At 68.1% G+C, this 162,170-nt stretch carries 145 protein-coding genes, 2 tRNA genes, 1 pseudogene and 1 riboswitch; of the genes and pseudogenes, 98 read left to right on the top strand and 50 right to left on the bottom strand.

The window, feature by feature from the left end; translation table 11 throughout:
- The coding region (gene ccsA, locus DIE17_RS24500; RefSeq protein WP_185500368.1) for a cytochrome c biogenesis protein CcsA at nt 1–180 on the top strand (180 nt) is incomplete at its 5' end.
- A gap of 135 nt (nt 181–315) precedes the next feature.
- Nucleotides 316–825 carry a DUF1269 domain-containing protein gene (locus DIE17_RS24495; protein ID WP_124487624.1) on the top strand — a complete coding sequence of 170 codons (510 nt, stop codon included), beginning with the start codon at nt 316–318 and terminating at the stop codon, nt 823–825.
- Nucleotides 826–982: 157 nt separating this feature from the next.
- On the opposite strand, the gene DIE17_RS24490 is transcribed toward DIE17_RS24495, so the two are convergent.
- The gene (locus DIE17_RS24490) at nt 983–1,621 is read right to left on the bottom strand and encodes a lytic transglycosylase domain-containing protein (RefSeq protein WP_124487504.1); all 639 of its coding nucleotides are present in this window, start codon (nt 1,619–1,621) and stop codon (nt 983–985) included.
- 533 nt (nt 1,622–2,154) lie between these two features.
- On the opposite strand from DIE17_RS24490, the gene DIE17_RS24485 reads away from it, so the two are divergent.
- Nucleotides 2,155–2,934 carry a response regulator transcription factor gene (locus tag DIE17_RS24485; protein ID WP_044849151.1) on the top strand — a complete coding sequence of 260 codons (780 nt, stop codon included), beginning with the start codon at nt 2,155–2,157 and terminating at the stop codon, nt 2,932–2,934.
- 13 nt (nt 2,935–2,947) lie between these two features.
- Here DIE17_RS24485 and DIE17_RS24480 read toward each other — a convergent pair whose 3' ends face one another.
- Nucleotides 2,948–4,066 (bottom strand): ATP-binding protein, encoded by a 1,119-nt coding sequence (locus tag DIE17_RS24480; protein WP_124487505.1) that lies wholly within the window; start codon nt 4,064–4,066, stop codon nt 2,948–2,950.
- A gap of 649 nt (nt 4,067–4,715) precedes the next feature.
- Between DIE17_RS24480 and DIE17_RS24475 the strand changes: the two genes are divergently transcribed.
- From DIE17_RS24475 to DIE17_RS24415, 13 genes are all read left to right on the top strand, one after another.
- On the top strand, nt 4,716–5,372 hold the full coding sequence (locus DIE17_RS24475) for an SCO family protein (protein ID WP_409333455.1): 657 nt from the start codon (nt 4,716–4,718) through the stop codon (nt 5,370–5,372).
- 14 nt (nt 5,373–5,386) lie between these two features.
- A complete protein-coding gene (locus tag DIE17_RS24470) occupies nt 5,387–6,061 on the top strand; it encodes a response regulator transcription factor (protein WP_124487506.1) in 675 nt (224 codons plus the stop codon).
- 216 nt (nt 6,062–6,277) lie between these two features.
- Nucleotides 6,278–6,694 carry a type II secretion system major pseudopilin GspG gene (gspG, locus tag DIE17_RS24465; RefSeq protein WP_257776050.1) on the top strand — a complete coding sequence of 139 codons (417 nt, stop codon included), beginning with the start codon at nt 6,278–6,280 and terminating at the stop codon, nt 6,692–6,694.
- Between the two features lie 56 nt (nt 6,695–6,750).
- On the top strand, nt 6,751–7,953 hold the full coding sequence (locus DIE17_RS24460; RefSeq protein ID WP_124487507.1) for a type II secretion system F family protein: 1,203 nt from the start codon (nt 6,751–6,753) through the stop codon (nt 7,951–7,953).
- 17 nt (nt 7,954–7,970) lie between these two features.
- On the top strand, nt 7,971–9,689 hold the full coding sequence (locus tag DIE17_RS24455) for a GspE/PulE family protein (RefSeq protein ID WP_124487508.1): 1,719 nt from the start codon (nt 7,971–7,973) through the stop codon (nt 9,687–9,689).
- Entirely contained in the window at nt 9,670–10,545 is an 876-nt protein-coding gene (locus tag DIE17_RS24450; RefSeq protein WP_124921382.1) for a hypothetical protein, read from the top strand. The genes DIE17_RS24455 and DIE17_RS24450 overlap by 20 nt, the downstream gene beginning before the upstream one ends.
- A complete protein-coding gene (locus DIE17_RS24445) occupies nt 10,542–11,072 on the top strand; it encodes a hypothetical protein (protein WP_124487510.1) in 531 nt (176 codons plus the stop codon). Before DIE17_RS24450 ends, DIE17_RS24445 begins: the two co-directional genes overlap by 4 nt.
- A complete protein-coding gene (locus tag DIE17_RS24440; protein WP_124487511.1) occupies nt 11,069–11,635 on the top strand; it encodes a hypothetical protein in 567 nt (188 codons plus the stop codon). Before DIE17_RS24445 ends, DIE17_RS24440 begins: the two co-directional genes overlap by 4 nt.
- Nucleotides 11,632–12,267, top strand: a complete 636-nt coding sequence (locus DIE17_RS24435) for a hypothetical protein (protein WP_124487512.1) — start codon at nt 11,632–11,634, stop codon at nt 12,265–12,267. Before DIE17_RS24440 ends, DIE17_RS24435 begins: the two co-directional genes overlap by 4 nt.
- Complete coding sequence (locus DIE17_RS24430; RefSeq protein WP_124487513.1) at nt 12,268–14,610, top strand: type IV pilus secretin PilQ; 2,343 nt, start codon at nt 12,268–12,270, stop codon at nt 14,608–14,610.
- A 3-nt stretch (nt 14,611–14,613) separates the two neighbouring features.
- Nucleotides 14,614–15,147 (top strand): type II secretion system protein, encoded by a 534-nt coding sequence (locus tag DIE17_RS24425; protein WP_124487514.1) that lies wholly within the window; start codon nt 14,614–14,616, stop codon nt 15,145–15,147.
- Between the two features lie 9 nt (nt 15,148–15,156).
- Nucleotides 15,157–15,573: a type IV pilin protein gene (locus DIE17_RS24420; protein ID WP_124487515.1), complete on the top strand. Its 417-nt coding sequence runs from the start codon at nt 15,157–15,159 to the stop codon at nt 15,571–15,573.
- A gap of 32 nt (nt 15,574–15,605) precedes the next feature.
- Nucleotides 15,606–16,184, top strand: coding sequence for a type II secretion system protein (locus tag DIE17_RS24415; protein ID WP_044848034.1), 579 nt, complete (start codon nt 15,606–15,608; stop codon nt 16,182–16,184).
- A gap of 160 nt (nt 16,185–16,344) precedes the next feature.
- Here the strand turns inward: DIE17_RS24415 and DIE17_RS24410 are convergent, their stop codons facing one another.
- From DIE17_RS24410 to DIE17_RS24400, 3 genes are all read right to left on the bottom strand, one after another.
- Entirely contained in the window at nt 16,345–18,303 is a 1,959-nt protein-coding gene (locus tag DIE17_RS24410) for a PhoX family phosphatase (RefSeq protein ID WP_124487516.1), read from the bottom strand.
- A gap of 191 nt (nt 18,304–18,494) precedes the next feature.
- On the bottom strand, nt 18,495–19,688 hold the full coding sequence (locus tag DIE17_RS24405) for an ammonium transporter (RefSeq protein WP_124487517.1): 1,194 nt from the start codon (nt 19,686–19,688) through the stop codon (nt 18,495–18,497).
- A 253-nt stretch (nt 19,689–19,941) separates the two neighbouring features.
- Nucleotides 19,942–20,277, bottom strand: a complete 336-nt coding sequence (locus DIE17_RS24400; protein ID WP_124487518.1) for a hypothetical protein — start codon at nt 20,275–20,277, stop codon at nt 19,942–19,944.
- A 194-nt stretch (nt 20,278–20,471) separates the two neighbouring features.
- On the opposite strand from DIE17_RS24400, the gene DIE17_RS24395 reads away from it, so the two are divergent.
- The 4 genes from DIE17_RS24395 (at nt 20,472) to DIE17_RS24380 (ending at nt 22,987) form a co-directional block, all read left to right on the top strand.
- Nucleotides 20,472–20,900, top strand: a complete 429-nt coding sequence (locus tag DIE17_RS24395; protein ID WP_124487519.1) for a hypothetical protein — start codon at nt 20,472–20,474, stop codon at nt 20,898–20,900.
- Nucleotides 20,901–20,990: 90 nt separating this feature from the next.
- Nucleotides 20,991–21,446: an Rrf2 family transcriptional regulator gene (locus DIE17_RS24390; RefSeq protein ID WP_124487520.1), complete on the top strand. Its 456-nt coding sequence runs from the start codon at nt 20,991–20,993 to the stop codon at nt 21,444–21,446.
- Between the two features lie 139 nt (nt 21,447–21,585).
- Nucleotides 21,586–22,227 (top strand): NAD(P)-dependent oxidoreductase, encoded by a 642-nt coding sequence (locus tag DIE17_RS24385; RefSeq protein ID WP_124921381.1) that lies wholly within the window; start codon nt 21,586–21,588, stop codon nt 22,225–22,227.
- A gap of 289 nt (nt 22,228–22,516) precedes the next feature.
- On the top strand, nt 22,517–22,987 hold the full coding sequence (locus DIE17_RS24380; protein ID WP_044848024.1) for an Lrp/AsnC family transcriptional regulator: 471 nt from the start codon (nt 22,517–22,519) through the stop codon (nt 22,985–22,987).
- A gap of 94 nt (nt 22,988–23,081) precedes the next feature.
- Here DIE17_RS24380 and DIE17_RS24375 read toward each other — a convergent pair whose 3' ends face one another.
- The 3 genes from DIE17_RS24375 to DIE17_RS24365 are packed head-to-tail and all read right to left on the bottom strand — an operon-like array spanning nt 23,082 to nt 26,569.
- The gene (locus DIE17_RS24375) at nt 23,082–23,855 is read right to left on the bottom strand and encodes an ABC transporter ATP-binding protein (RefSeq protein ID WP_124487522.1); all 774 of its coding nucleotides are present in this window, start codon (nt 23,853–23,855) and stop codon (nt 23,082–23,084) included.
- A gap of 4 nt (nt 23,856–23,859) precedes the next feature.
- Nucleotides 23,860–25,536 (bottom strand): iron ABC transporter permease, encoded by a 1,677-nt coding sequence (locus tag DIE17_RS24370; RefSeq protein ID WP_124487523.1) that lies wholly within the window; start codon nt 25,534–25,536, stop codon nt 23,860–23,862.
- Nucleotides 25,526–26,569, bottom strand: a complete 1,044-nt coding sequence (locus tag DIE17_RS24365) for a Fe(3+) ABC transporter substrate-binding protein (protein WP_124487524.1) — start codon at nt 26,567–26,569, stop codon at nt 25,526–25,528. The genes DIE17_RS24370 and DIE17_RS24365 overlap by 11 nt, the downstream gene beginning before the upstream one ends.
- A 243-nt stretch (nt 26,570–26,812) precedes the next feature.
- On the opposite strand from DIE17_RS24365, the gene DIE17_RS24360 reads away from it, so the two are divergent.
- Nucleotides 26,813–26,974: a hypothetical protein gene (locus tag DIE17_RS24360; protein WP_124487525.1), complete on the top strand. Its 162-nt coding sequence runs from the start codon at nt 26,813–26,815 to the stop codon at nt 26,972–26,974.
- 164 nt (nt 26,975–27,138) lie between these two features.
- On the opposite strand, the gene DIE17_RS24355 is transcribed toward DIE17_RS24360, so the two are convergent.
- On the bottom strand, nt 27,139–28,506 hold the full coding sequence (locus DIE17_RS24355; protein WP_124487526.1) for an amino acid permease: 1,368 nt from the start codon (nt 28,504–28,506) through the stop codon (nt 27,139–27,141).
- 304 nt (nt 28,507–28,810) lie between these two features.
- The gene (locus DIE17_RS24350; protein ID WP_124487527.1) at nt 28,811–31,102 is read right to left on the bottom strand and encodes an FUSC family membrane protein; all 2,292 of its coding nucleotides are present in this window, start codon (nt 31,100–31,102) and stop codon (nt 28,811–28,813) included.
- 181 nt (nt 31,103–31,283) lie between these two features.
- On the opposite strand from DIE17_RS24350, the gene recC reads away from it, so the two are divergent.
- The 4 genes from recC to arfB are packed head-to-tail and all read left to right on the top strand — an operon-like array spanning nt 31,284 to nt 41,027.
- A complete protein-coding gene (gene recC, locus DIE17_RS24345) occupies nt 31,284–34,622 on the top strand; it encodes an exodeoxyribonuclease V subunit gamma (protein ID WP_124921380.1) in 3,339 nt (1,112 codons plus the stop codon).
- Complete coding sequence (gene recB, locus DIE17_RS24340; protein WP_124487529.1) at nt 34,619–38,323, top strand: exodeoxyribonuclease V subunit beta; 3,705 nt, start codon at nt 34,619–34,621, stop codon at nt 38,321–38,323. Before recC ends, recB begins: the two co-directional genes overlap by 4 nt.
- Nucleotides 38,320–40,626, top strand: coding sequence for an AAA family ATPase (locus DIE17_RS24335; protein ID WP_124487530.1), 2,307 nt, complete (start codon nt 38,320–38,322; stop codon nt 40,624–40,626). Before recB ends, DIE17_RS24335 begins: the two co-directional genes overlap by 4 nt.
- On the top strand, nt 40,623–41,027 hold the full coding sequence (gene arfB / locus DIE17_RS24330) for an alternative ribosome rescue aminoacyl-tRNA hydrolase ArfB (protein WP_124487531.1): 405 nt from the start codon (nt 40,623–40,625) through the stop codon (nt 41,025–41,027). The genes DIE17_RS24335 and arfB overlap by 4 nt, the downstream gene beginning before the upstream one ends.
- A 43-nt stretch (nt 41,028–41,070) precedes the next feature.
- Here arfB and DIE17_RS24325 read toward each other — a convergent pair whose 3' ends face one another.
- The 5 genes from DIE17_RS24325 to thiC all read right to left on the bottom strand — a co-directional run bounded on the left by DIE17_RS24325 (nt 41,071) and on the right by thiC (nt 46,776).
- A complete protein-coding gene (locus DIE17_RS24325) occupies nt 41,071–42,351 on the bottom strand; it encodes an EAL domain-containing protein (RefSeq protein WP_124487532.1) in 1,281 nt (426 codons plus the stop codon).
- Between the two features lie 458 nt (nt 42,352–42,809).
- Nucleotides 42,810–43,736 (bottom strand): DMT family transporter, encoded by a 927-nt coding sequence (locus DIE17_RS24315; protein ID WP_124487533.1) that lies wholly within the window; start codon nt 43,734–43,736, stop codon nt 42,810–42,812.
- 169 nt (nt 43,737–43,905) lie between these two features.
- Complete coding sequence (locus DIE17_RS24310; RefSeq protein ID WP_044848012.1) at nt 43,906–44,166, bottom strand: hypothetical protein; 261 nt, start codon at nt 44,164–44,166, stop codon at nt 43,906–43,908.
- Between the two features lie 209 nt (nt 44,167–44,375).
- Nucleotides 44,376–44,591 (bottom strand): glycine zipper 2TM domain-containing protein, encoded by a 216-nt coding sequence (locus DIE17_RS24305; protein ID WP_044848011.1) that lies wholly within the window; start codon nt 44,589–44,591, stop codon nt 44,376–44,378.
- Nucleotides 44,592–44,844: 253 nt separating this feature from the next.
- Complete coding sequence (gene thiC, locus DIE17_RS24300; RefSeq protein WP_044848010.1) at nt 44,845–46,776, bottom strand: phosphomethylpyrimidine synthase ThiC; 1,932 nt, start codon at nt 46,774–46,776, stop codon at nt 44,845–44,847.
- Between the two features lie 124 nt (nt 46,777–46,900).
- A riboswitch (TPP riboswitch) is annotated at nt 46,901–47,017 on the bottom strand.
- Between the two features lie 270 nt (nt 47,018–47,287).
- Between thiC and DIE17_RS24295 the strand changes: the two genes are divergently transcribed.
- The 3 genes from DIE17_RS24295 to DIE17_RS24285 all read left to right on the top strand — a co-directional run bounded on the left by DIE17_RS24295 (nt 47,288) and on the right by DIE17_RS24285 (nt 49,114).
- On the top strand, nt 47,288–47,554 hold the full coding sequence (locus DIE17_RS24295) for a pentapeptide MXKDX repeat protein (RefSeq protein ID WP_124921379.1): 267 nt from the start codon (nt 47,288–47,290) through the stop codon (nt 47,552–47,554).
- 109 nt (nt 47,555–47,663) lie between these two features.
- A complete protein-coding gene (locus tag DIE17_RS24290) occupies nt 47,664–48,296 on the top strand; it encodes a cytochrome b/b6 domain-containing protein (protein WP_124487534.1) in 633 nt (210 codons plus the stop codon).
- Nucleotides 48,297–48,325: 29 nt separating this feature from the next.
- Complete coding sequence (locus tag DIE17_RS24285) at nt 48,326–49,114, top strand: molybdopterin-dependent oxidoreductase (protein ID WP_124921378.1); 789 nt, start codon at nt 48,326–48,328, stop codon at nt 49,112–49,114.
- 41 nt (nt 49,115–49,155) lie between these two features.
- On the opposite strand, the gene DIE17_RS24280 is transcribed toward DIE17_RS24285, so the two are convergent.
- Nucleotides 49,156–49,437, bottom strand: a complete 282-nt coding sequence (locus tag DIE17_RS24280; protein WP_124487536.1) for a helix-turn-helix domain-containing protein — start codon at nt 49,435–49,437, stop codon at nt 49,156–49,158.
- The gene (locus DIE17_RS24275) at nt 49,434–49,787 is read right to left on the bottom strand and encodes a type II toxin-antitoxin system RelE/ParE family toxin (RefSeq protein WP_124487537.1); all 354 of its coding nucleotides are present in this window, start codon (nt 49,785–49,787) and stop codon (nt 49,434–49,436) included. Before DIE17_RS24275 ends, DIE17_RS24280 begins: the two co-directional genes overlap by 4 nt.
- 502 nt (nt 49,788–50,289) lie before the next feature.
- Between DIE17_RS24275 and DIE17_RS24265 the strand changes: the two genes are divergently transcribed.
- Entirely contained in the window at nt 50,290–51,489 is a 1,200-nt protein-coding gene (locus DIE17_RS24265) for an EamA family transporter (RefSeq protein ID WP_124487538.1), read from the top strand.
- 21 nt (nt 51,490–51,510) lie between these two features.
- Here the strand turns inward: DIE17_RS24265 and DIE17_RS24260 are convergent, their stop codons facing one another.
- The 7 genes from DIE17_RS24260 to DIE17_RS24225 all read right to left on the bottom strand — a co-directional run bounded on the left by DIE17_RS24260 (nt 51,511) and on the right by DIE17_RS24225 (nt 58,969).
- Nucleotides 51,511–52,710, bottom strand: coding sequence for an MFS transporter (locus tag DIE17_RS24260; protein WP_044848004.1), 1,200 nt, complete (start codon nt 52,708–52,710; stop codon nt 51,511–51,513).
- 472 nt (nt 52,711–53,182) lie between these two features.
- On the bottom strand, nt 53,183–54,007 hold the full coding sequence (locus DIE17_RS24250) for a phosphodiesterase (RefSeq protein ID WP_124487539.1): 825 nt from the start codon (nt 54,005–54,007) through the stop codon (nt 53,183–53,185).
- 38 nt (nt 54,008–54,045) lie between these two features.
- Nucleotides 54,046–55,077, bottom strand: coding sequence for an ABC transporter ATP-binding protein (locus DIE17_RS24245; protein WP_124487540.1), 1,032 nt, complete (start codon nt 55,075–55,077; stop codon nt 54,046–54,048).
- Nucleotides 55,078–55,101: 24 nt separating this feature from the next.
- Nucleotides 55,102–55,998 carry an ABC transporter permease gene (locus DIE17_RS24240; RefSeq protein WP_124487541.1) on the bottom strand — a complete coding sequence of 299 codons (897 nt, stop codon included), beginning with the start codon at nt 55,996–55,998 and terminating at the stop codon, nt 55,102–55,104.
- A 10-nt stretch (nt 55,999–56,008) separates the two neighbouring features.
- Complete coding sequence (locus tag DIE17_RS24235) at nt 56,009–56,833, bottom strand: ABC transporter permease (protein WP_124487542.1); 825 nt, start codon at nt 56,831–56,833, stop codon at nt 56,009–56,011.
- Nucleotides 56,834–56,849: 16 nt separating this feature from the next.
- Nucleotides 56,850–57,878 (bottom strand): ABC transporter substrate-binding protein, encoded by a 1,029-nt coding sequence (locus tag DIE17_RS24230; RefSeq protein WP_124487543.1) that lies wholly within the window; start codon nt 57,876–57,878, stop codon nt 56,850–56,852.
- 65 nt (nt 57,879–57,943) lie between these two features.
- The gene (locus DIE17_RS24225; protein WP_044844945.1) at nt 57,944–58,969 is read right to left on the bottom strand and encodes a substrate-binding domain-containing protein; all 1,026 of its coding nucleotides are present in this window, start codon (nt 58,967–58,969) and stop codon (nt 57,944–57,946) included.
- A 1,076-nt stretch (nt 58,970–60,045) separates the two neighbouring features.
- Here DIE17_RS24225 and DIE17_RS24220 point away from each other — a divergent pair.
- From DIE17_RS24220 to DIE17_RS24175, 9 genes are all read left to right on the top strand, one after another.
- On the top strand, nt 60,046–61,194 hold the full coding sequence (locus DIE17_RS24220) for a porin (RefSeq protein WP_124487544.1): 1,149 nt from the start codon (nt 60,046–60,048) through the stop codon (nt 61,192–61,194).
- Between the two features lie 227 nt (nt 61,195–61,421).
- Complete coding sequence (locus tag DIE17_RS24215) at nt 61,422–62,048, top strand: flavin reductase family protein (RefSeq protein WP_124487545.1); 627 nt, start codon at nt 61,422–61,424, stop codon at nt 62,046–62,048.
- Nucleotides 62,049–62,508: 460 nt separating this feature from the next.
- Complete coding sequence (locus DIE17_RS24210; protein ID WP_044844942.1) at nt 62,509–63,741, top strand: 3-methyl-2-oxobutanoate dehydrogenase (2-methylpropanoyl-transferring) subunit alpha; 1,233 nt, start codon at nt 62,509–62,511, stop codon at nt 63,739–63,741.
- A 2-nt stretch (nt 63,742–63,743) separates the two neighbouring features.
- Nucleotides 63,744–64,787, top strand: a complete 1,044-nt coding sequence (locus DIE17_RS24205) for an alpha-ketoacid dehydrogenase subunit beta (protein WP_124487546.1) — start codon at nt 63,744–63,746, stop codon at nt 64,785–64,787.
- Between the two features lies 1 nt (nt 64,788).
- Nucleotides 64,789–66,126: a dihydrolipoamide acetyltransferase family protein gene (locus tag DIE17_RS24200; protein ID WP_124487547.1), complete on the top strand. Its 1,338-nt coding sequence runs from the start codon at nt 64,789–64,791 to the stop codon at nt 66,124–66,126.
- A gap of 5 nt (nt 66,127–66,131) precedes the next feature.
- Nucleotides 66,132–67,523, top strand: coding sequence for a dihydrolipoyl dehydrogenase (gene lpdA, locus DIE17_RS24195; RefSeq protein ID WP_124487548.1), 1,392 nt, complete (start codon nt 66,132–66,134; stop codon nt 67,521–67,523).
- Nucleotides 67,524–67,927: 404 nt separating this feature from the next.
- Complete coding sequence (locus DIE17_RS24190; protein WP_124487627.1) at nt 67,928–68,605, top strand: SOS response-associated peptidase family protein; 678 nt, start codon at nt 67,928–67,930, stop codon at nt 68,603–68,605.
- Between the two features lie 314 nt (nt 68,606–68,919).
- Complete coding sequence (locus DIE17_RS24180) at nt 68,920–70,350, top strand: purine-cytosine permease family protein (protein WP_124487549.1); 1,431 nt, start codon at nt 68,920–68,922, stop codon at nt 70,348–70,350.
- A 165-nt stretch (nt 70,351–70,515) separates the two neighbouring features.
- Nucleotides 70,516–71,586, top strand: coding sequence for a porin (locus DIE17_RS24175; protein WP_124487550.1), 1,071 nt, complete (start codon nt 70,516–70,518; stop codon nt 71,584–71,586).
- Between the two features lie 109 nt (nt 71,587–71,695).
- Here DIE17_RS24175 and DIE17_RS24170 read toward each other — a convergent pair whose 3' ends face one another.
- The gene (locus tag DIE17_RS24170) at nt 71,696–72,652 is read right to left on the bottom strand and encodes a LysR family transcriptional regulator (protein ID WP_124487628.1); all 957 of its coding nucleotides are present in this window, start codon (nt 72,650–72,652) and stop codon (nt 71,696–71,698) included.
- Between the two features lie 166 nt (nt 72,653–72,818).
- On the opposite strand from DIE17_RS24170, the gene DIE17_RS24165 reads away from it, so the two are divergent.
- The 3 genes from DIE17_RS24165 to DIE17_RS24155 are packed head-to-tail and all read left to right on the top strand — an operon-like array spanning nt 72,819 to nt 76,473.
- Nucleotides 72,819–74,129 (top strand): MFS transporter, encoded by a 1,311-nt coding sequence (locus DIE17_RS24165; RefSeq protein WP_044844932.1) that lies wholly within the window; start codon nt 72,819–72,821, stop codon nt 74,127–74,129.
- A gap of 30 nt (nt 74,130–74,159) precedes the next feature.
- A complete protein-coding gene (locus DIE17_RS24160; RefSeq protein WP_124487551.1) occupies nt 74,160–75,425 on the top strand; it encodes a Zn-dependent hydrolase in 1,266 nt (421 codons plus the stop codon).
- A gap of 25 nt (nt 75,426–75,450) precedes the next feature.
- Nucleotides 75,451–76,473, top strand: coding sequence for a histone deacetylase family protein (locus DIE17_RS24155; RefSeq protein WP_124487552.1), 1,023 nt, complete (start codon nt 75,451–75,453; stop codon nt 76,471–76,473).
- Between the two features lie 183 nt (nt 76,474–76,656).
- On the opposite strand, the gene DIE17_RS24150 is transcribed toward DIE17_RS24155, so the two are convergent.
- Both DIE17_RS24150 and DIE17_RS24145 read right to left on the bottom strand, forming a co-directional pair.
- Nucleotides 76,657–77,862: an MFS transporter gene (locus DIE17_RS24150; protein WP_124487553.1), complete on the bottom strand. Its 1,206-nt coding sequence runs from the start codon at nt 77,860–77,862 to the stop codon at nt 76,657–76,659.
- An 802-nt stretch (nt 77,863–78,664) separates the two neighbouring features.
- The gene (locus tag DIE17_RS24145) at nt 78,665–79,576 is read right to left on the bottom strand and encodes a LysR family transcriptional regulator (RefSeq protein ID WP_124487554.1); all 912 of its coding nucleotides are present in this window, start codon (nt 79,574–79,576) and stop codon (nt 78,665–78,667) included.
- A gap of 177 nt (nt 79,577–79,753) precedes the next feature.
- Here DIE17_RS24145 and DIE17_RS24140 point away from each other — a divergent pair, with 177 nt between their 5' ends.
- Complete coding sequence (locus tag DIE17_RS24140) at nt 79,754–80,674, top strand: pyridoxal-phosphate dependent enzyme (protein ID WP_124487629.1); 921 nt, start codon at nt 79,754–79,756, stop codon at nt 80,672–80,674.
- A gap of 281 nt (nt 80,675–80,955) precedes the next feature.
- Here DIE17_RS24140 and DIE17_RS24135 read toward each other — a convergent pair whose 3' ends face one another.
- Nucleotides 80,956–82,164: a DUF2242 domain-containing protein gene (locus DIE17_RS24135; RefSeq protein WP_124921377.1), complete on the bottom strand. Its 1,209-nt coding sequence runs from the start codon at nt 82,162–82,164 to the stop codon at nt 80,956–80,958.
- 138 nt (nt 82,165–82,302) lie between these two features.
- Nucleotides 82,303–83,196, bottom strand: a complete 894-nt coding sequence (locus tag DIE17_RS24130) for a LysR family transcriptional regulator (RefSeq protein WP_124487556.1) — start codon at nt 83,194–83,196, stop codon at nt 82,303–82,305.
- 108 nt (nt 83,197–83,304) lie between these two features.
- Between DIE17_RS24130 and DIE17_RS24125 the strand changes: the two genes are divergently transcribed.
- Nucleotides 83,305–84,060: a TerC family protein gene (locus tag DIE17_RS24125; RefSeq protein ID WP_124487557.1), complete on the top strand. Its 756-nt coding sequence runs from the start codon at nt 83,305–83,307 to the stop codon at nt 84,058–84,060.
- Nucleotides 84,061–84,121: 61 nt separating this feature from the next.
- Nucleotides 84,122–84,424, top strand: a complete 303-nt coding sequence (locus DIE17_RS24120) for a zf-TFIIB domain-containing protein (protein ID WP_124487558.1) — start codon at nt 84,122–84,124, stop codon at nt 84,422–84,424.
- A gap of 121 nt (nt 84,425–84,545) precedes the next feature.
- Here DIE17_RS24120 and DIE17_RS24115 read toward each other — a convergent pair whose 3' ends face one another.
- Together DIE17_RS24115 and DIE17_RS24110 are read right to left on the bottom strand one after the other, a co-directional pair.
- Nucleotides 84,546–84,962, bottom strand: coding sequence for an Hsp20/alpha crystallin family protein (locus DIE17_RS24115; protein ID WP_124487559.1), 417 nt, complete (start codon nt 84,960–84,962; stop codon nt 84,546–84,548).
- 16 nt (nt 84,963–84,978) lie between these two features.
- Entirely contained in the window at nt 84,979–85,419 is a 441-nt protein-coding gene (locus DIE17_RS24110) for an Hsp20/alpha crystallin family protein (protein ID WP_044844922.1), read from the bottom strand.
- A 245-nt stretch (nt 85,420–85,664) separates the two neighbouring features.
- On the opposite strand from DIE17_RS24110, the gene DIE17_RS24105 reads away from it, so the two are divergent.
- Nucleotides 85,665–86,582: a 3-hydroxyacyl-CoA dehydrogenase NAD-binding domain-containing protein gene (locus DIE17_RS24105; RefSeq protein ID WP_124487560.1), complete on the top strand. Its 918-nt coding sequence runs from the start codon at nt 85,665–85,667 to the stop codon at nt 86,580–86,582.
- 38 nt (nt 86,583–86,620) lie between these two features.
- On the opposite strand, the gene DIE17_RS24100 is transcribed toward DIE17_RS24105, so the two are convergent.
- Nucleotides 86,621–86,902 (bottom strand): DUF4148 domain-containing protein, encoded by a 282-nt coding sequence (locus DIE17_RS24100; RefSeq protein WP_124487561.1) that lies wholly within the window; start codon nt 86,900–86,902, stop codon nt 86,621–86,623.
- A 171-nt stretch (nt 86,903–87,073) separates the two neighbouring features.
- Complete coding sequence (locus DIE17_RS24095) at nt 87,074–87,922, bottom strand: LysR substrate-binding domain-containing protein (RefSeq protein ID WP_039322076.1); 849 nt, start codon at nt 87,920–87,922, stop codon at nt 87,074–87,076.
- A 333-nt stretch (nt 87,923–88,255) separates the two neighbouring features.
- Here DIE17_RS24095 and madL point away from each other — a divergent pair, with 333 nt between their 5' ends.
- From madL to DIE17_RS24040, 11 genes are all read left to right on the top strand, one after another.
- The gene (madL, locus tag DIE17_RS24090; protein WP_124487562.1) at nt 88,256–88,651 is read left to right on the top strand and encodes a malonate transporter subunit MadL; all 396 of its coding nucleotides are present in this window, start codon (nt 88,256–88,258) and stop codon (nt 88,649–88,651) included.
- 11 nt (nt 88,652–88,662) lie between these two features.
- Nucleotides 88,663–89,430 (top strand): malonate transporter subunit MadM, encoded by a 768-nt coding sequence (gene madM, locus DIE17_RS24085; protein WP_124487563.1) that lies wholly within the window; start codon nt 88,663–88,665, stop codon nt 89,428–89,430.
- A 169-nt stretch (nt 89,431–89,599) separates the two neighbouring features.
- Nucleotides 89,600–91,273, top strand: coding sequence for a malonate decarboxylase subunit alpha (mdcA, locus tag DIE17_RS24080; RefSeq protein ID WP_124487564.1), 1,674 nt, complete (start codon nt 89,600–89,602; stop codon nt 91,271–91,273).
- 10 nt (nt 91,274–91,283) lie between these two features.
- On the top strand, nt 91,284–91,598 hold the full coding sequence (gene mdcC / locus DIE17_RS24075; RefSeq protein ID WP_044844916.1) for a malonate decarboxylase acyl carrier protein: 315 nt from the start codon (nt 91,284–91,286) through the stop codon (nt 91,596–91,598).
- Nucleotides 91,595–92,530, top strand: a complete 936-nt coding sequence (locus DIE17_RS24070; RefSeq protein ID WP_124487565.1) for a biotin-independent malonate decarboxylase subunit beta — start codon at nt 91,595–91,597, stop codon at nt 92,528–92,530. Before mdcC ends, DIE17_RS24070 begins: the two co-directional genes overlap by 4 nt.
- A complete protein-coding gene (gene mdcE, locus DIE17_RS24065; protein ID WP_124573129.1) occupies nt 92,517–93,224 on the top strand; it encodes a biotin-independent malonate decarboxylase subunit gamma in 708 nt (235 codons plus the stop codon). The genes DIE17_RS24070 and mdcE overlap by 14 nt, the downstream gene beginning before the upstream one ends.
- A complete protein-coding gene (mdcG, locus tag DIE17_RS24060; RefSeq protein ID WP_124487567.1) occupies nt 93,211–93,879 on the top strand; it encodes a malonate decarboxylase holo-[acyl-carrier-protein] synthase in 669 nt (222 codons plus the stop codon). Before mdcE ends, mdcG begins: the two co-directional genes overlap by 14 nt.
- Entirely contained in the window at nt 93,876–94,742 is an 867-nt protein-coding gene (gene mdcB, locus DIE17_RS24055) for a triphosphoribosyl-dephospho-CoA synthase MdcB (protein ID WP_124487568.1), read from the top strand. Before mdcG ends, mdcB begins: the two co-directional genes overlap by 4 nt.
- Nucleotides 94,739–95,671 carry a malonate decarboxylase subunit epsilon gene (gene mdcH / locus DIE17_RS24050; protein ID WP_124487569.1) on the top strand — a complete coding sequence of 311 codons (933 nt, stop codon included), beginning with the start codon at nt 94,739–94,741 and terminating at the stop codon, nt 95,669–95,671. The genes mdcB and mdcH overlap by 4 nt, the downstream gene beginning before the upstream one ends.
- Nucleotides 95,672–95,831: 160 nt before the next feature.
- On the top strand, nt 95,832–96,353 hold the full coding sequence (locus DIE17_RS24045) for a phospholipase D-like domain-containing protein (RefSeq protein WP_124487570.1): 522 nt from the start codon (nt 95,832–95,834) through the stop codon (nt 96,351–96,353).
- 175 nt (nt 96,354–96,528) lie between these two features.
- Nucleotides 96,529–97,197, top strand: coding sequence for a phosphoribosyltransferase (locus DIE17_RS24040; protein WP_124487571.1), 669 nt, complete (start codon nt 96,529–96,531; stop codon nt 97,195–97,197).
- On the opposite strand, the gene phaZ is transcribed toward DIE17_RS24040, so the two are convergent.
- A complete protein-coding gene (gene phaZ / locus DIE17_RS24035; RefSeq protein WP_124487572.1) occupies nt 97,184–98,407 on the bottom strand; it encodes a polyhydroxyalkanoate depolymerase in 1,224 nt (407 codons plus the stop codon). The two genes, DIE17_RS24040 and phaZ, sit on opposite strands and share 14 nt — an antisense overlap.
- Nucleotides 98,408–98,589: 182 nt before the next feature.
- Here phaZ and DIE17_RS24030 point away from each other — a divergent pair, with 182 nt between their 5' ends.
- The gene (locus DIE17_RS24030) at nt 98,590–99,219 is read left to right on the top strand and encodes a glutathione S-transferase family protein (protein ID WP_124487573.1); all 630 of its coding nucleotides are present in this window, start codon (nt 98,590–98,592) and stop codon (nt 99,217–99,219) included.
- Between the two features lie 343 nt (nt 99,220–99,562).
- Complete coding sequence (locus DIE17_RS24025; protein ID WP_044844954.1) at nt 99,563–99,760, top strand: hypothetical protein; 198 nt, start codon at nt 99,563–99,565, stop codon at nt 99,758–99,760.
- Nucleotides 99,761–99,877: 117 nt separating this feature from the next.
- Here the strand turns inward: DIE17_RS24025 and proP are convergent, their stop codons facing one another.
- The gene (proP, locus tag DIE17_RS24020; RefSeq protein ID WP_124487574.1) at nt 99,878–101,362 is read right to left on the bottom strand and encodes a glycine betaine/L-proline transporter ProP; all 1,485 of its coding nucleotides are present in this window, start codon (nt 101,360–101,362) and stop codon (nt 99,878–99,880) included.
- A gap of 540 nt (nt 101,363–101,902) precedes the next feature.
- Here proP and DIE17_RS24010 point away from each other — a divergent pair.
- On the top strand, nt 101,903–102,235 hold the full coding sequence (locus tag DIE17_RS24010; RefSeq protein ID WP_044844907.1) for a YnfA family protein: 333 nt from the start codon (nt 101,903–101,905) through the stop codon (nt 102,233–102,235).
- A gap of 40 nt (nt 102,236–102,275) precedes the next feature.
- Here the strand turns inward: DIE17_RS24010 and dnaQ are convergent, their stop codons facing one another.
- The 3 genes from dnaQ to DIE17_RS23995 are packed head-to-tail and all read right to left on the bottom strand — an operon-like array spanning nt 102,276 to nt 104,313.
- Complete coding sequence (dnaQ, locus tag DIE17_RS24005) at nt 102,276–103,010, bottom strand: DNA polymerase III subunit epsilon (RefSeq protein ID WP_124487575.1); 735 nt, start codon at nt 103,008–103,010, stop codon at nt 102,276–102,278.
- 50 nt (nt 103,011–103,060) lie between these two features.
- On the bottom strand, nt 103,061–103,504 hold the full coding sequence (rnhA, locus tag DIE17_RS24000) for a ribonuclease HI (RefSeq protein ID WP_124487576.1): 444 nt from the start codon (nt 103,502–103,504) through the stop codon (nt 103,061–103,063).
- Nucleotides 103,501–104,313 (bottom strand): class I SAM-dependent methyltransferase, encoded by an 813-nt coding sequence (locus DIE17_RS23995; RefSeq protein WP_124487577.1) that lies wholly within the window; start codon nt 104,311–104,313, stop codon nt 103,501–103,503. Before DIE17_RS23995 ends, rnhA begins: the two co-directional genes overlap by 4 nt.
- An 18-nt stretch (nt 104,314–104,331) precedes the next feature.
- Between DIE17_RS23995 and gloB the strand changes: the two genes are divergently transcribed.
- From gloB to DIE17_RS23950, 8 genes are all read left to right on the top strand, one after another.
- Nucleotides 104,332–105,138: a hydroxyacylglutathione hydrolase gene (gene gloB / locus DIE17_RS23990; protein WP_124521313.1), complete on the top strand. Its 807-nt coding sequence runs from the start codon at nt 104,332–104,334 to the stop codon at nt 105,136–105,138.
- A 151-nt stretch (nt 105,139–105,289) separates the two neighbouring features.
- The gene (locus tag DIE17_RS23985) at nt 105,290–106,858 is read left to right on the top strand and encodes a transglycosylase SLT domain-containing protein (protein ID WP_124487579.1); all 1,569 of its coding nucleotides are present in this window, start codon (nt 105,290–105,292) and stop codon (nt 106,856–106,858) included.
- 152 nt (nt 106,859–107,010) lie between these two features.
- Nucleotides 107,011–108,243, top strand: coding sequence for a nitrate/nitrite transporter (locus DIE17_RS23980; RefSeq protein ID WP_124487580.1), 1,233 nt, complete (start codon nt 107,011–107,013; stop codon nt 108,241–108,243).
- Nucleotides 108,244–108,604: 361 nt separating this feature from the next.
- On the top strand, nt 108,605–109,750 hold the full coding sequence (gene carA, locus DIE17_RS23970; protein WP_044844900.1) for a glutamine-hydrolyzing carbamoyl-phosphate synthase small subunit: 1,146 nt from the start codon (nt 108,605–108,607) through the stop codon (nt 109,748–109,750).
- Between the two features lie 37 nt (nt 109,751–109,787).
- Nucleotides 109,788–110,447, top strand: coding sequence for a leucine efflux protein LeuE (gene leuE, locus DIE17_RS23965; RefSeq protein WP_124487581.1), 660 nt, complete (start codon nt 109,788–109,790; stop codon nt 110,445–110,447).
- Nucleotides 110,448–110,507: 60 nt separating this feature from the next.
- Nucleotides 110,508–113,762: a carbamoyl-phosphate synthase large subunit gene (gene carB / locus DIE17_RS23960; RefSeq protein ID WP_124492230.1), complete on the top strand. Its 3,255-nt coding sequence runs from the start codon at nt 110,508–110,510 to the stop codon at nt 113,760–113,762.
- Nucleotides 113,763–113,880: 118 nt separating this feature from the next.
- Nucleotides 113,881–114,357, top strand: coding sequence for a transcription elongation factor GreA (gene greA / locus DIE17_RS23955; RefSeq protein ID WP_021163362.1), 477 nt, complete (start codon nt 113,881–113,883; stop codon nt 114,355–114,357).
- A 14-nt stretch (nt 114,358–114,371) separates the two neighbouring features.
- Nucleotides 114,372–114,830 carry a DUF4149 domain-containing protein gene (locus DIE17_RS23950; protein ID WP_044844897.1) on the top strand — a complete coding sequence of 153 codons (459 nt, stop codon included), beginning with the start codon at nt 114,372–114,374 and terminating at the stop codon, nt 114,828–114,830.
- Nucleotides 114,831–114,888: 58 nt separating this feature from the next.
- Here the strand turns inward: DIE17_RS23950 and DIE17_RS23945 are convergent, their stop codons facing one another.
- Nucleotides 114,889–115,416, bottom strand: coding sequence for a YhbY family RNA-binding protein (locus DIE17_RS23945; protein WP_124487583.1), 528 nt, complete (start codon nt 115,414–115,416; stop codon nt 114,889–114,891).
- 193 nt (nt 115,417–115,609) lie between these two features.
- On the opposite strand from DIE17_RS23945, the gene DIE17_RS23940 reads away from it, so the two are divergent.
- From DIE17_RS23940 to phoR, 11 genes are all read left to right on the top strand, one after another.
- On the top strand, nt 115,610–116,272 hold the full coding sequence (locus DIE17_RS23940) for an RlmE family RNA methyltransferase (RefSeq protein WP_124487584.1): 663 nt from the start codon (nt 115,610–115,612) through the stop codon (nt 116,270–116,272).
- Nucleotides 116,273–116,438: 166 nt separating this feature from the next.
- Entirely contained in the window at nt 116,439–118,334 is a 1,896-nt protein-coding gene (gene ftsH, locus DIE17_RS23935; RefSeq protein ID WP_044844894.1) for an ATP-dependent zinc metalloprotease FtsH, read from the top strand.
- Between the two features lie 28 nt (nt 118,335–118,362).
- Entirely contained in the window at nt 118,363–119,304 is a 942-nt protein-coding gene (gene folP / locus DIE17_RS23930; RefSeq protein WP_124487585.1) for a dihydropteroate synthase, read from the top strand.
- A gap of 36 nt (nt 119,305–119,340) precedes the next feature.
- Nucleotides 119,341–120,696 (top strand): phosphoglucosamine mutase, encoded by a 1,356-nt coding sequence (gene glmM, locus DIE17_RS23925; RefSeq protein ID WP_044844892.1) that lies wholly within the window; start codon nt 119,341–119,343, stop codon nt 120,694–120,696.
- Between the two features lie 454 nt (nt 120,697–121,150).
- A complete protein-coding gene (pstS, locus tag DIE17_RS23915) occupies nt 121,151–122,185 on the top strand; it encodes a phosphate ABC transporter substrate-binding protein PstS (RefSeq protein ID WP_124487586.1) in 1,035 nt (344 codons plus the stop codon).
- A gap of 94 nt (nt 122,186–122,279) precedes the next feature.
- Nucleotides 122,280–123,263 carry a phosphate ABC transporter permease PstC gene (pstC, locus tag DIE17_RS23910; RefSeq protein ID WP_044844890.1) on the top strand — a complete coding sequence of 328 codons (984 nt, stop codon included), beginning with the start codon at nt 122,280–122,282 and terminating at the stop codon, nt 123,261–123,263.
- On the top strand, nt 123,260–124,153 hold the full coding sequence (gene pstA / locus DIE17_RS23905; RefSeq protein WP_124487587.1) for a phosphate ABC transporter permease PstA: 894 nt from the start codon (nt 123,260–123,262) through the stop codon (nt 124,151–124,153). Before pstC ends, pstA begins: the two co-directional genes overlap by 4 nt.
- Nucleotides 124,154–124,168: 15 nt before the next feature.
- Nucleotides 124,169–125,017 carry a phosphate ABC transporter ATP-binding protein PstB gene (pstB, locus tag DIE17_RS23900; protein ID WP_124487588.1) on the top strand — a complete coding sequence of 283 codons (849 nt, stop codon included), beginning with the start codon at nt 124,169–124,171 and terminating at the stop codon, nt 125,015–125,017.
- Nucleotides 125,018–125,035: 18 nt separating this feature from the next.
- Nucleotides 125,036–125,740: a phosphate signaling complex protein PhoU gene (phoU, locus tag DIE17_RS23895; RefSeq protein ID WP_044844888.1), complete on the top strand. Its 705-nt coding sequence runs from the start codon at nt 125,036–125,038 to the stop codon at nt 125,738–125,740.
- A 31-nt stretch (nt 125,741–125,771) separates the two neighbouring features.
- Nucleotides 125,772–126,473, top strand: coding sequence for a phosphate regulon transcriptional regulator PhoB (gene phoB, locus DIE17_RS23890; protein WP_006750313.1), 702 nt, complete (start codon nt 125,772–125,774; stop codon nt 126,471–126,473).
- Nucleotides 126,474–126,530: 57 nt separating this feature from the next.
- The gene (gene phoR, locus DIE17_RS23885) at nt 126,531–127,850 is read left to right on the top strand and encodes a phosphate regulon sensor histidine kinase PhoR (RefSeq protein WP_124487589.1); all 1,320 of its coding nucleotides are present in this window, start codon (nt 126,531–126,533) and stop codon (nt 127,848–127,850) included.
- Nucleotides 127,851–127,963: 113 nt separating this feature from the next.
- On the opposite strand, the gene ppk1 is transcribed toward phoR, so the two are convergent.
- Nucleotides 127,964–130,027, bottom strand: coding sequence for a polyphosphate kinase 1 (gene ppk1 / locus DIE17_RS23880; RefSeq protein WP_044844886.1), 2,064 nt, complete (start codon nt 130,025–130,027; stop codon nt 127,964–127,966).
- 279 nt (nt 130,028–130,306) lie between these two features.
- Here ppk1 and ppx point away from each other — a divergent pair, with 279 nt between their 5' ends.
- Entirely contained in the window at nt 130,307–131,824 is a 1,518-nt protein-coding gene (gene ppx, locus DIE17_RS23875) for an exopolyphosphatase (protein ID WP_124487590.1), read from the top strand.
- Between the two features lie 52 nt (nt 131,825–131,876).
- Here the strand turns inward: ppx and DIE17_RS23870 are convergent, their stop codons facing one another.
- Both DIE17_RS23870 and DIE17_RS23865 read right to left on the bottom strand, forming a co-directional pair.
- On the bottom strand, nt 131,877–132,326 hold the full coding sequence (locus DIE17_RS23870; protein ID WP_124487591.1) for a hypothetical protein: 450 nt from the start codon (nt 132,324–132,326) through the stop codon (nt 131,877–131,879).
- A 154-nt stretch (nt 132,327–132,480) separates the two neighbouring features.
- Nucleotides 132,481–132,557: transfer RNA gene (locus tag DIE17_RS23865), tRNA-Pro, on the bottom strand.
- 163 nt (nt 132,558–132,720) lie between these two features.
- Here DIE17_RS23865 and sixA point away from each other — a divergent pair.
- The gene (gene sixA, locus DIE17_RS23860) at nt 132,721–133,182 is read left to right on the top strand and encodes a phosphohistidine phosphatase SixA (RefSeq protein WP_044844883.1); all 462 of its coding nucleotides are present in this window, start codon (nt 132,721–132,723) and stop codon (nt 133,180–133,182) included.
- 159 nt (nt 133,183–133,341) lie between these two features.
- A complete protein-coding gene (locus DIE17_RS23855; RefSeq protein ID WP_044844882.1) occupies nt 133,342–134,148 on the top strand; it encodes a GNAT family N-acetyltransferase in 807 nt (268 codons plus the stop codon).
- Between the two features lie 208 nt (nt 134,149–134,356).
- Here the strand turns inward: DIE17_RS23855 and DIE17_RS37535 are convergent, their stop codons facing one another.
- Nucleotides 134,357–134,527, bottom strand: a complete 171-nt coding sequence (locus DIE17_RS37535) for a hypothetical protein (RefSeq protein WP_014897413.1) — start codon at nt 134,525–134,527, stop codon at nt 134,357–134,359.
- Nucleotides 134,528–134,662: 135 nt separating this feature from the next.
- Here DIE17_RS37535 and DIE17_RS23850 point away from each other — a divergent pair, with 135 nt between their 5' ends.
- A complete protein-coding gene (locus DIE17_RS23850) occupies nt 134,663–134,848 on the top strand; it encodes a hypothetical protein (RefSeq protein ID WP_124487592.1) in 186 nt (61 codons plus the stop codon).
- A gap of 25 nt (nt 134,849–134,873) precedes the next feature.
- On the opposite strand, the gene DIE17_RS23845 is transcribed toward DIE17_RS23850, so the two are convergent.
- The 5 genes from DIE17_RS23845 to DIE17_RS23825 form a co-directional block, all read right to left on the bottom strand.
- On the bottom strand, nt 134,874–136,244 hold the full coding sequence (locus tag DIE17_RS23845) for an MATE family efflux transporter (RefSeq protein ID WP_124487593.1): 1,371 nt from the start codon (nt 136,242–136,244) through the stop codon (nt 134,874–134,876).
- A gap of 10 nt (nt 136,245–136,254) precedes the next feature.
- Nucleotides 136,255–136,581, bottom strand: a complete 327-nt coding sequence (locus DIE17_RS23840; protein ID WP_012363583.1) for a DUF2288 domain-containing protein — start codon at nt 136,579–136,581, stop codon at nt 136,255–136,257.
- Between the two features lie 83 nt (nt 136,582–136,664).
- A complete protein-coding gene (locus DIE17_RS23835) occupies nt 136,665–138,284 on the bottom strand; it encodes an acyl-CoA synthetase (protein WP_124487594.1) in 1,620 nt (539 codons plus the stop codon).
- Nucleotides 138,285–138,668: 384 nt separating this feature from the next.
- A complete protein-coding gene (locus DIE17_RS23830; protein ID WP_124487595.1) occupies nt 138,669–139,361 on the bottom strand; it encodes a peptidoglycan DD-metalloendopeptidase family protein in 693 nt (230 codons plus the stop codon).
- Nucleotides 139,362–139,494: 133 nt separating this feature from the next.
- Nucleotides 139,495–140,406, bottom strand: coding sequence for an aldose epimerase (locus DIE17_RS23825; protein WP_124521309.1), 912 nt, complete (start codon nt 140,404–140,406; stop codon nt 139,495–139,497).
- A 486-nt stretch (nt 140,407–140,892) separates the two neighbouring features.
- Here DIE17_RS23825 and DIE17_RS23820 point away from each other — a divergent pair, with 486 nt between their 5' ends.
- The 9 genes and pseudogenes from DIE17_RS23820 to DIE17_RS37530 all read left to right on the top strand — a co-directional run bounded on the left by DIE17_RS23820 (nt 140,893) and on the right by DIE17_RS37530 (nt 146,830).
- Entirely contained in the window at nt 140,893–141,723 is an 831-nt protein-coding gene (locus tag DIE17_RS23820) for an undecaprenyl-diphosphate phosphatase (RefSeq protein ID WP_124487597.1), read from the top strand.
- 186 nt (nt 141,724–141,909) lie between these two features.
- Nucleotides 141,910–141,986 (top strand) — tRNA-Arg (locus DIE17_RS23815).
- An 865-nt stretch (nt 141,987–142,851) separates the two neighbouring features.
- Nucleotides 142,852–143,376, top strand: a complete 525-nt coding sequence (locus DIE17_RS23810) for a hypothetical protein (protein WP_235879376.1) — start codon at nt 142,852–142,854, stop codon at nt 143,374–143,376.
- A gap of 524 nt (nt 143,377–143,900) precedes the next feature.
- A complete protein-coding gene (locus DIE17_RS23800; RefSeq protein WP_124487598.1) occupies nt 143,901–144,095 on the top strand; it encodes a hypothetical protein in 195 nt (64 codons plus the stop codon).
- Nucleotides 144,096–144,152: 57 nt separating this feature from the next.
- Entirely contained in the window at nt 144,153–144,365 is a 213-nt protein-coding gene (locus DIE17_RS23795) for an MbtH family NRPS accessory protein (RefSeq protein ID WP_124487599.1), read from the top strand.
- Between the two features lie 68 nt (nt 144,366–144,433).
- Nucleotides 144,434–145,591 carry a hypothetical protein gene (locus DIE17_RS23790; RefSeq protein ID WP_124487600.1) on the top strand — a complete coding sequence of 386 codons (1,158 nt, stop codon included), beginning with the start codon at nt 144,434–144,436 and terminating at the stop codon, nt 145,589–145,591.
- Nucleotides 145,592–146,266, top strand: coding sequence for an ABC transporter ATP-binding protein (locus DIE17_RS23785; RefSeq protein ID WP_124487601.1), 675 nt, complete (start codon nt 145,592–145,594; stop codon nt 146,264–146,266).
- Between the two features lie 18 nt (nt 146,267–146,284).
- Nucleotides 146,285–146,470: pseudogene (locus DIE17_RS23780) on the top strand (hypothetical protein); the annotation flags it as partial.
- Between the two features lie 195 nt (nt 146,471–146,665).
- The gene (locus DIE17_RS37530) at nt 146,666–146,830 is read left to right on the top strand and encodes a hypothetical protein (RefSeq protein WP_185500370.1); all 165 of its coding nucleotides are present in this window, start codon (nt 146,666–146,668) and stop codon (nt 146,828–146,830) included.
- A 125-nt stretch (nt 146,831–146,955) separates the two neighbouring features.
- Here the strand turns inward: DIE17_RS37530 and DIE17_RS23775 are convergent, their stop codons facing one another.
- Nucleotides 146,956–147,150 (bottom strand): hypothetical protein, encoded by a 195-nt coding sequence (locus DIE17_RS23775; RefSeq protein ID WP_124487602.1) that lies wholly within the window; start codon nt 147,148–147,150, stop codon nt 146,956–146,958.
- Nucleotides 147,128–147,526, bottom strand: coding sequence for a hypothetical protein (locus DIE17_RS23770; protein WP_124487603.1), 399 nt, complete (start codon nt 147,524–147,526; stop codon nt 147,128–147,130). Before DIE17_RS23770 ends, DIE17_RS23775 begins: the two co-directional genes overlap by 23 nt.
- A 101-nt stretch (nt 147,527–147,627) precedes the next feature.
- Here DIE17_RS23770 and DIE17_RS23765 point away from each other — a divergent pair, with 101 nt between their 5' ends.
- The 7 genes from DIE17_RS23765 to DIE17_RS23735 all read left to right on the top strand — a co-directional run.
- Nucleotides 147,628–147,822 (top strand): hypothetical protein, encoded by a 195-nt coding sequence (locus DIE17_RS23765; protein ID WP_044844870.1) that lies wholly within the window; start codon nt 147,628–147,630, stop codon nt 147,820–147,822.
- A 152-nt stretch (nt 147,823–147,974) separates the two neighbouring features.
- Nucleotides 147,975–149,252: an HlyD family secretion protein gene (locus DIE17_RS23760; protein WP_124487604.1), complete on the top strand. Its 1,278-nt coding sequence runs from the start codon at nt 147,975–147,977 to the stop codon at nt 149,250–149,252.
- An 11-nt stretch (nt 149,253–149,263) separates the two neighbouring features.
- Nucleotides 149,264–151,486, top strand: a complete 2,223-nt coding sequence (locus DIE17_RS23755; RefSeq protein WP_124487605.1) for a peptidase domain-containing ABC transporter — start codon at nt 149,264–149,266, stop codon at nt 151,484–151,486.
- A gap of 3 nt (nt 151,487–151,489) precedes the next feature.
- Nucleotides 151,490–152,917: a TolC family protein gene (locus DIE17_RS23750; RefSeq protein WP_124487606.1), complete on the top strand. Its 1,428-nt coding sequence runs from the start codon at nt 151,490–151,492 to the stop codon at nt 152,915–152,917.
- The gene (locus DIE17_RS23745; protein ID WP_124487607.1) at nt 152,899–154,503 is read left to right on the top strand and encodes an acyltransferase domain-containing protein; all 1,605 of its coding nucleotides are present in this window, start codon (nt 152,899–152,901) and stop codon (nt 154,501–154,503) included. The genes DIE17_RS23750 and DIE17_RS23745 overlap by 19 nt, the downstream gene beginning before the upstream one ends.
- A 75-nt stretch (nt 154,504–154,578) precedes the next feature.
- Entirely contained in the window at nt 154,579–160,623 is a 6,045-nt protein-coding gene (locus tag DIE17_RS23740) for an SDR family oxidoreductase (protein WP_124573147.1), read from the top strand.
- On the top strand, nt 160,620–162,170 hold a 1,551-nt coding region (locus tag DIE17_RS23735; protein ID WP_260439263.1), incomplete at its 3' end, for a cytochrome P450. The genes DIE17_RS23740 and DIE17_RS23735, both read left to right, overlap by 4 nt.

Raw genomic sequence — 162,170 nt, 5'->3', positions numbered from 1 at the left:
GAAACCTGGGCGCTGATCGTGTGGCTCAACTACGCGGCCTGGCTGCACATGCGCCTGATGAAGGGCCTGCGCGGCGCGGTTGCCGCTTGGTGGGCGCTCACCGGCCTGAGCGTGACGACATTCGCATTCCTCGGCGTCAACATGTTCCTGTCGGGGCTGCACAGCTACGGGCAACTCTGAAGCATGCTGGGCGTTTCCTACCGTGTTCTACCCATGCACTTCGGCGAGCATTACCCCTACCCGCCGCGGGCGTGCCGGACCAGAATGTCCGAACGAGCATCGCCGCATTCCGGATGCGACGCAGGAGGAGCTGCCATGAGACGCGTCTATTTTCTGTTGCCGACGGCGCAATGCGCGCGGTCGATCGTCGGCGAGCTGCTGTCGCTGCGAATCGAGTGGCGACATATCCATTGCCTCGCGAATCACGATGTCTGGCGCGACGACTTGCCGGAAGCCACGCTGGTGCAACGCAGCGACCTGCTGCCGTCGCTCGCGCGCGGCACCGCGGTCGGCTCCGCGACCGGCATGCTGATGGGGCTGATCCTGATGCTGGTCCAGCCCGCGGGTTTGCCGATCGGCGGCGGCATCGTCGTGGCGATCACGCTGTTCGGCGCGGCCTTCGGCGCATGGGTGGCGACGATGATCGGCATCGACATGCCGAGCACGCGCCTGAAGCGTTTCGAGGAGGGCATCGAGCATGGCGAGCTGCTGATGATGATCGACGTGCCGACCGACCGCGTTCGCGAGATCGAAGACGCGATCAGGCTTCACCATAGGGATGCGCATCTGCAGGGAGAGGATCCGACTGTCCCGGCATTTCCATGAGTGGCGGGGCGGGCCGAATGCCGGCCGCTACGGCGCTACCCGTTGCCGGACGCCATCGCTTCATGGCGCCCGGCAACGCGCCGTGCGCGCGATGCCGGCAGCATTGCCGCGCGCAGGCTGCCGCGGGTCGCGCGTGTTTCGCGTTTTTCCGCGTTTTTCAATTCGCGGCGAGCAGCCGCTTGTAGCGCGCGAGCACGCGCGGCACGTACTCGCGCGTCTGCGGCATCGCCGGGATGCGATACCCGGCCCGAATCACCGCATTCTCTCCGGCGTTGTACGCAGCGAGCGTGAGCTCGACGTTTTCCTTGAACAGGTTGAGCAGGAAGCGCAGATACCGTGCGCCGGTCAGCACGTTGGCGCGCGGATCGAACATGTCGCCGCCCGAGAAGCGCCGGGCCGTTTCCGGCATCAGTTGCATGAGCCCGAGCGCGCCCTTGTCCGATACCGCCTTCGGGTTGTATCCCGATTCGACGTCGATCACGGCGCGAAGGAGTTCGGGCGGAACGTTGAACGACCGGCTCGCTTCGGCGATCACGTCCTCGAACGACGACGCGACGACGTGTTTCGGCGCGACACGCTTCGTCGTGGAAGCGGCCGGCCTGGCGGCTGGCCTCGCGGCCGCGACGATCACTTTCAGATTGACCGTGGTGGGCACGTTGGTCAGGACGATGACCCCGTTCTTCGCCACCATGCCGAATATCTGCGCGTGAGCGGCGCACGACCATGCCGAGCCGATTCCCGCGCATGCGGCGACGACGATGGTCTTTCGTAATCCGGACGAAGGTTGGCAGTGCATCTTTCAGGTCTCCTGCATCTGCATTTTCGCGGTCGGTTGATCGCATCGACAATGGGGCATCCTCCTACAATTCGATGCCGGCGGAGACGCTGCCGCGGTGGCGGTGCAAAACTGTTACACAAGGAATCACCGGTAGGATCCGGTAATCCGGCGAAGTTGACGATCCTTACGCGGAACAGTTGTTTTCTGCTCGATGCAACCGTGGTTGCAGAAGAAATCATTTCTCGCGCGGCGAAAGCGATCGGATAGTCCCGCCATCCGTAGTCTTACTGATGCGACGCACCACCCCGAAACGATTCACGCCTGAAACATTCCCGTCGTCGCACGACGTTTCCGCAGATGCATGCCCGGCGCGGGCGCTCGCGCGCGGCGCGGTGGCGCGATCCTTGCTCGGACGAGGAGCGTGGCCAATCGCTCGCGAGGCGGGCCACCAGACCGGACCGAGGAAATCATCAGAAAGGGCGTCCGGCACCGTGCAACCGAGGCATCGATGTCCAACGGGGGTGCAAGCGCGGGAACACTTGGGGGAAGTCGTGAATACTAAATATCGCGTGATAATTGCAGAAGATCACGATCTGCTGAGAAACGGGCTCCGGTCGATGCTTTGCGCACAAGGCGATTACGAAGTCGTCGGCGAAGCGCGGGACGGCAAGGAGGCATGCCATCAGGCAATGACGCTCGCGCCGGACCTGATCCTGATGGATCTGTCGATGCGCGGGATGAACGGCATCGATGCGAGCGCGACGATCAAGCGTCGAACGCCGTCCGTCCGGATCGTCGCGCTCACGGTGCACCAGAGCGAAGAGTATGTGCGCGAGGCGCTGCGCGCGGGTGTCGACGGCTACGTGCTCAAGGACGTTTCGTTCGACGAATTGCTGCTCGCGATGCGCATGGTCATGCAGGGGAAGAAGCACCTGAGTGCCGACGTGTACGGCTACATGGTCGACTCGTTCGTCAGCGGTCGCGAAATGCCCGCGCCGAAAAAGGCGTGGGACATCCTGACCGCACGCGAACGCAGCGTGCTGAAACTGATCGCGGAAGGACGCACCAACCGGCAGGTCGGTCAGTACCTGAACCTGAGCCCGAAGACGATCGAGAAGTACCGGGCGAGCATGATGCACAAGCTCCATCTCGCGAATCTGACGGAGCTGGTGCTCGTCGCGATGAACATGGGTCTGTTGACGACACTCGCGGCGAAATGCGCGGAGCCGAACGTGGACGAGGTGTCGACGCACGCAGTCGCCGACGGCGTGCAGGCGGCAGGCGCCGTCGCGCGGCTGGACGACTATCCGGCGGGCGGCGTGAAGGGCTGAGCGCGGCTGCGCGTCAGAGCGGCCAGGTTGCCGAGACGCGCGTGCCCGTCGCGGCGGACGACTGGATCGCAAACGTGCCGCCGTGCGCCTCGATGCGGTGCTGCATGCCGATCAGGCCGAGCCCGGCCGTGCGCGCGTCGTCCGTCGAAAGCGGGCGACGTTCGTAGCCGACGCCGTCGTCGTCGATCGTCAGCATCAGGCGGCCGGCATCGTGTTGCAGGCTGAGCACGATCTCGGTGGCCTGTGCATGCTTGACGATGTTGTGGAGTGCCTCCTGCGCGACTCTGAACGCGTCGGCCTTCAGATGATCCGGTATGTCGTCGTCGTCGACGTCGCAATTGAACTCCACCGACAGCGGGTCCGCGTCGCGCTCGATGCGCCGGCACAGCGAAGCGAGCGCGGCCGGCAGTCCGAGCTTGTCGAGTATCGGCGGCCTCAGTTCGCCGCAGATCTGGCGGACTTCGCCGATCGTCTCGCGAATGCGCAGCACGGCGTCGTCGAGCAGCGTCGTCGCGTCGGCGATCTCGCCGCGGCGAATGCGCATGAGCGCGTCCTCGTTCATCAGCTTGATGAGCGTCAGCGCCTGGCCGAGCCCGTCGTGCAATTCCGCGGCAAGCCGATGCCGTTCCTTCTGCTGGCCCATCAGGAGATAGGTGTTGCAGGCATGCACGCCCGCATCGTTCGCCGCGGCGCCGCGCCGTTCGGGCTCGGGCGTCGACGGTTCCTCGAACAGCGTCAGCGACAGGTGCGTGTCGGGAAGTGACTGCTGATGTACGACGAATCGCGCGGGATGGCCGCTTCGCCCGCTGAGCATTGCAGTGAACGAATGCTGCTGAAGGGCGGCGCTCGTGGACAGCTCGCCCGCCAGCTCGGCGTGGGCGTCGTCGGGCGCCAGGTCGGACAGATGCCGGCCGACGAGTTCGGCGGCCGTGTAGCCGAACACCGCCGCGGCACTGCGATTGACCGATACGAAGGTGCCGTCGTCGGCGAGAATGGCGAGCGCCGCTCCACGCGCATCGGTGACGACAGCACTGCGGCGATCATCGGGACGCACCGCGCTGCGCAGCTTGCGCATCGCATCGATCAGATCGAGCAGCCTGATCCGTGGTCCTTCCGGCTGGCGTTCAGTCATGGTATCTCCCGAAGCGCAGTTTTCAGGAAACCGTAAGGTTTCGATCATTCTAGGACGTGACCGACTCGGCCCGCAACATGGGGATTTCGCGCGTAAGTCTTGGGGAAATACCTTCCGTATGCAACGGGAAATCCCGCCAAGCGGGCATGTCCTACCGGCCTTTGGGGGGCGTCATCCCATGACGCTCGCGACCGGATTCATGACACTTCAGTGGCGGGGCACGGAATTGTCCGCTGCCTGGGCGCGTCTCAGGGAGGCTGGTATGAACAGGATCGGAAGATCGACGATGGGCGCACTCGTGGTCGCGGGCGTTGCGCTTGCCGCGACGCCCGCGTGGTGTGCGCCCGATGGCAGCGCGATCGAGAACGCCGGCGGTGCGGCCGCGGAAAACGCTGCCGCGAGCACGAGCGTCACGGAGAATGGTGCGCCGGATGCCGTCGAGAGCATGACGGGAATGACCATGCAGAACGGTGGCGAAGATCCAGCCGGAAACACCGCCGACAGCGCGGCGACGCACGCCGCGGAGCACGCGATGGAGCCCGCCACCGAACCCGCGATGCAGCCCGCCGCAGGGCATGCGATGGAGCCGGCCAACGAGCCCGCGATGCAGCCCGCCGCGGAGCAGGCGACGGAGCCCGCTACCGAGCCCATGACGCAGCCCGCCGCGGCGCCCGCCAACGATAGCCCCGCCGCGCCCGCACCCGCCGCAAAACCGGCGGACAAGGCCGCCTCGCAGATGACCGACGGCGCGACCGGAGCCGCCGGCATGCACATGCATCATCACGCCGTGATGCCCGGCACCGTGCACACGATGGTCCAGTATGCCGAGCCGTCGGTCCAGCTCGTGCGCGACGACGGCCGGACCGTCTCGCTGGCCAAGGAACTGGACGACGGCCGGCCGGTGATCCTGACATTCATCTACACCAGTTGCACGACCATCTGCCCGATGATCAGCCAGACGCTCGAGCAGCTGCAGGGCGAACTCGGCGCCGACCGCGACAAGGTGCACATCATGTCGATCTCGATCGATCCGGAGGCGGACACGCCCGAGCGGCTCAGGACCTACGCGGCACGCTTCGAAGCCGGCCCCGAATGGCAGCACTACACCGGTACCGTCGATGCGAGCGTCGCCGCGCAACGCGCGTTCAACGTGTATCGCGGCGACAAGATGAACCACACGCCGGTGACGTTCGTGCGGGCCGCGCCGGGCCAGCCGTGGCTGCGTATCGACGGCTTCGCGACGCCGACCGAGCTGCTCGCGGCCTATCGCGACGTCGTCGCGTCCAACCAGGTATCGCGTCTCTGAAAGGAGCGTCGAAATTGGACAACAAGCACCGTGTGCTGATCGTCGAGGATCAGCATCTGTTGCGGGTCGGCCTGAGTCACCTGGTATCCGAGCTGGCCGACTACTGCATCGTCGGCGCGGCGAGCGGCGGGGTCGAGGCCTGCCGTCTCGCCGAGAAGACGCGGCCCGACCTGATCCTGATGGATCTGTCCATGCCGGGCGGCAGCGGCTTCGAAGCGATCGCGACGATCAAGCGCGACGTGCCGCATGCGCGGATCATCGTCCTCACGGTTCATCGCAGCGAAGACAACGTCAGGGAAGCGTTTGCCGCCGGCGCGGACGGCTACGTGGTCAAGGATTCGCCGTTCGCCGACCTGGTGCGCGAGATGCGCTTCGTGATGCAGGGCAAGTGCGTCGTCAGCCTCGACGCCTATCGCGCCCGCGCCGGCCTGCGCGGGCTGCACGACGCGAACGCGCACCGGGCGCGATTGTGGAATGCGCTGACGAATCGCGAGCGCACGGTGTTGCGCCTCGTCGTCGAGGGGCACACGAGCCGGCAGGTCGGCGAGTGCCTGAAGGTCAGTCCGAAAACGGTGGACAAGCACCGCGCCAATCTCATGCGCAAGCTCGGCGTCGTGAACCTGACCGGCCTCGTTCACTTCGCGATCGACGTCGGCGTGCTCGCGCTGAACGACGACGACCGTGTGTAAATCCCCTCCATTCGGGCAGGGCCCAACAGGGGGGGATTTACCCATGGGGATGGACGGCACTCCCTACTTCTGACCCGTACCGGCGTGAACAAGAATGCAATCAACGGCATCGGCGGCGCCGGTGCCGCGGGTCGATACAGGGAGGCAGCCGTGAGCCACGAATCGTTCTCGATCCCGGCCGACGGGCCGGGCCGGCGGCAGCGTGACGAGCGACGCGTGTGCCGCGCGTGTGCGAGTCGCGGCTTCACGCTGCTCGAGCTGCTCGTCGTGATGGTCATCATCGGATTGCTGGCAGGGCTCGTGGCGCCACGGTATTTCGAACAGGTCGGCAAGTCCAACGTCAAGATCGCGCGTGCGCAGATCGTGTCGCTCGGCCAGGCGCTGGATCAATACCGGCTCGACGTCGGTACCTATCCGACGACCGAGGAGGGGCTCGATGCGCTCGTGAACAAGCCGCAAAGCGCATCGCGGTGGAGCGGTCCCTATCTGCAGAAGGCCGTCCCGGTGGATCCGTGGGACCGGCCCTATCAGTATCGTTCACCGGGCGAACACGGCGACTACGACCTGTTCTCGCTCGGCAAGGACGGGCGCGGCGGCGGTACCGGCGAGAACGTGACGATCTCGTCGTGGTAGGGGCGCATGGCCGCGGTCGCGGCGCGCGTCGTGAGCAGCTCGCAAGGAGGCTCGACGTGAAATTCGTGCTGCATGTATTCGATACGAGCGGCTCGGTGCAGACGCTTCGCATCGACAGCGATTCGCCGGCGAACGCGGCCTCGCTCGCGCGTGCGCGCGGCCTTCGCGTCGTATCGGTCAGCACGGACGCCGGGCGGCAGCGGCGCGGCGCGAACCGGCTCGGCATGCCGCGTGCGCGGTTCGACGTCGACATGTTCGCGCGCGAGCTGGCGGCGCTGCTCGATGCGGGTGTCGGTCTCGTCGACGCGTTGCGCACGCTCGGTGGCAACGCGCGGCGCGAGGCGTCCGCGCAGGTGTGCCGCGACCTGCTGCGGCAGCTCGAGGAAGGGCAGTCGCTGTCGGCCGCGCTCGAGCATGCGAGCCCGATCTTTCCGCCGGTGCTGGTGGCCTGCGTGAAGGCGAGCGAGCAGACCGGCGGCCTGGCCGACAGCCTGACGCGCTATTCGCACAACAGCGCGACGCTGCGCGAGTTGCGCGCGCGGGTCGTGTCGGCGGCGATCTACCCGACGGTGCTGCTGTTCGTCGGTGCGGCCGTCGTGCTGTTCCTGCTCGGCTTCGTGGTGCCGCGCTTCGCGACGCTGCTCGAACACAGCGGACGCGAGCTGCCGCTGATGTCGCGGCTGCTGATGGCGTGGGGCGGCATGGTGCACGCGCACGGCACCGAGCTGGCCGGCGGCCTCGCGGTGCTGGCGGTGGCCGCCGGTGTCGCGCTGCGGCGGCCGGCGCTGCGCATCTGGCTCGCGGATCGGCTGCTGGCGCTGCCCGGCATCGGGCAACACTTCCGCGTGTTTCGCCAGTCGCAGTTCTATCGCACGACGGCGATGCTGGTCGACGGCGGCATTCCCGCCATTCGCGCGTTCGATCTCGCACGCGGCCTCGTCGGCCGCGCGGACCAGGCCGCGCTGGCGCGCGCGCTGCAGCAGGTCCGCAACGGCGCGAAGATGTCCGACGCGTTCCAGCAGGCCGGTCTCGCGAATGCGATCGGCTACCGGCTGCTGACGGTGGCCGAGAAGACCGGCGGGCTCGGGCCCGTCCTCGACCGGATCGCCGCGTTTCAGGAAGCGCAGGTGTCGCGCACGATCGACCTGATTTCGCGGCTGATCGAACCCATGATGATGATCGTGATCGGCGTGGTGATCGGCGGCATCGTCGTGTTGATGTACATGCCGATCTTCGAGATCGCGTCGAGCATTCAGTAGCCGCCCCGGAGACGCGCGTGGACACCCTCACATCCTCCCCCGACAACCCGCCCGACGCGGACGCCGAACTGCGCGACCTGCTGCGCACGCTCGGCGAGCGGCACGGTTCGGGCCTGCGCGCGCTCGAGGCCTTGACGGCGCAGACGGCGCTGGGCGCGGACGAGATGCGCGAGCGGCTCGCGTCGCAATTCCGGATGAAGCCGATCGGCATGCGCGAACTGAACCGCCTGGAGCCGGATTTCGAGCTGGTGCCGTTCGTCGAGGCAACCGCGCGGCTTTGCGTGTGCCTGCGCGATCCCGACTGCGGCGCGCTGCTGTTCGCGATCGCCGATCCGCTCGATGCCCGCACGCGCGGCTGGATCGAGCACCGGATGCGTGCGCACCCGGCGCTGCCGTACGGATGGGCGCTCGCGAGCGCGGGCGACCTGGGCGCCTATCTCGCCGTGCGGGAGAAGGACATCCGCGCGATGGATTCGCTCGCGTTCGACGATCCGATCCAGAGTGCGCCCGATCCGGCGTCGCTCGCGTTGACGCTGCAGGGCATCAGCAGCGACGACAGCCCGGTGGTGCGTCTGCTCAATTCGACGATCTACGACGCGCTCAAGATGCTGGCGAGCGACATCCACCTCGAATGCCGGGCGAACGGCTTGATGATCAAGTGCCGGGTCGATGGCGTGCTGACGGTGGTGGGGCGCGTCGAGGGCCGCGACGTCGCGGACCAGGTGCTGTCGCGCGTGAAGGTGATCTCCGAGCTCGATATCGCGGAGCGCCGCATTCCGCAGGACGGGCGCTTCAAGGCGATGTACGCTGGACGCGAGATCGATTTTCGCGTATCGATCATGCCGAACCAGTTCGGCGAGGACGCGGTGTTGCGGATTCTCGACCGCTACCAGCTGTCCCAGGCGTCGGGCGGCCTGACGCTCGAGGCGCTGGGGTTCCAGCCCGCCGACACGCGCTTCATGCGGTCGGTCGCGTCGATGCCGTACGGGATGCTGCTCGTCACGGGCCCGACCGGCAGCGGCAAGACCACGACGCTTTATGCAATCCTCACCGAAATCAACAACGGGCTCGAGAAGATCGTGACGATCGAGGATCCGGTCGAATACCAGCTCGGCGAGATCCTGCAGATACCGGTCAACGAGGCGAAGGGCCTGACGTTCGCGCGCGGCTTGCGGTCGATCCTGCGGCACGATCCGGACAAGATCATGGTCGGCGAAATCCGCGATCCCGAAACCGCGCAGATCGCCGTGCAGGCCGCGCTGACCGGTCACCAGGTGTTCACCACCGTGCATGCGAACAACGTGTTCGACGTGATCGGCCGTTTCACGAACATGGAGGTCGATCCGTACAGCTTCGTATCGGCGCTGAACGGCGTGATCGCGCAGCGGCTGCTGCGCCAGTGCTGTCCGGACTGCCTGGACGAGGACACGGTCGACGCGGACGTGCTCGCCCGCTCGGGCATCGACCCGGACACGGCCGGCAGCTACCTGTTTCGCCGCGGCACCGGGTGCGCGATGTGCCGCGGCAGCGGCTATCGCGGCCGGCGAGCGATCGCGGAAGCGCTGCGCATGAACGACGAATTGCGGCAACTGCTGTCGGAGCGCGCGCCGCTCGGGCACATCAAGGCGGCGGCGCTGCGCTACGGCATGACGACGTTGCGCGCATCGGCGATCGACCTGGTGAGGCGCGGCGAAACGACGCTCGAGGAGATCAATCGTGTCACCATGGTCGAATGATCGGCTCGCGATCGGCGTCGGCACGCGCGAGATCGTCGTCGGCGTCCGCCCGCGCGCACTGTGGCGGCCGGGCCGGCGCGGGTTCGCCGCCGATCCGCTCAGCGTCGTCATCCCCGACGAACGGTTCGGAAGCGAGACGGGGGTGCTCGACGCGCTGGCTGCCGCGCTGGCCGCGACGGCCACGACAGCCGGCAGCGACGGCAACGCGAAGCGGTCGCCCGCGCGCGGCGCGCACATCGTGCTCGACGATTTCTGGTGTTGCCATGCGATCCTGCGCGGCGACTTCCGCGCGCTGCACGCGCGCGAGCTCGAGGACGTCGCGCTCGCGCATTTCTCCGACACCTACGGGGTCGCCGCCGAGTCGCTGGTCACGCGCTTCGACGTGCGGCGCGGTGGCCGTGTGCTCTTTGCCAGCGCGCTGCCGCGCACGCTGTACGACGGCATTCTCGGGACGGGCGCAGCCGGCGACGTCCGCATCCGCTGCCTGCGCGCGGGGCTTCCGGAGACGCTCGATCGGGTCGCGGTGAAGCCGGACGGCGACGCGATGCTGCTCGTCGTCGGCGAGGCGTTGCTGCAGGCGGTCATGATCGAGCGCGGCGAGTGGACCGCGTACGACGCGCAGCGCCTCTTTCCGGGCGAGTCCGGCGATGCGTCGAGGCTCGCCGAACTCGCCGAGCAGCTGTTCGAACGCTCGGCGACGCGCACGGGCCTGACGCGCGACGACTGCAAGGTCTATCTGTGCGGCGTCGACACGGATGCCGCGCCGTTCGAGGCGCGTTTTGCCGCGGCCGTGCTGCCGGGCCGCGCGGCGCTCGACGGTTCACCTGCGCGCCGGTTGCTGGAGTACGCATCATGAGCCGCACGCTCGACATCGATTTTTGCCGGCGCCGCGCCCGTATCGGCGTAAGCGGCGCGATCCTGCTCGGCGTCGCCGCGCTGCTGTGGGGCGCGTGCGCCGTCCGGCTCTGGCACGCGTATGCGGAGAACGATCGCATCCGGGATGCGCTGGCGGTCGTCCAGCATCGCACGTTCGCGCAGCAACACGTCGTGAAGCCGCCGCCGAGCGCGGCCGCGCGGCTCGCGGAAAAGCAGAGCCAGGCCGTGCTGCGCGAACTGACCGTGCCGTGGCAGACGCTCTTCTCGATCGTCGAAGACTATCCGGGCCATGACGTCGCACTGATCGGCATCGACCAGAACCCGGCACAGGGCCAGATTCGCATCACGGCCGAAGCGAAGGACCCGGACGCGATGATCGCGTACCTGAAGTACTTGCAGACGAGCGACGTGCTGCGCGAGGCGACGCTCAACGGCCACCTCGTCGAGGAGAACGTGGCGGGAAAGCCGGTGCGTTTCCAGATCACGGCCGTCTGGAGGAAATCATGAAAGCCGATCGTTTCGCGGACCGCCTGCTCACGCTTCGGTTCGCGTGGCGCCGTGCATTCGGCCTGCCGGGGCTCGCCGGGATCCTGATGCTCGGTGCCGCGGGCATCACGTATGCGGCGCTCGCCGGCGTGGAGGCCGACACGCGCGCGATGCAGGCGCCGGCGGGCGTCGTGCGCGCCGCACGCGGCCATCGTCCGGCCGACGTGCGCGGCACGGCGGCGGACGCGACGACGCTCGACACGTTGCCGGCGCTCTTTCCGCGCTTTTCGCAAAGCGCGGACGACATCGCGTCGATCTTCGAGCAGGCGCGCGACAGCCATCTGGCGCTCGGCTCCGCCGAGTACCAGATGACGACCGAGTCGGGGGCGCGCTTCACGCGCTACCAGGTGCTGCTGCCCGTGAAGGATCAGTACGGCGCGATCCGGCATTTTCTCGCGTCGGTGCTGAACCACGTGCCGAACGCGGCGCTGCAGGAAATCCACGTCGAGCGTCCGGCGGTGGGCAGCAGCATTCTCGACGCGCGGGTTCGTTTCGAACTCGTCTATCGGAGCGCCCAGCCATGATCTCTGCCGTCATGAAACCCGCGTCGCGCAATCGACTCGTGCTCGTGCTGGGCTGCCTCGTCGTCGCCGGTACCGGATATCGCGTGCTGGTGGCGGCGATGCAGCAGCCGGCTCCGGCCGCTGCAAGCGGCATCGTCCATCGCGACGGTGCGCGCGTGGCGCCGGCGCCGGCACGCGCACGCGCAGGCCTTGCGGCGGCTTCGCATGCCGCGGCGCCTGCGCCCGCGTCGTTGCCCGCGGCGCATGACGTACCCGCGCCGCATGACGCGGCGGCGGCCGCGCGGGAACAGCTCGCCGCATTGCGTGCGCCCGTGTCCGTCGAAGCTGCGCATGATCCCTTCACGGCGTCGTCATGGCTGCCGCCGCCGCCCGTCGAGCCGCCGCCGCCCGAAACGCGTCCGGCGCCGCCGACCGCGCCGCCGGTGCCGTTCATCTATCTCGGCCAGCAGGATGCCAAGTCGGCGAAGCCGCAAGTGTTTCTCGGCAACGGAGACCAGTTGCTGATCGTTTCGCCGGGCGATGTGATCGACAGCCAGTATCGCGTCGAGTCGGTGTCCGAGTCGAACGTGGTGCTCACCTATCTGCCGCTGAACCAGATCCAGATGGTGCCCATTTCAGTGGAAGGAAAGTAAATGGAAACCGTACTGACACGGGATGTGCGCCGCAACGGGGACGGCGGCCCGTCGACACGCCTTTGCGCCGTCACCCCGGCCGGTGCGCGACCCGCACCGGCGCCCCGCTGCGCGACGCAACGCGCGCTGGCGATCGCCGTGGCGCTGCTCGCATGCGGTGGTTGCGCGCATGTGCCGAACCTTCAGGACGATCCGACCAACGCGCAGGTGAAGATCGACGCCTTGCACGAGCGCAACGACGCGGTCGGCCAGCTGCTCGACAACGCGGACGCGTTTCGTCAGCAGAACGAATTCGACGACGCGGCGCGCTCCGTCTACATGGCGAAGCAGCTCGATCCGACCAGCGAGCGCGCGCGCCGGATCGGCGCGATGATCGACCAGGACCGCAAGCATCTCGCGATCCTGCAGGAAGCGGACCGCATGATGAAGCGCGGTTCGTACGCGCAGGCCGCCGAACGCGTGCATCGCGTGCTGGTCGAGGATCCGGCCAATGCGATGGCGATGCGGATGCAGGCGGAACTCGACGAAAAGCGCCGCCAGCAACACGCGGACCGCGACGACAAGCTCGCGGCGTCGTCGATCATGCGCACGCCGGTATCGCTGCAGTTCCGCGACGCGAACGTGCGGATGGTGTTCGAGGCCTTGTCGCGCACGTCCGGGCTGAACGTCATTTTCGATCGCGACGTGCGCGCCGACCTGAAGACGACGATCTTCGTGCAGAACGCGTCGCTGCAGGACACGGTCGACATGATCCTGTTGCAGAACCAGCTCGACAAGAAGCAGATGAATGCGAACACGCTGTTCATCTACCCGGCGACGCCGGCCAAGGAGCTCGAATACCAGGAGCTCAAGGTGCGCACGTTCCAGCTGTCGAACGTCGATGCGAAGCAGATCCAGTCGCTGCTGAAGAGCCTGCTGAAGGTGAAGGAGGCCGTGATCGACGAGCGCGCGAACTCGGTGACGATCCGCGGCACGCCGGACACGATCAAGGTCGCCGAGGAAATGATCACCGCCCAGGACTTGCCGGAGCCGGAGGTGATGCTCGAGGTCGAGGTGCTGGAGGTATCGCACGACCGGATATCGCAACTCGGCATCAACTGGCCCAACTCGTTTACGGTGTCGACGCCGAGCTCGGCCGATACCTGGGGCGTGCTGCATCATCTGCCGATCAATGCGCTGAACGTGAGCGGCCTGTCGGCCACCGCGGACTTCAAGCTGACCGATACCGACGCGAACCTGCTCGCGAGCCCGCGCATCCGTGCGCGCAACAAGGAGAAGGCGCGCATCATGATCGGCGACAAGGTGCCGGTGATTTCGAGCTCGAGCACGCCGAGCACCAGCGGCCCGTCATTTACGCAGATGATCCAGTACCTCGACGTGGGCATCAAGCTCGAGGTCGAGCCGCAGGTTTATCGCGACGGCGACGTCGGCATCAAGCTGAATCTCGAAGTCAGCAACATCACCAACACGATCTCGAGCGGCAACTCGCAGGGGCTGAGCTCGCTCGCGTATCAGATCGGCACGCGCAGCGCGTCGACCAGCCTGCGGCTTCGGGACGGCGAAACGCAGATCATGGGCGGCCTGATTTCGGACGAGGACCGCCGCAACGCGAACAAGGTGCCGGGTCTCGGCCAGTTGCCGGTGCTCGGTCGCCTGTTCTCGGATCACGGCGGCGATCACAAGAAGACCGAGATCGTGCTGCAGATCACGCCGCATATCGTCCGGCCGCAGGTTGCGGCGGATGCGGACACGCAGGAAGTGTGGTCGGGCACCGACGTCAACGTGCATGCCGACCAGCTGCGACTCGACCCGGTGGCGCTGAATGCGGAGGCGCCCGCGGCGACGGACGCGAAGGCGCCGGCGGCGCCAGAGGCGAAGGCACCCGCGGCGCCGGAGGCGAAGGTCGTTCCGGGCAGCGTGGGCGGCGGGACGTCGGGCGGCGCGGCGCCGTCGCCGCTGGAGGCCGCGGCGAACCGTGCGCAGCCATCGCCGCAGAGCGGCGCGTTCGGGCAGCTGCCGGCCGCACCGCGCACGACGCCGCCGCCCGACCCGTACGGCGGGCGGTTCGCGCGGCCACAGCCGGCGTTGCCCGCGCCGGCCGCCGGGACCGCCGCGGCGGAGCAGCCGGCTGGCGGCGCGGCGCAGGCGGCCGCGCCGGCGGGCAATGAAGTGGCGCCCGCGCCGGGCACCACCGTGACGCCGGTTGCGTCGCCGGCACCGGCCGAGCAGGCGGCCGCGGCGGCCAATGCGCCGGCCGCCGCGCCGGCGTCGCCCGCTCCGACGCTGCAGATGCCGGCGGGCGATATCCCGAACGAAAACCCGCTTCGCCCGATCGGGAAGTGAGCCGTGAACGCCCGCCGCGCAGCGCCTCGCATTGGCCGAGTCGGCCGGCGCGGCTTCACGTTGATCGAGATGGTCATCACCCTCGCGCTCGTGTCGATCCTCGCGCTCGCGATCATGCCGTTCTCCGAACTGATCGTGCAGCGTCAGAAGGAGCAGGAACTGAGTGCCGCGTTGCGCGAGATTCGCACGGCGCTCGATGCGTACAAGGATGCGAGCGATGCGGGGCAGATCGAAAAGGAGGCGGAAGCGTCCGGCTATCCGCCGTCGCTGGCCGTGCTCGTGACGGGCGTGAAGAACGTCCGCGACCCGAAGGGCGGCATGATGACGTTCCTGCGCCGCGTGCCGCGCGATCCGTTCTTCGCCGGCGATCCCGATACGCCGGCCGAGGACACCTGGGATGTGCGCGCGTACGGCACGCCGCCGGACCCGTCGGCCGACGCGGCTCCTGCCGCCATGGAGCCCGGCAAGGACGTGTTCGACGTGACCTCGAAATCCGCTCGTGTCGGCATCAACGGCATTCCGTACAAACAATGGTGACGGTTCATCATGAAACCCGCTCGCATGCGCAGGATCCGCGGCTTTACGCTGATCGAAATCGTGGTCGTGATGGCCATCATCGGGCTGCTTCTGACCTTGGCCGTGCCGCGCTACATGCACAGCATCGAGCGCGGGAAGGAACAGGTGCGGCGGCAGAACCTCGCGGTGATGCGCAATGCGATCGACCAGTATTACGGTGACAACGGGCAATACCCCGACACGCTCGACGAGCTGGTCGCGAAGCACTACTTGCGGGCGGTTCCGGTCGATCCGGTGAACGGCGACGACAAATGGGCGACGATCGCATCGCCGGACGAGACCAAGCCGGGCGTCTACGACGTGGGGCCCGCGAGCGGTGTGCAAGGCGCGCCGCCGGGCGTGGCGGCAACGGCGGCAACGGCGGGCGTGGCCGGGGCGGTGAAATGAGCCGGTCCGGCCGGGCCGCGCGCGCGCGTGCGATGCATGCCCGCCTGCGCGGCGGGCGGCAGCGCGGGCTCGTGCTGCTCGCGCTGCTGATCGCGCTGATGCTGATGTCGATCGCGCTGGCCGGCGCGCTGGACGTCTGGTCGCTGCAGCGGCGCCGCGAACAGGAGCGGCAACTGCTGTTCGTCGGCGACCAGTACCGCAGGGCCATCGTCGCGTACTACCGTGTCGGGCGCGTATATCCGCAAACGGTCGACGACCTGCTGGACGATACGCGCTTTGCCACGCCCATGCATCATCTGCGCCGCGCATATCCGGATCCGGTCAGCGGCAAGAACGACTGGTCGTTCCTGTGGCGGGCCGACCGGTTCTACGGCGTATCCAGCAGCTCGGATGGCGCGCCGATCAAGCGTGCCGGATTTCCGGATCGATACAGGGACTTCGAGGGCCTCGAAACCTATCGGCAATGGAAGTTTCTTTACCTCGCACCGGGTATGGCCGCATCGGCTGACGAAGCGTCGCCGGCGGCGCCGGCGCGGCCGGCCAGTGCGCCGAGCCTGTCCGGTTTTCCGGGCGGCTCGCTGCCCGGACAGGTGCCGACGGGCCTGCGTTGACGCGGATTCGGCACCACGCGATACAGGCCGCACGCAAAAAAGCGCGACGCCCGCAACGGGCATCGCGCGTAAAACGGCGTGGAGCGCCGACGAATGAAACGTGATGAAGAAAGAGGCGCCCGGCCAGGGGCGCCCGGCCAGGGACGCCCGGTTAGGTGGCTCAGGCCTTCGCGAGCTTGATGCTGGTCGGCTCGGCGGTCAGGTAGCCGACGCTGGCACCGAAGCGGTCCTTGTAGTTCGCGCGCACGAGCGGGTCGAGCGTCGCCTTGACCTTGTCGTGCAGCGGCGTCTCCCAGTCGCCCACGTGCTGGAAGTTGCTCATCACGTAGGTCCAGCCGTTGATCTCGTCGACCGCGTGCAGGCCCGTCGATTCGGCGCCGGCCGGGCACGACAGCACGCGCGCGAGCGATTTCGTGTCGACGTTGTACGCCCACAGGAAGTTGTTCACGTGCATGCCCGAGTCTTCGCCGATGAACAGCGTGCGCAGCTTTTCGGAGAACTTCAGGTTGTCGGGGTTCGCGATCTTGTCCGGGTTCGCGAGGTTGCCGAGCGCATCGGCCGCGGCGAGGTCCTCGCCGACGAGCGCGGCCGGCGCGCTCATGTCGACCGGCACCCACTCGCTGTCGATCGCGTTGCCCGACTTGTCGCGCTGGCCGGCCTTCAGGTTCAGCGCATAGACGGCGCCCGCGGCGATCTTCTTGTCCACCGCGACGTCGCGCGACACCGCATTGCCGCTGACCATCGACGTCTCGATCCGCGACATCGCCGTGTAGACGATCTTGTCCTTCGCGTTGACCGTCGTGCCTTCGAGCTTCGTGAACGCCATGCTGCCGCCGATCAGCGCCGCGTAGCGGTGCGTCTCGAGGAACGCGGCCGCCTTTTCCATCCCGGGCTTCACGCGCATCCAGTTGAACTTGCCGCCGAAGTGGATCTTCGTGTAGCTCGCGTCGTTCGGGTCGGTCGTCGTCAGGTCCATGATGTCCGACGCCTTCAGCGTGTTCGCGAGCGTCTCGATCTCGCTGCTCGTCGCGTGTCCGATTTTGATCCACGTGAGCGTCGCGCTGCCCGCGCCGGCGGACGACGTCTGCGTCCACTTCGCGACGTACAGCGTGCCGGCCGACAGGTCGGCCGCCTTGTCGGCGACGAACATGAACAGGCCGCCGTTGGTGGCGTCGTCACCCATCATCACGGTGCGCTGGTCCGGCATCACCTGGATCAGCTCGTGCGAGATGCGGCCGAGGCAGTAGTGCTTCTTCACGGTGCCGGTGCCGTCCGGATTCACCGTGATCTCGGGCAGGTGGCCGTAGTGGTAGGGGTTCGCCTTCGTCTCGTCGCCGAACGTGTTCCGGCTGAATGCCTTGAACTGCGCGTCGGTCGCGGCCTTCGTCGCGTCCGGCTCGTATTCCTCGCTCGACAGGTGCGTGCCCCACGGCGACAGGCTCGCGCCGCACGTGATCCACAGGCCGTGCGCCTTCGACGTGTCGACGTTGTGATACTTGACGACCTTCAGCGCGCCGTTGGACGGATCCTGGTCGAGCGTGATCACCGCGATCGGCGACGGCAGCTGGCCGTACTGTGACGCGCTTGCCTGGTCGCGCGTCGTGTATTCGAACTGCACGACCGCGAAGACCGTGTTGCCCTTCACGCCGGCGACGCTGGCGTTCTTCAGCGTCAGCAGCGAGCTGCCGTCCGGGCAGTCCGAGTAGAACTGGCGCTCCTTGCCCGCCACCGAGCGGTCGATGATCGGCTGGTTGTTGATGTCGTAATAGCCGCCTGCGAGCGTCGTGCCGCCCTTGCCGTCCGGCACCATGTCGCCCGTCACGAAGAACGGCCGGTACGCGAGCTTGAAGTTGCGCGACGAGCCGTCCGAGAACGACACCGACAGCGTCGAGCCGACCGTCGTCGTGGCCATCGCGGCCGCGTTGTCGAGCGTGGGCGCGGCCATCGCCGAGAACGCCGCTGACGTGTACGCGGCGGCCGGCGTCGCCGCCACCGGGTTGTCGTCGCCGCCGCAGCCGGTCAGCAGGGCCGGCAGCGCGAGGCCGGAGAGGGGCAGCATGGGCGCGCCGGCGAGGATCTTCAGGGCCTGACGACGGGAAGCATTGGGCAACGCGGGCATGTGGAGTCCAGTTTCAGATATTGGAAGAATGGCCTTCCGCGAAGCAGGCGATCAGCAAGCAAGGCGAAGGCAAGTTGAAAACTGGACAGAAGTGTAGGGACGCTAGATGAAAGTTTTTTGAATAGAAAACGTAATGATGTGTCGGGCATCCGTCAGGCGGGCTGCCGGACGCCGGTCGCAAGCCTTTGCGCTCAGTCGCGCTCGGGCGTCGCCGAGATGCGGTGGATCGACAGGTCGGCACCGTCGAATTCGGCTTCGCGATCGAGGCGCAGCCCGACGGTCGCCTTCAGCGCGCCGTACACGAGCGTGCCGCCCGCGGTGGCGATCGCAATGCCGCCGAGCGTGCCGATCAGCTGCGACACGAACGACACGCCGCCGAGGCCGCCGAGCGCGGGTTGCCCGAACACGCCGGCCGCAATGCCGCCGAGCGCGCCGCACATGCCGTGCAGCGGCCACACGCCGAGCACGTCGTCGATGCGCCACTTGTTCTGCACGCAGGTGAACATCGCGACGAACAGTGCGCCGGCCGCGGCACCCGTGACGAGCGCACCGATCGGGTGCATCACGTCGGAGCCCGCGCAGACGGCGACGAGGCCCGCAAGCGGGCCGTTGTACGTGAAGCCCGGATCGTTGCGGCCGGCCATCCACGCGGCGAGCGTGCCGCCGATCATCGCCATCAGCGAGTTCACGGCGACGAGGCCGCTGATCTTGTCGAGCGTCTGCGCGCTCATCACGTTGAAGCCGAACCAGCCGACCGCGAGCACCCACGCGCCGAGCGCGAGGAACGGGATGTTCGACGGCGGATGCGCGGCGATCCGGCCGTCCTTCGCATAGCGGCCGTGGCGGGCGCCGAGCAGCAGCACGGCCGGCAGCGCGACCCAGCCGCCGAATGCGTGCACGACGACCGAGCCCGCGAAATCGTGGAACGGCGCGCCGAATGCATGCGTGAGCGAGGCTTGCACGCCGAAGCGCTCGTTCCATGCAATCCCTTCGAAGAACGGATAGATGAAGCCGACGATGATCAGCGTCGCGACGAGCTGCGGATTGAATTTCGCGCGCTCCGCGATGCCGCCGGACACGATCGCGGGGATCGCCGCCGCGAACGTGAGCAGGAAGAAGAAGCGCACGAGCGCGTAGCCGTTGTGCTGCGACAGCGTGCCGATGTCGTCGAAGAACTCGACGCCGTACGCGATCGTATAGCCGATGAAGAAGTACGCGAGCGTCGACACCGAGAAGTCGACCAGGATCTTCACGAGCGCGTTGACCTGGTTCTTCTTGCGGACCGTGCCGAGCTCGAGAAATGCGAAGCCCGCGTGCATCGCGAGCACCATGACGGCGCCGATCAACAGGAACAGTGTATCGACGCCGGATTTCAGACCATCCATGCCGTGGCTTCCTTGCGCAAAAAACGGGCGAGGAATGCAAGTATCGAGCCAACTTGGTGAACGGTTGCGTGCAATTGGTGCGAAGCGCCGTTTGGTGCGGCATTCCGGTGATGCCTGCACGATGACGGGGCAGGCCGCGTGCGGCGCGAATGCCGTGACGGATGCACGTGTGTGGTGCGGTACGTGCGCAACTGGTGCGTGTGATGCGCGCCGCGGTGCGGCGTGGTGCGCCGCGATGCACCGGTCTGGCGCGTCAGCGGCGCGCGAACAGCGCGCGCGGGCGTCGCAGCCGCCACGCGCTCGCGGACCAGTAGGCGGCGACTGCCGAGAGCCCGAGCGCCGCGAACGAAAGCGCGGCGAGGCCCGCGTACGACTGGTCGTCGCCGGCGGGGCCGAGGATGCCTTGCAGCACGATCAGCGCCGCCGTCCAGAAGCCGATCACCGCCTGCACGAGCAGCCGGGCGCAGGCGACGCGGCGCGGGCGCCCGGCGTCACGCAGGCGTGCCGCGGAGGGTGAGCGAAGGCACAGGAACAGGGTGGCGGCGAGCACGGCGGCCAGCGTGATGAACCAGTCGATGAGGAAAGCCATGAAGAAAGCGGAAAGCGGGTGGAGCGGATGGAAGCGTGCTCACTTTAGTGCTGGCGCGCGTGCGATTGAATCAGACAAGTCCGAAATTGAAAGGCATTTTTAATCGGGAGTCGGCATTGGCCCTGTTCCACAGGCGGTATCATCGACACCGGTCCAACCCTGCAGGCCGTGCGGCGCACGGCCGGAGATTGCTGATGAAGATGAAGACTTCGCGGGCGCGTCGCATGCCCGGGTCCGTGCTGGCGGCCGCGGCCGTCGGCGCGGTATTGTTGCTCGCAGGCTGCGAGAAGTCCGGCACGCCGGCCACGCAACCCGATACGGCCGCGAGCGCGGCCGCCGATGCCGCAAACAACGCGGCCAAGGCGCTCGACCAGGTGGCGAGCACCGTCAACCAGCAGATCAACGCCGCGAAGGCCGGCATCGCGAGCGCGGCATCGGCCGTGCCGCCGCTGTCCGCGAGCGGCCTCGCGTCCGCTGCGCAGGCGCAGATCGATGCGGCCGCTTCCGCGGTCGTCGCGCACGCGGCATCGGAAGCCGGCGCGAAGATCGCGGAGGCCGGCAAGAAGCTTCAGCAGTGGAGTCAGCAGAACGCGTCGGGTGCGAAGCCGGCCAGCGGCGAGTAGCGGGCCTTGCGCAATTCGCGAAATGTAATTATAGTGGTTACACATTGTCGCCGGCTGCCGTTCGGGCCGGCGTCGCCGAGTGAGTGAGGAATGAATACCAGCAGCCGGTTCGCGTTTGCCGTTCACGTGCTCGCCTTGCTGTCGATGCAGGAAGGCGCGCCGCTGTCGTCCGACATCATCGCGGGCAGCGTGAACACGAATCCGGCGCTGATTCGCCGTCTGTTGTCGATGCTGGCGGCCGCGGGGCTGACCACGTCGCAGCTCGGCGCGGGCGGCGGGGCGCTGCTGGCGCGCGAGCCGGGCGAGATCACGCTGCTCGACGTGTATCGCGCGGTCGACGACGCGCAGCTGTTCGCGCTGCACCGCGAGGCGCCGAATCCCGCGTGTCTCGTCGGGCGGCACATCCAGGGCGTGCTGATCGACTATATCGGCGACGCGCAGCGCGCGATGGAAGCATCGCTTGCCACGCGCACGCTCGCGGACGTCACGGCCGACGTGCTCGCATCGGAGCAGCGCGGCCGGCCGGCGGGGAACGCGAGCGGCTGAGCGCAGGCAGCGGATGAGGCAGGGCAGGAGGCCGGATGGCGCGCATTGCGTGGCGCCCGGCACGACGGAGTGCGGCTCCGTTTTTTTTCGGTCTTATATGTAATTGCTGTAGTTACTTATTTATTTCTGGAGAATCGACATGACGCAACGTTCCTTGAACATCGCACTGTTTGGCGCCACCGGGATGATCGGCTCGCGCATTGCCGCCGAAGCCGCGCGCCGCGGCCATCGCGTGACCGCGCTGTCGCGCCATCCGGCGGCGGCGGCCGACGGCATCACCGCGAAGGCGGCCGACCTGTTCGATGCGGCCAGCATCGCGGCCGCGCTGCCGGGCCACGACGTCGTCGCCAGCGCGTACAGCCCGAAACAGGACGATCCCGCCAAGGTCGTCGCCGCGGCGAAGGCGCTGGTGGAAAGCACACTCCAGGCGGGCCTGAAGCGGCTCGTGGTGGTGGGTGGCGCCGGGTCGCTCGAGGTCGCGCCGGGTAAGCAGCTGGTCGACACCGATGGTTTCCCGGACGCGTACAAGGCGGTCGCGCTCGCGCACCGCGATGCGCTCGACTATCTGAAGACGGTCGGCGACCTCGACTGGACGTTCTTCGCGCCGGCCGCGCTGATCGCACCGGGCGAGCGCACGGGCACGTTCCGCACGGGCGTCGGCAAGCTGATCGTGGACGCGCAGGGCAACAGCAAGATCTCGGCGGAAGACTACGCGGTCGCGTTCGTCGATGCGCTCGAGCAAGACAGCTTCGTGCGCGAGATCGCGACCGTCGCGTATTGAGCGGCATCGTGGCGAGGCGGCACGCAAGTGCCGCATTCGCCGTGAGCGGCGCGCGGCGGGCAGCGCAGCCGCAGTGACCACGGGCGATTCCATCTCGACGGGTGGAATCGCCCGTTTTCGTATGGGCGCCGATGATTCATGGACCGACGTGCACGCGATCCGTGCGCGACGCGGATCCTTCCCCGCCTGATTGGTATTTATCCCGGTCGACGCCGCGCAGCGGTTTCCATATTGTTCCCCGTCATGCAGGATGCATAGAAAAAATTTCTATCTACGAGGGACTGGGTAAATGGATGCCATCGATCGCAAGCTGCTGGAGCTGTTGCAGGCAGATGCCACATTGCCGATCGCGGAACTCGCGCAGCGCGTGAACCTGTCGCAGACACCCTGCTGGAAGCGCGTGCAGCGGCTCAAGGAAACCGGCGCGATCCGCGCGCAGGTCGCGCTGTGCGATCCGCGCAAGCTCGGGGTCGGCACGACCGTGTTCGTCGCGATCCGCACGAACCAGCACACCGAGGAGTGGGCGCAGCGTTTCACGCAGGTCGTGTGCGACATGCCGGAAGTCGTCGAGGTCTACCGGATGAGCGGCGAGACCGACTATCTGCTGCGGGTGGTGGTGGCCGGCATCGACGATTTCGATCGCGTGTACAAGCAACTGATCCGCGCGGTGCCGCTGTTCGACGTGAGCTCGTCGTTCGCGATGGAGCAGATCAAGTATTCGACCGCGCTGCCGGTGCGCGATCTGGCCGAGCCGGCGTAGCGCGCGGGACGGCAATGCGTCGTGGCGCATCGCGTCGGTGCGGGTGGGTTGTGGGTTCCCGCCGCCGTGGCCCGACGTCGTCGTAATGGCCCGCTCAGCGGCCGCGCGACATGGCGCGTGCGCGTTCGTCCGCCAGCGCGTCGCGGCGCACGAACTCCGCGACGAACGGGCTGGCCGGATGGTGATGCAGCGCGTACGGCGTGTCCCATTGCGCGAGCCTGCCGTCCTTCATCACGCCGATCCGGTCGGCGATCGCGAACGCTTCAGCCTGGTTGTGCGTGACGAGGATCGCGGTGTGACCCGTGCGCTTGAGGATGTCGCGCAGCTCGAATGCGAGCCGCTCGCGCGTATCGACGTCGAGATTCGAGAACGGCTCGTCGAGCAGCAGCAGCTCCGGCGACGGCGCGAGCGCGCGGGCGAGGGCGACGCGCTGCTGCTGGCCGCCCGACAGTTCGTGCGGATACGCGCTGCCTGACGCGGCGAGGCCGACGAGTTCGAGCAGGTCCGCGACGCGGGCGCGCCGCTCGGCCTTCGGCATGCGCCGCAGGCCGAACGCGACGTTGTTGGCCGCGCTCAGGTGCGGGAACAGCGCATAGTCCTGGAACATCATGCCGATGCGCCGCCGCTCGGGCGGCACGTCGAGCGACGGCGCCGAGACGGTCGTGCCGTCCAGCACGATGCGTCCCATGCGCACGGGCTCGAAGCCCGCGATCGCGCGCAGCACGGTGGTCTTGCCGCAGCCCGATGCGCCGAGCAGGCAGCCGATGTCGCCGCGCGGCAGCGCGAGGCTGAGCCCGTCGACCACCGTGCGGCGGCCGTGCGGCGTATCGTAGGCGACGCAGAGGTCGTCGAGTTCGAGCAGGTTCACGGTGTCAGGCTCCGATCTTGTGACGGGTGCGCGCGAGCAGGATCACGGGCACGAGCCCGGCCAGCACGATCGCGAGCGCGGCGACCGCGCCTTCCTCGTAGGTGCCGCGCGCGGCTTCCGCATACAGCCAGGTCGCGAGCGTGTCGAAATTCAGCGGACGCAGCAGCAGCGTCGCCGGCAGCTCCTTCATCGCGTCGACGAACACGAGCAGCGCGCTCGTCGTGAGCGCGGGCCGCAGCAGCGGCAGGTGCACGCGGCGCAGCGTGCCGCCGGCCGTCTCGCCGAGCGAGCGCGCGGCCTGTTCGAGCGATGGCGGAATGCGCGCGAGGCCGGCTTCGATGCTGCCGGCCGAGATCGCGAGAAAGCGCACGGTGTACGCGATCACGAGCGCGGCCGCGGACCCCATCAGCAGCAGCCCGTCGCGGCCGAGCGCGGCACCCAGCAGCCGGTCGGCGGCCGCGAACGGGATCAGCAGGCCGATCGCGAGCACGGTGCCCGGCACCGCGTAGCCGAGGCTCGCGATTCGCGCGCACACGCGGGCCGGGCCCGCGCGCGCGCTGTCGCGCTGCGCGCGCGCCGCCCACGCGACGACCAGCCCGCATGCGAGCGTCGCGATCGTTGCGGCGGCGGCGATCGTCAGCGTATTCGCAAGCCCGGTCAGCAACTGCGCGGATACGCCGCCGACGAGATGCAGCCGCTTGCCGGTCTCGACCGCGAGGTACGCGGCCGGCGCGCCGAAGCCGAGCAGCACCGGCAGCCAGCCGAGCGCGGCGGTGCTCCACGCGGCCGCGCCCGTCAGCTTGCGTGGCGCGAGCGGGCGCATGCGGCGGCCGTGCGCGTAGCGCTGGCGGCGGCGCCCGTGGCGTTCGAGCACGATCATGCCGACCACGATCGCGAGCATCGCGAGCGCGATCTGCGCGGCGCCCGCGAGATCGGAGCGCGTGATCCACGTGGTGTAGACCGATACGGTCAGCGTCTGCACGCCGAGGAATTCCGATGCGCCGATGTCGTTCAGCGTTTCGAGCAGCGCGAGGCTCACGCCGACCGCGATCGCGGGCCGCGCGAGCGGGACGACGACGCGCCAGAACGTCGCGATGCGTCCGGCGCCGAGTGTGCGCGCGGCTTCGAGCAGGCTCGCGGACTGCGTGACGAACATCGCGCGCGTGCTCAGGTACACATACGGATACAGCACGAAGCCGAGCACGAAGATCGCGCCGGGCAGCGAACGCAGGTCGGGCAGGCGGAACTGGCGCGGGCTGTCGAAGCCGAGCAGCCAGCGGATCGCGCCCTGCACGGGGCCGATCGGGTGGAGCAGGTCGAGATACGCGAACGCGACGATGTAGGTGGGCACCGCGAGCGGCAGCAGCAGCGCCCAGGTCAGCATCCGGCGGCCCGGAAAATCGTACGCGGTGACGAGCCACGCGCAGCCGGTGCCGACGACCGTGACAATCGCGCCGACGCCCGCGAGCAGCAGCAGCGTATTGACGAGCGCCTGCGGCAGCACGAATTCGGCGAGGTGCTGCCAGTGCGCGAGATCGGCGCCGAGCGCGGCGGCGACCAGCACCGCGAGCGGCGCGGCGACCACCGCGGCGATCGCGACGGCCGCGCCCAGCCAGAGGCTGCCCGCGCGCGAACCGAGCGGCCGGCGGCGCGCGCGGACGAACGCTGCATCAGTTGTCAAAGCCGACCTTGTCGACGAGCTGGCTGGCCGCCTTGCGGTGCTTCGCGATGTCGGCCAGCGGCAGCGGGTCGACCTTCAGCGTGCCGAAGCTCGCGATCACCGGATCGAGCTTCACGTTCGCGCGCACCGGGTATTCGTAGTTCGCCTGCGCATACAGCGCCTGCGCTTCCGGCGACACGAGGTACTCGAGCAGCTTCACCGCGTTGGCCTTGTGCGGCGCGTGCTTCGCGACCGTCGCGCCGCTGATGTTGACGTGCGTGCCGCCGCTCTTCGCGTTCGCGAACGTCGGCCGCACGACCTTGATCGCGTCGCCCCACTTGCGCGCGTCGCTGCCGGCTTCCGCGTTCTTCATGTGACCGACGTAGTACGCGTTCGCGAGGCCGACGTCGCAGATGCCGCCGAGAATGTCGCGCGCGACGTCGCGGTCGCCGCCCGTCGCCTTGCGCGCGAGGTTCGCCTTCACGCCGCGCAGCCACTTTTCGGTCGCGGCTTCGCCGTCGTGCGCGATCATCGCCGCGACGAGTGCCGTGTTGTACGGATGCTGCCCGGAGCGGATGCAGACCTTGCCCTTCCATTTCGGATCGGCGAGATCCTCGTAGCGGAACGCGTCGACCTTCAGGTCCTTCTCCACGTACAGCACGCGATCGCGCAGCGACAGCGCGTACCAGTCGCCCTGCGCGCCGCGCAGGTTCGCGGGGATCGCGTCGTCGAGCACCTTCGAGCGTACCGGCTGCGCGAGCCCGCCGTCGACGAGATCGAGCAGGTTGCCGATGTCGACCGTCATCAGCACGTCCGCCGGCGACTGCGCGCCTTCCGCCTTCACGCGCTCGAGCAGGCCGTCCTTCACGAACACCGTATTGACCTTGACGCCGCTCTGTTTCGTGAACGCGTCGATCAGCGGCTGGATCAGCTTCGGTTCGCGGGTGGTGTACAGGCTCACTTCCTCGGCCGCGTGGGCCAGCGGCGCGAATGTGGCGGCGGCAAGGGCGAGGGCGCCGGCGAGCGGCAGCAGGCATGTGCGCGGATTCGACATGGAGACTCCGATGAGGCAGGCGGACGAGGAAGCGTTCCGGGGCGAGCCTGCCGCCCGAGCGACCCGAAACATTACAAAGCGAAAGATTTAGGATTCTAGATCGAAATGGGAATGATTATCAAATGAAAGGTGATGGAAAGTGCTGCGGAAGGAACGGGGAGGGGCACGGCGACGGGGCGTCGCGGCACGGGCGCAAGCGCGTAGAATGCCCGCTTCAACGAATTCGACGGAGCCGCACCGACCATGAACGATCAGCGCAAGAAGAACCCTGTCCGCAACGTGAGCATCCTGATCGTCGTGGTCGTGCTGTTCGTGATCGGGACGATCTTGTACAACGCGATCTCGCAGAAGCGTGCGTACGACGAGGCCCATCCGGCCGAGGCCGCGAGCGCCGCGTCGCACTGACGCTGCGACGGATGTGCATGATCGCTGCGCGGCCCGGACGGGCGGCCAGCGATGTGTGGGTGGGAAGAGGGAAGCGGCGGCGGGCGACGCGCGAAGCGCCGCGTTACGCCGGGAGAGACGCGGGCGCCGAAGCCGGCGCGCCGCATGCAAGGATCAGGCGTGCGTCATCGTGACGCAGGCGCAAACTTCGGGCGGATCCGAGCGTAGAACACGGCCGCGAGCAGCGCGAGCCATGCCGCGCCGACGTAGAGCGCGACACGCGTATCCTCGAACCAGCCGAGCATCACGATCACGAAGCCCATGAACGCGATCGTCAGCGCGGGCGCGACGGGCCACAGCGGCACCTTGAACTTCAGCGCCGCGACTTCCGCGCTCGACAGGCGACGGCGCATCGCGACCTGCGACAGCAGGATCATCAGCCACACCCACACGGTCGCGAACGTCGCGATCGCCGCGACCACCAGGAACACGTCCTTCGGCATCAGGTAGTTGAGCAGCACGCCGACCAGCAGCGCGCCGGCCATCACGAGCACCGTGACCCACGGCACGCCGTGCCGCGACGTCGTCATCAGCACGCGCGGCGCCTGGCCCTGCCGCGCCATCCCGAACATCATCCGGCCCGCGCCGAAGATGTCGCTGTTGATCGCCGAGATCGCCGCGCTGATCACCACGAGGTTGAGGATCGTCGCGGCCGACTTCACGCCGAGCGCCGAGAAGATCTGCACGAACGGGCTGCCGTCGCTGCCGACGCCGGTCCACGGGCTGATCGACATCAGCACGACCATCGTCAGCACGTAGAACAGCAGGATGCGCGCGGGCACCGCGTTGATCGCGCGCGGAATCACGCGCTCCGGGTCCTTCGCCTCGCCGGCGCTCATCCCGATCACCTCGATGCCGCCGTACGCGAAGATCACGACCGACAGCGACGCGATCAACCCGCCGATCCCGTTCGGGAAGAAGCCGCCGTGGTTCCACAGGTTCGCGAACGTCGGCGCGTCGGCCGAATGGCCGAAATGCATGCCGCTCAGCAGGATCGCGACGCCGCCGCCGATCATCGCGACGATTGCGCCGACCTTGATGATCGACAGCCAGAATTCGAGCTCGCCGAACACCTTCACGTGGCACAGGTTCAGCCCGCAGATGACCGCGACGACGCCGAGCACCCAGATCCATTGCGGGACGTCCGGAAACCAGAAGCCCATGTAGATGCCGAACGCGGTGATGTCGGCGATCGCGACGATCACCATTTCGAGCGTGTAGGTCCAGCCGGTGACGAAGCCCGCGAACGGCCCGAGGTTTTCCGTCGCGTAGTGGCCGAACGAGCCCGCGACGGGCTCGCGCACGGCCATCTCGCCGAGCGCGCGCATCACCATGTAGACGGCCGCGCCGCCCAGGATATAGGCCAGGATCACCGCCGGGCCCGCGAGCTGGATCGCGGACGCCGAGCCGTAGAACAGGCCGGTGCCGATCGCCGAGCCCAGCGCGAGAAAGCGGATGTGCCGCGCGCTCAGGTGGCGCTGCAAGTTTTTCATCGAGTCTCCGATATCGTTTTATGCGACGGACCGGGCGAGCGGGGCCGGTCCCGATTGCTCAAGTTGTATATACAACTTAAATGTGAACGAATGATAACAAGCCGGGCCATGTGACCGGAATCGGGTATTCCCTGACTGGCGCAACCGGCGGAATCGGGCGTGGGGCCATCGCGCGGCGGGCGCGCGGGCCGTCTGGGGCGGGCAGGGCGGGCGGAGCATGCGTCGGAAGGGGATTGCGGGAGCGGGGCGCGCCGCCGGCCGGCCTGCATGCGCGGGCGGCCGGCGGCGGGACAACTTCATGCCGTCATGCGGGCAGGCGGATGACGCTTGCGTCCTTGCGGATCAGCAGCGACGACGCGAGCATCTGCTTGCACTGGTGCGCGAGCACCTTCAGGTCGTGCGTGAGCTCGGCGCCCACCGCGTCGGATTTTTCCGCGGACACGACCATCGCGTCGAGGTCACGCGTGATCTGCTTCGTCGCGTCGAGCTGGTCGGCCGGCGGCGGCTCGCCGGCTTCCGCCTTCTCGAGATTCTCGAGCACGGCGGACAGGCCGCGGCGCAGCGCATCGTCGTGGACGAGGTGCGCGTCGGCCGCGCATGCGCTCCGGATCAGCGGTGCGGCGGCGGTGATCTGCGCGCCGAGCACGTGCGTCTGCACGAGCAGGTCGTTCAGTTCGGGCACGAAGCGCTGGTGCGCCTTCGGCTCGATCATCATCCGCTGGAACGCCTGGCCGAGGTTCGCGAACGCGATGTGCACGTCCTTGCGCGCAAGGCGGTAGCGGTAGTCGTCGTCGAGGGTGGCGGCCGGTGTCTCGATCGCCGCGGCGACGACCGGCACGACCGCCGCGCCGTCGGCGGCCGGCACCGGCGGCGGCGATGCACCGCGCCCGGCGCGCCAGACGGCCTCGAAATACTTGCGGGTCGACGTCAGCATGTCGGTGACGAGCTTGCCCATCAGCCGGTATTCCCAGTACGGGAACAGGCGGCTCGCGGCGATCGCGATCATGCAGCCGACCACCGTGTCGATCGCGCGCTCGCCGATGATCCGCATGCTGCCCGGCGCGAGCAGGTGGAACATCAGCAGTACATAAGACGACGTGAATACGACGCTCGCCGCGTAGTTGAACAGCAGCAGGCTGTAGCTCATCACCATCGACCCGAACATGATCGCGATCAGCAGGTGCGGCTCCTTGACCGTGTAGATCAGCGCGATGCTCGCCGCGCAGCCGATCAGCGTGCCGACGATACGCTGGGCGTTGCGCTGCTTGGTGAGCGAGTAGCCGGGCTTCAGGATGATGATGGTCGTCATCACGATCCAGTACGCGTTCGTGAGCGGCAGCAGCCGGCCGAGCCAGAAGCCGACCGCGACCGCGATCGTCACGCGCAGCGCGTGGCGGAAGCTCGGCGAGCGCATGTTCAGGTTCGAGAAGATCAGCAGCGGCGACATCCGGCGCCGCTGCAGGAAGCGCGTGAGCGCCTTGTCGATCTTCAGTTCGGTCTGCTGCGGGTCGGCATGGCCCGACAGGTTGCGGCGCATCCGGTCGATCAGGCGCGTCGCGCTCCAGATGCGCCGGAACGTCGCGAGCACGGCCGCGTAAGCTTCCGCGTTGGTGGCCGGAAAGCTCTTCTTGCGCATCAGCTCGATCTCGTACTCGATCGCGCGCAGTTCGGCCTTCACGCTGATGCGCGAATGCGGCGCGCGGTTCTCGAGCACCGCGAGACCGATCTCCTCGAGATCGGCGGCCGCCTTGCAGATCAGGTCGCGATAGAAAATGATCAGGTCGGAGCCGCCGAACGTGTTGCGTATGAGCGGATAGTCGGTGTGTGCGCCAACGAACAGTTCGTGCAGGTCGACGCTGTTGATGAACAGGTTGTACATCGTCGCGCGGCCGGGATCGAGCTTGCCGCGGCGCAGCTTCGGCAGGTTGCGCAACACGATGTCGCGCGCGGTTTCCTGCGTTTCGACCGCGGTGATCTGCTTCGCGACGAGATTGCGGTAGCACTCGTCGAGATCGGCGTCGAGATCGTAGAACCGCGCGCGCGCGAGCAGGTAGTCGGCGCACGCGAACAGGCTTTCGGCGAGCGCCTGCTGCTCGATCCGGCGCGCCTGCCATTGCGACACGAGCGTCGCCCAGTACGTGTACCAGAGGCCGCCCGCGAGAATCCAGCCGGCATTGATGAACGCCTGCAGCGGCGTGAACTTCTCCTCGAGCGTCATCACCATCATGAACAGCGTCGCGAAGCTGATCTGCGGCCAGCGGTTGCCGTAGACGACGATCAGCGACAGCACGAACGTGAGCGGCACGATCGTCAGCCACAGCGCAAAGATGTTCGGCGTGGCGAGGCCGGTCGCGAGCGCGGCCAGGAAGCCGATCACGCTGCACGCGAGCATTTCGTTGTGCTTGTACTTCAGCGGGCCCGGCATGTCGACGACGCACGCGCCGAGCGCGCCGGTCGAGATCGTGAAGCCGAGCTCCCGGTTGTGAAACACGATCAGGCACAGCACGGCCGGCAGCGATACGCCGACCGCGATCCGCAGGCCGCCGAAAAAGTACTGGCTGTAGAAAAACTTTCTGATTTCGACCGAATAGCGCATCGATGGGCTGAATGACAGACGAAGACGCCCGGGGCGGCGTATTGACTGGCGACGAGTCTATCGTATTTCGCGGTCCGCAAAACCTGGCCGTTCGGACGAGGTTCATCGCGACGGCCCTTTTGCTATCCTTGGTGCTCCTGTGCGCCCGGCCCGTCCGGTGCGAGGCTCCGACACCCGCTTCATGCTCCATCTCTTCTATTCGAACCGTCACGAGACGCTGGCCGACGCGCTGCTCGACGACCTGGCCGCGTTCCCGGCCCGCAACGGCCCGTGGGCGCCGCAGCAGGTCATCGTGCCGAGCGCGGCGCTGCGCCGCCGTCTGGAACTCGACATCGCCGCGCGCCACGGCGTGTGCGCGAACGTCGAGTTCACGTATCTCGCGCAATGGCTGTGGGCACAGATCGGCCGCGTGCTGACGGTGCCGGCACGCTCGCCGTTCGCACCCGATCGCCTCGTGTGGCGCTGCTACCGGCTGTTCGCGCAGGGCGCGGGCGGCGCGCCGTGGCTCGCGTCGCCGCGGCTGGCCGCGTATCTGTCCGCGTCCGACGATGCAATGCGCTACGAGCTCGCGCAGCGCGTCGCGGCCGTGCTCGATCATTACCTGACTTACCGGCCCGAATGGCTGGCCGCATGGCAGGCCGGCGAATCGGTGCTCGCGGGCGACGCCGCGCCGCGCGGGATCAGCGACGCCGCACGCGACGACGAGCGCTGGCAAGCCGCATTGTGGCGCGCGCTGCTCGCGGAGCTGAGCGACAGCGGCACGCCGCCCGCGCATCGCTTCCTGGTGGAGGCGCGCAACCTCGATCCCGAAACCGTCCCGCGTGTCGACTGGCCGGAATCGGTCAGCGTGTTCGCGCTGCCGACGATGCCGCCGCTGCACGTCGCGCTGCTGCGCGAGCTGTCGCGCTGGATCGACGTGCGCGTCTATGCGCTCAACCCGTGCCGCGAATTCTGGTTCGACATCGTCACCGCCGCGCATGCCGAGGCGCTCGACGCGGCCGGCCGGCTCGACTACCAGGAAGTCGGCCATCCGCTGCTCGCCGAGTGGGGCCGGCAGACGCAGGCGCAGCTACACATGTTGCACGAACTGACTGAAAGCGCCGCGTCGGGCGATGCGTCGCGTTTCGTCGGGAATCCCGCGCCGACCTGGCTTGCGCGCGTACAGAACGCGATCCTCGACCTGCAGCCGGAGGCCGCGCTCGGCGAAGCGCCGGTCGAGCGCGGGATCGAGGTGCACGTGTGCCACAGCCTCGCGCGCCAGCTCGAGGTGCTGCACGACCGCCTGCTCGCGTGGTTCGATGCGGACGCGACGCTGCAGCCGTCCGACGTGCTGGTGGCGGTCGCGGATCTCGCGGCGGCCGGGCCGCTGATCGATGCCGTGTTCGGCACGGCGGGCGCCGGCGGCGCGCGCGTGCCTTACCGGATCACCGGCCTGCCGCCATCGCAGGCGAACCCGGTCGCGCGCGTGCTGCTCGAATGGCTCGCGTTGCCGGAACGGCAGGTCGGCGCGCCGGAGCTGGTCGAATGGCTGCGCGTCGACGCGGTGGCGGCCCGTTACGGCATCGACGCGGCCGCGCTCGAGACGGTGCAGACCTGGCTCGCGGCCGCCGGCGCGCGGCGCGGGCTGTCGCCGACGGCGAGCGACGATGCGGCGGTGCCGGCGCCGCGCCATACGTTTTCCGATGCGCTCGCGCGGCTGTTCCTCGGCTATGCGATGCCCGAAGGCGCGGCACCGGTCGGCGCGTGGCTGCCGATCGAGGCGGCAACCGGCAGCGAGGCCGAACTGCTCGGCCGGCTCGCGCGCTTCACGGACGATCTCGACGGCTTCTCGCGACGGCTTGCCGACGCACACACGCCGCGCGCATGGAGCGAACTGTTCGCCGACACGCTCGCACGGTTCTTCGACTCCGGCGCCGCGTATGCCGATGCGCTCTCGGGCGTGCGCGACGCGCTCGACGCGATGCTCGCCGCGATGACGGAAGGTGCGCCCGACGAGGCGTTGCCCGCGGCCGTCGTGCGCGCGGGGCTGGCCGCCGCGCTCGACGATCCGGCGCGCGGCGGGGTGCCGTGGGGCGGCGTCACGTTCTCGTCGCTGACGAGCTTGCGCGGGCTGCCGTACCGCGTCGTGTGCCTGCTCGGGATGGACGACGGCGTGCTGCCGAGCCTCGCCCGCGCGGACGAGTTCGACCTGATGGCCGTGTTGCCGAAGCTCGGCGACCGGCAGCGCCGCGACGACGAGCGCAACCTGTTCCTCGACCTGCTGCTCGCCGCGCGCGACCGGCTGCTGATTGCCTATACGGGGCGCAGCATTCGCGACAACGCGCCGTTGCCGCCCGCGGCGCTCGTCGACGAACTGCTCGACCATCTCGCGCTCGTCACGGCCGGCGACGACGCCGCGCCGGACGCGGTCGATGCCGCGCGGCGCGCGTTCATCGTCGAACATCCGCTGCAACCGTTCGCGGCCGAGTATTTCCGGCCCGGCAGCGAACTGGCTTCGTACGACGCCGAGCGCGCGACACTCGCGTCGCTGCTGGCAGCCGAAGCCGCGCGCGACGCGACGCGCGAGCAGCCGTTTTTCGCGCAGCCGCTGCCGGCCGAGCCGGTCGAGCCCGTCGCGTTCAGCGAATTCGAACGTTTCTGGCGGCATCCGGCCCGCGCGCTGCTGCGTGCGCGGCTCGGCATCGTGCTGTCCGACGCGCAGGCCGAACTGCTCGACACGGAGCCGTTCGCACTCGACTTCGCGGGCAGCGACGCGCTCGCCGAGCGCGTGCTGCCGCTGTTGATCGAATCGGACGAAGGGGGCGTGCACGATCATGCGCTGCGCATCGCGGACGCCAGCCCGGAACTGCCGGGCGGCGCGACGGGCGCGGTGTGGCGCGACCAGGCGCTCGGCTCGATGACGCAGCTTGCGTCGAACGTGCGGCGTGCGCTGGCCGACGGCATGGAACGGCGGCCGTTCGCGCTCGCGATCGCGCCCGCATGGCCCGACACCGACCAGGCGCTGTTCGGCGCCGACGACGCGATGCTGTCGCGCGATGCGGTGAGTGCACCGCTCGAGCTGCACGGCACGCTGAACCGGCTGACGCCGGCCGGCCAGATCATCTATCGCTATGCACGGCCGAGCGCGCGCGACTACCTGTCCGCGTGGCTCGCGCATCTCGTCTATTGCGCGGTGGATCCCGGCGGTCCGCGCCGCACGCTGTGGTTCGGCAGCGGCGGCGCCTTCGAGCTCACGCCGGTCGCGGCGCCGCTCGAGCGCCTCGCGCCGCTGGCCGCGCTGTTTCGCGCGGGGCGGCGCATGCCGCTGCGCTTCTTCCCGCGCAGCGCATGGGCGTGCGTGTCCGACGGCGAGGCGAAGGCCGCGAGCGTATGGATCAACGAGCGGGTGGTGAGCGAAGCCGACGATCCGGCCATCGCGATCGCATGGCGCGGCGCGCATCCATCGCTCGACGAGCCGTTCGGCACGCTCGCGCGGCTCGTGTTCGAGCCGATGCTGGAACACCTGAAGGAGGTCGCATGAGCGCCGCATCCCAGCCGCAGGCGGCGCTCGAGCTCGACGTGTTCGCGTGCCCGCTCGACGGCGTCAACCAGATCGAGGCGTCGGCCGGTACCGGCAAGACCTGGAACATTTGCGCGCTTTACGTGCGCCTGTTGCTGGAGAAGGATCTCGGCGCGGACGAAATCCTCGTCGTGACCTTCACGAAGGCGGCGACGGCCGAATTGCACGAACGGATCCGCGGCCGGCTGGCGCAGCTCGCCCATGTGCTCGATACCGGTGACGACGGCGGCGACCCGTTCGTCGCGCGCCTGCTCGAGACGACGCTCGGCGCAGCCGGCGCGCTCGACCCCGAGACTGCCGCGAAGCGGATCCGGCGTGCGCTGCGCGCATTCGACCAGGCGGCGATCCACACGATCCACGCGTTCTGCCAGCGTGCGCTGCAGGAAGCGCCGTTCGCGGCCGCGATGCCGTTCGCGTTCGACATGCAGGCCGACGACGCGGCGCTGCGCTTCGAGCTTGCGGCCGACTTCTGGCGCACGCGCGTCGAACCGCTGGCCGCACGCTGGCCGGGCTTCGCGACGTGGCTCGTCGATTCGGGCGCGGGCCCGGCCGCGCTCGACGCGCAGCTCGCGCGCCGGCTGAAGAAGCCGCTCGCCGCGCTGCGCTGGGACGGCGTCGACGAACCGGACGAATCGGCTGAGGCCGCTGCCGCCGAGTGCTTTGCGGAAGCCGCGCGGATGTGGGCCGCCGAGCGCGACGCGATCGACGTGTTGCTGCGCACCGCGCAGCCCGCGCTCAACCAGCGTTCGCACAAGCCCGACGCGCTCGCCGATGCGCTCGCAGCATGGTCCGCGCATTTCGCGCAGGGCAATGCCGCGGCCGCGCTGCCGAAGGCGGCGCTCAAGCTCACGCGCACCGCGCTCGTGAAGGCGACGAAAAAGGGCGGCGCAACGCCCGAGCATGCGTTCTTCGACGTCGCCGATGCGCTCGAAGCGGCGGTGGCCGCGGCCGAGGCCGCGCAGCGCGCGCGCTGGCTCGCGCTGATCGCCGACTGGCTCGACACCGCGCCGGGCGCGCTGGCCGAACGCAAGCGCACGCGCCGCGTCGTGTCGTTCGACGACCTGCTCGCGAACCTGTATCACGCGTTGCATGCGCATCCGTGGCTCGCCGAGACGCTGCGCGCGCGCTATCCGGCCGCGCTGATCGACGAATTCCAGGATACCGACCCGCTGCAGTTCGCGATCTTCGACCGGATCTTCGCGCCGGGCGGCCCACTCTTTCTCGTCGGCGATCCGAAGCAGGCCATCTACAGCTTCCGTGCGGCGGATCTGCACACGTATCTCGCCGCGCGAGCCAGCGCGAGCGCGTGCTACACGCTCGCGGTCAACCAGCGCTCGACGCCGGCGATCGTCGATGCGTGCAACCGCTTCTTCATGTCGAACCCGCGCGCGTTCGTGCTCGACGGGCTCGACTATTACGCGGTGCGAGCCGGCACGCGCGTGCGTGCACCGTTCGTCGACGGCACCGATCCAGGCCCGGCCGGCGATTTCCGGATCTGGGCGCTGCCGGGCGGCGACGGCACGCTGCTCAAGCGCGACGCACAGGCACAGGCCGCGCAGGCGTGCGCGGCCGAGATTGCCCGGCTGATGCGCGGCGCGCGCGAAGGGCACGTGCGGCTCGGGCGTACGCCGCTGTCGCCGGGCGACGTCGCGGTGCTGGTGCAGACGCACCGGCAGGGCAGCCTCGTGAAGCGCATGCTCGCGACGTGGGGCATCGGCAGCGTCGAGCTCGCGCAGGCGTCGGTGTTTTCGACCGGCGACGCGGAGCAGCTCGAGCGCGTGCTGGCGGCGATCGATGCGCCGGGCGACCTGCGGCGCCTGCGCGCGGCGCTGGCGGCCGACTGGTTCGGCCTCGATGCGGGTGCGCTGTGGCGAATGGAGCAGGGCGACGGCGACGCGTCGCGCGAAGCTGGCGACAGTGCGGACGCGATGAGCTGGGTCGAGCGCTTCTCGCGCTATCGGCTGCTGTGGCGCGAACGCGGCTTCGCGGTGATGTGGCGCACGTTCACGCGCGAGTTGCGGATCGCCGAGCGGCTGATGGCCGGCGCGGACGGCGAACGCCGCGTGACCGACATCAACCATCTGGCCGAGCTGACGCAGGCGCGCGCGTCCGCGCAGCCGGGCATCGCGCCGACGCTGCGCTGGCTCGCCGCGCAACGGCTCGACGGCGGCGGCGAGGAAGCCCAGTTGCGTCTCGAATCCGATCGCAACCTCGTGCAGATCGTGACCGTGCACAAGTCGAAGGGCCTCGAATACGCGGTCGTGTTCTGTCCGTTCCTGAACGACGGCGGGCTGCGCGAGCCGCCCGCGTCGGCGCTGCCCGACGCCCGCGAGTATCACGACGACGCGGGCGACGCCGTGCTGCATTACGGGTGCGACGACGAAGCCGCCGAGCATGCCGCACGCCAGGCGCTGCGCGAACAGGCGGCCGAACGCGCGCGGCTCGTCTACGTGGCGCTCACGCGCGCGGTCTATCGGTGCTATCTCGTCGCCGGGCCTTATCTGTCGTCGCGCTCGACCCGCGAGGCGAGGCGCAGCGTGCTGAACTGGCTCGTGGCCGGCGCCGGCCAGTCGTTCGACGCGTGGCTCGACGAGCCGCCCGACGAAGCGGCGCTCGACGCGGCGTGGCAAGCACTCGCGAGCGGGCCCGTGAGCGTTGCACCGTTGCCGGTGCCGGCGCGTCGCGAGCGGCTCGCGGCCGGGCACGATGCATCGCAGACGCTCGCGGCACGTCATGCGACGCGCGTGTTGCGCGACGCGTGGCGGATGGCGAGCTTCAGTTCGCTGACCGCGTCGATGGCACGCGAGGAAGCAGGCGTCGCGCTCGTGCCGGACGACGAGCTGCGGCCCGATCACGATGCGCTTGCCGCCGTGGCGCCGGACGGCGCGTTCGTCGTGGCCGACACGGCTGCGGTCGAGCCGCCGGACGATGACATCCTCGTGTTTCCGCGCGGTGCGGCAGCGGGCGAATGCCTGCACCGCCTGTTCGAACTCAGCCGGTTCACCGAGCCCGATTCGTGGCACCGGGCGGCGCTCGGCGCGCTGCACGACCGGCCGGTCGAGGCCGAGCCCGAACTCGCGACGCGCCTGCCGGCGATGATGGCGCGGCTCGTCGGCGACGTCGTGCGCACGGAGCTCGTGCCGGGCATGCGGCTTGCGGATCTCGATCCCGCCAGGCGGCTCGACGAAATGGGTTTTCTGTTCCCGGCGCCGTCGCTCGAGCTGGGCGCGCTGCGCCGGTTGCTGGTCGCGCACGGCTATCCGGACGTTGCGCTGGACGCGGGCATGCTCGCCGGTTTCATCAAGGGTTTCATCGACATGATCGTCGAACACGACGGCCGCTTCTGGATCGTCGACTGGAAGTCGAACCACCTCGGCAATACGCCGGATGCCTATGGTCCGCGCGCGCTCGACGTCGCGATGGCCGATCACGCGTATCACCTGCAGGCACTGCTCTATACGGTCGCGCTGCATCGCTATCTGCGCGGGCGGCTGCCCGACTACGACTACGACACGCACATGGCGGGCTACCTGTACCTGTTCGTGCGCGGCGTGCGGCCCGGCTGGCGCAGCGGCGGCGAACCGGCCGGCGTGCATGCGCGGCGGCCCGCGCGCGAACTCGTCGATGCGCTCGACCGGATGATGGAAGGGGGCCGCGCATGAACGTCACCGACGATACGCTCGAATTCACCGGTGGCCTCGTCGCGCGCCTGCCCGAGCCCGCGGATTTCGGCATCGCGCTCGCGGAAGGGTTCGCGCGGCGCATCGGCGACCTGTCGCGCCGCGCGGGTGCGCCGGCCGCGGCCGCGCGCTGGGCGGCACGCGCCGCGTTCGCGACGAGCCGGGCGACCGCGGGCGGTCACGTGTGCGTGTCGCTCGGCGCGCTCGCGCAGCGCTACGAGGAACCGGTCGACGACGTGCGCGCCGCGCTTGCCGCGAGCGGCGTGGTGGCGTTCGGCACGCTCGCGCGCGGCGACGAGCGGCCGCTGATCGTCGACCGGCTCGACCATCTGTATCTGTCGCGCTATTTCGACTACGAACGTCGGCTCGCCGATGCGCTCGTCGCGCAGGCCGGCATCGCCGCGCCGGGCGACGCGCTGTCGCCGGACCGGTTGCGCGACAGTCTCGCGCGTTACTTCGGGCCCGCGACGGGCGACGTGGACTGGCAGCGCGTCGCGGCGATCGTTGCGCTGACGGGACGCGTGACGATCGTCAGCGGCGGCCCCGGCACCGGCAAGACGACGACCGTCGTCGGCGTGCTGGCGTGCCTGCTCGACGCGCATCCGGGCTTGCGCATCGCGCTGGCGGCACCGACCGGCAAGGCCGCGCAGCGGATGCAGGAAGCGCTGCACGGGCGGGCGGGCGACCTGCCGCCGGAACTTGCCGCGCGCCTGCCGGACACGTCCTACACGCTGCACCGCCTGCTGGGTGGCGGCGGCGCGGCGGGCTTCCGCCATCATCGCGACAATCCGTTGCCGTACGACCTGATCGTGGTCGACGAGGCGTCGATGATCGACGTCGCGCTCGCCGCGCATCTGCTCGATGCGCTCGCGCCCGGCGCACGGCTCGTGTTGCTCGGCGACAAGGACCAGCTTGCCGCGGTCGAAGCAGGCGCCGTGTTCGCCGAACTCAGCGCCCGGCCGACGTTTACCGCCACGGCGCGCACGCGCATCGCGGACGCGCTCGGGGTCGACGAGGCGGCGTTCGTCGCGGCGTTGCCGGTGCCGGACGGCGAGGCGGCGGGGGCGGCCGGGGCGGTTGCCGCGCCAATTCCAGCGCCGGCATCCGTTCCGTTACCGGCTGCTCCCGCGCGCAAGGCGTCGGCGCGGCGGAACGTGGATACGCGCCAGGCGTCGCTGTTCGACGACGAGCCGCAGGCTGAAGCGGTTTCGCCGGCCGATGCCGCGCCACCCGCGGCTTCGTTGCCGCCTGCGGCGCTTGCGCCGACCGACACCGATCGCACCTCGGCCGCCGTCGATCCTGCATGGATCGAGGCCGGCGAGCTCGCGTGGCTCGACGCGGTCGAGCTCACGCCGTTCGATCCGGCCGCTGCGGGCGATTCGGCATGGGCGTCGACCGTTGCAACGCGCGCCGCGGACGGCGTTGCCGCCGCGTCCCCCGCACCCGCACCGCTCGCGGACTGCGTCGTGTGGCTCGAACGCAATTACCGCTTCGGTCTCGATTCGGCGATCGGCCGCCTGTCGCTCGCGATCCGTCGCGGCGACGTGCAGGGCGCGCTCGACGCGTTGCCGACGGACGAGGCCGCGGCCGCGTCGTTTCATGACGATGCGGGCGACACGCTTGCGGCGTCGACCGTCGAGCGGCTCGCGCGCCGGTTCGGCGCCTACCGCGATGCCTTGCGCGCCGCGTTGTCCGCGCCGGTGCCCGACCCGTTGCCGTTGTTCGATGCGCTCAACCGCTTCCGGATCCTGTGCGCGACGCGCACGGGCTCGCGCGGCGCCGAGCACGTCAATGCGCTGGTGGCCACGCATGTGCGGCATGCCGCACGCGTGCCGCTCGCGGTCGGCGCACACTGGTTCACCGGGCGGCCGATCATGGTGACGCGCAACGACTATGCGCTCGGGCTGTTCAACGGTGACATCGGCATCGCGCTGCCGGACGCGCACGGCGTGCTGCGCGTGTGGTTCCGCCGCGCGGACGGCTCCGCGCGCGCCGTGTCGCCTGCAGCGCTGCCGCCGCACGAAACGGCGTTCGCGCTGACCGTCCACAAATCGCAAGGCTCCGAATTCGACGAGGCCGCGCTCGTGCTGCCGGCGTCGTTCAGCCGCGTGCTCACGCGCGAACTCGTCTATACGGCCGTCACGCGCGCGCGTACGCGCGTGCAGGTGATCGGCCCGCGGCGTGTGCTGGCGCAGGCGGTCGCGACGCGCACGCAACGCGATTCGGGCCTCGCGGCCCGCGTCGACGAGGCACTCGCGCGGCGCCGCAAGGAGACGACGCGATGATGATCCGCTATACGCTCGATCCGGCCGAAGTCGAATGGACCGCCGTGCGCGCGCAGGGCGCGGGCGGCCAGAACGTCAACAAGGTATCGAGCGCGATTCACCTGCGCTTCGACATCCGCGCGTCGTCGCTGCCGCCCGTCATCAAGGAGCGGCTGCTCGCGCTGTCCGACCAGCGCATCACGCGCGACGGCATCGTCGTGATCAAGTCGCAGGAATACCGCACCCAGGAGAAAAACCGCGAGGCAGCGCTCGCGCGGCTCGATGCATTGATCGGCAGCGTCGCGCTCACGCCGCGCGCGCGTGTGGCGACACGGCCGACGCGTGCATCGAAGGAGCGGCGGCTCGAACACAAGTCGCGCCGCAGCGTGGTGAAATCCGGAAGAGGGAAGGTGATCGACTGACGGAAGATCGGCCCGGCCGGCATGGCGAGCGCCGCCGCGCCCGTCAGCGCATCACGGTGCCCGCGCTGTCGAGCACGAAGTCGACGCAGAACACGACGAGGCGGCTTTGCGCGCGAATCGCGACGGCCGCCGTGTAGCAGTCGCGGCCTTCGGTCAGCGAGAAGTGCGGGCCCATCAGCGCGACGCGCCCCGGCGCCGCGATCGCTCGCTGGAAGTACGGGCGCCGCGACCAGTTGCTGTGCGTCTCCGGGAACAGCGGTGCGAGCCGCGTGCCGCTCGCCTGGCCATCCTCGGGGCGCGCGCCGATCGACGGCAGGAACTGTTCGCCGATCTCGTCCGTGACGAACACGCGGCGCGCGGCCGGCACCGCGAATACGCGCTGCGCGGCGTCCTGCAGGTTGCCGCTCGCGGAAAAGGCAGCCGCGCCGGTGAGCACGAGCCGCTCGATCGCATCGAAACCCGGTTGCTCGGCGATCGCCGGCGTATGCCGGTGCGCGATGAAGCGTTGCCACGCGGCGTCGAGCATCGCGGGCGCCGCGGCGCTCGCGTGCGCGATCGACGCATCGGGCTGGCCGAACTGGAAGCCCTGGACGAAATCGATATCGGCTTCCATCAGCGTCTGCAGCGCGTCGTCGCTTTCGACACCCTCCGCGAGCACCATCGCGCCGGCCTGGTGGAGCATCGATACCAGGTGATGCATGATGCGGCGATCGTCGGCCGACGCGTTCGCGCGCTCGACGAGCGAGCGATCGAGCTTGACGATATCGGGTCGCGCGCGCCACACGCGGTCGAAATTCGAGAATCCGGTGCCGAAATCGTCGATCGCGATCAGGAAGTCGCGATGCTGGATCATGTCGATCGTGCGGGCGAGCGCGGCTTCGTCGCGCGACGGCTGCTCGACGACTTCCAGCACGATGCGGTTCGGCGGCAGCGCGAAATGACGGCACAGCGCCTCGACGAATTCGCGCTGCACGAGGCCCGAATCGAGCACGCGTGGCGTCACGTTCAGGAACAGCCAGCCGTCGCCGATGCCCTGCGCGACGAAGTTGGCCGTATGCAGGCAGCGGGCGAGCCGGTCGAGCAGCAGCGCGTCGGCAGCAGCGCGCGTCTTGTCGAACAGCGCGACAGGCGAAGCCAGCGTACCGTTCTCGTCCACGACGCGCAGCAGCGCTTCATAGCCGACCACGCGCTTGTGCGTGATCGACAGCACGGGTTGGAACACGCTGCGCAGCGTCGTGTCGCGATACGTGGCGATCCAGCCGCTGGGCGTCGGTGTCAGGCGTTCGAGCAGGGAATCGAGCGAGAGGTCGCGGGCGGGCTTCATGTCAACGATGCCCTGGGGCGATCGGGGGGCGGTATCGTGCGCGCCACGCAGAAGCCGTCGCACGCGCAGGTGGACGCGAAAGAACGTGGTGCATCGTGACCGCCTTCTGCGGATGAGTGCTACGAGTGTAACGGGAATGGCGCGGCGCGCGTATCAGGGTAACTCCAGACGCAAACGCTACACCGTCGCGTGGACCGGGCTGTCAGCCCGCAAGCGCGACACGCAAGGGCCGCCGGTCGTGCACGCGGCGACAGCGCCGCGTGTGCCGCGTGCATTGCGTGCGAAGAAGGCCGGCGGATCAGGAAAACGGAAAAACGGACAAGCCATGCGGCTGCATCGGCATCAGATGCAAAACGACCTGCGCCGTCGCGCTCCGGTCCATGCGCGGCGCTCGACGAACGGTGGCCGGCGCGTCGCGGGAAACCTGCAACCGGCAGGGTGCGGGCCCTGCGCGTCGCTCAGGTCGCTTCGCCGCCGCGCGGGCCCAATCCGGGAATCCGCTTGATCACGCCGGTCGCAAGCGCGGTGCCGACGAGCACGATCGCGCAGCCTTCGATCATCACGACCGACACATGTTCGCCGAGGAACAGCGCGCCCCACAGCAGGCCGAACACCGGGATCACGAACGTCACCGTAATCGCGCGCGCCGGGCCGACATGCGCAATCAGGTAGAAGAAGATGAAATACGCGATGCCCGTGCAGGCGATGCCGAGCGCGAGCACGGCGCCCCACGCATGCGCGCTGACGGCAGCCGCGGGCCAGGTCGCGATCGCGAACGGCAGCAGCAGCACGGTCGAGCCGATCATGCTGCCGGTCGCGTTGACGAGCGGATCGACGCCGCTGAGCGTGCGCTTCGTGTAGTTGGCCGCGATGCCGTACAGCAGCGTCGCGCCGAGCGCGGCGGCGGCAGCCAGCGCGGTGGCGCTGGCGCCGGTGCTGCCGTTTGCGTTGGCGACCTGGTCCCACACGAGCGTGAGCACGCCGGCAAAGCCGATCACGAGGCCGAGTGCGCGCGGCAGCGACAGCTTGTCCTTCAGCCAGAGGTAGGCGACGAGCGCGCCCCACAGCGGCGTCGTCGCGTTGATCACCGACGTCACGCCGGCCGACAGCGTCAGTTCGGCGAACGCGAACAGGCAGAACGGGATGCCCGAGTTCAGCGCGCCGACGACGAACAACGGCCATGCGCGACGGCGCAGCTGCGCGCCGAGCTCGGCGGGCTTGAAGCGCGTCAGCGCGAAGCCGGTGAGAAACAGCGCGCCGATACCCACGCGCAGCGCCATCAGCGGCGCGACACCGAAGTCGGCGACGCCGACCCGGATGAACAGGAACGACGCGCCCCACAGGGCGGCGAGGACGGTCAGCAGAAAGGCGTTCTTGGGCGACATCGAGCGTGGCGGGCGAGGGGACGGGATGCAAAGGATCTTACACCGCGTTACCGCGCCGTCGTTTCACGATCGGATGAAACGGCAAGAAACGGCCAGAAACGGGAATGTCGCCGGTCGCCGGCCCGGGGCGACCGGCCGCGCGAGACCGGCTGCGGATGGAGCGGCGCGCTCAGTGATGGTGGTGCCAGCCGCCGCGTCCGCCGAAGCCGAAATTGAGCGACAGCGCGGGTCCCCAATAACCGCCCCATGCCGGCGCATACGCGGGCGCCGGGTAATAGTAGGCGGGGCCCGGATCGACGTACACGGGCGCCGGCTGTACCGGTGCGGCCGCGTAATAGCCGCCGGGATAATAGCCGTACGGGTAGTAGCAGCCGGCGAGCGTCGTGCACGCGAGCGCCGCGGCGGCGAGTGCGACGAGGGTCCTGTTCATGATGTCTCTCCGGCGGAGCCGGCAATCGGCAGATGCTTAAGCTTAGGCCGCGCGGCGATGACAAGATGCGCAAAACGGTAACGGATCATTTCCGGGCCGCTGCGTCGTGTTGCGGCGCCGCATACGAAAAACGGCGCTTCCGCCGCGCGGAAACGCCGTCAGGCCGGAGCTTGCCGCGCGTCGCGCGGCAGCCGGGTAAGCCGGCCGGCTTATTTGCCGACCTGGTTGCCGATGATGCCGCCGGCGGCTGCGCCGCCCAGCGTCGACAATGCGTTGCCGCCGATCGCCGCGCCCGCGACGCCGCCGACACCCGCACCGATTGCCGTATCGCGCTGGCGCCGCGTCATCGAATCGCAGGCCGACAGGCTGGCCACCGTCGTGACGAGCAGCGCGCATACCCCAAAACGCCGAATCGAAGCATTCATGATCGTTGTCCTTGCGGTAGTGAACGGAAGGTCGCATGGCCGGATTGCGGCCGCGCATGAAACCAATCTACCTGCCGTCCCACCGGGCTGCTGTAAGGACTTGTTAAGACTCCGACGGTTTCGTAATCAATTGTTTCCCTTGCGCCGGCAGGCACGACGCATGCGCGCGCACGCAAAAAAGCCCGCTCGAAAGCGGGCCTGGTGCAGTGCGCCACGATGCGGTCCGTGCGGACCGCCGCGTTCGCTGGCCGGCTTACTGACGGTGATAGATCTCGGCGCCGGTCTTCACGAACTCGACCGCCTTGACTTCCATCCCCTTCTTCAGCGCTTCGCTTTCCGACACGCCCTGTTGCGCCGCGAACTCGCGCACGTCCTGCGTGATCTTCATCGAGCAGAAGTGCGGGCCGCACATCGAGCAGAAGTGCGCGACCTTCGCGGAATCCTTCGGCAGCGTCTCGTCGTGGAATTCGCGCGCCTTGTCCGGGTCGAGGCCGATGTTGAACTGGTCTTCCCAGCGGAACTCGAAGCGCGCCTTCGACAGCGCGTTGTCGCGGACCTGCGCGCCGGGGTGACCCTTGGCGAGGTCGGCCGCGTGCGCGGCGAGCTTGTACGTGATGATCCCTTCCTTCACGTCGTCCTTGTTCGGCAGCCCGAGGTGCTCCTTCGGCGTCACGTAGCACAGCATCGCGGTGCCGAACCAGCCGATCATCGCGGCGCCGATGCCCGACGTGATGTGGTCGTAGCCCGGTGCGATGTCGGTGGTCAGCGGCCCGAGCGTGTAGAACGGCGCTTCCTTGCACCAGTCGAGCTGGAGATCCATGTTCTCCTTGATCAGCTGCATCGGCACGTGGCCGGGGCCTTCGATCATCACCTGCACGTCGTGCTTCCACGCGATCTGCGTGAGTTCGCCGAGCGTCTTCAGCTCGCCGAGCTGCGCTTCGTCGTTCGCGTCGTAGATCGAGCCGGGACGCAGGCCGTCGCCGAGCGAGAAGCTCACGTCGTACGCCTTCATGATCTCGCAGATCTCTTCGAAGTGTTCGTACAGGAAGCTTTCCTTGTGATGCGCGAGGCACCACTTCGCCATGATCGAGCCGCCGCGCGACACGATGCCCGTCATCCGGTTCGCGGTGAGCGGCACGTACTGCAGGCGCACGCCCGCGTGGATCGTGAAATAGTCGACGCCTTGCTCGGCCTGCTCGATCAGCGTGTCGCGGAAGATTTCCCAGGTCAGGTCCTCGGCCTTGCCGTTGACCTTCTCGAGCGCCTGGTAGATCGGCACCGTGCCGATCGGCACCGGGCTGTTGCGGATGATCCACTCGCGCGTTTCATGGATGTGCTTGCCGGTCGACAGGTCCATCACCGTGTCGCCGCCCCAGCGGATCGCCCACGTCATCTTGTCGACTTCCTCGCCGATCGACGACGTGACGGCCGAGTTGCCGATGTTCGCGTTGATCTTCACGAGGAAGTTGCGGCCGATGATCATCGGCTCGGATTCCGGGTGGTTGATGTTCGCGGGGATGATCGCGCGGCCGCGCGCGACTTCGTCGCGCACGAACTCGGGGGTGATCTCGGCCAGCGCGTTCGCGCCGAAGGCCGCGGCGCCGAACGCCTGGCCCGGGTGCTGGCGGCCCATCATCGCGGCGAGCTTCGCGCCGTTCGGGCCGCTCGACTTCAGGCTCTCGATGTATTCGGCGCGGCGCTGGTTCTCGCGAATCGCGATGTATTCCATTTCCGGCGTGATGATGCCTTGCCGCGCGTAGTGCATCTGCGTGACGTTCTTGCCGGCCTGCGCGCGGCGCGGGTTGCGGTGCAGGCCCGGGAAACGCAGGTCGGCGGTAGCCGGGTCGGCCGCGCGCTCGAGGCCGTACTGGCTCGACAGGCCGTCGAGCACTTCGGTGTCGCCGCGTGCCTCGATCCAGCGCTGGCGCAGCGCGGGCAGGCCCGCGCGGATGTCGATCTTCGCGTCCGGATCGGTGTAGGGGCCCGACGTGTCGTACACGTAGATCGGCGGATTCTTTTCGCCGCCGAAGCCGGTCGGCGTGTCGGCCTGCGTGATTTCACGCATCGGCACGCGGATGTCGGGCTGCGAGCCGGTTACATACACCTTTCGCGAATTGGGCAGCGGGGCAACGGCCGCGGCGTCGACGTGGGCGTCGGCAGACAGAAACTTCGGATTGGCGTTCATGCAATCTCCTGTGTGAGCGCCGGACAGGCGCTTCGGCGCTTGCCCGGAGCCCTTGACGAATGTGGGGCTCGAGCTAAGCAGGAGACGAGGCTTGGTGAGGCGGCGGATTTCGTCAGAAGGATGGCGGTGAAATCCGTACGCTTCCCTGCGCTGGCATTATCCAGATCAGGTTCAAAGGGTATTTCTCACCCGCAATGCCGGTTGTTTGACCGAACGCATTGCAGGACCCCCGCGTTAGCAGCGCACACGATACACTGGCTTGGCGGCGGTTTCAACCGGGACGGGATCGGCCGTCCCGGTGCGGCCGCAGCATGGCGGGCGGTGTGATGGCCCGTCGAAATGACGGCGCGCTTCGCCGCCGCGCGGCCCCACGGCTCGGCCGGCCGCGGCGAAGCGGTGCAACATGGCGCGCCTTCGCGCGACCTCACAAAAAAAATTTCGCAGCGGCTGTCATTTCCCGCGACGTCGTCCGTCTATTCGGCTCCTTAAACCCATGTTTTGGAGAGATGTCATGAAAAACGTACTGATCGCCACCTGTGTCGCTGCTTTCGCCACGCTTGCAACGGGCGCGTATGCGCAGAACGACGCGATGTCGCAAAACGGCTCGTCGATGTCGAAGGACGCGATGGGGCACGACGCGATGGCGAAGGACGGCGCGATGAAGAAGAACGCCATGAAGAAGCATGCGATGAAGAAGGACGCGATGAAGAAAGACGCGATGTCGCACGACGAGATGGGCAAGGCGAAGTCGGACGACAAGATGGCGCCGTCGAACTGACGGAGCCGGGCAGGGCGTGCGGCCGGCGCATGTGCTCGACGACGGCCGCCCGCGTCTCGTTTTGTCTCGACTCGACTCGTCTCGTCGACCCGTTCCGGGAGTCTTCATCATGCAAACCGTTCCCGCCACCGGGCGCGCGGTCGTCACGCCGCCCGCCCGCAAGATTCATCCCCTGTGGGTGCGCGTGAGCCACTGGCTCAACGCGCTCGCGGCGATCCTGATGGCGCTGTCCGGCTGGCGCATCTACGATGCGTCGCCGATCTATCCGCCGTTCGTGTTTCCGCACGGCATCACGCTCGGCGGCTGGCTCGGCGGCGCGCTGCAATGGCATTTCGCGGCGATGTGGCTGCTGGTCGGCAACGGGCTGTTCTACCTGACGATGTCGATCGCGACCGGGCGCCTCGCGCGCAAGATGCTGCCCGTCACGCCGGCGTCCGTGTGGCGCGACGTGCGCGCCGCGCTGCGCGGCCGGCTCGCGCACGACGATCTGAGCGTCTACAACGCGGTGCAGCGTGCCGCGTACCTGGTCGCGATCGTCGATCTGATCGTGCTGGTGCTGTCCGGGCTGACGATCTGGAAGTCGGTGCAGTTTCCGCTGCTGCGCGAACTGTTCGGCGGTTACGACAACGCGCGCGTCGTGCATTTCTGGGCGATGTCGCTGCTCGTCGCGTTCTTCGTCGTGCACGTCGCGATGGCGCTGCTGGTGCCGCGCTCGCTGCTCGCGATGCTGCGCGGGCGCTGACCCGTCAACTCCGGGTGAAGGAAATCATCATGTCGGATTCCGAATACAGGCGCGTTGATTCGCGCTGGACGCTCGACCGCAAGTCGCTCGAACTCGACGTGCGCCGCGAGCTGGAGATGCCGTCGCGGCGGCTGTTCAATCGCCGCATCCTGACGCTCGGCGGCCTGACGATGCTGACCGGCTGCACGCTGAAGGACGACGCGTCGGTCAACACGTTCCTCGAGAAGGTGTCGCGCATGAACGACCGCGTGCAGGCGTGGCTCTTCAGCGGCGAGCGGCTCGCGCCGACCTACACCGAGGCTGACATCACGCGGCCGTTCCCGTTCAACGCGTATTACGGCATCGACGACGTGCCGCACGTCGACGCATCGACGTACCGGCTCGTGCTGTCGGGCCGCGTGACGGGCAAGCGCGTGTGGACGCTCGACGAGCTGTATGCGCTGCCGCACGCGGAGCAGATCACGCGGCACATCTGCGTGGAAGGGTGGAGCGCGATCGGCCGCTGGGGCGGCACGCCGTTCGGCGCGTTTCTGGCGCGTGCCGGCGCCGATACGCACGCGAAATACGTCGGCTTCAAATGCGCGGACGACTACTACGAAAGCATCGACATGCCGACCGCGCTGCATCCGCAGACGCTGCTCGCATTCGACTACGACGGCCATCGCCTGCCGCCGGAATTCGGTTTCCCGATGAAGCTGCGGATGCCGACCAAGCTCGGCTACAAGAATCCGAAACACATCATGGAAATCTTCGTGACCGATACCTTCCCGGGCGGCTACTGGGTCGATCAGGGGTACAACTGGTTCGGCGGATCGTGATGCGGCGGCGCGCGAACGCGTGCTGCCTGCGTCGCGGCGTGTCACACGGATTCGCGCACCTGCAGGTCGACGCGCAGGCCGACCGCCGCCGCCATGTTCACGAGCGCGTCGAGCCCGAACAGGTTGATCTTGCCGCGCAGCAGATCGGACACGCGCGGCTGCGTGACGCCCAGCCGTTGCGCGGCCTGCGCCTGGCTGAGCTCGAGCTGCGCGATGCGCTGCTTGAGCGCGATCATCAGCTCGGAGCGCAGCTTCATGTTCTCGGCTTCGGCCGGCCGGCCTTCGAGTGCGTCCCAGACGCTCGCATGACGTTCGTTGCTCATCGTTTCCTCTCCATCATCAGCGCCCGGTAGCGTCGGGCCGCCAGGTCGATATCGGTCTTGCAGGTGCGTGCCGACTGCTTGCGGAAGCAATGCAGCACGTAGATCGCGTCGGCGAAGGTCGCGACGTAGACGATCCGGAACGCACCGCTCGCATCGCGCAGGCGAATTTCCCGCACGCCCGGGCCGACGGTGCGCATCGGCTTCCAGTCGTCGGGCGCGAGGCCACGCTGAACCTGGTCGATCTGGTGGCCGGCTTCGCGGCGCGCGAGAAGCGGAAAGCCGCGCAGGTCGTCGAGTGCGGTGCCGACGAACACGACGGGCTTCGGCGCAAGAATGGTGGAATTATACAAAATTTTGTATGGGTGGTGTGCGGGTCGAAAGGGCGAATGTCGGCGGCCGGATGCGCCTGCCGACCGTCGCCGATCATCACCATAAGCGCGAAGCGACCGCTGAAGCGCATGACTGGCCATCAGGCCGATGGAGCGATCGCTGCTGCAGGACGGGATGCCGGGCGGCCCGCGCGACGCCCGCGCCGCGCGTATCCGGCCCCCGCTCCGGTTGGTCCGGATGCCGAAAAATGTCGCGCCGAAACGTCAGTCGATAAGCTTTCAGACTGGTCTGATGATGCTTTCGAATCCTTGATGCCATAATGCCGAGCGTGCGCAGCCGAAGCGGCTCGCGCCCGCTTTTCGACCCTCTGCCGCCGCTTGCCGGTTCTTATTCGTCGCCGTTCGCACTGCCATGTCGTTCCGCACGTCCGTCTCCGCCTTCCCGGTCCAGTCAGGGCCGTTTGCCGGTCTCTCCGGCGTCTTTCAGCGGAGCACGCGACACGTCGTGCGGGCGGGCTGAACGATGACCCCGCTCGACCGCCTCCTCGATTTCCTCGCCCGCCTGCCGATCCGGATCCGCCTGCCGCAAAGCCGCGGCGGCCGCGTCGCGCTCGCCCTCGTCTTCATCTATTTCGTCTGGGGTTCGACCTACAGCGGCCTGCATTTCGCGCTGCAGTCGTTCCCGCCGCTGCTGCTGTCGGGGCTGCGCAACCTGCTCGGCGGGATCGGCCTGTTCATCTTCGCGCTGCGGCGCAAGCCCGAATGGCCGACGCTGCTCGAAATCCGCAACTCGGCGATCGTCGGCACGATGCTGGTCGCGCTGTCGTCGGGCACGATCGCGCTCGGGATGCGCACGGTCAGCAGCGGCTCGGCCGCGGTGATGGTCGCGACGGTGCCGCTGTTCGCGACCGTGATCGCGGCGGTCGCCGGGCGCGCGGTGACGAAGGGCGAGTGGGCGGCCGTCGCGCTCGGGATGGTCGGCATCGTCGTGCTGAATTCGGGCGGCGCGGCCGCCGCGAACTCGGCGCTCGGCACGATCTGCGTGCTGGCCGGCGCGCTGTTCTGGGCGGGCGGCGCGCATCTCGCGACGCGGCTCAAGCTGCCGTCCGACCTGTTCCTGTCGACGTCGCTGCAGATCGGCCTGGGCGGGTTGATGTCCACGATCGGGGCGTGGCTGATGGGCGAGCGCATCGAGCAGGTCGCGGTCGCGCCGGTGTTCGCGTTCGTGTACCTGATGGTGTTCTGCACGATGGCCGCGTACGTCGCGTACGGCTACCTGATTCGCCACACGAGCCCGATCATCGCGAGCAGCTGCATGTACGTGAACCCGATCGTCGCGGTCGCGCTCGGCGCGCTGATGCTCGGCGAGCCCGTGACGACGGCAACCGTGGTCGCCACCGTCGCGATCCTCGGCAGCGTCGGGCTGTCGTTCCTGTTCGATCCCGCGCGCCGGCCCGCGGTGCGCGCGGCGGCCGATGCCGCGCCGGGCGTGGTGACCGTGGCGACCGCGGCAACCGTCGCCGCCGAACCGACGGCGGATGCGGCGTCAGTACCGGCTCAGGCGGCGATGCCGGAGCCGGCACCGATCCTCGCGCCTTCCGCGGTACCGCTTGCGGTGCCCGCACCGGCCGCCGTCGTGGACCCGGCCGCGGTCATGGATCCCGCGCAGGCATTCACGCCGCCGCCGGCCGTCAATCCGGCCGCGTCGCGGGCCGACGCATGACGCCGGCGCGCAGGGCGGCGTTCAGTCGCGACGTGCGCCGCGATGGTGGGACCAGCCGGCGAGTGCGGTAAACAGCAGGCCGGCCGCGCACATGCCGATCCAGCCAAAGGCGTGCCACGCCGCGACGCCGGCCGACGAGCCGAGCGCGCCGCCGATGAAGTAGCACACCATGTACACGGTGTTCACGCGGCTGCGCGCCTCGGGCTTCAGCGCGTAGATGCGCGACTGGTTCGAGATCTGCGCGGCCTGCACGCCGACATCCAGCACGATCACGCCGATCACGAGCCCGACGAGGCTCGTTCCCGACAGCGCAAAAATCACGAACGACGCCGCGAGCAGCGCGATCGCGAGCGAGATGATCGCGCGCGGGCCGCGCGTGTCCGCGAAACGGCCCGCGTACGGTGCAGCCAGCGCACCGGCCGCGCCGACGATGCCGAACAGCCCTGCGGCCTGCGGGCCGAGGTGGAACGGCGCACCGGCGAGCAGTAGCGTGAGCACCGGCCAGAACGCGCTGAACGCGGCGAACAGCGCGGCGCCCGTCAGCGACGCCTCGCGCAGCCCGCGCAGTTCGACCGCCAGGTGCCACATCGAGCCGAGCAGCTTGCCGTACGGAAGCGTCGACGTCGGCGAGCTGCGCGGCAGCCGCAGCACGATCACCGCGGCCAGCGCGACGAGCGCCGCGACCGACGCGCCGAACACCGCCCGCCAGCCGAAATATTCGGCGACGAAGCCGGCCGCCGTGCGCGCCAGCAGGATGCCGAGCAGCAGGCCGCTCATCACGGTGCCGACCGCATGCCCGCGCTCGGCCGGCGGCGCGATCTCGGCCGCGAACGGCACGGCCTGCTGCGCGATCGTCGCGAGCACGCCGATCGCAAGGCTCGCCACGGCCAGCACCGCCAGCGACGGCGCGGCCGCGGCCACGATCAGCGCGATCGACAGGCCCGCGATCTGCATCAGGATCAGCCCGCGGCGATCGAAGCGGTCGCCGAGCGGCGCGAGCAGGAACATCCCGGCCGCATAGCCGAGCTGCGTCGCGGTCGGCACCGCGCCGATCCATGACGCGCCGTCCGGGAAGGCCGAGCGGAAGCTGTCGAGCAGCGGCTGGTTGTAGTAGATGTTCGCGACCGACACGCCAGCGATCGTCGCGAGCAGCAACAGCAGGCTGCGCGAGTAGTGGGGCGAGGCGGCGTCGGTCGGACGGTCGGTGGAGGCGGCGGACATGGCGGCAACGGAACGGAGTTGGGCGGCGTGGCGCGCGGCGCGGCGTCGGTGGCGCAGGCGGCCGGGCGCCGAGCGAGCGTGCCGATCATACCGGAGCACCGGGAATCGTGCCGGCGGTGCTGCGGCCCAGCGGCCCAGCGGCTCAGCGGCTCAGCGGCTCAGCGGCCCAACGGCCCAACGGCCCAACGGCTCAGCGGCTCAGCGGCTCAGCGGGCCCAGCGGGCCCAGCGGCCAGAAGCCCAGAAGCCCAGAAGCCCAGAAGCGCAGAAGCGCAGAAGCGCAGAAGCGCAGAAGCGCAGAAGCGCAGAAGCGCAGAAGCGCAGAAGCGCAGAAGCGCAGTCGGCTGCGCGGCTGGCGCGATCGCAGCATGGCGGGCCGCGCTCAGCCGCAATCAACCGCAATCAACCGCAATCATTCGACGCGGCCCCGACCGGCCGCAGCCGCTCGTCATGCATCCGCGATTGCGTACGGTTCAGTCGACCAGTTCCCCGCTCGGCTCATAGAACGGATACGGCCCGTCGCCTTCGTCCACGTACACGTGATGGGACGTCATCCCCATGTCCGGCGTATGGACGTGCACCGCGAACGCGGGCGGCTCGAGCCGGAACGCGGACGGCGCGTCCGCTCGCAAATCGAACGCGACCTGGTGCGCGGGCGCCGGCACGGCCGATGCGAGCGTGCCGCCGAAGCGCGTGAACATCGTCCGGTGCACGTGGCCGCACAGCACGCGCTCGACGTTCGGATAGCGCCGCAGCAGCGCGTCGAGTTTCGTGGCGGCGGCGGGCGCGAGGCGCAGCGCGTCCATATGTCCGATCCCGGACACGAACGGCGGGTGATGCAGCGCGACGATCACCGGCCGGTCGCGCGCAGCGTCGAGTTGCGCGGTGAGCCACGCGAGCCGCGCATCGCACAGGTCGCCATGGCTCGTGCCGGGCACCTGCGAATCGAGTGCGAGCACGCGCACGGCGCCGACGTCGAGCGCGTACTGCACGAACTCGCCGTCCTGCAATTCGGGACGATCGGCGAACGCGCGGCGCAACCCCGCACGATCGTCGTGATTGCCGACCATCAGGTAATACGGAATCTCGAGCGGCGCGAGCAGGTCGCGCAGGTGGCGGTATTCGTCGTCGTGGCCGAAGTCGGTCAGGTCACCGGTGACGAGCACCGCGTCGGGGCGCGGCACCAGCGCGTTCAGCTTCGCGATGCAGCGCGCGAGCGCGGCGGCCGTGTCGACGCGTCGGTACGCGAGCTGGCCCGGGCGCTTGATGTGGAGATCGCTGATTTGAGCAAGCAGCATCGTCGTTCCTCGGAATGTGTGGTTATCGTGGGGCGGTGTTACGCGGCGAGCGCGATCAGGCCTTCCGGCGCGATCGTGAGGCCGACCGCCGTGCCGCGCGCGAGCTCGATGCGGCCCGGCACGTCGATCACGAGCGCGTCGGGTGCCGCATGCTCGATCGTGAGCCGCGTGCGTTCGCCGAGAAACGCGCACGCGCCGATCGCGCCGCGCAGCGGCGCATGCGCGGGATCGGCGAGCTGCGCATCCTCCGGACGGAAGAACCACTCGTCGGCGGCATGCGGCGTGACGATCGCGCCCCCCGTCGTCACGAGCGCGCCGTCCTGCCATTGTCCTGCAAGCCGGTTCAGCGTGCCGATGAACTGCGCGACCGTGCGGTTCGCCGGGCGGTAGTAGATGTCGCGCGGCGTGCCGATCTGCTCGATGCGGCCCGCGCCCATCACGACGATCCGGTCGCCGAGTTCCATCGCCTCGGCCTGGTCGTGCGTGACGTAGACGGTCGTCACGCCGAGCTCGCGCAACAGCGCATTCATCTCGCGGCGCAGCACGTCGCGCAGCTTCGCGTCGAGCGCGGTCAGCGGCTCGTCGAGCAGCAGCACGCGCGGGCGCACCGCGAGCGCACGCGCCAGCGCGACCCGCTGGCGCTGGCCGCCGGACAGCTGATCGACCGGTTTGTCCGCATGCGCGTCGAGCCGCATCATCGCGAGCAGCTCGTCGACGCGTTCGCGCAGCGCGCGCGGCTCGGTCTTGCGGATCTTCAGTCCGTAGCCGACGTTGCCGCGCACCGTGAGGTTCGGGAACAGCGCGTAGTTCTGGAACACCATGCCGACCTGGCGGCGCTCGATCGGCAGCGCGGTCACGTCGTCGCCGCCGAACCGGATCGTGCCGCCGGCATCCGGCGTGTCGAGGCCCGCGATCAGGCGCAGCGTCGTCGTCTTGCCGCAGCCCGACGGGCCGAGCAGCACGAGCGTCTCGCCCGCGCCGATCGACAGGTCGAGCGGTTCGAGCACGCGCGTGCCGCGGAACGTCTTCGCGCAGCGGGTCAGGGTGATGGGGGTGGAATCGAGTTTCATGGGAAGGGTAAGGTCAGCGCAGGGTCAGCGCGGGCGACGCGTCAGCGCGCGCGTGCCGGACGGATCGACGCCGAGCCACTGCATCGCGACGAGGAGCGGCAGCGTCATCAGCAGGAACACGATCGTGTACGCGCTGCCGACTTCGAGGCGCAGCGACGCATAGGTATCGGCGAGCCCGACGGGCAGCGTCTTCGTGTCGGGCGTATGCAGCATCCAGGTCAGGTTGAATTCGCCGATCGACAGCGTGAGCACCGCGAGCGCGCCCGCGACGATGCCGGGGCGCAGGTTCGGCAGCACGATCGTGACGAAGCGCGTGACGAACGACGCACCGAGGCTCGCCGCGCCTTCCTCGAGCGTGCGCAGGTCGGCGCCGGCGGCGACCGCCGCGACCGCGCGCACCATGAACGGCAGCGTGAACACGACGTGGCCGACGACGATGAACCACAGGCTCATCCGGAACGCGGTGAAGCCGCCGTACACGACCAGCAGCGCGAGCGCCGACGCGAGGCCCGGCAGCGCGACCGGCAGCACGAGCGCTTCCTCGATCACGCGGGCGACGCGGCTCTTGCTGCGCGCGAGCGCATAGCCGGCCGGCACGCCGACGGCGAGCACGATCGCGAGCGTCGCGAACGCGACGCCGAGCGACAGCGCGACCGAGCCCTGGTACTGCTGCCACACCTGTTCGAGCCAGCGCAGCGTGAGGCCGCTCGACAGCCCGCGGAAATAGTTGACGGTGAGGCCCGCGAGTACCGACATCACGACGGGCACGATCAGGAACGCGCACAGCAGCAGCGTGACGCCCCATTGCAGCGCCGCGATCGCGCGCGCGCCCGACACGCGCGGCGCGCGTCTGGCGGTGCCGTTCGCGTGCGACGGAGCGGGCGCCGGCGACGGCGCGGACGAACCGGAAAGCGATTGCATGAAGGAATCCTCAGGCCGCGGCGGCGGCGGTGTGGCCGGTGAACCGGCGCGCGAGCGCGAGCACGGCCCACGTGACGATGCCGAGCACGATCGACAGGCCGGCGGCCGTCGCGATGTTCGCGTTCAGCGTGAACTCGGTGTAGATCGTCATCGGCAGCACGTTCAGGTCGGTGGCGAGCGTGAAGGCGGTGCCGAACGCGCCCATCGCGGTCGCGAAGCAGATCGCGCCGGCCGCGACCAGGCCCGGCGCGAGCGCCGGCAGCACGATGTCGACGAAGATGCGCCACGGCGACGCGCCGAGCGAGCGCGCGGCTTCCTCGAGCGACGCGTCGAGCTTCGACGCGGCCGCGATCACGGTGACGATCACGCGCGGGATCGAGAAGTACAGGTAGCCGACGAACAGCCCGGCAACCGAATACGCGAACACCCACTTGTCGCCGGTCAGCTTCGCGGACAGCATCCCGATCAGCCCCTGCCGGCCGGCGAGCATGATCACCATGAAGCCGACCACGACGCCCGGGAACGCGAGCGGAAAGGTGAGCAGCGCGAGCAGCACGCGCTTGCCGGCGAATTCGCGGCGCGCGAGCAGCAGGCCCGAGGTCGTCGACAGCGCCAGCGTCGCGAGCGTGACGCCGGCCGACAACGCTATCGTTTCGCCGAGGCTCGTCATGTAACGCGCGTTGCCGAGCAGCGCCGCGTATTGCGTGAAGAACGCGCCGTCGGCGGACACCCGCACGAGCGCCGCCATCGGCAGCAGCCAGAACGCGGCGAACACCGCGAGCGCCGGCGCGACGAGGGCGACGCGCCAGCGCAGCGGGAAAGTCAGGTCGAGCATGGCGTGGGTCCGGCGCTTACTGCATCACTTGCAGGTATTGCTGGCCGAACGCTTGCTGGCCGGCCGCCATCTTGCCGAAGTCGACCGATTTCGCCCGGGCGTATTCGCTCGCCGGCAGGAACTTCGCGGCGACGTCGGCGCCGAGCGTCTGCGCGCGCACCGGACGCAGGTACGCATTGGCCCACAGCTTCTGGCCTTCGTCGGACAGCACGAAGTCGAGCACCTTCCTGCCGTTCGCGTCGTGCGGCGCACCCTTCACGAGGCTCATCACGTACGGCACCGCGATCGTGCCTTCCTTCGGAATCACGAACTCGACGTTCGCGTGATCCTTGTACTTCGCGCGATACGCGTCGAAGTCGTAGTCGAGCAGGATCGGAATCTCGCCGGACAGCACGCGCGCATACGCGGTCTGCTTCGGCACGATCGGCGCGTTCGCCTTCAGCTTGCGGAACCAGTCGAGCCCCGGCTTGAAGTCGTCGAGGCTGCCGCCGAGCGCCTGGTTGACGGCCACGGCGCCTGCATAGCCGACGAACGCGCTCGACGGATCGAGGTAGCCGACCATGCCCTTGTATTCGGGCTTCAGCAGGTCGGCCCACGAGCGCGGGACCGGCTTGCCGTCGAGCGCGTCCTTGTTCACGAAGAAGCCGAGCGTGCCCGAGTGGATCGCGAACCAGTAGCCCTGCGGGTCCTTCAGGTTCGCGGGGATGTCGTTCCAGTGCGCGGGCTTGTACGGCGCGATCACGCCCTTGTCCTTCGCCTGGAACGCCGACGACACGCCGAGATAGACGACGTCGGCGACCGGGCTCTTCTGCTCGGCGATCAGCTGCGCGATCGCCTGGCCCGAGTTCTTGTTGTCGAACGGCACGCGGATGCCGGTCTTCTGCTTGATCGCCGCGATCTGCGCGGCCCAGTCGGCCCATTCGGGCGGGCAGTTGTAGCAGATCGCCGATTCGTCGGCATGGGCCGCGGGTGCGAACGCGACGAGCGCGGCGCAGGCGACGGGGGCTGCGAGCACGCGCAGCAGCGAGGTCAGGCGAAAGGACACGATGGATCTCCGGGCGGGGGCGGGGTAGCTTGCGCGCGCCGTGCACGATGGCGCGGCGCGTGCGTTCAGGCTTGGTGCAACTGCAGGTCGGCGGCCGGCGGCGCGACCGTCGCGCCGTCGCGCACCGTATGCGGCAGGATCAGCGACGTGCGCTCGATCGTCGCGCCGCCGATGCATTCGACGAGGCGCTGCCATGCATGACGGCCGATGTCCTGGTTCGGCGTCGCGACGCTCGCGAGCGGCGGTGCGAGCAGCTCGCCGATCGCGATGCCGTCGAAGCCGAGCACCGACAGGTCGTCGGGAATCGAGAAGCCCGCGCGGCGCAAGCCGCGCATCACGACCATCGCGAGCAGGTCGTTGCTGCAGAAGAGGGCGGTCGGGCGCGTGGCTCGCGCGGTGAGGTGCGCGAGCACCGCGTCGGGCAGCTCGGCCGCGTTGAAGTCGACCTCGACCGGCGGCAGCGTCGCGACGCCGGCCTCCTCGAGCGCCTGCGCGTAGCCGAGATGGCGCTGGCGAGCGCGATCCGACGCGGCGAGCGAACCGGCCAGCATCAGCACGCGGCGATGACCGCGTGCCGTCAGCATGCGCACGCCGTCGTAGGCGGCGCTGCGGTTGTCGACCGACACCGACGGGCGGCGTTGCGTGTCGTTGTGCATCAGCACGTAGTGCGGGCCGTCGCGGTCGAGCATGTCGAGCAGCGGATGCGTGTCCGCATCGGCGACGGTCAGGATCAGCCCCTCGACGCGCTGCTCGCGCAGTGTCTCGATCGCGTGGCGCTCGCGCGCCGCGTCGTATTCGGTCGTCATCAGGATCAGCTTGAAGCCGGCCGCGGTCGCGAGTTCGTCGATGCCCTGCAGGCAGTCGGCGAATACAGGGTTCGACAGCGTCGGCAGGACGACACCGACGAGCCGCGTGCGCTCGCCGCGCAACTGCCGGCCGAGCGGGCTCGGGCGGAACTGCAGCGTGTCGATGGCGGTGCGGATGGTCGCCAGCGTGGCGGGGCTGACGGTATGCGGCGCGTTGATCGCACGCGAGACGGTGGCGATCGAGAAGCCGGCGAGCGCGGCGACGTCCTTGATGGTCGGGGGCATGAAGTTACGCGATGTAAACGTTTTCGACGGGAGAATTATCGAAAGCGTTTGTGACTTCGCGATGACTGACGAGACGTCTGTTTCGTAAAAGATGCGATACAAACATCAGACGGTTGGCGCCCGGCGAGCGGGGCGGATTCGATTGTATCGACGGATGCTGCGGCGCGGGAGGAAATCGGCGACGGTGTCGCGCCGACGTCGATTGCGGCGCTCGAGTTCGGGTATGGACAGGGCAGGCCGACATGCTGCATCGCGATGCAATGCGCGCGAATCAGCTAATGCATGCGCAAGCAATGGTAGAATCGCGTCCGCCCTTTTGCCGGGGTGATGAAATTGGTAAACATAGCGGACTTAAACGATTGAGTGCCCGGCCGGAAACGACCGGTGCAGAACCCTTCAAATTCGGTGAAACCCCTGACGCGCGCCGTGCGTCGAGGCAACGCCGAGCCAAGCCTCGCGGTACGACTGCAGCGAGGAAGGTGTAGAGACTAGACGGGGGGCGCCTAAGGCGCACGGGCGGTAATACCGCCCGCGCGCGACGGCGAAGGCATAGTCCAGCGCACGAACGGCGTCGTTTCGACGACGCCGGCTTTGAAAGAAGCAGTGTGACGAAAATCCGCCGCCTTAACTGGCTTGCCGGTTCGAGTCCGGTCCCCGGCACCAAGATCGCTTCCATGCGATTCCATGACGTTCCGAAAACCCGCGAGAAACAAGCCGCTCGCGGGTTTTTTGTTTTTCAGGTCGTGCTTCGCTTCGATGGCGGCGGCCGGTTCCCGTAGATCCCCCGCGCTGGCCAAACGCAAACGTACCGGCGATTGAAATATCGATTCCCCGCGATTTGCTTCAGGCGTCCGCTCGTCGCCCGAATGAGGCGCGCTTCAACACCCGGCTATCCGCTTTCCGCGCCGAAAAACAGCCGGCGTTCTGGAGAGCACCTTTCCGCTGCAGGCCACTAACAGCAGAAAAACGGCTCATTACACTGCGCCCGTCGCATCGCGGGGAAACATCGATGCGACGCACATTCGCAGCACGCAACCGTTGCGACCAGCAAACGAAAGACCTGGGGGTAAATCGTCATGAACATGCGTTTGGGGATCATCGCACCCGCCGCCTTGCTTGCTGCCGCGGCGCATGCACAAAGCAGCGTGACGCTGTACGGCAAGATCGAGGACGGTATCAACTACACAAGCAACGCACGCGGCCACGGCACCGTGCAACTGCAAAGCGGCTATGACTACGGCAGCCGCTGGGGCATCAAGGGCACCGAAGACCTCGGAGCAGGCTACCAGGCGATTTTCACGCTCGAGAGCGGCTTCGACGTCAACAACGGAAAAATGAGCCAGGGCGGCCGGGAATTCGGCCGTCAGGCGTTCGTCGGCATCGCGTCGGACCGATACGGCACCCTGACGTTCGGTCGTCAGTACGATCCGAGCGTCGACATCTTCTCGCCGCTCACCGCAAACGGCAACTGGACCGGCTACCTGTTCTCGCATCCGTACGACAACGACAACACCGACTACTCGTTCCGCGTGAACAATGCGGTCAAGTACGTGTCGCCCGTATGGCACGGCGTTACCGCGGAGGCGATGTATGGATTCAGCAATCAGGCGGGCGGCTTCGCGAACAACCGTCTATATGGCGCCGCGCTGCAATACCAGCAGGGCGGGCTGACGGTCGGCGCCTCGTATTTGAAGATCAACAACGCACGCAATGCCGATTCGAACGGGGCGATCACCGGCGACAACACGTTCGATGCATCGTCGCAGCAGAACATCGGCATCGGCGTGAATTATGCGTTCTCGAATGCCCTCGTGGGATTCACGTATTCGCACGTCGACGTCTACGATCCGACTTCGAACGCGTATTTCACCGGTACGACGCAGCCGGCGGGCGGTGCGTGGCAGTCGTGGAAATTCGACAACTTCGAGGTGAACGGCCTCTATCACTTCACGACCGCGTTCTACGTCGGCGCGGCATATACGTACACGCAGGCCCGCGTCGCGTCGACGGTCGGCGCGTTCAATCCGAAGTGGCATCAACTGAGCGCGAAGCTGAACTACGACTTGTCGAAACGCACGTCGGTATTCGTCGAAGGTGTCTATCAGCATGCGCTGAACGCGCACACTGGAACCGACTTCGACTACGCGTACGTTCCGGGCGCCGCCGATATCTCGTCGGGCCCGAATCAATTCGTCGCGCGAGTCGCGCTGCTGCATCATTTCTGACGCTGCTATCCGGGCGGTTATCGGTCATGTGTGGGTAAAAAAGTCCTGAACTTCGGGCTTGAAGGGAAATGTCGGCTCGACGGGCCATGGCGGGCCACTTCGCTGCGACGAAAGCGCCGCCGTGTGATACTTGGCACGTACGTCGCACAGGCCGTCGCCACCATCGTCGCGCACGTGACGCGGCCGATGGAATCAAACGACGTTTCCCTCCCGCAAGACCACCCGCCATGACCGACTCGAACTACCACTATTACGAACCGTCGCAAGGCCACGGGCTGCCGCACGATCCGCTGAACGCGATCGTGGGCCCGCGCCCGATCGGCTGGATTTCCTCCCGCGGCAACGACGGCACGCTCAACCTCGCGCCGTACAGTTTCTTCAACGCATTCAACTATCGTCCGCCGATCATCGGCTTTTCGAGCACCGCCGCGAAGGACAGCCTGCGCAACGTGCAGGAAACCGGCGAGTTCGTCTGGAACCTCGCGACGCGCGACCTCGCCGACCGGATGAACCAGACCTGTGCCGCCGTGCCGTACGACGTCGACGAATTCGAACTCGGCGGCCTGACCGCGATTCCGTCGCGCCTCGTCGGCGTGCCGCGCGTGGCGGAAAGCGGCGTCAACTTCGAATGCAAGGTGACCGACGTGATCCGGCTGCGCGATCACCGCGGCGTCGAGACGCCGGCCACGCTGGTGCTGGGCGAGGTCGTCGCCGTGCATATCCGTCACGACCTGCTGAAGGACGGCATCTTCGATACGTTCGGCGCGGGCATCATTCTGCGTGCGGGCGGCCCGTCCGCCTATGTGCACGTGACGCCCGACAGCCGCTTCGACATCGCGCGCCCCGACGCGTGATGCATTGCATCATCGACGCATCGCGCCATCGCGCCATCGCGCTTTCTCGCCCATCGCACCATTACGCGCCGGAATGATCCGGCGCGCGAGCGCTGAAGCACGCGGACGCGCACCGACAAAGACAAAGACCCCGCCGAAATCCAGGATTTCGCGGGGTCTTTCGCTTCGTACCCTCCGACACGCGTGACAGACGCGCATCGATTCCGCGCTCCCCGACGCGTTGACGCATCGCAGCACACGCAACCGTCCTTCAAACCCACCGGCAATGCCGCTCGCCCATCGTCGCCGCCATGGCAAATCTGCTCACCCCGAACGAGCGGGTTGGGCATCGACGTCCGGTACTGCAAGGCATACATTCCCAAGGTTGGCGTGCTTATCCGCGTGCCAGCCCGCGCGTGAGCCGGCAACCGGCCGCGCGTTCCAATCAGCGTGAGACACAATCGAGCGTGGAGACGACACGATGAGCCTGTCAGAGCCATTGCGTCTGCATGTGCCGGAGCCCACCGGGCGCCCGGGCTGCAAGACGGATTTTTCCTATCTGCATCTATCGCCGGCCGGCGCGGTTCGCCGCCCGCCGATCGACGTAGCGCCGGCGGACACCGCCCATCTCGCCCGCAGCCTGGTGCGCGTGCTCGACGATCACGGCGAAGCCCTCGGCCCGTGGGCGCCGGATCTCGACGATGCGCGCCTGATCGCCGGGATGCGCGCGATGCTGAAGACCCGCATCTTCGACGCGCGGATGATGATCGCGCAGCGTCAGAAGAAAATCTCCTTCTACATGTTGAGCCTCGGCGAAGAGGCGATCGGCGCCGCGCATGCGATGGCGCTGCGTCACGGCGACATGTGCTTCCCGACCTACCGCCAGCAAAGCATCCTGATCGCGCGCGACGTGCCGCTCGAACGGATGATCTGCCAGCTGATGTCGAACGAAGGCGACCCGCTGAAGGGGCGCCAGCTTCCGGTGATGTACTCGGACCGCGAAGCCGGCTTCTTCTCGATCTCCGGCAATCTCGCGACGCAGTTCATCCAGGCGGTCGGCTGGGCGATGGCGTCGGCGATCAAGGGCGACACGAAGATCGCGTCCGCCTGGATCGGCGACGGCGCGACCGCGGAAGCCGACTTCCACACCGCGCTGACGTTCGCGCACGTGTATCGCGCGCCGGTCGTGCTGAACGTCGTCAACAACCAGTGGGCGATCTCGACGTTCCAGGCGATCGCGGGCGGCGAGGGGACGACCTTCGCCGGGCGCGGCGTCGGCTGCGGCATCGCTTCGCTGCGCGTCGACGGCAACGACTTCCTCGCGATCTACGCGGCGTCGACCTGGGCCGCCGAACGCGCGCGCCGCAATCTCGGCCCGACCTTGATCGAGTGGGTCACCTATCGCGCCGGCGCGCATTCGACGTCGGACGATCCGACCAAATACCGGCCGGCCGACGACTGGGCCCATTTCCCGCTCGGCGATCCGATCGCCCGCTTCAAGCAGCACCTGATCGCGAAGGGCATCTGGTCGGACAGCGCGCACGACGCGCTCACGGCCGAACTGGAAGCCGAGGTGATCGCCGCGCAGAAGGAAGCGGAGAAGTTCGGGACGCTGGCCGACGACCGCATTCCGTCGCCGGCGTCGATGTTCGACGACGTGTACAAGGAGCTGCCCGCGCATCTGCGCCGTCAGCGCCAGGAACTGGGAGCGTGATCATGGCGCAACATGAAACAACGACGGCATCGGCCCAGCCGATGACGATGATCCAGGCGCTGCGCTCCGCGATGGACGTGATGCTCGGCCGCGACGACGACGTGGTCGTGTTCGGGCAGGACGTCGGCTACTTCGGCGGCGTGTTCCGCTGCACCGAGGGGCTGCAGGCCAAGTACGGCAAGTCGCGCGTGTTCGATGCGCCGATCTCGGAAGGCGGGATCGTGGGCGCTGCGGTCGGGATGGGCGCGTATGGCTTGCGGCCGGTCTGCGAGATCCAGTTCGCGGACTACTTCTACCCGGCCTCCGACCAGATCGTGTCGGAAGGCGCGCGGCTGCGCTATCGCTCGGCGGGCCAGTTCACCGCGCCGATGACGATCCGGATGCCGTGCGGCGGCGGCATCTACGGCGGCCAGACGCACAGCCAGAGCCCGGAAGCGATGTTCACGCAAGTCTGCGGACTGCGCACGGTGATGCCGTCGAATCCGTACGACGCGAAAGGACTCCTGATCGCGTCGATCGAGAACGACGATCCGGTGATCTTCCTCGAGCCGAAACGCCTGTACAACGGGCCGTTCGACGGCCATCACGAGCGTCCGGTCACGTCGTGGCTCAAGCATCCGGGCAGCGAGGTGCCGGAAGGCTATTACACGGTGCCGCTCGACACGGCCGCCGTCGTGCGGCCCGGCAACGACGTGACGGTGCTGACGTACGGCACGACCGTCCACGTGTCGCTGGCGGCCGCCGAGGAGACCGGCATCGATGCGGAAGTGATCGACCTGCGCACGCTGTGGCCGGTCGATCTCGACACGATCGTCGCGTCGGTGCGCAAGACCGGCCGCTGCGTGGTGGTGCACGAGGCGACGCGCACCTGCGGCTACGGCGCGGAGCTGGTGTCGCTCGTCCAGGAACACTGCTTCTACCATCTGGAGGCACCGGTCGAGCGGACGACGGGCTGGGACACGCCGTATCCGCACGCGCAGGAATGGGCGTATTTCCCCGGGCCGGCCCGGGTCGGCGAAGCGTTGCGACGCGTGATGGAGGCCTGAGATGGGGATTCATGTCATCAAGATGCCGGATATCGGCGAAGGGATCGCCGAGGTCGAGCTGGTGGCCTGGCACGTGCAACCGGGGCAGACGATCGCCGAAGACCAGCCGCTCGCCGATGTGATGACCGACAAGGCGGCGGTGGAGATTCCGTCGCCGGTGGCGGGCAAGGTGCTGGAGCTCGGCGGCCGGATCGGCGAGATGATGGCGGTCGGCAGCGAGCTGATTCGTCTCGAAGTCGAAGGCGACGGCAACCTGAAATCGGGCGCGAAAGCACACGATGCAGGCCCGGATGCGACGCAGCGAGCGGCGGCGGTCGACGTGCCTGCCGATTCATCTTCTACCGCTGAGGGATCCGAAACACATGCGTCGTCGAAGGCAGCGACGCACGCCGCATCCCGCGCGCCGGCCGAGCCGCGCCGCGCGGAACATGCGGCGCCGCCGCGCGCGGCGCTCGCGCCGGGCGAACGGCCGCTCGCGTCGCCGGCGGTGCGCCAGCGCGCGTGGGACATGGGCATCGAGCTGCGCTACGTGCGCGGCACCGGCGAGGCCGGGCGGATCCTGCATGCGGACCTCGACGCGTATGCGCGCACGGGCGGCGGCGCCGCGCGCGGATCGCAAGCGCGCGGCTACGCCGAGCGCAACGACGCAACCGAGGTGCCGGTGATTGGCCTGCGGCGCGCGATCGCGCGCAAGATGCAGGAAGCGAAGCGCCGCATTCCGCACTTCAGCTACGTCGAGGAGATCGACGTCACCGAGCTCGAAGCGCTGCGCGCCGAGCTGAACCGGCGCCACGGCGACACGCGCGGCCGGCTCACGCCGCTGCCGCTGCTGATCCGCGCGATGGTGATCGCGCTGCGCGACTTCCCGCAGATCAACGCGCGCTACGACGACGAAGCCGGTGTCGTCACGCAATACGGCGCGGTGCACATGGGCGTCGCGACGCAGACGGACGGCGGCCTAACGGTGCCGGTGCTGCGTCATGCGGAGGCGCGCGACGTATGGTCGATCTCGGCGGAAATCGCGCGGCTCGCCGACGCGGTGCGCGCGAACCGCGCGCAGCGCGACGAGCTGACCGGCTCGACGATCACGATCTCGAGCCTCGGCGCGCTCGGCGGCATCGTGTCGACGCCGGTCATCAACCATCCCGAGGTCGGCATCGTCGGCGTGAACCGGATCGTCGAGCGGCCGATGATCCGCGACGGCGCGATCGTCGCGCGCAAGATGATGAACCTGTCGTCGTCGTTCGACCATCGCGTCGTCGACGGAGCGGACGCGGCCGAATTCATCCAGGCCGTGCGCGAGGTGCTCGAGCGCCCGGCGCTGCTGTTCGTGGAGTGAGCCCGATGAAGAACGAACACACCACGCTGCTCGTGATCGGCGGCGGGCCGGGCGGTTACGTCGCCGCGATTCGCGCGGGGCAGCTCGGCATTCCGACGGTGCTCGTCGAGCGCGACCGGCTCGGCGGCACGTGCCTGAACATCGGCTGCATTCCGTCGAAGGCGCTGATCCACGTCGCCGACGCGTTCGAGCAGGCGCGCGGGCAGGCCGGCGAGGGGATGCTCGGGATTCGCGTGCGCGCGCCGGAGATCGACATCGCGAAAAGCGTCGCGTGGAAGGACGGCATCGTCGAGCGGCTCACGCGCGGCGTCGGCGCGCTGCTGAAGAAGCACGGCGTGCGCGTGCTGCACGGCGACGCGCGCGTCGTCGACGGCAAGACGGTCGACGTCGTCGCCGGTGACCACACGACGCGGATCGCCTGCGAGCACCTGTTGCTCGCGACGGGTTCGGAGCCGGTCGCGCTGCCGTCGATGCCGTTCGGCGGCCACGTCGTCTCGTCGACCGAGGCGCTGTCGCCCGCGTCGTTGCCGAAGCGGCTGGTCGTCGTCGGTGCCGGCTACATCGGGCTCGAACTCGGATTCGTCTATCGCAAGCTCGGCGTCGACGTCAGCATCGTCGAGGCGGCCGAGCGCGTGCTGCCCGCATACGACGCGGAACTCGCGAAGCCGGTCGCCGATTCGCTCGCGCGGCTGGGCGTCGGGCTATGGACGGGCCACAAGGTGCTGGGCCTCGCGAGCGACGGCGCGGTGCGCGTGCAGGCACCCGACGGCGCGGAGAAAACCCTGCCGGCCGATCGCGTGCTGGTCGCGGTCGGCCGCCGGCCGCGCGTCGACGGCTTCGGGCTCGAATCGATGCCGCTCGATCGCAACGGCCGCGCGCTGCGTATCGACGACGAATGCCGGACGTCGATGCGCAACGTATGGGCAATCGGCGACGTCGCCGGCGAGCCGATGCTCGCGCATCGCGCGATGGCGCAAGGCGAGATGGTGGCCGAGCTGATCGCGGGACGGCGCCGCAAGTTCACGCCGGCCTCGATCCCGGCCGTGTGCTTCACCGATCCCGAGGTCGTCACGTCCGGCTGGTCGCCCGACGACGCCAAGGCGGCCGGTGTCGACTGCATCGGCGCGTCGTTCCCGTTCGCGGCGAACGGCCGCGCGATGACGCTGCAGGCGACCGACGGTTTCGTGCGCGTCGTCGCGCGGCGCGACACGCACCTGATCGTCGGCTGGCAGGCGGTGGGGCGTGGCGTGTCGGAACTGGCCGCCGCGTTTTCGCAGTCGCTCGAGATGGGCGCGCGGCTCGAGGACATCGGCGGCACGATCCACGCGCATCCGACACTCGGCGAAGCGATGCAGGAGGCGGCGTTGCGCGCGCTGGGACATGCGCTGCACGTGTGAGCATCAGCCGGCCCGCGCGGCTGATCGAAGCCCCGCCACGGCGGGGCTTCTTGTTTGTGTCGATCGCGGGCGTCGGCTTCGTGTCTCCCGCGCCGGATTCGACATGACGGTTCGCGCTTCGACTATCCGGATTGCCGACGATCGGTCAAGGCCGACGCCGCGCTCGACGCGCGCCCGGGCGCGCATGTGATCGGTTCGGAACGCTTGGCCTGAACCGGAACCGGCGACGCCAAGCTGCCGGCGGCACGGCTGAACGAACGGACGGCCAGCGCCGGCGGTTCGCGCACGACGCCGTCAAGCGGGCCGACCCGTTGCAAGACTGTTTCGTCATACCAGGCAATAGCGGACATGTGGCGTGCATGCTGACCTACGATGAAGACATCGCGTCCATCGTCTGCCCAACCATGTGCACCCACTACCGCGCCCCCGATGAAGACCCGGGCATCAGCGAGCTGAGGATCGGCATCGGCGACCTGTTCCGCCGCGATCCGTGGGAACCCGACGTATATCCCGATTACGCGGCGCCCATCGCGCGTGCCGACGGCGACGGTCTCGCGGTCGTCAGCGCGGTGTTCGGCTTCTGGCCGAAGTTCATGCAGCCCGAGCGTCTCGACGAGCACGGCCGCAAACGAAAGAAGCTCGATACGGTGAATGCGCGCGCGGAGACGGTCGGCGCGTCGCGGCTCTACGGCAATGCCTGGCGCAACGGCCAGCGCTGCCTGATTCCGGTGCGCTGGATCTTCGAGCCGTGCTACGAGACGGGCCGCAACGTGTGGCACCGGATCGGTGTCGACGGCTGGCAACCGTGCTGCGTCGCCGGCCTCTGGCGGCGCTACGAAGCGGCCGACGGCCGCGAGCGGATCGGCATGACGATGCTCACGGTCAACGCCGACGATCATCCGGTGTTCGCGCGCATGCACCGGCCCGGCGACGAGAAGCGGGGCGTCGTGATCCTGCGTCGCGACGACTACGACGAATGGCTGCATGCGCGCGACGTCGAGGCCGTGCGGCGCATGCTGACACTCCTTCCTGCGACCGACATGGTCGCCGCACCCGATCAGGTGTCGCCCGCCGGCGCCTGAGCTTTCATTTTTCATACACTTTTCATACGCAACCGATTGCTGCGCAGGTCGGACGTATCCCGTTCTCTCAGACGATTTCTAAAATTCCCGGATTCCGGGTAATCACCGATATCAGCCAAGTTGTATATACAAGATCATCCGCTGGCAATGTCGGCACACGTCGTGCCCGTTGCGCGCCAGCGTGCTGACCGTGCGTGCGTGGCGCATGCCGGCGATCCACGGCGCCCCGCACCCGGCGAGCCGAAAGGGCGGCTCGGCACGTTTTTCGTCTCGTCCCAACCATTTGTGATCCTCAGTATCTTGGAGATTTACCCGTGTCAACGAATCCCAGTGGAAAAGCCGGCGGTCTGATCGAGGTACGCTCGATCGATTTCATTCCCGACGCCGAACGCCACGGCGGACTGCTGAGCCAGTTCACGCTGTGGCTGTCCGCGAACATGCAGATCACGGCCATCGTCACGGGCGCGCTGGCGGTCGTGCTCGGCGGCGACGTGTTCTGGTCGCTGATCGCGCTGCTGCTCGGCCAGCTCGTCGGCGGCGCGGTGATGGCGCTGCACGGCGCGCAGGGGCCGCAGCTCGGGTTGCCGCAGATGATCTCGAGCCGCGTGCAGTTCGGCGTCTACGGCGCGATGATCCCGATCGTGCTCGTGTGCCTGATGTACATCGGTTTTTCCGCCAGCGGCTCGGTGCTCGCCGGGCAGGCCGTCGCGCAATTGCTGCACGTCGACGACGCGGCCGGCATCCTGTTGTTCGCGGCCGTGATCGTCGTGCTGACGGTGTTCGGCTATCGCGCGATCCACTTCGTCGGCCGGATCGCGAGCGTGATCGGCATCGTCGCGTTCGTCTACATGTTCACGCAGCTGTTCGCGAACCACGACGTCGGCGCACTGCTCGCGAACCGGCACTTCTCGCTCGCGAGCTTCCTGCTGTCGATGTCGCTGTCCGCGTCGTGGCAGATCGCGTTCGGCCCGTACGTCGCCGACTACTCGCGCTACCTGCCGCGCTCGACGTCGTCGGTCGCCACGTTCCTCGCGGTCGGCCTCGGCTCGGTGATCGGCGCGCAGGCGGCGATGGTGTTCGGCGTGTTCGCGGCGGCGCTGGCCGGCAGCCAGTTCGCGCACCACGAGGTGTCGTACATCGTCGGCCTCGGCTCGACGGGCGCCGTGGCCGCGCTGCTGTACTTCAGCATCGCGTTCGGCAAGGTGACGGTGACCGCGCTCAACGCGTACGGCAGCTTCATGTCGATGGCGACGATCGTCAGCGGCTTCCGCGGCAAGGGCGCGGTGTCGTCGAAGAGCCGTCTCGTGTACATCTTCGGGATGATCTGCGTGTCGACGCTGATCGCGCTCGCCGGCCGCCATTCGTTCCTGAAGGAATTCACCGCGTTCATCCTGTTCCTGCTCGCGTTCTTCACGCCGTGGAGCGCGATCAACCTGGTCGACTACTACTGCTTCACGCGCTCGCGCTACGACGTGCCCGCGCTGTCCGATCCGGACGGCCGCTATGGCCGCTGGAACGCGATGGCGATCACGATCTACGTGGTCGGCATCCTGGTGCAGCTGCCGTTCATGTCGACGCACATCTATACCGGTGCGCTCGTCGACGCGCTCGGCGGCACCGACATCTCGTGGATCCTCGGCCTCATCGTGCCGGCCGTGCTGTACTACGTCGGCGCGCGTGCGTCGCGGCGCAGCATCCCCGAGCGCCTGATCCTGCCGCTCGAACGCGGCGAGGTTCATCACTGACGCATCGCGTCGTCCGCCGGGCCGGCCTGCAGCCGGCCTGAGCGGCCCGCCGCGCCGAACCGGGCGCGACCGGCTGCCGCGCTGTACCTCACCTTCGTTATCCGCGATGCCGGCATGGCAGACCACCGTGCCCGGCATCGTTCCATTCTCCTTTCATTGAATAGTATGACTAAGCAGATGAACGCACGAGACAATCGTTCCCGAGCGCGATCGGCGCATGCCGGTCTTCGCATGGCCGTTACGGCCGCATGCCTGGGTGGGTCGGGCGCCGCGCTCGCGCAGGACGGCGTCACGCTGTACGGCGTGATCGACGAATTCGCGCAGTACGTGAATACCGGCAACGGCTACACGGCGGCGATCGGCTCGGGCGGCCAGTGGGGCAGCCGCTTCGGGCTGAAGGGCGGCGAGGACATCGGCGGCGGCCAGAAGATCGAGTTCGCGCTCGAGAACGGCTTCAACGCGAACGACGGTTCGCTGGCAAGCTCGGGCAGCATGTTCAACCGGCAGGCGTGGGTCGGCATCGCGGGGCAGTGGGGCAAGGTGCGCGCGGGCCGCCAGAATTCGCCGCTGTTCAACGACCAGGGCGGGCAGGACGCGTTCGGCGGCGTCACGCAGGCGTCCGGCATGGACAACCTGACCGTGTTCGCGTTCCGCACCAGCAATACGCTGTCGTACCAGAGCCCCGAGATCGCCGGTTTCCAGGCCGGCCTGTATTTCGGATTCGGCGACGCGGGCGGCGTGCGCTCGGCAGGCTCGAGCCAGCAGTTCGACCTGACCTACGAGCACGGGCCGTTCGCGGCATTCGTCGCAGGCCAGTGGCTGAAGAACAAGACCGCGACCACGACCGATCGCACGATCATGGCCGGCGCGTCGTACGCAATCGGCAAGGCGACCGTGTACGGCGGCTTCTCCGCGGTGAAGTGGGCCGACCTCGGGATCGATTCGCGCGTGTACGGGCTGTCGGTCAAGTACCAGCTCAATCCGGCGAACTACGTCGCGCTCGGCTATGCGTACCTGCATGACCAGACTTCGCAGGGCGACAACGCGGACCAGTTCGGGCTGATGTACGAATACGACCTGTCGAAGCGCACGAGCTTCTACGGCGCGCTGTCGTACCTGCGCAACCGCAACCAGGCCGGCTACACGCTCGCCGGCGCGGCGAACCCGGGCCTGCCGCTCGCGTATCCGGGCGCGAATGCGCGCGGCGTGCAGCTCGGCATCGTGCATCGCTTCTGACGAGGCATCGGGCGCCGGGCCGCGGGTCGGCGCCTGTTTCCCGTCACGGGTGCGCGCAATCGCGCGCCGGCATGCGTGCGCCCGCATTCGCGCGCCAACATCCGCGCGCTCACATCCCCAGCCGTTCCGCGAGCGAATGACGCTGCATGCAGCGCTCCATCGCGTCGAGGAACGCCTGCTCGGCCGCGTTCATCTTGCGGTCGCGATGCCACAGCAGGAACACGTCGACGTCGACGAGCCCATCGTCCGGCGGCAGCCGCCACAGGCGTTGCTGCGCGATGTCGTCGCGCACGATGTGCTCGGGCAGGCAACCGATGCCGTAACCGGCGAAGATCAGCCGCCGCACTTCCTCGAGGCTCGGCGACGACGCGACGATGCGCCCGGTGAAACCCTTCTGGTCGCGGAACACGGTGAGCGGCGACAGGCTGTCGCCGATCTGGTCGCTCGTAAACGACACGAAGTTTTCCGCGAGCAGGTCGTCCATCCGCAACTGCGTCTGCCCGAACAGCCGGTGATGGCGGCCGCAGTAGATCGCATAGCGCTGCCGCAGGAAGCAGCGCATCTCCAGCTTGTCGTGCGGCGTGCGGCACAGGCCGAGCCCGGCGGTGGCCGTCTTCTGCAGCAGCGACGACAGGATGTCCGACGAGCGCATCACCTCGATCTGCAGGTCGATGCGCGGATACGCGCGATGGAAGTCGGCGAGGAATTCGTCGTAGACGGGCGACTCGATGCGGCTCACCGTCAGCAGCCGGATCGAGCCGGTGAGGTCGGCCGTGCTGTCGTCGAGCTCCGTTTCGAGCCGCGACACGCCGCCGTAGATGTCGCTCGCGATCCGGTACACGGCTTCGCCGGCCGGCGTCGGCGCGAAGTGCGCGCCGCGCCGCTCGATCAGCTTGCGCTCGAGGGCCTCCTCGAGCCGCCGCAGCGCCTGGCTCACGGCCGGCTGCGTCACGTGCAGGCGCGCGGCCGCGCGGCTCACGCTGCGCTCCTGCATGATCACCAGATACGTGCGCAGCAGGTTCCAGTCGAGGCGGTCGTTGAGGAAGGGGGCGAGGTCGGCGCGCATCGGGTCAGTCATTAGCTGAATTTATACGCGAAATAATAACTTGAAATTTGACTAATGATGTGCGGTCGCCGATAAAGGAGGGGCGCCGCACCGTGCGGCGCGAGGCCGCGACAGACGGCCGGCCATCACGATATCGCGCGTGCCGCGGCGCGCGCCAGGAGCCCGCATGACCCAGTCCCTTCCTTCCGCCCGCCAGCCGGCGCGTGCCGCGACGGCCGCGTTCATCGGCACGATGATCGAGTGGTATGACTTCTACATCTACGCGACCGCCGCCGCGCTCGTGTTCGGCGAACTCTATTTCCCGTCGCATGACCGCTTCGTCAGCACGATGGCGTCGTTCGCGACGTTCGCCGTCGGCTTCTTCGCGCGCCCGCTCGGCGGCATCGTGTTCGGCCACCTCGGCGATCGCATCGGCCGCAAGAAGGCGCTGATGACGACGCTGATGATGATGGGCGTCGCGACCGTCTGCGTCGGGCTGCTGCCCGACTATTCGAAGGTCGGCATGCTCGCGCCGGTGCTGCTGGTCGCGCTGCGCGTCGTGCAGGGGATCGCGGTCGGCGGCGAGTGGGGCGGCGCGGTGCTGATGGCGGGCGAACACGCGCCGCAGGGGCGCCGCACCTTCTTCGCGTCGTTCGCGCAGCTCGGCAGCCCGGCCGGGCTGATCCTGTCGCTGGTCGCGTTCCGCGCGGTCACGTCGATGGACAAGGCCGACTTTCTCGCCTGGGGCTGGCGCCTGCCGTTCCTCGCGAGCTCGGTGCTGCTCGTCGTCGGCATCCTGATCCGGCTCGGCGTGAACGAGTCGCCGGAGTTCGCGCGCGTGAAGGAGACGAACCGTACCGTGAAGCTGCCGGTCGCCGAAGTGTTCCGCTCCGCATCGGGGCTCGTGCTGCTCTGCATCGGCGCGAACACCATCGGGATCGCGGGCGTCTATTTCACCAACACGTTCATGATCGCGTACACGACGCAGTACGTCGGCGTGTCGCGCTCGCTGATCCTCGACAGCCTGTTCGCGGTCGCGATCATCCAGTTCATCGCGCAGCCGATCGCCGCGTGGATCGCCGAGCGCATCGGCGGCGCGCGTTTCCTGAAGATCGCCGCGCTGCTCGCGATGCTGTCGCCGTACCCGATGTTCATGCTCGTGCAGGGCGGCACGTCCGCGTCGCTCGTCGCGGGCATCGCGCTCGCGGTCGTCTGCATGGCCGGTTTCTATTCGGTGATCGCCGGCTTCGTGAGCGGCGTGTTTCCCGCGCACGTGCGCTATTCGGCGATCTCGCTCGCTTATCAGATCTGCGGCGCGATCGCGGGCGGCCTGACGCCGCTCGTCGGCACCTGGCTCGCGCATCGCTTCGCGGGCCAGTGGTGGCCGCTCGCGGTGTTCTACACGGGGCTCGCCGGCGTCTCGCTGCTTTGCATCGTTGCGCTCGACGCGCGCCGCGCGGCCCGGCCGGCCGCCGCCGAAGCGCTCGGCTCGCGCTGAAACTCAACGAACGAATTCATCGGAGTGCAAATGAAAGACCTGCTGGAAATCGACGGTGCCCGCCTGTGGCGGAGCCTGGCCGAGATGGCGCGCATCGGCGCGACGCCGCGCGGCGGTGTGCGGCGCCTTGCGCTGACCGACGACGATCGGCGCGGGCGCGACCTGTTCGCGCAGTGGTGCCGCGACGCGGGAATGACGGTGAGCGTCGATGCGGTCGGCAACCTGTTCGCGCGGCGCGCCGGCACCGATGCGCAGGCCGCGCCGGTGCTGATCGGCAGTCATCTCGACACGCAGCCCGAAGGCGGGCGCTTCGACGGCGTGTACGGCGTGCTCGCCGCGCTGGAGCTCGTGCGCACGCTGAACGATGCGGGCATCGCGACCGACAAGCCGCTCGAGATCGTGTCGTGGACCAACGAGGAAGGCGCGCGTTTCGCACCGGCGATGCTCGGCTCGGCGGTGTTCACGGGCGCGCTGCCGCTCGACGACGCGCTCGCGAAGCAGGATGCCGACGGTGTCACGCTCGGCGCCGCGCTGGACGCATGCGGCTACCGCGGCACGCGCGCGCCGGGCGGCGCGCTCGACGCGTATTTCGAAGCGCATATCGAACAGGGCCCGGTGCTCGAGGCGAACGGCACGACGATCGGCGTCGTCACGGGCGGGCAGGCGATCCGCTGGCTCGACGTGAGCGTGACGGGCGTGGCCGCGCATGCGGGCACGACGCCGATGCCGTATCGCAAGGACGCGTATTTCGCGAGCGCGCAGATCGCGCTCGAACTGGAACGGATCGTCGCGGGCTACGCGCCGCGCGGGCTCGCGACGATCGGGCAGGTCGGCATCCGCAACGCGTCGCGCAACACGATCGCAGGCGACGTGACGTTCACGGTCGACCTGCGCCATCACGACGATGCGCAGGTCGATGCGATGGAGCGCGAGCTGCGCGATGCCGGCGCGCGCGTGGCCGCCGCGCGCGGCGTTCAGGTGTCGATCGAGAGCTGCTGGCGCAGTCCGGCGGCGCCGTTCGACCGCGCCTGCGTCGAACTGGTCGCGCAGGCGGCGGACGCATTCGGCTACACGAACGAGCGGATCGTCAGCGGCGCCGGTCACGACGCGATCCTGCTCGCGCGCCGCGTGCCGACCGCGATGGTGTTCATCCCGTGCGTCGACGGGCTGTCGCACAACGAGGCCGAGGACGCGTTGCCCGACGACGTGACGCGCGGCACGAACGTGCTGCTCCACGCGGTGCTCGCACGAGCGGGCGTCGCGACGCGCGTGGCCGCGGCCGCGCACGACGCATGACACGGCGAATCGACGAGGACCCACGATGAAAACCTATTTCCACCCCGAACAGTTGCTGCACCATCCGCGCACCTACCTGTCGCGCGGCAGGATGCGCGAGCCGCAGGAGGTGCCCGAGCGCGCGGCGCGGCTGGTCGCGGCGGTGCATGCGCTTGACTTCGACGTGCGCGAGCCGGCCGACCGCGGCACCGCGCCGATCGCGGCCGTGCACGACATGAACTACCTGCGTTTTCTCGAGGAAGCGCATCGCGACTGGAAGCGGATGCCCGACGACTGGGGCGACGAAGTGATGTCGAACGTGTTCGTGCGCGACCCGAACCCGCTGCGCGGCGTGCTCGCGAAGGCCGCGCGCTATCTCGCCGACGGCAGTTGCCCGGTCGGCGCGAACACGTGGCGCGCCGCGTACTGGTCCGCGCAGAGCGCGCTCGCGGCCGCGTCGGACGTGAACGACGGCGCGCGCGATGCGTACGCACTGTGCCGGCCGCCCGGCCATCACGCGCGCCGCGATGCGGCCGGCGGCTTCTGCTACCTGAACAATGCGGCGATCGCCGCGCAGGCGCTGCTCGGCCGCCATCGCAGGGTTGCGATCCTCGACACCGACATGCATCACGGGCAGGGCGTGCAGGAGATCTTCTACGGCCGCGACGACGTGCTGTACGTATCGATTCACGGCGACCCGACCAATTTCTATCCGGTCGTCGCCGGTTACGAGGACGAGACGGGCGCGGGCGCCGGCGACGGCTACAACCTGAACCTGCCGATGCAGCATGGCGCGCCCGAGTCGGCGTTCTTCGAGCGGCTCGACGACGCGCTGCGGGCGCTCGCGCGGTTCCAGCCCGACGCGCTCGTGCTCGCGCTCGGCTTCGACATCTACAAGGACGACCCGCAATCGCAGGTGGCCGTCACGACCGACGGGTTCGGCCGGCTCGGCGGCGCGATCGGTGCGCTCGGCTTGCCGACGGTGATCGTGCAGGAGGGCGGCTATCACCTCGAGAGCCTCGACACGAATGCGCGCGCGTTCTTCGGCGGGTTCGCCGGCGCGCGCTGAGGCGCTGAGGCGCTGAGACGTCGATACGTCGATACGTCGATACGTCGATACGTCGATACGTCGAAGCGGCGGCCCGCGATGCGCGATGTGCGGCCGTCAACGAAAATGCCCGCACCGGAATCCCGGCGCGGGCATTTCTCAATCGCGGTGCCGCGTATCGGCACCACGCGGGTCACCGGGCGCTCACGAATTCGCGGCGACCGGCGCGCGGCGGCGCTGGATCATCTGCAGCGCGACGAGCGCGAGCCCCGCCGCCGCGATCAGCCCGCCGACGAGCGGCACCGCCGCGTAGCCGAAGCCGGCCGAGATCGCTGCGCCGCCCGCTGCCGCACCGACTGCGTTGCCGAGGTTGAACGCGCCGATGTTGACGGCCGACGCGAGGCCCGGGGCTTCGTGTGCGGCACGCATCACGCGCATCTGCAGCGGCGGGACCACCGCGAACGTCGCGACACCCCAGACCAGCAGCGTGACAGCGGCGCCGGCATGGGTGCGCGCGAGCAGCGGGAACGCGGCCATCGTCACGATCAGCAGCACCAGGAAGCCGATCAGCGTGCCGTCGAGCGAGCGGTCGGCGAGGCGGCCGCCGGCGATGTTGCCGATCGAGAAGCCGACGCCGATCAGCACGAGCATCGCGGTGACGAAGCCGGGCGTCGCGCCGGTCAGGTGTTCGAGCGTCGGGGCGACATACGTGTACAGCGTGAACATCGCGCCGGCGCCGAGCACCGTGGTCCCGAGCGCGCCGAGCACGACCGGGCGCGTCAGCACCGACAGTTCGGCACGCAGGTTCGGCATCCTGCCGGCTGCGCCCTTCGGCAGCGCGGCGAACAGGCCGGCGATCGCGATCAGGCCGAGCACGGCGGTCGCCGCGAACGACATGCGCCAGCCGATCATCTGGCCGAGCCAGGTCGCGGCCGGCACGCCGCCGACGTTCGCGATCGTAAGGCCCATGAACATCGTCGCGACCGCGCTGGCCTGCTTTTCGCGCGGCACGAGGCTGGCCGCGACCACCGAGCCGAGCCCGAAGAACGCGCCGTGGTTCAGGCTCGTGACGAGTCGTGCGAGCAGCAGCGTCGTGTAGTCGGGCGCGACGGCCGACAGCAGGTTGCCGATCGTGAAGATCGACATCAGCGCGATCAGCGCCGAGCGGCGCGACCAGCGCGCGAGCAGCAGCGTCATCAGCGGCGCGCCGACCATCACGCCGATCGCATACGCGCTGATCAGCATGCCGGCCTGCGGAATCGACACGTGGACGCCGTCGGCGATCACGGGCAAGAGGCCCATCGGCGAGAACTCGGTCGTGCCGATGCCGAACGCACCGGCGGCGAGCGCCAGCAGCGGCAGCGTGGCGCTGCCGCCCGGGCGGGAAGGGGAAGAAGTCGTGGTGTTCACGCGATGCGCTCCGGTAAGCATGGGGCAACGGCACCGGGCCGTTGTGGACAGGGTGAAGTGTGCCTGCGTTACTTTTGCGGAAAAAGCCGTGCTCGGGCGAAATTATCTTGATTTCATGTCAACAATGCGCGATTGGGACGGCACGCGCGTACGGCCGCCGGGCGGGGCTTCCCGCGATGCGACGGCCGGCCGCCGGCCGTGCGGACGATCGAACCGTATCCGGAGCAAGGTTTTCGTCGTCGGACGGAACGCGGCGTCCGGGTGGGTGCGCGATCCGCTTGCGCGCCGCGCTCGATGCGCGGCGGGTGTTCGACGTGATGCGGGCGGCAGGCGGGGGCGTGCGGGGCGGGCCGGCGCGCGGCGTCGTCAGGCCGGTCGGGCGACGGGCCGCACAGCCGGCGAGGCCCGGCGCGAGCGCGTCATCCTTCCCGCCAACCCACCCTTTGCCGGCGCGGCTTGCCGCCAAAAAAATCCCCGGTCACAGGGGGACCGTGGCCGGGGCGGAAAGGCATCCTCTCTTTGGCACGAGGGCGGATGCGGGCGCAGTATATTTCGGTGCATAACGTTTCGAAGTGACGTTAAACGGCCTTTTTTGGCGTCAATTTGAAAATTCCGGCGTGATGGCGTCGATCGTCACCCATTCGAAAGATTGGTCGTGCACTCGGACGGACGTTCCGGGGGCACGATGACGGCAATGCCGGCCGTCGTCCGAAGCGACTGCGCGCAGACGGCCGAATCCGCTGCCGCGCGACGAGGCGGAATCCGCCGGCGTCGCGCGGGTCGCGCATGCCAGGCCGGTCGGTCAGTCCGCCTGCCCGGCCGCATCGCGCACCGCCTCGAGAAACCGCGCGACGACGGGCGAGCCCGGCGCCGCCGCACCGTCGAACACGAACTCGATGTCGAAGCGGCTCGCGAGTTCGTCGAGTGCGACGAGCCGGACCGTGCGCGGGCACGTCGGCGACGCGCTTTCCGGCACGAATGCGCAGCCCATGCCGGCTGCGACGAGACCGATCAGCGTCGGGATGTCGCTGCCGACCTGCGCGATGCGCGGCGTGAAACCGGCCCGGTCGCACTGAGCCATCAGGAAGCGGTGGTGCGCGGCGGAGCGCTGCGCGTCGAACCAGACGAACGGCTCGTGCGCGACGTCGGCGAGCGTGCGCGGCGCGTGGAAGCGGCCGCCGGGCGGCGCAGGCATCGCGAGCACGAAGCGATCGCTCAGCAGCCGCACGCCCGACAGATGCGGCGCCTCGTCGCGGCGCCACGCCATGATGCCGCCGTCGAGCTGGCCGAGCATCAGCGCCGCCGCCTGTTCGGCCGACAGCATCGGCGCGATCGACAGCTTCACGTCCGGACACGCGTCGCGAAACGCCTTCAGCACGTTCGCGACGACCGGCAGCGGCAGGCAGTTCGGCAGCGCGCCGAGGCGCAGTTCGCCGAGCTGGCCGGCCGCGCTGCGCAACGCGCGTTCGCGGCTGTCCCGCAATGTCGCGAGCAGGCCCGTCGCATCCTGCAGGAAACTCGCGCCGGCCGCCGTGAGCGTGACGCCCGTCGCGCGGCGGATCAGCAGCGGCGTGCCGATCGCATCCTCGAGTTCGCGGATCTGCCGCGACAGCGCAGGCTGGACGATGCCGGCCGCGCGGGCGCCGGCCATCACGCTGCCGGCTTGCGCGACGGCCACGAAGTAACGCAGGTGACGCAGTTCGATCTGGCGCATGCGGTGTCGGCTCCGGTGTTCGGCCTCGATTCTATGGGTATGCCTGTCAAGCATGGTAAGTGCCATCCAATGGTATTGGAAAGCATGGCGAGCGTGCCGTACGATGGTCGTCGTTGGCGGGCCGGTTCACCGGCCCGTGCGTTCTCCTTGCCCCGATTCCCGACCGTGTCCCGCATCATGCCGCTTCATATCCAGACCCCCTATATCCGCTCGCAAATCGCGTCGCGCCGTCTCGGCAAGAACATCCGGCTGAAGCTCGACGCGCTGCAGCCGTCCGGCTCGTTCAAATTGCGCGGCATCGGCGCGGCGTGCGAAACACGGCATGCGGCCGGCGCGCGCCGGTTCGTGTCGTCGTCGGGCGGCAATGCGGGCATCGCGGTCGCGTATTGCGGCCGCGAGCTCGGCGTGCCGGTGCTCGTCGTCGTGCCGGAAACCGCGTCGGCCCGCGCGCGGGAGCTGATCCGCGTCGAGGGGGCGGAGGTGGTCGTGCACGGTGCGAGCTGGGCCGAGGCGAATGCGTTCGCGCTGTCGACCGTCGGTACGCAGGACGCGTTCGTGCATCCGTTCGACGATCCCGTGCTGTGGCAGGGGCACGCGACGATGATCGACGAGATGGCGGTGGCCGGCCCGAAGCCCGACGCGGTCGTGCTCGCGGTCGGCGGCGGCGGGCTGCTGTGCGGCGTGCTCGAGGGGCTCGCGCGCAACGGCTGGCACGACGTGCCGGTCGTCGCGGTCGGGACGGAAGGCGCCGACAGCTACGCGCGCTCGGTCGCGCACGGGCATCCGGTCGAATTGCCGGCGATCACGAGCATCGCGACGTCGCTCGGCGCGAAGCGGCCGTGCGACGCGGCGGTCGCATGGGCGAAGCGGCACGCGATCCATCCGGTCGTCGTGTCGGACGCGCAGGCGGTGGCTGCGTCGCTGCGGTTCCTGGACGAGCACCGGATCGTCGTCGAGCCGGCGTGCGGTGCTGCGCTGGCCGCGCTCGAAGAACCGGTGCCGGTGCTTGCTTCGGCGTCGGAGATCGCGGTGATCGTGTGCGGCGGCGTGACGGCGACGGCCGAGCAGATGCGGACGCTGAACGCGACGCTGCGGTAACGCGCTCGGGCATGTGACGCAGCGCAGCCGGATCGTGATGCGGACGAAGATGTCACGGTGAAGTGACGGCGAAGTGACGGCGGGGCGGGACCGGTCGCGGGCATCCGCGGAATCGGGGGCGTGTCGTCTGTCGCGACGGGCTGTTTCCGCTCGCGGGTTAAGTCACGCCGGGCGCGCGCAGCCAGTGGCCGGGGGCAAGATCTTCTCGTCTGAGGGTGACGGGGCGGGGATCGGCCGGCGCACCGCGCGCACGGCGCGCGGCGCGGCGAGGGCGCGCGCGGTCAGTTCGCGGACGGCGCGCTGGCGCCGGTCGGCGCGGACGACGCGACGGGGCCGGCAGCAGCGGGTGCGGACGTCTTGCCTGCCGGCGCCGGAGCGGCGTTCGAGGGCGTCGGCGCGGACGCCGCCGGCGCAGGCACGGACGATGCCGCCGTGGTAGCGGCAGACGTCGACGTGGCCGGCGCCGAAGCGGAAGTGGGCGTCGAAGCTGAAGCGGGTGCGGAGGCTGACGCGGGCGTCGAAGCCGAGGTGGGCGCCGAGGTCTTAGCAGGTACCGCAGCCGAAGCAGGCGCCGAAGCCCGCGCCGAGGCCGAAGCTTGTGCCGAACCCGAACCCGAACCCGAACCCGAACCCGAACCCGAACCCGAACCCGAACCCGGCGCGGCACCCGCCGCAGCCGCCGAACCCACGCCGGCTCCCAACCCCGACCCGACGGCCCGCATCGTCCCCGGCGCGACCACGGACGATGCCGCAGCAGGCACGGCCGGCACGACCGACGTGCCCTGCGTCGGCGCGACGCTCGGCACGGACAGCGGCACCGGCGCCGCCGGCGGCGTCGGCACGACCGGCGTCGTCATCTTCATCGGCTCGCCCTGCGGCGTCGGCGCGGGCTCGGGCAGCGGCGTCACGGGCTCCTTCTCGGCCGCCTTCACGGTCGCGCGATCGCGGCGGGCCGGATCGATCTTCAGGAAATGCTCGACGAGATTGAAGAAGCGCTCGTAGAACACGCCGGCGGGAATCGTCTCGCTCGCGGTCTTCACGAGCGCGTCGTCGCTCGACCCGATCGGCAGCGACAGCGAACCGAACACGCTGAGCCCGACGCTCGCCGACGTATTCGACTTCTTCAGCGTGTAGCGGTCCTGCACCGCGTTCACGTACGCGATGCTCGACGAGCCGTCGGCAGTCGCGTCCGCGCACACGACGTGAAACTCAATCACGACATGCATGTCGTTGCTCGGCTGGAAATTCTTGCTGCCGTCGACCGCGTCGTTGCGCGACGAGGACACGACATAACCCTGGCTCAGCAGCGCGCGCCGCGCGGCCTCGCAGGAAGCGTCGGATTTCGAGTGGAACGTGTGCGCATACGGGCTGCTCGTCGCGTCGAACTGCTCCTGCTGGTAGATCGGCTTGGGTGGCGACGAGCACGCCGCCAGCACGGTCGCGGCCGCGAGCGCGCACGAAACGGAAAACAGGCGAAATCGGTTGTGCATGGCGTCTTTCAATAGGCTCGGCGAGATGCCGCGCGGGGCTGCGGGCGCAACGCACGCGGCGGCGGGGCCGGTGCGATGCGCGTGGCAATCTCGTATGGCCGGGGCGTCATTATAGTTTCGTTTGATGTCGCGCTCGCTTCAGCCGGCCGGCGCCGGCCGCGCGGCGGCGAGCAAGCGCGACGCCAGCGGGTGGTGTTCGCCGCGCCGCGAGCGGATCGCATGGATCTCCTCGGTCACGTCGGCCGCGCGGCCGAGCCGGCGCAGCCCGCGCAGCAGCGATGCGTCGTTCGCGCCGAGTTCGCTGAGCGGAAACACGCCGAGGCCGCGCGCCGCGAACACGGCCATCAGCGCGCTGTCCTCGAATTCGCCGGCAATGCGGGGCACGATCCGTTCCCGCTCCAGCCACAGGTCGAGGCGCGCGCGCAGCGCCGAGTGGGCGGTCGGCAGCAGCACCGGCAGCTCGGCGAGGCACGCCGGAAAGCGCTGCCGCGCGGCCGGCGTGACGAGCGCCGCGGGCCCGTACCAGTCGACCGGCGACGCGACGAGCCGCTCGCTCGTCACGCGCAGGTTCGACCCCGACGGTGCACCCTGGCCCGCCAGCACGAGGTCGAGGTGATGGAGCGCCAGTTCCGCGAGCAGCGCGTCGTGCTCGCCCTCGTGGCACAGCAGCCGCAGCGTGGGCGTATCGAGCACCGGCGCGAGGAGCGCATGCGCGGCGAGCTTCGAGATCCCGTCCGCGAGGCCGACCGCGAGCCGCACGGTCGGCTGGCTGGCCGCCGCGCGCACTTCGTCGGGAATCAGCCGGCCCATCTCGAAGATGACCTCCGCACGCGCATACGCGGCCTGGCCGGCGTCGGTCATCGCGACACCGCGCCCGGCCGGGCGCAGCAACTGGTGGCCGAGCGACTTTTCCAGTTCGCGGACCTGCGCGCTGATCGTCTGCACGGCCATGTCGAGCCGCTCGGCGGCCCGCGCGAAGCCGCCTTCCTTCACCACGACCCAGAAATAGTACAGGTGTCGAAAATTCAGCATCGGATCGTTATTTCGTAAAAACCGAACCAAAGATCAGATTCTCTCTGATTTTTTCGAAGTCGTGGGGTGACTATCATCGGGCTTTCCACCTTCGAATCGGCCCTTTTCATGGACTACCTGCTGACGCTTGCCGCCGACCCCGCCGTCTGGGCCGCGCTCCTGACGCTCGTCGTGATGGAAGTCGTGCTCGGCATCGACAACCTGATCTTCATCTCGATCCTCAGCAACAAGCTGCCCGAAGCGCAGCGCGCCCGCACACAGCGCCTCGGCATCGCGCTCGCACTCGTGATGCGCCTCGCGCTGCTCGGCAGCGTCGCGTGGATCGCGAGCCTGACCGAACCCGTGTTCACGCTGTTCGATCACGCGTTCTCGTGGCGCGACATGATCCTGCTGTCGGGCGGCCTGTTCCTCGTGTGGAAGGCAACCACCGAGATCCATCACCACGTGTCGCATGACGGCGACGGCGCGGGCGCGTCCGGCGGCGCGGCCGGCCTGACGATGTGGGCCGCGATCGGCCAGATCGTGATGCTCGACATCGTGTTCTCGATCGACAGCATCGTGACCGCGATCGGCATGACCGAGCACGTCCCGATCATGTTCGTCGCGGTGATCGTCGCGGTGTCCGTGATGCTGTTCGCCGCCCAGCCGCTCGCACGTTTCATCGACCGCAACCCGACCATCGTGATGCTCGCGCTGTCGTTCCTCGTCGTGATCGGCATGACGCTGATCGCGGAAGGCTTCGGGTCGCACGTGCCGAAGGGCTATATCTACGCGGCCATGGCGTTCTCGGCGTTCGTCGAGGGCATGAACATGCTGGCGCGGCGTGCGAAGGCGAAGCGCGTGGCGCGGCGCGAAGGTCATTGAGCCAAGCGGGCGGGACGTGGCCCGCCCGCGATTCGGAATGTCCGACGAAAGGAGAAACGCGATGAAATGTCCGGTCTACAAGACGCCCGACCTGCTGATGGCCGAGCGGCAATCGATCGAGATCGACTACTGTCCGACGTGCCGCGGCGTGTGGCTCGATCGCGGCGAACTCGACAAGCTGATCGCGCGCGAAACCGGCGACGGGCCGGCGCGCCGCGACGAGGTGCCGGTGCGGCACGATGCGCAGGCGCCGCGCGGGCGTGACGACGGCTGGGGGCGCGACGGCCGCGTGCCCGACGACCGTTACCGGCACGACGGCCGGCGTCGCAAGAAGTCGGTGTTCGACCTGTTCGATTTCGATTGAACGCGACGGCGAGCGTGTACTGCTCGGCACATCGAAAAAAAGCCCCGCCGCGCGTCATGCCCGGCGGGGCTTCGTCATTCGTCATTCGTCATGCGCGTCGCGTGACGAACACGCGCCGACGTTACGCGTTGCCGGCCGTCACGTCGATGCGGCGCGGGCGCGTTTCCTCGCGGCGCGGAATCGTCAGCGTGAGCACGCCGTCGCGCAGGCCCGCATCGATCCGCGACGTGTCGAGGTCGGGGCTCAGCACGAACGTGCGCACGTAGCGCGGCGCGCGGACTTCGGCGTGACGCACGCGCAGGTCGGCCGGCGTGTCGATGCGTGTGTCGGCTTCGATCGTCAGCGTGTTGTCGTGCACCTTCACGTCGAGGTTTTCGCGCGGCACGCCGGGCAGGTCGGCACGCAGCGTGACGCGCTGCCTGTCTTCGACGATATCGACGGCCGGCGTGATCGCGGGCCGGCGCACGGCTTCGGCGGCGGCTGCCTGCGCGGCACCGGTCTGGCGTTCGGTCAGGGTCTGGCTCTGGCTCGTATTCATATCGTTCTCCTGAAGGTTACTGAACGGTGATCGCGCGCGGCTTCGAGGCCTCGCGCCGGCCGACGCGAATCAGCAGGCAGCCGTTCTCATAGCGGGCGCTGACGTTGTCGGCGTCCGCGTTCTGCGGCAGCTCGACCACGCGGCGGAACGCGCCGTGAAAGCGCTCCTGCGCGTAGGTGCGTACGTCGTCGCCGGCGTCGTGCGGTGCGGGTTTGCGCTCGCCGCTGATCGTCAGCAGGTCCTTGTCGATCGAGACGTCGAAGTCGGCCGCGGCCATGCCGGGAGCGAACGCGACGATCTCGATCGCGTCGTCGGTCGCGCCGACGTTCAGCGCGGGGAACGCGCTCGGACGCACCGCGCGGATGCCGGTCGGGGGCTCGCCGAACAGGCTCGCCATCTGCCGCTGTACCCGGGCGAACTCGTCGAACAGGTCGTGACCGAAATGAATACCGCTCATGAGGATCCTCCGGAACATGAGACGCGAAAGACACGATGGCGCGACGCCGATGGCGAGTGCGACGCACGGTTTTCCGCTGAGTCGAAACGGGGGCAGTGCGCGTGACGGGCACTGCCTGGCAACGGGTAATTAGAGGCCGCCGCGGTCGTTTTCAAGAGGGAAAGTGCAATCGGCATCAACGCGTCGTGACGGGGATCGATGCGACAATCGTCGCGCTATCCACAGACCACGGAGACGGAACGGACATGGAGATTCAACGCATCGCGATCGTCGGGGCCGGCGTGATCGGCGCGAGCTGGGCGGCTTTCTATCTGTCGAAGGGCTTCGACGTCGTCGCGACCGATCCCGCACCACAGGCCGACGCGCGGCTGCGCGACGCGCTCGCGGCCTTCCTCGGCGAGCGGGCCGCCGAACTTTCCGCGCGGCTGTCGTTCGACGCCGATCTCGTGCGCGCGCTCGACGGCGTCGATTTCGTGCAGGAAAACGGCCCCGAGCGGCTCGACCTGAAGCGCGCGCTGTACCGGCAGATGGACGACGTGCTGCCCGCGCGCGTGCCGATCGCGTCGAGCTCGTCGGGCCTGAAGATGTCCGAGATCCAGACCGCGTGCGACAGGCATCCGGAACGCTGCCTGATCGCGCATCCGTTCAACCCGCCGCACCTGATTCCGCTCGTCGAGCTGGTCGGCGGCAGCGCGACCGACCCGAGCGTGATCGCGCGCGTGAAGGCGTTCTACGACGCACTCGGCAAGCAGACGATCGTGCTCAACAAGGAGATGACCGGCCACGTCGCGAACCGGCTCGCGGCCGCGCTGTTTCGCGAGGTGTATCACCTCGTCGGCGAAGGCGTGGTGAGCGTCGCCGATGCGGACAAGGCGGTCGCGTGGGGGCCGGGCCTGCGCTGGGGCTTGATGGGGCAGTGCCTGACCTATCACCTCGGCGGTGGCGCGGGCGGGATCGCACACTTCCTCGAACACCTGTCGGGGCCGATCACGACGTGGTGGGACGACCTCGGCACGCCGTCGTTCGATCCGGCCGTCGATCGCAAGCTGAACGACGAACTGCGCGCGATCCAGGGCGAGCGTTCGATGCAGGAACTGGCGGCCGAGCGCGACCGGCTGCTCGTCGAGCTGATCGACGCGCGCCGCCGCAGCTTCCTGCCCTGAGCGCGTCGCCGCGCGGCGTTCCGGTCGCGCCGGGAAGGCTATTGCTGCAGGGCCGTTTGCGGTGCCGGCTGCGGCGTCTGCGCGAGCCACGCGGGCAGCGCGGCCTGCACCAGTTCGCGATTGCGCGCGCGCGTCGCGGTATCCGGCGGATAGTTACCGTCGTTGGTCGGCAATTCGCCGTCGAGGTAGGCCTGCTTCAGCTGGGCGACGACTTCCGCGCGCGTGAGGCCCTGCGCGGGGGCGGCGGCATCGGTTTGCGCAAAGGCGGGGGACAGCAGCGCGGCTGCGGCGGCCGCGACGGCGATTCGCACGACGTTCATGGTGTGCTCCGATCAAGGGGACGGGACAGCGGACGCGCGGCACACTGCCGTGCGTTCCGATGCGGCCCATTGTCGCGAGCGGGGACTGCGCGGACGCTGACGCGTTCCGGGCAAGATGGTCAGTTGCGCGCGAACACCGCGGCGGCGTTGGCGTGAAGGCGGCAGCCAGCCTTACAGCTCGGCCGCCGCCGCGATCAGCGTCGCTTCGAGCGCGAGCGTCGAGCGCGACGCGGCCGCCGGCCGGTCGATCACGTATTCGAGTTCGCCGAGTTCGGGGAGCCCCGCGTCGAGCCGCGCGAGCCCGGCCGGAATCACGTAGCCGGCGAACGCGCTGACGCCGAGCCCCGCGCTCGCGGCCGCGCGCAGCACCGCGATGCTGCTGCTCACGACGGCGATCCGGTAAGGGCGGCCGACCGCCTCGAGCGACTCGAGCACGCGGCGGCGCGATACGCTCGGCTCCGGATGCATCGCGAGCGGCAGCACGGCCTCGTGGCCGGTGATCCGCGAATCGGGGCCGGTGCACCAGTACAGCGGTTCGCTGCGGATCACGCGGCCGCGCCGGCTGCCCGCGACGCGTTTCGCGAACACGAGGTCGTGACGGCCTTCGTCGAGCGCATCGAACAGGTCGCCCGACAGCCCGGTCGAGATCGCCAGCTCGACTTCCGGATTGCGCTGCACGAAGCTCGCGAGCGCGGCCGTCAGGTGCGCGGACGCGAAATCCTCCGACATCGCGAGCCGCACCTTGCCCGACAGCGGCGGGCCACACACCGACGTGACGGCCTCGTCCATCAGCTCGAGGATGCGCACCGCGTAGCGGAACAGTGCATCGCCGTGCTGCGACAGGTGCACGTTGCGCGTGTCGCGCTCGAACAGCGGCCGGTCGAGCAGCTCCTCGAGGCGGCGAATGTGCTGGCTGACGGTCGACTGCGACAGGCTCACGCGTTCGGACGCGGCGGTGAAACTGCCGGACTGGGCGACGGCGACGAAGCTGCGCAGCAGCTCGGGCGGTAATGGACGCATTGCTAAATCCACTGAATCGGTTTCGACAACTTCATAAATGGCCGGATGGTGCGGCGCTAGTATCGGATCACGCGCTGGTGCGGCCCATGCAAACGGGGCGCACCGGACGCGTAGCCCGTGTCGCGCCGCCGGCTCCATCGGTCAGTCTAAGCCATCCGGCGTCCGGCCCGAAACCGCATCATCCCATCGACCGCCTGAGAACGCGCTCGCACGACGAGCCGCCGGGCCGCGGCGCCCCGCCGCAGGAGACACCCAGTCCGCGCCCGGAACCGGCATGCGGGCCCGACTCCCGCACGCGTCAGGCACCCGTCACGAAGAGACTGGAGACGACTCATGATCATCTACGGAACCGCGCTGCTGGCGTTCTGCCATCTGGCCGGACTGTTCCTCGGCGACCTGCTGGGCGCAGCGATCGGCGTGAAGACCAACGTCGGCGGCGTCGGCATCGCGATGCTGCTGCTGATCTGCCTGCGCCTGTGGCTGCACCGGCGCGGCTGGCTGCCGAAGGAGACCGAGGCCGGCGTCGGTTTCTGGGGCGCGATGTACATCCCGGTCGTCGTCGCGATGGCCGCGAACCAGAACGTCGTCGCCGCGCTGAAGGGCGGGCCGGTCGCGCTGCTCGCCGCCATCGGCGCGGTCGCGATCTGCGCATGCTGCATCGCGGTACTCGTGCGCACCGGGCGCGACGACACGGCCTTCGCGGGCATTCCCCAATTCGAAGAACAGTAACGGAGGCCGCCATGCTGCAGATGCTCGAAAAAACCGTCGCCCACAACGGGCTCGTCGCGTCGTTCGCGCTGGTCGGCCTGATCATGTGGCTGTCGTCGCTCGTGTCGCGCAAGCTCACCTTCGGCCGCGTGCACGGCTCCGCGATCGCGATCGTGATCGGCCTCGTGCTTGCGTACGTCGGCGGCGCGTTCACCGGCGGCGAGAAGGGGCTGGCCGACGTCAAGCTGTTCGCCGGCGTCGGCCTGATGGGCGGCGCGATGCTGCGCGATTTCGCGATCGTCGCGACCGCGTTCGAAGTGCAGCCGACCGAGGCGCGCAAGGCCGGCCTCGTCGGCGTCGTGTCGCTGCTGCTCGGCACCGTGCTGCCGTTCATCGTCGGCGCGTGCATCGCGCGCGCGTTCGGCTATACCGATGCGGTCAGCATGACGACCATCGGCGCGGGCGCGGTCACCTACATCGTCGGGCCCGTCACGGGCGCCGCGATCGGCGCGAGCTCCGACGTGATCGCGCTCAGCATCGCGACAGGCCTCGTGAAGGCGATCATCGTGATGGTCGGCACGCCGGTCGCGGCGAACTTCATGGGCCTGAAGACGCCGCGCTCCGCGATGATCTTCGGCGGCCTCGCCGGCACCGTGAGCGGCGTGAGCGCGGGCCTCGCGGCGACGGATCGCCGGCTCGTGCCGTACGGCGCGCTGGTCGCGACGTTCCATACCGGCGTCGGCTGCCTGCTCGGGCCGTCGGTGCTGTTCTTCACGACGCGCGCGCTGGTCGGCGCATAGCCGCCCAAGCGTGCGATCCGGGCGACCGGTGCGCAAGCGCCGGCGCGCGCGGGCCGCGGCGGGGCCGCATCCATCGCGGCGTCCTCTGAGTCGCATTCGTCAACATCATCAATCGGCGGCGGCGCCAGGCTTAGAATGCCGCTGAACCATCGAAGCGGGAGAACTGTTCATGACGGGATGGAATCACGCGCGGCAGGCGCGCGATGCACGCCTCACGGCCGGCGCGGCTTTCGCGTGGCCCAAGGCCACTTCCTCCGGGGCGCGCGGCAAGCGGGTCGATGCGCGCGACACCGTCGCGTTGCTCGAAGCGGTGCTGCGGCCCGGCGACCGCGTTTGCCTCGAAGGCGACAACCAGAAGCAGGCCGACCTGCTCGCCACCGCGCTCGCCGACGTCGACAGCGCGAAGATCCACGACCTGCACATGGTGCAGTCGGGCGTCGTGCTGCCCGAGCATCTCGACGTGTTCGAGCGCGGCATCGCGAAGCGTCTCGACTTCGCGTATTCGGGCCCGCAGTCGCAGCGCATCGCGAAGCTGCTGTTCGGCGGCAAGATCGCGCTCGGCGCGGTGCACACCTATCTTGAACTGTTCGCCCGCTACTTCATTGATCTCACGCCGCAGGTCGCGCTGATCGCGGCGGTCAGCGCCGATGCCGACGGCAACCTGTACACCGGCCCGAACACGGAAGACACGCCGACCGTCGTCGAAGCCACCGCGTTCAAGGACGGCATCGTGATCGCGCAGGTCGACCGCATCGTCGACAAGGTGCCGCGCGTCGACATTCCGGGCGATCGCGTGCATTTCGTCGTCGAGGCCGGCCGGCCGTTCTACGTCGAGCCGCTGTTCACGCGCGACCCGGCCGCGATCACCGAGACCCAGATCCTGACCGCGATGCTCGCGATCAAGGGCATCTACGAACCGTACGGGATCAAGCGCCTGAACCACGGGATCGGCTTCAACACGGCCGCGATCGAGCTGCTGCTGCCGACCTACGGCGCGAAGCTCGGGCTGAAGGGCAAGGTCTGCACGCACTGGGCGCTCAATCCGCACCCGACGCTGATTCCCGCGATCGAATCGGGCTGGGTCGAGCAGGTTCACTGCTTCGGCTCCGAAGTCGGGATGGACGACTACATCCGCGCGCGCTCCGACGTGTGGTTCACGGGCCCCGACGGGTCGCTGCGCTCGAACCGCGCGTTCTGTCAGACCGCAGGCCTCTATGCGTGCGACATGTTCATCGGTTCGACGCTGCAGATCGACCTGTCGGGTCATTCGTCGACGGTCACGGCCGAGCGCATCGCCGGGTTCGGCGGCGCGCCGAACATGGGCAGCGACGCGCGCGGGCGGCGTCACCCGAGCGCGCCGTGGCTGAAGGCCGGCGCGGAGGCCGACCCCGACACGCCGGCGGCGCTCAGGCGCGGCCGCAAGCTCGTCGTGCAGATCGGCGAGACGTTCGGCGACAAGAACGTGCCGATGTTCGTCGAGAAGCTCGACGCGCTGAAGCTCGCCGACAAGCTGCAGCTCGACCTCGCGCCGATCATGGTCTACGGCGACGACGTCACGCACATCGTCACCGAGGAAGGGATCGCGAACCTGCTGATGTGCCGCGACAAGGACGAACGCGAGCATGCGATCCGCGGCGTGGCCGGCTATACGGAAGTCGGCCGCGGCCGCGATCGCAGGCTGGTCGAGCGGCTGCGCGAGCGCGGCGTGATCCGCCGCCCGGAGGATCTCGGTATCGATCCGCTCGACGCCGACCGCCGCTGGCTTGCCGCGCGCTCGATCAAGGATCTCGTGCACTGGTCGGGCGGCCTGTATGCGCCGCCGGCCCGGTTCCGCAACTGGTGAGGACAAGGGCATGGAACAGTTGAACTATCGCTTCACCGCGCGCGAACGCGCGCAGGGCGAACTGGCCACGGCGCTCGTCGGCGTGGTCGCGTCCGGCAATCTCGAGGTGCTCGTCGAGCGCGTGCTGCCGGGCAACGAATGCGAGATCGATATCCGCACCGCGGCGGTCGGTTTCGGCGCGGTGTGGCAGGCCGTCGTGTCGGACTTCGTCGAACGGCGCGCGCCGGGCGGCCTGAAGCTGTCGATCAACGACGGCGGCGCGCGGCCCGACATGGTGTCGCTGCGGCTCGCGCAAGCCGTGCGCGCGATCGAGGGAGGCGCATGATGACCGACGCGATCCACGACGCACCCGCATTCGTCGCGAACCGCGCGAGCTGGTACGAAGCGTCGGCGCGCCAGCGCGTCGACGGGCTGCTCGACGCGGGCAGCTTCACCGAATTTCTCGGGCCGGGCGATCGTGTGACGAGCCCGCACCTGCCGCTGTTCGACCTGCCGCAGCAGTTCGACGACGGGATGGTGGTCGGCCGCGGCCGGCTCGACGGCACGCCGGTGTTGATCGCCGCGCAGGAGGGCCGCTTCATGGGCGGCGCGTTCGGCGAAGTGCACGGCGCGAAGCTCACGGGGCTGCTGCGTGCGGCGCGCGACCTCGGCACGCCGGTGCTGATCCTGTTCGATACGGGTGGCGTGCGGCTGCAGGAAGCGAATGCGGGCGAACTGGCGATCGCCGAGATCATGCGTGCGCTCGTCGAGGCGCGTGCGGCCGGCGTGCCGGTGATCGGGCTGATCGGCGGGCGCGCGGGCTGCTACGGCGGCGGCGGCCTGCTCGCCGCCTGCTGTTCGGCGCTCGCGGTGTCCGAGCAGGGGCGCATCAGCGTGTCGGGGCCCGAGGTGATCGAGACCAATCGCGGCGTCGAGGAATTCGATGCGAAGGACCGTGCGCTGATCTGGCGCACGATGGGCGGCAAGCACCGCCGGCTGATCGGCGGCGCGGACCGCTACGTGGCCGATACGCCCGACGCGTTTCGCGCGGCCGCGCTCGACCTGATCGGCCGTGCGCCGAAATTCGACGCGGCGATGCTGCGCGCGGAGCAGTCGCGTCTCGAAGCGCGCGTCGAACGGTTCGGCGCATGCAAGGACGCGCTCGACGTGTGGCGCGCGCTCGGCGCGAGCGAGCCGGAAACGATTCCCGGCATGTCCGACGGTGAATTCGCGAAGCTCGCCGATCAACTGCAGGAGCCGCAGCATGACGCTCGATGAAGTACTGACCTCGCTGTTCCCGAACGGCCACGCGATCACGCGAACCGGCGGCTTGCTGGCGGGCCACGCTGATCTGACCGGCACGCGCGTCGACGTGATCGGCGTCGCCGACCGGCTGCCGTTCGGCATCGACGAAGCCGTGACGCTCGCGTCGCACGTGCTCGACACGATCGGGCGCGGCGGCGACACGCCGATTCTCGTGCTCGTCGACAGCGACAGCCAGCGGATGAGCAAGCGCGACGAACTGCTCGGCCTGAACGAAGGCTTGTCGCATCTCGCGAAATGCCTGATGCACGCGGAGCTCGCCGGGCACCGGACGATCGGCCTGCTGTACGGCCATACGGCCGCGGGCGCGTTCATCGCGACCGCGCTCGCGACGCGCACGCTGCTCGCGTTGCCGGGCGCGGAGCCGGAAGTGATGGACCTCCCGTCGATGTCGCGCGTGACGAAGCTGCCGATCGACGTGCTGAAGGAGATGGCGCGCTCGACGCCGGTGTTCGCGCCGGGGCTCGACAATCTCGTGAAGATGGGCGCCGTCGACGCCGTGCTCGACCCGGCACGCGCGCTCGACGCGCAGGTCGCCGAATGGCTCGGCAAGCCGGCCGATCGCAACGACGTGCGTGCGGCGCGCGGCCGGCCGGTCGCGGCCGACGTCACGCGCCGTGTCGAGGCACTCGCGCGTGCCGCACGCTGACACGCCGCTGCGCCGCCACACGCTCGTCACGCTGACGGCGGCAGGGTGGGGCGCGGCCTGCGCGCGCGATCCCGCGCTGGCGGCCGATCCGCTCGTGCAGGCGTGGGCCGCGCACGGCTGGCCGCTGATCGTGCGCCGCGCGTCGCCCGACGAGGCCGATGCGGGGCGCATCCCGCTCGGCTTGCCGCTGCCGCCTTCGGCGGGCAAGCGGCGCATTGCAATGAACGTCGCCGCCGACGCCCTCGCGTCGGTCGGTCCGCTGCCCACGCTCGCCGATGTGCTCGCTGTCGCGCCCGACGCATGGCACGCGACGCTGCGCGACCTGGCTGCGCTCGGCGCCCGCTGCGGCGTGCAGGGCCGCGTATTCGGCAGCCTCGCATGGCAGGCGCTGACGGGCGAGCGCTACCTGAGCGCGTCGTCCGATCTCGACCTCGTGTTTCCGCTGCCTGACGCCGCATCGCTCGCCGCGCTGCTCGACGGCCTGGCGACACTCGATGAACACGCGCCGATGCGCATCGACGGCGAACTGCTGCGCGACGACGGCGCCGGCGTGAACTGGCGCGAGCTGCATGCGCGGCTGCCTGAAGTCGCGGTCAAGACGGCGATCGCCGTCGAATTGATGCCTGCCGACGCATTCACCGGAGGCACGCGATGAGTGCGTGGGCCGCCTGCCGCGCGCCGGCGCCGTCCGATGCCGAGCGCATCGCCGAACTCGCCGAGCACAGCCTCGTGCTGGAAATCGACACCTATCCGAAGCCGGGCCTCGTCAGTCACGTCGACACCGGCAGTCACGCGGACATGGATGCCATGATGTTCGTGCGCAGCGCGGCCGTGCTGCGGCCGTACTTCGCGGAGCTCGCCGAAGCCGGTGCGCGTGACGCCGACATGGCCGTGCTGCGCAAGATCGGGCTGCGCGCGGAACACGCGATGCTTGCCGCGACCGGCGGCGTCAACACGCATCGCGGCGCGATCTTCGGGCTCGGGCTGCTGTGCGCGGCCGCCGGCCGCCGCACGGTGCCGGGCACCGCGGCACGCACGCTGACGCTCGGCGCGTTCGTCGCGCGGCGCTGGGGCACTGAGATCCTCGGCGGCCCGCGGCTGCCCGACAGTCACGGCGAGCGCGCGAGCCGCCGCTACGGCGTCGGCGGCGCGCGTCGCGAGGCGGCCGACGGGTTCACGACCGTGTACGACGTCGGGCTGCCGGCCCTGCGCCGCGCGCAACGCCGCGTGCCGGACGATCCGGAGGCCGCGCGCGTCGACGCCTGCTTCGCGCTGATCGCCGCGCTCGACGATACGAACCTGCTGCACCGCGGCGGGCAGGCCGGCCTCGATTTCGCGCGCGCCACGGCACGCGCATTCGTTGCCCGCGGCGGCATCCGCGCCCGCGACTGGCGACTGCGAGCGGCCGCCGCGCACCGCGCGTTCGTCGCGCGCCGGCTGAGCCCGGGCGGCGCGGCCGACCTGCTGGCGATGAGCGTGTTCGTCGATGCGCTCGAGACGAACGAGGCGGGACGATGACGCTGGCGATCCTCTGTTCGGGGCAAGGTGCGCAGCGTGCGGACATGTTCGAGCTGACCGGCGCGGTGCCGCAAGCCGATGCGCTGTTCGCGCACGCCGGCCGGCTCCTCGGCGACGATCCGCGCGACTGGGTGCGGCACGCCGAACCGGATGCGCTGCGCGAGAACCGCGCTGCGCAGATCCTCTGCACGGTGCAGGCGCTTGCGGCGACGATGTTGCTCGAGGCGATGTGGCCGCGGCGTCGTTGCGTCGCGGGGTACAGCGTCGGCGAAGTCGCATCGTGGAGCGTCGCGGGGATGATCGATCCGCACGATGCGCTGGCGCTGGCCGAGGCGCGCGCGCGCGCCATGGATGCCGCGAGCGGCGGCGATGAACGGATGGCATTCGTGCGCGGGCTCACGCGTGCGCGGCTCGCGCAACTCTGCGACGGCCGCGATGCGGCGATCGCGATCGCCAATCCGGGCGATGCTTACGTGCTGGCCGGGCGGCAGGCCGACGTCGCCGCGGTGGCCGACGCCGCCGCACGCGACGGTGCGCTGCGTGTCGCGCCCGTGTGCGTGCGGATCGCGTCGCACACGCACCGGCTCGCGGCGGCGGTGCCCGCGTTTCGCGCATCGCTGGCCGCTGTCAACGTGCGCCGGCCGCCGCCCGGCACGCGACTGTTTTCGGGGATCGACGGCGCGTCGGTGCTCGATGTCGACGCCGGGCTCGACAAGCTTGCGCGCCAGATCGCGGAGCCGGTCGAGTGGGCGGCCTGCCTGGCCGCGTGCGTCGAGGCCGGCGCGACCGCGTTTCTCGAACTCGGCCCGGGCCGCGCACTGGCCGAGATGGCGGGCAGCGCGTATCCGGCGCTGCCGGCACGCAGCGTCGCGGATTTCCGTTCCGTCGACGGTATCGCGAGCTGGCTCGCGCGCGTCGCGGCCGGCTGACCGGCGGCGGGCGAGCGGCCGGATCACGCGCCGCAACCGCTTCGAATCCGCGTCGAATCCAGTTCGAAATCTGCCTGCCGACCGGTCGTTCCGCGCCGGGTGTTGCGCCGGCGCAGCAGCGCTGCAGCAGGCGCTTGTCAAGCGAATTGGCGTCGCTACAATGGCGCCCGCCATGAGACCAGCCGCCTTCCTCGTCGCCGCGCTTTGCTGTGCGGCGACCGCCCACGCCAGCCCGATTCCGTCCGACGCCGCCGCGGTCGGCAGGTACTTTTCGTATGACAATGCGGCGGCCGACGCGACCGTCGACCTGATCGGTCAGGCACAGCGCCGCGTGCTGCTGGCCGGCTACGCGTACGTGCCGCCCGCGGTCGCGGCGGCGCTGCGCGCGGCGCGTTCGCGCGGGATCGACGTACGGGTCGTGCTGGTGCGCTCGCCGCGTGCGGGCAAGTACAGCGGCGCGGGCTATCTGAAATCGGCCGGCATCGACGTCGCGATCGATTCGCGGCACGGCGACCCCGCACCGCGTTTCGTGATCGTCGACGACAGCGTCGCGCTGACGACGCTGTCCGACGACGCGGCCGCGCACGCGGAAACGGTCAACGTGTTCCAGCGCGCGCCGGAACTCGCGCAGTCGTACGCGCAGTCGTTCTGGCGGCTGTATCGGCAGGCCGGCGGGCTCTGAGCGCGTGACGGCAGCCCGCCCCGGGCGAACGCCATCCATCCTTGTCAGTGCCGCGATCCGCCTGCCGCGCACGCCGGTATGACCCCGCTTGCATCGGCGTGTCCGATGAACCATGCTCGTTGAACAGGTGCCGGCGCGCAGGTCGCGCATCCGGCCCAACGGCAGGGAGCCGATCTTGACCGAGTGTTTTGCCGATCGCGCCGACGCGGGTCGTCAGCTTGCGCTCGCGCTGCACGACTATGCGGGGCGTCGCGACGTCGTCGTGCTCGCGCTGCCGCGCGGCGGCGTACCGGTTGCATTCCCGATCGCGCAGGCGCTGCGCGCGCCGCTCGACGTGCTGGTCGTGCGCAAGCTCGGCATGCCCTCTGATCCCGAATTCGCGATCGGCGCGATCGCGACCGGCGGGGCGATCCACCTGCAGCACGCGGCGATCCGCGCGATGGGCGTGTCCGATTCCCAGCTGGCCGACGTGATCGTGCGCGAGACCGCCGAACTGCAGCGCCGCGACACGCTGTATCGCGGCGCGCGGCCGCCGCTGCCGGTCGACGGCCGCATCGCGATCGTCGTCGACGACGGCATCGCGACCGGCGCGTCGATGCGCGTCGCACTGCAGGCGCTGCGCAAGCGCCATCCCGCGCGCATCGTGGTCGCCGCACCCGTCGCGCCGGCCGGCGCCCAGCATGCGTTCGACGATCTGGCCGATGCGTTCGTGACGGTGTCGCAGCCGCTGCGCTTCTTCGGGATCAGCCAGTTCTACGCGCGTTTCGACCAGACCGGCGACGACGAGGTGCGCGCGCTCCTCGATGCTGCCCGCGGGCCGGACGACGACCTCACGTCCGCCTGACCCGGCGCCGGCGCGATCCCGGGCGAACGGCTTCGGCCTGCGCGAACATGCGCTGCAGCGCCGGATGGACGTTGCCGTGCCAGCGCGCGCCCGTGAACAGCCCGTAGTGATCGCAATCGTCGATATCGAGACGCTGGCGCTCGCCGGCCTTGAGGCCGCGGCACATGTCGAGTGCCGCATGCGTCTGGCCGGCGCCGGTGACGGCGTCGCAACCGCCTTCGACCGTCAGCAGCGCGACGCCGCGCAGCGCGGCCGGCTCCACGCGCTGGCCGCCGACTTGCCACGTGCCGTTCGCGAGGCACATCCGCTGGAACACGATATCGACGGTGTCCAGGAAGTATTCGGCCGGCATGTCGAGCAGCGCCGTGTATTCGCGCAGCGCGCGCCGCGCGTCCGCCAGCGCCGTCAGGTCGAAGTGCGACGCGGCGCGCGCGTAGTCCTCGATCAGCGTCAGGAAGCGTTGCGGATACAGCAGCGCGATCTCGCCCTGCTGAAGATAGGTCGGGAACACGTGCCGGCCACGGCCGGGGAAGCGGGGCGGCACGATGTCGATCAGGTGGCGGCGGCACCACGCGAGCGAACGGGACGCGGCCGTGGTGCCGAGCGTGGTCGGGTTGATGCGTGCGTCGAGCGGCCCGCCGATCAGCGTGACGCTCGCGGGCGGTGCGTGGCCGCGCGCGGCGCGCAGCGCGAGTGCGCCGAGCGCGGGAACGGTGGCCTGGCATACGGCGACGACATGCAGCGGCCGGTCGTCGCGGGCGAGCGCGTCGACGAAGCCGTCGAGCGTCGCCACGTACTCGTCGAGCCCGAAGCGGCCCGCCGCGAGCGGGACGTCGCGCGCATTGACCCAGTCGGTCACGCAGACGTCGCCGTCCGCGAGCAGCGCCTCGACGGTCTCCCGCATCATCACGGCCGCGTGCCCCGCTAGCGGCGCGCACAGCAGCACCGCGCGCCGCGCATCGTCGCGTGCGAAGCGCCGCAACTGGCAGAACGGCGTGCGCGCGACGATCCGCTCGTCGACGGCCGGCCGCCGGATCTCGAAGCGCGGCGGCCCGGCGGCCGGCCCGAGGAGCGGTTCGAACAGGTCGTCGTAGCACGACGACACGGCGTGCGGCAGCGTCGCGGCGGGCCATACGTCGAACGCGTGGCGCGTCGCTTCGCGCCAGGCGCGCATCCATTCCCGCTGCTGCTCGACGACGTCGTACCACATGGCGAACCTCGAGGCGGAAGGGGGATGAATCTGCATTATGGTCACTCCGGGCGCGCAGCGGGTGTCGGAAACGTGACCGGACGACGCGGATTTCGCCGCGCGTTTCGGCGGCATCGCGCTAGGCACCGGCGCACAGCGCTGCTACAGTCGTCGGTCCCATTCCCTCAAGCGGAGCGTTTGCGATGAAGCTGATCGGCATGCTGGATTCCCCGTTCGTGCGCCGTGTCGCCATATCGGCGAAGCTGCTCGACCTGCCGTTCGAACACGAGTCGGTCTCGGTGTTTCGTCAGTTCGACCGGTTCCGGTCGTTCAGCCCGGTCGTGAAGGCGCCGACGCTCGTGACCGACGACGGTGCGACGCTGATCGATTCGTCGCTGATCGTCGACTACCTCGACCATCGCGTCGCGCCGGAGCGGCGCCTGTTGCCCGACGCCGCCGACGCGCGGCTGCGCACGCTGGTGCCGGTGGGCCTCGCGCTGGCGGCGGCCGAGAAGACGGTGCAGGTGGTGTACGAGCACGCTTTGCGGCCGACCGACAAGCAGCACGCGCCCTGGCTCGAGCGCGTGCTGAGCCAGCTCGAGGCTGCGTACGGCGAACTCGAGCCGCTCGTCGCGGCCGCGAACGGCTGGTTCGGCGGCGCGCGGCTGCTGCAGTCCGACGTGACCGTCGCCGTCGCCTGGCGCTTCACGCAATTCATGGAAGCCGATTACCCGGCGCTCGCGCGGATCGATCCGGCCCGGTATCCGGCGCTGGCCGCGCATTCGGCGCGTGCGGAAGCGCTGCCGGCGTTTGTCGAGACGCCGCTCGCCTGAACCCGGCGTCGATCGCGGCGGCACCGGAACGACGGCGGGCGAGGGCGGCGCGTCCGGCCCCGCCGCGTCGGAACCGGGCCGGCATTCTGCGCGTATCGACCCAACCGCAGTCCGCGGCGCGTCCGACCGCGCGTTATTGTTCGGCGCGACGTGCTGAAAACCACGTCGCGCCGCTGCGTCTTATGCGCCCGCGCGCTCGTGCGCTGCCCGCCCGGCCCCGTCCGGCAAGGACGTGCCGATTGTTCTCCGCCGCTGACAAGTGACTTCGCATTCGCGCTGTTTATCCGGATGCGGGCCGTCCCTAGAATCCACTCCATCGAATATGCATTGCCTGATGGAGCCGATGATGAGAGCGCTGATCGAATCGAGTTTGTACCACCCGTCCGTCGTGTTGCCGCTTGCCGCGCTGACGCAGCTGATGGTCGAGCGCGACTTCAATCTCGGCCAGGTCGGCCTGATCGTCGCCGCGCGCGGCGCCCAGGCAGCCGTGTCGCGTTCGCGTGCGCTGATCTTCTGCCGCCACTGCGAAGCGCACGCATGAACCCGCGTCGCATCGTCGGATGAAAAAACGCCCGGCCGGCGCAAGCCGGTCGGGCGGATCGGGTTCGATCAGGCCCCGGCTTCGGCCGGGGCTTTTTCATGGGCGAGCGGGCGACGCTCAGGCGCGCGCGGGCGACACGACGCCGTAGATTTCCGCGTCGTCTTCCTCGCGCAGCTGGCGCGCCAGCTGGTGTGCCTCGCGGCGCGACGCGACGGCCGGCGGCGAGCCCTTGAGCGGCTGGCGTGCGGTTTCGGCGAGTGCGACGACCGACACGATGCCGATCACGGCCGCGCCCATCATGTAGTACGCGGGCATCATCAGGTTGTGGGTCACGTCGACGAGCCACGCGGTGACGAGCGGCGTCGTGCCGCCGAACAGCGACACCGATACGTTGAAGCCGATCGCGAGCGCGCCGTAGCGGATCTCGGTCGGGAACAGCGCCGGCAGCGCCGACGGCATCACGCCGGTGAAGCACGACAGCAGCACGCCGAGGATCAGGAGGCCGCCGAACACCGACGCGGTGGTGCCCGCATGAATCAGCATCATCGACGGAATCGACAGCGCGAGCAGGCCGACGCAGCCGGCCAGCATCACGGGCTTGCGGCCGACCTTGTCCGACAGGCGGCCGGCGGCGAGCGTCAGCGGCATCATCAGCACCATCACGATCAGCACCAGCACGAGGCTGTGCGACTCGTCGAAGTGCAGCGTCGACGACATGAAGCTCGGCAGGTACGACAGCACCATGTAGTCGGTCACGTTGAAGATCAGCACGAGGCCGACGCAGAGCAGCAGCGCGCGCCAGTTGCGCATCAGCGTCTCGCGGAAGCGCGCTTTCGGCACGGCCTTGTCCTGCGCTTCGCGCTCCTCGGCCTGGCGCTTGAACGCCGGCGTTTCCTCGAGCTTCATCCGGATGTACAGGCCGATCAGGCCGAGCGGGCCCGCGATCAGGAACGGCACGCGCCAGCCCCACGACAGCAGCGCTTCCTGCGACAGCGACGCGGTGAGCAGCGCGACGACGCCGGCGCCCATCACATAGCCGATCAGCGTGCCGAACTCGAGGAAGCTGCCCATGAATCCGCGGCGCTTGTCGGTCGAGAACTCGGCGATGAAGGTGGCGGCGCCGCCATATTCGCCGCCGGTCGAGAAGCCCTGCACGAGGCGGGCGACGAGCAGCAGCACGGGCGCGATGATGCCGATCGACGCGTAGCTGGGGATCAGGCCGATCGCGAAGGTGCCGACGGCCATCATGATCATGGTGGCGGCGAGTACGCGCTGGCGGCCGATGCGGTCGCCGAGCGGGCCGAACACCATGCCGCCCAGCGGGCGCACGAGGAACGCGGCCGCGAACGTGCCGAAGGTCGCGAGCAGCTGCGCGGACGGACTGCTGGACGGGAAGAACACCTTGCCGAGCGTGACGGCGATATAGCTGTAGACGCCGAAGTCGAACCATTCCATCGCATTGCCGATGGCCATCGCGCTGACGGCGCGCTTGAGCAGGCTCTGGTCGACGACGGTGATGTCGTCCGCGGCGAGCGGAGCCTCGCCGGACGACGTGGAGGAAGAAGCAGCGGTCGGGCTGACGTGTGTTGCGGTCAAGGTCATGCACTCCTTTGACTGCGCCGGAACGGGCGGGCCGTCCGACACGGTTTGCCGGCGAGCGCGATGTCGTGTGCTGCGCGTCGGGGCAGGCCATTTAAGCGCTTACTGCACATGAGGCGGTAAAGGGCCGTAAGGGACTGCTTCGACGCGGGCCCGATGGGCCGTCGCGACGGTGCGCTCATGAAGAATGGGCCGCGTGATGCGAGCGGCAGATGCCGGCGCGGACGGAGTCCGGCGTTCCGGCAAGCGCCCCGGAGGGGCAACGAAACGAGAAAAGCGGGCCTGTCGGGCGGGCTTTCCTGTGGATGCAATTTCGGTCGAAGCACCGGCCCGCAATGCGCGGACGGACTTCTTGCGAAATCGAATAGACAGAGATTGAATGTTGAAACAGGCGACATGATAGCACGATGACAGACGATCGTGCAAATTGCCCGGAATCCCCCGTCTGGCGGCGGTTCCGGCGGGGTCGGCTCCGGTATGATCGGCGGCGCGCGGCGGGGTCGCGCGGGCCTGCCGGATGGGGCCGAATTTGCGAGGAACCGGATGACCGAACTGATCAGGATTGCGGCGTTGTTCGCTGTCACTGCACTGGCCGAGATCGTCGGCTGCTACCTGCCGTGGCTCGTGCTGAAAGGGGGAAGGCCTGTCTGGCTGCTGGTGCCGGCCGCGCTGTCGCTCGCGTTGTTCGCGTGGCTGCTGACGCTGCACCCGAGCGCGGCGGGGCGCACGTATGCGGCGTACGGCGGCGTGTATATCGCGGTGGCGCTGATCTGGCTGCGGGCAGTCGACGGCATCGCGCTGACCCGCTGGGATGTGGCGGGTGCGATGCTCGCGCTCGGCGGGATGGCCGTCATCGCACTGCAGCCGCGCGCTTGAGCGCGGCTGCAGGCACGGCTTCGGCGCGTGAGGCGCCGCGTCAGGCGGCTTCGGCGGCGTCCGCGTCGGCGGACTTGCGCCATACGCAGGCGCCCTTGACCGACTTGTCGAGTTCGTCGAGCTGGGCCTGGTGAGCGGCCAGTTCGTCGTCGCTCGCCGCGAGCACCGGCAGGTCGAGCGATGCGAGCGCCACGCGCTGGCCGTTCGCCGCGCCGCCGTCGGCGCCTGTGTCGTCGAGCATGTCGATCACGAGGCTGTCCTGGCCGCGCGTCATCGCGAGATAGACTTCGGCGAGCAGTTCCGAGTCGAGCAGTGCGCCGTGCAGCGTGCGGTGCGCGTTGCTGATGCCGAACCGGTCGCACAGCGCGTCGAGCGAATTGCGCTTGCCCGGGAACATCTGCTTGGCCTGCACGAGCGTGTCGATCACGCCGCCGCAATGCTCGGTGAACGGCGGCAGGTCGAGCCGCGCGAATTCTGCGTCGAGGAACCCGAGGTCGAACGGCGCGTTATGGATGATCAGCTCGGCGTCCTTCACGAAGTCGCGGATCTGGTCGACGACTTCCGCGAACTTCGGCTTGTCGCTCAGGAATTCGGTCGTGAGGCCGTGCACGGCCAGCGCGCCCGGATCGCTGTCGCGCTCGGGGTTCACATAGATGTGCAGGTTGTTGCCGGTGAGCCGCCGGTTCAGCAGCTCGACGCAGCCGATTTCGATCAGGCGGTCGCCCGTGCGGGGGTTCAGGCCGGTGGTTTCGGTATCGAGAATGATCTGGCGCATGTCGGATAAATCGGGAAAGACGGTAGGGCGGCCTGCGTTCAGGCTGCGATTCAGGCCGCGAGCGATGCGACGCCGCGGTTCGCGAGCGCGTCCGCGCGTTCGTTTTCGGGATGGCCCGCATGGCCCTTCACCCAGCGCCACTCGACCTCGTGCTGCACGACGAGCGCGTCGAGCCGCTTCCACAGGTCGGCGTTCTTCACCGGGGTTTTCGCCGCGGTGACCCAGCCCTTCTTCTTCCAGCCGTGGATCCACTCGCTGATGCCTTTCTGCACGTACTGCGAGTCGGTATGGACGATCACGCGGCACGGCCGCTTCAGCGCCTCGAGCGCGGCGATCACGCCCATCAGCTCCATGCGGTTGTTGGTCGTGTTGGGCTCGCCGCCGAACAGTTCCTTTTCGCGGTCGCCGTAGCGCAGCAGTGCGCCCCAGCCGCCGGGGCCGGGGTTGCCCTTGCAGGCGCCGTCGGTATAGATGTCGATGGTGTCGGTGGTCATGAGTGTTCTTGATGGGTGGTCGGGGTGGCCGCCGGCGTCAGGCCCGGCGCGAGCACGGGCTTCTTCATTTTGATCGGGCCGACGAGACGCATGCCGCGCACGCGCTTGACGGCGGTGATCATGTAGACGGCGCCGAAGATCGGCCACCAGCGGTCGCCGGCGGCTTCCATGAAGCCGTAGCGGGCAAGCCATTTGTCGGTGACGAGCGGCGGCCGGTAGCAGCCGAAGCGGCCGCGCTCGAGATCGAAGCCGAGCAGCTTGATCCAGTCCTTGAGCCGGATGAACGCGATCTGGTCGCGTGCGGCCGGCACGAACGGGCGGTTGGCCATGCGCCCGAACGACTGCCGCATGCCCCACAGGCTCAGCGAATTGAAGCCGGTGATCACGAGCTGGCCTTCCGGCATCAGCACGCGTTCGGCCTCGCGCAGCAGGCGGTGCGGGTCGGACGTGAATTCGAGCGTATGCGGCATCACGATCAGGTCGACGCTTTGCGACTCGAACGGCAGGTCGAGCAGGTCGCACCAGGTCGTGCTGCGGTCGGCCGGCGCATGCTCGGGCGCATGCGCCTCGCGCGCCCACGGATACTGGTAGGGCGCGCTCGCGCCGCTCGCCGGGTCGAGCACGAGGCCGCGATACGGCATGCGGTTCTCGCGCAGCGCGTCGAGCTGCGGCAGGCCGAGCTGCAGCGCGTGAAACCCGAAGACGTCGGACACGATCCGGTCGAGCTGCGCCTGCTCCCAGTCCAGCACGTAGCGGCCGGGTGGCGAGTCGGTCCAGGCGGGCCAGTCTATAATTTGACGATCGGACATAACGATGATTGCGTGCCCATGAACGAGCTGGAATATGTGCCGGTGCCGGCATTCGAAGACAACTATATCTGGCTCGTCTCGGACGGCCGCGATGCGATCGCCGTCGATCCGGGTGAAGCCGCGCCGGTACGCCGTGTTCTTGCCGAACGCGGCTGGCGCTTGACCGCTATTTTACTCACGCACCATCACGCCGACCACGTCGGCGGTGTCGCGGCGCTGCGCGATGGCCAACCGGACGATGTGCCGCTGGTCGTTTATGGCCCGGCGGAAGAATCGATCGACGTGGTCACGCGCCCGCTCGCGGGCGGCGATCGCGTGACGCTCGGCGCACCGGCGCTTGCGTTCGACGTGCTCGACGTGCCGGGTCATACGCGCGGCCACATCGCCTATTTCCAGGCGGCCGGGCAGGGCGCGGCCACGCCTCACGTGTTCTGCGGAGATACACTGTTCTCATGCGGTTGCGGCCGGCTGTTCGAGGGCACGCCCGCGCAGATGCTCGCGTCGCTCGACGCGCTCGCGGCGCTGCCCGGCGACACGCGCGTGCATTGCGCACACGAATACACGCTGTCGAACATCCGCTTCGCGCTCGCGTGCGAGCCGGGCAATACGGCGCTCGCCGCCTGGCGCGACGATGCGCAGGCGCTGCGCGCGCGCGGCGTGCCGACGCTGCCCACGACGATCGCGCACGAACGTGCCGTCAACCCGTTCATGCGGTCGGACAGCGCGGCCATCCATGCGACGCTCGAGGCCGAGCTGCACGAAACGGTGCCGGATCGACTGGCGGCATTCACGCTGATGCGCGAGTGGAAAAACCGGTTCCGATGACGATTTCGGGAGGACTCCAAACCTCAGGTAGCGTCTGTAAAAATTGCTGCAAATGTAGGATTTCGCTGAGTTTTCGGTGTTTTTATTGACGTGAAGCACGCACTTCCGTAGTATCGCCAGCAATTTCCAGCCGTCGGAAGCCGAGATTTTCATGCGACTTATATTGAGTGCGATGGTGGTCCTGCTGCTCGCCGCTTGCGCGAGCCAGGCCCCTGTCGCCAACAACGCCGCCGATTCGCAGGCGACGTCCAACTACCTCCGTAAATCAGCCACCGCCAAAGAAACTGTCGACGTCGACAAGCAATCCGTCGGCGACCTGACCAGTGCGGACTCCGATCTCTGGGGCCGTATTCGCCGCGGCTTCCAGATGCCCGACCTGCAGAGCGACCTCGTCGACATGCAGACGACCTGGTACACGCAACGTCCCGATTACGTGCAGCGCATGACCGAGCGCTCGCAGAAGTACCTCTATCACATCGTCGAGGAGCTCGAGGCGCGCCACATGCCGACCGAGCTCGCGCTGCTGCCGTTCATCGAATCCGCGTTCAACCCGCAGGCGCTGTCGGTCGCGAAGGCGGCCGGCATGTGGCAGTTCATGCCGGGCACGGGCCGCACGTACAACCTGAAGCGCAACATGTGGCAGGACGAGCGTCGCGACGTGCTCGCGTCGACGAGCGCCGCGCTCGACTACCTGTCGCGCCTGCATGACATGTTCGGCGACTGGTATCTCGCACTGGCCGCGTACAACTGGGGCGAAGGCAACGTGCAGCGCGCGATCGCGCGCAACCAGGCGGCCGGCCTGCCGACCGACTACCAGAGCCTGCGGATGCCGAACGAGACGCGCAACTACGTGCCGAAGCTGCAGGCGGTGAAGAACATCATCGCGAATCCGCAGCAGTTCGGCCTGACGCTGCCGGAGATCCCCAACCACCCGTATTTCGTGACGGTCACGACGGCGCGCGACATCGACGTGGCGGTGGCCGCGAAGCTCGCGAATCTGTCGCTCGACGAGTTCCGCTCGCTGAACCCGTCGTTCGCGAAGCCGGTGATCCTCGGCGCGACCGAGCCGCAGATCCTGCTGCCGTTCGACAACGCGGCGGCGTTCGAGAAGAACCTGAAGGCCTACAACGGCCAGTTGTCGACGTGGACCACCTATACGGTGAGCGAGCGCGCGCGCCCGGCCGCGATCGCCGAGAAGATCGGCGTGGACGCCGACACGCTGATGTCGGTCAACAAGATTCCGGCCGGCATGCGCCTGAAGCCGGGCTCGACGATCGTCGTGCCGCGCGGCGATGACGACGACGAGGACATCAGCGCGGACGTCGCGGAAAACGGCGTGCTCGCGATGGAGCCCGACGTGCCCGACACGCGCAAGATGCTGATCCGCGTGCGCCGCAAGCAGTCGATGGCGGCGATCGCCGGCCGCTACGGCGTGTCGGTCGCGCAGCTGAAGGCATGGAACCGCACGCATCGCGATCTCGCGATGCCGGGCCAGGCGCTCGTGCTGCACGTGCCGGTCGGCCGCGCGGTGCCGGCCGAGCCGGGGCCGGAGCGGATCGCGACGTCGACCGCCGGCGCGCATATCGAGCGCGCGAGCCTGTCCGTCGGCGGCAAGTCGCGCGGCGCGAAGCACGGTGCCGCGAAGCCAGCGGCCCGTGCGGCCAAGGCCGCGCCCGCGAAGGCTGCACCGAAGGCCGCTGCGCACAAGGGCAAGAAGTAACGCGGCCGCGATCGCGGCGCGGCGGCCCGACCGGGCCGCGCGATTGCGTTATCATCCGACGAAACGCGTAGCAACGCCGTCACCGAGGTGACGGCGTTTTCGTTTGTGCGCGGCAGCGCGGCCGCCGCTGCGCGCAGTCACAAGGAGAAGCGATGTCGTCGGTGCAGGTGAGGGTGCTCGCGCTGTTTGCGATCGGATATTTCGTGTCGTACGTGTTCCGCGGCGTCAATCTCGGCTTCGCGCCGTTCGTCACGCACGAGCTCGGGCTGTCGGCCGCCGATCTCGGGCTGCTCACCAGTCTCTATTTCCTCGGCTTCGCCGGCGCGCAGATTCCGGCCGGCGTGCTGCTCGACCATTTCGGCCCGCGCCGCGTGGCGGCCGGGATGCTGCTGTTCGCGGCCGCCGGCGCCGCCGTGTTCGGTATCGCGCACGATCTCGGCACGATGATGGTCGGCCGGCTCCTGATCGGTGTCGGCGTATCGGTGTGTCTCGGCGCGGCGTTCAAGGCGCTCGCGCAGCATTTTCCGGTCGGCCGGCTTCCGCTCGTCAACGGTCTCGTGATGGCGGTCGGCGGCCTGGGTGGTGTCGCGGTCGGCTCGCCGCTGACTTGGCTGCTCGGCGTGACGAGCTGGCGCGTGATCTGCGGCGGCCTCGCGGTGCTGACGATCGTCGTCGCGGCCGCGATCGGCCTCGGTGCGCCGGAAGCCGAGCGGCCGCGTCAGCAGGGCGGGATCGTCAGCCAGTTCAAGGGCACGTGGCACATCCTGGGCAGCCGTGCGTTCTGGAAGATTTCGTCGTTCTCGATCGTCACGCAGGGCGTGTTCTATGCGATGCAGTCGCTGTGGGTCGGCCCGTACCTGCGCGACGTCGCGGGGTTCGATGCGCAGCACACCGCGCGGCTCGTGTCGGTGCTCGGCTTCGCGATGATGGCGGGCTGCGTCGGCTTCGGCGCGGCGGCGCGCGTGCTCGAGCGCCGCGGGGTGTCCGTCCAGGCATTTTGCGGCATCGGCATGGCGCTGTTCGTCGCCACGCAGGGCGCGATCGTCGCGCGCGTGCCGCTGCCGCCGGCCGTGCTGTGGGCGGCCTACGGGATGTTCGGCGGCGTCGGGATCCTGACCTACGCGGTGCTGGCCGGTCGCTTTCCGGCGCATCTGATCGGCCGCGCGAATACGACGCTGACGCTCGTGATCTTCGTGCTGATCTTTGCGTTCCAGATCGGCATCGGCGCGGTGCTGTCGCACTGGCCGGCCGTCGACGGCCATTACCCGGCCGCCGCGCACGTTACCGCATGGAGCGTGCTGCTCGCGCTGCAGCTCGCGAGCGCGGTCTGGTGCGTGTGGCCCGCGCGCAGCGTTGGCAAGCACGTTGATCCGGCGGTACGCTGACGGGTAGGGCGGCTGCGGAAACGGGGCCGCAGCAACGAGTGTCGTGCGCGACCGCGCGCCGTCACGCGCGCCGCATGCACGATCGGACGGCCATATCGATTGAAGATAAGGCCATTTTCGGGCTATAATTTGAAAGTTTGTGCTGATCAACCTCGCACCCTAGCGCCTACCTCACTCATCCCGTTCATCCGCCGCACGCCGCCTGTCGGGCGATGCCGCGAAGCCTCGTGCGCCACGCGCCGGGTTCGCGTCTCGACAACGCAGGTCGCGTCCAGCTAGCGATTCCGCGCGCCTACGCAGCGCGGCGCTCGCGCGGCAGGGTAAACAGGTCGGCAGCAGGGTGTTCCCCAAGGAGCCTCCCGTGTTGCCGTCTTTTTCTCCCGCCTTGCTTGCACTCGCCGACGGCACGGTCTTTCGTGGTTATTCGATCGGGGCCGAAGGCCACACGATCGGTGAAGTCGTGTTCAACACCGCGATTACCGGCTATCAGGAAATCCTGACCGATCCGAGCTACGCGCGTCAGATCGTCACGCTCACCTACCCGCATATCGGCAACGTCGGCGTCAACGCCGAAGACGTCGAAGCCACGAAAGTCCATGCCGCCGGCCTGATCATCCGTGATCTGCCGACGCTCGCATCGAACTTCCGCATGGACCGCACGCTCGGCGATTACCTGCGCGACGAAGGCGTCGTCGCGATCGCCGGCATCGATACCCGCAAGCTGACCCGGATCCTGCGCGACAAGGGCGCGCAGAGCGGCTGCATCCTGGCCGGCTCGGACGACGAGGCGAAGGCGATCGAGCTCGCGCGCTCGTTCGCGGGCCTCGCGGGCATGGATCTCGCGAAGGTCGTATCGACCACCAAGCCGTTCGAGTGGAAGCAGACCGAATGGCGCCTCGGCAGCGGCTACGGCATGCAGGAAGCGCCGAAGTACCGCGTCGTCGCGTATGACTTCGGCGTCAAGTACAACATCCTGCGCATGCTCGCGGAGCGCGGCTGCCACGTGACGGTGCTGCCGGCACAAGCGAGCGCGGAAGATGCGCTCGCGCTGAATCCGGACGGCATCTTCCTGTCGAACGGCCCCGGCGATCCGGAACCGTGCGACTACGCGATCGCGGCCACGAAGCAGTTCATCGAGCGTGGCGTGCCGACCTTCGGCATCTGCCTCGGCCACCAGATCATGGGCCTCGCGGTCGGCGCGAAGACGCTCAAGATGAAGACGGGCCACCACGGTGCGAACCACCCGGTGAAGGATCTCGGCGACGGTCGCGTGGTGATCACGTCGCAGAACCACGGCTTCGCGGTCGACGCGGATTCGCTGCCGGCCAACGCACGCGTGACGCACGTGTCGCTGTTCGACGGCACGCTGCAGGGCTTCGAGCTGACCGACAAGCCGGCATTCTGCTTCCAGGGCCACCCGGAAGCGTCGCCCGGCCCGCACGACATCGGCTATCTGTTCGACCGTTTCACCGCACTGATGGACGCGGCGAAGCAGCGCAACGCCTGACGCAACTGAAGCAACCGAAGAACGGGAGATTCGCATCATGTTCGGCCACGCACTCGGCATCACGGATATCTGGACCTACGTGTTCGGCGTGATCTTCATCATCCTGCTGCCGGGGCCGAACTCGATGTACGTGCTGTCGCTCGCGGCGCAGCGCGGCGTGAAGGCCGGCTATCGCGCGGCCTGCGGCGTGTTCGTCGGCGATACGGTGCTGATGGTGCTGTCCGCCGCGGGCGTCGCGTCGCTCCTGAAGGCGAACCCGCTGCTGTTCTCCGTCGTCAAGTACGGCGGCGCCGCGTATCTGCTCTACATCGGCTCCGGCATGCTGCGCAGCGCGTGGCAGAAGCTGCGCGCGCGCAGCGATGCCCCGGCTGACGCACCGCAGGCGGTCGACGGCGAGCGGCCGTTCCGCAAGGCGCTGATCGTGAGCCTCCTGAATCCGAAGGCGATCCTGTTCTTCATCTCGTTCTTCATCCAGTTCGTCGACCCGGCATTCCCGCATCCCGCGCTGTCGTTCGTCGTGCTCGGGGCGATCGCGCAATGCGCGAGCTTCCTGTACCTGAGCACGCTGATCTTCGCGGGCGCACGGCTCGCCGAGCATTTCCGCCGCCGCCGCAGGCTCGCGGCGGGCGCGGCGAGCAGCGTGGGCGGCCTGTTCATCGGTTTCTCGGTGAAGCTCGCGCTCGCCACCATGAGCTGAGCGCGGCCTGCCGACCGACGACAACGCCACGACAAAGATTACTTACTGAATTCACAAGCCATGCCAAAACGCACAGACATCAAAAGCATCCTCATCATCGGCGCCGGCCCGATCATCATCGGCCAGGCTTGCGAGTTCGACTATTCGGGCGCGCAGGCTTGCAAGGCGCTGCGTGAAGAGGGCTACAAGGTCGTCCTCGTGAACAGCAACCCGGCGACGATCATGACCGACCCGAACACGGCCGACGTCACGTACATCGAGCCGATCACGTGGGAAGTGGTCGCACGCATCATCGAGAAGGAGCGCCCGGACGCGATCCTGCCGACGATGGGCGGCCAGACCGCGCTGAACTGCGCGCTCGACCTGCACCACCACGGCGTGCTCGAGAAGTTCGGCGTCGAGCTGATCGGCGCGTCGCCGGAAGCGATCGACAAGGCGGAAGACCGCCAGAAATTCAAGGAAGCGATGACCAAGATCGGTCTCGGTTCCGCGAAGTCGGGCATCGCGCACTCGATGGAAGAAGCGACCCAGGTGCACGCCGAGATCATGGTCGGCACCGGCGGCAGCGGTTACCCGGTCGTGATCCGTCCGTCGTTCACGCTCGGCGGCTCGGGCGGCGGCATCGCATACAACCGCGAAGAATTCGAAGAGATCTGCAAGCGCGGCCTCGACCTGTCGCCGACGCGCGAACTGCTGATCGAGGAATCGCTGCTCGGCTGGAAGGAATACGAGATGGAAGTCGTGCGCGACCGCGCCGACAACTGCATCATCGTGTGCTCGATCGAGAACCTCGACCCGATGGGCGTGCACACCGGCGACTCGATCACGGTCGCGCCGGCGCAGACGCTCACCGACAAGGAATACCAGATCCTGCGTAACGCATCGCTCGCGGTGCTGCGCGAGATCGGCGTCGACACGGGCGGCTCGAACGTGCAGTTCTCGATCAACCCGAAGGACGGCCGCATGGTCGTCATCGAGATGAACCCGCGCGTGTCGCGTTCGTCGGCGCTCGCGTCGAAGGCAACCGGCTTCCCGATCGCGAAGGTCGCGGCGAAGCTGGCGGTCGGCTACACGCTCGACGAGCTGAAGAACGAAATCACCGGCGGCCAGACGCCGGCGTCGTTCGAGCCGACGATCGACTACGTCGTCACGAAGATCCCGCGTTTCGCGTTCGAGAAGTTCCGCGAAGCCGATTCGCGCCTGACCACGCAGATGAAGTCGGTCGGTGAAGTGATGGCGATCGGCCGCACGTTCCAGGAATCGTTCCAGAAGGCGCTGCGCGGCCTCGAAGTCGGCGTCGACGGTCTCGACGAGAAGTCGACCGACCGCGACGAGATCGCGATCGAGATCCACGAGCCGGGCCCGGACCGCATCTGGTACGTCGGCGATGCGTTCCGCATCGGCATGACGGCCGAGGAAATCTTCGCGGAAACCGCGATCGACCCGTGGTTCCTCGAGCAGATCGAGCAGATCATCCTGAAGGAAAAGGCGCTCGCGGGCCGCACGCTCGCGTCGCTGACGTTCGACGAGTTGCGCTTCCTGAAGCAGAGCGGCTTCTCCGACCGCCGCCTCGCGAAGCTGCTCGGCGCGACGCCGGAAGACGTCCGTCGCCGCCGCATCGAACTGAACGTGCGCCCGGTCTACAAGCGCGTCGACACCTGCGCGGCCGAGTTCGCGACCAAGACGGCCTACATGTACTCGACCTATGAGGAAGAGTGCGAGGCGCAGCCGACCACCAACAAGAAGATCATGGTGCTGGGCGGCGGCCCGAACCGGATCGGCCAGGGCATCGAGTTCGACTACTGCTGCGTGCACGCGGCCCTCGCGATGCGCGAGGACGGCTACGAAACGATCATGGTCAACTGCAACCCGGAAACGGTGTCGACCGACTACGACACGTCCGACCGCCTGTACTTCGAGCCGCTGACGCTGGAAGACGTGCTCGAGATCGTCGACAAGGAAAAGCCGGTCGGCGTGATCGTCCAGTACGGCGGCCAGACGCCGCTGAAGCTCGCGCTCGACCTCGAGGCGCACGGCGTGCCGATCGTCGGCACGTCGCCGGACATGATCGACGCGGCCGAAGACCGCGAACGCTTCCAGAAGCTGCTGCAGGACCTCGGCCTGCGCCAGCCGCCGAACCGCACCGCGCGCGCCGAAGACGAAGCGCTCGCGCTGGCGGCCGAAATCGGCTACCCGCTCGTCGTGCGTCCGTCGTACGTGCTGGGCGGCCGCGCGATGGAAATCGTCCACGAGCCGCGCGACCTCGAGCGCTACATGCGCGAGGCCGTGAAGGTGTCGAACGATTCGCCGGTGCTGCTCGACCGCTTCCTGAACGACGCGATCGAATGCGACGTCGACTGCATCTGCGACGGCGAATCGGTGTTCATCGGCGGCGTGATGGAGCACATCGAGCAGGCGGGCGTCCACTCGGGCGACTCGGCATGCTCGCTGCCGCCGTACTCGCTGTCGAAGGAAACCGTGGCCGAGCTGAAGCGCCAGACGGGTGCGATGGCGAAGGCGCTGAACGTGGTCGGCCTGATGAACGTGCAGTTCGCGATCCAGCAGGTGCCGCAGGCGGACGGTTCGAAGCAGGACATCATCTACGTGCTCGAAGTGAACCCGCGCGCGTCGCGCACGGTGCCGTACGTGTCGAAGGCGACCAGCCTGCCGCTCGCGAAGATCGCGGCGCGCGCGATGGTCGGCCAGAAGCTCGCGCAGCAGGGCGTGACGAAGGAAGTCGAGCCGCCGTACTTCAGCGTGAAGGAAGCGGTGTTCCCGTTCGTCAAGTTCCCGACCGTCGATCCGGTCCTCGGGCCTGAAATGCGTTCGACCGGCGAAGTGATGGGCGTCGGCCAGACCTTCGGCGAAGCGCTGTTCAAGTCGCAGCTCGCGGCCGGTTCGCGCCTGCCGGAGTCGGGCACGGTGCTGCTCACCGTGATGGATGCCGACAAGCCGAAGGCGGTCGAAGTCGCGCGCATGCTGCACGACCTCGGCTACCCGATCGTCGCGACCAAGGGCACGGCTGCCGCGATCGAAGCGGCCGGCGTGCCGGTGAAGGTCGTGAACAAGGTGAAGGACGGCCGTCCGCACATCGTCGACATGATCAAGAACGGCGAGATCGCACTCGTGTTCACGACGGTCGACGAGACGCGCCAGGCGATCGCCGATTCGCGTTCGATCCGCATGAGCGCGCAGGCGCACAAGGTCACGTACTACACGACGATGTCCGGCGCGCGCGCGGCCGTCGAAGGCCTGCGCTACCTGAAGGATCTGGAAGTCTATGATTTACAAGGTCTTCACGCTCGCCTAAACTAAGCAGTCAGTTACCTGTCGAAGCAACACGTGCCGCGATTAAGCGGTGTTTCCGGTTCACCGGAAATACGTTTAATCGCGGTGATTTTTTTTATAGCCGTTTTTAGCGATTGAGCCGTTTATGAGCACCATTCCGTTGACAAAGCGTGGCGCAGAGCAACTGCGCGATGAATTGCAGCGCCTCAAGTCCGTCGAGCGGCCGGCCGTGATCAACGCGATCGCGGAGGCTCGCGCACAGGGCGATCTGTCCGAAAACGCCGAATACGACGCTGCGAAAGAAAAACAGGGCTTCATCGAGGGTCGCATCGCGGAAATCGAATCGAAGCTGTCGGCCGCGCAGGTCATCGATCCCACCGTGCTCGACGCCGAAGGCCGCGTGGTCTTCGCATCGACGGTCGAACTCGAGGATCTCGAGTCCGGCGACACCGTCAAGTACCAGATCGTCGGCGACGACGAAGCCGATATCGATCACGGCCTGATCTCGGTCAGCTCGCCGATCGCGCGCGCGCTGATCGGCAAGTCCGAAGGCGACGTCGCGGCCGTGCAGGCGCCGAGCGGCGTGCGCGAGTACGAAATCATCTCGGTCAGCTATATCTGAAGCGGGGCGACGTGATGCCGCATCGCGTGTTCCGTCTGCTGTCGGCCGTGTGGGTCGGCAGCCTGCTGACGATCGGGTATGCGGTCGCGCCCGTGCTGTTCCGGACGCTGGAGCGGATGACGGCCGGCTCGGTCGCCGCCCAGCTGTTCCGCATCGAGGCGATCCTCGGTGTGGTATGCGGCGTGCTGCTGCTCGCGCTGTCGAACCAGCAGGTGCGGCGCGGCAGCGGCGATTATCGTCGCGTGCGCTGGATCGTCGCGGCGATGGTCGCGTGCGTGCTGGTCGGGTATTTTGCGTTGCAGCCGTTCATGAACGCGCTGCGGGTGGCCGCGATGGAGGCGGGCACCGATATCGCGAACTCGCCGTATGCGAGCCGCTTCGGGATGCTGCACGGCGTCTCGAGCCTGTTCTATCTCGTCGAGAGCGTGCTGGGGCTGATGCTGATCTGGCGTCTGCCGGCGCAAGACGCCTGAATGGCCTGAGCGCCGCGCGGGCAACGCGGCACGGGGTGCCCCGTGCCGCGCGGCGGGATTACTTGCCCTGGTGCGGCCGCTTCGTGCTGGCCTGACGCTTTTTCGCGCGCTTCACCGTGCCGCCTGCCGTCACGCGCTCGTTGCCGCGCACCGTGACCTTCACCGGCCGCGGACGGCGCACCGGGCTCGCGTTCGGCGACACCTTGACGACCTTGACGGTGCGCGGTGCACGGCCTTTCTTGTCGTCGACGGCTTCGGCCGCGCTCGGCAGCGCGCCGGCACGACGGCCGCGGGCCGGGGCCGTCACGGCAGCCTCGGGCTTCCAGATCACCAGCAGCTTGCCGATGTGCTGGATCGGCGCCGCGTTCAGGCGGTCGCAGATCTCGTCGTAAATGGCGACGCGCTCGTCGCGCTCGTCACCGAACACACGGATCTTGATCAACTGGTGCGCAGCGAGGTGCACCTTGATTTCCTTCAGCACGGCGTCGGTGAGCCCTTCGGCGCCGATCAGCACGACGGGCTTGAGCGCATGGGCCTGGGAGCGCAGCGCGGAGCGCTCGGCGGGGGAAAGCGAAAGGGCGGGCATGGAAATGTCGAAATCTAAATAGGGGCGCGCTGCGTCAGAAGCGAATCGCGGGAAGTTACCGCATCAGCCGCGCGCCGAAACCACGTAAAATCGCGGCTTGGGCCCGGAAGGGGCCGCAGCCGCGCGAAGAAGACGCGTATTATCCGCCAAAAGCACGGCTTCACGAAGCAAATAGCAGCAATCTCTCTCTCGAATGGCAAAAAACCGCTTTAACCAGCACTGGCTGCACGACCACATCAACGACCCGTACGTCAAAATGGCGCAGCGGGAGGGCTATCGCGCGCGCGCCGCGTACAAGCTGAAGGAAATCGACGAGCAGGACAAGCTGATCCGTCCGGGCCAGGTGATCGTCGACCTCGGCGCGACGCCGGGCAGCTGGAGCCAGTATGCCCGCAACAAGCTCGCGCAGGGCAAGAAGCGCGACGCGGAGCGCGAAGGCGGCATCGACGGCACGATCGTGGCGCTCGACATCCTGCCGATGGAGCCGATCGCCGACGTCCACTTCCTGCAGGGCGATTTCCGCGAGGACGACGTCCTCCACCGGCTCGAAGAAGTGCTCGAAGGTCGCGCGGTGGACCTTGTTATTTCCGACATGGCCCCCAACCTCTCCGGCGTGGCCTCGGCGGACGCGGCGCGCATCGAGCATCTGTGCGATCTGGCGCTCGAATTCGCGCAGAATCATCTGAAGCCGGACGGTGCGCTGCTCGTGAAGTGCTTTCACGGCAGCGGCTACAGCCAGATCGTCGAAAAGTTCAAACAGCAGTTTAAGACTGTCGCGCCGCGCAAGCCGAAGGCGTCCCGCGACAAATCGTCCGAAACGTTCATTTTGGGTCGGCATCTGAAGCATCCGCGCTGACGCGCAGCGGCGTGCCGCAAACGGGCTCCGGCCCTTGCCAGACAAGCGAAGCGCTATCGCGGCGGTTGTCAATCCTTATGGCAGGGGTGGTCGGACTGGATTAGAATGACCGAGGAGCGCCGCAAGGAAAATGTAGGCGCTCGTCTACGAGTGAAGGAGTGGTGCTTTGAACAACAATATGTTTTCGAAGGCAGCAGTGTGGCTGGTGATCGCACTGGTGCTGTTTACGGTGTTCAAGCAGTTCGACAAGCCCCGCGTCCAGGAAGGTGTGTCCTATTCGCAGTTCATGGACGACGCCAAGAACGGCAAGGTCAAGAACGTCATCGTTCAGGGGCGCAACCTCACCGTCACTCCGGCTGATGGCCAGAAATACCAGATCGTGTCGCCCGGCGACATCTGGATGGTCGGCGATCTGATGAAGTACGGCGTGCAGGTCAGCGGCAAGGCCGACGACGAGCCGAACGCGCTGATGTCCGCGCTGTACTACCTCGGGCCGACGATCCTGATCATCGTGTTCTGGTTCTACATGATGAGGCAGATGCAGGGAGGCGGCAAAGGCGGCGCATTCTCGTTCGGGAAATCGCGCGCGCGGCTGATCGACGAGAACAACAACGCGGTGAACTTCTCCGACGTCGCGGGCTGCGACGAAGCGAAGGAGGAAGTGTCCGAGCTCGTCGACTTCCTGCGCGACCCGCAGAAATTCCAGAAGCTGGGCGGTCGCATTCCGCGCGGCGTGCTGCTCGTCGGCCCTCCGGGTACCGGCAAGACGCTGCTGGCCCGCGCGATCGCCGGTGAAGCGAAGGTGCCGTTCTTCAGCATCTCGGGCTCCGATTTCGTCGAAATGTTCGTCGGCGTCGGCGCGGCCCGTGTGCGCGACATGTTCGAGCAGGCGAAGAAGCACGCGCCGTGCATCGTGTTCATCGACGAAATCGACGCGGTCGGCCGTCATCGCGGCGCCGGCATGGGCGGCGGCAACGACGAGCGCGAGCAGACGCTGAACCAGATGCTGGTCGAGATGGACGGCTTCGAAGCGAACTCGGGCGTGATCGTGATCGCCGCGACCAACCGTTCCGACGTGCTCGACAAGGCGCTGCTGCGTCCGGGTCGTTTCGACCGCCAGGTCTATGTCGGCCTGCCGGACATCCGCGGCCGCGAGCAGATCATGCGCGTGCACCTGCGCAAGGTGCCGATCGCGAACGACGTCGACGCAGCGGTCATCGCGCGCGGCACGCCGGGCTTCTCGGGCGCCGATCTCGCGAACCTCGTGAACGAAGCGGCGCTGTTCGCCGCCCGCCGCGGCAAGCGCATCGTCGAGATGCAGGATTTCGAGGACGCGAAGGACAAGATCTTCATGGGTCCGGAGCGCAAGTCGGCGGTGATTCGCGAGGAAGCGAAGCGCGCCACGGCTTACCACGAGTCGGGCCACGCGGTGATCGCGAAGCTGCTGCCGAAGGCCGATCCGGTACACAAGGTCACGATCATCCCGCGCGGTCGCGCGCTGGGCGTCACGTGGCAGCTGCCGGAGCATGACAACGAGACGTATTCGAAGGATTACCTGCTCGACCGCCTGGCGATCCTGTTCGGCGGCCGCGTGGCCGAGGAGCTGTTCCTGAACCTGATCAGCACCGGCGCGTCGGACGACTTCAACAAGGCCACGCAGACGGCACGCGCGATGGTGGCCCGTTTCGGCATGACCGACGCGCTCGGGCCGATGGTCTACGTCGACGACGAGAGCGACAACGGCCCGTTCGGCCGAGGCTTCACGCGCACGATCTCGGAAGCGACGCAGCAGAAGGTCGACGGCGAAATCCGCCGCGTGCTCGACGAACAGTACGGCCTTGCACGCCGCCTGCTTGAAGAGAACCGCGACAAGGTGGAGGCAATGACGGCCGCGCTGATGGAGTGGGAAACGATCGACGCCGATCAGATCAACGACATCATGGAAGGGCGTCCGCCGCGCTCGCCGAAGAGTTCGCCGGCTGTCGGCGGCGATTCGTCGGGCGGCGGCACCACCGCCGAAGTGAAGCCCGGCAACGCGCCGGCGCCTGCTTCGCCGGCCTGACCTTCGCCGTAGCACCGTTCACGGGCTGGTGTGGCTTCACACCGGCCCGTTTTGCATTCATCAACGCCTCCCGCCCGTGCCCGATTCCGCTGTTTCAGCATCCATTCCAGCGCCGCTGCAGTGCGGCCGTTTCTCCCTGACGTTCGAGCGCCCGCTCGTGATGGGCATTCTGAACGCCACCCCCGATTCGTTCTCCGACGGCGGCCGCTTCCTCGCGCGCGACGATGCGCTGCGCCAGGCCGAGCGGATGATCGCCGAAGGCGTCGACCTGATCGACATCGGTGGCGAGTCGACACGCCCCGGCGCGCCGCCCGTGCCGCTCGACGAGGAACTCGCGCGCGTGATCCCGCTGGTCGAAGCGTTGCGGCCGCTGAACGTGCCGCTGTCGATCGACACCTACAAGCCGGCCGTGATGCGCGCGGCGCTCGCTGCCGGCGCGGACCTGATCAACGACATCTGGGGTTTCCGTCAGCCGGGCGCGATCGATGCGGTGCGCGAGGGTAACAGCGGGCTGTGCGCGATGCACATGCTCGGCGAGCCGCAGACGATGCAGGTCGGCGAGCCCGATTACGGCGACGTCGTGAGCGACGTGCGCGATTTTCTCGCCGCGCGCGCGCAGGCGCTGCGCGACGCGGGCGTCGCGCCGCAACGGATCTGCGTCGATCCGGGCTTCGGGTTCGGCAAGGCGGTGGTCGACGACAACTACGCGCTGCTGGCCGCGTTGCCGGACACGGCGCCGGCGCGGCCCGACGGGCGCGCGTATCCGATTCTCGCGGGCATGTCGCGCAAGTCGATGCTCGGCGCGGTGATCGGCGGCAAGCCGCCGATGGAACGCGTCGCGGCGAGCGTGGCGGCCGCGTTGTGCGCGCTCGAGCGTGGAGCTGCGATCGTGCGCGTGCACGACGTCGCGGCGACGGTCGATGCGTTGAAGGTCTGGAACGCCGTGCGCGAAGCCGCGCGGCAACGATAAGTCAGAAATCAGAAAGACGAAGGAGGAAGGTTCGCCATGGGACGTCGATATTTCGGCACGGACGGCATTCGCGGCACGGTGGGCGAGGCGCCCATCACGCCTGATTTCGTGTTGCGTCTCGGCTATGCAGCCGGCAAGGTACTGGCCGGTGCGGCCGACGTCGCGGCCGGTGCACGGCCGACGGTACTGATCGGCAAGGACACGCGCGTGTCGGGCTACATGCTCGAGGCCGCGCTCGAGGCCGGCTTCTCGGCGGCCGGCGTCGACGTGATGCTGGCCGGCCCGATGCCGACGCCGGGCGTCGCGTATCTCACGCGCGCGCTGCGCCTGTCGGCCGGCGTCGTGATCAGCGCATCGCACAACCCGTACCAGGACAACGGGATCAAGTTCTTCTCCGCCGACGGCAACAAGCTGCCCGACGAAACGGAAGCCGAAATCGAGGCATGGCTCGACAAGCCGCTCGAATGCGCATCGTCGGACCGGCTCGGCAAGGCGCGCCGCCTCGACGATGCGGCCGGCCGCTACATCGAGTTCTGCAAGAGCACGTTCCCGGCCGCCTACGATCTGCGCGGGCTGAAGCTCGTGATCGATTGCGCGCACGGCGCCGCGTACCAGATCGCGCCGCACGTGTTCCACGAGCTCGGCGCGGACGTGATCCCGGTCGGCGTCGCGCCGAACGGCTTCAACATCAACGACGGGGTCGGCGCGACGGCGCCCGACGCGCTGATGCGCGCGGTGCGGGCGAACCATGCGGACCTCGGCATCGCGCTCGACGGCGATGCGGACCGCCTGCAGGTCGTCGATTCGACCGGCCGGCTGTACAACGGCGACGAGCTGCTCTACGTGCTCGTGAAGGACCGCATCGCGACCGTCGGCAAGGTCGACGGCGCGGTCGGCACACTGATGACGAACCTCGCGGTCGAAGTTGCGCTGCAGCGTGAGGGCGTCGAGTTCGTGCGCGCGGCGGTCGGCGACCGCTACGTGCTCGAACAGTTGCGCGAGCGCGGCTGGCAGCTCGGCGCGGAAGGCTCGGGCCACATCCTGTCGCTCGACCGCCACTCGACCGGCGACGGCATCGTGTCGGCGCTGCTCGTGCTGGCCGCGCTCAAGCGCAGCGGCCGCACGCTTGCGCAGATGCTCGACGGCGTCACGCTGTTCCCGCAGAAGCTGATCAACGTGCGGATGAAACCGGGTGCCGACTGGAAGGGCAACGCATCGATTCGCGCGGCGATCGACGCGGCCGAAGGCGCGCTGGCCGGTCACGGCCGCGTGCTGATCCGCGCGTCGGGCACGGAGCCCGTGCTGCGCGTGATGGTCGAGGCCCGGCATGCGGCCGACGCGACGCGTCACGCGGAAGCGATCGCCGACGCGGTGCGCGCGGCGACGGCCTGAACCGGCTCGGCGACGGCGCGCGACGGTCCGGCCGTGTGCGCGCCGCCGCCCCGGTGATTCGACATGCGGCGCCTGCGGGCGCCGCAATTCGTCAGACGCAAAGGTTTGCGCTATTAAACAGAAGGCGCTTTCGACGCGGATTTCATCTGATCAAAGAAATCCTCCGTCCCTGAATCGTGACAGCCGCGGCAAGGGGCTTTCCGGCCCGCGCGCGCTGCGATACGATCCGCTCGCAACCCGCATCGGCGGGCGCGGATCTGCCTCTTCCCGACCGGCAATTCTTGCCGCCAACCCCGCCACGCCGCGCTTGTGCTGCTGCCCGAACCGGGCCCGCTACACCCTTTCAACCAGTCATGTTACTGTCACGCCAGTTTCATCGATTGTCACATTATCGTCATGAGGAGCCCCTAACCTTCGCGGTGCCGTAGTCATCCGCTCACACACTGGAGGTCTCATGAAATTGATGCAAACCGCGATTGCCGGCCTGGCTGGCGCGCTTTTCGCAGTCGCCGCGCAAGCTGCCGACATCACGGGCGCAGGCAGCACGTTCGCGATGCCGATCTATACGAAATGGGCTGCGGACTACCAGCAGTCCGGCGGCGCGAAGGTGAACTACCAGGGTATCGGCTCGTCGGGCGGCCTGAAGCAGATCGTCGCGAAGACGGTCGATTTTGCCGGTTCGGACGCGCCGCTGAAGGATGACGAACTCGCGAAGGAAGGCCTGTTCCAGTTCCCGACGGTGGTCGGCGGCGTGGTGCCGGTGATCAACGTGCCGGGCGTGAAGGCTGGCGAACTGACGCTGTCGGGCCCGGTGCTCGGCGACATCTATCTCGGCAAGATCAAGAAGTGGAACGACCCGGCGATCGCCGCGCTGAACCCGAAGGTCAAGCTGCCGGATACGGACATCGCGGTCGTTCGCCGCGCTGACGGCTCGGGCACGAGCTTCATCTGGACGAACTACCTGTCGAAGGTCAACGACGAATGGAAGTCGAAGATCGGCGAAGGCACGACGGTCAACTGGCCGACGGGTACGGGCGGCAAGGGCAACGACGGCGTCGCGGCGTTCGTGCAGCGCCTGCCGGGCGCGATCGGCTACGTCGAGTGGGCGTACGCGAAGAAGAACAACATGATCTACACGGCCCTGAAGAACTCGACGGGCACGGTGGTCGAGCCGAAGACCGAAACGTTCAAGGCCGCTGCTGCAGGCGCGAACTGGTCGAAGTCGTTCTACCAGATCCTGACGAACCAGCCGGGCAAGGAAGCATGGCCGGTCGTCGGCGCGACGTTCGTGCTGCTGCACGCGAAGCAGGACAAGCCGGAGCAGGGCGCCGAAACGCTGAAGTTCTTCAGCTGGGCGTTCAAGAACGGCGAGAAGGCTGCCGACAGCCTCGACTACATCTCGCTGCCGGCATCGGTCGAGACGGAAATCCGCAAGCAGTGGAAGACGAAGGTGACGGACGCATCGGGCAAGCCGGTCGCCGCAGAGTAAGCCATCCAGCGGTTCGCTGCCCGGTCGTGCCGGCCGGGCAGTGTGTGCGGTAAGGCCGGGCGTTACGGCGTCCGGCGATCCAGAACAGGCGCCCATGTCTGATATTTCGTACACGTCCTCCCGGTCCGATGCCGCGCAGCAACGCGCGCCGAGCCGTCTCGGAGACGTTCTGTTCGGCGGCCTCGCACGGCTCGCCGCGATCGTGACCCTGCTGCTGCTGGGCGGGATCATCGTTTCCCTCATCATTGCGTCGCTGCCGACCATCCAGAAGTTCGGCCTCGGCTTCCTGTGGCAATCCGAGTGGGATCCGAACTCGGATGTCTACGGCGCAGTCGTGCCGATCTACGGCACGATCGTGACGTCGTTGATTGCACTCGTCATCGCGGTGCCGGTCAGCTTCGGCATCGCGCTGTTCCTCACCGAACTGTCGCCCGTGTGGCTGCGCCGCCCGCTCGGCATCGCGATCGAACTGCTCGCCGCGATTCCGTCGATCGTGTACGGCATGTGGGGCCTGCTCGTGTTCGCGCCGATCTTCGCCGAATACTTCCAGAAACCGATCGGCCATCTCTTCAAGGACGTGTGGGTGCTCGGTCCGCTGACGGCCGGCGCGCCGATCGGCATCGGCATTCTCGCGGCCGGCGTGATCCTCGCGATCATGATCATCCCGTACATCGCATCGGTGATGCGCGACGTGTTCGAAGTCACGCCCGTGCTGCTGAAGGAATCGGCGTACGGGATCGGCTGCACGACGTGGGAAGTGATGTGGAAGGTCGTGCTGCCCTATACGAAGACCGGCGTGATCGGCGGCGTGATGCTCGGCCTCGGCCGCGCGCTCGGCGAAACGATGGCCGTGACCTTCGTGATCGGCAACACGAACCTGCTCGACAGCGTGTCGCTGTTCGCACCGGGCAACAGCATCACGTCGGCGCTCGCGAACGAATTCGCGGAAGCGCAACCGGGCCTGCATACGTCCGCCCTGATGGAACTGGGCCTGATCCTGTTCGTGATCACGTTCATCGTGCTGTCCATCTCCAAACTGCTGCTGCTTCGTCTCGAGAAGGGAGAGGGCAAGAAATGAGCGAGCCCATCATGAATTTCCCGGGGCCGAACGGCGCCGCGCTCGACGCGATGCGCAACCGCCTGCAGCGCAAGCGCAAGGTGACCAACGCGATCGCGCTGACCGCGTCGCTCGCCGCGATGGCATTCGGCCTGCTGTGGCTCGTGTGGATTCTCTACACGACGGTGCATCTCGGTGTCGGCGGCCTGTCGCTGCAGCTGTTCACCGAATCGACGCCGGCACCGAACACCGAAGGCGGCGGCCTGGCGAACGCGATCGCCGGCAGCCTGCTGCTGTGCGGTTTCGGCACGCTGGTCGGCACGCCGATCGGCATCCTCGCGGGCGTCTATCTCGCCGAATACGGCCAGAAGAACCTGCTGGCGAGCACGATCCGCTTCATCAACGACATCCTGCTGTCGGCGCCGTCGATCGTGATCGGCCTGTTCGTGTACGCGATCGTCGTCGCGAAGTCGGGGCGCTTCTCGGGCTGGGCCGGCGTGATCGCGCTCGCGCTGCTGCAGATCCCGATCGTGATCCGCACGACCGAGAACATGCTGAAGCTCGTGCCGAACGCGCTGCGCGAAGCAGCCGTCGCGCTCGGCACGCCGAAGTGGCGCATGGTGCTGAAGATCACGCTGCGCGCGTCGGTCGGCGGGATCGTGACGGGCGTGCTGCTCGCGGTCGCGCGGATCGCCGGCGAAACGGCGCCGCTGCTGTTCACGGCCCTGTCGAACCAGTTCTTCTCGGTCGACATGAGCCAGCCGATGGCCAACCTGCCCGTCACGATCTACAAGTTCGCGATGAGCCCGTTCGCCGAATGGCAGTCGCTCGCATGGGCGGGCGTGTTCCTGATCACGCTCGGGGTGCTCGGACTCAACATCCTGGCGCGCTCGATCTTCTCGAAAAAGTAACGGCGGAGCAATCCGATGAATATGGCAGAAAGCCACCTGAATCCCGTCGAGCGCACCGCTGCGCCCGCCGGCACGCACGATGCGTCGCATGGCCGTCCGCTGGCGCCGCTGAACGCGAAGATCGAGGTCAACAACCTCAACTTCTTCTACAACAAGTTCCACGCGCTGAAGAACATCAACCTGCGCATTCCCGAAGGGAAGGTGACGGCGTTCATCGGCCCGTCGGGCTGCGGCAAGTCGACGCTCTTGCGCACGTTCAACAAGATGTTCGCGCTCTATCCGGAGCAGCGCGCCGAAGGCGAAATCCTGATGGACGGCGAGAACCTGCTGACCACCAAGCGCGACATCTCGCTGCTGCGTGCGCGGATCGGCATGGTGTTCCAGAAGCCGACCCCGTTCCCGATGTCGATCTACGACAACATCGCGTTCGGCGTGAAGATGTTCGAAAAGCTCACGCGCTCGGAGATGGACGATCGCGTCGAGTGGGCGCTGACGAAGGCCGCGCTGTGGAACGAAGTGAAGGACAAGCTGAACCAGAGCGGCTACGGTCTGTCGGGCGGCCAGCAGCAGCGTCTGTGCATCGCGCGCGGCATCGCGATCCGTCCGGAAGTGCTGCTGCTCGACGAGCCGTGCTCGGCGCTCGACCCGATCTCGACGGGCCGCATCGAGGAACTGATCGCGGAGCTGAAGAGCGACTACACGGTCGTGATCGTCACGCACAACATGCAGCAGGCCGCGCGCTGCTCGGACTTCACGGCCTACATGTACCTGGGCGAGCTGATCGAATTCGGCGAAACCGAAAAGATCTTCATCAAGCCGGTGCGCAAGGAAACGGAAGACTACATCACCGGCCGTTTCGGCTGATGACGGAGAACCACAACCATGTCGGATAAACATCTGTCGAGCCAGTTCGACGCGGACCTGAATGCCGTGTCGTCGAAAGTGCTGGAAATGGGCGGGCTCGTCGAGTCGCAGATCGTCGGCGCGATGCATGCGCTGAACGAATTCGACCGCGATGCGGCCGAGAAGGTGATCGCGGCCGAGGAAACGCTGAACGCGATGGAAGTCGACATCGACCAGGAGTGCGGCAACATCATCGCGCGGAGGCAGCCGGCCGCGCGCGACCTGCGTCTTCTGATGTCGATTTCGAAAACGATTACGAACCTCGAGCGCGCCGGCGACGAGGCCGAGAAGATCGCGAAGCGCGTGCGCCGCCTGATCGAAGAACCGGCCGCGCGTGCGGTGAACATCGCCGAGATCAAGGTGTCGGGCGAGATGGCCGTGACGATCCTGCGCCGCGCGCTCGACGCGTTCGCGCGCCTCGATACGGTGGCGGCCGCGCAGATCGTCAAGGACGACAAGGAAATCGACCTCGAATTCCGCGCGTTCGTGCGCAAGCTCGTGTCGTACATGCAGGAAGATCCGCGCACGATCTCGGTCGGCCTCGAGTATCTGTTCATCGCGAAGGCGATCGAACGGATCGGCGACCACGCGAAGAACATCGCCGAATTCATCATCTACATCGTGAAGGGCACCGACGTGCGGCACCAGCCGCGCGACACGCTCGATCGCGAAGCCAACAGTTAATCGACTCCGTATAGGAAGAACAGAGGTGCCGATGCCCAGCAACATTCTCGTCGTCGAAGATGAGCCAGCGATTTCCGAACTGATCTCGGTGAATCTCCAGCATGCCGGTCACTGCCCGATCCGCGCGTACAACGCGGAGCAGGCGCAGAACCTGATCAGCGACGTGCTGCCCGATCTCGTGCTGCTCGACTGGATGCTGCCGGGCAAGTCCGGCATCGCGTTCGCGCGCGACCTGCGCAACAACGAACGGACCAAGCACATCCCGATCATCATGCTGACCGCGCGCGGCGACGAGCAGGACAAGGTGCTCGGCCTCGAGATCGGCGCGGACGACTACGTGACGAAGCCGTTCTCGCCGAAGGAACTGATGGCGCGCATCAAGGCCGTGCTGCGCCGCCGCGCGCCGCAGCTGACCGAGGACGTCGTGTCGATCAACGGGCTGCGCCTCGATCCGGCCACGCATCGGGTCGCCGCGCACGGCGACGGCAGCGAGATCAAGCTCGATCTCGGCCCGACCGAATTCCGCCTGCTGCATTTCTTCATGACGCATCCGGAGCGCGTGCACAGCCGCACGCAACTGCTCGACCAGGTCTGGGGCGATCATGTGTTCGTCGAGGAACGCACCGTCGACGTCCATATCAAACGATTGCGCGCGGCCTTGAAACCGGCCGGCTGCGATGCGATGATCGAGACCGTACGCGGCAGCGGCTACCGGCTCGCCAAGCACGCGTAACGTATCCGGACATGCCGTGTGCCGCGGCATGCCGTTCATTCTTTCGGACGCTGAATCATGAACATCATCTGGGCGCGCTTTCTGGTGTCGCTCGTGCTGCTCGTGCTGATCAGCGTATTGGTCGGCGTATTCGCCGGCCCGACCGCGGCCCTCGGGTTCGCGGTCGTGATGCTGGTCGCGCAGGGCTTCTTCAGCACCTTCCATACGCAACGCCTGTGGCGTCTGCTCGATGCGCCCGTCTATGGCGAGGTGCCGAGCGCACCGGGCATCTGGGGCGAAATCTACTACCGGCTGCACAAGCTCGCGAAGCAGTGGCATGCGCAGGTGCGCCAGGTCGAGCAGCAGCATTCGCGCTTCATCCAGGCGATCCAGGCGTCGCCGAACGGCGTCGCGATGCTCGACGACCATGACCAGATCGAGTGGTGCAACGCGATCGCCGAGGTGCACTTCGGCCTCGATGCGAAGCGCGACCTGCGCCAGCACATCACGAACCTGGTTCGTCATCCGGAGTTCGTCCGTTACCTGAACGCGCAGCATTACGACGAGACGCTCGTGATGCGCGGGATGGGCGACTCGCGGCAGAACGTGCTGGAAGTGCAGGTGTTCCCATACGGCGAGAACCGCAAGCTGCTGCTCACGCAGGACATCACGGAGCTCGAGCGGACCGACGCGATGCGGCGCGACTTCGTCGCGAACGTGTCGCACGAACTGAAGACGCCGCTCACCGTGCTGTCGGGCTTCCTCGAGACGATGCGCGAACTGCCGCTGAACGAGGAAGATCGCGCGCGCTATCTCGAGATGATGGAGCAGCAGGCGTCGCGGATGCGGCACATCGTCACCGACCTGCTGGTGCTCGCGAAGCTCGAGGGCGAAAGCAAGCCGCCGATGGATCACGCGATCGACATGCGTGCCGTGTTCGACCATCTCAAGGAGGATGCGCAGACGCTGTCGAACGGGCATCACGAGATCGCGTTCGCGATCGACGAGACGCTCGGTGTCACGGGCGCGCAGACCGAAGTGTTCAGTGCGTTCGCGAATCTCGTGACCAACGCGATCCGCTATACGCCGGACGGCGGCAAGATTCTCGTGTCGTGGCGGCGCGAGGGCGCGCAGGGCGTGTTCTCCGTCACCGACAGCGGCTTCGGCATTCCGGCCGCCGACCTGCCGCGGCTGACCGAACGCTTCTACCGCGTCGATCGTAGCCGCTCGCGCGATACGGGCGGTACGGGGCTCGGCCTCGCGATCGTCAAGCACGTGCTGCAGCGGCACGACTCGCACTTGTACGTGCAGAGCGAGGAAGGGCGCGGCAGCACGTTCACCGCGCGCTTCCCGGGCTCGCGGATCATCGCGATCCGGCCGGCCGCGTTCGAGGCGTGAGCGCGTCACGCGAAGCGGCGCCTCACATCGGCACCCCGGCGGAATGAAAAAAGCACAGCCCTCGGGCTGTGCTTTTTTGCTTGTTACGCGGCACGCGAAACCGCGCCGTATGTCTACGAACAGAACTTCGCGAGCAGCCCGAGTTGCGCATTGCGGATCGTCTTGCCCGCGCGCCGCCGGCGGTAGTGGCCGTCGCTGAGCATCTGCCAGGCCGACTGGTTGTCGCCGAGACAGACCGACAGCCCTTCGGCGATCACGCGGCGCTTCAGCTTGCGCTCGCGGATCGGGAACGCGACTTCGACGCGGCGGAACAGGTTGCGGTCCATCCAGTCGGCGCTCGACAGATACACGTCCTCGGCGCCGCCCGCGTGGAAATAGTAGATGCGGTGGTGTTCGAGGAAGCGCCCGACGATCGAGCGCACCGTGATGTTGTCCGACAGCCCCGGCACGCCCGGCTTCAGCGCGCACACGCCGCGCACGATCAGGTCGACCTTCACGCCGGCCTGCGACGCTTCGTACAGCGCGGCGATCACCGACGGCTCCAGCAGCGCGTTCATCTTCGCGACCACGCGCGCGCGCTTGCCGGCGCGTGCATTGTCGATCTCCGCGCGGATCGATTCGATGATGCGCGGATGCAGCGTGAACGGCGACTGCCACAGCTCGTGCAGCGTGAGCTCGCCGCCGATCCCGGTCAGCTGCTGGAACACGTGATGGACATCCTCGCAGATCTTCTGGTCGGCCGTCATCAGCCCGAAGTCGGTGTAGAGGCGGGCGGTGCGCGGGTGATAGTTGCCGGTGCCGAGGTGCACGTAGCGGCGCAGCGACGCCTTGCCGTTCTGCACGACGCGCCGCACGATCAGCATCATCTTCGCGTGGCACTTGTGGCCGACCACGCCGTACACGACGTGCGCGCCGACGGCTTCGAGCTGCGACGCCCAGTTGATGTTGGTTTCCTCGTCGAAGCGCGCGAGCAGCTCGACGACGACGGTCACTTCCTTGCCGTTGCGCGCGGCTTCCATCAGCGCGTCCATCAGCGGCGAATCGGTGCCGGTGCGATAGATCGTCTGCTTGATCGCGACGACGCTCGGGTCCTTCGCGGCCTGCTGCAGCAGTTCTAGCACCGGCTGGAAGCTTTCGTACGGGTGATGCAGCAGGATGTCGCCGTCGTCGATCGCGTCGAACATCGTCGGCGCGTTCGCGATCGCGGGCGGGATCGATGCGGTGAACGGCGCGAACTTCAGGTCGGGTCGATCGACGAGATCGGGGATCTGCATCAGCCGCACGAGGTTCACGGAGCCGGACACGCGGTAGCAGTCCTTCTCGCCGAGCAGGCTTTCCTCGAGCAGGCGTCGCACGATATGCGCGGGCGTATCGGCCGACACTTCGAGCCGTACCGCGTTGCCGAGGTGGCGCGCGGGCAGTTCGCCCTGCAGCGCGACGCGCAGGTTGGTGATTTCGTCCTCGTCGACGAACAGCTCGCTGTTGCGCGTGATGCGGAACTGGTTGCAGCTCTTCACGACCAGTTGCGGGAACAGTTCGCCGACGAAGCGTTGCATGAACGAGCTGAGCAGCACGAAGCCGTGCTCGAAGCCCGACAGCGCCTGCGGCATGCGCACGACGCGCGGCAGCGCGCGCGGCGCCTGCACGATGCCCATCACCGCCTGGCGGCCGAACGCGTCGCGGCCTTCGAGCTCGACGACGAAGTTCAGGCTCTTGTTCAGCACGCGCGGGAACGGATGCGCGGGATCGAGGCCGATCGGCGTCAGCACCGGCAGCAGTTCGTCGAGGAAGTAGCGGCGCGCCCATTCGAGCTGCTCGTCGTTCCACGAGTCGCTCGCGTGGAAGTAGATGCCTTCCTGTTCGAGCGCGGGGAGCACGGTTTCGTGCAGCATCGTGTACTGGCGGTGCACGAGCCGCTGCGCGCGCTCGACGACGAGATCGTAAGCGTGCTGCAGCGACATGCCGTCGGGCGTCAGGGCACCCGGGTTGTCGCGGATCTGTTCCTGGAGGCCGGCCATCCGGACTTCGAAGAACTCGTCGAGGTTGCTGCTGGTGATGCAGATGAAGCGCAGTCGCTCGAGCAACGGAATGTGCGGGTCGGCTGCCTGGGCCAGCACGCGCTCGTTGAAGCCGAGGATGCCGAGTTCACGATTGAGAAGCGGATAGCGGACGGACATCGGCAGAGTAGGGGGTGATTCGGGCGATGATTCGAAAGGACGCTCGGAAACTCTCACGGTACGATGACGTGCTGATGACAATAATGTATTTATATCGGGAAATTCTACGCTTGAACCGATTCGTCTCATAAATGTTTCGGCCATATACTTTCTACCCGAGTACATGCCCGTGAAGCGTGGCAATGGCAAGCGTTCCACGCTTAAAATATCGCCTTTGATTGATCGTCCAGCGAGGCCGGAGCGGCTGCCGCGGGCGAACGCGCACGGAGCCCCCTTCTGATGGTTACATCCCCCCACTTGCTGGCTGCCGTGGATCTCGGCTCGAACAGCTTCCGGCTGATCGTCGGGCGCGTCGAGGAAACGCCGGCGGGCAGCCAGATCTATCCCGTCGATGCGCTGCGCGAGCCGGTTCGACTGGCCGCGGGGCTGTCGAGCGACAAGATGCTCGATCGCGCGTCGCAGGAACGTGGCTGGGAGGCGCTCAAGCGGTTCGGCGAGCGCCTGCGCGATTTCCATCCCGATCATGTGCGCGCGGTGGCGACCAACACGCTGCGCGTCGCGAAGAACGCGGGCGAATTCCTCGGCGAAGCCGAAGCGGCGCTTGGTTTTCCGATCGAAGTGATCGCGGGCCGCGAAGAGGCGCGCCTGATCTATGCGGGTGCCGCGCATTCGGTGCCGGCGAGCGCGGGCAAGCGGCTCGTCGTCGACATCGGCGGCGGCTCGACCGAATTCATCATCGGCTCGCACTACACGCCGCTCGTGATGGAGAGTCTCTACATCGGCTGCGTGAGCCATAGCCGGGCGTTCTTCCCGGCCGGCAACGTCGACGAATACACGATGCGGCAGGCCGAACTCGCGGCCAAGCGCGAGATCCAGATCATTTCCAGCGAGTACAAGAAGGCCGGATGGGACCAGGCGATCGGTTCGTCGGGCACCGCGCGTGCGCTCGCGGAGCTCGTCGAGGCGAACGGCTTCAACGACGCCGGCATCACGCACGGCATTTCGCGCGGCGGGCTCGAACGCCTGAAGCGCGCGCTGATCAAGGCCGAGAACGTGAACCGGCTGAAGCTGATCGCGCTGAAGCCCGATCGCGTGCCGGTGCTTGCCGGCGGCCTCGCGATCATGCTCGCGGTATTCGAGGAACTGGGTGTCGACTACGTCGACACCACCGACGGCGCGCTGCGTCTCGGCGTGCTGTACGACCTGCTCGGCCGGGCCCAGCACGAGGACATGCGTGCGGTGACCGTCGAGGGTTTCACGCGCCGCTACGGCGTCGATCGCGCGCAGGCCGGGCGGATCGCCGCACTGGCGGTGCGGTTCTACGACGAGCTCGAGGCGTCCGACGACGAAGAAGCGCGCGAGGAAGGCCGGATGTTCCTCGGCTGGGCCGCCGCGCTGCACGAGATCGGCCTGTCGATCTCGCACAGCTCGTATCACAAGCATTCCGCGTATATCGCCAGCAACGCCGACATGCCGGGCTTCTCGCGCACTGACCAGGCGCGCCTCGCCGCGCTCGTGCTCGGGCATGCGGGCAAGCTCGGCAAGCTGTCGCAGGCGCGCGACGTCGAATGGCCGCTGCTGTTTTGCCTGCGGCTCGCCGCGCTGCTGTGCCGGCGCCGGACCGATGCCGGGCTGCCGGACATTTCCGTGTCGCAGATGAAGAAGGGCGGGTATGAAGTGCGCCTGCCGAGCGCATGGGTCGAGCAGAACCCGTTGACCGACTACAGCCTCAGCCAGGAAGCGGCCGAGTGGGAGAAGGTCGGGATTCCGTATCGCGTGGTTTATACGGGCGCGTAACGAGACGCTACCGAGGGCGCGGCGCCCTCGCGCCGCTTGCCTCGCGGCATGCTCAGTCGGAGCATACGATCGCGGTCAGGAACGGGAACGCCTGCTTGACGGTGGCGTCGCTGCCGGCATTGCGAACGGCCTGTTCGACTGCACTCTTCGTGCCGCGTACCACGACGCCGTACGCCCATTTGCCGATCGGCGTGCCGTCGCCCGGCTGGAAGATCGGATCATTCGCCTGGTAGCCGAGCACGACGTAGACGCCGAAGCCGTAGGCGGTCAGCGGATGGTTCGTGCGGAACGCGTTCACCGAATTCGCTTCGACGTGCATCGGCTCCGACTGGATGTCGCCGGCCGCGAGCAGCGGCGCGACGAACTTGTGGCCGTTCGAATGGCAGTCGAGCGCGTCGTCGAGCGACTTGGCCGACGCGGCGCCGGACGCGCCGAGGGTGCCGAATGCGCCGATTGCGAGCAGCGCGCCGAGCAGGGCGGTCTTGAAAACGGTTTTTTTCATGCGCGGTTGCGGGTTGGGTCGCGGACATTATCGCGTGTTCCCGCAAGATTCGTGCGCGGGCTCTGCATGGGGCGGCAGCGGTTGAGAAGGCGCACGGCGGAGCAAACGAAAAAGGGCTGCAAGCGCGATGGCTTGCAACCCTTATCGTGTATCGTGGTCGGAGCGAAAGGATTCGAACCTTCGACCCTCTGATCCCAAATCAGATGCGCTACCAGGCTGCGCTACGCTCCGACGAGCCAAAGATTCTATCGTCTAATGGGTGGCCGGGTCAATCACGTTTTGCATACGGCGCACATCATCACGAACCGCTCGCGATTGGCGACAATTCGAAGTGTGATCGTCCGGCCCGCGGGTGGTCGGCCGAACCATTCGTCGAAGCATGGAAGGAGACATCATGATGAACCTGATCCTGTGGCGCCACGCCGAAGCCGAAGACTACGCGGCAAACGACCTCGCACGCCAGTTGACGGCCCGCGGGCGCAAGGAAGCGCAGGCCATGGCCAAATGGCTGCGCAGCCGGCTCGAGTCGAACAGCGTGATCCTCGCGAGCCCGGCGGCGCGCACCGTGCAGACGGTCGAGGCGCTGACCGACCAGTACCGGACCGTCGATGCGCTCGCGCCGGGCGGTAGCGTCGATGACGTGCTGGCCGCCGCCGGCTGGCCGGACGGCATCGCGCCGACGGTCGTGATCGTCGGACATCAGCCGACGCTCGGCAGCGTCGCGGCGCAATTGATGGCCGGCAACGACGACAGCTGGAGCATCAAGAAGGGCGGCATCGTGTGGCTCGCGAGCCGCACGCGCGACGGCAACCATCAGGCCGTGCTGCGCGCAGTATTGACGCCGGAGCTGGCCTGAAGGGGTTTGCGGGCTTTGATCATACGGTTTCGCAAGCTTTCTGCTAAAGTCAATTCGGCGACACGTCATTGAAAGGACACGGTCGTGCCACAGAACGGTAACGACCGGTTACTACATTGGCTGGCATGTCGTCCTATTCCTTACGATCAGGAAAGCCTAATGCGAGAACTGCCGACGCCTACGCTCCCTTTTGCCTCGCTTCCCCTCGACACGACGCGGCGTCACCTGCCGCGCGCTGCTGAAACCGTCACATCCGAGTACCGTCTGCGTGCCGCCTGGGCGCGCACGGAAGACGAACTGCGCGAGGCCCAACGCCTGCGCTACACCGTGTTCGCCGAAGAGATGGGCGCGCAGGTCAGCGGTCCGTCCGGTCTCGACGTCGATCCGTTCGATGCCTACTGCGACCATCTGCTGGTGCGCGATCTCGACACGCTGAAGGTGGTCGGTACGTACCGCGTGCTGCCGCCGCACGAGGCCGCTCGGGTCGGCCGCCTGTATGCCGAGGGCGAATTCGACCTGTCGCGCCTCACGCACCTGCGCGGCAAGATGGTCGAGGTCGGCCGCTCGTGCGTGCACAGCGACTACCGCAGCGGCGCCGTCATCATGGCGCTGTGGGGCGGTCTCGGCGCATACATGATGCAAAACGGCTACGAGACGATGCTCGGCTGCGCGAGCGTATCGATGGCCGACGGCGGCCATTACGCGGCGAACCTGTATCAGTCGCTGCCGGCGAACGCGCTGACGGCGCCGGAATACCGTGCGTTCCCGCATACGGCGCTGCCGGTCGACGAACTGCAGACGGGCACCGTCGTCGCGCCGCCGCCGCTGATCAAGGGCTATCTGCGTCTCGGCGCGAAGATTTGCGGCGCGCCGGCGTGGGATCCCGATTTCAACTGCGCGGACTTCCTGACGCTGTTCCGGCTGTCGGACATCAACGCCCGCTACGCCCGGCACTTCCTGGGCTGAGCCATCCCGATCGCGGCGCGCTGCTCCAGGCGCGCGCAAGCGAACGCCGTCGCGCGGCAGGTTGTCGCGCGACGGCGTTCGACCATTCCGGGGATGTTGTCTTATCCGACCCTGTTAATTCGAGCGATATGCGCCGACCACCGTGCGGGTGGGCGCACGTTCGGAGCGGGCCCCGCGCGCGGCGGCCCGGACGACACGGCGGGCTTGCCTAATGCTTGCGCCGCCAGTCGAGCAGATGGTGTTCGGCCATCCAGTGATGGATCATCCCTTCGCCGCCATGGTTGCGCTTGTATTCGCGCGACTCGAAATAGGACAGGGCGACGAGCACCATCAGGCCGATGAACAGGCCGATCAGGCCGGCAATCTCTTCAGACGACATGGCTGCCTCCTTTCAACGGCACAGCGCCATGGATTCATATTAGGACACGCGCGGGACGATCCCTAACCCGGAATTCCGCTAGACTCGGCGCGGTCCTGGCGCGCGATGGGCGCGCCGTTTTACGGAGCCTTCCCGATGACCCGTTTCATGCTGGCCGTGCTGGCCGCGTCCATTCTTGCCGGCTGTGCCAGCGATCCCCGCCAGGCCCGTCGCGGCCACCCGCCACAAGATCCGGCCGATTACCACGGTGTGCCGACCGACATGACGCCGCCGTCGATGCTCGGCGAGCCGGCGCCGTCGGCACCCGCAGCCGTGCAGTGACGATGGCGGCAGGCCTTCGCGGCCGTCAGGTGCCGGCCGCGGCTGCGTCGGCGCCGATTCGCCGCGTCAGCGCCGGCAGGTAGCGCGCGAGCGTCGCGCCGCGCGCGACCATGAACAGCAGCAGCGCGAACCACAGCCCGTGATTGCCGAACGGGCCGACGGCCGCCAGCGTCGCGGCGATGAAGATCGCGAACGACGCGACCATCGCACGCATCAGCGATTGCGTCTGCGTCGCGCCGATGAACACGCCGTCGAGCAGGAATCCCCACACGGACACGATCGGCGAGACTGCCGCCCAGGGCAGGTAGCGCAGCGCGACCGCGCGGATTTCGGCCTGGTCGGTCAGCCGCGCGACGATCCAGCCGCCCGCGACCCAGTAGACGAGCGCGAACAGCAGCGCGCCGAGCGCGGACCACAGCAGCGTGACGCGCACGGCCTGCCGGAAGGCGGCGCGGTCGCGCGCGCCGGCGGCGGCGCCGACGAGCGCCTCGGCCGCATGCGCGAAACCGTCGAGTCCGTAGGCCATGAAGGTCTGGAAATTCAGTAGCAGTGCGTTGGCCGCGAGCGTCGCGTCGCCCTGTCTGGCGCCGAGATGCGCGAACCAGCCGAACGCGCCGAGCAGGCACAGCGTGCGCAGGAAGATGTCGCGATTGAGCGCGATCAGCCGCTTGAGTGCCGTACGGTCCGCGAGCGCCCGCGCGGCCAGTGGCGCGAGGCCGCGCGGCCGCAGCCGCCACAGCATCCAGGCGCCGAGCGCGAAGCCGCATGCGTCGGCGGTCGCGGTCGCCGCACCGATTCCGGCGATGCCCCAGCCGAAGCCGTACACGTAGAGCAGCACGGCCCCGATATTCACCGCGTTGATGAAGACCTGCGCGACGAGCGCGAGCCGTACGCGTTGCACGCCGAGCAGGTAGCCGAGCACGACGTAGTTGGCGAGCGCGAACGGCGCGCTCCAGATCCGTGCGTGGCCATAGGCCAGCGCCGTCGTGCGCACGGCCTCGCTGCCGCCCAGCGCGGTCAGCGCGAACGACAGCAGCGGCACCTGCAGCGCGAGCACGGCGGTGCCGAGCGCGAACGCGACGATCAGCGCGCGCAGCACGTTCAGCCGGATGCCGGCGGCGTCGCCGGCGCCGTGCGCCTGCGCGACGAGGCCGGTCGTGCCCATGCGCAGGAAGCCGAAGCCCCAGAACACGAAATTGAAGAACAGCCCGCCGAGCGCGACGCCGCCGAGATACTGCGCGCCGTCGAGGTGGCCGGCGACGGCCGTGTCGACCGCGCCGAGGATCGGCTGGGTCAGGTTTGCGAGGACGATCGGGAAGGCGAGCGCGAGGACGCGCCGGTGCGAGACGGCGGCCGACCCGGTGCCGGCCCCGTGCGGTAATGCGGATTCGGACATGGCGAACGCGTCAGGCGCGTTCCTGCACGCAGACCCACGGCGACACGACGACCGCCCACAGCTCCGGATTGCGCGCCGCGAAGTCGGCGGCGGTTTCCGCCGGCATGCGTGCGACGAGGCCGGACGACAGCCAGCGCGTGACCTGTTGCGCGTCGTCGCCGGCGATCGCTTCCGCGACGCTCACGAGATCGAGATCGCGTGCAACCGACAGCAGCTTGCCCTGTGCGAAGAAGCGCTCGAGATCGCACCAGTCGATCTTGGCGGTTTCGCCCAGGAGTTTGGCGTAAAGCGGGCTGTGCGACGCGCCCGCGGCGGATTCGTGTTGGTGGGAGGACATCGGTTGTGTGCTGGAAAGACTGCGTGGCGCCACTATAAACCATCCGGGCGCGCGGCCGGCCGCCCGGTACGGCCACGACCGTTTCAGGCGTCGCGCAACGCGCGCCGCACGATCTTGCCGGTCGGCGTCATCGGCAGGCCGTCGACGAACGCGATCGCGCGCGGGTACTCGTGCGCGGCCAGGCGCGTGCGCACGTGCGCCTGCAGCGCCTGCACGAGCGCGTCGTCGCCGACGTGGCCGGGGTTCAGCACGACGAACGCCTTGACGATCTCGGTGCGCGTCGGGTCGGGGACGCCGACGACGGCCGCCATCCGTACCGCCGGATGCGTGAGCAGGCAGTCCTCGATCGGCCCCGGGCCGATCCGATAGCCGGCGCTCGTGATCACGTCGTCGTCGCGGCCGACGAAGCGCACGAAACCGTCGGCGTCGATCGTGCCGGTGTCGCCGGTGAGCAGGTAGTCGCCCGCGAACTTGTCGCGCGTGGCGGCGGGATTGCGCCAGTATTCGATAAACATCACCGGGTCGGGGCGGCGCACCGCGATGCGCCCCTCGACGCCGGGCGGCAGCGGCGTGCCGTGCTCGTCGACGATCGCGACCACGTGGCCGGGCACGGCCTTTCCGATCGCACCCGGCTGCGCATCGAACAGCGCCGCGCACGACGACAGCACCATGTTGCATTCGGTCTGTCCGTAGAACTCGTTGATCGTCACGCCGAGCGCGTCGCGCCCCCAGGCCGTCAGCCCGGCGCCGAGGGATTCTCCACCGCTCGCGACCGATTTCAGCGCCAGCGCGTGGCGCTCGCGCGGCGCCGGCACCGCGCGCATCAGCTTCAGCGCGGTGGGCGGCAGGAACGCGTGGGTCACGCCGTGCCGCGCCATCAGCGCGAACGCGGCTTCGCCGTCGAACTTCTCGAAGCGGCGCGCCAGCACGGGCACGCCGTGATGCCATGAGGGCAGCAGCACGTCGAGCAGCCCGCCGATCCATGCCCAGTCGGCGGGCGTCCAGAACAGGCGTGCGTCGCGCGGGAAGCATTGCTGCGACATCTCGACGCCCGGCAGATGGCCCAGCAGCACGCGATGCGCATGGAGCGCGCCTTTCGGCTTGCCGGTCGTCCCGGACGTGTAGATGATCACCGCCGGATCGTCGGCCGCGGTGTCCGCCGGCACGAAATCCGGCGATTCGGCGGCGAGCGCGGCGTCGAAGCGCAGCACGCCGGGGGCGTCGGGTGCATCGTCGCCGATGCAGTAGCACGTGCGCAGCATCGGCAGTTGCGCGCGCAGCGACGCGATCTTCGCGTAACCGGCTGCGTCGGTGACGAGCGCGGCGGCTTCGCTGTTCGCGAGCCGGTATTCGAGTGCGTCGGCGCCGAACAGCGTGAACAGCGGCACCGCGATCGCGCCGAGCTTGTACGCGGCGAGATGCGCGATCGCTGTTTCCGGACCCTGTGCGAGGAAGATCGCGATCCGGTCGCCGCGTTGCAAACCTGCCCGCGCGAGGCTGTTCGCGAAACGGTTAGAAGCATTCTTCAGGTCGTCGAACGTGAGGCGCGACACGTCGCCTTGCGCCGTTTCGTGGATCAGCGCGAGCTGTCCGCTGCCGTCGGCCCACTTGTCGCAGACGTCCACGCCGATGTTGTAACGGGCCGGAACGTCCCACCGGAAGCGGGCGAGCAGGTCGTCGTAGCGGTCGGCGGCGGGCAGCATGCGAGTCTCCTTGGCGTCGATCGTCGGCATCGGTCGATAGATTACATCGGCATTTCACGCGACCGAAACCACAATGGCGTCGGATAGATAGGGAATGTGCGGACTCGTGCAACGGGTGCGGCTCAGTGCACGATTCCGTCATGACGCATAAGATCACGACAAAACAGTGATATGACCATGGATTTGCTTCTGATAGCTGCGGGGTTCAGCCTCTTCGGAATCGGGGCGCTGGTGGCGTTCGCCAGCCGTGTCGATCCGCTGTCCGGCCGGTTCACCGGCCGTCTGCGCAAGCGCTGACACAACCTTCCCGTTCTCCCTCTCGACGACATGCGATGCGTGCCGGCATCGCGTGTCGTCCGTCGTCTGCCGTCGACGCTGGCGCGCTCAGCGCGCCGGCAGGTAGCGTGCCGGATCGATCGAGCGGCCACCGTAGCGCAGCTCGAAGTGCAGCGCGGTGCGATCGCTGTCGCTGTTGCCCATCTCCGCGATCGTCTGCCCCTGCGTGACCGGCTGGCCTTCCTTCACGAGCAGCGCGCGGTTGTGCGCGTAGGCCGTCAGGTAATCGGCGTTGTGCTTGAGGATGATCAGGTTGCCGTAGCCGCGCAATCCGTTGCCCGCATAGACGACGGTGCCCGGCGCGGCGGCCAGCACCGGCGTGCCCGCAGCGTTCGCGATATCGATGCCCTTGGATTTCGAGCCGTCGAAGCTGCGCACCACGTTGCCGGCGGCCGGCCAGATCAGTGCGATGCTGGTGGCCGGCTTGACCGCCGATTCGACCGGCGCGGAAGGCGCGGGGCGGCTGCGGCCCGCGCTGCCGGTGCCGGTGGTCGACGCCGTCGTCGTGCCGGGCGGCGGCGCGACCCGCAGCACCTGGCCGACTTCGATCGCGTCGGGGTTCGTGATCTGGTTCCAGCGCACGATGTTGGCCGTCGACGTGCGATTCTCGCGCGCGATCTTGTAGAGCGTGTCGCCGCGCTCGACGCGGTAGTAACCCGGGCCGACGGGAGCGGAGCCGCACGCGACGAGCAGCGCGGCGCAGGCGGCCGCGAAGAGCCGCTTCGTTGTTGTTCCGATCATTGAACCTCGCAAAACCCTGCCGCGCGCGACGCGGCAGGCGATACAAAACGTCCGATTTTAACGGGTTCGACCCGCGCACCGCAGTTTTGGGCAGCGGGCGCGGCCGGCGCGCACCGGTTCGGCGCGGCCGGTGTCAGCCGGCGAGCGGCAGCACGCGAATCCGCAGCGTGGCCGTTTCCGTCGCGCCCGGCGCGAGCGTGCGCAGCCCGAGGCCGTTGTGGATCGCGTCCGGCAGGCCGAGCCAAGGCTCGACGCAGTAGAAGTCCGATTCCGGTTTTTCCGTCCAGGTCGTGACCGCGTACCACGGGATCGAGCCCGGTACGTCGAGCGCGATCTCGATCGTGCGGCGGCGGCCCGGCATCACGATGCGTACCGGCGTGGACGGCGCGCCGTCGAGACAGTGGAAGCGGTCGAGGATGTCCGGATCGCCGAGGCTGTACGACGCTGCGCCGGGCTCGAGCGGGCTGATCGAGCCGTCGGCGCGCTGCATGCAGCGGCGCGTCGGCGGCAGCTCGAGCGTGGTTTCTGCACGTTCGCCGTGCGGCAGCGCGAAATAGAAATGATGGCCCGCGTAGTAGGGCAGCGGCGTGTCGCCGCGGTTGGTCGTGGTGAGCGCGACGTCGAGCGTGTGCGCATCGGCGAGCCGGTAGGTCGTCTCGAACCGGAAATCGAACGGATAGCTGTCGCGCAGCGCGTCGTTCGCGTCGAGCGTCATCGACAGTGCGGCGCCGTCGGCCGACGGCCGTGCCGCGAACGGCAGGTCGCGCGCGAAGCCGTGCATCGGCAGGTCGCGGACCACGCCGGCGGCATCGCGCCAGCGGCCCAGTTCACCGTCGACGCGATGGCGGCCGAGGAACGGAAACAGCAGCGGATTGCCGCCGCGCACGCGCGCGAGGTTGCTCCAGTCGGCCGCGTCCGGCCAGAAGATGACCGGCTCGCCGTCGACGTGCCACGACAGCAGGCGGCCGCCGAATTGCGGGGCGACCCGGACGAGCGACGGGCCGGCGTGGAGTTCATGAATGTCGTGCTGCTGGAAGATCGGCATGGCGAATCGGTATGAACGGGTGGGCGGGGTGCGCGATGGCGCGCTCCATTATCGGGTTGCGAGGCGGTCGGGGAAAACCCTTCTCGGGGAAATTGCGAGTTTTTCAACCTGCCGACGGTCTGGATAATGCCTCTAAACCGGTGATGTTGCCGGGTCATGACACTTCGTGGAGGGGGCCATGGATCTGGCAATGGCAATGGGAATCGCACTGTTCGGCATGTTCACCGGCAGCACGGTATTGTTTTTCTATCAGCTCGGCCGCTGACGGCAATTTCTGCCGGAATCGCAAGGCCCGCCATGCAAATGGCGGGCTTTTTGCTTTCTGCGCGCTTACAAATTGCAAGCGTTTGTGTGCATTGCCGCAATAACCAGTCAAATGCCTTGGCGCAGTAATCTGGGCTGGGCATAATCGGGGCGCGTTTTTTCGGACGCGCGATGCGTCGTCCGCTCTTCTACCCGACTGATCACCACCAAAAGGACCGACGCGTGAGTCTCTGGTTTCTGGTATTCCTGAGCGTCCTGCAGGGCGTCACCGAACTCTTCCCCGTCAGCAGTCTCGGCCACACGCTGCTCGTGCCCGCGCTGTTCGGCATGCACATCGACAAGCATGCGCCGCAGTTGCTGCCGTTCCTCGTCGCGCTGCACCTCGGCACCGCGCTCGCGCTGCTGTGGTATTTCCGCGCGCGCTGGATCGCGCTGATCAGCGGCTTCTTCGCGCAGCTCGGCGGCCGCAAGAACGACGACGGGCACCTGATGTGGGCGCTGATCATCGGCACGATCCCGACCGGGATCGTCGGCCTGCTGCTCGAGAAGCGCATCGAGCGCGTGTTCCACGACCTGCGGATCGTCGCGATCGCGCTGATCATCAACGGCGTGCTGCTGTGGATCGGCGACCGGATCCAGCGCAGCCGTGCGCATCAACCGCCCGAAAAGATGACGTTCAAGCAGGCGTTCTTCGTGGGCCTGGCGCAGATCGGCGCGCTGATCCCGGGTTTCTCGCGCAGCGGGCTGACGATGATCGCCGGTAACGTGGCCGGGCTGACGGCGGAGAAGGCCGCGGAGTTTTCGTTCCTGCTCGGCACGCCGATCATTTTTGCCGCGGGCGTGCTCGAACTGCCGAAGCTGTTCCATGCGCGCGACCAGCTCGCCGATGCGCTGCTCGGCGGCGTGCTGACGGCGATTGCCGCTTATCTGAGCGTGCGGTTCCTGATGCGCTATTTCGAAGGGCGCGGGCGGTTGGCCTCGTTCGGCGTGTATTGCGTGATTGCTGGGGTGTTCTGTCTTGGCTGGTTCATGCTGCATCCGCAGCCGGTTTGAGGGGCGCGGTGCCGCCGGTCGCGCGTCGCGCGTGATGTGACGCGATGATCGGGTATAATTTCGGGCTCGGCTTCATGCCGGGCCCGTTTCGTTTCGGGGTTTCGAGTTTTGGGTTGTCGTGGTGGTGCTCGAAGCCTTTCGCGTGAAATGCGGTCCGGGTTTTGTCGCCGTGTCTTTTCCCCTCGACCGCCCTTAGCTCAGTTGGATAGAGCAACGGCCTTCTAAGCCGTAGGTCACACGTTCGAATCGTGTAGGGCGGGCCAATGGAATCAGTGCGTTAGCTGATATTTATTTTCAAATTTCTCATCCTCTGTCGGCGCGCTCGTGTGGGCAGCATGTAGGTGTTTGTAGTCAACCACGATCGCAACCAATCCATGTGAGACCGGCGGCTCACTCTGACAAGCATTTTTGACGGCGTCGTAAGCTGAAATGCCGAGCCGGTCGCACGACAAGATCGAGGCGTGGATGCTTGGTAGGCTGACCTCTGAATGGTTGGGATTCTGGCTGTAGTACGCATGTGCGACTTCCCGGAATCTGCCGCCGTGCGATTGAGCACCTCATTGCGACGCACCGACACTTCGACCGAATCCGCGCCGAACGTCGCGACCTTCTCGGCTATCGCAATCGAGGTTGCGGACCATTGCACCGCCGCTCCGCCATTCACGCCGACCTGTACCTTGGCGAACTTGAGGTTGTTCTGAAACATATCGCATCAACGATGCACCTTCGATGGTGAACGAAAGCGCGACGACTGTCGGCGCATTCGTATTGGACACTGGTGTTCCCGTGGTCCGCTGGTCGGATTTCCCGCACTCAGTCAATAGTCCAATGGCTACGCACGCCAATGTCATTGTCCTCATGCTTCCCCGAGATGTCGTTATTGTGTTGATTTGAAATTGTGAGGCGCGCTGCAGGGGGCCGATGTTCGGCGACACCTATAGATTGAAGCTACTGCTGCCGTTAACCTATTCGAGCTATCTCCTTTAGCGGGATGGCTTACAAAATGAATGAGTTACGGGGAATGCTATGCGATGGATCAAATCACTAACCGCTCTTGCAGTGGTTAGTCTGTGTTCGGGTTGCGCTTATAACGTGCAAGTGTCGTCCCAATCAGGGGCTGCTGAAGTAATGAGCACCAAGGTCAAGCAGGACAAGGCGTATGTGGTGTTCAGTGACAACCTAGCGACTGCCGGGAAGGAGGTGAAGCCGGGGTTCCAGTGCGGCGCTCACCGATACCCCATGTATATCGGAGAGACCCTCGAAAATTCCTTGTCGAAGACGGTTGAAGCGGCCTTTCCTCACGCGGTCAGGAACGGCGGTGCAATTCCCACATTGGGTGACGGACTGGTTTTCAAGTTCGACCTCGCTGAGTTCGATCCGCGCGTCCGTTTTACCCCCGGCTTCTTCGTCCCGACAGCAGATGCGAACGTAGACATAGCAATTCGCGCCCGCGTATCTGATAAGGCGGGTAAGGAACTGATTGCGACGACGTTTCGCGGACAGGGACATTCGAGTCAAGATGGGTCTTGCGGCGTAGGTGCAGACGCGTTGGCGGACGCCGGACAGAAGGCAATCGCGAATGCGATGGAGAATTTCGTGGACAAGGTCATCAATACCGGAATCCTCGATTCGTCAACGACGGCGAGCAAATAGCCATTCGACTTGCGATCCCTCTTGATTGATAGATCGCGGTTGCGCCAATTGAGGCTTCGGGCGGTGACGGGAAACGTATCCCCGTCCCGCCCCTTGCTCGGAGTCTGTCAGTCTAGCCTCAGAGCGAAATCGTCGGCTCGCAGGTGCATATACCGCCGCAGCATGGCAAGCGTCTTGTGCCCGGCGATACTGGCAACTTCCATGATGTTCAGTCCGTGTTCAAAAAACGGCTTGTCGCTTCGTACCGGGCGCGGGCCCGCTGCGTGGGCCGACGGAAAGCCCGCCCGAACGCGTTAGCGGTTAGCCGCTTGACGAGGCAGTTTCTCACCGGTGCCGAAGTACAAGTCCGCCGAGGATGATGTCATTCCACCAAAGTTGCATGGTAACAGCCGCTACTTGGTCCTTGGCGTTAGTGACCATCGCTGCAACTTTGTCGAGCATTGCGGCATCCGTCGGCGGCGTTGACTCATCGAGTTCTTACTTTCGCCTGAAGGCGAGAATAACGGGCAGCATGGTGGTGCTGCATGTCCGTAGGCATGCAATTTTTCAAGATAAAGAAAATGCGCGCCATTATCGAGCGCCATATGACATCGCGTGGCAAATGTGCGCGCGCATTATGGAAATGCCTGAACCTGAGGTTAGGGTTGTCCGATCTCGAAAAGAGCGGAGAAAGCGAGCCCGATGCACACCCGGGCCGTACAGTTGCCATTCAGGCGTGAAATAATCTTTGTTCAAAAACGAGAACAGTTTTCTGAGAGAACAAAGAGAAACGCAGCATGAAGGAAATCGAAAGCCAGCGCCATGAGGCCGTGACGAATCAGGAGGGGCAGTATTCGATCTGGCCGACTTCTACGGAGATTCCGTCCGGCTGGAAAAAGGCCGAATTCGGCGGCACCCGGGAACCATGTCTCGACCACATTCGAAGCGCCTGGACCGACATGCGTCCGCTGATCGTGCGCCAAGCGATGGCAAGCGAGGGAGGCGCGTGAACGCTGCGGGGAAGGCCGGCCTGCAGGCCGCGAACAAACGGGCATCGAGGACGCTGATAGGTTGGCGCATGAAGGCCTATTCGCGTGTGGTCGCACAGGCTGTCGCGCGTCATGCGAAGACGCTGGCGATCATCGTCGGCACCTTCGTGTTCGGGCTACCGTTGAATGCGCAACTCGACCTGCTCGGCATGCCGATGAAAGTGTTGCTGGCAGAACACGCAACCGGACTCGGCGTGGCATCGGTGCTGGCGACCTTGTCGATGCTGGCTGCCGCGTCTGTGGCCGTGCAGGGCGATACGGTGTTCGGTGGCGCCGCGCGCCGCTGGAGCGCGAGTTTGCCAGGCGGGATCCGCGCGCATCGTGCGGCCGATTTCATCGTGACGGGCGCTGCCCTGTGGCCGTTCTGGATCATGCTTGCCGCGGCGATTGCGCGACACGTGCTGGGCGCGCGCGACATCGTGACCGGCCCAACCTTTGCGCTGGTCGTCGCGACGCTTGCGCTCGTCTGGACGGGCGCGCCGCTCGCGCTGCTCGCACGTTCGCGCGCGGCGTTGGCGGCGGTGTTCGCGGCCAACGCATCGTTGTGGATCGCACTTCGCTTCGGCGGCGCAGGGACCGCCTGCGCGGCACTTGCCCTGGCGTGCGGCGTTGTCGCACTGTGGCGCGCGCGGCTTGACGCGTTCGTCGAGCGCGAACAGCACGGAGCGACGTTGCTCCGCGGTGGGAATCCGTTCGAACTCGTTCGTGCGGTAATGGTGAACGTCTATGGTCATTCACTGCGGCTGGGCGGCTTGATGCTGGCCGTGCTGGCGATGATCTGCGGATGGATCGTCTCGATGCCCGACTATCTGTCGCGACATTGGGGCATCGTGAACGTGGTGCTGCCGTTCGCGCTGTACCAGATCGCGATCCTGCATGGGTGGATGCGCGACGAATCAGGCCGGCTGACCAGTTGGCTGGGCAGCTTGCCACGCGCGATTGCCCGCTTCAATCGGGCGGCGGCGATGAGCATCGTGGGGCTGTCGAGTGCGTATGTGCTGGCGATTTGCGTGCCGTTCGCAATTGCAACCGACGAAGGCCGTCGCTACGCCATCGTCTTTGCGTGTTATGCCGGCCTCGCCACCGCATTGGCTGCATGTCGCTGGTGGGGCGCGAGGGCGTCTCGAATCGTCGACATGTTTCTGACGGCGGGCTGTGCCATCGCTTGCTACGGCATGCTGAAATAGATGGAAAACGACATGAGCATCTTGAGAGTGGCGGGGCTGGGCAAGCGATACGCCGGACGGACGATCTTCAGCGACGTCGAATTGGAACTGCAGGCAGGAGTCTATGCGCTGAGAGGCAAGAACGGCAGCGGCAAATCGACGTTGCTGAAATTGCTGGCAGGCGTGGTCCGGCCAGACGAGGGCGTCGTCGAAGTGGGCGGTCACGCGATCGACCGTGCAGCGGACAAGGCCAAGGCCTGTACCGGCTACATGCCGGACAGTGAGGAGTTCTACGATTTCGTGACACCATCGTCGGTATGGCGGCTGATTGCCGATGCGCGGGGGACGAATCTCGAGCAGGGTCTGGTGACGGCCGACCGCCTTGGGTTGACGCGATACGCCGACGAACCGCTTGGCGCGCTGTCGCAGGGAACGCGCCGCAAGGTATTTCTGGTCGGTGCGTTCATGGGCCCTCCGGCCTTGATACTGCTCGACGAACCGAGCAATGCACTCGATGCCGCCGCACATGCGCAGCTGTGCCGGATGATTGCGGCCGCGGCGCCGACGTCGGTCGTGCTGATGTCGACCCACGACGCGGAACTGGTCGCCGCGACCCGCGCGCGCATCGTCGAACTGACGGCACACGGTATCGTCCTGTCGAGACCGTCGAACGTTGCAATGCATGTCGAGCAGTGATGACGGGACCGGCGCGACGCGCATGACGCGCCGCGCTTCCCGGCGCCGTGGGCCGCACGCCAGGATGGCTGCTCGGACGACGACTTTCGCGGCTACATCGGCAGGATCGAATCGGCGGCCCCGTGCAGGTTCGGCGAGACGCCGCTGTCGTCGCAGCGCAAGTACCTGCTGAAGCAGACCGCGAGCACGGCGTTCGCGAAGATCTGCCGTTTCTCCTGTCGCGTCACGGGATACACGTGCGCTCCCGGTGCGTTGCACATTCTGCAGAAAATGCGAATGTCCCCCGGATGCCAAAGTGTTTTCGCGGAATAGCCCTTCCGCGGCACAGCGTCGGCCACGGATACTGACAGCCATACACGTTCCGCATTCGCGGACGCCACACCGATCCCTGCATGATCGATGCCGCGGACACCGGACGACTATGCGACGCCGCTCGGCGGCGTCGGCGAGCCGGGGCTGCCGCCGGTCGCACCGGCGCTGACCAACGCGATCTTCGCGGCGACGGGCACGCGCATCCGCAGCCTGCCCGTCGCGGACCAGCTCGCGAAGCCGAAAGCGGCGTGATGCCGTGCTGCGCGCCGGGCCGTCCGCAAGGCCCGGTGCGTATATTCGCCCGCGCGCCCGCCGTTGCGTGCGGCCCGTTCATGCACTCTGTTTGCATATCAATTCGACGGATTCCATCGGGCCGATCAGCCGCCACGACAATCACTTTCCGGCATCAACTGCGGGAATTCAATCTCGACATTTGCGCCCAGAATTCCACCTGAAAATAGAATCAATAGCCCTCTGATATCGGGTTTGCCCGATGGTGCGGTATCGTACAAAGAGGGGCCGGAAAGTGTCGGATCATTGGCCCGTGAATTAATTTTTTGTAAGAAATTCATTGAGCAAAACCTGACGCGGCTCAATCATTTCTTGAGGGTTGATTGGGCGGCTGGTAATCGGTGCGTATCTGATTTTTTGCTGATTATCGGGCAAGTATTCATTCGCGCTTTCATTCTTTTGTTCCGCGACGTGCACGGTGCCGCGAGGTCCACTCACGGGGTGTCTGCTCGCCTGCAGACTGAAGTCGTCGAATCGGACGCCGGGCGGCGCGAGGATTAATTGCATATCGACAAACAGCCGGTTTGTCGAATGCTGATCGATCGTGAGGGCGTTGCGAAAGAATTCATCGCGATATTCGATCCGATGGGACGCCGCACGCCATCTGGCTGGAATGATCGATGAAATATAAACGGGCGATGGAGTCGTTTCGTTCATAAATTTAACATATTTAACGTATTGACCTGCGTCGCGATTCGCGGCGTGGTTCGATGCCCCGCTAGATGGGTTATCTAGCATTCTCAATCTGGAGAAACGCAATGCAAGAACTGAATCAGCAGGAAATCGCACAAGTTTCCGGCGGCTACTACGGCGGCGGCTCGATTTTCGACACGCTGGGCAACGTGGTCGAGCTGTACGGCCAGACGCTCTACAACGTCGGCGAAGCGCTGACGACGGCTGTCGTGGGCACGGGCAACGCACTGCTCGGCCTGCTGGGCGGTCAGCACGCGTAAGCCGAACGCGATTTCCGTGCGATGGCGCGCGCTGCGCCGCCATCGCGTGAATCGCGGACCGCCGCGGCACCGAAGCGGGGTGCCGCGGCGATCTTCCCGGGCAACCGGAACGCATCCCGTCGAACCCAATTGACAGTCAGTCATCCCGTATCTTGACGAACCCGACTTCTCTCTTCCGGCACGAAGCACAAAAGGCGCAGCGCGCCGGCGCGCTGGGCGAGATCGTGCTGGTGCGCCCCGTGTCGCTGACGCTGCTGGCGGCCGCCGCGGTCGCGATGGCCGCGTGCGTGCTGCTGTTCTTCACGTTCGGCACCTACACGCGTCGCACGACGGTCAGCGGCGTCGTGATGCCGGATGCGGGGCTGGTGAAGGTCTACGCGCTGCAGCCGGGGATCGTCGTCGAGCGCGACGTGAAGGAAGGGCAGCACGTCGCACGCGGGCAGACGCTCTATACGGTGTCCACCGACCTGCAGAGCGCGGCGCAAGGCGCGACGCAAGCCGCGCTGATCGCGCAGGCGCGGCAGCGCAAGGCGTCGCTGCTCACGGAAATGGACAAGACGCGCAGCCTGCAGCAGGACGAACGCGCAACGGTGCGCGCGAAGATCGCGAGCCTGGGCGGCGAGCTTGCGCAGATCGACGATCAGCTCGCGGCGCAGCGGTTGCGCACGTCGATCGCGGCCGACGGCGCGAAACGCTATCGCGGCCTGCTGGCCCAGGACTACATCTCGAAGGATCAGGCGCAGCAGCGCGAAGCCGACCTGCTCGACCAGCAGTCGAAGCTGAACGGGCTGCTGCGCGAGCGTGCGTCGACGGCGCAGTCGCTGACGGAAGCGAACAACCAGTTGGCCGGCCTCGACCTCAAGCAGCAGAACCAGCTCGCGCAGATCGACCGCAACGTGATCGACGTCGACCAGAACCTGATCGAAAGCGAGGCGAAGCGCCGGATCGTCGTCACCGCGCCGGAAGCGGGCGTCGTGACGGCGGCGATCGCCGCCGTCGGCCAGTCGGTCGATACGTCTAGGCCGCTCGCGAGCGTGGTGCCGGGCGGCGCGCGCTGGCAGGCGCACCTGTTCGTGCCGAGCACGGCGATCGGCTTCGTGCGGGTCGGCGAGCCGGTGCTGGTCCGCTACCAGGCGTTCCCGTACCAGAAATTCGGCCAGTATCGCGCCGAGGTCGTGTCGATCGCGCGCACGGCGCTGTCGGCGGCCGAACTCGCGAACGACGGCGGCCCGGCGGCGACGCCGGGCGAGGGGCGCGACGCGACCTTCTATCGCGTGATCGTCGCGCTCGATGCGCAGCACGTCACCGCGTATGGCGCGCAGCAACCGTTGCAGGCGGGCATGACGCTGCAGGCAGACATCCTGCAGGAGCGCAGGCGTCTGTACGAATGGGTGCTGGAGCCGCTTTACAGCCTCACCGGCAAACTCTGACGAGGTCGCGCATGGCACTACTCGATCGACTCTCGTTCGGCCTCGGCCGCCAGCTGCCGATGATCCTGCAGACGGAGGCCGCGGAATGCGGGCTCGCGTGTCTCGCGATGGTGGCCGGCTATCACGGCCATCACGTGGATCTCGCGACGCTGCGCGGGCAATTCCCCGTTTCGCTGAAGGGCGCGGGGCTCGGGCGCGTGATCGAGGTCGCGCAGCGCCTCGCGCTCGGCACGCGCGCGGTAAAGCTCGATCTGGCGCAGCTCGGCCAGCTTCGCCTGCCGTGCCTGTTGCACTGGAATTTCAATCACTTCGTCGTGCTGAAGGAAGTGAGCGGCAAGACCGCGACGATTCATGACCCGTCGCACGGCGTCCGCAAGGTGCCGCTCGCCGAAGTGTCGCGCGCGTTCACCGGCGTCGCGCTCGAACTGTGGCCGGCCGCCGGGTTCGCGCCGCGCGCGGCGCGGCCGGCGGTGAAGCTGCGCGAACTGCTCGGCCCGGTGTCGGGGCTGTCGCGCTCGCTCGCGCAGATCCTCGCGCTCGCGATCGCGCTCGAAGTCTTCATGCTGGTGCAGCCGTTCTTCCTGCAGTGGGTGATCGACGAGGTGATCGTCAGCGCCGATCGCGACCTGCTGACGGTGCTGGCGCTCGGCTTCGGCCTGTTGCTGCTGATGCAGCAGGCGACCGGCTCGATTCGCGCGTGGGCGCTGATGTACGTCGGCGTCACGCTGAACATCCAGTGGCGCGCGAACGTGTTCACGCACCTGCTGAGCCTGCCGGTGCGCTACTACGAGCGGCGCCATCTCGGCGACGTCGTGTCGCGCTTCGGTTCGATCGACACGATCCAGCAGACCCTGACCACGTCGTTTCTCGGCGCGGTGATCGACGGGCTGATGACGATCGTGACGCTCGCGATGATGTTCGTGTACAGCCGCGTGCTCGGCCTGGTCGCGCTGGCGACGATGGCGCTGTACGCGCTCGTCCGGTGGCTGTGGTACGGACCGCTGCGGCGCGCGACCGAGGACCAGATCGTGCACGCGGCCAAGCAGCAGAGCCATTTCCTCGAAACGGTGCGCGGCGTGAAGACGATCAAGCTGTTCAACCGCCAGACGGAGCGCCGCGCGAGCTGGATCACGCTGCTGGTCGAGCAGGTCAATGCGAGCCTGCACGTGCAGAAGCTGCAGATCTTCTACCAGCAGCTCAACGGCCTGCTGTTCGGCATCGAGAACGTGCTGATCATCTGGCTCGGCGCGCGCATGGTGATGGACGGCCAGTTCACGGTCGGCGTGCTGATGGCGTTCAACGCGTACAAGAACCAGTTCGACAGCCGTGTCGGCAGCCTGATCGACAAGTACTTCGAAGTCAGGATGCTGCAGCTCCAGGGCGAACGGCTGGCCGACATCGTGTTCGCGGCAAGCGAGCCGGACCCGAGCCTGCGCAACGTGCCGGGCGAGGCCGACGCGCTCGACGCGAGCATCGAGATCGAGGCGCTGTCGTTTCGCTACGCGGAAGGCGAGCCGCTCGTGCTGGACGGCGTGAGCGCGACGATCGCGGCGGGCGAGTCGGTCGCGATCGTCGGGCCGTCGGGTTGCGGCAAGACGACGCTGATCGGCGTGCTGCTCGGCATCCACGAACCGACGGGCGGCACGGTGCGGATCGGCGGGCTCGACGTCGGCCGGCTCGGCGTCGAGCGGCTGCGCGCGCTGGTCGGCACGGTGCTGCAGGACGACGTGTTGTTCGCGGGCTCGATCGCGGACAACATCAGTTTCTTCGATCCGGACGCGGACCCGCGCTGGGTCGCCGAATGCGCGCGCGTCGCGGCCGTGCACGACGACATCGCCGCGATGCCGATGGGCTACAACACGCTGGTCGGCGACATGGGCACGGTGCTGTCCGGCGGGCAGAAGCAGCGCGTGCTGCTCGCGCGTGCACTGTACAAGCGGCCGGGCATTCTGGTGCTCGACGAAGCGACGAGCCATCTCGACATCCAGCGCGAGATGCAGGTCAACGCGGCCGTCACGCAGCTCGCGATGACGCGGCTGATCGTCGCGCACCGGCCGGAGACGATCGCGTCCGCGCAGCGCGTCATCATGCTGCAGGGCGGCAAGGTCGTGCTCGACCAGTCGACCGCCGCGATGCGCGCGGCGATGGCGGCAAGGACGTCCGCCGCTGCACCCGCCGCGCCGCAGCAGGCGACGCATGACGCCGGCGCGGCGGAACCGGTCGCGGGGCGCTGAGCGATGAAGCGTCCCCTCGCTACCGTGCTGGCCGTCGTCGCGCTCGCGGGGTCCGCGCCGCCGGCACGTGCGCAGCTGCTCGACGTGTACGGCACGCGCAATGACGTCGCGGCCACGCCGGCCGGGTCGATGGCGTCGGCCACCGCGTGCGGCGCACAGCCTGTCGACGCGCGGCCGCTCGCGCTCGAGGACGCGATCCTGCTGGCGATCTGCTCGCATCCGCAACTGAGCCGGACATGGTCGGATGCGCGCGCGGCGGCGGCCGAGGTCGGCGTGTCGAAGGCCGCGTACTGGCCGACGCTCAATGCGACGGCGGGTGTCGAGCGCGACAACCTGACGACGAACTACAGCGGCGGCTATTCGCAGGACCAGCGCAGCACCAGCCGCTACGGCATGCTCAACCTGAGCTGGGTGCTGTTCGATTTCGGCAAGCGCGGCGCGACGCTCGACCGTGCGCGCGCGCTGCTGCGCGCGGCCAACGCGGCGCACGACGATGCGCTGCAGAGTGTCTTCTACGACGCGGCGCAGGCGTTCTATGCGCTGCGCGACGCGCAGGCGGCACTCGCCGCCGCGCAGGCGGTCGAGCACGCGGCGCAGGAGAGCCTCGCCGAGGCGAGCGCGCGGCACGACGGCGGCGCGGGCACGCTCGGCGACGCATTGCAGGCGCAGACCACCTACCGCAAGGCGCTGCTCGATCGCGTGAGCGCGGAGGGCGACCTGCAGAGCGCGATCGGCACGCTCGCGACGACGCTGGGCGCCGACGCCGATACGCCGCTGCGCATCGCCGACGCGGAACCGTCGCCCGATCGCGACGACTTCACGCGCGGTGTCGCCGACCTGATCGCCGAAGCGAAGCGCCATCACCCGAAGCTGATCGCCGCGCGCGAAAAGCTCGAAGCGGCGCGCGACGAGGTGCGGGCGGTGCGCGCGCAGTCGTTGCCGACGATCTCGCTGACGGGCAGCCTCGCGCGCAACAACCCGTCCTACCAGCAGCAGGCGTCGTTTCTCCAGTTGCAGAGCAGTCACAGCAACTCGATCGGCATCCAGGTCTCGATTCCGCTGTTCGAAGGGTTCGCGTCGGGCTACCGGGTCGCGCAAGCGAAGGCGCAGGCGGACGCACAGGAAGCCGACGTGCGCAATACCGAACTGAAGGTGTCGCTCGACGTATGGAAGAGCTACCAGAGCCTGCAGACCGATACGACGAACCTGGACAACTCGCGGCATCTGCTCGATACCGCGCTGCATTCGCTCGACATCGCACGTGGCCGCTACAAGGCCGGCGTCGGCACGTTCACGGAATTGCTGAACGCGCAGTCGGCGCTCGCGGATGCGCGCCGGCAGCGTGTGCTCGCGGTGTCGAAGTGGCGGATCGCGAGACTGAAACTGGCCGAGAGCCTCGGGAGGTTGGGATTATGGAACGACGCGGGCTGAACGGCGCCGGGCCGGACGCGAGCGGCGCGCAAGCGCGCGGCTGCGCGTTCCTGTTCCCGGGACAGGGCGCGTTTTATGCGGGCGCGCTGCGGCAGCTGGGCCGCGAACACTCGAGTGTGCGGCTGACGCTCGACATGCTCGACGCGGTCGCGAGCGAGCGCCTCGGCCGCCCGCTGACGGGTGCGCTGTGGCGTGACGATGCCGGGCTCGACGTCTGGCTGCACGAAGCGCCCGATTTGCTGCAGCTCGGGATTTACGGCGCGTCGGTCGGGATGTTCGGCGTGCTGCGCGAGCGCGGCGTGACGCCCGACGTGCTGATCGGACACAGCTTCGGCGAGATCGCGGCGCTGGTGTGCGGCGGCATGTATTCGATCGAGCAAGGCGCGCGGATCGTCTGCGACCGGATTGCGTCGTTGCAGGCGGCGGCGCCGGCCGATGGGATGATGGCCGCGATCTCGACGGGTGCCGACGCGACGCGCGAGCTGATCGACGCGAGCGCCGTCACGCACGCGGTGCGCAACGTGTGCGTCGCGGTCGAGAACCATTCGTCGCAGACCGTCGTGTCCGGCCCGCGCGACGCGCTGGAGCGCTTCGTCGCGGCATGCGCGGCACGCGGCGTGACCGCACAGACGCTCAGGTCTCCGTATGGATTTCATCACACCGATCTGGCCGGCGCGCGCGAACAGTTCGCCGCGCGGCTCGCCGCGTATCGGCACGGCCCGCTCGCGATTCCGGTGTATTCGCCGATCCTCGGCCGCCGCTACAGCGGCGCCGACGATCCGGGCGCGCGGCTCGCGTCGCATTTCGTGCTGCCGGTGCGGTTCGCCGATGCGATTCGCGCGGCGTGCGCGGACGGCATCGGGCGCTACGTCGAATGCGGCGCGCTCAACGCGTTGGCGCGCATCGTCGTGCGCATCGCGGGGCCCGGCACGGTCAGGACGTTCGGCGGCCCGTCGAACGCGACCGAGGAATCGAGCGTCGTCACGACCATCACCCGTTATTTCCAGGAGGACAGCATCATGAAGGACGATATTCGCATCGGCAACGCCGGCTCCGGGTTCGACGCGTTCTGGCATGCGCGCGGACCGCACATCGTCGACTGGCTCAAGGGCGAGCTGCGTCACGCGTTCGATGCGGCGAGCACGGCGCCGGCCGGCGCCGCGCCGGTCGCGGCACCGACGCTCGCCGCATTGGCACCGCAGGCCGAGCCGCGCGGCGCGTCCGCGCCGCGCCTGGCAGCCGTGGCCGTGGCCGCGCCGACCCTGACGGCGGTGCCGTCGCCGTCGGCGCCGCACGAGCCGCTCGCCCCGGCGAAGCCCGCCCACGTGCCGCGCGAGCGGCTGTTCACGGAGCTCGTCGATATCTACGCGCAAGCGATGGAGTATCCGGCCGAGGTGTTCTCCGAAACGATCGAGCTCGAAGCCGAGCTCGGCATCGATTCGGTCAAGCAGACCGAGATCATCCAGCGCATCACCGCGCGCTACGCGCTGCCGCCGCTGCCGGCCAATTTCCGCAGCGGCGATTTCAAGGCGATGGGGCAGATCGTCGATTTCGTCTACGAGAACCAGGGGAAGGCGCTCGCCTGACGGCCGTGGGCTGAAACGTTGATCGGCAGGGGGGGCCCTGCCCGTAATGACAAGTTCTCGATAGGCAGGCGATCCATGTCGAATACCAGCATGCGCGGCAAGCTCGTTCTCGTGACGGGCGGTGCGAAAAACGTGGGCAAGGCGATCTGCAGGCGTTTCGCCGAGCAGGGCGCGCACGTGATCCTGAATTTCTTCCACTCGCTCGACGCGTCGAAGCAGACGGCCGACGAACTGCGCGCGCTCGGCGCGACGGTCGACGTGATCCGCGCGTCGGTCGCGCAGCAGGCGCAGGTCGACCGGATGTTCGACGAGATCGAACGGCGCTACGGCCGGCTCGACGTGCTCGTCAACAATGCGGCGTCCGGCGCGCTGCTGGGCGTCGACGAGATCGGCGCCGAGCATTTCGATCGCGCGCTAGACACCAACCTGAAGGGCGCGTTCTGGTGCGCGCGCCGCGCCGCGGCGTTGATGGCGCGCTCGGGCGGCGGCGCGATCGTCAACGTGTCGTCGGTGGGCGCGACGCTCGTGCCGGCGAACTATCTGGTCGTCGGCACCGCGAAGGCAGCGCTCGAATCGCTGACGCGCTATCTCGCGGTCGAGTACGCGGGGCGCGACATTCGCGTGAACGGCGCGTCGTCGACGCTGATCGACGGCGACGTCGCCGCGCAGTTTCCGGACCCGGAGAACACGAAGCGCTCGAGCATCGCGGCGACGCCGCTGAAGCGGCTCGCACGCGCGGAGGACCTCGCCGATCTCGTCGTGTTTCTCGCGTCGGATGCGGCGCGCTGGATCACGGGGCAGGTGGTCGTCGCGGACGGCGGGCTGTCGCTGTGCAGCGAAGGGTTGTCGCCGCGCGCGGAATGGGCGGGCGCGGCGCGTGCCGAGGGCGCGGGCGAGGCGGCGCCGGCCGCGGCGCCGCCCGTCTCCGTGAACGCGCAGCGGGCCGATGGTCCCGCCGCGCCACCGGACGACGCGCCGGACAGCGACGACATCGCCGTGGTCGGCATGGGTCTCGCGTTGCCTGGCGCGAGCGATCCGGACGCGTTCTGGCGCGCGCTGCTCGACGGCCCCGAACTGTTCGGCAACGTGCCGCCGGATCGCTGGGATTACCGCTCGTTCTATTCGCCCGACACGTCGGCCGAGGACAAGAGCTATCAGTCGCGCTCGGTCTTCATCGAGCAGTTCGAGCCGTGCCCGACGGTGCGCGCCGAACTCGACGCGGGTACCGCGCCGCATGAGCTGACGACGCTGTGGCTGCGTCACGCACTGTGCCAGTCGCTCGACGGCGTGACGCTGCGTGACGCCGATCGCGTGGCGTTCCTCGTCGGCTACACGGCGGACGGCAGCCAGCATCTCGAGGAGGGGATGGTGCTGGCCGCCGCGCGCGAACGCCTGAACGCGGTGCTGATCGAGGCAGGCGTGGACGCGGCCGAGCGCGAGCGGCGCGTGGCCGCGATCGATGCGGTGCTGAGCGCGCGTTATGCGCGCGGCGCCGGCGATCTCGCGTCGTTCTTCCCGCACCGGGTCGGCCTGAACGCGATGCAAGGCGTGCTGCCGGACGACGCGCAATGCATGATGGTCGACACCGCGTGTTCATCGTCGCTGTATTCGATCGATCTCGGGATCAAGGCGCTGCTGCTCGGCAAGCAGGACGTGGTTGCGTGCGGCGGCGCATTCGCGCTCGCGCCGCGCGGCTCGGTCCTGTTCTCGAAGCTGCACGGGCTGTCGCGCAGCGGCGAGGTGCGGCCGCTCGATCGCGACTGCGACGGCGTGCTGTTCGCGGACGGCGCGGGCGTCGTGATCCTGAAGCGCGTCGCGCGGGCGCGTGCGGACGGCGACCGCATCCTCGGCGTGCTGAAATCGTTCGGCTCGTCGTCCGACGGCAAGGGCAAGGCGATCTACGCGCCGAATTCGGCCGGCCAGCGCATCGCGATCGACCGCGCGTATGCGCGCACCGCGACGGTGCCGGCCGACGTCGACTGGGTCGTTGCGCATGCAACGGGCACGCCGGCCGGCGATCTCGCGGAATTCCAGAGCCTGCGCGACGCGATCCGGCGCGACCGTCCGGTGCAGGTGACGTCGAACAAGTCGCTGGTCGGGCATACGGGGTGGGCGGCCGGCGTCGTGTCGGTGATCCAGGTGCTGCTCGGGTTGCGCCATCAGGTGATCCCGCCGCAGCACCGCTTCAGCGAGCCGCCGCCTGAGTTCGACATCGCCGGCACGAACCTGCGGATTCCGGTGGCGCCGGTATCGTGGCCGGTCCGGCGTGAATCGGCACGCGTCGCGGCGGTGTCCGGGTTCGGCTTCGGCGGTACGAACGGTCACCTGATCGTGTCGGAATACCGCGCGGATCTGCCTGCCGGCGAGGCGAGCGGACGGTTCGAGCGCGAGCCGCTCGCGATCGTCGGCTGGTCCGCGAAGTTTCCGGGCCTCGACGGCGACGCCCAGGTCGCCGCGTGGCTGCGCGGCGAAGGCCGTGCGCCCGACGCGAGCTTCGGAACCGGCTACCCGCTGCCGAGCTTCGCGCGCGTGAAGATGCCGCCGGCGGTGCTGCGCGCGCTCGATCGCTGCCAGCTGATGGCGCTCGACGCCGCGCACGACCTGCGCGAACGCCTCGGCACGTTCTGGCACGCGCATGCGGACACGATCGGACTCGTGATGGGGCACATGGGGCCCACGCGCAATGCGGCGCTCTACGCGAGCCGCTGCTATCTCGACGACATCGCGGCCGCGGTGCTCGACGCGACGCGGCCGGACCAACGCGCGGCGACCGAACGCGTGCTGGACGGCTTGCGCGAGGCGACGAAGCAACTCGTCGCGCCGACGACCGAGAATTCGTTCCCGGGAATGATGCCGAACGTGATCCCGGCGCGCGTCGCGAACTATCACGACCTGCACGGAATGAACATGACGGTCGATGCGGGCCACGCGTCGACGCTCGCGGCATTCGAGGCGGCCGAGCGTTTCCTGTGCAGCGGCGAACTCGACATGGCGATCGTCGGCGGCATCAACGGCAACTCGGCGGAAGAGGTGCGGCCCGCGTTCGGGCTGCCGCTCGCGGAGGGCATCGTGCTGTTCGCCGTCACGACGGTGCGGCGTGCGCAGGCCGAAGGGCTGTCGGTGCTCGCGGTAGTGGGCGGCGGCGACGCGAGGGCTGCTGTCGAACCGGCTGCGCCATGCGATGCGACGGGCCGCGCGGTCACGTATGCGGGGGCCGACTCGGCGATCGACGTGCTGCGCGCAATCATCGCGCGCGATGCCGGCACGACGCTCACGCGCGACGGCGGCGGCGACCGCGCGCGCTACGCGCTGCACGTTGCATGTGAGCCGGCCGGCCCGCACGGGACCACGCCGCACGAGCCGCATCGCGACGCGCTGCGTGTGCCGCCTGCCCATGCGACGGCGCCGGCCGCCGCGACCGCGGAACCGGCCGCATCGACAACCGCGGCGACCGCACCCGTTGAACCCGGCACCCTGATACCCGGCCCGCTGCGCCGGACCGGCGTCGCGGCCGACGGCGAGCCGCTCGGCGTCGCGCGTTACCGGATCGAATGGCGCGACGCGCCGTGGCGGCCCGCGGGCCGGTCAACACCGTTCATCGCGCCGCGCTGCGTGATCGTGACCGACATGCCGGAGGCGCTGGCCGCACAAGCCACACAGGGCGGTGCGGGCCCCGGCTGCGTGGTGCTGTCGACGCGGCCGTTCGCCACGCACCGGCCGGGCTGGCACTGGATCGAGCGGATCGACGCGGCGGCGCTCGACTTCCTGCCCGACGACATCGGCCACGTGCGCGTGCTCACGTCGCTCGACGCCGGCACGCTCGCACCGGGCGCAGCAGCGCCGGCCGCTCCCGCGCGGCTCGCGCTGCACGACCTGGCGTTTCTCGCGATCAAGCGCTGCCATGCGGCACTCGAGCGCGACGGCAGCTTGATCGTATTGCTGCTCGACGCGCTCACGGGCGACGTGCCGCATCCGGATGCCGGCCTGTTCACGGGCCTCGTGAAGGCGCTGGCGATCGAGATGCCGGAAGCGCGCCCGGTTGCCGTGCTGACCGATGCGCGCGCGCTGCCGGACGCGCTGCGCGACGCGGAGCGGGAAAGCGGCGCCCGTCACTGGCTGCCGGTCGTCGCGCTGGGCGCCGGACGGCGCCGCACGCCGCGCGTGATCGCGGACGCGGGTGAACTGCGCGCGGACGAGCGGCTGTCGCTCGGCCAGGATTCGGTCGTGGTCGCGGTCGGCGGTGCGCGCGGGATCACCGGCGAGCTGATGAAGACGCTCGCCGCACAGGTGCGCCCGACGCTGTACCTGATCGGCAGCAGCGCGCTGGACGCGATCGACGCGGAACTGCTCGCTATGGATGACGAAACGTTCGCGAAGAGCCGTCCGGACTACATCCGCCAGCAGAAGGCGCTGCATCCGCAACGGTCGTTGCCCGAGATCATCCGCGCCTTCGAGCGGCGTGCCGACGCGCGCACGGCCTGCATGAACATCGAGGCGATGCGCGCGTTCTGCGGCGCGCACCGCGTGACCTACTTGCGCGCCGACGTGCTCGACCCCGACAGCGTGAAGACGGCCATCGACACGATTCTCGCGCGCGAGCCGCGCGTCGACCTGCTGGTCAACGCGGCCGGACTGAACCGTTCGGCATCGGTGCGCGTGAAGTCGCTGGACGATTTCGTCGCGGTGCGCGACATCAAGGTACGCGGCTACTGGAACCTACGCCGCGCGTTCGGCGCGCGGCAGCCGCGCCTGTGGTGCAACTTCGGCTCGTTCATCGGGCTGACCGGGCAGGCGGGCGAAACCGACTACGCGTCGGGCAACGACTTCCTGAACACGCAGGCGTCGTATCACCGCGCGGTGCTCGGTCACGACGAATTCACGATCGGCTGGACGCTGTGGCGCTCGGTCGGGCTCGGCGCGAACCCGGTCACGCGCGCGTTTCTCGAGAAGAGCGGGCTGTTCACGAGCATGCGCACCGCGGAGGGGCAGCATCACTTCATGCGCGAACTCGGGCTCGGCGAGCGCGCGGCGATGTCCGTGCATCTCGGCGACGCCGAGCGACGCGCGATCGAAACGCACCTGCCGGGTTACTTCGACCTCGACGAAGGCGCGCCGGCCGCCGTCGCCGCGTCGCGCGATCCCGATTTCTATCTCGGCGCGGAACGCGCGCGGACCGACGACAGCGTGACGTTCGAGCGCGTGTTCGACCTCGAGCGCGACGCGTACCTGCAGCATCACGTCGTCAACGGCTTTCCGACGCTGCCGGGAACCTTCGTGCCCGAAGTGGCCGCCGAGGCCGCGCTGCGGCTCGTGCCGGGGCTCAAGGTCGTCGGCTTCGCGGACGCGGCATTCCTGCACTTCCTGCGTGTGTACGACGCGAAGCGGCCGAGCGTGAAGCGCATCCACGCGCGGATCGCGTCGCGCGACGGCGACGCGGTGCACGTGCGCGTGCGGATTTCCGGCGACGTGCTGGCGCCGGGCGGGCAGGTGCTCGTGCGCGACAAGCCGCACTTCGAGATCACCGTGCGCCTGGCCGACGCCTACGCGCCGGCGCCGGTGTGGCACGAACCGGCAATGGCGACGTTCACGCCCGTCGCCGATCCGTATCACTTCGATGCGGCGCCGGTGCGGCTGACCGGCATGTTCGTGTCGACGACCGACACCGGCATGAGCGACGCGGGCAAGCAGGCGCGCTTCCGGCTGAACGTGCCGGACGGCGACCCGGTGTTCTCGCGCTTCGTGGTGCCGAGCATCCTGCTGGACGGGCTCGCGCGCGTGGCCGCGCTCGATCACGTCGCCGGCGACTACATTCCGCTCGCGGCGCCGATGTCGATCGGCCGCATCGATATCTACGAAGCCGGCAACGACTGCGAGCTGGCGAGCCGCCACACGTCGATCGCGCTGCGCGTGAGCCCGCGCGCGTTCGCGCTGGAAGGGCCGGCGAGCAGCGGCAACCGGTTCGTCGCGGTGCGCCCGGACGGCAGGATCCTGATGCAGATGCGCGACGTGACGGGCATCGTGATCGGCTACGTGCATCGCGTGACCGGCGCGTTCGCCGCGCGCGGCGAGATCGACGCGCAACTGGCCGGGCGCGCGCCTTCCGAACAGGTGTCCGCATGAGCATGAAGCGACTCGCGCCCGGCCCGCGCGGCAGCGTCGTGATGGGCAACCTCGCGGCGTACAAGCGCAATCCCGTCACGATGCTGCTGAAGCTGCAGCAGCAGTACGGTGACATCGCGCGCAACCGTCTCGGCCCGTTCCTCACGCACGCGCTCGCGCATCCCGACGGCGTGCAGCACGTGCTGCAGGACAACCACCGCAACTACGTGCGCGGCCGCTTCTACGACAACTTCAAGATGTTCTTCGGCGACGGCCTGCTGACGACCGACGGCGAATTCTGGCGGCGTCACCGTCGCGTGGTGCAGCCGCTGTTTCACCGCAAGCAGGTCGAGTCGCACACGGCCGCGGTCGGCGCTGCGGCGCTCGCGCTCGTCGAGGCGTGGCTGAAGCGGCCGGCGCATGCGCCGTTCGACGCCGTCGAGGAAATGATGCGCGTGAGCCTGCGCATGCTCGGGCTGATGCTGTTCAACGCGGACATCTCGCGGCATGCGGACGACGTCGGGCCGGCCGTGCGCTTCGGCATCGCGGCGATGATGCCGCAGGGCAACCTGAACGATTTCGTGCCGCGCTGGATGCCGACGCCGTTCAATCGCCGGATCGCGCACGCACGCCGCGGGATCGACACGATCGTGGACGCGATCGTCACCGAGCATCGCGCGGGGCGCTGCGACACGAGCGACGTGATCTCGCTGCTGCTCGCCGCGCGCGACCCGGACACGGGCGCGCCGCTGACCGAGCGCGAGGTGCACGACGAGGTGATGACCGTGTTTCTCGCCGGCCACGAAACCACCGGCAGCGGGATGGCGTGGGGGCTCTATGCGCTCGCGCAGCATCCGCAGGTGTTGCGCCGTTTGCGCGAGGAGCTCGATGCGGTGCTCGGCGGCCGCGCGCCCGATGCGGCGGATCTCGAACGCCTGCCGTACCTCGCGCAGACCGTCGACGAGATCCTGCGCCTGTACCCGCCGATCTGGGGCTTCACGCGCGATCTGGTCGACGACGACGAGATCGGCGGTTATCACGTGCCGGCCGGCTCGTCGGTGTTCATGTCGCCGTACGTCACGCATCGTCATCCGGCGCTGTGGGCGAACCCCGACGCGTTCGATCCGGAGAACTTCGGATCGCATGCGCCGGAGCGCCACAGGTACGCGTACTTTCCGTTCGGCGGCGGGATGCGCAAATGCATCGGCTATCAGACCGCGTTGCTGCAGATGCGCGTGCTGATCGCGGTGGTGGCGCAGCATGTCGACCTGAGCGCGGTGCCCGGTCATTCGCTCGACACCGGCGCGACGATCTCGCTGCGTCCGCGCGACGGGATCCGGTTGATCGCGAAGCCGCGCTTGCGCGAGCGGGTGTCCGCGGGGCAGGCCGGGGGGGATGCAAGCGCGCCGGCTGTCAGGACATCGGTGTGTCCGTTTACGGGCACGCAAGCGCTGGGGGCTACGTCGTTGCCGTTGCCGTCACCATCGCTGTCGCCAACGCCAACGCCAACGCCAACGCCAACGCCAACGCCAACGCCAACGCCAACGCCAACGCCAACGCCAACGCCA

Source organism: Burkholderia sp. Bp9099 (genome assembly GCF_003857805.1).
Taxonomy (GTDB): domain Bacteria; phylum Pseudomonadota; class Gammaproteobacteria; order Burkholderiales; family Burkholderiaceae; genus Burkholderia.
The sequence above is the reverse complement of the archived record's forward strand: the minus strand, read 5'-3'. Positions and strand labels throughout refer to the sequence as shown.

What these genes read in the sequence shown, in the direction of transcription:
- DIE17_RS24495 (WP_124487624.1), top strand. Translation starts at nt 316, where the DNA reads ATGAGACGCGTCTATTTTCTGTTGCCGACGGCGCAATGCGCGCGGTCG.
- DIE17_RS24490 (WP_124487504.1), bottom strand. Translation starts at nt 1,621, where the DNA reads ATGCACTGCCAACCTTCGTCCGGATTACGAAAGACCATCGTCGTCGCC.
- DIE17_RS24480 (WP_124487505.1), bottom strand. Translation starts at nt 4,066, where the DNA reads ATGACTGAACGCCAGCCGGAAGGACCACGGATCAGGCTGCTCGATCTG.
- DIE17_RS24475 (WP_409333455.1), top strand. Translation starts at nt 4,716, where the DNA reads ATGACGCAGCCCGCCGCGGCGCCCGCCAACGATAGCCCCGCCGCGCCC.
- DIE17_RS24445 (WP_124487510.1), top strand. Translation starts at nt 10,542, where the DNA reads ATGAGCCGCACGCTCGACATCGATTTTTGCCGGCGCCGCGCCCGTATC.
- DIE17_RS24440 (WP_124487511.1), top strand. Translation starts at nt 11,069, where the DNA reads ATGAAAGCCGATCGTTTCGCGGACCGCCTGCTCACGCTTCGGTTCGCG.
- DIE17_RS24435 (WP_124487512.1), top strand. Translation starts at nt 11,632, where the DNA reads ATGATCTCTGCCGTCATGAAACCCGCGTCGCGCAATCGACTCGTGCTC.
- DIE17_RS24430 (WP_124487513.1), top strand. Translation starts at nt 12,268, where the DNA reads ATGGAAACCGTACTGACACGGGATGTGCGCCGCAACGGGGACGGCGGC.
- DIE17_RS24420 (WP_124487515.1), top strand. Translation starts at nt 15,157, where the DNA reads ATGAAACCCGCTCGCATGCGCAGGATCCGCGGCTTTACGCTGATCGAA.
- DIE17_RS24415 (WP_044848034.1), top strand. Translation starts at nt 15,606, where the DNA reads ATGCATGCCCGCCTGCGCGGCGGGCGGCAGCGCGGGCTCGTGCTGCTC.
- DIE17_RS24410 (WP_124487516.1), bottom strand. Translation starts at nt 18,303, where the DNA reads ATGCCCGCGTTGCCCAATGCTTCCCGTCGTCAGGCCCTGAAGATCCTC.
- DIE17_RS24405 (WP_124487517.1), bottom strand. Translation starts at nt 19,688, where the DNA reads ATGGATGGTCTGAAATCCGGCGTCGATACACTGTTCCTGTTGATCGGC.
- DIE17_RS24400 (WP_124487518.1), bottom strand. Translation starts at nt 20,277, where the DNA reads ATGGCTTTCCTCATCGACTGGTTCATCACGCTGGCCGCCGTGCTCGCC.
- DIE17_RS24395 (WP_124487519.1), top strand. Translation starts at nt 20,472, where the DNA reads ATGAAGATGAAGACTTCGCGGGCGCGTCGCATGCCCGGGTCCGTGCTG.
- DIE17_RS24390 (WP_124487520.1), top strand. Translation starts at nt 20,991, where the DNA reads ATGAATACCAGCAGCCGGTTCGCGTTTGCCGTTCACGTGCTCGCCTTG.
- DIE17_RS24385 (WP_124921381.1), top strand. Translation starts at nt 21,586, where the DNA reads ATGACGCAACGTTCCTTGAACATCGCACTGTTTGGCGCCACCGGGATG.
- DIE17_RS24380 (WP_044848024.1), top strand. Translation starts at nt 22,517, where the DNA reads ATGGATGCCATCGATCGCAAGCTGCTGGAGCTGTTGCAGGCAGATGCC.
- DIE17_RS24365 (WP_124487524.1), bottom strand. Translation starts at nt 26,569, where the DNA reads ATGTCGAATCCGCGCACATGCCTGCTGCCGCTCGCCGGCGCCCTCGCC.
- DIE17_RS24360 (WP_124487525.1), top strand. Translation starts at nt 26,813, where the DNA reads ATGAACGATCAGCGCAAGAAGAACCCTGTCCGCAACGTGAGCATCCTG.
- DIE17_RS24355 (WP_124487526.1), bottom strand. Translation starts at nt 28,506, where the DNA reads ATGAAAAACTTGCAGCGCCACCTGAGCGCGCGGCACATCCGCTTTCTC.
- DIE17_RS24350 (WP_124487527.1), bottom strand. Translation starts at nt 31,102, where the DNA reads ATGCGCTATTCGGTCGAAATCAGAAAGTTTTTCTACAGCCAGTACTTT.
- recC (WP_124921380.1), top strand. Translation starts at nt 31,284, where the DNA reads ATGCTCCATCTCTTCTATTCGAACCGTCACGAGACGCTGGCCGACGCG.
- recB (WP_124487529.1), top strand. Translation starts at nt 34,619, where the DNA reads ATGAGCGCCGCATCCCAGCCGCAGGCGGCGCTCGAGCTCGACGTGTTC.
- DIE17_RS24335 (WP_124487530.1), top strand. Translation starts at nt 38,320, where the DNA reads ATGAACGTCACCGACGATACGCTCGAATTCACCGGTGGCCTCGTCGCG.
- arfB (WP_124487531.1), top strand. Translation starts at nt 40,623, where the DNA reads ATGATGATCCGCTATACGCTCGATCCGGCCGAAGTCGAATGGACCGCC.
- DIE17_RS24325 (WP_124487532.1), bottom strand. Translation starts at nt 42,351, where the DNA reads ATGAAGCCCGCCCGCGACCTCTCGCTCGATTCCCTGCTCGAACGCCTG.
- DIE17_RS24315 (WP_124487533.1), bottom strand. Translation starts at nt 43,736, where the DNA reads ATGTCGCCCAAGAACGCCTTTCTGCTGACCGTCCTCGCCGCCCTGTGG.
- DIE17_RS24310 (WP_044848012.1), bottom strand. Translation starts at nt 44,166, where the DNA reads ATGAACAGGACCCTCGTCGCACTCGCCGCCGCGGCGCTCGCGTGCACG.
- DIE17_RS24305 (WP_044848011.1), bottom strand. Translation starts at nt 44,591, where the DNA reads ATGAATGCTTCGATTCGGCGTTTTGGGGTATGCGCGCTGCTCGTCACG.
- thiC (WP_044848010.1), bottom strand. Translation starts at nt 46,776, where the DNA reads ATGAACGCCAATCCGAAGTTTCTGTCTGCCGACGCCCACGTCGACGCC.
- DIE17_RS24295 (WP_124921379.1), top strand. Translation starts at nt 47,288, where the DNA reads ATGAAAAACGTACTGATCGCCACCTGTGTCGCTGCTTTCGCCACGCTT.
- DIE17_RS24290 (WP_124487534.1), top strand. Translation starts at nt 47,664, where the DNA reads ATGCAAACCGTTCCCGCCACCGGGCGCGCGGTCGTCACGCCGCCCGCC.
- DIE17_RS24285 (WP_124921378.1), top strand. Translation starts at nt 48,326, where the DNA reads ATGTCGGATTCCGAATACAGGCGCGTTGATTCGCGCTGGACGCTCGAC.
- DIE17_RS24280 (WP_124487536.1), bottom strand. Translation starts at nt 49,437, where the DNA reads ATGAGCAACGAACGTCATGCGAGCGTCTGGGACGCACTCGAAGGCCGG.
- DIE17_RS24265 (WP_124487538.1), top strand. Translation starts at nt 50,290, where the DNA reads ATGACCCCGCTCGACCGCCTCCTCGATTTCCTCGCCCGCCTGCCGATC.
- DIE17_RS24260 (WP_044848004.1), bottom strand. Translation starts at nt 52,710, where the DNA reads ATGTCCGCCGCCTCCACCGACCGTCCGACCGACGCCGCCTCGCCCCAC.
- DIE17_RS24250 (WP_124487539.1), bottom strand. Translation starts at nt 54,007, where the DNA reads ATGCTGCTTGCTCAAATCAGCGATCTCCACATCAAGCGCCCGGGCCAG.
- DIE17_RS24245 (WP_124487540.1), bottom strand. Translation starts at nt 55,077, where the DNA reads ATGAAACTCGATTCCACCCCCATCACCCTGACCCGCTGCGCGAAGACG.
- DIE17_RS24240 (WP_124487541.1), bottom strand. Translation starts at nt 55,998, where the DNA reads ATGCAATCGCTTTCCGGTTCGTCCGCGCCGTCGCCGGCGCCCGCTCCG.
- DIE17_RS24235 (WP_124487542.1), bottom strand. Translation starts at nt 56,833, where the DNA reads ATGCTCGACCTGACTTTCCCGCTGCGCTGGCGCGTCGCCCTCGTCGCG.
- DIE17_RS24225 (WP_044844945.1), bottom strand. Translation starts at nt 58,969, where the DNA reads ATGCCCCCGACCATCAAGGACGTCGCCGCGCTCGCCGGCTTCTCGATC.
- DIE17_RS24220 (WP_124487544.1), top strand. Translation starts at nt 60,046, where the DNA reads ATGAACATGCGTTTGGGGATCATCGCACCCGCCGCCTTGCTTGCTGCC.
- DIE17_RS24215 (WP_124487545.1), top strand. Translation starts at nt 61,422, where the DNA reads ATGACCGACTCGAACTACCACTATTACGAACCGTCGCAAGGCCACGGG.
- DIE17_RS24210 (WP_044844942.1), top strand. Translation starts at nt 62,509, where the DNA reads ATGAGCCTGTCAGAGCCATTGCGTCTGCATGTGCCGGAGCCCACCGGG.
- DIE17_RS24205 (WP_124487546.1), top strand. Translation starts at nt 63,744, where the DNA reads ATGGCGCAACATGAAACAACGACGGCATCGGCCCAGCCGATGACGATG.
- DIE17_RS24200 (WP_124487547.1), top strand. Translation starts at nt 64,789, where the DNA reads ATGGGGATTCATGTCATCAAGATGCCGGATATCGGCGAAGGGATCGCC.
- lpdA (WP_124487548.1), top strand. Translation starts at nt 66,132, where the DNA reads ATGAAGAACGAACACACCACGCTGCTCGTGATCGGCGGCGGGCCGGGC.
- DIE17_RS24190 (WP_124487627.1), top strand. Translation starts at nt 67,928, where the DNA reads ATGTGCACCCACTACCGCGCCCCCGATGAAGACCCGGGCATCAGCGAG.
- DIE17_RS24175 (WP_124487550.1), top strand. Translation starts at nt 70,516, where the DNA reads ATGACTAAGCAGATGAACGCACGAGACAATCGTTCCCGAGCGCGATCG.
- DIE17_RS24170 (WP_124487628.1), bottom strand. Translation starts at nt 72,652, where the DNA reads ATGCGCGCCGACCTCGCCCCCTTCCTCAACGACCGCCTCGACTGGAAC.
- DIE17_RS24165 (WP_044844932.1), top strand. Translation starts at nt 72,819, where the DNA reads ATGACCCAGTCCCTTCCTTCCGCCCGCCAGCCGGCGCGTGCCGCGACG.
- DIE17_RS24160 (WP_124487551.1), top strand. Translation starts at nt 74,160, where the DNA reads ATGAAAGACCTGCTGGAAATCGACGGTGCCCGCCTGTGGCGGAGCCTG.
- DIE17_RS24155 (WP_124487552.1), top strand. Translation starts at nt 75,451, where the DNA reads ATGAAAACCTATTTCCACCCCGAACAGTTGCTGCACCATCCGCGCACC.
- DIE17_RS24145 (WP_124487554.1), bottom strand. Translation starts at nt 79,576, where the DNA reads ATGCGCCAGATCGAACTGCGTCACCTGCGTTACTTCGTGGCCGTCGCG.
- DIE17_RS24140 (WP_124487629.1), top strand. Translation starts at nt 79,754, where the DNA reads ATGCCGCTTCATATCCAGACCCCCTATATCCGCTCGCAAATCGCGTCG.
- DIE17_RS24135 (WP_124921377.1), bottom strand. Translation starts at nt 82,164, where the DNA reads ATGCACAACCGATTTCGCCTGTTTTCCGTTTCGTGCGCGCTCGCGGCC.
- DIE17_RS24130 (WP_124487556.1), bottom strand. Translation starts at nt 83,196, where the DNA reads ATGCTGAATTTTCGACACCTGTACTATTTCTGGGTCGTGGTGAAGGAA.
- DIE17_RS24125 (WP_124487557.1), top strand. Translation starts at nt 83,305, where the DNA reads ATGGACTACCTGCTGACGCTTGCCGCCGACCCCGCCGTCTGGGCCGCG.
- DIE17_RS24120 (WP_124487558.1), top strand. Translation starts at nt 84,122, where the DNA reads ATGAAATGTCCGGTCTACAAGACGCCCGACCTGCTGATGGCCGAGCGG.
- DIE17_RS24115 (WP_124487559.1), bottom strand. Translation starts at nt 84,962, where the DNA reads ATGAATACGAGCCAGAGCCAGACCCTGACCGAACGCCAGACCGGTGCC.
- DIE17_RS24110 (WP_044844922.1), bottom strand. Translation starts at nt 85,419, where the DNA reads ATGAGCGGTATTCATTTCGGTCACGACCTGTTCGACGAGTTCGCCCGG.
- DIE17_RS24105 (WP_124487560.1), top strand. Translation starts at nt 85,665, where the DNA reads ATGGAGATTCAACGCATCGCGATCGTCGGGGCCGGCGTGATCGGCGCG.
- DIE17_RS24100 (WP_124487561.1), bottom strand. Translation starts at nt 86,902, where the DNA reads ATGAACGTCGTGCGAATCGCCGTCGCGGCCGCCGCAGCCGCGCTGCTG.
- DIE17_RS24095 (WP_039322076.1), bottom strand. Translation starts at nt 87,922, where the DNA reads ATGCGTCCATTACCGCCCGAGCTGCTGCGCAGCTTCGTCGCCGTCGCC.
- madL (WP_124487562.1), top strand. Translation starts at nt 88,256, where the DNA reads ATGATCATCTACGGAACCGCGCTGCTGGCGTTCTGCCATCTGGCCGGA.
- madM (WP_124487563.1), top strand. Translation starts at nt 88,663, where the DNA reads ATGCTGCAGATGCTCGAAAAAACCGTCGCCCACAACGGGCTCGTCGCG.
- mdcA (WP_124487564.1), top strand. Translation starts at nt 89,600, where the DNA reads ATGACGGGATGGAATCACGCGCGGCAGGCGCGCGATGCACGCCTCACG.
- mdcC (WP_044844916.1), top strand. Translation starts at nt 91,284, where the DNA reads ATGGAACAGTTGAACTATCGCTTCACCGCGCGCGAACGCGCGCAGGGC.
- DIE17_RS24070 (WP_124487565.1), top strand. Translation starts at nt 91,595, where the DNA reads ATGATGACCGACGCGATCCACGACGCACCCGCATTCGTCGCGAACCGC.
- mdcE (WP_124573129.1), top strand. Translation starts at nt 92,517, where the DNA reads ATGACGCTCGATGAAGTACTGACCTCGCTGTTCCCGAACGGCCACGCG.
- mdcB (WP_124487568.1), top strand. Translation starts at nt 93,876, where the DNA reads ATGAGTGCGTGGGCCGCCTGCCGCGCGCCGGCGCCGTCCGATGCCGAG.
- mdcH (WP_124487569.1), top strand. Translation starts at nt 94,739, where the DNA reads ATGACGCTGGCGATCCTCTGTTCGGGGCAAGGTGCGCAGCGTGCGGAC.
- DIE17_RS24045 (WP_124487570.1), top strand. Translation starts at nt 95,832, where the DNA reads ATGGCGCCCGCCATGAGACCAGCCGCCTTCCTCGTCGCCGCGCTTTGC.
- phaZ (WP_124487572.1), bottom strand. Translation starts at nt 98,407, where the DNA reads ATGTGGTACGACGTCGTCGAGCAGCAGCGGGAATGGATGCGCGCCTGG.
- DIE17_RS24030 (WP_124487573.1), top strand. Translation starts at nt 98,590, where the DNA reads ATGAAGCTGATCGGCATGCTGGATTCCCCGTTCGTGCGCCGTGTCGCC.
- DIE17_RS24025 (WP_044844954.1), top strand. Translation starts at nt 99,563, where the DNA reads ATGATGAGAGCGCTGATCGAATCGAGTTTGTACCACCCGTCCGTCGTG.
- proP (WP_124487574.1), bottom strand. Translation starts at nt 101,362, where the DNA reads ATGACCTTGACCGCAACACACGTCAGCCCGACCGCTGCTTCTTCCTCC.
- DIE17_RS24010 (WP_044844907.1), top strand. Translation starts at nt 101,903, where the DNA reads ATGACCGAACTGATCAGGATTGCGGCGTTGTTCGCTGTCACTGCACTG.
- dnaQ (WP_124487575.1), bottom strand. Translation starts at nt 103,010, where the DNA reads ATGCGCCAGATCATTCTCGATACCGAAACCACCGGCCTGAACCCCCGC.
- rnhA (WP_124487576.1), bottom strand. Translation starts at nt 103,504, where the DNA reads ATGACCACCGACACCATCGACATCTATACCGACGGCGCCTGCAAGGGC.
- DIE17_RS23995 (WP_124487577.1), bottom strand. Translation starts at nt 104,313, where the DNA reads ATGTCCGATCGTCAAATTATAGACTGGCCCGCCTGGACCGACTCGCCA.
- gloB (WP_124521313.1), top strand. Translation starts at nt 104,332, where the DNA reads ATGAACGAGCTGGAATATGTGCCGGTGCCGGCATTCGAAGACAACTAT.
- DIE17_RS23985 (WP_124487579.1), top strand. Translation starts at nt 105,290, where the DNA reads ATGCGACTTATATTGAGTGCGATGGTGGTCCTGCTGCTCGCCGCTTGC.
- DIE17_RS23980 (WP_124487580.1), top strand. Translation starts at nt 107,011, where the DNA reads ATGTCGTCGGTGCAGGTGAGGGTGCTCGCGCTGTTTGCGATCGGATAT.
- leuE (WP_124487581.1), top strand. Translation starts at nt 109,788, where the DNA reads ATGTTCGGCCACGCACTCGGCATCACGGATATCTGGACCTACGTGTTC.
- carB (WP_124492230.1), top strand. Translation starts at nt 110,508, where the DNA reads ATGCCAAAACGCACAGACATCAAAAGCATCCTCATCATCGGCGCCGGC.
- greA (WP_021163362.1), top strand. Translation starts at nt 113,881, where the DNA reads ATGAGCACCATTCCGTTGACAAAGCGTGGCGCAGAGCAACTGCGCGAT.
- DIE17_RS23950 (WP_044844897.1), top strand. Translation starts at nt 114,372, where the DNA reads ATGCCGCATCGCGTGTTCCGTCTGCTGTCGGCCGTGTGGGTCGGCAGC.
- DIE17_RS23945 (WP_124487583.1), bottom strand. Translation starts at nt 115,416, where the DNA reads ATGCCCGCCCTTTCGCTTTCCCCCGCCGAGCGCTCCGCGCTGCGCTCC.
- DIE17_RS23940 (WP_124487584.1), top strand. Translation starts at nt 115,610, where the DNA reads ATGGCAAAAAACCGCTTTAACCAGCACTGGCTGCACGACCACATCAAC.
- glmM (WP_044844892.1), top strand. Translation starts at nt 119,341, where the DNA reads ATGGGACGTCGATATTTCGGCACGGACGGCATTCGCGGCACGGTGGGC.
- pstS (WP_124487586.1), top strand. Translation starts at nt 121,151, where the DNA reads ATGAAATTGATGCAAACCGCGATTGCCGGCCTGGCTGGCGCGCTTTTC.
- pstC (WP_044844890.1), top strand. Translation starts at nt 122,280, where the DNA reads ATGTCTGATATTTCGTACACGTCCTCCCGGTCCGATGCCGCGCAGCAA.
- pstA (WP_124487587.1), top strand. Translation starts at nt 123,260, where the DNA reads ATGAGCGAGCCCATCATGAATTTCCCGGGGCCGAACGGCGCCGCGCTC.
- pstB (WP_124487588.1), top strand. Translation starts at nt 124,169, where the DNA reads ATGAATATGGCAGAAAGCCACCTGAATCCCGTCGAGCGCACCGCTGCG.
- phoU (WP_044844888.1), top strand. Translation starts at nt 125,036, where the DNA reads ATGTCGGATAAACATCTGTCGAGCCAGTTCGACGCGGACCTGAATGCC.
- phoB (WP_006750313.1), top strand. Translation starts at nt 125,772, where the DNA reads ATGCCCAGCAACATTCTCGTCGTCGAAGATGAGCCAGCGATTTCCGAA.
- phoR (WP_124487589.1), top strand. Translation starts at nt 126,531, where the DNA reads ATGAACATCATCTGGGCGCGCTTTCTGGTGTCGCTCGTGCTGCTCGTG.
- ppk1 (WP_044844886.1), bottom strand. Translation starts at nt 130,027, where the DNA reads ATGTCCGTCCGCTATCCGCTTCTCAATCGTGAACTCGGCATCCTCGGC.
- ppx (WP_124487590.1), top strand. Translation starts at nt 130,307, where the DNA reads ATGGTTACATCCCCCCACTTGCTGGCTGCCGTGGATCTCGGCTCGAAC.
- DIE17_RS23870 (WP_124487591.1), bottom strand. Translation starts at nt 132,326, where the DNA reads ATGAAAAAAACCGTTTTCAAGACCGCCCTGCTCGGCGCGCTGCTCGCA.
- sixA (WP_044844883.1), top strand. Translation starts at nt 132,721, where the DNA reads ATGATGAACCTGATCCTGTGGCGCCACGCCGAAGCCGAAGACTACGCG.
- DIE17_RS23855 (WP_044844882.1), top strand. Translation starts at nt 133,342, where the DNA reads ATGCGAGAACTGCCGACGCCTACGCTCCCTTTTGCCTCGCTTCCCCTC.
- DIE17_RS37535 (WP_014897413.1), bottom strand. Translation starts at nt 134,527, where the DNA reads ATGTCGTCTGAAGAGATTGCCGGCCTGATCGGCCTGTTCATCGGCCTG.
- DIE17_RS23850 (WP_124487592.1), top strand. Translation starts at nt 134,663, where the DNA reads ATGACCCGTTTCATGCTGGCCGTGCTGGCCGCGTCCATTCTTGCCGGC.
- DIE17_RS23845 (WP_124487593.1), bottom strand. Translation starts at nt 136,244, where the DNA reads ATGTCCGAATCCGCATTACCGCACGGGGCCGGCACCGGGTCGGCCGCC.
- DIE17_RS23840 (WP_012363583.1), bottom strand. Translation starts at nt 136,581, where the DNA reads ATGTCCTCCCACCAACACGAATCCGCCGCGGGCGCGTCGCACAGCCCG.
- DIE17_RS23835 (WP_124487594.1), bottom strand. Translation starts at nt 138,284, where the DNA reads ATGCTGCCCGCCGCCGACCGCTACGACGACCTGCTCGCCCGCTTCCGG.
- DIE17_RS23830 (WP_124487595.1), bottom strand. Translation starts at nt 139,361, where the DNA reads ATGATCGGAACAACAACGAAGCGGCTCTTCGCGGCCGCCTGCGCCGCG.
- DIE17_RS23825 (WP_124521309.1), bottom strand. Translation starts at nt 140,406, where the DNA reads ATGCCGATCTTCCAGCAGCACGACATTCATGAACTCCACGCCGGCCCG.
- DIE17_RS23810 (WP_235879376.1), top strand. Translation starts at nt 142,852, where the DNA reads ATGAGCACCAAGGTCAAGCAGGACAAGGCGTATGTGGTGTTCAGTGAC.
- DIE17_RS23800 (WP_124487598.1), top strand. Translation starts at nt 143,901, where the DNA reads ATGTCCGTAGGCATGCAATTTTTCAAGATAAAGAAAATGCGCGCCATT.
- DIE17_RS23795 (WP_124487599.1), top strand. Translation starts at nt 144,153, where the DNA reads ATGAAGGAAATCGAAAGCCAGCGCCATGAGGCCGTGACGAATCAGGAG.
- DIE17_RS23790 (WP_124487600.1), top strand. Translation starts at nt 144,434, where the DNA reads ATGAAGGCCTATTCGCGTGTGGTCGCACAGGCTGTCGCGCGTCATGCG.
- DIE17_RS23785 (WP_124487601.1), top strand. Translation starts at nt 145,592, where the DNA reads ATGGAAAACGACATGAGCATCTTGAGAGTGGCGGGGCTGGGCAAGCGA.
- DIE17_RS37530 (WP_185500370.1), top strand. Translation starts at nt 146,666, where the DNA reads ATGCCGCGGACACCGGACGACTATGCGACGCCGCTCGGCGGCGTCGGC.
- DIE17_RS23775 (WP_124487602.1), bottom strand. Translation starts at nt 147,150, where the DNA reads ATGAATTTCTTACAAAAAATTAATTCACGGGCCAATGATCCGACACTT.
- DIE17_RS23770 (WP_124487603.1), bottom strand. Translation starts at nt 147,526, where the DNA reads ATGAACGAAACGACTCCATCGCCCGTTTATATTTCATCGATCATTCCA.
- DIE17_RS23765 (WP_044844870.1), top strand. Translation starts at nt 147,628, where the DNA reads ATGCAAGAACTGAATCAGCAGGAAATCGCACAAGTTTCCGGCGGCTAC.
- DIE17_RS23755 (WP_124487605.1), top strand. Translation starts at nt 149,264, where the DNA reads ATGGCACTACTCGATCGACTCTCGTTCGGCCTCGGCCGCCAGCTGCCG.
- DIE17_RS23750 (WP_124487606.1), top strand. Translation starts at nt 151,490, where the DNA reads ATGAAGCGTCCCCTCGCTACCGTGCTGGCCGTCGTCGCGCTCGCGGGG.
- DIE17_RS23745 (WP_124487607.1), top strand. Translation starts at nt 152,899, where the DNA reads ATGGAACGACGCGGGCTGAACGGCGCCGGGCCGGACGCGAGCGGCGCG.
- DIE17_RS23740 (WP_124573147.1), top strand. Translation starts at nt 154,579, where the DNA reads ATGTCGAATACCAGCATGCGCGGCAAGCTCGTTCTCGTGACGGGCGGT.